167 protein-coding genes, 7 tRNA genes and 1 rRNA gene (1 of these 175 running past the window's edge) are annotated in these 179205 nt (G+C 65.9%); 97 read left to right on the forward strand and 78 right to left on the reverse strand.

Translation table 11 applies throughout. The annotated features are described in order from the left end of the window. From ACWIKC_RS01040 to ACWIKC_RS01055, 4 genes are all read right to left on the reverse strand, one after another. Positions 1 to 232, reverse strand: partial view of a DUF924 family protein gene (locus tag ACWIKC_RS01040; RefSeq protein WP_454598292.1) — the 5' portion only. 320 nt of this gene lie to the left of the window's left edge; 232 of the gene's 552 nt are visible here — the first part of the coding sequence; it begins with the start codon at positions 230 to 232; its stop codon lies beyond the left edge, outside the window. 9 nt (positions 233 to 241) lie between these two features. Continuing rightward, on the reverse strand, positions 242 to 640 hold the full coding sequence (locus ACWIKC_RS01045) for a hypothetical protein (protein WP_454598293.1): 399 nt from the start codon (positions 638 to 640) through the stop codon (positions 242 to 244). 101 nt (positions 641 to 741) lie between these two features. Next, positions 742 to 2166 carry a metalloprotease TldD gene (tldD, locus tag ACWIKC_RS01050; RefSeq protein ID WP_454598294.1) on the reverse strand — a complete coding sequence of 475 codons (1425 nt, stop codon included), beginning with the start codon at positions 2164 to 2166 and terminating at the stop codon, positions 742 to 744. A 70-nt stretch (positions 2167 to 2236) separates the two neighbouring features. Next, complete coding sequence (locus ACWIKC_RS01055; RefSeq protein ID WP_454598295.1) at positions 2237 to 2497, reverse strand: zinc-finger domain-containing protein; 261 nt, start codon at positions 2495 to 2497, stop codon at positions 2237 to 2239. A gap of 108 nt (positions 2498 to 2605) precedes the next feature. On the opposite strand from ACWIKC_RS01055, the gene ACWIKC_RS01060 reads away from it, so the two are divergent. After that, positions 2606 to 3547 (forward strand): ABC transporter ATP-binding protein, encoded by a 942-nt coding sequence (locus ACWIKC_RS01060; RefSeq protein ID WP_454598296.1) that lies wholly within the window; start codon positions 2606 to 2608, stop codon positions 3545 to 3547. Between the two features lie 54 nt (positions 3548 to 3601). Further along, positions 3602 to 5206, forward strand: coding sequence for an L-aspartate oxidase (gene nadB, locus ACWIKC_RS01065; RefSeq protein ID WP_454598297.1), 1605 nt, complete (start codon positions 3602 to 3604; stop codon positions 5204 to 5206). A 27-nt stretch (positions 5207 to 5233) separates the two neighbouring features. Here nadB and ACWIKC_RS01070 read toward each other — a convergent pair whose 3' ends face one another. Next, on the reverse strand, positions 5234 to 5509 hold the full coding sequence (locus tag ACWIKC_RS01070) for a GlsB/YeaQ/YmgE family stress response membrane protein (RefSeq protein ID WP_454598298.1): 276 nt from the start codon (positions 5507 to 5509) through the stop codon (positions 5234 to 5236). 76 nt (positions 5510 to 5585) lie between these two features. On the opposite strand from ACWIKC_RS01070, the gene ACWIKC_RS01075 reads away from it, so the two are divergent. The 3 genes from ACWIKC_RS01075 to ACWIKC_RS01085 all read left to right on the forward strand — a co-directional run bounded on the left by ACWIKC_RS01075 (position 5586) and on the right by ACWIKC_RS01085 (position 10808). Next, positions 5586 to 6461, forward strand: coding sequence for an alpha/beta fold hydrolase (locus tag ACWIKC_RS01075; RefSeq protein ID WP_454599521.1), 876 nt, complete (start codon positions 5586 to 5588; stop codon positions 6459 to 6461). Between the two features lie 91 nt (positions 6462 to 6552). Beyond that, positions 6553 to 8241, forward strand: a complete 1689-nt coding sequence (locus ACWIKC_RS01080) for a serine hydrolase domain-containing protein (RefSeq protein ID WP_454598299.1) — start codon at positions 6553 to 6555, stop codon at positions 8239 to 8241. Positions 8242 to 8723: 482 nt separating this feature from the next. Continuing rightward, positions 8724 to 10808 (forward strand): ribonucleoside-diphosphate reductase subunit alpha, encoded by a 2085-nt coding sequence (locus ACWIKC_RS01085; RefSeq protein ID WP_454598300.1) that lies wholly within the window; start codon positions 8724 to 8726, stop codon positions 10806 to 10808. 112 nt (positions 10809 to 10920) lie between these two features. On the opposite strand, the gene ACWIKC_RS01090 is transcribed toward ACWIKC_RS01085, so the two are convergent. Together ACWIKC_RS01090 and ACWIKC_RS01095 are read right to left on the reverse strand one after the other, a co-directional pair. Then, positions 10921 to 11163 (reverse strand): DUF2171 domain-containing protein, encoded by a 243-nt coding sequence (locus ACWIKC_RS01090; RefSeq protein WP_454598301.1) that lies wholly within the window; start codon positions 11161 to 11163, stop codon positions 10921 to 10923. A 117-nt stretch (positions 11164 to 11280) separates the two neighbouring features. After that, entirely contained in the window at positions 11281 to 11598 is a 318-nt protein-coding gene (locus ACWIKC_RS01095) for a hypothetical protein (RefSeq protein ID WP_454598302.1), read from the reverse strand. 226 nt (positions 11599 to 11824) lie between these two features. On the opposite strand from ACWIKC_RS01095, the gene ACWIKC_RS01100 reads away from it, so the two are divergent. Together ACWIKC_RS01100 and ACWIKC_RS01105 are read left to right on the forward strand one after the other, a co-directional pair. Further along, the gene (locus tag ACWIKC_RS01100) at positions 11825 to 12898 is read left to right on the forward strand and encodes a ribonucleotide-diphosphate reductase subunit beta (RefSeq protein WP_454598303.1); all 1074 of its coding nucleotides are present in this window, start codon (positions 11825 to 11827) and stop codon (positions 12896 to 12898) included. Between the two features lie 197 nt (positions 12899 to 13095). After that, positions 13096 to 13602, forward strand: a complete 507-nt coding sequence (locus tag ACWIKC_RS01105; protein ID WP_454598304.1) for a hypothetical protein — start codon at positions 13096 to 13098, stop codon at positions 13600 to 13602. 101 nt (positions 13603 to 13703) lie between these two features. Here the strand turns inward: ACWIKC_RS01105 and ACWIKC_RS01110 are convergent, their stop codons facing one another. From ACWIKC_RS01110 to ACWIKC_RS01130, 5 genes are all read right to left on the reverse strand, one after another. Continuing rightward, a complete protein-coding gene (locus tag ACWIKC_RS01110) occupies positions 13704 to 14000 on the reverse strand; it encodes an HNH endonuclease (RefSeq protein ID WP_454598305.1) in 297 nt (98 codons plus the stop codon). A 43-nt stretch (positions 14001 to 14043) separates the two neighbouring features. Beyond that, positions 14044 to 14607 (reverse strand): thermonuclease family protein, encoded by a 564-nt coding sequence (locus ACWIKC_RS01115; RefSeq protein ID WP_454598306.1) that lies wholly within the window; start codon positions 14605 to 14607, stop codon positions 14044 to 14046. 131 nt (positions 14608 to 14738) lie between these two features. After that, a complete protein-coding gene (locus ACWIKC_RS01120; protein WP_454598307.1) occupies positions 14739 to 14951 on the reverse strand; it encodes a hypothetical protein in 213 nt (70 codons plus the stop codon). A 242-nt stretch (positions 14952 to 15193) separates the two neighbouring features. Continuing rightward, positions 15194 to 15847: a hypothetical protein gene (locus tag ACWIKC_RS01125; protein WP_454598308.1), complete on the reverse strand. Its 654-nt coding sequence runs from the start codon at positions 15845 to 15847 to the stop codon at positions 15194 to 15196. Beyond that, positions 15844 to 15975 (reverse strand): hypothetical protein, encoded by a 132-nt coding sequence (locus ACWIKC_RS01130; RefSeq protein WP_454598309.1) that lies wholly within the window; start codon positions 15973 to 15975, stop codon positions 15844 to 15846. The genes ACWIKC_RS01125 and ACWIKC_RS01130 overlap by 4 nt, the downstream gene beginning before the upstream one ends. On the opposite strand from ACWIKC_RS01130, the gene ACWIKC_RS01135 reads away from it, so the two are divergent. The 6 genes from ACWIKC_RS01135 (at position 15974) to ACWIKC_RS01160 (ending at position 19842) form a co-directional block, all read left to right on the forward strand. Continuing rightward, complete coding sequence (locus ACWIKC_RS01135) at positions 15974 to 16183, forward strand: hypothetical protein (RefSeq protein ID WP_454598310.1); 210 nt, start codon at positions 15974 to 15976, stop codon at positions 16181 to 16183. The two genes, ACWIKC_RS01130 and ACWIKC_RS01135, sit on opposite strands and share 2 nt — an antisense overlap. 78 nt (positions 16184 to 16261) lie before the next feature. Further along, positions 16262 to 17203 carry an acetylglutamate kinase gene (argB, locus tag ACWIKC_RS01140; RefSeq protein ID WP_454598311.1) on the forward strand — a complete coding sequence of 314 codons (942 nt, stop codon included), beginning with the start codon at positions 16262 to 16264 and terminating at the stop codon, positions 17201 to 17203. A gap of 62 nt (positions 17204 to 17265) precedes the next feature. Further along, on the forward strand, positions 17266 to 17556 hold the full coding sequence (locus ACWIKC_RS01145; protein WP_454598312.1) for a YggT family protein: 291 nt from the start codon (positions 17266 to 17268) through the stop codon (positions 17554 to 17556). Between the two features lie 2 nt (positions 17557 to 17558). Beyond that, the gene (gene folD, locus ACWIKC_RS01150; protein ID WP_454598313.1) at positions 17559 to 18455 is read left to right on the forward strand and encodes a bifunctional methylenetetrahydrofolate dehydrogenase/methenyltetrahydrofolate cyclohydrolase FolD; all 897 of its coding nucleotides are present in this window, start codon (positions 17559 to 17561) and stop codon (positions 18453 to 18455) included. Positions 18456 to 18517: 62 nt separating this feature from the next. Beyond that, a complete protein-coding gene (locus ACWIKC_RS01155; protein ID WP_454598314.1) occupies positions 18518 to 19225 on the forward strand; it encodes a hypothetical protein in 708 nt (235 codons plus the stop codon). Next, positions 19222 to 19842: a MarC family protein gene (locus ACWIKC_RS01160; protein WP_454598315.1), complete on the forward strand. Its 621-nt coding sequence runs from the start codon at positions 19222 to 19224 to the stop codon at positions 19840 to 19842. Before ACWIKC_RS01155 ends, ACWIKC_RS01160 begins: the two co-directional genes overlap by 4 nt. A 21-nt stretch (positions 19843 to 19863) precedes the next feature. On the opposite strand, the gene ACWIKC_RS01165 is transcribed toward ACWIKC_RS01160, so the two are convergent. Then, a complete protein-coding gene (locus ACWIKC_RS01165) occupies positions 19864 to 20469 on the reverse strand; it encodes an LON peptidase substrate-binding domain-containing protein (RefSeq protein WP_454598316.1) in 606 nt (201 codons plus the stop codon). 14 nt (positions 20470 to 20483) lie between these two features. Continuing rightward, a complete protein-coding gene (locus ACWIKC_RS01170) occupies positions 20484 to 21401 on the reverse strand; it encodes a tetratricopeptide repeat protein (RefSeq protein WP_454598317.1) in 918 nt (305 codons plus the stop codon). Between the two features lie 185 nt (positions 21402 to 21586). Here ACWIKC_RS01170 and ACWIKC_RS01175 point away from each other — a divergent pair. Next, positions 21587 to 21661 (forward strand) — tRNA-Gly (locus ACWIKC_RS01175). A gap of 57 nt (positions 21662 to 21718) precedes the next feature. On the opposite strand, the gene ACWIKC_RS01180 is transcribed toward ACWIKC_RS01175, so the two are convergent. The 9 genes from ACWIKC_RS01180 to ACWIKC_RS01220 all read right to left on the reverse strand — a co-directional run bounded on the left by ACWIKC_RS01180 (position 21719) and on the right by ACWIKC_RS01220 (position 33370). Next, positions 21719 to 22900, reverse strand: a complete 1182-nt coding sequence (locus ACWIKC_RS01180; protein WP_454598318.1) for a saccharopine dehydrogenase family protein — start codon at positions 22898 to 22900, stop codon at positions 21719 to 21721. A gap of 73 nt (positions 22901 to 22973) precedes the next feature. Then, entirely contained in the window at positions 22974 to 23528 is a 555-nt protein-coding gene (gene dcd / locus ACWIKC_RS01185) for a dCTP deaminase (protein ID WP_454598319.1), read from the reverse strand. Positions 23529 to 23584: 56 nt separating this feature from the next. Continuing rightward, positions 23585 to 24112, reverse strand: coding sequence for a hypothetical protein (locus ACWIKC_RS01190; RefSeq protein WP_454598320.1), 528 nt, complete (start codon positions 24110 to 24112; stop codon positions 23585 to 23587). A gap of 59 nt (positions 24113 to 24171) precedes the next feature. Next, positions 24172 to 27318, reverse strand: a complete 3147-nt coding sequence (putA, locus tag ACWIKC_RS01195; protein WP_454598321.1) for a bifunctional proline dehydrogenase/L-glutamate gamma-semialdehyde dehydrogenase PutA — start codon at positions 27316 to 27318, stop codon at positions 24172 to 24174. A 77-nt stretch (positions 27319 to 27395) separates the two neighbouring features. Continuing rightward, the gene (gene glpD, locus ACWIKC_RS01200) at positions 27396 to 28922 is read right to left on the reverse strand and encodes a glycerol-3-phosphate dehydrogenase (RefSeq protein WP_454598322.1); all 1527 of its coding nucleotides are present in this window, start codon (positions 28920 to 28922) and stop codon (positions 27396 to 27398) included. Then, positions 28882 to 29763 (reverse strand): S-methyl-5'-thioadenosine phosphorylase, encoded by an 882-nt coding sequence (gene mtnP / locus ACWIKC_RS01205; protein ID WP_454599522.1) that lies wholly within the window; start codon positions 29761 to 29763, stop codon positions 28882 to 28884. The genes glpD and mtnP overlap by 41 nt, the downstream gene beginning before the upstream one ends. 80 nt (positions 29764 to 29843) lie before the next feature. After that, complete coding sequence (locus tag ACWIKC_RS01210; RefSeq protein ID WP_454598323.1) at positions 29844 to 30194, reverse strand: hypothetical protein; 351 nt, start codon at positions 30192 to 30194, stop codon at positions 29844 to 29846. 264 nt (positions 30195 to 30458) lie between these two features. Further along, positions 30459 to 32567, reverse strand: a complete 2109-nt coding sequence (locus ACWIKC_RS01215; RefSeq protein ID WP_454598324.1) for a sigma-54-dependent transcriptional regulator — start codon at positions 32565 to 32567, stop codon at positions 30459 to 30461. A gap of 176 nt (positions 32568 to 32743) precedes the next feature. Further along, on the reverse strand, positions 32744 to 33370 hold the full coding sequence (locus ACWIKC_RS01220) for a TetR/AcrR family transcriptional regulator (protein WP_454598325.1): 627 nt from the start codon (positions 33368 to 33370) through the stop codon (positions 32744 to 32746). Between the two features lie 96 nt (positions 33371 to 33466). On the opposite strand from ACWIKC_RS01220, the gene ACWIKC_RS01225 reads away from it, so the two are divergent. Genes ACWIKC_RS01225 through ACWIKC_RS01240 form a run of 4 tightly spaced genes read left to right on the forward strand, consistent with a single transcriptional unit; the run spans position 33467 to position 37813 of the window. After that, on the forward strand, positions 33467 to 34603 hold the full coding sequence (locus ACWIKC_RS01225; protein ID WP_454598326.1) for an ABC transporter permease: 1137 nt from the start codon (positions 33467 to 33469) through the stop codon (positions 34601 to 34603). Then, a complete protein-coding gene (locus ACWIKC_RS01230; protein WP_454598327.1) occupies positions 34600 to 35319 on the forward strand; it encodes an ABC transporter ATP-binding protein in 720 nt (239 codons plus the stop codon). Before ACWIKC_RS01225 ends, ACWIKC_RS01230 begins: the two co-directional genes overlap by 4 nt. Next, entirely contained in the window at positions 35319 to 36386 is a 1068-nt protein-coding gene (locus tag ACWIKC_RS01235; RefSeq protein ID WP_454598328.1) for an efflux RND transporter periplasmic adaptor subunit, read from the forward strand. Before ACWIKC_RS01230 ends, ACWIKC_RS01235 begins: the two co-directional genes overlap by 1 nt. Beyond that, complete coding sequence (locus ACWIKC_RS01240) at positions 36383 to 37813, forward strand: efflux transporter outer membrane subunit (protein ID WP_454598329.1); 1431 nt, start codon at positions 36383 to 36385, stop codon at positions 37811 to 37813. The genes ACWIKC_RS01235 and ACWIKC_RS01240 overlap by 4 nt, the downstream gene beginning before the upstream one ends. A 34-nt stretch (positions 37814 to 37847) precedes the next feature. On the opposite strand, the gene ACWIKC_RS01245 is transcribed toward ACWIKC_RS01240, so the two are convergent. The 4 genes from ACWIKC_RS01245 to ACWIKC_RS01260 form a co-directional block, all read right to left on the reverse strand. After that, positions 37848 to 39962, reverse strand: a complete 2115-nt coding sequence (locus ACWIKC_RS01245) for a TonB-dependent receptor (protein ID WP_454598330.1) — start codon at positions 39960 to 39962, stop codon at positions 37848 to 37850. Positions 39963 to 39976: 14 nt separating this feature from the next. Continuing rightward, positions 39977 to 40183 (reverse strand): hypothetical protein, encoded by a 207-nt coding sequence (locus tag ACWIKC_RS01250; RefSeq protein WP_454598331.1) that lies wholly within the window; start codon positions 40181 to 40183, stop codon positions 39977 to 39979. Beyond that, positions 40180 to 41337, reverse strand: coding sequence for a PepSY-associated TM helix domain-containing protein (locus ACWIKC_RS01255; protein ID WP_454598332.1), 1158 nt, complete (start codon positions 41335 to 41337; stop codon positions 40180 to 40182). The genes ACWIKC_RS01250 and ACWIKC_RS01255 overlap by 4 nt, the downstream gene beginning before the upstream one ends. A gap of 73 nt (positions 41338 to 41410) precedes the next feature. Further along, positions 41411 to 42433 (reverse strand): GGDEF domain-containing protein, encoded by a 1023-nt coding sequence (locus ACWIKC_RS01260; protein ID WP_454598333.1) that lies wholly within the window; start codon positions 42431 to 42433, stop codon positions 41411 to 41413. 215 nt (positions 42434 to 42648) lie between these two features. On the opposite strand from ACWIKC_RS01260, the gene ACWIKC_RS01265 reads away from it, so the two are divergent. Continuing rightward, complete coding sequence (locus tag ACWIKC_RS01265; protein WP_454598334.1) at positions 42649 to 43197, forward strand: pseudouridine synthase; 549 nt, start codon at positions 42649 to 42651, stop codon at positions 43195 to 43197. A gap of 4 nt (positions 43198 to 43201) precedes the next feature. On the opposite strand, the gene ACWIKC_RS01270 is transcribed toward ACWIKC_RS01265, so the two are convergent. The 3 genes from ACWIKC_RS01270 to ACWIKC_RS01280 form a co-directional block, all read right to left on the reverse strand. Further along, entirely contained in the window at positions 43202 to 44350 is a 1149-nt protein-coding gene (locus tag ACWIKC_RS01270) for a JmjC domain-containing protein (protein ID WP_454599523.1), read from the reverse strand. A 4-nt stretch (positions 44351 to 44354) separates the two neighbouring features. Beyond that, positions 44355 to 44621, reverse strand: coding sequence for a hypothetical protein (locus ACWIKC_RS01275; protein WP_454598335.1), 267 nt, complete (start codon positions 44619 to 44621; stop codon positions 44355 to 44357). A gap of 283 nt (positions 44622 to 44904) precedes the next feature. Then, positions 44905 to 46752: a hypothetical protein gene (locus tag ACWIKC_RS01280; protein WP_454598336.1), complete on the reverse strand. Its 1848-nt coding sequence runs from the start codon at positions 46750 to 46752 to the stop codon at positions 44905 to 44907. A gap of 446 nt (positions 46753 to 47198) precedes the next feature. Here ACWIKC_RS01280 and ACWIKC_RS01285 point away from each other — a divergent pair, with 446 nt between their 5' ends. Then, complete coding sequence (locus tag ACWIKC_RS01285; RefSeq protein ID WP_454598337.1) at positions 47199 to 49718, forward strand: CHAT domain-containing protein; 2520 nt, start codon at positions 47199 to 47201, stop codon at positions 49716 to 49718. A gap of 12 nt (positions 49719 to 49730) precedes the next feature. Here the strand turns inward: ACWIKC_RS01285 and ACWIKC_RS01290 are convergent, their stop codons facing one another. Continuing rightward, on the reverse strand, positions 49731 to 51668 hold the full coding sequence (locus tag ACWIKC_RS01290; RefSeq protein WP_454598338.1) for a TIR domain-containing protein: 1938 nt from the start codon (positions 51666 to 51668) through the stop codon (positions 49731 to 49733). Next, a complete protein-coding gene (locus ACWIKC_RS01295; protein WP_454598339.1) occupies positions 51665 to 52105 on the reverse strand; it encodes a potassium channel family protein in 441 nt (146 codons plus the stop codon). The genes ACWIKC_RS01290 and ACWIKC_RS01295 overlap by 4 nt, the downstream gene beginning before the upstream one ends. A 223-nt stretch (positions 52106 to 52328) precedes the next feature. On the opposite strand from ACWIKC_RS01295, the gene ACWIKC_RS01300 reads away from it, so the two are divergent. From ACWIKC_RS01300 to ACWIKC_RS01310, 3 genes are all read left to right on the forward strand, one after another. Beyond that, positions 52329 to 52880: a sigma-70 family RNA polymerase sigma factor gene (locus ACWIKC_RS01300; RefSeq protein ID WP_454598340.1), complete on the forward strand. Its 552-nt coding sequence runs from the start codon at positions 52329 to 52331 to the stop codon at positions 52878 to 52880. Next, positions 52873 to 53619, forward strand: coding sequence for an anti-sigma factor (locus ACWIKC_RS01305; RefSeq protein ID WP_454598341.1), 747 nt, complete (start codon positions 52873 to 52875; stop codon positions 53617 to 53619). The genes ACWIKC_RS01300 and ACWIKC_RS01305 overlap by 8 nt, the downstream gene beginning before the upstream one ends. A gap of 231 nt (positions 53620 to 53850) precedes the next feature. Then, positions 53851 to 55767 carry a hypothetical protein gene (locus ACWIKC_RS01310; RefSeq protein ID WP_454598342.1) on the forward strand — a complete coding sequence of 639 codons (1917 nt, stop codon included), beginning with the start codon at positions 53851 to 53853 and terminating at the stop codon, positions 55765 to 55767. Between the two features lie 486 nt (positions 55768 to 56253). Here ACWIKC_RS01310 and ACWIKC_RS01315 read toward each other — a convergent pair. Further along, positions 56254 to 56340 (reverse strand) — tRNA-Leu (locus ACWIKC_RS01315). Positions 56341 to 56475: 135 nt separating this feature from the next. Further along, the gene (locus ACWIKC_RS01320) at positions 56476 to 57351 is read right to left on the reverse strand and encodes an MJ0042-type zinc finger domain-containing protein (RefSeq protein ID WP_454598343.1); all 876 of its coding nucleotides are present in this window, start codon (positions 57349 to 57351) and stop codon (positions 56476 to 56478) included. A 164-nt stretch (positions 57352 to 57515) separates the two neighbouring features. Between ACWIKC_RS01320 and ftsE the strand changes: the two genes are divergently transcribed. Genes ftsE through ACWIKC_RS01340 form a run of 4 tightly spaced genes read left to right on the forward strand, consistent with a single transcriptional unit; the run spans position 57516 to position 60419 of the window. After that, a complete protein-coding gene (gene ftsE / locus ACWIKC_RS01325) occupies positions 57516 to 58271 on the forward strand; it encodes a cell division ATP-binding protein FtsE (protein WP_454598344.1) in 756 nt (251 codons plus the stop codon). Then, entirely contained in the window at positions 58268 to 59200 is a 933-nt protein-coding gene (locus tag ACWIKC_RS01330; RefSeq protein WP_454598345.1) for a cell division protein FtsX, read from the forward strand. Before ftsE ends, ACWIKC_RS01330 begins: the two co-directional genes overlap by 4 nt. Then, the gene (locus tag ACWIKC_RS01335; protein ID WP_454598346.1) at positions 59197 to 59727 is read left to right on the forward strand and encodes a YdcF family protein; all 531 of its coding nucleotides are present in this window, start codon (positions 59197 to 59199) and stop codon (positions 59725 to 59727) included. The genes ACWIKC_RS01330 and ACWIKC_RS01335 overlap by 4 nt, the downstream gene beginning before the upstream one ends. Before the next feature lie 11 nt (positions 59728 to 59738). Further along, a complete protein-coding gene (locus ACWIKC_RS01340) occupies positions 59739 to 60419 on the forward strand; it encodes a lysophospholipid acyltransferase family protein (RefSeq protein ID WP_454598347.1) in 681 nt (226 codons plus the stop codon). On the opposite strand, the gene hisC is transcribed toward ACWIKC_RS01340, so the two are convergent. Beyond that, the gene (hisC, locus tag ACWIKC_RS01345) at positions 60416 to 61531 is read right to left on the reverse strand and encodes a histidinol-phosphate transaminase (protein ID WP_454598348.1); all 1116 of its coding nucleotides are present in this window, start codon (positions 61529 to 61531) and stop codon (positions 60416 to 60418) included. The two genes, ACWIKC_RS01340 and hisC, sit on opposite strands and share 4 nt — an antisense overlap. Before the next feature lie 68 nt (positions 61532 to 61599). Here hisC and metX point away from each other — a divergent pair, with 68 nt between their 5' ends. The 3 genes from metX (at position 61600) to ACWIKC_RS01360 (ending at position 64092) form a co-directional block, all read left to right on the forward strand. After that, positions 61600 to 62691, forward strand: a complete 1092-nt coding sequence (gene metX, locus ACWIKC_RS01350; RefSeq protein WP_454598349.1) for a homoserine O-acetyltransferase MetX — start codon at positions 61600 to 61602, stop codon at positions 62689 to 62691. Next, positions 62688 to 63302, forward strand: a complete 615-nt coding sequence (gene metW / locus ACWIKC_RS01355) for a methionine biosynthesis protein MetW (RefSeq protein ID WP_454598350.1) — start codon at positions 62688 to 62690, stop codon at positions 63300 to 63302. Before metX ends, metW begins: the two co-directional genes overlap by 4 nt. A gap of 76 nt (positions 63303 to 63378) precedes the next feature. Continuing rightward, the gene (locus tag ACWIKC_RS01360) at positions 63379 to 64092 is read left to right on the forward strand and encodes a hypothetical protein (RefSeq protein ID WP_454598351.1); all 714 of its coding nucleotides are present in this window, start codon (positions 63379 to 63381) and stop codon (positions 64090 to 64092) included. 56 nt (positions 64093 to 64148) lie between these two features. Here the strand turns inward: ACWIKC_RS01360 and ACWIKC_RS01365 are convergent, their stop codons facing one another. The 3 genes from ACWIKC_RS01365 to ACWIKC_RS01375 form a co-directional block, all read right to left on the reverse strand. Beyond that, positions 64149 to 64547 (reverse strand): GFA family protein, encoded by a 399-nt coding sequence (locus tag ACWIKC_RS01365; RefSeq protein WP_454598352.1) that lies wholly within the window; start codon positions 64545 to 64547, stop codon positions 64149 to 64151. Next, a complete protein-coding gene (locus ACWIKC_RS01370) occupies positions 64544 to 65095 on the reverse strand; it encodes a hypothetical protein (protein WP_454598353.1) in 552 nt (183 codons plus the stop codon). The genes ACWIKC_RS01365 and ACWIKC_RS01370 overlap by 4 nt, the downstream gene beginning before the upstream one ends. A 390-nt stretch (positions 65096 to 65485) precedes the next feature. Beyond that, the gene (locus ACWIKC_RS01375) at positions 65486 to 65845 is read right to left on the reverse strand and encodes an argininosuccinate lyase (protein ID WP_454598354.1); all 360 of its coding nucleotides are present in this window, start codon (positions 65843 to 65845) and stop codon (positions 65486 to 65488) included. Between the two features lie 226 nt (positions 65846 to 66071). Here ACWIKC_RS01375 and ACWIKC_RS01380 point away from each other — a divergent pair, with 226 nt between their 5' ends. After that, positions 66072 to 66395 carry a hypothetical protein gene (locus ACWIKC_RS01380; protein WP_454598355.1) on the forward strand — a complete coding sequence of 108 codons (324 nt, stop codon included), beginning with the start codon at positions 66072 to 66074 and terminating at the stop codon, positions 66393 to 66395. A 24-nt stretch (positions 66396 to 66419) separates the two neighbouring features. Here the strand turns inward: ACWIKC_RS01380 and fghA are convergent, their stop codons facing one another. From fghA to ACWIKC_RS01395, 3 genes are read right to left on the reverse strand one after another with little or no spacing between them, the layout of a single operon-like run. Beyond that, on the reverse strand, positions 66420 to 67295 hold the full coding sequence (gene fghA, locus ACWIKC_RS01385; RefSeq protein WP_454598356.1) for an S-formylglutathione hydrolase: 876 nt from the start codon (positions 67293 to 67295) through the stop codon (positions 66420 to 66422). Then, the gene (locus ACWIKC_RS01390) at positions 67295 to 67675 is read right to left on the reverse strand and encodes a VOC family protein (protein ID WP_454598357.1); all 381 of its coding nucleotides are present in this window, start codon (positions 67673 to 67675) and stop codon (positions 67295 to 67297) included. The genes fghA and ACWIKC_RS01390 overlap by 1 nt, the downstream gene beginning before the upstream one ends. A 49-nt stretch (positions 67676 to 67724) precedes the next feature. After that, positions 67725 to 68834 carry an S-(hydroxymethyl)glutathione dehydrogenase/class III alcohol dehydrogenase gene (locus ACWIKC_RS01395; protein WP_454598358.1) on the reverse strand — a complete coding sequence of 370 codons (1110 nt, stop codon included), beginning with the start codon at positions 68832 to 68834 and terminating at the stop codon, positions 67725 to 67727. Between the two features lie 104 nt (positions 68835 to 68938). Here ACWIKC_RS01395 and ACWIKC_RS01400 point away from each other — a divergent pair, with 104 nt between their 5' ends. From ACWIKC_RS01400 to ACWIKC_RS01420, 5 genes are all read left to right on the forward strand, one after another. Continuing rightward, on the forward strand, positions 68939 to 69322 hold the full coding sequence (locus ACWIKC_RS01400) for a hypothetical protein (RefSeq protein WP_454598359.1): 384 nt from the start codon (positions 68939 to 68941) through the stop codon (positions 69320 to 69322). 94 nt (positions 69323 to 69416) lie between these two features. Next, the gene (locus ACWIKC_RS01405) at positions 69417 to 69872 is read left to right on the forward strand and encodes a hypothetical protein (protein ID WP_454598360.1); all 456 of its coding nucleotides are present in this window, start codon (positions 69417 to 69419) and stop codon (positions 69870 to 69872) included. Between the two features lie 69 nt (positions 69873 to 69941). Next, positions 69942 to 70613: a glutathione S-transferase family protein gene (locus ACWIKC_RS01410; protein ID WP_454598361.1), complete on the forward strand. Its 672-nt coding sequence runs from the start codon at positions 69942 to 69944 to the stop codon at positions 70611 to 70613. A gap of 49 nt (positions 70614 to 70662) precedes the next feature. Further along, positions 70663 to 71070, forward strand: coding sequence for a peptide-methionine (R)-S-oxide reductase MsrB (gene msrB, locus ACWIKC_RS01415; RefSeq protein WP_454598362.1), 408 nt, complete (start codon positions 70663 to 70665; stop codon positions 71068 to 71070). 100 nt (positions 71071 to 71170) lie between these two features. Further along, complete coding sequence (locus tag ACWIKC_RS01420; protein WP_454598363.1) at positions 71171 to 73420, forward strand: transglycosylase domain-containing protein; 2250 nt, start codon at positions 71171 to 71173, stop codon at positions 73418 to 73420. 91 nt (positions 73421 to 73511) lie between these two features. On the opposite strand, the gene ACWIKC_RS01425 is transcribed toward ACWIKC_RS01420, so the two are convergent. The 3 genes from ACWIKC_RS01425 to hflK all read right to left on the reverse strand — a co-directional run bounded on the left by ACWIKC_RS01425 (position 73512) and on the right by hflK (position 77185). Beyond that, positions 73512 to 75041 carry a Do family serine endopeptidase gene (locus tag ACWIKC_RS01425; protein ID WP_454599524.1) on the reverse strand — a complete coding sequence of 510 codons (1530 nt, stop codon included), beginning with the start codon at positions 75039 to 75041 and terminating at the stop codon, positions 73512 to 73514. A 147-nt stretch (positions 75042 to 75188) separates the two neighbouring features. Next, entirely contained in the window at positions 75189 to 76022 is an 834-nt protein-coding gene (gene hflC / locus ACWIKC_RS01430; RefSeq protein WP_454599525.1) for a protease modulator HflC, read from the reverse strand. 2 nt (positions 76023 to 76024) lie between these two features. Beyond that, positions 76025 to 77185, reverse strand: a complete 1161-nt coding sequence (gene hflK, locus ACWIKC_RS01435) for a protease modulator HflK (protein WP_454598364.1) — start codon at positions 77183 to 77185, stop codon at positions 76025 to 76027. Positions 77186 to 77301: 116 nt separating this feature from the next. On the opposite strand from hflK, the gene ACWIKC_RS01440 reads away from it, so the two are divergent. Genes ACWIKC_RS01440 through ACWIKC_RS01455 form a run of 4 tightly spaced genes read left to right on the forward strand, consistent with a single transcriptional unit; the run spans position 77302 to position 82998 of the window. Further along, positions 77302 to 78264 carry an Mrp/NBP35 family ATP-binding protein gene (locus ACWIKC_RS01440; protein WP_454598365.1) on the forward strand — a complete coding sequence of 321 codons (963 nt, stop codon included), beginning with the start codon at positions 77302 to 77304 and terminating at the stop codon, positions 78262 to 78264. Next, a complete protein-coding gene (locus ACWIKC_RS01445; RefSeq protein WP_454598366.1) occupies positions 78243 to 80537 on the forward strand; it encodes a molybdopterin cofactor-binding domain-containing protein in 2295 nt (764 codons plus the stop codon). The genes ACWIKC_RS01440 and ACWIKC_RS01445 overlap by 22 nt, the downstream gene beginning before the upstream one ends. Further along, the gene (hemH, locus tag ACWIKC_RS01450; protein WP_454598367.1) at positions 80534 to 81568 is read left to right on the forward strand and encodes a ferrochelatase; all 1035 of its coding nucleotides are present in this window, start codon (positions 80534 to 80536) and stop codon (positions 81566 to 81568) included. The genes ACWIKC_RS01445 and hemH overlap by 4 nt, the downstream gene beginning before the upstream one ends. A 44-nt stretch (positions 81569 to 81612) precedes the next feature. Further along, positions 81613 to 82998 carry a cytochrome P450 gene (locus tag ACWIKC_RS01455; protein ID WP_454598368.1) on the forward strand — a complete coding sequence of 462 codons (1386 nt, stop codon included), beginning with the start codon at positions 81613 to 81615 and terminating at the stop codon, positions 82996 to 82998. Positions 82999 to 83022: 24 nt separating this feature from the next. Here the strand turns inward: ACWIKC_RS01455 and ACWIKC_RS01460 are convergent, their stop codons facing one another. Beyond that, positions 83023 to 83181 carry a DUF1674 domain-containing protein gene (locus ACWIKC_RS01460; RefSeq protein ID WP_454598369.1) on the reverse strand — a complete coding sequence of 53 codons (159 nt, stop codon included), beginning with the start codon at positions 83179 to 83181 and terminating at the stop codon, positions 83023 to 83025. A gap of 55 nt (positions 83182 to 83236) precedes the next feature. Between ACWIKC_RS01460 and ACWIKC_RS01465 the strand changes: the two genes are divergently transcribed. Beyond that, positions 83237 to 84490 (forward strand): RsmB/NOP family class I SAM-dependent RNA methyltransferase, encoded by a 1254-nt coding sequence (locus tag ACWIKC_RS01465; RefSeq protein WP_454598370.1) that lies wholly within the window; start codon positions 83237 to 83239, stop codon positions 84488 to 84490. On the opposite strand, the gene msrA is transcribed toward ACWIKC_RS01465, so the two are convergent. Further along, positions 84487 to 85026, reverse strand: a complete 540-nt coding sequence (gene msrA / locus ACWIKC_RS01470) for a peptide-methionine (S)-S-oxide reductase MsrA (protein WP_454598371.1) — start codon at positions 85024 to 85026, stop codon at positions 84487 to 84489. The genes ACWIKC_RS01465 and msrA overlap by 4 nt on opposite strands. Positions 85027 to 85165: 139 nt before the next feature. Between msrA and ACWIKC_RS01475 the strand changes: the two genes are divergently transcribed. The 9 genes from ACWIKC_RS01475 (at position 85166) to ACWIKC_RS01515 (ending at position 91673) form a co-directional block, all read left to right on the forward strand. Continuing rightward, the gene (locus ACWIKC_RS01475; protein ID WP_454598372.1) at positions 85166 to 86017 is read left to right on the forward strand and encodes a class I SAM-dependent methyltransferase; all 852 of its coding nucleotides are present in this window, start codon (positions 85166 to 85168) and stop codon (positions 86015 to 86017) included. A 71-nt stretch (positions 86018 to 86088) separates the two neighbouring features. Then, positions 86089 to 86964 (forward strand): N-carbamoylputrescine amidase, encoded by an 876-nt coding sequence (gene aguB, locus ACWIKC_RS01480; RefSeq protein WP_454598373.1) that lies wholly within the window; start codon positions 86089 to 86091, stop codon positions 86962 to 86964. 14 nt (positions 86965 to 86978) lie between these two features. Then, entirely contained in the window at positions 86979 to 87473 is a 495-nt protein-coding gene (folK, locus tag ACWIKC_RS01485) for a 2-amino-4-hydroxy-6-hydroxymethyldihydropteridine diphosphokinase (protein WP_454598374.1), read from the forward strand. A gap of 41 nt (positions 87474 to 87514) precedes the next feature. Beyond that, a tRNA-Lys gene (locus ACWIKC_RS01490) sits at positions 87515 to 87590 on the forward strand. Positions 87591 to 87701: 111 nt separating this feature from the next. Further along, entirely contained in the window at positions 87702 to 89147 is a 1446-nt protein-coding gene (locus tag ACWIKC_RS01495; protein ID WP_454598375.1) for a cytochrome ubiquinol oxidase subunit I, read from the forward strand. Further along, positions 89147 to 90154, forward strand: a complete 1008-nt coding sequence (gene cydB, locus ACWIKC_RS01500; RefSeq protein ID WP_454598376.1) for a cytochrome d ubiquinol oxidase subunit II — start codon at positions 89147 to 89149, stop codon at positions 90152 to 90154. Before ACWIKC_RS01495 ends, cydB begins: the two co-directional genes overlap by 1 nt. Further along, on the forward strand, positions 90154 to 90276 hold the full coding sequence (locus tag ACWIKC_RS01505) for a DUF2474 domain-containing protein (RefSeq protein ID WP_454598377.1): 123 nt from the start codon (positions 90154 to 90156) through the stop codon (positions 90274 to 90276). Before cydB ends, ACWIKC_RS01505 begins: the two co-directional genes overlap by 1 nt. Before the next feature lie 99 nt (positions 90277 to 90375). Continuing rightward, positions 90376 to 90954 carry a TIGR04282 family arsenosugar biosynthesis glycosyltransferase gene (locus tag ACWIKC_RS01510; RefSeq protein ID WP_454598378.1) on the forward strand — a complete coding sequence of 193 codons (579 nt, stop codon included), beginning with the start codon at positions 90376 to 90378 and terminating at the stop codon, positions 90952 to 90954. Continuing rightward, positions 90951 to 91673: a glycosyltransferase gene (locus tag ACWIKC_RS01515; protein WP_454598379.1), complete on the forward strand. Its 723-nt coding sequence runs from the start codon at positions 90951 to 90953 to the stop codon at positions 91671 to 91673. The genes ACWIKC_RS01510 and ACWIKC_RS01515 overlap by 4 nt, the downstream gene beginning before the upstream one ends. An 18-nt stretch (positions 91674 to 91691) precedes the next feature. Here ACWIKC_RS01515 and ACWIKC_RS01520 read toward each other — a convergent pair whose 3' ends face one another. Next, a complete protein-coding gene (locus ACWIKC_RS01520) occupies positions 91692 to 92708 on the reverse strand; it encodes an SDR family oxidoreductase (RefSeq protein WP_454598380.1) in 1017 nt (338 codons plus the stop codon). A 10-nt stretch (positions 92709 to 92718) separates the two neighbouring features. Beyond that, positions 92719 to 93771, reverse strand: a complete 1053-nt coding sequence (locus ACWIKC_RS01525) for a methyltransferase domain-containing protein (RefSeq protein ID WP_454598381.1) — start codon at positions 93769 to 93771, stop codon at positions 92719 to 92721. Between the two features lie 76 nt (positions 93772 to 93847). On the opposite strand from ACWIKC_RS01525, the gene ACWIKC_RS01530 reads away from it, so the two are divergent. The 3 genes from ACWIKC_RS01530 to ACWIKC_RS01540 all read left to right on the forward strand — a co-directional run bounded on the left by ACWIKC_RS01530 (position 93848) and on the right by ACWIKC_RS01540 (position 96830). After that, positions 93848 to 95266, forward strand: coding sequence for a dihydrolipoyl dehydrogenase family protein (locus tag ACWIKC_RS01530; protein ID WP_454598382.1), 1419 nt, complete (start codon positions 93848 to 93850; stop codon positions 95264 to 95266). Beyond that, the gene (locus ACWIKC_RS01535) at positions 95263 to 96246 is read left to right on the forward strand and encodes a radical SAM protein (RefSeq protein WP_454598383.1); all 984 of its coding nucleotides are present in this window, start codon (positions 95263 to 95265) and stop codon (positions 96244 to 96246) included. The genes ACWIKC_RS01530 and ACWIKC_RS01535 overlap by 4 nt, the downstream gene beginning before the upstream one ends. A 68-nt stretch (positions 96247 to 96314) precedes the next feature. Next, positions 96315 to 96830, forward strand: a complete 516-nt coding sequence (locus ACWIKC_RS01540) for a DUF421 domain-containing protein (RefSeq protein WP_454598384.1) — start codon at positions 96315 to 96317, stop codon at positions 96828 to 96830. A 21-nt stretch (positions 96831 to 96851) separates the two neighbouring features. Here the strand turns inward: ACWIKC_RS01540 and ACWIKC_RS01545 are convergent, their stop codons facing one another. Beyond that, positions 96852 to 97541 carry a queuosine precursor transporter gene (locus ACWIKC_RS01545; RefSeq protein ID WP_454598385.1) on the reverse strand — a complete coding sequence of 230 codons (690 nt, stop codon included), beginning with the start codon at positions 97539 to 97541 and terminating at the stop codon, positions 96852 to 96854. A 130-nt stretch (positions 97542 to 97671) separates the two neighbouring features. Here ACWIKC_RS01545 and ACWIKC_RS01550 point away from each other — a divergent pair, with 130 nt between their 5' ends. The 6 genes from ACWIKC_RS01550 to ACWIKC_RS01575 all read left to right on the forward strand — a co-directional run bounded on the left by ACWIKC_RS01550 (position 97672) and on the right by ACWIKC_RS01575 (position 106430). Then, positions 97672 to 98991 (forward strand): NupC/NupG family nucleoside CNT transporter, encoded by a 1320-nt coding sequence (locus ACWIKC_RS01550; protein ID WP_454598386.1) that lies wholly within the window; start codon positions 97672 to 97674, stop codon positions 98989 to 98991. A 13-nt stretch (positions 98992 to 99004) separates the two neighbouring features. Then, entirely contained in the window at positions 99005 to 99934 is a 930-nt protein-coding gene (locus ACWIKC_RS01555) for an isopenicillin N synthase family dioxygenase (protein ID WP_454598387.1), read from the forward strand. A 249-nt stretch (positions 99935 to 100183) separates the two neighbouring features. Further along, positions 100184 to 103612 carry a carboxypeptidase regulatory-like domain-containing protein gene (locus ACWIKC_RS01560; RefSeq protein WP_454598388.1) on the forward strand — a complete coding sequence of 1143 codons (3429 nt, stop codon included), beginning with the start codon at positions 100184 to 100186 and terminating at the stop codon, positions 103610 to 103612. A 108-nt stretch (positions 103613 to 103720) separates the two neighbouring features. Further along, a complete protein-coding gene (locus tag ACWIKC_RS01565; protein WP_454598389.1) occupies positions 103721 to 104464 on the forward strand; it encodes an energy transducer TonB in 744 nt (247 codons plus the stop codon). Between the two features lie 65 nt (positions 104465 to 104529). After that, complete coding sequence (locus tag ACWIKC_RS01570; protein ID WP_454598390.1) at positions 104530 to 105564, forward strand: mannose-1-phosphate guanylyltransferase; 1035 nt, start codon at positions 104530 to 104532, stop codon at positions 105562 to 105564. Further along, positions 105561 to 106430 (forward strand): class I mannose-6-phosphate isomerase, encoded by an 870-nt coding sequence (locus ACWIKC_RS01575; RefSeq protein ID WP_454598391.1) that lies wholly within the window; start codon positions 105561 to 105563, stop codon positions 106428 to 106430. Before ACWIKC_RS01570 ends, ACWIKC_RS01575 begins: the two co-directional genes overlap by 4 nt. A 138-nt stretch (positions 106431 to 106568) precedes the next feature. On the opposite strand, the gene ACWIKC_RS01580 is transcribed toward ACWIKC_RS01575, so the two are convergent. From ACWIKC_RS01580 to ACWIKC_RS01595, 4 genes are all read right to left on the reverse strand, one after another. Further along, positions 106569 to 107123 (reverse strand): biliverdin-producing heme oxygenase, encoded by a 555-nt coding sequence (locus tag ACWIKC_RS01580; RefSeq protein WP_454598392.1) that lies wholly within the window; start codon positions 107121 to 107123, stop codon positions 106569 to 106571. A gap of 143 nt (positions 107124 to 107266) precedes the next feature. Further along, positions 107267 to 107569 carry a polyhydroxyalkanoic acid system family protein gene (locus ACWIKC_RS01585; RefSeq protein WP_454598393.1) on the reverse strand — a complete coding sequence of 101 codons (303 nt, stop codon included), beginning with the start codon at positions 107567 to 107569 and terminating at the stop codon, positions 107267 to 107269. After that, entirely contained in the window at positions 107569 to 108342 is a 774-nt protein-coding gene (locus ACWIKC_RS01590; RefSeq protein ID WP_454598394.1) for a hypothetical protein, read from the reverse strand. Before ACWIKC_RS01590 ends, ACWIKC_RS01585 begins: the two co-directional genes overlap by 1 nt. A gap of 16 nt (positions 108343 to 108358) precedes the next feature. Then, a complete protein-coding gene (locus ACWIKC_RS01595) occupies positions 108359 to 109612 on the reverse strand; it encodes a toxic anion resistance protein (RefSeq protein ID WP_454598395.1) in 1254 nt (417 codons plus the stop codon). 161 nt (positions 109613 to 109773) lie between these two features. Between ACWIKC_RS01595 and ACWIKC_RS01600 the strand changes: the two genes are divergently transcribed. After that, positions 109774 to 111387, forward strand: coding sequence for a DUF389 domain-containing protein (locus tag ACWIKC_RS01600; RefSeq protein WP_454598396.1), 1614 nt, complete (start codon positions 109774 to 109776; stop codon positions 111385 to 111387). A 13-nt stretch (positions 111388 to 111400) separates the two neighbouring features. Here the strand turns inward: ACWIKC_RS01600 and ACWIKC_RS01605 are convergent, their stop codons facing one another. Further along, entirely contained in the window at positions 111401 to 113152 is a 1752-nt protein-coding gene (locus ACWIKC_RS01605; protein WP_454598397.1) for a fatty acyl-AMP ligase, read from the reverse strand. Between the two features lie 129 nt (positions 113153 to 113281). Between ACWIKC_RS01605 and ACWIKC_RS01610 the strand changes: the two genes are divergently transcribed. The 4 genes from ACWIKC_RS01610 (at position 113282) to ACWIKC_RS01625 (ending at position 115414) form a co-directional block, all read left to right on the forward strand. Then, the gene (locus ACWIKC_RS01610) at positions 113282 to 113899 is read left to right on the forward strand and encodes a regulatory protein RecX (protein WP_454598398.1); all 618 of its coding nucleotides are present in this window, start codon (positions 113282 to 113284) and stop codon (positions 113897 to 113899) included. Positions 113900 to 113912: 13 nt separating this feature from the next. Further along, positions 113913 to 114395, forward strand: coding sequence for a DUF192 domain-containing protein (locus ACWIKC_RS01615; protein ID WP_454598399.1), 483 nt, complete (start codon positions 113913 to 113915; stop codon positions 114393 to 114395). 64 nt (positions 114396 to 114459) lie between these two features. After that, positions 114460 to 114858, forward strand: coding sequence for an NADH:ubiquinone oxidoreductase subunit NDUFA12 (locus tag ACWIKC_RS01620; protein WP_454598400.1), 399 nt, complete (start codon positions 114460 to 114462; stop codon positions 114856 to 114858). A 4-nt stretch (positions 114859 to 114862) separates the two neighbouring features. Further along, on the forward strand, positions 114863 to 115414 hold the full coding sequence (locus tag ACWIKC_RS01625; RefSeq protein ID WP_454598401.1) for a DUF2155 domain-containing protein: 552 nt from the start codon (positions 114863 to 114865) through the stop codon (positions 115412 to 115414). On the opposite strand, the gene aat is transcribed toward ACWIKC_RS01625, so the two are convergent. After that, entirely contained in the window at positions 115312 to 116061 is a 750-nt protein-coding gene (gene aat, locus ACWIKC_RS01630; protein ID WP_454598402.1) for a leucyl/phenylalanyl-tRNA--protein transferase, read from the reverse strand. The two genes, ACWIKC_RS01625 and aat, sit on opposite strands and share 103 nt — an antisense overlap. A gap of 95 nt (positions 116062 to 116156) precedes the next feature. Here aat and ACWIKC_RS01635 point away from each other — a divergent pair. The 3 genes from ACWIKC_RS01635 (at position 116157) to ACWIKC_RS01645 (ending at position 117725) form a co-directional block, all read left to right on the forward strand. After that, a tRNA-Trp gene (locus ACWIKC_RS01635) sits at positions 116157 to 116232 on the forward strand. A gap of 39 nt (positions 116233 to 116271) precedes the next feature. Further along, positions 116272 to 117525, forward strand: coding sequence for a glycosyltransferase family 87 protein (locus ACWIKC_RS01640; RefSeq protein WP_454598403.1), 1254 nt, complete (start codon positions 116272 to 116274; stop codon positions 117523 to 117525). 50 nt (positions 117526 to 117575) lie between these two features. Continuing rightward, positions 117576 to 117725 (forward strand): hypothetical protein, encoded by a 150-nt coding sequence (locus ACWIKC_RS01645; RefSeq protein WP_454598404.1) that lies wholly within the window; start codon positions 117576 to 117578, stop codon positions 117723 to 117725. A gap of 88 nt (positions 117726 to 117813) precedes the next feature. On the opposite strand, the gene ACWIKC_RS01650 is transcribed toward ACWIKC_RS01645, so the two are convergent. Continuing rightward, positions 117814 to 119346: an alanine/glycine:cation symporter family protein gene (locus tag ACWIKC_RS01650; protein WP_454598405.1), complete on the reverse strand. Its 1533-nt coding sequence runs from the start codon at positions 119344 to 119346 to the stop codon at positions 117814 to 117816. Between the two features lie 266 nt (positions 119347 to 119612). Between ACWIKC_RS01650 and secE the strand changes: the two genes are divergently transcribed. Together secE and nusG are read left to right on the forward strand one after the other, a co-directional pair. Beyond that, positions 119613 to 119819 carry a preprotein translocase subunit SecE gene (gene secE / locus ACWIKC_RS01655; protein WP_454598406.1) on the forward strand — a complete coding sequence of 69 codons (207 nt, stop codon included), beginning with the start codon at positions 119613 to 119615 and terminating at the stop codon, positions 119817 to 119819. Positions 119820 to 119881: 62 nt separating this feature from the next. Further along, positions 119882 to 120418: a transcription termination/antitermination protein NusG gene (gene nusG, locus ACWIKC_RS01660; RefSeq protein WP_454598407.1), complete on the forward strand. Its 537-nt coding sequence runs from the start codon at positions 119882 to 119884 to the stop codon at positions 120416 to 120418. Between the two features lie 46 nt (positions 120419 to 120464). Here nusG and ACWIKC_RS01665 read toward each other — a convergent pair whose 3' ends face one another. The 4 genes from ACWIKC_RS01665 to ACWIKC_RS01680 form a co-directional block, all read right to left on the reverse strand. After that, positions 120465 to 121637 carry a sensor histidine kinase gene (locus tag ACWIKC_RS01665; protein WP_454598408.1) on the reverse strand — a complete coding sequence of 391 codons (1173 nt, stop codon included), beginning with the start codon at positions 121635 to 121637 and terminating at the stop codon, positions 120465 to 120467. A 228-nt stretch (positions 121638 to 121865) separates the two neighbouring features. Beyond that, positions 121866 to 122138: a hypothetical protein gene (locus ACWIKC_RS01670; RefSeq protein WP_454598409.1), complete on the reverse strand. Its 273-nt coding sequence runs from the start codon at positions 122136 to 122138 to the stop codon at positions 121866 to 121868. A 139-nt stretch (positions 122139 to 122277) separates the two neighbouring features. Then, on the reverse strand, positions 122278 to 122490 hold the full coding sequence (locus ACWIKC_RS01675) for a cold-shock protein (RefSeq protein ID WP_067610639.1): 213 nt from the start codon (positions 122488 to 122490) through the stop codon (positions 122278 to 122280). Between the two features lie 237 nt (positions 122491 to 122727). Then, positions 122728 to 123267 carry a hypothetical protein gene (locus tag ACWIKC_RS01680; protein WP_454598410.1) on the reverse strand — a complete coding sequence of 180 codons (540 nt, stop codon included), beginning with the start codon at positions 123265 to 123267 and terminating at the stop codon, positions 122728 to 122730. A 272-nt stretch (positions 123268 to 123539) separates the two neighbouring features. Here ACWIKC_RS01680 and rplK point away from each other — a divergent pair, with 272 nt between their 5' ends. The 3 genes from rplK (at position 123540) to ACWIKC_RS01695 (ending at position 125008) form a co-directional block, all read left to right on the forward strand. After that, complete coding sequence (rplK, locus tag ACWIKC_RS01685; RefSeq protein ID WP_454598411.1) at positions 123540 to 123971, forward strand: 50S ribosomal protein L11; 432 nt, start codon at positions 123540 to 123542, stop codon at positions 123969 to 123971. Positions 123972 to 123973: 2 nt separating this feature from the next. Continuing rightward, on the forward strand, positions 123974 to 124669 hold the full coding sequence (rplA, locus tag ACWIKC_RS01690; RefSeq protein WP_454598412.1) for a 50S ribosomal protein L1: 696 nt from the start codon (positions 123974 to 123976) through the stop codon (positions 124667 to 124669). 159 nt (positions 124670 to 124828) lie between these two features. After that, positions 124829 to 125008, forward strand: a complete 180-nt coding sequence (locus ACWIKC_RS01695) for a hypothetical protein (protein WP_454598413.1) — start codon at positions 124829 to 124831, stop codon at positions 125006 to 125008. A gap of 30 nt (positions 125009 to 125038) precedes the next feature. Here ACWIKC_RS01695 and ACWIKC_RS01700 read toward each other — a convergent pair whose 3' ends face one another. The 4 genes from ACWIKC_RS01700 to ACWIKC_RS01715 form a co-directional block, all read right to left on the reverse strand. Continuing rightward, positions 125039 to 126016 carry a polysaccharide deacetylase family protein gene (locus ACWIKC_RS01700; RefSeq protein WP_454598414.1) on the reverse strand — a complete coding sequence of 326 codons (978 nt, stop codon included), beginning with the start codon at positions 126014 to 126016 and terminating at the stop codon, positions 125039 to 125041. 40 nt (positions 126017 to 126056) lie between these two features. Next, positions 126057 to 129059 carry a DUF2339 domain-containing protein gene (locus tag ACWIKC_RS01705; protein ID WP_454598415.1) on the reverse strand — a complete coding sequence of 1001 codons (3003 nt, stop codon included), beginning with the start codon at positions 129057 to 129059 and terminating at the stop codon, positions 126057 to 126059. A 76-nt stretch (positions 129060 to 129135) separates the two neighbouring features. After that, on the reverse strand, positions 129136 to 129894 hold the full coding sequence (locus ACWIKC_RS01710) for a competence/damage-inducible protein A (protein WP_454598416.1): 759 nt from the start codon (positions 129892 to 129894) through the stop codon (positions 129136 to 129138). A gap of 35 nt (positions 129895 to 129929) precedes the next feature. Next, positions 129930 to 131432: a flavin-containing monooxygenase gene (locus ACWIKC_RS01715; RefSeq protein ID WP_454598417.1), complete on the reverse strand. Its 1503-nt coding sequence runs from the start codon at positions 131430 to 131432 to the stop codon at positions 129930 to 129932. Between the two features lie 110 nt (positions 131433 to 131542). Between ACWIKC_RS01715 and ACWIKC_RS01720 the strand changes: the two genes are divergently transcribed. Then, positions 131543 to 133609: a TonB-dependent receptor gene (locus ACWIKC_RS01720; protein WP_454598418.1), complete on the forward strand. Its 2067-nt coding sequence runs from the start codon at positions 131543 to 131545 to the stop codon at positions 133607 to 133609. Positions 133610 to 133629: 20 nt separating this feature from the next. Here the strand turns inward: ACWIKC_RS01720 and ACWIKC_RS01725 are convergent, their stop codons facing one another. Both ACWIKC_RS01725 and ACWIKC_RS01730 read right to left on the reverse strand, forming a co-directional pair. Further along, positions 133630 to 133974 carry a PilZ domain-containing protein gene (locus tag ACWIKC_RS01725; protein ID WP_454598419.1) on the reverse strand — a complete coding sequence of 115 codons (345 nt, stop codon included), beginning with the start codon at positions 133972 to 133974 and terminating at the stop codon, positions 133630 to 133632. Positions 133975 to 134133: 159 nt separating this feature from the next. Next, positions 134134 to 136275 carry a TonB-dependent receptor gene (locus tag ACWIKC_RS01730; protein WP_454598420.1) on the reverse strand — a complete coding sequence of 714 codons (2142 nt, stop codon included), beginning with the start codon at positions 136273 to 136275 and terminating at the stop codon, positions 134134 to 134136. Positions 136276 to 136616: 341 nt separating this feature from the next. On the opposite strand from ACWIKC_RS01730, the gene ACWIKC_RS01735 reads away from it, so the two are divergent. The 9 genes from ACWIKC_RS01735 to ACWIKC_RS01775 all read left to right on the forward strand — a co-directional run bounded on the left by ACWIKC_RS01735 (position 136617) and on the right by ACWIKC_RS01775 (position 153643). Next, positions 136617 to 139394 carry a M16 family metallopeptidase gene (locus ACWIKC_RS01735; RefSeq protein ID WP_454598421.1) on the forward strand — a complete coding sequence of 926 codons (2778 nt, stop codon included), beginning with the start codon at positions 136617 to 136619 and terminating at the stop codon, positions 139392 to 139394. A 33-nt stretch (positions 139395 to 139427) separates the two neighbouring features. Continuing rightward, complete coding sequence (locus tag ACWIKC_RS01740; RefSeq protein ID WP_454598422.1) at positions 139428 to 140402, forward strand: GGDEF domain-containing protein; 975 nt, start codon at positions 139428 to 139430, stop codon at positions 140400 to 140402. Between the two features lie 181 nt (positions 140403 to 140583). Next, the gene (locus ACWIKC_RS01745) at positions 140584 to 141462 is read left to right on the forward strand and encodes an SH3 domain-containing protein (RefSeq protein WP_454598423.1); all 879 of its coding nucleotides are present in this window, start codon (positions 140584 to 140586) and stop codon (positions 141460 to 141462) included. Positions 141463 to 141541: 79 nt separating this feature from the next. Then, on the forward strand, positions 141542 to 142237 hold the full coding sequence (locus ACWIKC_RS01750) for a response regulator transcription factor (RefSeq protein WP_454598424.1): 696 nt from the start codon (positions 141542 to 141544) through the stop codon (positions 142235 to 142237). Further along, on the forward strand, positions 142237 to 143580 hold the full coding sequence (locus ACWIKC_RS01755) for a sensor histidine kinase (protein WP_454598425.1): 1344 nt from the start codon (positions 142237 to 142239) through the stop codon (positions 143578 to 143580). The genes ACWIKC_RS01750 and ACWIKC_RS01755 overlap by 1 nt, the downstream gene beginning before the upstream one ends. Next, positions 143577 to 144167, forward strand: coding sequence for a hypothetical protein (locus ACWIKC_RS01760; protein WP_454598426.1), 591 nt, complete (start codon positions 143577 to 143579; stop codon positions 144165 to 144167). The genes ACWIKC_RS01755 and ACWIKC_RS01760 overlap by 4 nt, the downstream gene beginning before the upstream one ends. 192 nt (positions 144168 to 144359) lie before the next feature. After that, positions 144360 to 145685: a tetratricopeptide repeat protein gene (locus ACWIKC_RS01765; protein ID WP_454598427.1), complete on the forward strand. Its 1326-nt coding sequence runs from the start codon at positions 144360 to 144362 to the stop codon at positions 145683 to 145685. 24 nt (positions 145686 to 145709) lie between these two features. Continuing rightward, on the forward strand, positions 145710 to 150551 hold the full coding sequence (locus ACWIKC_RS01770) for a hypothetical protein (protein WP_454598428.1): 4842 nt from the start codon (positions 145710 to 145712) through the stop codon (positions 150549 to 150551). 212 nt (positions 150552 to 150763) lie between these two features. Then, positions 150764 to 153643 (forward strand): CHAT domain-containing protein, encoded by a 2880-nt coding sequence (locus tag ACWIKC_RS01775; RefSeq protein ID WP_454598429.1) that lies wholly within the window; start codon positions 150764 to 150766, stop codon positions 153641 to 153643. 55 nt (positions 153644 to 153698) lie between these two features. On the opposite strand, the gene ACWIKC_RS01780 is transcribed toward ACWIKC_RS01775, so the two are convergent. After that, positions 153699 to 153789: transfer RNA gene (locus ACWIKC_RS01780), tRNA-Ser, on the reverse strand. A gap of 214 nt (positions 153790 to 154003) precedes the next feature. Between ACWIKC_RS01780 and ACWIKC_RS01785 the strand changes: the two genes are divergently transcribed. Then, positions 154004 to 154846: a DUF1134 domain-containing protein gene (locus ACWIKC_RS01785; RefSeq protein ID WP_454598430.1), complete on the forward strand. Its 843-nt coding sequence runs from the start codon at positions 154004 to 154006 to the stop codon at positions 154844 to 154846. 103 nt (positions 154847 to 154949) lie between these two features. Continuing rightward, the gene (locus ACWIKC_RS01790) at positions 154950 to 156131 is read left to right on the forward strand and encodes an amino acid aminotransferase (protein WP_454598431.1); all 1182 of its coding nucleotides are present in this window, start codon (positions 154950 to 154952) and stop codon (positions 156129 to 156131) included. Between the two features lie 37 nt (positions 156132 to 156168). Here ACWIKC_RS01790 and ACWIKC_RS01795 read toward each other — a convergent pair whose 3' ends face one another. The 6 genes from ACWIKC_RS01795 to ACWIKC_RS01820 all read right to left on the reverse strand — a co-directional run bounded on the left by ACWIKC_RS01795 (position 156169) and on the right by ACWIKC_RS01820 (position 160239). Continuing rightward, positions 156169 to 156786, reverse strand: a complete 618-nt coding sequence (locus ACWIKC_RS01795; protein WP_454598432.1) for a riboflavin synthase — start codon at positions 156784 to 156786, stop codon at positions 156169 to 156171. Positions 156787 to 156918: 132 nt separating this feature from the next. After that, positions 156919 to 157890: a bifunctional diaminohydroxyphosphoribosylaminopyrimidine deaminase/5-amino-6-(5-phosphoribosylamino)uracil reductase RibD gene (ribD, locus tag ACWIKC_RS01800; protein ID WP_454598433.1), complete on the reverse strand. Its 972-nt coding sequence runs from the start codon at positions 157888 to 157890 to the stop codon at positions 156919 to 156921. Continuing rightward, complete coding sequence (locus tag ACWIKC_RS01805) at positions 157871 to 158353, reverse strand: hypothetical protein (RefSeq protein WP_454598434.1); 483 nt, start codon at positions 158351 to 158353, stop codon at positions 157871 to 157873. Before ACWIKC_RS01805 ends, ribD begins: the two co-directional genes overlap by 20 nt. Before the next feature lie 73 nt (positions 158354 to 158426). After that, on the reverse strand, positions 158427 to 159170 hold the full coding sequence (locus ACWIKC_RS01810) for a M48 family metallopeptidase (RefSeq protein ID WP_454598435.1): 744 nt from the start codon (positions 159168 to 159170) through the stop codon (positions 158427 to 158429). Then, complete coding sequence (locus ACWIKC_RS01815; RefSeq protein WP_454598436.1) at positions 159167 to 159637, reverse strand: YcgN family cysteine cluster protein; 471 nt, start codon at positions 159635 to 159637, stop codon at positions 159167 to 159169. Before ACWIKC_RS01815 ends, ACWIKC_RS01810 begins: the two co-directional genes overlap by 4 nt. Continuing rightward, positions 159625 to 160239, reverse strand: a complete 615-nt coding sequence (locus ACWIKC_RS01820) for an SCO family protein (RefSeq protein ID WP_454598437.1) — start codon at positions 160237 to 160239, stop codon at positions 159625 to 159627. The genes ACWIKC_RS01815 and ACWIKC_RS01820 overlap by 13 nt, the downstream gene beginning before the upstream one ends. Before the next feature lie 113 nt (positions 160240 to 160352). Here ACWIKC_RS01820 and ACWIKC_RS01825 point away from each other — a divergent pair, with 113 nt between their 5' ends. The 5 genes from ACWIKC_RS01825 (at position 160353) to ssb (ending at position 164461) form a co-directional block, all read left to right on the forward strand. Next, the gene (locus tag ACWIKC_RS01825) at positions 160353 to 160943 is read left to right on the forward strand and encodes an ankyrin repeat domain-containing protein (RefSeq protein WP_454598438.1); all 591 of its coding nucleotides are present in this window, start codon (positions 160353 to 160355) and stop codon (positions 160941 to 160943) included. 2 nt (positions 160944 to 160945) lie between these two features. Then, positions 160946 to 161629, forward strand: coding sequence for a COQ9 family protein (locus ACWIKC_RS01830; RefSeq protein ID WP_454598439.1), 684 nt, complete (start codon positions 160946 to 160948; stop codon positions 161627 to 161629). Positions 161630 to 161682: 53 nt separating this feature from the next. Further along, the gene (locus tag ACWIKC_RS01835; RefSeq protein WP_454598440.1) at positions 161683 to 161949 is read left to right on the forward strand and encodes a FeoA family protein; all 267 of its coding nucleotides are present in this window, start codon (positions 161683 to 161685) and stop codon (positions 161947 to 161949) included. Next, positions 161946 to 163793 carry a ferrous iron transporter B gene (gene feoB / locus ACWIKC_RS01840; RefSeq protein ID WP_454598441.1) on the forward strand — a complete coding sequence of 616 codons (1848 nt, stop codon included), beginning with the start codon at positions 161946 to 161948 and terminating at the stop codon, positions 163791 to 163793. Before ACWIKC_RS01835 ends, feoB begins: the two co-directional genes overlap by 4 nt. Positions 163794 to 163909: 116 nt before the next feature. Continuing rightward, positions 163910 to 164461: a single-stranded DNA-binding protein gene (gene ssb, locus ACWIKC_RS01845; protein WP_454598442.1), complete on the forward strand. Its 552-nt coding sequence runs from the start codon at positions 163910 to 163912 to the stop codon at positions 164459 to 164461. A gap of 21 nt (positions 164462 to 164482) precedes the next feature. On the opposite strand, the gene ACWIKC_RS01850 is transcribed toward ssb, so the two are convergent. Together ACWIKC_RS01850 and ACWIKC_RS01855 are read right to left on the reverse strand one after the other, a co-directional pair. After that, a complete protein-coding gene (locus tag ACWIKC_RS01850; protein ID WP_454598443.1) occupies positions 164483 to 165004 on the reverse strand; it encodes a YceD family protein in 522 nt (173 codons plus the stop codon). Further along, on the reverse strand, positions 165001 to 165525 hold the full coding sequence (locus ACWIKC_RS01855; protein ID WP_454598444.1) for a ubiquinol-cytochrome C chaperone family protein: 525 nt from the start codon (positions 165523 to 165525) through the stop codon (positions 165001 to 165003). The genes ACWIKC_RS01850 and ACWIKC_RS01855 overlap by 4 nt, the downstream gene beginning before the upstream one ends. A 214-nt stretch (positions 165526 to 165739) precedes the next feature. On the opposite strand from ACWIKC_RS01855, the gene ACWIKC_RS01860 reads away from it, so the two are divergent. The 4 genes from ACWIKC_RS01860 to ACWIKC_RS01875 all read left to right on the forward strand — a co-directional run bounded on the left by ACWIKC_RS01860 (position 165740) and on the right by ACWIKC_RS01875 (position 171174). Continuing rightward, on the forward strand, positions 165740 to 166216 hold the full coding sequence (locus ACWIKC_RS01860; RefSeq protein WP_454598445.1) for an outer membrane protein assembly factor BamE: 477 nt from the start codon (positions 165740 to 165742) through the stop codon (positions 166214 to 166216). Positions 166217 to 166273: 57 nt separating this feature from the next. Then, the gene (gene hslV / locus ACWIKC_RS01865) at positions 166274 to 166849 is read left to right on the forward strand and encodes an ATP-dependent protease subunit HslV (RefSeq protein ID WP_454598446.1); all 576 of its coding nucleotides are present in this window, start codon (positions 166274 to 166276) and stop codon (positions 166847 to 166849) included. Between the two features lie 61 nt (positions 166850 to 166910). Further along, positions 166911 to 168212: an ATP-dependent protease ATPase subunit HslU gene (hslU, locus tag ACWIKC_RS01870; protein ID WP_454598447.1), complete on the forward strand. Its 1302-nt coding sequence runs from the start codon at positions 166911 to 166913 to the stop codon at positions 168210 to 168212. Positions 168213 to 168342: 130 nt separating this feature from the next. Next, positions 168343 to 171174: a M16 family metallopeptidase gene (locus ACWIKC_RS01875; RefSeq protein ID WP_454598448.1), complete on the forward strand. Its 2832-nt coding sequence runs from the start codon at positions 168343 to 168345 to the stop codon at positions 171172 to 171174. Here the strand turns inward: ACWIKC_RS01875 and ACWIKC_RS01880 are convergent, their stop codons facing one another. Then, complete coding sequence (locus tag ACWIKC_RS01880) at positions 171175 to 173004, reverse strand: ABCB family ABC transporter ATP-binding protein/permease (RefSeq protein WP_454598449.1); 1830 nt, start codon at positions 173002 to 173004, stop codon at positions 171175 to 171177. A gap of 62 nt (positions 173005 to 173066) precedes the next feature. Then, on the reverse strand, positions 173067 to 174110 hold the full coding sequence (locus tag ACWIKC_RS01885) for a retropepsin-like aspartic protease (protein ID WP_454598450.1): 1044 nt from the start codon (positions 174108 to 174110) through the stop codon (positions 173067 to 173069). Between the two features lie 102 nt (positions 174111 to 174212). Here ACWIKC_RS01885 and ACWIKC_RS01890 point away from each other — a divergent pair, with 102 nt between their 5' ends. Further along, positions 174213 to 175049, forward strand: a complete 837-nt coding sequence (locus ACWIKC_RS01890; RefSeq protein ID WP_454598451.1) for a glycosyltransferase — start codon at positions 174213 to 174215, stop codon at positions 175047 to 175049. On the opposite strand, the gene ACWIKC_RS01895 is transcribed toward ACWIKC_RS01890, so the two are convergent. Next, positions 174988 to 176517, reverse strand: a complete 1530-nt coding sequence (locus ACWIKC_RS01895) for a lipopolysaccharide biosynthesis protein (protein ID WP_454598452.1) — start codon at positions 176515 to 176517, stop codon at positions 174988 to 174990. The two genes, ACWIKC_RS01890 and ACWIKC_RS01895, sit on opposite strands and share 62 nt — an antisense overlap. Before the next feature lie 692 nt (positions 176518 to 177209). On the opposite strand from ACWIKC_RS01895, the gene ACWIKC_RS01900 reads away from it, so the two are divergent. The 3 genes from ACWIKC_RS01900 (at position 177210) to ACWIKC_RS01910 (ending at position 179060) form a co-directional block, all read left to right on the forward strand. Continuing rightward, positions 177210 to 178698 (forward strand): 16S ribosomal RNA (locus ACWIKC_RS01900). A 196-nt stretch (positions 178699 to 178894) separates the two neighbouring features. Next, positions 178895 to 178971, forward strand: a tRNA-Ile gene (locus ACWIKC_RS01905). A gap of 13 nt (positions 178972 to 178984) precedes the next feature. After that, positions 178985 to 179060 (forward strand) — tRNA-Ala (locus ACWIKC_RS01910). Positions 179061 to 179205 lie beyond the last annotated feature (145 nt).

Raw genomic sequence — 179205 nt, forward strand, 5'->3', positions numbered from 1 at the left:
GATAGAGATTGCGCGGGATCTGGTCGAACAGCAGGATGGCGGCACGCGCGGTGCCGGGATCACGTAGGAATTCGGCGGCTGGTCGCCCCCCCAACGCGTGAAGCCAGCGCTTGAAGCGGTCCTTCAACAAAAGGTCGACTGCTTCAGAGCCGCCGAACCAGTCTTTGGGTCCCATTTCGTGGAACCAGACATAAAGCAGGTCGGCGGCCCAGGGGCGCCCGGTCAGCGCCATTGCGGTTAATCAGCCTTCGCGGCGATAGGGCACGAAATCCTCGAGGAGGATATTGCCGGTGTAGTAATCGCCGTAGCGGTCGAAAGTGGTCACCTGGTCGAGCCGGCACAGCTGCGAGGCGCTGAACTTGCGGATCGTCATCCGATCGTCGTCGTCCAGCGAAGCCGGGTTCTTGGTACGGTTGACCCAAATGGTGTCGCCGTGCTTGGCGACGACTGCGGTACCGTCGATGATGGTCAGCCGGTCGTTGCCCATCAGCCGGATGCAGCTTTGCGGCTCACCCGCGACGCGGCCTTCGAGCATCTGCGCCAGCTTGGCTTCGCCCCTGGGGCGTTCTTCGGCGGTGGCCGGTGCGGCCAGAAGGGTTAGCGCGGCCGATGCGGCGGCGAGTGCGGAAAGCTTGTTCATAACGAGTCTCCTTTTCATCCCTGCCTATCAGAAATCCGCTGAACCGGCGATGAGCGACGCGCGTCGAGTCCTGCCAATGCCGTCCCGCCAAGGCGGTCCACTCAGCCGGTGCCGCCCACCGTCAGCCCGTCGATCAGCAGCGTCGGCTGGCCCACGCCCGCAGGCACGCTCTGCCCCGCCTTGCCACAGACGCCCACGCCCTCGTCGAGCGCGAGATCGTTGCCGATGCCGCTGACGCGGGTGAGCACCGAGGGCCCGTCGCCTATCAGCGTCGCGCCCTTGATCGGGGCGACGATCTTGCCATTCTCGACCTTGTAGGCCTCGGTGCAGGCGAAGACGAACTTGCCCGAGACGATATCGACCTGCCCGCCGCCGAAAGCGGTGGCGTAGATCCCGTCCTTGACCCGCGAAAGCAGTTCGGCGGGATCGTCCGCGCCGGCGCGCATGAAGGTGTTGGTCATTCGCGGCATGGGCGCGTGCTGGTAATTCTCGCGGCGGCCGTTGCCGGTCGCCTCGACCCCCATCAGACGGGCGTTGAGCCGGTCCTGCATATAGCCCTTGAGCACGCCGTCCTCGATCAGCACGGTCTCGCGCGTTGGGGTGCCCTCGTCGTCGATGCTGAGCGATCCGCGCCGTTCGGCGATCGAGCCGTCGTCGACCACGGTGACGCCGGGCGCGGCGACGCGCTCGCCGATCCGGCCCGAGAAGGCGCTGGTGCCCTTGCGGTTGAAATCGCCTTCCAGCCCGTGGCCGATCGCTTCGTGGAGCAGGATACCCGGCCAGCCCGGGCCGAGCAGCACCATAGTCTCGCCCGCAGGCGCGGCGACGCTGTCGAGATTGACCAGCGCCTGGCGCACCGCCTCGTCGATGCCGCGCATCCACTGACCTTCATCGAACAGCCGGTCGTAGAGATAGCGCCCGCCCATCCCGAAGCTGCCGGTCTCGCGGCGGCCATTGGCTTCGGCGACGATGGCGATGTTGAGCCGCACCAGAGGGCGGATGTCGCGCGCGACGAAGCCGTCGGGGCGGACGATTTCGATCGCGCTCCAGCTCGCCGAGAGGCTGGCGGTGACCTGCGCGACGCGCGGGTCCCTGGCGCGCGCCACCGCGTCGATCTTTTCGAGCAGCGCGACCTTTTCGGCAAAGGGCACCGCATCGAGCGGGCTGTCGGCGGTGTAGAGGTGGCGGTTGCTGCGCTGCGGCGGCGCGGCCAGCGGGGTTTTGGTGGCGTCGAGCAATTGCAGCGTCTCGCCCGCGCGGGCGATCGCAGCGGCGCTGATCTCGTTGGCATGTGCGAAGCCGGTCATCTCGCCCGAGACGCCGCGCAGGCCGAAACCCGAATCGCGGCTGTAATCTGCGGTCTTCAGACGGCCGTCGTCGAAGGCGAAGGATTCCGAGGCGAGGAACTGCAGGTAAAGCTCGCCATCGTCGCAGGACGACAGCAGCTTCGCGGTCAGCGACTTGGCTTCGTCGGGGGAGAGCGAGGTGCCGTAGAGCAGCGCGTGCGGGTCGGTGGTCTGGTTCATCCCACCCATGTAGGCGTTCGACGGGCGCGGCGAAAGGTCGCGGCGTCCGTCACCCGCTCAGCGGTGCCGCTTAACGATGGCCGGGGTCGGCGCCTTCGGAAATGTCGAGAAGGCTCGCCTGGTCCGCACCATCCGCCGGGCCGCCGCGCAGCACGAAGCGGCGATCGCAATAGCCGCAGTCGACATAGCCGTGCTCGTCGATCTCGAGATAGATCTTGGGATGGCCCAACGCGGCGGGTCGGAAGTTCGCGCCGCCGCGAATGTCGCTGGCGCCGTCGCACCAGACGCGGGCCAGGTCGACGAGGATGGTTTCGGGCGGTGCGATGCTCATGCAGCGAGCCGATAGAGGCTGCGCGGCCCCTGCGCAACGCCGCAGTCGTTTGCGGGCGACTGCGCCTGCCGCTTGCCTTGTGCCGCGCGGCTACCTAACCGCCGCTGCATGGCATCACCCCCCGCGATCCGCATCGACAATCTCGCCAAACGCTACGCCCCCGGCAAGGGCGAGGCGGGCGAGGGCAAGCAGGCGCTCAAGGGGGTCAGCTTCGACGTGCCGCAGGGCGGCATCTTCGGCCTGCTCGGCCCCAACGGCGCGGGCAAGTCGACGCTGATCAACATCCTTGCCGGGCTGGTCGACAAGACCGGCGGCAGCGCCGAGATCTGGGGGTTCGATATCGATCGCAACCGCCGCAACGCCAAGCGCGCGATCGGAATCGTGCCGCAGGAAATCGTCTTCGATCCGTTCTTCACCCCCTTCGAGGTGCTCGAGAACCAGGCCGGTTTCTACGGTGTTCCCAAGGCCGAGCGCCGCAGCGAGGAACTGCTGCGGGCGGTGCATCTGTGGGACAAGCGCGACGCCTATGCGCGCACGTTGTCGGGGGGCATGAAGCGGCGGCTGCTGATCGCCAAGGCGATGGTCCATTCGCCGCCGATCCTGGTGCTCGACGAGCCCACCGCCGGGGTCGATGTCGAGCTACGTCGGCAATTGTGGGAGCTGGTCACCGGGCTCAACGCGCAAGGGGTGACGGTGGTGCTGACCACGCATTACCTCGAGGAAGCCGAGCAATTGTGCGACCGGATCGCGATCATCAACCATGGCGAGCTGATCGCCAACAAGCCGACGCAGGAGCTGATAGGCATGGCGCGCGAGAAGATCGTTTCGGTGACGGTCGACAAGGATCTCGCCGGCCCGCCGATGGAGGACAGCTTCCTCAAGGCCGAGGTGGTCGAGAGCCGCCGGCTCGACATCACCTACGACCGCGACGCCACCACCGCGGGCCAGGTGCTCGCGCTGGTGCAGAGCCATGGCTACGCCATCCAGGACGTCACCACCCGCGAAGCCGATCTAGAGGATGTCTTCGTCAGCCTGACCGGCGGGGGGTGAGGTCCTTCCCCCCCTCCTGCTTGCGGGAGGGGCCGGGGGTGGGCATGAGGCGGCATGAGCATTTCCGAATATTCGCACGACGTCCTCATCATCGGCTCCGGCGCGGCGGGGCTGACCGCGGCGCTGGCGCTGGCGGAGGAGCGCAAGGTGCTGGTCCTCGCCAAGGGCTCGCTCGACGGCGGGTCGACCGCCTGGGCGCAAGGCGGCATCGCCGCGGTGCTCGATGCCGGCGACACCTTCGAGGATCACATCCGCGACACCATGGTGGCGGGCGCGGGGCTCAACGACATCGAGACGGTCGAATTCGTCATCGAGCGCGCGCCGCGCAGCATCGACCGGCTTCGCGAGCTTGGCGTGCCCTTCAACCGCGGCGCCGATGATCTGGGGGGCGATCTCCACCTCACCCGCGAGGGCGGGCACAGCCACCGCCGCATCGTCCATGTCGACGACGCCACCGGCTGGGCGGTGCAGGAGGCGCTGCTCAAGGCCGCGGAGGCCAATCCCAATATCACCATGCTTCCCGGGCGCGCCTGCATCGACCTGATCACCGGGCGCAACGGCGAGCAGTTCTCGGGCGATGGCCATGTCTGGGGCGCCTATGCGCTCGAAGAGGCGACCGGCAGGGTCGAGGCGCATGTCGCGCGCGCCACCGTGCTCGCCGCGGGCGGCGCGGGGCGCTGCTACCGCTTCTCGACCGCCCCGCGCGGCGCCACCGGCGATGGCATCGCCATGGCCTGGCGCGCGGGCGCGCGGGTCTCCAACATGGAGATGATGCAGTTCCACCCGACCTGCCTCTACAATCTCGAGGTCAAGAACTTCCTCATCACCGAGGCGGTGCGCGGCGAGGGCGGGCGATTGTTCAACCCTCGGACCGGCAAGCGCTTCATGGAGTTCTACGACCCCGAACGGATGGAGCTCGCCCCGCGCGATGTGGTCGCCCGCGCGATCGATTCCGAGATCAAGCGCTTCGGGCTCGACTACGTCCATCTCGACATCAGCCACCAGCCGGCCGAATTCGTCCGCGAGCATTTCCCCACCATCGACGAGAAGCTTTCGGGGTTGGGGATCGACATGACCAGCGAGCCGATCCCGGTGGTCCCGGCGCAGCATTACACTTGCGGCGGAGTGGTGGTCGATCTCGCGGCGCGGACCGATCTGCCGGGCCTGTGGGCAGCGGGCGAATGCACCGAGAGCGGCTTGCACGGTGCGAACCGGCTGGCCTCCAACTCGCTGCTCGAATGCTTCGTCTTCGGCGAGGCGGCGGCGCGCGATATCCTCGCCAATTGGGACCAGATGAAAGATCCGCCCGCAATCCGCGAATGGGACGACACCCAGGTCACCGATTCGGACGAGGAGGTGGTCATCAAGCAGAACTGGACCGAGATCCGCCGCTTCATGTGGAACTATGTCGGGATCGTGCGCACCACCAAGCGGCTCGAACGCGCCGCCAACCGTATCGACCTGCTGCGCAAGGAAGTGGAGGATTATTACGGCAGCTTCCGCGTCACCACCGATCTCATCGAATTGCGCAATCTGCTCGAGGCGGCGAACCTGATCGTCCGCAGTGCGCTCGCCCGCGAGGAAAGCCGGGGCCTGCATTTCATCCTCGACCACCCGCAGACCGACCCGGTGGCGCGCGACACGGTGCTGATACCTTAAGGCGGGAAGCGAGGCGTGCGGCGCGGGCTAGAGGCCGAGCCCCCCGAAATCGACGCCCAGCGCCTGCCAGTCGACCATCCGCCCGATCAGGATCAGCGCCATCGCGCCCAGGATGCTGCTAAGGCAGCCCGCGCGATGGAAACCGCCGCGCCCGCGATGGAACGCCAGCCCGGCGAGCAGCGATCCTCCCACCCCGAGCAGGATGGTGGCGATCCAGCCCATCTCGACCGCGCCGGGGTAGAACAACCGCGCCAGCGCGCCGACCACAAGCCCGCTCACGATGGCGCCGAGGATGTTAAGCATGGACAATGTCTCCTTGATGCGGCGTATTGGCGCCGCAAAACCATAAATCCGAAACAGGGAGGCAGCTTTGCCCAAAGTGACCGCGAACGGCGTCGAACTCCATTACGAAGAGCAGGGCGATCCGGCAAACCCGGCGATGCTGCTGATCATGGGGTTCGGCGCGCAGCTGACGCTGTGGCCCGACGAGCTGGTCGAGGGGCTGGCGAACCGCGGCTTCCGCGTGATCCGCTACGACAATCGCGATGTCGGGCTGAGCCAGAAATTCACCGGCCACAAACCGCCCGGCCCCGCGCGGCAGGTGCTGATGGGCAAGATCGGGCTGAAACCCAAGGTCCCCTATACGCTGGCCGATCTGGCTGATGACGGGGTGGGCCTGCTCGACGCACTGGGCATCGCCAAGGCGCATATCGTGGGCGCGAGCATGGGCGGGATGATCGCGCAACACGTCGCCGCGCGCCATCCAGACCGCTGCCTGTCGCTGACCACGATCTTCTCCACCACCGGCAACCCCAAGCTGCCCGCGGCGAAGAAGGAAGCGCTCGAGGCGCTGACCAAGCGCCCCGAAAGCAGCGAGGAAGCGGTGCTGGTGGAGCATGGCATCCATCTCGCGCGCACGATCGGCTCGCCCGGCTACCCGTCTCCCGAGGAGCGGCTGCGCGAACGAAGCCAGGCCTCGATCACCCGCAGCCTCTACCCCGAAGGCCCGACGCGGCATCTCGCGGCGATCCTCCACGATGGCGACCGCCGCAAGATGCTGGAGAAGATCGATCTCCCCACGCTGGTGCTCCACGGCGAAGCGGACCCGCTGGTCCCGGTCGAGGGCGGCCGCGACACCGCCGCGACCATTCCCGGCGCGCGTATCCGGACGATCCCCGGCTGGGGCCACGACCTCCCGCTCGAACTGGTCGACGATCTGGCGGATGAAATCGCGGGGCATGCGCGCGGGGCCTGACCGGCTTGCAAAGGCGGCTTGCTGTGTTAGGCAAGCATAGCGCCACATGGGAGTAGTTTCGATGTTCAGCCGCCTTTCAACCCTCGCTCTGATGACCTGCACCGCAGCGATCGCGTCGCCCGCACTCGCGGCAGCGGGCGAGCCTGCGCCCGCACCGCAGGCCGATGCCGCACTGGCCGAGCGCATCGCGGCGCTGGTCGAGCGCAGCTACCCGGCCGATGAACCGGGCGTCGCGGTGGTCGTTACCCGCGCTGGCGAGCTGGTCTACAGCGGCGGACGCGGGATCGCCGCCAAGGCGCGCGAAGAGGGGGCGAGCGGCGCTCCGATCGCCGCCGACACCCGCTTCCGCTATGCCTCGATCACCAAGCAGTTCACCGCCGCCGTCATCCTCCAGCTGGTCCAGGAGGGCAGCCTGTCGCTCGACGATAGCCTGTCCGACATGTTGCCCGACTATCCCGGCGCGGGCGGCGAGGCGACGCTGCGCCAGCTTCTCAACCACACTTCGGGGATCAAGTCCTACACCGGCATGCCAGGCTGGATGGTCGAGGCCAACACCGCGCGCGCCTTCACCACCTCCGAACTGATCGCCGAATTCGCCGATCAGCCGGTGGATTTCGCGCCGGGCGAGGCCTTCGCCTACAACAACAGCGCGTATATCATCCTGGGCGCGATCATCGAACGGGTGACCGGCGCGCCCTGGTACGAGGCGGTCGATGCGCGAATCGCCCGCCCGCTTGGGCTGACCTCGCTCGGCTACCGCACCGACGAAAGCGCCACTCCGGGTTTCGCCACCGGCTATTCGGACGAGGGCGAGGATCGCTTCGGTGCCTCGCAGGCGATCCACCCCAGCGTGCCCGGTCCCGCGGGCTCGTTGAGCGGTACGGTCGGCGATCTGGCGCGCTGGAACGCCGCGCTGCACGGCGGCGAAGTGCTCGACCGCGAGCATTACGCGATGATGATCGCCCCCACCGCAATACCCGGCGGCGAGGACAGCCCCTATGGCTTCGGTCTGGGCAACAGCGAGATTCGCGGGCGCCCGGCGATAGGCCACAGCGGCGGAATCTTCGGCTTCGTGACCGACAGCGTCTATCTCCCGCAGGAGGATCTCTTCGTCGCCGTCCTCGCCAATTCGGATACGCCACCCGTCGGGCCGGGGACGACCATGGCGCGAATCGCTGCGCTCGTGCTTGGCGATCCCCATCCCCAATTCACCGCAACCACCCCCGACCTCGCCGCGCTGGAGCCTTTCTTCGGCGTCTACGAAATCTCTCCGGGCGTCACCCGCCAGTTCTTCGCCCGCGACGGGCAGCTCTACACCATCCGCAGCGGCGCGCGGCGCTCCGAGGTCTTCGCCGCGGGCGAGGGCCGATTCTTCTACGGTCCCGACAGTCTAAACTGGTTTGCGCTCCGCCTTGGCGATGACGGTATCCCCGTGATGGCGATGCACCAGGGCGGGGCGGAAGTGGCGGAGATCGCGCTGCGCAGCGGCTCGCTCCCCGACACGGTCGAAATTCCGCGCGCTACGCTCGAACGCTATCGGGGCAGCTACCGGACGCCCGTGGGGGTCGCGGTGCTGGCTGTGCGCGAGGACGGCGTGCTGACGATCAAGCTCGAGAGCCAGCCCGCCTTCGCGCTGGTGCCCACCGGCGATGGCGAATTCGCCATCGAGGAGGTGGGCGCTGCGGTGACGATGGTCGAGGATGCCGATGCGGTGACCGGGCTGACGATTCGCCAGGGCGGGCAGGAACTTCCCGGCGAGCGGATCGGCGACGCGGAGTGATCGAGGCCCCGTCCGCGGCCATTGCGCGGCGAGACGGGGTTCGAAAATTGCCGGCGCCGATTCGATCGCTTCAAGCGCCGCACAAAGCGCTTTTGCCCGCAAAAATTTTTTCACGGATTCATTTTGGGTCTTGCGCCCGGGCAAACTCCAGCTTGGTCCACGCGTCGCGGCGTTGCACCCGGACAATACAGCCGGGGTCTCCAGCCGCAGGCGGTGTTAAATCGCTATTCACCCTCTTGCGCGCGCCTCGGTTCCGATTCACTATCTAGTGGTTGGAATACGGGGGGGACCCACAAGACCTAGCGATGGCACGGTGCAGCACCCATATCGGATGATGCCCGGCCAAGACGCGGATTGGGGACAAGACGGGGATAAGTTTTCATACCCCGGCGGTCCCGAACTGCTAGGCAGGGACCTCCCGCCGAGTCGAACACAAGCGGAACGGGCCAGTCCCCTCCGCAGCAAGAAATGGTGGGACTGCAATGGATTTCAGAAACGGGAACGATGGCGCGATGAACCTCGATAGCGAGACCCAGGAACTCGAGACGAATATCGAGGACGCGCAGGCTCCCACCAACACAAGCGATGCCAAGGCATCGGGAAAAGCGGTCGAAATGGAACGAAGCGATAGTGGTAGCGAAGCCCTGATCGAGGATGGTGCCGCGCGTGCCGTGGCCGGCGCGCTGGCGCAGGCCGCCAAGGCCAATGCCGCCAACGCGGCCGAGGCTGCAGCCGAACACGACAGCAAGAAGATCCTCGACCGGCGGTTCACGATTCTCACCGATCCGGCGCGCGATTCGGAGCTGACCGAATTCGGCAAGGAAACGCTCAACGATCGCTACCTGCTGCCCGGCGAGACCTATCAGGATCTCTTCGCCCGCGTCGCCGACGCCTATGCCGACGATCAGGAGCACGCACAGCGGCTCTACGACTACATCTCGCGGCTGTGGTTCATGCCGGCCACCCCGGTGCTGTCCAATGGCGGCACCCACCGCGGGCTGCCGATCTCCTGCTATCTCAACTCGGTCGACGACAGTCTCGAAGGTATCGTAAACACCTGGAACGAGAACGTCTGGCTGGCCAGCAAGGGCGGCGGCATCGGCACCTATTGGGGCCATGTCCGCGGCATCGGCGAGCCGGTCGGCCTCAACGGCAAGACCAGCGGCATCATCCCCTTCGTCCGGGTGATGGACAGCCTCACGCTCGCCATCTCGCAGGGCTCGCTGCGGCGCGGCTCGGCGGCCTGCTATCTCGACGTCAACCACCCCGAGATCGAGGAATTCCTCGAGATCCGCAAAGCCTCGGGCGATTTCAACCGCAAGGCCTTGAACCTGCACCACGGCGTTCTGCTGACCGACGAATTCATGGAAGCGGTCCGCGACGGCGCCGAGTTCAATCTGGTCAGCCCGCGCGACGGCTCGGTGCGCAAGACCATCGATGCACGCGCGCTGTTCCAGAAGCTGGTGGAGACCAGGCTGGCGACGGGCGAGCCCTATATCGTCTTCTCCGACACGGTGAACCGGATGATGCCCAAGCATCACCGCGAGCTCGGGCTCAAGGTCTCGACGTCGAACCTGTGTTCGGAAATCACGCTGCCTACCGGCCGCGACCACCTCGGCAACGACCGCACCGCGGTCTGCTGCCTGTCCTCGCTCAACCTCGAAAAATGGGACGAGTGGCAGGGCGACAAGCAGTTCATCGAGGATGTCATGCGCTTCCTCGACAACGTCCTGCAGGATTACATCGACCGCGCTCCCGAAGAGATGGCGCGGGCCAAATATTCGGCGATGCGCGAGCGCAGCGTCGGCATGGGGGTGATGGGGTACCACTCCTTCCTCCAGCAGAAGAGCATCGGCTTCGAGAGCCCGATGGCCAAGGTGTGGAACCTCAAGATGTTCAAGCACATCAGCGCCAAGGCCGAGGAAGCCAGCATGGTGCTCGCCAAGGAGCGCGGCCCCTGCCCCGATGCCGAGGAAACCGGCGCGATGGAGCGCTTCTCCTGCAAGATGGCGATCGCCCCGACCGCCTCGATCAGCATCATCTGCGGCGGCACCAGCGCCTGCATCGAGCCGATCCCGGCCAATATCTACACCCACAAGACGCTGTCGGGCAGCTTCATCGTCAAGAATCCCTATCTGGAGAAGATTCTCGACAAGAAGAGCAAGAATTCCAACAATGTCTGGAATTCGATCCTCGAGAAGGGCGGCTCGGTCCAGCATCTCGATTTCCTCAGCGTCGAGGAGAAGGCGACCTTCAAGACCAGCTTCGAGATCGACCAGCGCTGGCTGCTCGAATTCGCCGCCGATCGCGCGCCCTTCATCGACCAGGCGCAGAGCCTCAACCTCTTCATCCCCGCCGATGTCGACAAATGGGACCTGATGATGCTGCACTTCCAGGCGTGGGAGAAGGGCATCAAATCGCTCTACTACCTGCGTTCGAAGAGCGTGCAGCGCGCCGGCTTCGCGGGCGGGGTCGAGGCGGACAACACGCTCGATGCGAGCAAGATCGAGCTGATGGCCGGGCTGGAAGAGCAGACCGATTACGAGGAATGCCTCTCCTGCCAGTAACAGGCGGCGAATAGCCTCCCACACGCGAAAACCCCGGCGGCACCGCATGGTGCGCCGGGGTTTTTCATGACCTGCCGATTCGCTGGACCGGTGGTTTCAAATCGTGTCGCGGTCAGGCGGCTTGCGTCGCCTTGTTGCCCAGTCCCGCGGGAATGACCGCGGTTTCCTTCAGGTAGATGCGGTTGTCGTCGATCTTGTCGACGTCATCCAGCGACAGGAAGTGGTGCATGCTGTCGGAGGCATCCGACTTGGTCAGCTTGATCTTGTCGTCCTGGACGCCATCGACGGTGCCGACATGCTGGCCCTTGGCGTTGGCGACTTCCATGTGTTCCTTGATGCGGATCTTCTCGAACATAAAGTTCTCCAGTGTTTTGCGTTGCTTATACCCTATCAACGGGTGGGGCGAGGACTCCGTTCCTCGGTTCGTCGTCGCTCAGCAACGGCTCGTAAGGTGGCGCCCACTGCGAGCCGGTCAGGCGTCGCCGAGCGGGCGTTTGGCGTCGGCCTCGGCCTGGCGCGCAGGGTCGGCGGAGGTTTCGCCGACGACTTCATCGCCATTCGCGGACCTGCCCGGTTTTGCGTCCGGCGTGGCGTCCTGTTCCATCCTGCCATCGGCATCGCGGCTGTTGCCATAGCCGGCCTGCGCCTTGCCGGGCGCGTCGCCCTGCCGGTGCTGGCCCTGCTGCTGGCGGGTTTCGCCTTCTCGTGGACCGGTGCGCTCGGGTTCGCCCGGCGCGCTGTCGTTCGAGAGGGTTACCTTGCGGCTGTCATCGGGTTCGTACTGTCCCATGGTGTGTCTCCTTCACACCACCAACGGGTCGCGGCACCCGCCCGTTCCGCGGCCCGTCGCAGGAAAACCCCGCTTCCCGCCTTGGCTCGCGCGACGCGCTCCCGCGCGCTTTCCCGCTTTGTTCGCTTGACCGGTGCTTATCCCCGCCGAATCGACCAGTTTTGGCTTCGAAAACCGGGCGCGATTCCCTATATGAGTCGCCCACGCCAAACCGGAGGCACACAAGATGTCGTTGCTCGAAGCCCGCAAGACCTACAAGCCCTTTGAATACCCGTGGGCCTACGACTTCTGGAAACGTCAGCAGCAGATCCACTGGATGCCCGAGGAAGTGCCGCTGGGCGAGGATTGCCGCGACTGGGCGCAGAAGCTCTCCGATCACGAGCGCAACCTGCTCACCCAGATTTTCCGCTTCTTCACCCAGGCCGATATCGAGGTGCAGGATTGCTACCACGAGAAATACGGCCGCGTGTTCAAGCCGACCGAGGTCAAGATGATGCTCGCCGCCTTCTCCAATATGGAGACGGTGCACATCGCCGCCTACAGTCACCTGCTCGACACCATCGGCATGCCCGAGAGCGAATACGGCATGTTCCTCGAATACGAGGAGATGAAGGCCAAGGTCGATTTCCTCGACCAGTTCGGGGTCGACTCCGACGAGGACATCGCGCGCACTCTGGCGATGTTCGGCGGTTTCACCGAGGGGCTTCAGCTGTTCGCCAGCTTCGCGATGCTGATGAACTTCCCGCGCTTCAACAAGATGAAGGGCATGGGCCAGATCGTCAGCTGGTCGGTCCGCGACGAGAGCCTGCATTGCGAAGGCATCATCAAGCTGTTCCACGCCTTCTGCGAGGAGCGCAGCTGCCTGACCAAGGCGGTCAAGGAAGACATCATCGACATGTGCCAGAAGACGGTGCGGCTCGAAGACGCCTTTATCGACCTGGCGTTCGAACAGGGCCCGGTCCACGGCATGACCGCCAAGGAGATCAAGCGCTACATCCGCTACATCGCCGACTGGCGCCTGTCGCAGCTCGGGCTGCAGCCGGTCTATATGGTGGAAGACCACCCGCTCCCCTGGCTCGCCCCGCTCTTGAACGGCGTCGAGCACGCGAACTTCTTCGAAACCCGCTCCACCGAATATTCCAAGGGCGCGACCACGGGCAATTGGCAGGATGTGTGGTCGAGCTTCGACAAGCGCTCCAACTCGCGCGCCAAGGCGGCGAACGAGGAAGAGGTGAGCGTGGACGACGGGCCGGGGCTGTTTGGGGATGAGGGCAGCAGCGCGAGCGTCGCGGCGGAGTGATGATTGGACGCCTCGTCGCTGGCGTCACAATAGTCCACCTTGGCCTATGTTATATCTATATCTACTTTCTTTACCGAGGGTTTGGTGGCGAAGCGAGCGGACTATTCGCCGCGTCTGACATACTTAATGTCGGACTAGGTAGAATAGCGCCGTTTTATATATTCTTCGTTTCTGGTTTTTTATTTAGCCACCTTTGGATGATCGATAAGCCGTTTCGTATTGTTGGAAGGGAAGATTTCAACTTACATCCGCAGTTAGAAGATTCCCGGATTCCTTTTCTCTTCTTGATGCTAGTTTTTATCGCTCCGGCTATCCAGATTTGGGCATATTTTAGCGATCGCCCAATACTTCTTATTGGTCTTTTATTCCCTCTAATCTTAGGAATTTCGTGGATAATTTCTAGATTATTTAGAGAAAATGAGATTTCAGATAAGTATAGGGTGCCGACCTTAATGGCTCTAATAGGAGTTCTGCAGATTTCTGCGGGGGCTTATGCTGAGGGGTTTAGCGCTAGGCACCATGCCTATGACTCTTTCGGTGACGTACCTACGGTTTGTGGAGGTGAGGAGCGACTTCTCTTTCTCGCAGGGGGGCGATTCATAACTGTGGCTCCGGATGGGTCCAGGAAGGCACTTGCTGAAGATTGCAGACCTGTTCTGTATTTCGAGGATCGTCTAATCACCGTAGATATCTTCCCTATTTAACACGCGGCCTGGTTCGTCGAGTTACACCTTCCTCTGGCGCGAGCCGTTTTTTGACCTTCACAGTCGAGGAGGGGAGCCCATAATTTAAGGTGGGCGCGTGATTAGGAAAGGCGCGCCTTGTGAACCGCGCGCCACTTCTTCCTGATCACCAGCTTTTTCTCTCGCGGGTGATCGCGCAGGTGACCGTTGCAGTGCTGGTGGCACAGCACGAGATTGTCCGCACCATCCCCTCCGCCCAGAACCCGGGGCGTCAGATGCTCCAGGCTGATCCGTTTGTTATGCCGTTTGGGCGGGTCCGTCATGGGATAGGCGCACAACCAACAGTTGGGACCATCGCGCGCGAGAAGTTGAGCGACCATCGCGCTCTTCCATTTCGACGATTTGCGCCACTGGCCCATTTGCGAAATCTGCGCCTGAGCGATTTAAAACGCTGTTAATGGCTCAACACCACCCCCGCCGGCGTCCCTGCCATTCCTCCGCCAGCCCCTCGTTGACCAGCACCGCGCCCAGGCTCGCTCCTTCGCGGGTGATAGTGCGCAGCAGGCGGTCGTAGCGGTCGCGGTCGCGGTCGCGGTCCCCGGATTCTGGCGGTTCCAGCGTAAACGGCCCCTCGTTGAGCAGGGCGCGCATCCGCAGCGTCGCCGCCTCGCCGAGCTCGGCTTCGCGCGCGCAGCCGGGCTGGCTGACCTCGGGTGTATCGATATCGGCGATACGGATCTTCTCGCCGCGGTACCAGATGGTGTCGCCATCGACGATGCAGGTGACGCGGTCGCCGCCGACGCATCGGTCGAAGCGCGCGGTCTCCTGGTCGGTGGAGGGTGCAGAAAGCCCCGGCATCTCCTCGCGCGGCAGCTCGAGCGCCGCGGCGAGTCCGGCGGGCGGGCCGTCCCACATAAATACCAGCGCGAAGGCGGCGAGCGGCGCGGCGACCAGCAGCGCATTGCCCCAGCGCGCGGCTTTCCGGCGGCGGTGAAACGGCGGGACACTGGCGGATCGGCGCGACATCGCGCCATCATGGCCCGCAAGGTCTCACCGAAGGATTAAGCGCGCGCGCCGGCCCCGATCACCCCGAATCACGCGCATAAAAAAAGGCCCCGCCGAAGCGAGGCCTTTCGGGTAACCTGTCGCTCGCAAGCTTACGGGCTGACGGGATCGTCTTCCGAATCGGCGATGAAGTAGATCGCGGTAACGAGTGCGATGAAGATGCCGACGCCGGCGAGCGCGGAAACGCCCCCCATTTCGCTCTCGCCTTCGACGGGCATGCTGGTGCGCGCCTGAGCGGCGGCGAGCGGGGTTGCGGCGACGGCAGCGGCGGCAGCCATTGCGGTCAGGGCAGTACGAATACGCATAGAAAACTCCTTCTGAGGCGGGGGGCTTGGTGCCCACCGCCCGCTTCTCATGAAGATTGGCGTCATGCAACGCCTATCACCATGATTGCAACAGTCGATTTAGAACAGTGTGAATTTCGCAACTTATAGTGGCGGGTCGCGCGCGGCTGCCAAGGCTTGTAGAACAGCGACCCGCAAAGGGCTGCAGTGCGGCCCAAAATCCGTTTTCCTACACGGGCGAAACCTGCTCCATCCTGCGCGGCCTATTCGTGACCCCAGGGCGCGGGCGGCGCGGGGATCGGCTGCGAGAGGTCGAATTCGACGCGGAAATTCCGCGCATTGGCGCCCTCGCGCATCAGCCGGTAGGCGAATACTGGCGCCTCCGCATCCGCCGGGTCGACCGCGACCCGCCAGACATTGGTGACCGAAACGGTGAGCCCCTCGCGCTCGAACAGTGCCACGCTCTCGGCATCGACGGGGAAGTCCTGCACCCGCGCGGTGCCCGGCGCAGCGGTGTCGCCGCCATACATGGTCACATCGTCCTCGCTGCCATCCTCGTGGCGGTGGTCGTGCTTCAGGCGCAGGCCGCCCGATCCATTGGCGCCGGTGCGGGTGATCAGCCAGGTGCGGCTGCGGTTCCAGCTGCCGTCGGCCTGGCGGATGTGGAAGGGGATCGCGATCCGCTGGTCCGAACACTCGCGGACATGCATCGCCATTTCCATGCCCCGCATGTCGGCGTCGGGCGCCTCGTTGCTGGTCAGCCCGCCGGCATAGGCCTTGCCGCAATGGCTCGACAGCGCAGCCCAGAATTCGTCCTGCGGTGCGGCGGTCGAGGTCGCGGTTTCGGGAGCGCCGTGCGCGCAGGCGGCGAGCGCCATGGCGGGGGCGAGGGCAAGGCTGAGGGAGATGCGGTTCATGGGGCGAGGGGGTGCCACAGCGCGTCGGCCTTGGCCAGAGCGGGTCGGATCGGGCCGGAGCGGGCCGGAACGGCCAGCGGTGCCGTCCATTGAATCACCAACACCAGCACCAACAGGAGAACAGACATGACCGACCCCGTCCCCGATTCCAAACCCTCGACCCGCTGGTTCTGGGTGGGCGCCCTCGTCCTGCTGGCGGTCGCGGTGGTTGTCTTTGTTTTCGATGCGGATGGCGACGAGGAACTCGAGACCATCCCCGACTACGCGACCACCACCACCGAGGAACGGCTCAACACCGATCTCGATGTGGAGTCTCCCGAGCCCGCGCCCGAGTAATTGCGGCGCGCCCCTTTGCGGCGAGGCCGACATTGGCTAAGCGCCTGCCTTCCAGCGACCAGAGGGCAGGCGTTTTCCATGAGCGAAGGCGAGATGAACACCACCGACCTCCACGCCAAGGCGGAAGTGCTGATCGAGGCGCTGCCTTATTTCCAGCGCTACGCCGGGCGCACCTTCGTGGTCAAATACGGCGGCCACGCCATGGGCGACGAAAAGGCCGCGCGCGAATTCGCCAGCGATATCGTGTTGCTCAAAGCGGTCGGGATCAACCCGGTGGTGGTCCATGGCGGCGGCCCGCAGATCGGCGCGATGCTGGCCAAGCTCGGGGTCGAGAGCCGCTTCGTCGACGGCTTGCGGGTGACCGACAAGGCCACTGCCGAGATCGCCGAGATGGTGTTGTCGGGCGCGATCAACAAGCAACTCGTCGGCTGGATCGCCCGCGCCGGCGGCCGTGCCATCGGGCTGTCGGGCAAGGACGGCAATCTCGTCACCGCGACCAAGCTGACCCGCACCAGCAAGGATCCCGGCAGCCTGATCGAACAGGCACTCGATCTCGGCTTCGTCGGCAGCCCGACGCATGTCGATACCTCGGTGATCGACACGGTCAGCGCCAGCGGGATGATCCCGGTGGTCGCCCCGATCGGCGCGGGCGAGGACGGGCACACCTACAACATCAACGCCGACACCTTCGCGGGCGCACTGGCATCCGCGCTGGGTGCCGCGCGACTGCTCCTGCTCACCGATGTCGCGGGTGTGCTCGACAAGCAGGGCAATCTGCTGTCCGATCTCACCCCCGCCGATATCGCTGGGCTACGCGCCGACGGCACCATCAGCGGCGGGATGATCCCCAAGCTGGAAACCTGCGTCGATGCGGTCGAGGCGGGCTGCGAGGCGGCGGTGGTGCTCGACGGGCGGGTGCCGCACGCGATGCTGCTCGAATTCTTCACCGCCAGCGGCGCGGGCACGCTGATCAGGACAGTCGCCAATGGCGGCGGTACGACACAGGGCAGCCGGACTTGAGTCTGGCGCAGGCCGTCTTACGTCTCTAAGACAGGTCGCACTCACAAACGGACGGGAATACGATGCAGGCGCTCTACACGATCTACGAAATCATCGCGATGCTGACCAATGTGCTGGTGATGCTGATCATCATCCAGTTCGTGATCGGCCTGCTGTTTGCCTTCAACGTGGTGAACAGCTCGAACGAATTCCTTTCCAGCTTCTACAATTCGATCAACCGCCTGCTCGAGCCGGTGCTGCGCCCGATCCGCAACCTGCTGCCCAGCACCGGGACGATCGACTTCTCGCCGCTGGTGCTGATCATCCTGCTCAACATCATCCTCATCGTCCTCGGCTCGTTGCTGCGAGGCTGACGATGGCGGCCGAACGGATCGACGGGAAGGCTTTCGCCGCTGCTTTGCGCGAGCGAGTCGGTGCGCTGGCGGCCGAGTTCGCCAAGGCTGCCGGGCGCAAGCCGGGGCTGGCGGTGGTGCTGGTGGGAGAAGACCCGGCCAGCCAGGTCTATGTCCGCAGCAAGGGAAAGGCGACGATCGAGGCGCAGATGAACGGGTTCGAGCACCGGCTCGAGGCGGGTGTCGGGCAGGACGAATTGCTGGCTCTGGTCGAGCGGCTCAATGCCGACCCCGCGGTCGACGGCATCCTCGTCCAGCTGCCGCTCCCTGCGCATATCGACGAGCAGGCGGTGATCGCGGCGATCGCTCCGGACAAGGATGTCGACGGCTTCCACGTCATCAACGCCGGGCGGCTCGCGGTCGGCCAGCCGGGCTTCGTGCCCTGCACGCCGCTGGGCTGCATGATGCTGCTGACCGACCGGCTGGGCGACCTGTCCGGGCTCGAGGCGGTGGTGATCGGTCGCTCCAACATCGTCGGCAAACCGATGGCGCAGCTGCTGCTCGATGCCAACGCCACCGTCACCATCGCGCACAGCCGGACGAAGGATCTGCCCGATGTGGTGCGCCGCGCCGATATCGTCGTCGCTGCGGTCGGGCGACCGGAGATGGTCAAGGCCGACTGGCTCAAGCCTGGTGCGACGGTGGTGGATGTCGGCATCAACCGCTTGCCCCCCGCCGAGAGCGACGCGAAGGGCCGACTGGTCGGCGATGTCGATTACGGCCCCGCGAGCGAGGTGGCGGGAGGGATCACTCCGGTGCCCGGCGGGGTCGGACCGATGACTATCGCGGTGCTGCTCAGGAACACGCTGGTCGCGGCCTATCGCAACGAGGGGCTCGACCTGCCCGAGGGCGCGCTGTGAAGCGGGCTATCGCAATCTTGCTCGGCCTCGCGCTAGTCGGCTGCGCCGGTGGTCCCCCGCCGGTGCGCTATTCCGACGGTTTCATGCGCGATGTCCGCAACACCGCCAATCCCAGCACCGTGGCCGCCACCGAGATCGCCTTCTCGCGCGCGGCGCGCGAGGACGGGCAATGGACCGCGTTTCGCCGCTTCCTTGCCGATGGCGGAGTGATCCATGGCCGCAATGGCGTGATCGATGCGGCGGGTTTTCTCGCCGGGCAGAGCGATCCGGCGGTCCCGGTCCAGTGGACCCCGCTCGCGATCTGGTCGAGCTGCGACGGGCAGCTGGCGGTCACCCAGGGCAAGTTCGCCGACCCGGACGGCAGCTGGGGTTTTTACGTCACCGTGTGGGAACGCCAACGCGACGGGACCTATCGCTGGACGTATGACATGGGCGCGCCCGATACGGCGCTGACCGAGCGCGAGACCCGCGATCGCGAGCCCCCGCCCGAGGATGACGAGAGCGTCATCGTCGTCCAGGCGATCCCGATGATCCAGGGCGAAGTCGCCGATTGCCGTGCCGAGGGCGCATCGCCCACTGTCGCCGCATGGCCGGATGCCGGCGGAGGAGCCTCGGGCGGGGCCCTCTCGCGCGATGGGTCGCTGGCCTGGCGCTGGGTGCAGGGCGCCGATGGCCGCCGGATGTTCGCGGCGCAACAATGGCGTGGCGGGGTGTGGGAGCCTGCACTCGATTTCGCCGTCACCGCCGATGGCAGGGTCGACCCGCAATGAACGAACTCTTCGTCTCCGCCTTCATCACGCTGTTCGTGGTGATCGATCCGCCCGGCTGTGCGCCGATCTATGCCGGGCTGACCAAGGATGCGAGCGCGTCCGAACGCCGCAATATGGCGATCCGCGCCAGTCTGATCGCCTTGGCGATCCTGCTGGGCTTTGCGCTGTTCGGCGAACAATTGCTCGGCGCGCTGCATATCCAGCTCGACAGTTTTCGCATCGCCGGGGGCTTCATGCTGTTCTGGATCGCCTTCGAGATGGTGTTCGAAAAGCGCACCCAGCGACGCGAGGAGCGGGCGGAGAAGATCGCCGCCTCGGAGGTAGAGGATGTTTCGGTCTTCCCCATGGCGATGCCGATGCTGGCGGGCCCTGGGGCGATTGCCGCGATCATGCTGCTGATGAACGAGGCGAGCGAACTCGAGGATCAGCTGATGGTGCTCGGTGCGCTGGTGACGGTGCTGGCGATCACCATGGCGGCGCTGGTCGCTGCGGGGCCGCTGATGCGCCTGTTCGGCGACCAGGTCGAGGCGGTCGTCACCCGCCTGCTCGGCGTGCTGCTGGCGGCGCTCGCGGCGCAATATGTGATCGACGGGTTGAAGGGCAGCTTCGGGATCTAGTCCCGGCGGCCTAACCGCAGGCTACTGCAGCGTGACCTTGTCGTCGCCGCCATCGCGCAGAGCGAAGAACTGCATCAGCTGGATCAAGAGCTCGCAGCGGGTCGAAAGATCGTCCGCCTCGAGCAGCGCCTGCTTGGCCGCCACGTCGAAGGGCGCGATCTGCGAGACGCCGTTGACCAGCGCCTCATCGTCTAGCCGTTCGACCGAGTCCCAGTCGACGCTGTAGCCCTGCATATCAGCGAAGCGGCGCGCTTCCTGCTCGAAGCCTGCGCGCTCGACGCTCGAGAGATAGGCATCGCGCGCATCGACGATCGGTTCGCCCTCGACCTGGCGGAACGGGGTGGTGACATCCAGTTCGCGCAGCAGCCGGAAACGGCTCTCCCCCTCGAGGATGAGATTGTAACGCCCGTCATCGAGCGCCTCGACCTCGCCGATCTTGCCGATGCAGCCGACCGAATAGAGCGGCGAATGGTCGCCGCCGCGCAGGGGCTGGATCAACGCGATCCGCCGGTCGCGCGCCAGCGCGTCGCTGGTCATCGCGCGGTAGCGCTCCTCGAAGATATGCAGCGGGAGCTGCATTCCGGGGAAGAGGATCGCGCCGGGAAGCGGGAAGATCGAGAGCCGCACGCGCGCTGCTCCGCTCAGCCGAACAGCAGGCGCGAGAGACGGCGACGGGTGGCGACCACCCAGGGGTCTTCCAGACCCACCGCCTCGAAGATCTGCAGCAACTTGGCCCGGGCGGCGCCCTCGCTCCATTCGCGATCGGCCTCGATCATGGCGAGCAGTTCGTCGGCAGCGGGATCGCGCTGGCCGGCGGCAAATGCCGCCTCGGCATAAGCGAGCCGGTCTTCCATCGCCCCGGCCTGAGCCTTGTCGCGCAAGCCAGCGAGTTCAGCCTCGTCAGGGGCGTTGGCGGCCAGTTCGAGCGCGGTCCTGGCGGCGTTGAACTGCGGATCCTCGACGAGCGCGGGGTTCTGTTCCGAGGCAGCAGCCATTGCGTGCTGTGCTTCCTCGATCCGTCCCGCCTCGACCAGCGAGCGAACCAGACCGGCCTGCGCAGCACCATTGTCGGGCGCCATTTCGATCACCTGCGCGAATATGCCGGCGGCGCGCCCGGCGTCGCCTTCGGACAGCACCTGTTCGCCCATGCTGATGAATTGCGCGACATCCTGCTCCTGCTTTGCCGCGGGATCGCTCGCGGCTTCGCCCAGCGGCAGTTTCTCGAGCAGCTGATCTAGCATCTGCTTGATCTGGCTTTCGCCGCGCGCGCTGGTCAGGTCGGCGACCGGCTGGCCCTGGAACATCGCATAGACCGTGGGGATCGAGCGGACCTGGAACTGGCTGGCGATGAACTGCTCTTCATCGACATTGACCTTCGCCAGCATCACGCCCTTGTCGGCATATTCGGCTGCCACCTTCTCGAGCACCGGGGTCAGTGCCTTGCAAGGCCCGCACCATTCGGCCCAGAAGTCGAGGATGACGAGTTTCGACATCGAGGGTTCGACCACTTCGGTGCGGAACCGGTCGACGGCCTTCTGTTCGTCTATGCTCAGAGCCATGCTCGCCACGTGTCGCGTCCTTTCGAAAAACGGGAATTTCCTGCGCCCCATGTGGGGCCTCGCGCGCCAATGTGAAGCCCGGATGCGGGAAGGGCAAGGCGGCGATTTTTGCCTTGCACGCATGGGGTGCCGCTGCTAATCGCGCGCCTCCCACCGACGGTTCGACCGTTCGGGAGCGTCAGTGAGCGGGCGTAGCTCAGGGGTAGAGCACAACCTTGCCAAGGTTGGGGTCGGGCGTTCGAATCGCCTCGCCCGCTCCATTGACTTGCCGTCGATCCTCCCTTTCGGGGAATGGTCCGGCACCGAACCTTTCCGGTTCAACTTTCCAATGCGAAGGTGAGCGCGGCGCGGCTTTCGAGCCGTTCGACCAGTGCTTTGCCGAGGAAGGAGCCGGGAGTTCCGACTCCACCATCGCCGGGGTTCTCCAGCAGCCCCATCCCGGTTTCCGCGATCATCCGGCTGGTCGAGCCATAGCCCGGATCGTAGCGGCCCTTGACCCCGTAGCGGATCGAGGCCTCGTCGGGAAAATCGCCTACCAGCAGGACATCGTAGGAGCCGTTCTCGCGTTCCTCGGGCGTGGGGCCTTCGCCGGGCTTGGGCGGCTTGGCGCCGAACGGGTTCTTGAGCAGCTCCAGCATCGCATCGGCGGCCTTCTTGCCCGCTTCGCCCGGGCTGGTGAGCACCATCTCGTCATAGCGGAAATCGGCGCCATAGCGGTGGCCGAGCAGGAAATTGGTGCGGTGGACGTTCTTGGTGTTGATCGCCGCCATCACGAAGGGCGCGGCCCATTTGCCTAAGTCCTCCTCGTAATGCGGCACCATGCCCGATGGCTGGTCGGGCCCCTCGAACCCCGGGGTCAGCGCGAAGGGCGAACGCAGCAGGCCGATGATTTTCGGGTTGGTCGCGGCGGCCTTCATCGTCGCGCCGAGGCTTGCAGCGGTGCCGCCCGAAAAGGTCCCGTTCATCGACCGGACGCGGCCGCGAATGGACGGGGCAGGTTTGCCGCGGGTCGCCAGCGCATGCTCCTGCAGCATCAGCACGCCCAGATCGAAGGGGATCGAATCGAAGCCCGAGGAGAAGCAAATCCGCGCGCCGCTGGCCTTGGCGGCCTCGTGGTGGAGGTCGATCTGCTCGCGCATCCAGGCAGGCTCGCCGCACAGATCGGCATAATCGGTGCCGGTCTCGACGCAGGCCGCGACCAGCGCATCGCCATAGAGCTGGTAGGGGCCGACCGTGGTGAGCACGACTTTCGTGCGGTTGCACATCGCGAGCAGGTCGGACTTGCTGTCGGCATCGGCGACCACCAGCGGGGTGGTGGCGGGCGCGCCGATTTCGTCGCGCACCGCTTCGAGCTTGGCCAGGCTGCGCCCCGCCATCGCCCATTTGGGCGCGTCGGGGCCGTCGCCATATTCGCGCAGGAAATGTTCTGCGACCAGCCGCCCTGTGTAGCCGGTCGCCCCATAGACCACGATATCGAATTCGGCGGTGCTCTTGCTCATCTCGCTCTCCCGTTGAGCGCAGAATGCGCGCGCCGAGAGGCGGTGTCAAAACCGTAGCGTCAGGGCCGCTTTGCTAAAGCTTGGGCAGGGTGACCCCGCGCTGGCCCATGTATTTGCCCGCGCGGTCGCGATAGCTGGTCTCGCAGCGCTCGTTGCCCTGGAGGAACAGGAACTGGCAGGCGCCTTCGTTGGCGTAGATCTTTGCAGGAAGCGGGGTGGTATTGGAAAACTCCAGCGTGACATGGCCTTCCCAGCCCGGTTCGAGCGGGGTGACGTTGACGATGATCCCGCAGCGCGCATAGGTCGATTTGCCCAGGCAGATAACCAGCACGTCCTCGGGCACGCGGAAATATTCGACCGTCCGGGCCAGCGCGAAACTGTTGGGCGGGATGATGCAGACATCGGTCTGGCGGTCGACGAAGCTACGTGGGTCGAACTGCTTGGGGTCGACGATCGTCGAATCCACATTGGTGAAAATCTTGAACTCGTCGGCGACGCGCGCGTCATAGCCGTAGGAGCTCAGCCCGTAGGAAATGCAGCCATCGCGCCGCTGCGCCTCGGTGAAGGGTTCGATCATGCCCTCGGCCTGCGCCTTGGAGCGGATCCACTTGTCGGAAAGAATCGCCATGCGCCGACGATCCTTCACCCGGCGTCGCCGCGCAAGCCTCGTGCCTGCGCTTTTCCCTAATCGATCTGCGGCGCGCGCAGCTGCGGGTTCCTCGCGGTGACATGGTTGAGCCATTTTTTGGGGCGGCGCAGCATGTCCTCGGGATAGGTCACCCGCACCCCGACGATCTGCGCGATCGCGCCGACGAAATGGATGCAATTGCGGGTGTCGAGGCTGTAGAACTTGCCAGGCGCATCGCGCCAGCGCGCCACTTCCTTGCGGATCGCCCAGTATTTCGCATCATCGATGGTGAGCGTGAAATGCTGGTTGGTCCGGTCGATCCATTTGTCCCTCTCGGTCAGGATCACATGCTCGACCGGTCCGGCCAGCACTGCGGGCGAGGCACTTTTGGCAGAAAAGCCGTAATTCTCCTTGATCGGCGTCCCGTCTTTCAGTTCGCCTTCCAGCGACACGAAGGTGTGTGGATAGCGGCCGAACAGCACCGAACCGTCGAAGCTGTGGAAGGTCACCCGGATTTCTGCCGACGCGGCGGCAGCCCAGAAAAAAGCGGTGAGGGCGAGTGCGAGCTGGAGAAGACGTGCCATGGCAAAGCCTCTAACCCAGGGCCGCTTTAACCTTCAATGAAAACTCCTGCTGGCGTGCGTCAACCCGCGAGCAGACTGGCGTTCCCGCCCGCCGCGGTGGTGTCGATGCAGACCACCCGTTCCGTGGCGAAGCGCGCGACGTAATGCGGCCCGCCCGCCTTCGGCCCGGTTCCCGACAGGCCTTCGCCGCCGAACGGCTGGCTTTCTACCACCGCGCCAATCTGGTTGCGGTTGACGTAGAAATTGCCGACCCGGGCGCGTGCCTCGACGAATTCGCGCGTCGTCTCGATCCGGCTGTGGAGACCGAGCGTGAGCCCGTATCCGGTGGCGTTGATGTCATCGACCACCTTCTCGAGTTCGCTCGCCTTGAAACGCGCGACATGGAGCACCGGGCCGAAGTTCTCGCGCCGCAGGTCGGAAATCGATTCCAACTCGATGATGGTGGGAGCGACGAAGCAGCCATTGGCCACGCCGCGCGGAAGCTTGCGCCGCCACACGGTGCGTCCGTTCTTGCGGCGGCGTGCGACGTGGCGTTCGAGCGCGGCCTTGGCGTCCGGATCGATCACCGGGCCGACATCGGTAGCGAGTTCGGCCGGGTCGCCGATCACCAGCGCCTCGAAGGCGCCGCGAATCATGGTCACCATCTCGTCGAAGACCTCGTCCTGGATATAGAGCATCCGCAGCGCCGAACAGCGCTGGCCCGCGCTCTGGAAAGCCGAGGCGACGACATCGCGCGTCACCTGCTCGGGCAGCGCCGAGCTGTCGACGATCATCGCGTTCTGGCCGCCGGTTTCGGCGATGAAGGTGGCGATGGGGCCGTCGCGCGCGGCCAGCGACCGGTTGATCGCCTGCGCGGTCTCGGTCGATCCGGTGAAGGATACGCCCGCGATGCGCGGATCGGAGGTGATGAACTGGCCGACCTCGCCCGCGCCGGGGAGCAGCTGGAACACCTCGCGCGGGATGCCTGCCCGGTGACACAGCTTGACCGCCAGCGCGGCGATCAGCGGGGTCTGCTCGGCAGGCTTGGCGACCACGCTGTTGCCGGCGGCGAGCGCCGCGGCGGCGGGGCCGATGAAGATCGCGAGCGGGAAATTCCACGGCGAGATGGTGGCGAAGACGCCGCGCCCGGCCATGGTCAGGCGGTTTTCCTCGCCAGTCGGTCCGGGCAGCGCGAACGAGCCCGAGAACAGCCGACGCGCCTCGCCGCCATAGAAGCGGAGGAAATCGACTGCCTCGCGCAGCTCCAGCACCGCATCGGGCAGGGTCTTGCCTGCCTCGCGCTGGCACAGAGAGATGAATTCGTCGGTGTGCGCCTCGAACAGATCGGCCGCTTCCTCGAGCAGCAGCGCGCGCTTTTCGCCGCCCAGCGCGTTCCAGCCCGGCTGCACCGCCTCGGCGATCCGGATGGCCTGCTCGACCTCTTCGGGCAGCGTGTCGCGCCGTGTGCCGACCTCGACGGTGAGGTCGTGCGGCTTGGTGATCGGCGCGACCTCGCCTTCCTGGTCCTCGAAGTGAAAGGTCGGCTCGGCGTGCCAGCGGTGGCCGCGCAATTTTTCGAGCCGTTCGATCAGCGGTTCGCGCACCAGCGGATCGCCCAGATCGACGCCCGCGCTGTTGATGCGGTCGGGGAAGATGTCGCCCGGCAGCGGAATGTCGGGATTGCGCTTGGGCTCGAGCGCGGCGAGCTCGGCCACCGGGTCGGTCGCGAGATCCGCGGCGGGCACGTCGGCATCGGCCATGCGGTTGACGAAGCTGGAATTCGCGCCGTTCTCGAGCAGGCGGCGCACGAGATAGGCAAGCAGATCCTTGTGGCTGCCCACCGGCGCATAGATCCGCACCGGGGTGCGCGCGTTGCCCTCATGCTTGGCGAGCGCGCCATAAACGTCCTCGCCCATGCCGTGCAGCCGCTGGAACTCGAAGCCGCCCTCGCGCGAATGGCTGCGCGCGAGCGCCTTGATCGCGCCCACCGTATAGGCGTTGTGGGTGGCGAAGGCCGGGTAGATCGCATCGCCCGCTGCCAGCAGCCGCTCGGCGCAGGCGAGATAGGAGACATCGGTCGCAACCTTGCGGGTGAAAACCGGGAAATCCTTGTAGCCGCCCACCTGGCTCAGCTTGATCTCGGTATCCCAATAGGCACCCTTGACCAGCCGGACGAACAGCTGGCGGCCGTGGCGCCGCGCGAGCTTGGCGGTCCAGTCGCACAGCGGCGCGGCGCGCTTCTGATAGGCCTGGATCGCGAGGCCGAAACCGGTCCAGCCGCTGGTGGTGCCATTGGCGAACAGCGTGTCGTCGGCGACCAGCGCCTCGAGAATGTCGAGCGAGAGTTCGAGCCGTTCGGCTTCCTCGGCATCGATGGTGAAATGGATGTCGGCATCGCGCGCCTTGCCCGCCAGATCGCGCAGGATCGGGACCAGCGCCTCGATTGCGGCCTCGCGGTGGAAGAAATCGTATTTGGGATAGAGCGCGGAAAGCTTGACCGAGATGCCCGGCGAGCCGTGAACGCCGGCGCCCGCCTCTTTCGCCAGCCGTTCGATCGCGCCTTCATAGGCGAGGCGATAGCGGTCGGCATCGGCATAGGTCATCGCCGCTTCGCCCAGCATGTCGAAGCTGTGGGTGAGGCCACGAGCGCGTTCCGGGGCGGCGCGCTTGAGCGCTTCGGTCATGGTCCGCCCGAAGACGAACTGGCCGCCGAGAATACGCATCGCCTGCAGCGTCGCCTTGCGGATCACCGGTTCGCCAAGGCGGTTCATGGTGCTCTTGAAGGTCCGCGCCAGACCGCGCTGCTGCTCTTCGGGCCGTTCGAGCACTTCGCCCGTGAGCATCAGCGAGAAGGTTGCGGCGTTGACGAAGGTCGAACTCGATTCGCCGAGATGCTCCGACCACTCGATATCGCCGATCTTGTCGCGGATCAGCGCATCGGCGGTGCGGCTGTCGGGGACGCGCAGCAGGGCTTCGGCAAGGCACATCAGCGCGATGCCTTCCTCGGTGGCGAGACCGAACTGGTGCAGGAAGGCATCGATGCCGCTCGGCTTCTGGCGCCGGGCGCCTTCGACCAGCACGATCGCGAGCGCCTGCGCCTCCTCGTGCAATTCGGCAGCTGGCAGGGCCTGTGTCAGCCGTTCCGCGACGCACTCTTTCTCGTCCTGTCGATAGGCGAGGCGGACGGAGTGGCGGTCGAGAAGCGTGGTGGGGTCGTTACGGGCCATGGGAAGGAAACTCGAATGTTCGATTTGCGACAACATGTGCGGTATCGGGCGGCCCTTGGACCCGCTCGCGCGGGCAATCAAGCGGAGTCGCCGCCCTGCTTGTCCAACCAATCCGCGACGCGCCGTTCCGTTTCCGCCGGCAGGTGCAGGCCGAGCTTGCTGCGCCGCCAGAGGATGTCTTCGGGCGTCCGCGCGAATTCCTCTTTCACGAGGTAGCGCAGCTCCGCTTCGTAAAGATCGCCACCGAAATGATCGCCCAGCCGGTCGAGCCCGTCGGCGGTGCCGACGACCCGGTCGATCCTTGTCCCATAGGCGCGGGCCAGTCGCAGCAACATCTCGGGTGGCATCCAGGCGTAGCGTTCGCCCGCGCGCCACAGGAAAGCGGCGAAATCCGCCATCTCGCCACCCGGCAGCGGCGCCTCGCGGGTCCACTTCTGACCCATGGGCAGATGTGTTGCGAGCTTGCCCAGCGCGTGTTCGGCCAGCTTGCGGAAGGTGGTGATCTTGCCGCCATAGATAGAGAGGATCGGCGCCCCGTCCTTCGCTTCCAGCTCGAACACATAGTCGCGCGTCACGGTGGAATTCTTGGCCGAACTGTCCTCGTAGAGCGGGCGCACGCCGGCGTAGGTGGACACGATCTCGTTGTCCGAGATACCGCTTTTGAAATACTCCCCGGCGGCCTCGCGCAGATAATTGCGCTCCTCCCGCGAGATACGCACGCTGTCGAGATCGCCCTCGAACAGCTGGTCGGTGGTGCCCACCAGCGTGAACTCGCGTTCGTAGGGGATGGCGAAGACCACCCGCCCGTCGCCGTTCTGGAAGATATAGGCGTGCTCGCCGGGATATTTGCGCGGGACGATGATGTGGCTGCCCTTGACCAGCCTGAGACGCGCGGGAGTGCCTGCGCCCAGCGCGTTGCGGGCGACCGCGTCCACCCAGGGCCCCGCCGCATTGGCGAGCGCGCGCGCTTCGACGATCCGCGTGGTCCCGTCCGCGCTGCGCAAGGTCGCGCGCCAGTGCGACGGGTGCCGTTCGAGCGCGATGCATTCGGTCCGCGTGAGGATTTGTGCGCCGCGATCGCGGGCGTCCATCGCGCACAGCACCACCAGCCGCGCGTCCTCCACCCAGCAGTCCGAATATTCGAACCCGCGGGTCAGCCGGTCCTGCAGCACGCCGCCATGCGGTGGCCGGGTGAGGTCCACCCCGCGGCTGCGCGGGAGGCTGCGCCGCCCGCCGATGGTGTCGTAGAGCGCCAGCCCGATACGCAGCATCCAGCCAGGGCGGAGGCCCTTGTCGTGAGGCAGCACGAAGCGCAGCGGCCAGATGATATGCGGTGCGGCTTTCAGCAGCACCTCGCGTTCGCGCAGCGCCTCGGCGACCAGCCGGAACTCGTACTGTTCGAGATAGCGCAATCCGCCATGAACCAGCTTGGTGCTGGCCGATGAGGTGTGCGAGGCGAGGTCGTCCTTTTCGCACAAGGTGACCGACAGCCCGCGCCCGGCGGCGTCGCGGGCAATGCCCACGCCGTTGATGCCGCCGCCTATGACCAGCAGATCCTGCAAATCAGCCCCGGTCCTGCGCGAACAACCGTCCCGCCACCGCATCGAGTTTTGCCATCAGCCCGCGATCGCGCTGCTCGGGTGCGGTAATCACCGCGAAGTCCAGCGCGCGGTCGATCGGCGAGGGTTCGCGCCGGGGCGGGAGCGAACGAACCAGCTCCTCCACCGTCCTGCGCGCCAGTGCGCCATTGGCTTCCATCTGCGCCATGATCGATCCGACATCGACCGCCGCCTCGCCGTCGCGCCAGCTGTCCCAATCGGTGACCATTGCGAGCAGCGCATAGGGAAGCTCGGCCTCGCGCGCGAGCTTGGCTTCGGGCATCCCGGTCATGCCGATGACCTGCGCGCCCCATTGGCGATAGAGCTTGCTCTCCGCGCGGGTCGAGAACTGCGGGCCTTCCATCGCCAGATAGGTGGCGCCGCGCTTTGCCTCGCCGCCCGCCTGCTCGACCGCCTTGGCGGTGAGATCGGTCAGCCGCTCGCACACCGGATCGCCCATCGCGACATGCGCGACGAAGCCATTGTCGAAGAAGGTCGAGGGGCGGCCCCTGGTGTTGTCGATGAACTGGTCGACCAGGACGAAGCTGCCCGGCGGCAGCTCCTCGCTCAGCGAGCCGACCGCCGAGATCGCGAGGATATCGGTGCAGCCCGCACGTTTCAGCGCATCGATATTGGCGCGCGCGTTGAGCTGGCCGGGCAGTACGCGGTGCCCTCGGCCATGGCGCGGCAGGAAGCGGATTTGGACATGGCCGATCCGGCCGCAGAGAATTTCATCGGACGGCTCGCCCCAAGGCGATTGGACCGGAATCCATTGCTCGTCTTCCAGCGCCTCGATGGCGTAGAGACCCGATCCGCCGATAATGCCGATGACCCACTCGTCGCTCACTGCAATTCCCGTCGCTGTTGGCACCGGGGTGGGGTTAGCGGCTTATCACGCTGCTGCAAGCATAGGGGGCATTTGGGCGCCTATTGCCGCACCTTCATCAGCATATCGGTAAGCGCGCGCGCGGTCTTGCGGAGCACGCCGCGCATCGCGAATTCCACCACATGCGCGGCGCGGGTCTGATATTCGATGATGAGATCGCGCAGGCTGAGCACCGGAAGCCCCCAGATGAAGCTGATCAGCGGCCGCACGCGGACCCGCTTCGCCACGATCTCGATCACCAGCGGCTGATAGGGTCCGAACGGCTCGATCGTCTCGGGATCGGCCGCGAACAGCAGCAATTTCCCGAGATGGCTGTCATCCATCTCGAAGAGAGCGCCGGGCTGCGGCGCGACGAAGCCGGCGAGCAGCGGCTTGACCAGCTCGATCGCCACCGCCGGATCGATCGCGCGGTCGGTGTAGTAGAGCCCGATGGTGATCTTGCTGACGGGTTCAAGCGTCGCTCCCCGGGCATTCTGGTAGTCTGCATGGAGCGCTGCGGCGAGGCTCCCGCCGATCGCCAGCTGCAGTTCGTATTCGTTGCGCTGGTCGAAAATCCACGCGGCGTAGAGCGCACGGACCAGCTCGTCGATCGCGTCGCGCTGGGCCGCGATCAGCGCCGCCCGCCCCGCGACATGCGCCTGCAGCCGGGCCGAAAGTCACTGGCCGAAGCCGATCGCATCGGCCATCGGCGCGGCATCGACCGACAGTCGGAAGCGGGCGCGGGCTTCCTGGTCGGTAAGCGCTTCGGCCTGCGGCATCCATTCGATGAAATATTCGGCGAACTCGGCTGCGAGCAACGGCTCGATGTCCATGTCGTAGGCGGTCGCGAAATACTCGCGCACCATGGTGAGATATTCGTCGATGTAATAGGCATAGCCGGGGATCGGCATGCCCTCCGTCGGGCGGATGATATCCTGCGCGAGCTGGACCCATTGCTCGCGGCATTCGATCGTGTCGCGGCGCGGCATTCCGACATCGATCAGCTCGGCCTTGCAGCTCCGGCTGAAGGGCGTCTCCTCGTCGTCCTCGTCCCGATCCTCGTCGGGCGTCTCGGGCATCGTGCCGGGATCGGGGGCGGCATCGTCGAACGGATCGACCGGTACGCCGACCGGCAGCGGGAGGTTGATCAGCGGCGCGGCATTGGCGTTGAGCAGCGAGTAGAATTCGGCCTTCTTGCGCATCAGCGCGACGAGGAGCCGGTTGGAAACCTTGCGGTAGACCTCGTACCATTCGTCTGCTGGCAGGTCGGGATTGATCAGGACCTGGCTATCCCAGTCATTGGCGCCATCCTGAGGCCGACCGAACAGATAGGCCAGCGCGCGCCCGCCCTTGAGGAAGAACCGGACATGCGGCTGCACGTCGGGGTTCATCACCACCCGCTCGAGATCGATCATCGCATGCGCCAGCCAGTCGCTCATCCGCGAGGACGCCACCCCGCCGATCGCCGCGAGTTCGGCGAGATCTATTGGCTCCGCGAAGCTCACGCCAAGATGGCGCATGGCCTTGGCCAGAGCTCCGTCAAGATCGGGAAACTCGTCCCGAGGATCGAGGGCGCGCGAGGCCCATCTGTCGAGCGCGGTGACCGTGGGCGCGGGCCACTCGACAATCGCTTGCGCCGAGTCTGTCTGCGAATCTGGTGCCATTGCAGGGGCATGCCGCCGAATATCGCGCGCACCGATCGGCGCGGTGCCGGTCATTGTTGCCAACCGTCCCAGCAGGCGCTCGATCTCGGCCAGGTTCTCCGGCCAGTCGTAGGCAAGGCAGGCTTCTATGAGCTCGTCTGAAAGCTTGCGATCCGCATCATAACCCAACCGGGTGATCGTATCGCGGGCAAGCGCATCGATATCGCCCCTGCGTTCGCGCAAGGGGGGCACTCTGGCTTCCAGGACCGACAGCTCGCTCGCCAGCTCCCGCGAGAAGCGCCCCTCGGTCACGAGCCGCGGCAGTTCCAGTGTGGTCGAGGCGATGATGCGGGGCGCGCGTTGCATGCCGGTGTGCGTCCAGAGCGCGAGGCGGGAAGGAAGGTGCCGGAGCAGGGCGGATTGCATCGGCAGCGACAGACGGTCGATGGCAGAGAGGTAGAGAGTTCCGTCCTTGGCTCGGTCGAGCCATTCGCAAGCGGCACTGTCCGGATCGCTGCAATCCACGGCGACGAAGGGCTTTTCAGCCTGCGGCCCGCAGCAATGGATCGCGGCAGCGGCGGCCAGCTTCTCGGTCCCGAATTCGCCCTGCAGTAGCACCGGTAGCGGACTCGCCGAGGCGGCTTCCACGAACCGGTCCAGATCGCGCATCGCGCTGCTCAGCCCAATCAGGCGCAGCGGCTGGCCCAACCGTCCCAGCGACCATTGCTCGAGCCGGTCGCGCATGACCAGGCGGCCGCATTGCCGCGCGAACTGTGGCAGAAGTTCGGACAGCAGGCTCGCGGTATCGGTTGGCGCAATTGTTCGGGGATGCATCCAGCCCAGCGAGCGACCGGCGTAGGTAATCTCAACTGTGAATTCTGCTCCCGGCGACCCTCCCGGCTTGCCCGCAATCACTGTTCCGGGAGGCTGGCCCGAGGGCGCTTCCCAGCACGATCCGAGCCCCCGGGCCTGACGCTCCACCGAAAGCACGCCGATTGTGTCGATCTGCATCGTCAGCGAATGAAGCCTGCCATGCGACACCATCGCGCAGGCCAGGGCTTCGAGCGTGGCTGGCAGATCGCGATAGGATCGTCCGACACTCTCGAACAGGCGTTCGCCGATGCTCTCCCTGGTGAATGCCACAGGCCCCCCAATCAGCGCCCGGAGCAATGAATGGGGTGGGACACTCGCTCCGCGCAAACGCGGCGGTATGGAGAATGGAGCTTTTTTCGGGACCTCGAGATGCGTTTCGCGCCTCTGTCGCAAGCTTCCGACCGCCTGCGAATTGCCGCAGGAATGGAGCTAATATTCCAGCCCGGTCAGCCGGTTGCGTAGGCCCGGCAGAAGACCTCGACCGCGCCGTCGATCCGTTCGCGGTCGCGCGCCTCGTCCTTGGGCATGCCGAAGCGGCGGTCGAGATCGCCCATGCCCTTGCACATCGCCGCGAACTGCTCCGCCGCCAGATCGGGATCGTCGATCGCGACTTCGCCCGCGGCATTCATCGCCGAGAGCAGCGCGGCGAACCCCGCCTTCATCCGGTGCGGCCCGGCGGCAAGAAAGGCCTCTCCGATCGCCGGTTCCTGCTCGGTCTCTGCGGCAATGCGGCGCTCGAACTGGACCATCTCGGGGCGTGAGAGGAAAGCCGACATCGCCTCGCCGATCGCGGTCAATCGGGCGCGCAGATCGGCGCCTTCGGCGGGAGCTATCGAGAAATGGTCGCGCAGCCGCTCGCATTCGGCCTCGACCGCGGCGGTGAAGAGCCCGCGTTTGTCGCCGAAGTGATTGTAGACCGTCACCTTGGACACGCCCGCATCGGCGGCGACCTGTTCGATCGAGGTGGCGGCGAAGCCGACATCGAAAAAACTGCGTCCGGCGGTCCGCAGGATCGCCTCGTGTTTGGCGAGATCGGTGGGTCGGCCCTGCTTGATGCCCTGACTGCTTGACAAAGTGAACGGCTCCGTTCATTTAAACGCTGTCGTTCAGTAATGGCGGGTGCGGGTCGATCCGACAAGCCCCCCAGCCAGACGGGGGTATTTCAACGTATGCTCTGGATCGCGATCCGCATGCTGACCGGCGACAAGCAGAAATTCTATGGCCTGGTGTTCGGAATTGCGTTTTCGACGCTGCTGATCACCCAGCAGTTGACGATCTTCGTCAATCTCGTCGAGCGCGGGGCGAGCGGGGTCTACAACGTCCCCACCGCCGATGTCTGGGTGATGGACGAGGTCAGCCGCACCACCGATGTCAATTTTCCGATGCCCTCGACCGCGCTCGACAAGGTGCGCAGCGTCCCGGGTGTCGAATGGGCGGTGCCGCACTTGCGCGCCAATGCCTCGGTGCGCAGCGGCGATGGCGATCTGGAGGGCGTAAGCGTGATCGGGGTCGACGATGCGACGCTGATCGGCCTGCCCAAGCGAATGGCGCAAGGCAGCGCCGATGTCCTGTCGCAACCCGACAGCGTCATCATCGACGATGTCGGCACGACGCGAATGTTCGAAGCCGGCCAGAACCCGATCGGCCAGCGGCTCGAGCTCAACGATCAGCGTGCGGTCATCCTGGGTATTGCCGATGCCATCCCCAGCTTCACCAGCCAGGTCACGCTCTATACCAAATACAGCCGGGCGCTGAACTACGTGCCCGGGACGCGCAACCGGATGAGTTTCGTGCTGGTCGGCGCGTCGGACGGGACAACACCCGCCGAATTGACCGAGCGCATCACCGAACTGACCGGCCTGCGCGCTCGAACCCGCGACCAGTTTGCGCAGGACGGCGTGGATTTCATCATCCAGAACACCGGCATCCCGCTCAATTTCGGGATTACCGTGATGCTCGGCTTCATCGTTGGCGTGGCGATCGTCGGGCTGACCTTCAGCCTCTTCATCCGCGACAACATCAAGCAGTTCGGGGCATTGAAGGCGATCGGGGTCACCAACGCCAAGATCCGCGGCATGGTCGCCAGCCAGGCGGCACTGGTAGGGCTGGTCGGTTATGGCCTTGGGGTGCTCGGCACCGTGGCCTTCATCTGGGGCTTCTCCGCCAATCCCACCTTCAAGGGGTTCTACATCCCGTGGCAGGTGCCGCTGGTCAGTCTCGCCGCGGTCACGCTGATCCTGGCGCTGACCGGCTGGCTGGCGCTGCGCAACGTCCTCAAGACCGAACCCGCCTCGGTGTTCCGGTGAGCGCCTCCACCCCCGCCGGTGCCGCAATCAGCACGCGCGCCGTCACCCGCGATTTCAAGGCGGGGCAGCAGACCATCACCGTGCTCCACGGCATCGATCTCGACGTGCAAGCGGGCGAACTGACCTATCTCGTCGGAGAGAGCGGTTCGGGCAAGACGACGCTGATCTCGATCATGTGCGGGATCCTGTGGCCGACCCAGGGCGAGGTCGAGGTGTTCGGTACCGACATCTACAATCTCACCGACACCCAGCTGGTCGAGTTTCGCCTCAACAACATCGGTTTCATCTTCCAGCAGTACAACCTCATCCCGTCGATCGATGCCGCCTCGAACGCCGCGGTGCCGCTGATCGCGCAGGGAATGGACCGGCTCGAAGCGCGCGAGCGCGCGGTGGCGATGATGGAAAAGCTCAATATCGGCGACCAGGTCGACAAACTGCCCAACCAGCTCTCGGGCGGCCAGCAGCAACGCGTCGCGATCGCCCGCGCGCTGGTCCACGAACCCCGGCTGGTGGTCTGCGACGAGCCCACCGCCGCGCTCGATGCCCGCTCGGGCCGCCGGGTGATGGACCTGCTGCGCGAAGTCGCGGTGGCGGAGGATCGCGCCTGCATCATCGTTACCCACGACAACCGCGTTTTCGATCTCGCCGACCGTATCCTGGTGCTGGAGGACGGGCGGATTACGCATGATGGCACAACCATGCCGGAGGACCACTGATGGCGATATTACCCGAGAATTTCAGTTTTTCGCGCCAGGGCCTGCCGATCATCGCTGTGATCGGCCTGGTCGGGGCGGCGATCTTCGTCGGCTCCGGCCTCCCCGATCGCCAACTCGAGGAGCCGGACCGCGAACCGCCGCGCGCGACGGGCGAGCTGGCGGGTTCGCCGCGGGTCGCTGGCGCGGGCGTGGTCGAGCCTTCGAGCGAGACGATCCAGGTGGGCACCGCGCTGTCGGGTCTGGTGACCGATCTGCGCGTGCAGCCCGGCGACTATGTCGCCAAGGGGCAGCCGCTGTTCGTGGTCGACACCCGCGCGCTCCGGTCGCGGATCGCAGAAACCGGGGCCGCGGTCGGCGAGGCGCGCGCGGCCATCGCCGAGGCCCGCGCCGCGATTGCCGAAGCACGCAGCGCCGAAACCACCGCCGGGCGCCAGCTTGGGCTCTACCGGGAGGTCGAGGATCCCGCGGCGGTCAGCCGTGCCGAAGTCATCCGCGCCGAGGGCGAGGCGAATGCGGCGCGCGAACGCCGGCAGCTGGCCGAGGCCCGGCTCGCGGCGGCACAGGCAAGGCTCGCCAGCGCGCAGGCGCAGGTCGGCAGCGCGCAGACCGAACTGGGCCGCGCCACCGTCCGCGCACCGATCGCGGGCGAGATTCTCGCGGTCAACATCAGGCCCGGCGAATATCTCTCGACCATGGGCGGCGGGGGCTCGCAGGCCTTCATCGAGATGGGCGAGACCCGCCCGCTGCATATCCGCATCGATGTCGACGAAGAGCAGGCGCCCCGTGTCGCGCTTGGCGAATCGGCGATCGTCTCGCCGCGCGGTGCGGCGGAGCGTCAGGTGAAGGCGCGCTTCGTCCGCGCCGAACCGCGGGTGGTGCCCAAGCGCTCGCTGACCAACAGCGCCGCCGAACGGGTCGATGTCCGGGTGCTGCAGATCATCTACGAACTGCCCGACGCCGACGGGCTGTTCCGGGTGGGCCAGCAGGTCGATGCCTTTATCCCGGCGCGCGACAGCGCAGGCCGCCGGGCTGAGGGCGAGGGCGCAGGCGAGGGCGCGGCGCGATGAGCGCTCGCCTGCTCGTCCTTGCGTCGGTGCTGACCTTGGGCGCCTGTGTCGCCGGTCCTGCGCCCGATATCGATACGGCGCCCCCGCCTTTGTCCGAAAGCTTTGCCTTTGCGCCCGATGCCGCCACCGGCGGGTCGTTAGCCGCGCTGCTGCCTTCGGAGGATCCTGCCTATACCGGCCTTACCGCGCTGGCCCTGCTCGATGCCCCGACGCTGGCTCAGGCCGCCGCGCGGATCGAGATCGCGCGTGCAGGCGTCGCCCGGACCGGCGCCGAGCGCCTGCCCTCCATCGGGGTCGATGCTTCGGTTGCGGGAGTGCGGACCAATCCCGACCAGTTCGGAACCACGCTGCCTCCGGGCGCCGCGATCGATACCGAGCGGGTCCGCTACGGTGCCAATGTCACTGCCAGTTGGGATGTGGACCTGTTCGGACGGCTGCGCGCCCGCGAGGAAGCGGCGCAGGCGCGGCTGGATGCGGCGGGGTTTGAAGCCGCGGCGGTGCGCAATGCCTTGCTGGCGGAGATCGCCGCCGCGGTAATCGACTGGCGTACGCTCGCCGCGCGCCAGACCGCGCTGGAACAGGACCTCGCCGCTGCTGGCGAATTGATGCGATTGGCCGGGGTGCGCGAACGCGCCGGTATCGCGCCGGGCTTCGATCGCGTCCGGGCGGAAGGCGCGGCGGCGGCGAGCCGCAGCCGGATCGCGGCATTGTCCAGCGAACGCGCCCGGATCGTCGGTCGGTTGGTCACATTGACGGGCCAGCCCGGCCAGCGCGTGATCGAGGCGCTTCGATCTTCGCCCGTTGCTCCGGTCGGACCCGCGCCGCCCGTGGCCCTCCCAAGCGAACTTCTCGCCAACCGCCCCGACGTGCTGGCAGCGGCGGCCAATCTGGCGGCCGAGGATGCCGAGCTCGCGGCCACCGCCGCGCGGCGGTTTCCGCAATTGACGCTCTCCGCGGCGCTCGGCCTGCTGTCCTTCGATCTCGGAGGATTGTTCGACGAGGATGCGATCGTCGGGTCGGCAGGCGGGAGCCTGCTGGGCCCGCTGCTCGATTTCGGGCGCATCCAGGCGGATATCGATGCTGCTGCGGCAAGCAAGCGTCTCGCTTTCGCCACCTACCGCGATGCGGTGTTCACCGCGCTGGGCGACGCCGAAACGGGTTACGGTCTGGTCGCCGCCGCCGATCGCGAATTGGCCGCCGCGCAACAGGAGCGAGCCAGCGTCGAGCGCGCGGCGCGGTTGGCGGAAACGCGCTTCCGCTCGGGGCTATCGGATTTCCTGACCGTGCTCGAGGCGCGCCGCGCGGCCGATGCCAGCGGCGAACGCGCGGCCGCCGCGCGCGGCCGGGCGCTCCGCGCGCGGGTGCTTTTGTGGCAGGCTCTGGGCGGGACGCCCCTGACCGCTCCGGATATGTCCGAAGGGCCTTGAACCGCCGAATTTCCTTCTTTCGCTGGTTTTCCTGTCAGAAATCCGCCGAGATCGACGCCTTGATCGTCCGCGGCGAACCCTGCAAAAGCGCCGCCGAGAAGGCGTCGAAGGCCGAGGCCCAGTAGCGTTCGTTGGCGACATTATCGACCGAGAGCCGCAGCGTGACCGGGATCTCGTTGGCGGCGAAGACATAGCGCGCGCCGAGATCGAAGCGGGTCCAGCTTTCGAGCTCGAGCGTGTTGGCGGCATCGACCCATTGCTCGCCCGTGTGGATGACGCGCCCGGTCAGGGTGAAGCCGGGGGCGAAGGCGAGGTCCCATTCGACATCGGCATTGGCGGTGAAGTCGGGGACGCCGGGCACCTCGCCCCCGCCGATGAGCTCGGCCTCGGTCAGCGCCGCGCCCCCGATCAGCCGCAGGCCGGGTGCGAGCTCGCCATTGGCGGTGAATTCGAGCCCTTCGTGGCGCTGGTCGCCGAGATAGCCGAAGCTGCCATCGGCGAGCAGGCCCTCGCCGGCCCGTTCGATGCGATAGGCGCCCAGGCTGAGGAACATGCCGCCGAGCGCGAACTTGCCGCCGACCTCGTATTGCAGCGTCCGGCGCGGTGCGAGGACCTCGCCCGGATTGGTCACCAGCGCGGGGTCGAGCGGCGCGACCGGACCTTGCTGCAGCCCTTCGATGCGGTTGGCGTAAAGCGAGACCCCGGCGAACGGCTTGACCACCAGGCCGGCGACGGGGGTCACGGCGTTCTCGTCATATTCGGTCGCCAGCGCGCCCGAGATATAGTCGTAGCTCTTCACGTTGAGAGCCTGCAGGCGCAGCCCGCCGGTCAGCAGGATGCGGTCGTCCCACAGCCCGATCGTGTCCGAGGCAAAGGCGCTGGCCACCCGCGTACGGGTGATGGGATAGGGATCGTCGAGATCGCCGCCGACCAGCGTGGATGCGGGCAGCGCGACCTGCGGCGTGTCGTAGATATTGGTGGCGTAACCGGCAAAGCCGGGCCCGTAGAGGAAGTCGTAGGCGTTGCGGTTTACCTGCCAGGCGATATTGCCGCCGAAATTGATTTCCTGCGTGATCGCGCTGCCCAGCTTGACGCGCAGCCCCGCCTCGATCGCTTCGTTGTTGTCGGTGCGCGGCACGAACAGCGCATTGCCATTGGCGGCACCGGTGGTGGCATCGAGCACGGTGATACCGCCATAGATGCCGTCCTCGCGCCCGTCGCGCGCTCCGGCGCGGGCATAGGCCAGCGCGTTGTCGGCAAGATCGTATTCCAGGCTCAGCGTGCCGAAAACATCGGTCAACTCGCTATAGGTGAAATCCTGCGCGTAATTCGCATCGGCTTCGGGCACCGCGGGGATCGTGGTGGTACCCACCGTCACCTTGGGCCGCAGATTGTCGACGCGGATTTCCTGATAGGCGAGGTCGAGCGCGGCGCGAAAGGCGCCGCCATCGTAATCGAGCCCGCCACCGATCACCTGCGTGCGGCGATATTCCTCGTCGATCGCAGTCTCGCCATCGCGATAGGCGCCGTTGATCCGCAGGCCCCACTGGCCGTTCGCGCCGAAGCGCCGCGCGACATCGAAGCTGGCGCCATAGCGCGCGCTTTCGCTGGCGCCGACCGTGACGCGGGTGAGATCGGAATTGCCCGCACGCTTGAGCATGACATTGACGCTGCCGCCCAGCCCGGAGCCGCCCGGAGCGGCGCCGTTGAGGAAGGCGCTGGCGCCGTTCAGCACCTGCACGCTGCCGAACAGTTCGGGCGCGATCAGCTGGCGCGGGGCGATGCCGTAGAGCCCGTTCAGCCCGATATCGTCGCCGAACAGCGGGAAGCCGCGGATCACGAATTGCTCCGCCGCATTGCCGAAGCCGTAGGTTGTGCGGATCGTCGGGTCGTTGTCGAGCACATCGCCCAGCGTCTGCGGCTGCTGGTTGAGGATCAGGCTCTCGTCGAAGGAGCGGATCGTGAAGGGCAGGTCTTCGGCGAGCTTGTCGCCCAGGGCGCCGGCATCGCCGCCATTGACCACTTCGGTGGCGTTCTCCGCCTGCGCGGTGACGACGATCTCTTCGGCCTGTTGCGCAAGCGTGGGCTGGGCGAAGGTCGCAAGCGTGGTGGCGATGGCGAGGGCGGAAACGCGCGGCAGAGGGGACATGGGTCTTTTGCTTTCTATCGAGGGGAAGAGGATGAATCGGGGGTGCGGCGCAGCAGCGCGCCGAGGATCACAAGCGGGGCGAGGCCGAGCAGCACCCAGGCCGCGATATCGCGCGGGCCATCGCCGGTGAGCCCGAGCACCAGCCCGGCGAGCGTCGCGACGCCGAGCGCCAGCGGCCAGGCGAAGATGGTGCGGGTTTTCTGGCGCGAGACGCGGCTCATCCCGGCACCTTCGAGCGCGCGCCGGTACGGATTTCCTCGATGCGGCGCTCGATCGCGCCGGGGCGGCGCCGGAACCACAGCAGCAGCCCGGTCCACAGCACCCAGATCGTCGCCAGCGTCAGCAGCGTCCACACCAGCTTCAGCGGCAGACCGCCGTAATCGCCGAAATGCAGCGGCTTGGAGATCATCAGCGCCTGGTTGAGCGCGGGCATGCTGCGGGCATCGGTCAGCTCGCCGGTGGCGGCGTCGACCAGCGCCGGGGTGAGCAGGTGCTGCGTCACCGGGCGGTCGCCCTGGAAAAAGATCGCGTAGTGATGGCCCGAGGACCAGTCGCCGCCGGGGAAGCCGATGAATTGCGGGCTCTTGCCCGGCAGCGCCGCCTGCGCCGCAGCCATCGCCGCGTCGAGCGAGCCGTAGCGCTCGGGCGGGAGCGGCGCGTCATCGGCATAGGCGGCGGTCATCGCGGCGACCTCGCCATCGCGCCAACCTTCGATCAGCGGATCGGCGAAGGCGTTGATCGCCCCGGTCAGCCCGATCACCGCCATCCAGGCCAGCGCGACCACGCCGAAGAGATTGTGCTGGTCGAGCCGCTCGACCCGCTCGCTGCGGGTCTTGCGCACGGTTCCGAACGACAGCCGCCGCATGAAGGGAGCGTAGAGTACGGTGCCCGAGACCAGCGCGAGCACGAACAGCAGGCCCATCGCGCCCAGCACCCACATGCCGGGCTGGCCAAGGAACATGTCGGTGTGCAACTGCAGCAGGAAGTCCATCAGGGCATTGCCCGGTGCGGGCCCCAGCGAGGCGCCGCTGGCACGGTCGAAGAACAGCAGCGTCATTTCCGAGCCCGGCGCATCGGGCGCGGGGCCCGTGGTGACGGTCAGCAGCGGGCTATCCTGGCTGAAGGCCATGAACAGCGGCACTTCGCCCGGCCGCTCCGCCAGTGCGGTCGCGAGCATCGTGTCGAGCGGGAGGCCGGATTCGGCGGAGGGCGCCCCCGCCAGCGCGCTTTCGGCATCGCCGCCCATCGCGGCGTCGATCTCGTCGTGAAAGATCAGCGGCAGCCCCGTTACGCACAGCATCAGCAGGAACGCCGTGCAAATCAGGCTGCTCCATCTGTGAATCAGATACCAGGTTCGGATCGTGTTGCGGGTCACAAACGGCCAGCTATAGGTGCCGGCCCATCGCGTCAATGAGAATAATTCGCAATAGCAATACTTGGGTTCGGGGTTAGCTTGCCGAGGTCGCCAGGTTCGCCCATCGCGTCGAGAACAGGCGCGCGATTGCGCGAAATCTGGTTCTCCCGCCGATGCCGCGGGCTTTGGCGAGGGCGGTCGAACCGGTAGCCTTGGCATTGTACAGCGCCTCGTCGGCAGCAGCGTACAATTGCTGCGGATCGAATTCGCCATCAATGGCAGGAAAGGCGAGTCCTACCGATACGTTGAGAGGCAGGAATTCACCGTTCCACGGCACGGGACGCAGCAGGCTGGCCATCAGGATCTCCACCGCACGCTCGGTTTCGGCGTGCGAGCGCGAATCGGGCAGGAGCACGGCGAATTCGTCACCGCCGATCCGCGAGACCAGCTGCGCCTGCGGGAAAGCATGGCGAAGCCGCTCCCCCAGTGCGACGAGGCAGGCGTCTCCAGCGGCATGGCCGCGGCTGTCGTTGAGCCGTTTGAAATCGTCCATGTCGAACAGGACCAGCGCGCCGACGGACTCGCTCGGCGCATCGTCTTCGGACTGGTCGAGGAAACGCTGAAACCGGACGCGGTTGGCGACCCCGGTCAGCGGGTCGCATTCCGCCTGCGCCCGCAGCGCTTCCCACCGCGCACGGTCCTCGGTGATGTCCTGCTTCATGCCGAACAGCGTTTCGGATCGGCCATTCGCCCCGCGCGTGGCGGCGGTGATGCGGATCCAGCGCTTGGCCCCATCGGGGCGGATGATGCGCGCATCGAGCGTGAAGCCCGAACGGGAAAGGATCGCCTTCGTGCGCTTGCGTTCCAGTAGCTCGCGCGATTCCTCGCCGAACAGTTCCACCACCGCGCGGCGTTCGGGGGCGTGCTCGCTCGACAGGCCGAAAATATCGAACACGCCATTGGTCCAGGTGAGCCGTTCGCTGGCAAGCTCGCAGGACCAGGCGCCGATAGGAACGAGCGCAGCCGCGTCGTCGTAAAGCTCCATCGGATGCGGACCGTCGTTGTCGGGAAGGGCCAGTACGACCTCCAGATCCCTCCGGGCGGCTATTTGGTTCATCGGTGCGCTTCAGCTCTCATGTTCCAGGTGCGACCCTGGTGCGATTGCCTAGCCACCTTAGCCAGCAGGAGTAAACGGCGGGTTTACCAACAGGGCGGGTTATTGGGGCGGCTGCATCGCGTTATGCGCAAACCTGCCGGCGGCTTGCAACAGGCTTCGCGAAATGGGATCGCACCCGGCGCACGGCACGGCGGCGAGCAGAGGAACGGACGAATATGGCGCAGCTGATCGCCTTCAACAAACCCTATGGGGTACTCTCCCAATTCACCGATCGCGGGTCCGAGACTGCACGGCAGACCCTGTCCGACTTCATCGACCGGCCCGGTGTCTATCCTGCAGGCCGGCTCGACCGCGACAGCGAGGGCCTGCTGCTATTGTGCGACGACGGAAGATTGCAGGCCCGGATCGCCGATCCGCGCTACAAGCTGGCCAAGACCTATCTGGTCCAGGTCGAGGGCGAGCCGGTCGAAGCCAGTCTCGCAGCGCTGCGAGACGGGGTGCGGCTCAAGGACGGAATGACGCGGCCTGCCGGGATCGAGCGGATCGATCCGCCCGAACTGTGGCCGCGCGATCCTCCGATCCGGGTGCGAAAGAGCGTCGCCGACTGTTGGCTGAGGGTGACATTGCGCGAAGGGCGCAACCGCCAGGTCAGGCGGATGACCGCGGCGGTGGGCCACCCCACGCTGCGGCTGGTGCGCTGGTCGATCGGCGAATGGGCGCTCGAGAGTCTTGCGCCGGGACAATGGCGCGAGGTGGAGATATGAGGGCCTATTCCTCGTCGAAAGCCACGCTTCCCATTTCGTGCAGCTCGAGGATCAGTTCGAGGACATCTTCGGCCCCCGCCAGCACCGCATCGACCGACAGACGATCCTGCACGCACAGGCGCTTGGCAAAGCCCGCAGCGGCAGCGCTGCATTCGAACATTTCGCCATCGACGAACAGCGTCAGATTGTCGGCACCCTGACCAATGAAGGAAAAGCGGGTAGCCGGGTTGCGCAGCAGCGGAACGCCCTCTGCGAGGCGGTGCTCCACCTCCTCGCGGCCGAGCGGTTGTTCGGGTTGCCAGTCGATCTCGGGGTTCTTGGGCGCGGTCGTATATTGCCCGAACCAGCGCGCAAAAGCTTCGCGATCCTGGAGCTTCTCGGCGACCATGGCGTGGAGATCGGCGATGGCCTCGGCGGAAATCTCGCCGGGGTTGTCCTGCTGCGACAGGCCCGCATCGCCATAGCGGTCGTCTTCCGCGAGTTCGCCGATCAGGCTCTGCGCCCAGCCCGCTATCAGCTCGCCGCGCGACGGCGCGCGAAAGCCGATCGAATAGGTCATGCAGTCGTCGTCCACCGCGACGCCGTCATGCGCGATGCCGGGCGGGATGTAGAGCATGTCGCCGGGCTCGAGGACCCATTCCGCGACGGGTCGGAAATCGGCCAGCAACCGCAGATCGGGATGCGGCAGGAGCTCGGTCGCGTCATTGCAGGCTGCGCCGATCTGCCAGCGCCGACGTCCCAGACCCTGCACCAGAAAGACGTCGTAATTGTCGAAATGCGGACCCACCCCGCCACCGTGCTCGGCATAGCTCACCATCACATCATCCACCCGCCAGTTCGGGATGAAGCGGAAGCATTCGAGCAGCGCGGCGACCTCGGGCACATGGTGATCGACCGCCTGCACCAGCAGCGTCCACGGATTTTCGCCCAGTTCACCGAAGCGCTCGGCGGGCAGCGGCCCGTTTTCGAGTTTCCAGCTATCGTCGCTTTTGACGACAAGTCGCGATTCGACATCGCCTTCGCATGCCAGCCCCGCCAGTTCGTCGGGTTCGAGCGGATTGTGCCAATCATTCCAAGGGTTGCGAATCAGCAGCGGGCGTTGCTGCCAGTATTCGCGCAGGAATGTGTCGATGTCGAAATTCGACAATTGCATAGTGTCAGCCATCGAACTTTTCCGTCGCCGCCAGCATATCCATCAGATTGCGCGCCGCCTCGCGATCCGCTTCCTTTTCGAAAGACGCCTCGAGATCGGGAGCGGCGCTGAGCAGATAGAGCAGCGACCACAGGGCAAAGCGTTTGCCGCGATCCTGCTCGAGCCCGAAATCCACCTGCATCCGCTCGATCCCCGCTACCAGCGCCCCGGGCTGGATCTCGGCAATCGCGGAGGAGCCGAAGTAGCGGTGCAAGAGATCGTCGAAGTCCATGCCGCGTCGCTAGACCTCTGTCGGCAGGGCGCAAGCCATTGCGCGCGGCAGCACCGTCGCCCGGAGGCGGAAATCGACTTCCGTGATGGACTGCTTGGTGCGCGACGCAGTCGGGAGCGAACCCGTCTCGGCGCCGGATTCCCTGTTTGCAGGGAGTTTACAGGGAACATCATCTTTTTGGCGCCCTCGCGCAGTATCCTGCAGGCTTACTAACCGCAGAATTCCGCGAGAGATCGGCATTTGCCAAGCGCGCAACATGCGAATCCCATCTCGTTGTTTACGGTTAGACCGGCACTGCCACCTTTTTCCCGCTAAAGACGGCCTGCCAGCTTTCGAGTTCGGACATGACCACGGCATCGGCAGTGCGGACGATCTCCGCCACGTCCGAGTAGTGTAGCGCTTCGTCGTGCGATTTTTCCAGTATCTCGATGCGCGCAAGGACGCCTTCGAGACGTTGCGCAGTTACCGTCGAGATATCGGCGAAACGTTCGAAATCGCCGAAATAGCGTATGCCGGCGAGCGCACCTCCGATGGTGGGAAAGGCCACGCCCAGCACGGTGCACCACTTGCCGATCTTTTCGACCAGATCGGCGTCCGCCATCCCGGCGTACTGCAGCGCCGCAAGCACCAGATAGAATGCCACGCTGACGATGGCCGCAGCGAACAGCATTTCCGACACGTGGTCGAGCGAGTGATGTACGCGTGTCAGGCGCCGCGCCTTGGCACGGTGATATTCGAATTGCGGGACGACCAGCATCGCCTTCAGCGCGCGCAGCATCGCGCTCAGCCAGCGGCTGTCGATCGTCGTTTCGGGCAGGCCGACCTCGCGCGCGGCGTGGCGGGCATAGGTCTCGGGCCAGCTACTGTGTTCGCCGCGAGGCCACTCGCCCAGCGGCCGCGCGATGCCCAATGCCAGCATCCACGGACGGCTGCGCAGATATTCCGCCGCGCGCCTGGTCGCAAACCAGCGCGTGTGCAGGTCGAGCTTTCGCGCGCGCCAGGTGTTGAAGACGATCGCCATCAGCACGACGAGTTCGATTGAGGCGAAAATCCATTTATAGCCCGACCCGCCAAGCGGCAGGTACAGAACGCCCGCGATAATGGCGATCGTGCCAAGCAGGAAATTGACGATCATGCTGGACCGATGTCGATCCGACAGGAACGCCGCGATCCCGTCCATCAAGGCAAAGCGCTCGAAAATCCCTACACGGAGGCGGGCGGAAAAGGCCGTATCTTCTGACTCGAGCGCTTCCAACGTGTCGAGAATGTGGCGCGCGCTGCCTTGTGCGATCTCCTCGGGCTTCTCGTATGTTTGCCGGATGGAGGCGAAGCGCGCGGTGCCGCGATTGCCGAACAGCGTTTCGACGCGGCGATAGGCGTGGTATTGAGGTGAACTTGCCGGGCGCCAGGATTCCTCCGCGAGCGCCCGTGCCATTTTCTCTTGGTCTTCACCCACGGCTTCGCAGACCAGGCGTGCCAGTTCACGCTCGCGTTCACCCTTCGTAGTGTCTTCGGCCTCGAGCGCCAGCATCTCGCTTTGCAACAATATGCGCCAGTCGGCAGGACGGGCCGGGTCCACCAACAAGACGGGTATCGAGGCGTTCAGCGCAGTCTTCACCGTGTCCCCGGTACCGCCGAGATTTGCACGGGTTTTGCCATCCCACACTGCGACGATCAGATCCGACTGCTCGATGAGCATGCGGCCAGCTATGGCGAAGCGGCGGCCGAGTTCGAACATGACCGAGGAGTTGAGCGACGCATCGTTTGGAGATCGGGCGTGGGCGCGGACCAGCTCTGCGATAATTTCGTCGCGGTCGGCGATACGGAACACGCGGCCCTGCTTTTCCAGTTCGATCAACGGCGCAAGGCGGGTTGCAACTTGCGCGTCACCGGTGGTCCCGCTTTCGAGAAGATCGTCGGTTGCGTCGCTGGACGCGGGGAGTGCGGCGACTGCGCGGGCGAGGTTTTCGCCGAATGGCTGCGGCACCACGAGATCCCAGCCCCGGGCTACCGCCAATTCCGCACCTGCCTGGTCGCTACCGTCGGCAAGCAGTGTATTCAAGCGGATCGCAAGGTCCGTGCCTGCTGTGCTGGCGGTGCTGTCGATGAGAGCGAAGACATCATCGAGCACACTGCGAAGATAGGAGTCGTCCTGCGGATAAGAGGGGTGTGCCAATCGGTGGCCAGTCAATCCGATGGCCAGATAGCGGTTCGGCGATGAAGGCTTTTTCGAAGTTTTTATAATTATTTCCTAGCCTTGCCATGACCTACTCAAAAATAGCACTTTGTTGATCTATTCTTTATAATGCTGTAAAATATAAGGCGAGGGAGAAATATGATGCCCCACAATCGTGACGATCATGAAGAGCCTCGTACACCCCAAAAAAACGGCGAACCGCCCACACATGACAGCGGGGAAGGCGACGACCCGCAGTCTGCGAAGCGCAAGCGCACGTTTCGCGGAAACGATGGCGATCGGCGGACCTTTCGCGGCAACGACGGCGACCGGTAAATCGATCCTCCAGTCTGTGGACCAGTCATGCGGAAGCGGCTGAATAGTTATGGGCTGACAGTGCGGTGAGCCGCAAGCGCTGGACAATTGCGTTCTCACCTGCAGGCGAAGGCTCTTATCGCCTGGAAATCAGGCGCTCCGGCGCGGTGCATCGCTTCGAGACCAAACTGCCGCCCGACATCTCCGACCTGTGGGAAGAGGCACCAGGACAGGCCGGAACGACGCGTAGTTTCCGCAGTGGCGATGCCGCCGCCCTTTCTGCGGAAGCGCGTTTTTTCCAAGCGGCCGACTTGCCGACGCTCAAGGATATCGGCGAGCGCGTGCTCGATTGCCTGTTCGACCTGAAGAACAGCTCGGAAGGCCCCAAGATTATGGGCGCGCTGGAAGACCGGATTGCTGATAACGAGGGTGTCGAGCTGGAGTTCGACCTGTCGCAGACGGCGGAACTTTCCGGCATTCCCTGGGAATCGCTTTACCTGCGTTCGCGCGACCGCTTCCTTGCCATCGGTACCTCGTCCAACATCGTTCGAAAGCTCGACGCGCAGGCGGAATTGCCTCCGGCGATCGAGCTCCCGATCCGCATCCTCGTGGTGGCGGCCAACCCGAAGGAAGATCTCGAAACCGATGTCGAACTGGGCAACATCCAGCGTCGGATCGAAGAACTGGTTGCTGGTGGCGACACCGAATTCGAAATTGCTTCATTGCCCGATGCGACGCGCGACGACTTTCGACGCAAGGTCAACGAGTGGCAGCCGCATATAATCCATTACATTGGTCACAGCTCCTTCGACGGCGCGGAGGGCTCGCTCTATTTCGAAAGCGAGGAGGAGGGCAAATCGGACCGCGTCAGTGCAGAAGTGCTGCGCAACATGCTGCTTAACCGGCGGCCGTGGCTCGTGGTGCTCAATTCCTGCCAAAGCGGTGCGACATCTCGCGATGCGCCAATGGCCGGGATGGCGCAAAATCTGCTTCAGCGTCTCAACATCCCGTTCGTAGTGGCGATGCAGCAGCCAGTGTCCGACGAGGCCGCGATCAATTTCTCGCAGGATTTCTACACCGCACTGACTTCAGGCGAGACGGTGGCGAGCGCGGTCACGATAGGCCGCTGCGCCATTGCCAATGACGCCGACGAACTGACGCAGTGCGAACTGATCACGCCGGTGCTTTACACTTCAGGCGATGTCGACCGGCTGCAATTTGCCGCCGCGCTCGCGCCGGCTGCAGTTGTTGCCGCCACACCAGCCTCCGTCGCGGCGCCGGCCGACAAGACGACTTTCCTGCAGTCGCTCGATTCCAGCACCAAGACGATTGCCAGCATCGTCGGATCGCTGACCGCCGTCGGCGCCGCGGCCTTCGGGGTATGGCAATGGATGGCGCCGGACACCGACGACACCGCCCCGCCGCAAATCGTCGCGGCTGCTCCCGCAGTGCCGGGACCCGACATGGCCCCGCTGCAGGAAGTGCAGCAGAGCCCGCTCCTCGGGGCGAGTCCCAGTGCCGCCGCCGCGGTGCCCGTTCTGCAGGTTAGGCAGGCTCCGCGCACGCGGTCGCTTGCGCGCACGCGATCGCGCGAGATCGCGCCGCCTGCGGAGCAACAGGGCGCATCTTATACATTGCCCGATGGCAGGGTGGTGTTCGTGCCCGACGGTGGGCCGCTCGCGGTTGAGAGCGCCGCGTCTCCTTCTCCCCCACTTGCATCGCCGCCTCCGCTTCCTCCTCCGCCCTACGCGCTGGGCGATGGCAGCCAGAATGGTCCGGCCGGATATAGCGCTGGGATCATCGGCGGGGGTGCTTTGGCAGGTGGAATCTTCGAACAGCCCGGAGCACCTCCCCCTCTGACCGAGGCAGGCGGCGGCGAAGGATTGGGCGAACCTTATGACAGCGTTTCCGTCCAGCCGCCCGATTACCCGCAGATCTTGCTCTCGATGCAGGATGCGCAGCGTGTGCCGGCGTTCTGCGACGGCCGTGCGTTGACGGTTCGATACGAGCTCGGTTCAACGACGCCCGTGGCGGGGGATCGGAGCCGCTTGCAATCGTTCACCCAGCAGCTGGCCTGTCCGCGGAGCAAGCTCGTGGTCGCCGGCTTTACCGACACCACCGGGTCGGAAAGATTGAACCGGACGGTCTCGCTCGAGCGGGCGATCAAAGTCATCGACGAGCTGCAGCCATTCGGCGACATATTCGTTACCCGCACCGCCAATGGCTATGCCGAGAGCAACCAGGCGGTGACCACGGCCGACGATATCGAAGAAGCCGCCAACCGCCGCGCCGAGGTGTATCTCGATTTCGATTGCCCTGCCGAATTCGAGACCACCAAGACGTTGGTCCCGGGCGAAAGCTATCGGCCAACGGCGGATACGAAACCCTATCCCGGCACGCCCGAGCGGCCCGTGCCGATCGTCGTCGCCTTGCAGCAGCGCGACCTCTCCGGGCCGCCCGATGCCGAAACGCTGGCCTGGCTGCAGGCGACTGCCGAAGCCGTGGGCGATGACATCGGCGCGCCGTCGGGGATGGTCTTCCCGATGATCGTCGGCGGGGCTTGCCTTAAAGACGATCAGGATATGCGGATCGACATCATCTACTGACGGCCGCCCGCTTCAGTCTGGTGGGGTAAAACCCATTCGGCGCAGCAGCGCGACGAAGCGCGATTCCTTTCGCACTCCCGTGAACATCGGGTCGTAGCGCAGCAGCACTAGGCCAGCATCGTTGACCGAGTAGGCTTGTTCGAGGGTGTCCAGCGCTTTGGCGGAACGTCCGGTTTGTGCAAGCACCTGGGCCTGCTGGTACAAGCCGTTGAGCCCGTATTCGCGCTGCAGTTCCTCGAAATTGCGGCGCCCGCCCGCCGTATCTCCCAGCTTGGGAAGGGTCATGGCAAGGCCGGGAAGACGACCAAGCATGCTCGCTTCGGCTTCGTATTCTTGCCTTGCCTCGGAATACCTGCCTTCGAGATACAGCATGTCCGCAAGCAAGCGATGCACCACCCGCATGTCCGGGTTGAGGCGCAGTGCTTCGGCAGCGGCGCTGCGGGCCTTCGCGAAATCCCCCTCGGTAAAATATATCGTCGCCTGCGTTCGGCGGGCGACCGCGTTGAGCGGATCTAGCCTGATCGCGCGGTCGATCGCCTCGTAGGCGCTTTCGAAATCGCCGGTGCGCGCGGCATAGGTGGCGTAGAGCTGGAGGATATCGGAATCGCCCTGGCCCAGGCGGTAAGCTTCCAGCATCGGCTTGCGCGCTGCGGTCGCATCGAGCCGGCCGTTGAACATGACGAAGCCCAGCGCCGCCCGCGCGGCAGCAAGGTCCGGAGCAACCTCGACTGCGCGTTGCGCCGTTTCGACCGCTTCTGCGTAGCTTTCCGCCAGCGGCACCTCGCTGGGGTAGGAATTGGCGATCAGCGTCTGCGTCCGCGCCAGCATCGCCCAGGCCGCACCGTAATCCGGATCGGCTTCCACGGCCGCTTCGAACTGGCGTTGCGCTGCGCGGTCGGTCTCTTCGTCGAGCGCCAAATCGTAAAGCGCCTTGCCGCGCAGGTAGGCATCCAGTGCGACCGGGTTGTCCGTTCCTCCCCGCCGCGATGCCAGCGTGGCATCTTCGCCGACGTGCAGTTGAAGCGCCTTGCCGACCTGTTCGGCAATATCGCTCTGCACGGCAAAGATGTCCTCGAGCGATCGTTCGTACACTTCCGACCAGACGTCGAACCCGGTGCTGCCGTCGATCAGTTGCACCGAGACGCGGACGATCTCGCCTTCCTTCCGGACGCTTCCATCGAGCAGATACCCGACCCCGAGCAAGGCCGCGACATCTTTGGCGCCGGCATCGTCACTTGCCGCTTCTTCGGTCGAGGTTCGCGCAGCCACTTGCAGATCGGCATCCTGACTGAGGACCTGGCGAAGCTCCTCCGACAAGCCGTTGGAGAAGTAATCCTGTTCGGCATCGCCGCTGAGATTGTCGAAAGGAAGGATGGCCAGGCTGCGCTCTTGGATTTCGGGCGAACCGTCGAACCGCATAAAGGCGAAGGTACCGAGGGCCAGCAACAGCACAACGACCACGCCTGCGAGCATCAGCCGCGGGATGTTCTTCACTTTCGCTTGCGACCGGTAATTGCGGTTTGCCAGCAGCGGTGTCGGCGCTCCCGTGCCTCCAACCAGTCTCGCCAACGCATCGCGCACATTGCGAATTTCCGGCGCATCGGCAGAGCCATGCCACGCGGAGAGGTCAACCGACTGGAACTGCCGAAAACCCAGAGGAGGGAGGCTGCCGTCGAGCGACACGGGGACTAGCCTCCCGCGCTCGCGCCCTGATTGCGCCTCGTCGCGGACCCAATGGGAATCCACCGAGCAGGCAGTCCACAGCACCACCACTGCCTTAGCGTGTTCGAGCGCCTGTTCGGTCGTGCGGGTGAAGACCGTGCCCGCCTCCAGCATCCCGTCCCACCAGACCGAGAAGCCCTCGGCCTGGAGGAAATCGATCACCTTGCGCGCGCCCTCTTCGTCGGCACGCGAATAACTGACGAATACGTCCGGCCCTGCTTCGCTCATCGGTGCTTGCTTTGCAGGTGCCAGAACTTTTCCATGTAGAGATAGGTCATCGACGCGGTCCAGCCGACCATGACCAACCCGTTTAGCGCTTCAAGTCCGCTCAACAGGCGCAGCTCACCGGTCGGATAGAGATCTCCGATGCCAAGCGTGGTGTAGCTGGTGATCGAAAAGTAGAATGCGTCGGCGAAATCATGCCCGGCCGGCCCTTCGATCGTGCCGAGCGCGGCCCATTTCTCGAGGAAATGAAAGGCAATGGCGTAGATGAAGACGTGAACGAGGTGTGAGAACAGGGCCGCGGTCAGCATAAAGATGATACGCATGCGTGGGGCCAGACGCAGGTGCGACATGCGCGCAGACGTGATCCGCAAAACTTCGTAATGGACCGCAATGGTCGATGCCAGCAGGAGCACGGCAATGGCGATCGTGACCAGTGTCATACCCCCTAATCTCCTTCTGCAATGTCGAATACAGCAATGTGTTGCTGTTGACCATGCAGATCGCGGAACCTCGGAAGGCCCGAATAATACTGGATTATTCGAAGTCGATATGTGTTGCTCTCGTGGCTTGAGGAGCAAGTGGGCGTGCTGGCTCCATTGCGCCTCAAACCTTGTCGGTTGACACCCGGAACGCATCGCGTCAGCGATCGGGCAAGGGAGCACGATGTCCGATCGCCGGTTGCAACTTGTCGAAGCCATGGCCGGGGTCGCTGCGGGAGACCGGGCGGCGCTCCACACCGTCTATGAAATGACATCGGCCAAGCTGTTCGCGACCATCGTGCGGATCGTGCGCGGGCGCGAGCGGGCCGAGGACCTGCTGCAGGACGTCTATGTCAAGGCCTGGCGCCGCGCCGCGCGGTTCGATCCCGCCAAGGGCAGCCCGATCACATGGCTGTGCACGATCGCCCGCAACACCGCGCTCAACGATCTGCGTCGCGAAAGCCGCAGCGACGAGCTTGCGGGCTCCGAATTGCCCGAAGTGGCCGACGAGAGCGTGCTGCCAGCCGACGATTGGCTGTGCGCCACCGAGGACAGCGAGCAGCTGGCGCGCTGTCTGGAGCAATTGCAGAACGACCACCGCCGCTCGATCAAGCTCGCCTTCTTCGAGGGTTTCAGCCATTCCGAGCTCGCGAGCCGGCTCGATGTCCCGCTGGGCACGATGAAAAGCTGGATCAGGCGTGGACTCGCCGGGCTGAAAGGATGCCTGGGTGGCTGACGCAATCGAACCTGCAGCCGACGACCCCTTCATCCGGGCGGGCGAATATGCGCTCGGCGTGCTCGAGGGCGGCGAACTCGCCCTTGCGCAGCGCGACCTGCTGGCCGATCGCGGTTTTGCCGAGGCGGTCGAATGGTGGGAACACCGCTTTGCCGCCATGGCCGAACAGGCCGGCGATTATCTGCCCTCCGCCTCGGTCTGGCGCGGGATCGAGGCGCGGCTCGATGCGGAAAGCCAGACCGCTTCCACCGAGCCCGTGGCTCTGCCGGCCCGCCGCGCATCGGACTGGAGCCTGGCGGCGCTGCTCGCGGGCGCAGCCATGGCTGCCGCGGCACTGGTCCTGTTCCTCGCCACCCCCCGCCCGGCGGATGTCGTTGCGCCCGATATCGCGGTCGCGCCATCCGAGCAGCTGATCGCCCAATTGCAGGACGCCGAGACCGAGCGCAGGCTGGCGAGCGTCGTGGATGTCGAAAATCGCCGACTGGCGCTGACGATCGCCGGGCTCGAGGCGGAGCCGGGCCGGACCCCCGAATTGTGGGTCATCCCCGCCGGTGGTGCGCCCGTCTCGCTGGGGGCGATCCCCGAGAGCGGCCGGTTCCAGCGCGACCTGTCGGCTGCCGAAAGCGCGCTGCTGGTGGGTGGCGCATCGCTTGCGGTTACTTTCGAGGAGGACACCGGCCTGCGCCACGAGGCGCCGACCCTGCCGATCCTGCTGATCGGAGAACTCGACCAGGTCTGAGCCTTCAGGCGAATGATTGTCTCGCAATCTCAGGCGTTTGCTTTCCATGCGAATTAATTTTTCCGGGCGCTGCATCTGCTGCGGCACCTGCGGGGTAGCTGGGCACGTCTTCTTCGAAAGAAGGCAGCCGAGACCCGTGGGTTTTCGCGCAGCATGGCCTGTTCCGGCCTTGCTGGGGGAGGGGATGTCCCGCGTCGATCGGCTTTCTGGTCCCTATGGAAGGAAAGCACTATGAAGATCACAACCAACGGCCGTCTTGCGGCAACGCTGCTGGCGGGCACCGCCATGTTTGCCTTTACCGCTCCGGCGCAGGCCGATCCGACCCCCGAGTGCAATGATTCTGAAATCAATGCCACCGAATGCGGCACCGACGCCACCGCGACCGCCGCTGGCGCGACCGCCGTCGGCAATGGTGCGGTCGCCGATGGCGTCGACGCCGTCGCCGTGGGCAGCGACGATGCGGGCGCCGCTCCGGCAACCGCGACGGGTCCCTCGACCACCGCAATCGGCGGCGAAAGCCTCGCCAGCGGACCCGGCGCCACCGCGCTCGGCTGGCGCGCCGTAGCCAATGCCGAACGCGCCACCGCGCTTGGCCATCTTGCCACCGCGCAGGGTGTCCGCTCGACCGCAATTGGCGAGAACGCCGATGCGCAGACCGATTTCAGCACCGCCATCGGCAATGAATCGATCGCCAACGGGATCGACGCATTGGCCGTCGGCGACACCGCTGTCGCCATGGGCAATTCGACGACCGCCGTCGGCGGCGAGAGCGTCGCGATGAACCCGGGCTCGAGCGCCTTCGGGTGGCAGGCACGGGCGACCGGTGAACGGTCGACCGCGATCGGCCATCTGGCGCAATCGGGAGGCTTCGCGTCGACCTCGATGGGTGAAGCGGCCGCGGCGCTTGGTCGCGGCGGCATTGCCATCGGCGGCAACACCGACGGCGGTGCCTTTGGTGCGCTGGCGACCGACGATGCCGGCATTGCGCTGGGCAGCGATTCCGAAGCGCGGCAAGTCGGCGCGATTGCCATCGGCAGCGATGCGGATGGTGATGGCGACGGTGCGGTTGCAGATGGCATAGATGCGTTGGCGCTGGGTGCAGATGCCATCGCCACAGGAAACTCGACCACCGCGCTGGGCGGTGAAAGCCTTGCCAACACGCCGGGCTCGACTGCAATCGGCTGGCAGGCGCGGGCAACGGGTGCGATGGGAACCGCGGTCGGCCACCAGTCCACGGCTTCGGGCGATCAGAGCTTCGCCGGTGGTGAGGATTCGGTCGCATCGGGCAGCAATTCGGTCGCCATCGGCAATACCGCACAGGCAACCGGCGGCGATTCGATCGCCATTGGCGGTAATCGCGACGGCGCCACCGGGTTCTCAACCGTAGCAAGCGGACCTTCGACCACGGTGGTCGGCGGACAGTCTTCGGCGATCGGGGCGGGTGCCACCGCCTATGGCTGGCGTGCCAACGCCACCGCCGAGCGTGCCACCGCGCTGGGCCACCTCGCCACCGCATCGGGCGTTCGCTCGGTCTCGGTCGGTGAAGGCGCCACCGCAAGCGGCGCCGGTTCGATCGCCATGGGCAATCTGGCGGCCGCCTCGGGTGTGAACTCGGTTGCGATCGGCAATGGCGCCACCGCCACCAATGACGGTCAGGTCGTGGTCGCCTCGCTGGGTGCCAGCAGCACTTCGCAGGTCGGTCCGATCGCGGTGGTGACTGCCGATGCCAACGGCACGCTGGGGGTCAGTTCCTCCTCCGGGCTGAGCAACCTCGCGCGCTTCTCCGACGTGCAGGCCAATAGCGCCGCCATCGCCGGTAATTCCATGCTGATCGCAGGCAATTCCAGCGCCATCATGGACCTCCAAGACCGCCAGACGGTCCTGTTCGATCTGGCAGCGGAGAACAACACCCAGGCCCGCCGCGCCAATGAAGGCGTGGCACTCGCCCTGGCGATGGAATCGCCGGTCATCATGCCGGGCAAGACCTTCGGCGTGGCCGGCGGCTTCGGCTATTACAACGACCGCGTCGCGGGCTCGGCCTCCTTCGGTTTGCGGGTCAGCGAAAGCACCGCGGTGACCGGTGGCATCGGGGTCGGCTTCGACTCGGGCGAGGTCGGCGCGCGCGCCGGTTTCCAGGCTTCCTGGTAAGCCGCGCACCGGTTCGAGGGCATTCCTGCGGACCAGGAAGGGAGGGGGCGGGGCATCATGCTCCGCCCCCTTTCTAGTCGAATTTGTGGACGTCCCTTCAGAGCCAGATTTCAGTGCGATCGGCGAGCAGACCCCCCAGTATCGAAGGTGCCGTTCGTATGGTTGAGTCCCAATTAACAGCGCTATCTCGGCTATCGGGGATTAAGCTGGCTTGCCTAGAGGCCGCTTTTGGGGTCCACTCCTATCGGCTTGAACGGCGACAGATGGGCGCAAAGCAGCCGCTCTGGCGCATACTCACTATCGACATTCCAGTCTTATTTCCAAAGCGAGAGACTTTGCCTCAAGCAGCGAAGCGTTTGCTCGATATCGCTCCGCGATCTCTGACTGCACTATTTGTAGGAGAAGGGCTGAGCGGCCTCAGGAACGGGCGGCCTAAGCCGGTAAAGGGCACAGCTTGTGCCGATGCAGTCTCACTCAAGGACTGTTTGGTGCGGTCGAGAAGACTCGAACTTCCACGGCCTTGCGGCCACAACGACCTCAACGTTGCGCGTCTACCAGTTCCGCCACGACCGCACATGATCGAAGGAGCCCATTGTGGCCCCCGCGTTGGTAGGAGCGCGCCCCTAGCAGGGGGTTTTCGGGGCCGCAAGCGTTTTGGCTGCGCCCGCTGCAAACCGGCTTGGAAGCGCCGAACTTAGGACGCTCCGTCTAGCGCGGGGCCCAGCCGATATCGGCGTAGACCGCAGGCTTGGGCACGTCGGTGGTCGCCTCGTTGATGGTCATCGATTCGCCGGGTGCGAGGCTGTCCTGCGGCGGCATGATTTCCCAGCTGTAGACGATCCGGTCGCGCGCATCGCGCAGCACGATCAGGATCGGTGGCACCGCTCGCGTCTCGCGCGCGGTGTTGGTGACGATGATCCGGGCGCCGAAATACTCGGTGCCATTGGCGAGCGTGCGGCGTTCCTGCTCCTCTTCCGGAAACTCGATCTGCAGATCGGGAGCACCGACGCCGTAGAGCGGCTTGTTGACGGGAAACCAGTCGGGCGCGCCGAAATAGCTCACCGCAACCACTGCCCCGAGCGCCAGCGCCGCGAAGATGCCCGCGGCCCAGGTCCACAGCTTCACATAATTGCGGCGCGGCTTGAACGGCGGCTCGGAATCGAATTGCGAAGCACCCTCGTCGAACACCGGGGTGGAGCGCCGCGTCGCGCGCAGATCGTCATAGGGGGGATCGCCCTCGTCGAAGCTCGGCCCGCCGGCCGGATCATCGACCGGATCGCTGGTGCCCTCCAGATCGTCGTAAACCCGCGGCCGCGCCGTAGTCACCTCGCGCGGCGGGGGTGGCTGCGGCGCAGCAGCAACCGGCGCTTCCTCGCCGATATGCGGACGGGCCTCGACCGGAGGAGGCGCGGGTGCAGGCGTCGGCGCCGGTGCCTCGGGGGCTTCGGCGGGTCTCTCGACCGCGGGTCCGTCTTGGTACCAGCTGTGCTTGCATTTGGCGCAACGGACCGTGCGACCGTCCACGCCGATCGCGCTATCGGGCACGACGTAGCGGGTGGAACAGGCGGGGCAGGCGATGATCATTACACCCGGCCTTAGGCCGGTGCACGAATCGCAACAAGTGCGACAGCTGTCGGCAATCGGACCTCTGGGCTTTTTTCCACACCGGTGCGCGGCTATATCACCGGTCAGATGGGCATTTCCGGCATTTTCGCGGCGTTGGGGCGCCTTTTCGCTGGAACCGGCGCGTGAGCCGATCCGAAGAGGAAATCGTCCGCTTCGACAACGTGGGCCTGCGCTATGGCACCGATAAGGAGGTGCTGAGCAACATCGCCTTCAGCCTCTATCCCGGACGGTTCTACTTTCTCACCGGAGCGAGCGGGGCTGGCAAGACCTCGCTGCTGCGGCTGCTCTATCTTGCGCAGCGCCCCTCGCGTGGCGCGATCCGCATGTTCGGGCGCGATGTCATCACCCAGCCGCGCGAGAAGCTGCCTTCGTTCCGGCGGCGGCTGGGGGTCGTGTTCCAGGATTTCCGGTTGGTCGAGCACCTTTCGGCGTTCGACAACATCGCGCTTCCCCTGCGGGTCTCGGGCGTGCGCGAGGCGGATGTGCAGAAACCGGTGGCGGACATGCTCGACTGGGTGGGACTGGGGAACCGCGCCAATGCGCGCCCGGCGACGCTCTCGGGCGGCGAGCAGCAGCGCGTCGCCATCGCCCGCGCGGTGATCGCCCGGCCCGATCTGCTGGTCGCCGACGAACCGACCGGCAACGTTGACCCTGAAATGGCGCTCAAGCTCATTCGCCTGTTCGAGGCGCTCAACCGGCTGGGGACCACGGTGGTGGTGGCGACCCACGATGTTCACCTGCTGCGCAAGGTCCCGGATTCGCTTATAATGCGGCTCGACAAGGGGCAGCTTTCCGATCCCACCGGGGCGCTGCGCTATCCGCCGCGCAACCCGATGCCCGCATCGCCCCCCAACGCGCCAAGGGACGGTCGGCGATGAGCAAGCCCCCGGTCATGGCGCGCGCGGTCGAACGCGGGCTCGCGCCGCTCATCGGCCGCCGTGCCTCGCATCTGCTGCCGCGCGCGCGGCTGGGTGGGCCGATGCCCTGGGTGATCGCGATCATGGTGGCGCTGACCGTGCTGGCCGCAGGCGGCGCGCTGGCGTTGACCAATCTGGTGGATCGCGCCCGCGCGGACCTGGCGGGTGGTGTCACGGTGCAGATTGTCGAGGCCGATCCGGTGCTGCGCGCTGCCCAGGCTGATCGCGCAATGGCGACGTTGCGCGACCACCCCGGTGTCGCCGATATGCGCCGCGTACCGCAGGCGGAACTGGAAGCGCTGATCGAACCCTGGCTCGGCGGTGGTGTGCGCAGCGAGGTCGTGCCGCTGCCCGCGCTGATCGATGTGCGGCTCGATGGCGAGGTGAGCCAAGCGTCGCTCGACAACTTGCGCAGCGCGCTCGCCGAAGTGGCGCCCGATGCGCGGATCGATGCCCAGTCCGACTGGCTCGGCCCGGTGTTCAGCGCCATCGCGGCCTTGCGCTGGCTGGCGATCGGTCTGATCGCGCTGCTCGCCTTCACCAGCGCTGCCGCGGTCTGGCTCGCGGCGCGCAATGCGCTCAACGCCAACCGGTCGACCATCGAGGTGGTCCATCTGCTCGGCGGCACCGATGGCCAGATCGCTCGGATATTCCAGCGCTCGGTGCTGATCGACGCCGCGCTGGGCGGGGTCGTCGGGTTGGTGCTGGGCGCAATCGCGCTCACCATCCTCGGGGCGCAATTCGCCGCGCTCGACGCCGGGCTGGTCCAGGGCGGCGGGCTGGGCGGCTTCGACTGGCTGCTGATGGCGGTGGTCCCCTTCGCCGCAGTCGCAATCGCCTTGCTCACCGCGCGGATGACGGTAATGGCCTCGCTGAGGAAAATGTTGTGATCCTGCGCTTTGCTGCCTTTCTTTTGCTCATCTACGCGCTGGGCTTCGTCGGTTTCGCGGTGACGCTGCCGCAGCCGCTGGGCGATGTCCAAACCGATGCGGTGGTGGTGCCGACAGGCGGGTCGGGCCGGATCGCGCGCGGGCTGGATGTAGTCCGCGCGGGCAAGGCGCGACAGATGTTCGTCTCGGGCGTCGACCCCGAGGTCAAACCGCAGGAATTCGCCACCGAGTTCGACGTAACCGGACGGGAAATGGAATGCTGCGTCACGCTCGGCTTTCTGGCGGTGGATACCCGCTCCAACGCCGGCGAAGTCGCGCAATGGGTCACCGAGAACGAGGTCGAGAGCCTGCGCCTCGTCACCACCGATTGGCACATGCGCCGCGCCTCGGGCGAGATCCGCGGTGCGATCCCCGATAATGTCGTGATCTACGAGGACGCGGTGCCTTCCAGCCCCGATCTCCAGCAATTGTTCCTCGAATACAACAAGCTGCTGGCATCGTCGGTTTCTCAGGGCATGCCCGCCTGAGGGGCCGGACCATGCTGCTGCTGCGCAACATCGCCTTCTACCTGGCCTTCTACCTCGGCTCGATCGTGGTGACGAGCGGCACGCTGCTGGCGCTGCCGTTCAGCCACGAACTGTTCCGCAAGCTCGTTCACGCCTGGAGCGCATGGCACCGCTGGTGCGTGGTCCACCTGCTGGGTTGCGAGGTGGTGATCGAAGGCGAGGCGCCCACCGAACCTGTTCTCTACGCGGTCAAGCACGAGAGCTTCTTCGAGGCGATCGACACCCCCAAGCTGTTTCCGTTGCCTGCGGTGTTCGCCAAGGAAGAGCTGTTCAAGATCGTCGGCTGGGGCCGCGCGGGGCGCGCCTACGGGCTCATTCCCGTGGCCCGCGGGGCCGGTGCACGGGCGCTGATCGGGATGATCCGAGAGGCGAAGCGAATGGCGGCGAGCGGGCGGCCGCTGGTGATTTTTCCCGAGGGTACCAGGGTGCCGCATGGCGAGCGGCGAGGGCTGCAGGCGGGGTTCGCGGGTTTGTACAAGGCGCTTGGCCTGACGGTGATACCGGTCGCGGTGGACAGCGGTCCGCTCTATCATCGCGGTCTCAAATTGCCCGGGCGGATCACCTATCGCTTCGGCGAGGCGATTCCGCCGGGTCTCGATCGGCAGGACGTCGAAGCGCGCGTGCTCGATGCGATCAACGCGCTCAATTCCTAGGCCGCGGCTTCGGCCTCGCGACGCAGCACCGCGGCAATCATGTCCATGTCCTCGTCGCTGCCGATGGTGATCCGCAGCGCCTGGGGCAGGCCCTGTCCAGGCAGATGGCGCACCGCGTACCCAGCCTCGGCCAGCGCCGGCAAAGCCCGCTCTGCGGTCAGCGCGCCTTCGAACAGCACCAGCAGAAAATTGGCCTTGCTCGGCACCGCGCGCAGGCCGCGATTGCCCAGCGCTTCGACCGCTTCGGTAAAGCGCGCCAGACCGGCGGCATTCGCGGCGCGCGAGCGGTCGACGAATTGCTGGTCGCTGACCGCCGCGCGCGCCGCGACCTGGCCGCTGACGGTTACGTTGAACGGCCCGCGGATGCGGTTGAGCGTGGCGATCAGCCCCGGCGAGCCGGTTGCCCAGCCGATCCGCTCGCCCGCCAGCCCGTAGATTTTCGAAAAGGTCCTGGTGACCAGCACATTGTCATGCGCCGCCGCCAGCTCCAGCCCGCCATCGTCCTCTTCGGCCTGCAGATATTCGGCATAGGCCTGGTCGAGCACGAACAGCACGTCGCGCGGTAGCCCGTCATGCAGCCGCGCCACTTCGGCGGCGGGCAGGCAGGTGCCGGTGGGGTTGTTGGGATTGGCGACAAAGACCACGCGGGTGGCGGGCGTCACCCCCGCGAGCAGCGCATCGACATCCGTACCATAGTCGCGGTCGGGCGCCTCGACCGGGGTGGCGCCGCAGCGCCGCGCGGCGATGTCGTAGACCGAGAAGCTGTAGCGGGAGAAAAGCACCTCGTCGTCTCGCCCGGCATAACCCTGCGCGGCGAGATTGAGCAGTTCGTCCGAACCCGTGCCGCAGACGATGCGCTCAGGGTCGATGCCGTGCAGTCCGCCGATGGCTGCGCGAAGCTCCGCCGCGTCGGGATCCGGATAGCGCGCCCCGGAGCTGACCGCTGCCATGGCGTCGACAGCCGCGGGGCTGCAACCCAGCGGGTTCTCATTGGCCGAGAGCTTGATCAGCTCGCGTCCATCCGCACCGGTCGCCCGGCCGGGGACATAGGCGTGGATCGCCTGGATCCAGGGTTTTGCTGTGGGGCTGGAGGCGGGATTGGCTTCGGTCATTTCAGCTTGGGCGCATTAAAGCTTTTCGCGGCTTCGACAAGCGCGACTCCGGGCGATAAGGGAGGCCGGTGACCGAAACCTATCGCTCCTCGACCCTGCAGGTGCCGCTCGCTCTCGATGGCGGCGGCGTTCTGACGGATGTGACCGTCGCCTACGAGACCTATGGCACGCTGGCGCCCGACCGTTCCAACGCCATCCTGCTGTGCCACGCGCTGACCGGCGACCAGTTCGTCGCCAGCGCGCATCCGGTCACGGGCAAGCCGGGCTGGTGGGCGCGGATGGTCGGGCCGGGCAAGCCGATCGATACCGACCGCTATCATGTCATCTGCGCCAATGTGATCGGCAGTTGCATGGGCTCGACCGGCCCCGCCAGCCTTGCGCCCGATGGCGAACCCTATGCCATGCGCTTCCCGGTGATCACCATCCGCGACATGGTCCGCGGGCTGGTCGGCCTGCTCGACACGCTAGGGATCGAGCGGCTGCACGCGGTGGTCGGCGGCTCGATGGGCGGGATGCAGGCGCTCAGCCTTGCCGCCAATTGGCCCGAGCGCGCCGCGCGGGTGCTCGCCATCGCCACCACCGCGCGGCATTCGGCGCAGAACATCGCGTTCCACGAGGTCGGGCGGCAGGCAATCATGGCCGATCCCAATTGGCGCGACGGCAATTATTACGGGCATGAGGAGCGCCCCGCAGCGGGTCTTGCGGTGGCGCGGATGGCGGCGCACATCACCTATCTCTCCGAAGACGGGCTGACCGAGAAATTCGGTCGTCGCCTGCAGGACCGCACCGAGAAGACCTTCGGCTTCGACGCCGATTTCCAGGTCGAGAGCTATCTGCGCTATCAGGGCAGCGGCTTCACCAAGCGTTTCGATGCCAACAGCTATCTCTATATCACCCGGGCGATGGACTATTTCGATCTCGGCGAAGAGCATGGTGGCAAGCTTGCCCAGGCTTTCGCCGGGACCGATGCACGGTTCTGCCTTGTCAGCTTCGACAGCGACTGGCTCTATCCCACCGCAGAAAGCCGGCATGTCGTCCATGCGCTCAACGCGGCGGGCGCGCCGGTCAGCTTCGTCGAATTGTCCGCACCTTTCGGGCATGACAGTTTCCTGCTCGACGTTCCCGCACTCGACCGGGTGGTGAGAGGGTTCCTCGAATGAACTCCGCTCCCAGCCCCTCTTCCGACCTTCGCGCCGATCTCGCGGTGATCGCTGCGCATATCGAACCGGACACCCGGGTGCTCGACGTCGGCTGCGGCGATGGTGCGCTGATGGCCGCGCTGCTGGGCAAGGGCTGCGATGTCCGCGGGATCGAGATCGACGGCGCGCTGGTGGAGACCTGCGTCGCGCGCGGGCTCAGCGTGGTGCAGGGCGATGCCGACCGCGATCTGGTCGATTATCCCGATCGCGGCTTCGATTACGCCGTGCTCAGTCAGACGCTGCAAACCGCCGAGCGGCCCGATCTGATGCTGTCCGAGCTGGTCCGCGCCGGACGCCGCGCCTTCGTCAGCTTTCCCAATTTCGCCTATTGGCGGATGCGCTGGGCGCTGCTGCGCCACGGCCGGATGCCGGTGACGCGCCACCTGCCGGTGAGCTGGTACGCGACGCAGAACATCCATCATGTGACGGTCCATGATTTCGAGGCGCTCGCGCAGGAGCTGGGGCTGGCGATCGAACGTCGCTGGTTTTTCACCGATGCCCGCGAACTGGGCCCGGCTGGCGCCAACTGGCGGGCCGAATACGCGGTTTTCGAGGTGAGCGGCGGAAGCTGACGGGGGTCGCTGCCAGTCGGTCAGCTGCGCGCGCAAGGAACTGGCGGCAGGGGGGATTCCCTTCTAACAACTTGCCATGCTGCTGTTCGAGGAAATCGCCTTTCGCCAGACCCCTATCGGGGAGCTGTCGCTGCGTCGCCGCCGGTTGAGCGCGGAGGGCGAGGACATCTGGGAGATCAAGCTAAACGACGGCTATCTGATGTCGAGCCGCTTCGTCGAAGGCGAGATCGCGCTGGCCGACCTCGCCTTGCCGATGACGCAGGGCAAGCGGCTCGATGTCGTGATCGGGGGACTGGGCCTAGGCTACACCGCCGAAGCCGCCTTGCGCGACCCGCGGGTCGGCGCGCTGAGCGTGGTCGAACTCATTCCCGAAGTGATCGAATGGCACCGCGAGCATCTGCTCCCGCTGGGCGAGGCCATCGCCGGCAACCCGCGCTGCGAACTGGTACAGGGGGACTTCTTCGAGCTTGCGCGGTCAGCGACGGGCTTCTTTCCCGACCAACCCGACCGCCTGCACGATGCGATCCTGATCGACATCGACCATTCGACCACCCATTTCATCGATCCGGCGAGTGTCGATTTCTACAGCGTCGAGGCGCTGGAGGCGGTGAGCGGCCGGCTCGCGCCCGCGGGCATTTTCGCGCTTTGGTCGACCGATGCCGAGGATCCGGTGTTCCTCGAGGCGATGCGCCAGTGCTTCACCGAGGTACGGGTCGAGCGCGTCGAATTTTACACCCCCTATCGCGACAAACCGGCCTTCAATCTGATCTATCTTGGGCGCAAGGCCTGAGGCCTGGCGAACCAAAGCGCGACGAAGCTTTGGCGGGCGGGGGCGCAGGAGCCCGGCTAGTCGAAATGGTCGATCCCGTCGCCGATCACCGCAACCCAGCGATGTTTGCGCCCTTCCCAGACCGAATATTCCGGCGACGGAAATGACGGGTCTGCAAGGGTGCCGACCGGGATAGCGATCAGCCCCGGCAGACCCTCGCTGGTGTAGGCGATCGTCACGCCGCAGCGCGGGCAGAAGCGGAAAATGGCGCGGTTGCCGGTTTCCCCGGTGTGCGACCATTCGCTCCACGCCCCCGAGATCGCGACCTGCGCCTCGGGCCAGCGCGCCTGGAAGGCGAAGGCGCTTCCGCTGCGTCGCTGGCAATCGAGGCAATGACACACTGAAACGCGCACCGGTTCGCCCGCGCAATTGGCCGTGAGATCGCTGCAGCGGCAGGTGGCGATGCGGGTGGTCAATTGTCGACGAAGCTCTGCCAGCCGGGAGCGACCGGGCGGCCCGAAGCCAGCTGCAATTCGATCGCCCGTTGCATCGACGCGCGGCTTGCGGGTTCGCCTGCCGCCCGTTGCAGGACCGCCAGATTAACCCAGTCCTGTGCCCTGCCCGGGGTGATACGCAACAGGCCGTCAAGCCGGGCGATGGCGAGGGCAGGCTCGCTTCTGGCGATTGCGATCGCGGCCAGGCTGCGGTGGGCGGCAATGGCGTCACGCTCGGCCAGCAGTCCGGTTTCGAGCATCTGGGCCAGCGCCTGTTCGCGCAGATCGACATCCTGGACATGGTTTCCGATGGCATAAAGCCGCTGTGCCGCGGCCAACCGCTCTTGCGCATTGAAGCTGTCGTCGTCGATTATCGTACGCAGCAGGCCCGCGCCCAGTCGGGGATCGCCGTCCGCCAGCGCCTCGTCGGCGCGGACGATCAGGCAGGCGACCGGTTTGCGGATGGCTTCGACCGAGCTGACACAGCCCTTCGTCCGCACCGTCCGCGTTCCGCCCACGAAAGGGTCCATTCCCGATCCCGGCACCAGACCGGCCACGCCGGTGCTGGTCGCGATCGGTCCGTCCTGGATAAGCTGTCGCGTCGGAACCCTCGAGCCGACTATGACCTCTCGGCGTTCGGTCTCCCCCTGGACGATGATGACTTGCCCGGAGCCCTGCGCAGTCTAGTCGGGCTGCGCCTCCTGGGCAGGAAGAAAGACGGGGGTCGCCGGTGCAGGCTCGGCGCTTGCGGGCGAGGCTGCGAGGACCAGACAGGGTAGGACCCAGACCATTCTCGACATCGGCGTCCCCCAATCGAATTTCGAAAGCGATCGATAAAGCGGAAAGACAATAGTCGCAATTCGGCGAGCCGTTAGGCAATTATCCCCCGGGCATTTGATCCCGGGCATGTGATGTCGCGCCTATTCGTATTCGGCCCAAGCCCGGCCATTGTCCCAATGCAGCGTAACTCGAGAAACGGTGCACAGATCGAAGCCCTTCCAGAAAGCTTCGTCGCCGTCGTCCCAAACGACCTTGATATCGTAATTGCATTCCTTCTGCCGTGGCGCGAATTCGATACTCACCGTTTCGCCGTTCTCGAGCAGGTCGCGGCCCATGACATCTTCTTCCCAGTTGTTGCTGGAAGTGGGGGCGACATAGACCTCGGCGATCGTATAGCCGGTCGCGTTGACCAGATCGAAGTCCTGAATGCCGACCGAATAGGCCGGCGTTGCGACGAAGAGCAATGCGGCGGGCGCCGCCATTCTGAGCAATGTGTTCACGGTTCTATCCCCTGTTTGAACCCCAAGACAACGGGAATGAACCCGGTTGCGGCGATTGCAAGAGAAATGTGATGATGCATGCAGGTGGTTGCAATTACTTGGTCGCCCAAGCACGAGATCCCGGACGGTTCGCCACTACCCGACTTTGCCGCAGCGCATGGATTCCGGAGAACCGATCGCCGAGCCTCAGCGTTGGTGTGGATCAGGCTGCAGCAAAGGAACCGCGATGCCATCCAGAACCCGTGCCCTCGTCGCCAGTTGTGCGCTGCTCCCGCTGGCCGCCGCCTGCGCGACGGTGGCCGAGCAGCGAGTCGAGGCGGGGCTGGCCGAGGCCGGGGTGCCGCTCCGGATCGCCACCTGCATGGCCGATATCTGGGCCGAGGAACTCTCCATTGGACAGATCCGGCGGATTTCGCGGTTCGCCAGTGCGGTGCGCGACACGGACAGTAGGCTGACCGTCGCTCGTCTCGTCTCCCATGTCCGCGAATGGAACGACCCCGAGGCGATGGCGGTGGTGACCGGCTCCGCCGCGCGCTGTGCGTTCAAATGAGAGCGCTGGGCAAATGAGCGCCAACTAGGCCTTCAAGCGCTCCGCATGCCAGCGGACATGCTCGGCCATGAAGGTCGAGATGAAGAAATAAGAGTGGTCGTAGCCCTCCTGCAGGCGGATCGTCGGTTCCATTCCCGCCGCCTTGCAGGCCTCGGCCAGCCGGTGTGTCTGGAGCTGTTCGACGAGGAAATCGTCGGCCATGCCCTGGTCGACCAGCAGATGCTCGGCGCGCGCGCCATCCTCGATCAGCGCAACTGCATCATATTCGCGCCACGTCTTGCGACCCTCGCCGAGATAGCGACCCAGCGCCTTCTCGCCCCAGGGCACTTGGCTCGGCGCGACGATCGGGCTGAAGGCGCTGATCGAGCGGAAGCGGTCGGGGTTGCGCAGACCCACGGTAAGCGCGCCGTGGCCGCCCATCGAATGACCCATGATCGATTGCCGTGCAGGGTCGACGGGGAAATTCGCCTCCACCAGCGCGGGCAGTTCGCGCTCGACATAGGCGCGCATCCGATAGTGTTCGTCATAGGGTGCCTGCGTCGCATCGACATAGAAGCCCGCACCCAGGCCGAAGTCGTATTCGCCATCGCCATCGGGCACATCCTCGCCGCGCGGCGAGGTGTCGGGCGCGACGAAGACGATGCCCTGCTCGGCGCAGGCCGCGCGGTATTCGCCCTTCTCGGTGACATTGGCGTGGGTGCAGGTCAGCCCCGAGAGATAGTACAGCACCGGCAGCGTCTCCCCCTCCGCAAGGCTCTCGGCCTGCGGAGGAAGATAGACCGCGAAGGTCATCTCGGTGCCGGTTTCGGCGGAGGCATGGGAGTAAACCCCCTGCACCCCGCCGAATGCTTTGGCCTCGGAGACCGTCTCGAGTGCGGTATCGTCGGTTTTCTGATTCATCAGCCCATGCGCTTCATGACGCAGACCTTGTTGCCCGCCGGATCGCGCAGATAGGCCAGATACATATTGCCGATCTCGCTCTCGCGGATGCCCGGCGGATCCTCGATCGCGGTGCCGCCATTGGCGACGCCCGCGGCGTGCCAGGCATGACCCTGTTCCTCGCTTTCGACCGCGAAGCCGATCGTGCCGCCATTGGCACCGCAGGCCTTGCCGCCGTCGATCGGCTTCGACAGCAGGAAGATCCCGCCATTGTGGAAATACATTACCCGGCCCTTGGGGTCGAGCTTGCCTTCCTTGCCGCCAAGAGCGGCGAAGCAGGCGTCGTAGAATTTCTTCGAGGCGTCGATATCGTCGGCGCCGAGCATGACGTGGCTGAACATGTGTCGTCTCTCCTGGTTTGTTGTCGTGTCGTTGGTGAAGGGGTCGGGCTCAGTCGTAGACCACCACGCTGCGGATGCTTTCGCCCGCATGCATGAGGTCGAAGCCCTTGTTGATCTCGTCGAGCTTGAGGACATGGGTGATCATCGGATCGATCTGAATCTTGCCATCCATGTACCAGTCGACGATCTTGGGCACATCGGTGCGGCCCTTGGCCCCGCCGAAGGCGCTGCCGCGCCAGTTGCGCCCGGTGACGAGCTGGAAGGGGCGGGTCTCGATGGTCTTCCCTGCTTCGGCCACGCCGATGATGATGCTGGTGCCCCAGCCCTTGTGGCAGCATTCCAATGCCTGGCGCATGACATCGGTATTGCCGGTGCAGTCGAAGCTGTAATCTGCGCCGCCATCGAGCATTGCGATCAGATGCGCGACGACATCGCCGACTTCCTTGGGATTGACGAAATCGGTCATCCCGAAATGTTCGCCATAGGTCTTCTTGTCGGAATTGATGTCGACCCCGACGATCCGGTCCGCGCCGGCCATCCGTGCGCCCTGGATAACGTTGAGCCCGATCCCGCCCAGCCCGAACACCACGACATTGTCGCCCGGGCGGACATCGGCGGTGTTGATCACTGCGCCCACGCCGGTGGTGACCCCGCAGCCGATGTAGCAGCTGGTGTGGAACGGCGCGTCGTCGCGGATCTTGGCCACCGCGATCTCGGGCAGCACGGTGAAGTTCGAGAAGGTCGAGCAACCCATGTAGTGATGGATGGTCTGCCCCTTGTAGGAAAAGCGGCTGGTCCCGTCGGGCATCAGCCCCTTGCCCTGCGTCTCGCGGATCGCGCTGCACAGATTGGTCTTGCCCGAGAGGCACATTTTGCACTGGCGGCATTCGGGGGTGTAGAGCGGGATGACGTGATCGCCTTCCTTGACGCTGGTCACCCCGGCGCCGACCTCGCGGACGATCCCGGCGCCTTCGTGGCCGAGGATCGAGGGAAACAGCCCTTCGGAATCCAGCCCGTCGAGCGTGTAGGCATCGGTGTGGCAGATTCCGCTCGCCTTGATTTCGACCAACACCTCGCCCGCCTTGGGCCCCTCCAGGTCGAGTTCGACCACTTCGAGCGGCTGCTTGGCTTCGAAAGCGACGGCGGCGCGGGTCTTCATAGGGGGGTTCTCCAGTAGTCGGTCGCGCCGAGGCCTAGGCGAGGGGGGCCGCGCTCGCAAGCCGGTAGCTTGCGGTTCAGGCTGCGGCGGCTACCACCGGTCGCATGACAGCTCTCCTTTCCGCAACGCTCCTGCTCGCGCTTCAGTCCGCAACGGCTCAAGCTCCAGCACCGACACCGGCCCCTGCTCCGGCGCTCTCGCTCGAACAGCAGAGCGGGGTGCGCTGCGCCGCCGCCTTTGCGCTGGTGGCGCAGGCCCAGGCGCAGTCACCCGGCGATGCCGAGGCGCTGGAATATCCGGCGCTGGGCGAGCGCGGCCGCGAGTTCTTCGTGCGAACCGCCGCCCGGTTGATCGACGAGACCGGGCTTGATCGCGACGGCGTGGCGCGTTTGCTGTCCGCAGAAGCGGGGCGGCTGGCACGGGAAGAAGGCGCGCTCGACCGCGCCATGCCGCCGTGCCTTATGCTGCTCGAGGCTTCGGGTCTCTAGCGCGGTCAGCGACGGGGCAGCGGGGCGTCAGCGAGGGTTCAGGGCCCGGGCGGCAAAACACCCTTCTCATTCTTCTGAAAAGGTTACGATTCGCATGCGTCGCATCATCCTCGCCACCACCGCGGTCCCGCTCGCCTGCCTGGCTGCGCCCGCGCTCGCGCAGGATGTTGACTACGCGCCGGTCGAAGAGACCGAGGCGCTCGATCGCATGGCGCAGAGCCTGTCCGATCCCGTGCGCCAGGCGCAGCTTGCTGCCACGCTCGCGGCGCTGGCCGAAATCGTGCTAGACATTCCGCTCGCTCCGATCGTGGAGCCGCTCGCCGAGGCGGCGGGCGAGCCCGCGGGTCGCGTCGATCCCGACCTGACCCTGCGCCGGATGGCGCCGCGCAGCGACGATCTTTCCCGGACCATCCAGGACCGCCTGCCGCAGGCCATGGACAGTATGGCGGGTCTCTCGGGCAGTCTCGCTGCGCTGCTTCCGGCGCTTCGCGACATGGCCGAACAGCTCGAAACCGCGATGCCTCCCGAAATCCGCTCGCCAACGCGCTGATCCGCAGCGTAAAGTTGCGCCAGCAAGGCTGGCATTCGCCCGCCCCATGCTCCATGGACTTCCCCCACCATGTGGCAATTGCACCAATTCCCTCTGTGTCCCTTCAGCCGCAAGGTTCGCCTCGTGCTGGGGGAGAAGAGCGTCGCCTACGAGCTCGTCCGCCAGCTGCCCTGGGAGGCGAGCGACGAGCTGCTGGCGCTCAACGCCGCGGGGCGCGTTCCCGTGCTCCACGATCCGGCGCGCAATCTCGCGATCAGCGACAGCCGCGCGATCTGCGAATATCTCGACGAGACGGTGGAGCGCAGCCCGCTGCTCGGCGGAACCGCGATTTACCGAGCCGAAATCCGCCGGCTGATCGCGCTGATGGACGAAAATTTCTTCGGCGACGTGATCGGACCGCTGTTCCACGAAAAGGTCCACAAGCGACTGGTGCTGCGCCAGCCCCCCGACGGACGGGTGCTGCGCGAGGCGATGAAGCTGGCGCACGGCCATCTCGACTATATCGACTGGCTGGTCGACACGCGCAGCTGGATCGCGGGTTCGACCATGAGCCTCGCCGATCTCGCGGCCGCGGCGCAGCTATCGGTGGCGGATTATCTCGGCGGGATCGACTGGTCGGGCCACGAACAGACGCGCGGCTGGTATTCGGTGGTCAAGAGCCGCCCCAGCTTCCGCCCGCTGCTCAACGAGAAGATGGAAGGCATCCATCCCCCGGCGCATTACGCGCTGGTCGATGTTTGAGTGGAACTTGCAGGCTTCCTCACCATATCGGGCGTGAAGGAGACCCCCTATGACCGACAAGCTCGCAATCCCCGATGCGCAATGGCGCGAGAAGCTGACCCCCGAACAATATCATGTGCTGCGCGAAGGCGGCACGGAGCGGGCCTTCACCGGCAAATACGACAAGAACAAGCAGGCAGGCGAATATCTCTGCGCGGCCTGCGGGCAGCGCGTCTTCGACAGCACGCACAAATACGACAGCGGCTCGGGCTGGCCCAGCTTTACCGCGCCGGCCGACGAAGATGTCGTCGATGAGAACCGCGATGTCAGCATGGGCATGGTGCGCACCGAAGTGGTCTGTTCGAAATGCGAAGGGCATCTGGGCCATGTTTTCCCGGACGGACCGGGCGAGACCGGCCTGCGCTATTGCATCAACAGCGCGGCGCTCGATTTCGAGCCCGAGGACGACGCGGCCTGACCTGCTGCAGGAGCGCCGGGGGATGGCGCGGCGGTTCCCCGTTCACGCATGGTTACAACTGCCCTATGCAACCCCCGCATCAGTGATCGGGTGACGTGAATTGGCGGGACGCAAACAGAACGATATCAACCAGCGGGGCAGCCGCCGCAGCGCGGGCAAGGCCCAGGCTGGCAAACGCAGCGCCAGTGAACAGCGCGGGCGCCGCGGCTGGCGGCTGTGGCTGCGCCGGCTGATCCTCTGGGGTCTGGCGCTGGCGCTGCTGGGCCTGCTGTTCGTCGGGCTGGCGGTGGCCTTTGCGGCGCGTTCGCTGCCTTCCTTCTATCAGCTTCAGGCGACGCAGGTCGGGCAGACCATCGTGGTGCGCGCGCGCGACGGCAGCGAGATCGTCGAGCTCGGGCCGAGCTATGGCCAGTGGCTGAGCGCGGAAGAAATCCCGCAAGTCATGAAGGATGCGATGATCTCGGTCGAGGACCGGCGCTTCCAGTCGCATTTCGGGGTCGATCCAATCGGCCTGGCACGCGCGCTCTGGGTAGCGGCGAGCGGCGACGGGCGCGTCGCGGCGACCTCGACCATCACCCAGCAGCTCGCGCGCAACGTGTTTCTCAATTCCAACCGCACCATCGATCGCAAGCTGCGCGAAGGCGTGCTGGCGCTGGCGCTGGAGACCAAGTTCAGCAAGGAACAGATCCTCGAACTCTATCTCAACAAGGTCTATTTCGGCGGCGGCGCCTATGGCGTGGATTCGGCTTCGCGCAAGTTCTTCAGTCATCCCGCGACCGAACTCTCGACCGCCGAAGCGGCGATCATCGCCGGGCTGGTCAAAGCGCCCAGCCGCTATTCCCCGACCGCCGACGTCAACGCCGCCGTGGCCCGCGCCAGCGTGGTGCTGCGGCTGATGCGCGAGCAGGGCCGGATCAGCGCCAGCCAGGCCTCGGTCGATGTCTCGGCGGTCAATCTGAAAGAGGAAACCGGGCAGAATTCGGTGCGCTATTTCACCGACTGGGCGCTGCCCCAGCTCGATCTGCTGCTGCCCGAGACCTTCGAACCGATCGAGGTCTGGACCACGCTCGACACCGGGATGCAGCGCGCCGCCACCGCCTCGATCAAGGCCAACACCCCCGAGGGTGCGCAGGGCGCGCTGGTCAGCCTCGATCGCGACGGGGCGGTGCTCGCGCTGGTTGGCGGGACCGACTACGTCCAGACCAATTACAACCGCGCCACCGATGCGATGCGCCAGCCCGGTTCGTCGTGGAAGCTGTTCGTCTATCTCGCCGCGCTCGAGGCGGGTTATACGCCCGAAGACCGGTTGGTCGACGGGCCGGTGACGATCGATGGCTGGAGCCCGCGCAATTCGGGCGGCAGTTATGCCGGGCCGATCGACCTGCGCACCGCCTTCGCCTACTCGAAGAACACGGTCGCCGCGCAGCTCGGCAACGAAGTCGGCTTCGGCACGGTTGCCAGCATGGCGCGGCGCTTTGGCATCACCACGCCGGTCTCGACCTATCCCTCGATGGTGCTGGGCTCTTCCGAGGTGCGGCTGATCGACATGACCCGCGCCTTCGCCGCCGTGGCGGCGGGCGGTCAGTCGGTCGAGCCCTACGGCATCCTCAAGGTGACCACTGGCGACGGTGAACTGCTCTATCAGCACGAACGCGCGCGCGAGGTGCAGCTGGTGCCCGACCACGTCGCCGCGGGGATCACCGACCTGCTGCAGGCCGCGGTCAACACCGGCACTGGCCGCGCGGCGCAGATCGGGCGTCCGGTGGCGGGCAAGACCGGCACCACCAATTCCAACAAGGACGGCTATTTCGTCGGCTTCTCGAGCGGCATCACCACCGGGGTGTGGATGGGGCGCGACGACAATGCCCGCGTCGCCAGCCTGCAGGGCGGACGCGCGCCGGCGCAGGCCTTCGCCGCCTATATGCGCTACGCGGTCAAGGATCGCCCTGTCGAGGAATTCGACACCGATCTGCAACTGCCCGAGTGGCAACTCGAGCCCGACGACGAGCAGATGTTCGGCGATCCCGACGACTATTATTTCATCGACGAGCAGGGCAATCTGATCGAGCCGGGACGGCCGCAGGACGAAGGCGACGATTACTTCCCCTATCCCGAACAGCCGGGCGTGGGTCCGGGTGCGGGCGAGGGCGACCGACCGCGCCAGCCGGGTCAGCCGCCGCGCCGCCCGGGCGGGCAACCCGGCTCGGGCGAGCCCGCTCCCGAGGCCCCGCCGGCGGCGAGCGATGATTTCCTCCGCCGCGCTACGGGCGAGGGCGCGGAACCGCCGCCACCACCGCGGCAGCAGCAGCGCCAGCCTCGCCCGCAGAGCCTGCCGCCGGTCGAATACTGATCCCAACGAAAAGGGGGAGCGCCACCTCGTGGTGGCACTCCCCTTTCAATTCACCCGATAGCCTCCACGCGGGAGGTTCGGCCCGCTGCGGTCAGCGCAAACGAACCGGCAGGTAGGTCGGTGGGCGTCCGCGCCGCTGCACGCGCAGCAGCAATGCGTTGCGCTCCTCGGCATCGGCTTGGGCGATCACGGCTTCGAGCCCGGCGATATCCGCCACCTCGCGATAATTCGCGCTCAGGATGATGTCGCCGCGCTGGAGACCCTTGCGCGCCGCGTCCGAATTGGAATCGACCGCGCCCACTGCGAGGCCCTGCGTATCCGCAGAGGCGCCGAGCTGGCGGGCGATCTGCGGATTGAGCGGTACGACCTGGACGCCGAGACGCTGCTCGATCAGCCCGTCGTCCGGGCTTTCGAGCATCTCTTCCTCTTCGGCTTCGGGATCGAACATCTGCTGGCGGGCCAGCTCTTCCGCGCTCGGCCGGCGACCGACGGAGACATTGACCCGCTCGCGCTTGCCATTGCGGATCAGCTCGACCGGGATCGTCTCGCCGGGCGCGATATTCGCGACCAGGAAGGACAGCGACTGTTCGGGCGTGACCGGCTCGCCGTCGACGCTGATGACGATGTCGCCGGGACGGATCCCAGCCTTCTCGGCGCCTTCGCCCGCCTGGACCGACTGGACGATTTCGCCGCGATTGCGCTCGATGCCGAGCGAAGCGGCTAGGTCGTCGGTCACCGGCTGGATGCTGATCCCGAGATAGCCGCGTTCGATCGCTTCGCCGCGGCGTAATTGTTCGACGATCGGCGCGGCGATTTCCGCCGGGATGGCAAAGCCGATCCCGACGCTGCCGCCGGTGGGCGAGAAGATCGCATTGTTGATGCCGATCACATTGCCCTGCATGTCGAACAGCGGACCGCCCGAATTGCCGCGGTTGATGGCGGCGTCGGTCTGGATGTAGCGATCGTAGGCGCCGCCCATTCCGGTGTTGCGGAGCACCGCCGAGACGATGCCGCTGGTGACTGTGCCGCCCAGCCCGAAGGGATTGCCGATCGCGACCACCCAGTCGCCCGGCCGCGCCTGGCTGGAATCGCCGAAGCGCACGAAGGGGAAGGGATCGCTGCGGCTGACCTTGAGCACTGCGAGGTCGGATTCGACATCGGTGCCGACCAGTTCGGCCTCGTATTCGGTGCCGTCGGGCATGGTGACGGTGATTTCTTCCACGGTGCCCCGGCCGGCATTGCTGACGACATGGTTGTTGGTCACCACATAGCCATCGGCCGAGATGAAGAAGCCCGAACCCAGCGACTGGCCTTCGCGGAACTGGGGCTCTTCTTCCTGCTGGCCCTGGCGTCGGTTGAACAGGCCTTCGAAGGGCGTACCGCTAAACGGGTTGGAACTGCGCACCTCGACCCGCTGGCGGGTGGAAATATTGACCACCGCCGGCTGCAATTGCGCGGTCAGGTCGGCGAAGCTTTCGGGCGCGCCGGCGCGCGGTACCGCCCGCGAGATCTGCATGTCGTCGTTCTGCGCCACCTGGGCACCCGCAGGGTAGCCGGTCGCCAGCGACACGGCGGCACCGCCGACCAACAACACACTCGTCAATCCATAGGCATATCGCACTGGTTTCACGTCCTCTCGTTCCTTTGCATGAGGCGCGCAAGCTGCCGGATGGCCGGTGCTGGAAGGCGCCTTTATAGGGGCTCGGCTCGTTTCAACCGGTATTCGCTGAACCGCCATTGAACGCCAATGGTTCCGCTCGACGAACGATCAACGCTGTCCGCGGAACTGCCGGAGATACTCGTTGTCGGGAGACAGGATGATGCTGCTCTGGTTGCCGTTCTGGGCGGAGAAGGTGGTGTCGTAGCTCTGCATGGCGCGGTAGAAATCGTAGAACGAAGGATCCTTGCCGAAGCTGTCGGCGTAGATCCGCGCCGAATCCGCATCCGCCTCGGCGCGGATGATGCGCGCATCGCGCTCGCCCTGCGCGCGGATCGTGCGCGCTTCGCGTTCGCGATCCGATTCCATCCGGCGGAAGGCGGAATTGAGCGGCGCGCCATCGGGCAGGTCGGTGCGCTTGATCTTCACGTCGATCACCTCGGCCCCGTATTGGCGGGCCTGGCGGTCGAGATTGGCACGCACATTCGCCAGGGCACTGCCACGCTCGGCGGTCAGCATGTTCTGGAAGGTGCGGCGGCCGAGTTCCTGGCGCAGCACCGAATTGAGGATCGGTTCGAGCGCAAGGCGCACGCCCTCGGTGGTGCCGGCGCGTTCGACCATGCGAACCGGGTCGAAAATCCGGAACCGCGCATAGGCATTGACCAGCAGGCGTTGCTGATCGTTCGACAGCACTTCCTCGTCGGACATCTCGAGATCGAGAACGCGCTTTTCGACGCGGCGAACCGAATCGATAAAGGGCACCTTGAAATAGAGCCCGGCGTTGGTCTCGCCGTCCGGGGTGTTGACCACACCGATCGGCTCGCCGGTGCGGATCACCACCGCCTGCTCTTCCTCGGGCACGATATAGACGCTGGTGAAGAACAGCACGATCAACACGGCCAGTGCGATCACCAGGCCGCGATAGTTTTCCCAGATATTGTTCACGGTCACTGGCTCTCTCCCTGCGGCTGGGCGGGCTGCGCCGGTGCGGCCGCTGTGGGCGCAGCCGTATTGCTGCGGCGGCGCACTTCGGGCAGCGGCAGATAGGTGGTGACGCCTTCGTTCTCGACCACGGTCGTATCGGTCTGGCTGAGCACCCGCTCCATGGTTTCGTAATAGAGCCGGCGGCGAGTCACTTCGGGAGCGAGGCGGTATTCCTCGTAGACCTCGTCGAAAGCCTCGGCCTCGCCCTGCGCCTGCGCGAGGACCTGCTGGGCGTAACCGCGGGCCTGGTTGCGCGAGGCGTCGGCGTTCTGCTCCGCGACCGAAACATCGCGGAATGCGTCGACCACTTCGGCGGGAGGATCGGCCTTGTCGATTTCGACACCGAGCACCTGGATGCCCGAATTATAGGCGTCGAGCGCGATCTGCATCCGCTGGCGTACGTCCAGTTCGATCTCGGCACGCCCCTGACCCGAAAAGGTCTCGTCGAGCGTCTTCTCTGCGACTTCGGCGCGCATCGCGGCCTCGGCCACTTCGCCCACCGTCTCGATCGGTTCGACCAGCGAGAATTTGAAATTCTCCAGGCTCTTGATGTTCCAGCGCACGATGTAGCTCAGATCGACGAGGTTCTGGTCGCCCGTCAGGATGAGCTTGGCGCTTTCGCTCGAGCCGGGGATGCGCAAAGCGCGAACGCCCTGGACGTCTTCGATATCGACGCTCTCGATCGGGAAGGGCGCGGTGAAGTTGAGTCCGGGATCCAGCGTGCGGGTGTAATTACCGAGCGTCTTGACCACGGCCTTTTCCTGCGCCTCGACCAGATGGACGCTGCTCGACAGCACCACGATCGCGACCAGGCCGATGATGGCGAAGGGCAGCCAGCTGCCGCCGCCGGGGCGTTGCGGCAGGCGGAAGTTGGGCCCGCCGGGCCCGCCGGTGCGGCGCGGACCTTCAGGCCCGCGGTTCTTGAAGATATCCTCGATATTGGCGGAACGGCGCGGTCCGCTGCCGGTGGAGCCGGGCGGCAGCCAGGGGTTCTTGGGTCCCTTCGCCTTGTCGCCGGGCTTGTTGTCCGAATCGCCCGATGCCGGCTCATCGCCACCACCGCCGGCGCTCTCATCGCCACTATCGCCGGAACCCTTGCCCCAGGGGTTGCGACCGCCAGCCATGGCCAGCCCGATACGTTTTCCAAAACCGTCCAATATTCGCATGCAGTATCTATAGGGTCGTTCTGCGGGAAAAACAGGGGTTGTCGCGCGCTTTTTGATGCTACACGGCGCGGAGCATGGCCGATAATGTATTAACCGCTGCGCTCCCCGACCCGATCGCCAAGCGCGTGACCTCGGCTACGGTGAAGGACGGGCGCGCGACGGCGGTGCTCGACGTCGCCGGTCTCGACCCTCGAGAACGCGAAGAAATGGAAGCCGCGGTGCGCGAGGGGGTCGGCTCCGCCGCCGAAGTGGACGATGTTCGCGTCATCCTTACCGCCGAGCGCAAGCGGCGCCGGATCGTCGCGGTCGGTTCGGGCAAGGGCGGGGTGGGCAAGTCCACGCTCACCGCCAATCTCGCCATCGCGCTCCACCGCATGGGCCACAAGGTCGGGCTGGTCGATGCCGATATCTATGGGCCCTCGCAACCGATGATCATGGGCAATCAGGGCGAGCGCCCCGAAGCGCGCGACGACAAGCTCGTCCCGGTCGCAAGCGCGGTCGGGGTGCCGGTGTTATCGGTAGGCCATCTGGTCAAGCCGGGGCAGGCAATCGCCTGGCGCGGACCGATGGCGGGCAATGCGCTCTCCCAGCTGATCGACGCGCATTGGGGCGATGCCGAGCTGCTGCTGGTCGATCTGCCGCCGGGCACCGGCGATGTCCAACTGACCATGCTGCAGAAGTTCAAGCCCGCGGGCGCGGTGCTGGTCTCCACCCCTCAGGACCTCGCGCTGATCGATGCCGCGCGCGCCGGGCAATTGTTCGACCAGGCCGGCGTGCCCGTGATCGGGCTGGTCGAGAACATGTCCGGCTATGCCTGCCCGCATTGTGGCGAGATCTCCGATCCCTTCGGCGCCGGCGGGGTCGAGGACGCGGCGCAGCGGCTCGAACTGCCCTTCCTCGGGCGCATCCCGCTCGATCTCGCGATCCGCCAGGGCAGCGATGCCGGCCTGCCGCCTGCGGCCGGCGACGATGCGATTGCCGAACCGTTCCGCGCCATCGCCGCAAAGCTCGCAACTTGGCTATCAGAGACCGCCTGAACGCAGTCCCGCTCTCGCGCCGCCAGCTGCTCACCGGAGCGGCGGTGGGCGGGGGCTTGCTCGTGGCGTGGTGGGCCTGGCCGCGCCGCTATTCGCCCTCCCTGCAGACCGGTGCGGGCGAGCATCTGTTCGGTGCCTGGCTGACGGTCGCCGCCGACGGGGTGGTTACGGTGGCGGTGCCCCAGCTCGAGATGGGGCAGGGGGTCACCACCGTGCTGCCGCAGATCGTGGCGCAGGAAATGGGCGCCGCCTGGGGGCAGATCGCGGTTGCCACCGTCCCTCCCAGCGGTGCGCAGGCCAATGTTCCGCTGGCCGCCAAATGGGCGCCTCTATGGTCGGTGCTGCCCGATCTGGCGGACGAACCGGAGAGCTATCTTGCCGAGCGTTTCGCGCGGGCGAAAAATTTCGCCGCAACCGCCGAGGGATCGACCCTGGCCGCCTATGAGGCCGATTGCCGCGCAGCCGGCGCAGCGGCGCGCGCCATGCTCGCCATGGCCGCTGCCGAGCGCTGGGGCGTCGCATGGGAGGAATGCGAGGCCGAGAACGGCTTCATCCTCCACGGCGAGAAACGCCTGCGGTTCGGCGAGCTGGCTGAGGAAGCCGCTCTTATGACCCCGCCCGACCCGCCGCCGCTGCGGCCCCAGCCTGCGGGTGAGCGCCCGCTGGCGGGCGGGATTCCCGGAGCGGGCGAGTTCCCGCGGCTCGACCTGCCCGCCAAGGTCGATGGCACCTATCTGTTCGCTGCCGATATCCGCCTGCCGGGCATGGTCTATGCCTCCATCCGGCACGGGCCGGTGGGTCTGCCCGAACTCGTCGGGTTCGACGAGGCGGATGCTGCCGGCATGGGGCTGGTCGCACTGGTGAAGGCAAAACGCTGGATCGCGGCGGTGGCGGACAGCTGGTGGCGCGCGGAGCGCGCGCTCGACCGGCTGGCGCTGCGTTTCGGCGGTCCGGGCGGGGTCGACAGCGAGGCGATCGAGGAAGCACTGGACCAGGGTGTCCGCACCGGCGATGCCGTGAGGATTGCGAGCTTCGGAGATCCGGATGCGACGCTGACCGGGCCCGATCTCGTCCAGCGCTACGATTTTGCGCCGGCGGTGCACGCAACGATCGAGACCGCCAGCGCCACCGCGCGGTTTGCCGATGGCAGGCTGGAACTGTGGATCGCCTCGCAGGCGCCCGAGGCTACGCGCGAAGCCGCGGCCCAGGCGGCGGGCCTGTCGACAAGCGATGTGGTCCTCTACCTGCTCGGCGCGGGTGGCAGCTTCGATGCGCGGCTGGAAAAGCAGCACGCGATCGAGATCGCGCAGATTGCGAAGGAGGTCGGCAAGCCGGTCCAGCTCACCTGGCCTCGGGCGGAGGAGTTCAAGGCCCTGCCGCCGCGCACGCCGGTTGCGCTGGTGCTTACGGCCCAGCTCTCGCCGGGCGAGGAGCGGACCCCGATTGCTTGGCGGGCACGGCTTGCCATGCCCGCCACCGTTCGCGAATTCGGCGAACGGCTGTTCGCCAACGCCACGCCCGAAGCGGCGATCGAGCGGGCCGGGGGCGAGCCCGATCCGCTGGCCTGCGAAGGCGCGGTGCCGCCCTACGCCATCGGCAATGTCGCGGTCGATCATGTCCCCGTCCCGCTCGAACTGCCCACGGGGCTGCTGCGCGGCAATTCGGCGGTCTACACCGGCTTTGCGACCGAAAGCTTCGTCGACGAGCTCGCGCGCGAAGCCATGCGCGACCCTTTTCTCTACCGGATGACGATGCTCGGCCACGACGAACGCTCGGCCGAAGTGTTGAGCCGCGCCACCGAGCTGGGCGAATGGGACGGCGGGGGCGAAGGCAGCCGGCAAGGGCTGGCGCTGATCCGGATGGAATACGGCGCGGCCAGCGGATCGATCGCCTGCGTGGCGCAGGCGCAGCTGGGCGAGGGCGGAGTGCGTGTCTCGCGGCTGTCCGCGGTGGCGGATATCGGCCGGATCGTGAATCTCGACATCGCCCGCCAGCAGATCGAGGGCGGGCTGCTGTTCGGCCTCTCGCTGGCGACGGGATCGAGCGTGAGTTTTCGCGGCGGCCGGCCCGTCGGCGCGCGGCTCGGCGATCTGGGCCTGCCCACACTTGCGGATGCGCCGGAAATCGTGCTCGATCTGGTCGGGAGCGAGGCCGAGCCGTTCGATCCGGGCGAGCTCGGTGTGGCGGTCGCGCCACCCGCCATCGCCAATGCATTGTTTGCTGCAACGGGAGTGCGCTTTCGCCGCCTGCCGCTGCTATCGGAGGGATTATGACCTGGCAGCCCCAGACCTTGCCGCACGACCATCCCCCCGTCCGCTCGGGCGGGGTCGGCGTGCTGCTGGTCAATCTCGGCACGCCCGAAGCGCCCGATCCCAAATCGGTGAAGCGCTATCTGGCCGAATTCCTCTCCGACCGGAGGGTGGTCGAGATCCCGCCGCTGGTCTGGCAACCGATCCTGCGCGGGCTGATCCTCACCACAAGACCCAAGAAAAGCGCCGCGGCCTATTCCAAGGTCTGGACCGATGAAGGCTCGCCGCTGGCGGTGATTACACGCCAGCAGGCCGAGGCGATGCAGGCGCGGATGGGCGCGGGAATGAGCGGGGGCGTGCGGGTCGACTGGGCGATGCGCTACGGCGCGCCGTCGATTCCCGAGCGGCTCGACGCGATGATGGCGGCGGGCTGCGAACGGGTGCTGCTGGCGCCGCTCTATCCGCAATATTCGGGCGCGACCACGGCGACGGTGGTCGACAAGGCGAGCGATGCGCTCAAGGCGATGCGCTGGCAGCCGAGCCTGCGGACGCTGCCACCCTATCACGACGATCCCGCCTATATCGACGCGCTGGCGCTGGATATCGGGCGCCAGATCGACGCGCTCGACTTCGTGCCCGAACTGCTGCTGCTGAGCTTCCACGGCATGCCCGAGCGCACGCTGCATCTGGGCGATCCCTATCATTGCCACTGCCAGAAGACCGCGCGGTTGCTGGAAGCCCGGCTGGATCGGCCCGGGCTGCGGCTGCGCACCACCTTCCAGTCGCGCTTCGGTCGTGCCAAATGGCTCGAACCCGCCACCGACACCACGCTGGAGGAAGAGGCGCACGCGGGCACGAAGCGGATCGCCATCGCCGCGCCGGGCTTTTCCGCCGATTGTCTCGAGACGCTCGAGGAACTCGCGATGGAGGGCAAGGAGCAGTTCCTCGAGGCGGGGGGCGAGCATTTCGCCGCGTTGTCCTGCCTCAACACCTCCGCCGCCGGGCTCGATATGCTCGAGACGATCCTGCGGCGCGAATTGTCTGGGTGGATTTAGCCGGGAAGGTTACTTACACGGAGGTAAGTATCAAGGAGCAACCTATGGCCAGCCTCGCGTCCGACCCGTCTGCCGAGTTCACACCGAAAGACTGGCGCGACAAGCTGCCCGGCGGATCGCTCGACCATATTCCGGGCGAGAAGGGCTACCCGCTGGTCGGCCACACCTTCACCCAGCTCTCCGACCCGCACGCCTTCGCGAAGCGGATGTATGAGACCTATGGCCCGGTCTACAAGGTCCACTCGATGGGTGGCTGGCATGTCGCGCTGATCGGCCCCGAGGCCAACGAGCTGATGCTGTTCGACCGCGGCAAGATCTTCTCCAGCGACCAGGGCTGGAGCCCGGTGCTCCACCGCCTGTTTCCCGGCGGCCTGATGCTGCTCGATTTCGACCATCACCGCGCCGATCGCCGCGCGCTGTCGATCGCCTTCAAGCCAGGCCCGATGCGCCATTACGCCGACAGCCTCAACCGCGGCATCGCTTCGCGGATGGAGGATTGGGGCACGGGCGATATGGAATTCTACCCCGCGATCAAGCAGCTCACGCTCGATCTCGCGGCGGACAGCTTCATCGGCCTGCCCTTCGGCGCGGAAGCCGACCGGATCAATCAGGCTTTCGTCGACATGGTCCAGGCCTCGATCGCGCCGGTTCGCCGCCCGCTACCGTTCACGAAAATGAAGAAGGGCGTCGATGGGCGCGCCTTTCTCGTGGACTATTTCACCCGCGAGACGCTGCGCCGCCGCGAGCAGGGTGGCGGGCAGGACATGTTCAGCCAGTTCGCCACCGCCGAGTTCGAGGACGGCAGCCTGATGGATGCCGAGGCGGTGGTCGATCACATGAACTTCCTGATGATGGCAGCGCACGACACCATCACCTCGAGCGCGACCTCGCTGGTCTATCTGCTGGCGAAGAACCCCGAATGGCAGGACCGGCTGCGCGACGAGCTGACCGCGATCACCGGAGGCGAAGGGCGCAATCTCGCCTATGACGATCTCGGCAAGCCCGAGCTGACCGAGATGGCGTTCAAGGAATCGCTGCGGATGATTGCGCCGGTGCCGTCGATCCCGCGGCGCGCTTTGCGCAGCTTCGAATATGGCGGCTACAGCATTCCGGCGGGCGCGCGGGTCGGGATCAACCCGCATCTGGTCCACCACATGGAAGAACACTGGCCGGACCCGGAGCGTTTCGATCCCGAACGCTTCACCCCCGAGCTGGTCAAGGCGCGGCACAAATACGCATGGGTCCCCTTCGGCGGGGGCGCGCATATGTGCCTCGGGCTGCATTTCGCATACATGCAGATCAAGGTGCTGATGGCGCATATGCTGACCCGCTACCGGATCGAGGTCGAGCCGGGCTACGATCCCGCCTGGCAGGCCTGGCCGATCCCGCAGCCCAAGGACGGGCTAAAGATCACGCTTAGAAAACTTTGACGTTATAGGCGCCTGAAGCGCCCGTCAGAAATCGATCGCGATGCCGTCCTTGACCCAGTCGCCGTAGCGCGTGGGGCTCAATTCCTCGTCCATCTCGGGCTGCTTGGGCGCCGGCGGAGGCTCATTGGTCCAGTGAGGGGGCTTCTCGAAGCCCTCGGGCCGCTCGGTTGCGCGTTTGTCCATACCTATCAAATGCGCAGGCTGGCGCGTGGTTTCAAGGGCGGGTAGGGGACGGGCCATGGCCATGCCCCCCGGTTTCCCCGCGCGCCGCGCCGCGCTGCGCCTGCTCGATGCCGTGCTGCGCCGCGGCGAGACGCTCGATATCGCCTTCGGTTCGGCGACCGGCGACGTCCGCCGTTTCGAGGACAAGGCGCTGACCCGCGCCATCGCCAGCGAAGTGCTGCGCTGGCTGGGCGATTTCGACGCGCTGATCGACAGCGCCACCAAACAGATCCTGCCCCCCGACGCCAAGGTGCGGATGGTGCTGCGGATGATGCTGGCGCAATGGCTGCGGCTCGACACCCCGCCGCATGCGGTGCTGGCCACCGGGCTGCCGCTGCTCGCGGGCGGGCCGCGGCGGCTGGCGCATGGGGTGTTCTCGACGCTAGAGAAGCGCGAGCGGTTGCTCCCTGACAGGCCGACACTGCCGGCATCGGTGGCGGCGCGCTGGGGCGATCGGGCCGAGCCGATCGCGGCCGGTCTCGCCAATCCGCCGCCGCTCGACCTGAGCTTGCGCGATCCCGCGCGCACCGCCGATCTCGCCAATCAGCTCGCCGCCGACAGCCTGATGCCCGGCCAGCTGCGCCTGCCCCGCGGCGCAAGCGTCGAGAAATTGCCCGGTTTTGCCGAGGGCGAATGGTGGGTCCAGGATCTTGCCGCCTCGCTGCCTGCGCGGCTGCTCGGCGCAGGTGAGGGGCGCCACGCGCTCGATCTGTGCGCCGCGCCCGGCGGCAAGACGCTTCAGCTCGCCGCGGCGGGCTGGCAGGTGACCGCTCTCGACATTTCCAAGCGGCGGCTGGAGCTGCTGCGCGACAATCTCAAGCGCACGGGGCTGAAAGCGGGGATCGTCCGCGCCGATGCGCTGGCCTGGGAGCCCAAGCACCGCTTCGACGCCATTCTGCTCGACGCGCCCTGTACCAGCACCGGCACCGCGCGCCGCCACCCGGACGTGCTCCACCGCATCGGCTCGCGCCAGATCGAGGAGATGGTCGAACTGCAGTCCGCGCTGCTCACCCGCGCGGCTGACTGGCTCAATCCCGGCGGGACGCTGGTCTATGCGGTCTGCTCGCTCGAGCGCGAGGAGGGCGAGGAGCAGGCAGCGAGTGTAAAACTGACACCCGTGCCCATCTCCGCCGACGAACTGCCAGCCGGGATCGCGCCGACGCACGAAGGCTGGCTGCGCACCGATCCCGGAATGCTAGCTGACCAGGGGGGTCTCGACGGTTTCTTCGTCGCGCGCTGGCAGGCTCCCGCCACCGCTGAGCGGTCTTAGGCGTCGGCCTTCAGATACTTCTGAAAGCTCTTGCGCAGCTTCATCAGCTTGGGCGGAATGGTCGCCTGGCAATAGGGATTACGCTGGCCTTCGCCGCCCCAGTATTCCTGGTGATAATCCTCCGCAGGATACCAGGTGGACGCGTTTTCCACCGTCGTCGCCGCAGTGCCGTCGTGCTCGGCATTCCAGCGCGCGATCGCGGCCTCGGCTTCGCCACGCTGCGCGTCGTCGAGCGGGAAGATGGCGCTGCGGTATTGTGTGCCGACGTCATTGCCCTGGCGATTGAGCTGGCTCGGGTCGTGCGTCCCCATGAACACATCGAGCAGATCGCCGAGCGAAATGACCTCGGTGTCGAAGCTGACCCGCACCGCTTCGGCGTGACCGGTGGTGCCGCTGCACACCTGCTTGTAGGTGGGATCGGGCTGATCGCCGCCGATATAGCCGCTTTCGACCTCGTTCACGCCGACGACGTCGTTCATCACCGCCTCGGTGCACCAGAAGCAGCCGCCTGCCATGATTGCCTGTTGGGTAGCCATTGAAATCTCCTTTGCCTGTCAGATAGGAAGCCGGTCCCCGCTTGTCATCGGCGCTTGTCATCGGCGCCTGTCATCGGCCGCTTGTCATCGGACAACCACGCGGGCAATGTCCTCGCACAGAGTTCAATGGAGAGAATCGATGCGTCACCTTCTTGTCGCCTGCGCCACTGCTGCGCTTGCCACCACTGCACTTGCCACCCCCGCTGCCGCGCACCAGCATGGCAGCGGCGATGCGCATGCCGCGCACAATCCTTCGCAGCACGCGATGATGACCGCGCTGGCCAGCCCCAACCGGGCCGAGGACACGGCGCGCGATACCTGGCGCAACCCGGCCGAAACGCTCGCCTTTTTCCAGGTCGAGCCGGGCATGACGGTGGTCGACTATATGCCCGCCGGCGGCTGGTACACCCGCGTGCTGGTTCCCTATCTGGGGTCGCAGGGCCGCTATGTCGGACTCACGCCCGACCCCGCCGCCGCCGATGGCGAGCGGTTTGCCAATTATTTCGGGGGTCTGCCTGCCAATTTCGCCGAGGCTTCGCCGGGCTGGAACCTCTCGGGCGCGCCGGTCGCGCTCCACGCTTCGCAGGATATTCCCGAGGAGCTCAAGGGCACCGCCGACCGCGTGCTGGTGTTCCGCGAAATGCACAATCTGCTGCGCTCGGGCGTGATGTACACCGAGCTGACGCGGATCCGCGGACTGCTGGCCGATGACGGCATGCTCGGCATCGTCCAGCACCGCGCCAAGGCGGATGCCCCGGCCGATTACACGCTCGGCAGCAATGGCTATCTGCGCCAGGACGATGTGATCGCGCTGGTCGAGGCGCACGGTTTCGAACTGGTCGACACGAGCGAGATCAACGCCAATCCCGCCGACACCGCCGATCACGAGGGCGGCGTATGGCAGTTGCCCCCGTCGTGGAGCGGCAAGAAGCCCGAGCTCGAAAATGTCGGCGAGAGCGACCGGATGACGCTGCTGTTCCGCAAGCGCTAAGGGCTCTCGCTCCGGCAGCGCCTGTTTCGCAACTGGTGGACTTCGCCGTCTGCGCGAAATAAGCGCTGCCGATGCGCACGCTCACCCTCGCCGTCCTCCAATTGCCGCTCGCCGACCCCGACGAGGCGCGCAATATCGCCGCGGTTGCCGCGCTGGTGGCGGAGGCGGCGGGCGAGGGCGCACAGGTGATCCTTCCGCCCGAGCTCTTCGCGGGCGAATATTTCTGCCGCGAGGAGGACGAGGCGCTGTTCGCACGCGCCCGCCCGACCGCATCGCATCCCTCGGTGCTGGCGATGCAGGAACTGGCGGCAAAACATCGCGTCGCGATCCCGACCAGCTTCTTCGAGCGCGATGGCCATCACTATTACAACACGCTGGCGATGATCGGCCCCGATGGCGCCATCATGGGCACCTATCGCAAGAGCCACATCCCCGATGGGCCGGGCTACGAGGAAAAATACTATTTCCGCCCCGGCAATGACGGTTTCAAGATATGGGAAGTGCCCTGCACCGGCGGCACTGCCACCATCGGCGTCGGCATCTGCTGGGACCAATGGTACCCTGAATGCGCGCGGGTGATGGCGCTGAAAGGCGCAGAAGTGCTGTTCTACCCCACCGCGATCGGCTCCGAACCCTATGACGCCGATCTCGACACCAGCCGGATGTGGCGTCGCGCGATGGTCGGCCATGCGGTGTCCAATTGCATGCCCGTCGCCTCGGCCAACCGCATCGGCGCCGAAGGCCCCGCGGATCGCGCGCAAAGCTTCTACGGCCACAGCTTCATAACCGACGAATGGGGCGATCTGGTCGCCGATTACGGTGCCACGGAAACCGGCGTGCTGCTCGCCACGCTCGATCTCGACCGCGCGGCCACCCACCGCGCCGGGATGGGGTTCTTCCGCGACCGCCGCCCGCAGCTCTACACCCGGATCTGCGAGGATATCTGATCGCGCGCGCCGGGATGAGCCATCGCTATCTCCTCGCGCTGGGATCGAACATGCGCGTGCCCGGCATCGGAGCGCCGCGGGCGGTGTTGGGGGCGGCGATCGCGCATCTGGCGGAGCAGGACGTCGCGCTGCTGCGCTCCTCGCCGGTCATCGACAGCGCCGCCCTCGGCCCTGCGCTGCGCCGCTACGCCAATGCCGCGATCGTCGTCGAGACTGCGCGCGACCCGGAAACGATGCTGGCTCTGATCGCGCAGGTCGAAAGCGCCTTTGCCCGGCGCCGCTCGGGCCAGCGCTGGCGCGCGCGCACGCTCGATATCGATATCATCCTTTGGAGCGGCGGGGTGTTTCATTCCGCCGACCTCACCATCCCTCACCCGCGTTTCCGCGAACGTCGCTTCGTGCTCGGCCCAGCGCGCGCGGTCGCGCCCGACTGGGTCGATCCGCTGACCGGCGCGAGCCTGAGGCAACTCGATGCGCGCTTGACCCGGCCCCGCCCGCTGCCTAGGTGACGCGCCCGTGCCGGACACCCCGGCCGCGAAGGCGTGCGTGCGGGCCCTTAGCTCAGTCGGTAGAGCAACTGACTTTTAATCAGTAGGTCGCTGGTTCGAACCCAGCAGGGCTCACCACGCTTTTCGATACATCCTTTAACGGTGCACGGGGCTTCACTTGCAATTCGTGCATCTGAGGATGCGCCGTTTCCGCTACGGGGAAAAAGCGGGTAAGCCTATTGGACCGCCATGTTCGATAATATCGACGCCCTGCTCCTGGCCCGCATCCAGTTCGCCTTCACGGTGAGCTTCCATTTCATATTTCCGGCCTTCTCGATCGGGCTCGCGAGCTATCTCGCGGTGCTCGAGGGGCTGTGGCTGAAGACCGGCAAGCCGATCTATCTCGACCTGTTCAAATTCTGGCTCAAAATCTTCGCGATCGCTTTCGCCATGGGTGTCGTTTCGGGCATCGTGATGAGCTACCAGTTCGGGACCAACTGGTCGGTCTTCTCAGACCGCGCGGGGCCCGTCATCGGCCCGTTGATGGCCTATGAAGTGCTGACCGCCTTCTTCCTCGAGGCCGGTTTCCTCGGCGTCATGCTGTTCGGGATGAACAAGGTCGGCAAGAAGCTCCATTTCGCCGCCACGCTGATGGTCGCGGTGGGCACTTTCATCTCCGCTTTCTGGATTCTCTCGGTCAACAGCTGGATGCAGACCCCGACCGGCTTCGAGATGGGTGCCAACGGCCAGTTCCTGCCTGGCGACAGCTGGGCGGCGATTATCTTCAACCCCAGCTTCCCCTACCGCCTCGTGCACACGCTGATCGCGGCCTATCTTACCACCGCCTTCGTGGTCGGCGGAGTGGGCGCTTGGCACCTGCTGCGCGACAAGGCCAACCTCCACGCGCGCAAGATGTTCTCGATGGCGCTGTGGATGGCGGCGATTGTCGCCCCGGTGCAGATTTTCGCGGGCGACATGCACGGCATCAACACGCTCGAGCACCAGCCGCAGAAGGTCATGGCGATGGAGGGGCACTACCAGAGCCACCCCGAGGGCGCGCCGCTGATCCTGTTCGGCATTCCCGACAGCGAGGAGAAGCGGGTCAAATATGCGGTCGAGATCCCCAAGCTTTCCTCGCTGATCCTCAAGCACGATCTCGACGCCCCGCTCGCCGGGCTCGACACCATTCCCGACGACGAGGAACCGCCGGTCGGGATCGTGTTCTGGTCATTCCGGATCATGGTCGGAATCGGCTTTGCCATGCTCGGGTTGGGGATGTGGAGCCTGGTCGCGCGCTGGCGCGGCAAGCTCTACGACTGGCCGCTGCTGCACCGCGCGGCGCTGGCGATGTCGCCTTCGGGCTTCGTCGCGGTGCTCGCCGGCTGGATCACCACCGAGGTCGGCCGCCAGCCTTTCGTGATCTACAATCTGATGCGCACCGCCGATGCCGCGAGCCCGCTCGATGCCCCCGCGGTGGGCGCCTCGCTGCTGGCCTTTGTGGTGGTCTATTTCAGCGTCTTCGGCGCGGGCACATGGTATATCCTGCGGTTGATGAGCCAGACGCCGCACAGCGGTGAGACCGGGGTCAAGCGCGGCGACACCGGACCGATCCGCACTGCCGGCATCACCCCCGGCCCGACGCAAAACCCGGGTAGCGCCGAAACGCTGCCGCGCAATCGCGAGGAGGCCGAGTGATGGCGGTGAATGTCGATCTTACCACCGTCTGGGCCTTCATCATCGCCTTTGCGGTCTTCGCCTATGTGGTGATGGACGGGTTCGATCTGGGGATCGGTATCCTGTTCCCGACTTTCGATGTGGGCCCCGAACGCGACCGGGCAATGAACTCGATCGCGCCGGTGTGGGATGGCAACGAGACCTGGCTGGTGCTGGGCGGCGGCGGCTTGTTCGCAGCCTTTCCGCTGGCCTATGCGGTGATCCTGCCCGCCACCTATCCACTGATTATCGCGATGCTGCTGGGGCTGGTGTTCCGCGGGGTGGCCTTCGAATACCGCTGGCGCGATCCCGGCCACCGGCGATTGTGGGATGCGGCCTTTACCGGCGGCAGTATCGTGGCGGCGATGGCGCAGGGGATGACGCTGGGCGCGCTGCTCCAGGGCATCGAGGTGGTCGATCGCGGCTATGCCGGCAGCTGGCTCGACTGGCTGACGCCCTACACGCTGCTGACCGGGGTCGGGACCGTGGCGGGCTATGCATTGCTGGGCGCGGCCTGGCTGGTGTGGAAGCTCGACGGGCCGAGCCAGGAACACAGCCGCAGGCTGGCCAAACGCGCGGCCTGGGCCACCTTCGTGCTGATGGGCGCCGTCTCGCTCTACAATTTGCTGCTCAACGTCGAATACGCCGAGCGCTGGCTGAGCGCGCCCGAAATCTATTACGCCGTGCCGATCCCGATCCTGACCGCCGTCATCGCGGTGATGCTGCTGCGCGCGCTGAGCGTGGAGCGCCACAGCAAACCCTTCTGGCTGGCGCTGGCGCTGTTCTTCCTCGGTATGGCGGGGCTGGGCGTGACCATGTGGCCGTATGTCGTGCCGCCCGACATCACCATCTGGGATGCCGCCGCGCCCGAGCGCAGCCAGGTCTTCATGCTGATCGGGGTGGCGATCACCATGCCGCTGATCATCGGGTACACCGCATGGGCCTACTGGGTGTTTCGCGGCAAGGTCGGCCACGAAGGCTACCATTGATGGCGCCCCCCGAAGAGCGGCCCTTGTGGCAGCGGCTCGGCTGGATGGCGGCGATCTGGCTGGCGAGCATCAGCGTGCTTGGGGCGGTGGCCTTTGTGCTGCGCTTCTGGCTGAACGGCTGAATTCCCGCTGCGGCAGGGCCTTTGCAACCTGCAAGCCATGTGCAATCGCGCTGCCATGACACCTACAGCCTCCTGCAACTTGCCATGCGCGATCCGATCATGAGCGCAGCACGGCTCACCATCTTCGCGCGCTGGCCCGAGGCCGGGCGAGCAAAAACCCGGCTGATCCCGGCGCTGGGTGCCGAGGGTGCGGCCGCGCTCTACCGCCGCCTGCTCGAACACACGGTCCGCGAGGCGCGCGCTAGTGGGCTGCCGATCGAATTGCGCGTGACCGGGGGCGAGCCGGCGCGCTTTCACGACTGGCTCGGGGCCGATCTGGCGGTGACGGATCAGGGCGAGGGCGATCTCGGCGCGCGGATGGCGCGGGTCGCGGCGCCGGCGATCCTGATCGGCAGCGATTGCCCTGATTGCGACGCCGCCATGCTGCGCCGCGCCGCCACCGCGCTGGAGCGCGCGCCAGCGGTGGTCGGCCCCGCGAGCGACGGCGGTTATTATCTGCTTGGCATGACGCGTGCCATGCCCTTCCTGTTTCACGACATGGCGTGGAGCACCGAGCAGGTGCTGTCCGAAACGCTGCGCCGCTTCGCGTTGCAGGGAATCGCGCCCGCCATGCTGCCCGAGCTCGGCGATATCGACACCCCCGCGGACCTCGCGCGCTATCCCGAATTCGCGCCATGAGCGTCACCATTGTGATCGTCGCGCTCGACGAGGAGCTGGCGCTGCCCGCGCTGGTCGAGCGGCTCGCCGCGCTCGAGCCCCGGCCGGTGGAAATCCTCCTGGTCGATGGCGGGAGCATGGATGGCACCATCGCCATCGCGCGCGAGGCCGGCTGGCGGGTGCTGGCGGCGGAGCGAGGCCGTGCGCTGCAGATCAATCTCGGGGTCGCGGCCTCGCGTGGCGAGCTGGTCTGCGTCCTCCACGCCGACACGCTGCCGCCGACCGACATGGTCGCGGTTATCGAGCGGGTGCTCGCCGACCCGCGGACTGCATTGGCGAGCTTCACCCCGGTTATCCGCGGCCCCGACAGGACCCGCTGGGTCACCACCGCGCACAATTGGGCCAAGACCTGGTACGCGCCGCTGCTCACCCGGCCGCATCTGTTTTTTCAGGGGGTGCGGCTGCTGTTCGGCGACCACGCGATGTTCTTCCGCCGCGCCGAATTCCTCGCGCTGGGCGGTTGCAACCCCGGCGATGCGGTGATGGAAGAGGCCGATCTGTGCGTCAAATTCGCAGCGCTGGGGCGGATCCGCATGGTCCCCCGGATGGTCGAAACCTCCGACCGGCGCATCGCCGCCTGGGGTCCGCTCAAGGCCAACTGGATCTATTTCAAGGTCGGGATGCTCTGGGCCTTCGGCCTGCGCAGCCGGATGGCGAAGCACTATCCCGACGTGCGGTGACGCCAACCGGGTTAGACGTCACTCCGCCGGGAGGAAGCCAACCGCGATGCAGTGGTCGATCAGTCGGCGGATGTAGGCTTCGCCGGTCGGCGGGCAGGCGCGGCCGGTGAGGGTGCGCAAGGCGGCATCGTCGAATCGCGGGTCGCGCTGGAAATAGCTGGCGTAGAGCCCGGCGATGCGCCGGAACAGCCGCCGCTCGAGAGGCGCGAGCGCGGCGGGGTCGAAATGTTCGGGCGCGACCAGCGCGGGTTCGTGAAAGTGCGGATAGGAACCGATCGCGGCGGCGAAACGCGCGACCGGGAGCGGCTGGCCCGAGACGAGGTGGAAGGTGCCGCCCGCCGCCTGCTCCATCCGTTCGGCGATGGCGACGATACCGTGCGCGACATGATCGATCGGCACGAAATCGAGCGTCGCGCCCGGGGTGGCGGGCATGGCGCGCACCCGGCCCTCGGCGATCAACTTGAAGGCGGTGTAGGTGGTGTCGAACTGGCGGATCGCGCCACTCTCGCTGTCGCCCAGCACGATCGCGGGGCGCGCCACCGCCCAGCGTAGATGGCTCTGGCGCACCAGCCGCTCGCCCGCAGCCTTGCTCGCTTCGTAGCCATTGGCGAAACCGCTTTCGGGCAGCGGATCGTCCTCGCGCACCAGGCCGTCGCGGGTGCCGCAGACATAGGCGGTGCCGATGTGGAGATAGTCCATGCCGCCCGCCTCGGCCAATGCCAGCGCATGGCAGGTGCCGTCGACATTGACGCTGCGGTAATCGGCCTCATCGAGATCGAAGCGCACCGTCGCGGCGCAATGGATCAGCAGCTCGTGCGCAGCCGCGACCTCGGCAAATTGCGCCACGTCCCAGCCGAAACGCGGCTGCGAAACATCGCCTGCCACGGTCTGGGTTACCGGAACCAGGGACCCGTCATTAGCGCGGATCTCGCGGTTGGAGTGGATCAGCGCGGTGATACTGTGCCCGCGCGCAACCAGCAGCTTGCACAGCTCGCCGCCGAGCAGGCCGGCCGCGCCGGTGACGAGGATCTTCATCGACGGGCGCTCAGCAGCAGGGCGCAGGGGGCTGGGGATCGCCGCCGGTCGCGCCGAAGGGAACCGCCACGCCGCAATCGGGAAAGACCCCGTAATGGGTGGCGAAATCGCCGAGGAAGTCGAAATGCCCGGCGAAGCGCGTGTCGGCGAGCATCCTCCAGCTGTTGCCGCAGATCGGGAATATCCGCCTCGCCTCGATATGGTGGTGGCCGTCGAGTTCGAAGACCCGCTCCTGCCCCGGCACGGTGCCCTTGTAGCGCACCGCCTGGCCGTAATCCTCGCACTGGCCTTCCAGCCCCTCGAGCTTGAACAGGCGGTAGGTCGCCGAATGGAAGGGGATGCCGGCGAGCTTGTCCTGCAGCGCGGGATCCTCGATTGCCAGCGGGCGGCTGGTCACCAGCCGCGGATCGCGAAAGCCCGCGGACTTGGCCAGCGCGACGAAATCGCCCCAGTAGAGCGCGCCCGAGAGGCACTCGCCATGCAGCACCGGGTCGTCGCGCAGATGCCCGGGCACGCGGCGTTCGGCATAGACATCGGAGAAATAGAGCTCGCCGCCCGGTTTGAGCAGCCGCCACGCGGCATCGAACACCGCGCGCTTGTCGGCCACCAGATTGATGACGCAATTGGAGACGATGACGTCGAAATATTCCTCGGGCAGATCGAGTTCGAGCAGCTTCTCGATATCGCCCTCGAGGAAGCGTGTGTTGGCCTGCGCATAGCCGAAGCGCTCGCGGTGCCAGTCCTCGTGGCGGCGGGCGACATCGAGCTGTTCCTGGGTCGCGTCGATGCCGGTGACCGAGCCCGACTCGCCGACCATCTGCGCCAGCACATAGGCATCCTGCCCGCTGCCCGAGCCCAGATCGAGCACATGGCAGCCCTCAATCGCTTGCGGCGCGACCAGCCCGCAGCCGTAGTAACGGGCGCGAACGTCGTCGTGCACATTGCGCAGCGCCGCCATCACCGCGGGCGGCGGCGCCTCGGCGGTGCAGCAGGCATCGGTCCGGAGATCGGCGGAAGTGGCGAGCACCTTGCCGTAATAATCCTGCGAGTTCTGGAGATTCATCGGGCTTGCGGGTCCTGCTGTCGCGAAGGGGGGCTTCGGGCTCGCTTTGTCAGCATAATCGGCTAGGGGGCAAGCCATGAACTTCACCCATGACGTTATCGTGATCGGCGGCGGCGCCGCGGGGCTTACTGCTGCTGGCGGCTGCGCGCTGTTCGGGCTCGACGTCGCGCTGATCGAGGCGCGCGAAATGGGCGGCGAATGCCTCAACGATGGCTGCGTGCCGTCCAAGGCGCTGATCGCCGCCGCCCGCCGCGCGCAGGAGGCGCGCACCCCGCTGCGTCATGGCGTCATGCTGGCGAAGCCGCGGGTCGACTGGCGCGGGGTCCATGCGCATATCCACGCCGCCATCGCGGGAGTCGCCCCGCATGATTCGCAGAGCCGCTTCGAGGAAATGGGCTGCGAGGTGTTTCGCGACTGGGCGAAGGTTACCGGCAAGCATACGGTCAAGGTGGGCGGGCGCACGCTGTCGGCGCCGCGGATCGTGATCGCCACCGGCTCGCGCCCCGCGCTCCCCCCGATCAAGGGGCTGGCCGAGGTGCCCTATCTCACCAATGAGACGCTGTTCGACCTGACCGAGCGGCCCGAGCATCTGGTGGTGGTCGGCGGCGGCGCGATTGGCATGGAGATGGCGCAGGCCTTCTGTCGGCTGGGGAGCGCGGTCACGCTGGTCGAGCCCGGAGCGCTGCTGGCGCGCGACGATGCGGACAGCGTCGCCATCGTGCGCAAGGTGATGGAGGGCGAGGGGGTACGCTTCGTCCAGGGCAAGGCCAGCAAAGTCGAGGCGCGCGACGAGGGCATCCGCCTCCATGTCGGACAGAACGAGACCATCGAGGGCTCGCATCTGCTGATCGCCACCGGGCGCGCGGCCAATGCCAAGGGTTTCGGGCTCGAGGATGTCGGCGTGAAAATCGGTCCCAACGGGATCGTGGTCGACGAACGGCGGCGCACTTCGCTCAAACACATCTATGCGATCGGCGATTGCCGCGACGGGCCGCGGCTGACGCATGTCTCGGGCTATGAAGGCTCGAACGTCGCGCTGGAGATCACGCTGGGCCTGCCGACCAAGGTGAACTGGTCGGCGCTGCCGTGGTGCACCTACACCGACCCCGAGGTGGCGCAGGTCGGCATGACCGAGACGGATGCGCGCGAGAAGTACGGCGATGCGGTGAGCGTGGTGGTCGAGGGCTTCGACGACAACGAGCGCGCCATCGCCGATGGCGACACAATCGGCCAGCTCAAGCTGGTGCTCAAGGGCAAGAAGGTGCTTGGCGCGAGCATCGTCGGCAAGCATGCGGGCGAGCTGCTGCTGCCCTTCAGCCAGTCGATCACAGGCAAGAGCAGCACATTCGCGCTCGGCTCGGCGGTGATCGCCTATCCGACGCGGAGCGAGATTTCCAAGGCGGCGAGCTTTACCGCCTGGGAGCCGACGGTGTTCGGCGCGGCACCCAAGAAATGGGCCGGCCTGCTGGCGAAGCTGCGCAGGCGGTTCGCGTGAGCCGGGCGGCGACCCGCAACGCGCCCACCGGACCCTCGCCCTTCCGGGTCGAGGCGCCTGCGCTGTCGCGCGCCAAATTCGCCGACCCTGACTGGACGGCCGCTGGCGAAGCGCGCGCCAGCGTGCCGCTGAGCCGGCTGGAGACGCTGTGGCTCAACACCGGCACGCTGTGCAATCTGGCCTGCGCGAGCTGCTATATCGAGAGCAGCCCGACCAATGACGCGCTGCTCTATCTGACCCGCGCGGCGGCGCTGCCCTTCCTCGACGAGGCGGAAGGGCTGGGGACGCGCGAGATCGGTTTCACCGGGGGCGAGCCCTTCATGAACCCCGACTTCCTGCCGCTGCTCGAGGAGACGCTGGAACGCGGGTACGCGGCGCTGGTGCTCTCCAACGCCATGAAGCCGATGCGGCGGCACGAGGCGGCGCTGATGGTCCTGCGCGAACGCCATGGCGAACGGCTCACGCTGCGGATCAGCCTCGATCATCACACCCAGGCGGTCCACGAGGGCGAACGCGGCCCGCGCAGCTGGGCGCCCGCCATGCAGGGGCTGCGCTGGCTGTCGGACGAGGGCTTCTCGCTCGCAGTCGCGGGCCGCATGGTCCCCGGCGAAGACGAGCGAGAGGCGCGCGCGCATTACGCCGCGCTCTTCGCGCGCGAGGGTATCGCGGTCGATGCGATGGATCCGGCGCGGCTGGTGCTGTTCCCCGAAATGGACGCGGCGGCGGACATCGCCGAGATCACCACGCAGTGCTGGTCGATCCTCGGCAAGTCGCCCGCCGATATCATGTGCGCGACAAGCCGGATGGTGGTCCACCGCAAGGGTGAGCCGCGCCCGCGCGTCGCCGCCTGCACGCTGATCCCCTATCACGCCGATTTCGATCTCGGCGACAGCCTCGCCGAGGCCGCGGGCGAGGTCGCGCTCAACCATCCACATTGCGCCCGTTTCTGCGTGCTGGGCGGGGCGAGCTGTTCCGCATGATCGCGGGGGTTCGCGGATAGCTTTGCCGTCTCGTCCGTTGGGCGGACAAGCAATCAAGGGGCCAGGCCATGTTCTTCGACGACACCGCACTCGACATCCTCACCCGCGTGGTGGTGCTCAGCGCCATCGGAATGGTCTGGGTGATCGCGGTGATCCGAATGATCGGGCTGCGGACGTTGTCGAAGATGACCAATTTCGACTTTGTGGTCACGATCGCTTCGGGCTCGCTGCTCGCGGGGGCGGTCCAGGCGACCGCCTGGACCGGCTTTGCCCAGGCGCTGCTGACGATGGCGGCGCTGTTCTTCTTCCAGTATCTGCTCGCCAAGCTGAGACGCAACTCCGACCGCTTCGAGGATGCGATCCAGAACGGCCCGATCTTTCTGATGTACGATGGCGAATTCATCGAGGAAGCGCTTGAAATCTCGCGCGTCGCCAAGAGCGACGTGATCGCCAAGCTGCGCGAGGCCAATGCGCTCGAGATGGGCAAGGTCCGCGCGGTGGTGCTGGAGACCACCGGCGATGTCTCGGTGCTCCACGGCGACAGGCTCGACGACCGCGTTGTCGAGGGGATCGAGCGCCCGTAACGCCTGCTCAGGCGGCGACACTCAAGCTGTCGTGGTGCGATCCAGCCGCTTGGCCAGCGCCACCCCGCCCACGATCAGGAACGGCACCAGAACGATACTCAGCACGACCTTGGCGATCACCTGGCCGATCATCAGGTCGGTGATGTCGAACTCGCCATAGAAGGCGAGCGTGACGAAGATCACCGAATCGATCGCCTGGCTGAGCGCGCTGGCGATCGCGCCGCGCACCATCAGCCCGAGCGTGTTGCCCTCGCCCTCGCCGCGCAGCCGCGAAAAGATCCAGACGTTGAGCAGCAGCGACACCAGATAGGCGGCGGGCCCGGCCATCATGATTCGCGGGGTCTGCGACAGCACCGTCTCGAAGGCCGCCAGATCCTCGCCGCGGAACTCGACCATCTCGGATGAGGCGGGGATCGAGAGCACCACCCAGATCAGCGTTGCCGAGACCGCCAGCGGCAGGAAGCCCCACCACACCAGCCGGCTCGCGAGTTTCTCGCCGTAGAGCTGGGCGATGGTGCTGGAGATCACTACCAGCAGCAGGAACGCGAAGATCCCCGATTCCACCGCCAGATCGGTGGGCCACAGCCGCACCTGCTTGAACGCCAGCACGCCGGCCAGCACCGTCATCCCGCCGTAGAACAGCAGATAGACGAACAATCCGCGCGGCATGGCCGCCGCAGCGAGGCGGGTCGTATCGGCTGGTTGGGTCATCTGGTGTGGTCCCATTCGCGGAATCGGTGAAAGATCGGTCGGTTAAAGCAGGCCGAAATTGACTAATGGGGCCATGCGCGCAAGACAGCGCGCGATTTCATCCGCAGTTGCCCTTACCGGAAGGCTCCGCATGCCCCCCATCGTTGCCAGTCTTATCGGTATCGTGGTGATCCTCGCGATCGCCTTCCTCTTGTCGGTGGGCAAGCGCCGCATCCGCCTGCGGATCGTGGCGTCCGCCTTCGCGCTGCAGGCGCTGATGGCCTTTCTCGTGCTGGCCACCAGTGGCGGCCGGGCGGTGATCCAGGGCATGGCCAATGGCGTCGCGGCGCTGCTGTCCTATGCGGATCAGGGCACTCAGTTTCTGTTCGGACCGAGCGAGACGAACCCGCTCGCCAACACCTTTGCGCTGGGCGCGCTGCCGGTGATCATCTTTTTCGCGGCGCTGGTTTCGATTCTCTATCATCTGGGCGTGATGCAGCGGGTGGTGCGCTGGGTCGGCGGCGCGATCGGCTGGGTGACGGGAATTTCCAAGGTCGAATCGCTTGGCGCGGCAGCCAATATCTTCGTCGGCCAGTCGGAGAGCCCTTTGGTGGTGCGCCCCTATCTCGCCGCGCTGTCGCCATCGCGATTGTTCACGCTGATGACCGTGGGGATGGCGGGCGTCGCGGGGACGATCCTGGCCGCCTATGCCGGGCTGCTGGGCAATGAATATCTCCCCTTCCTGCTCGCCGCCGCCTTCATGTCGGCGCCGGGCGGGATCCTGATGGCCAAGATCATCATGCCCGACGACGGCGAGCCGTCGACCGAGGCGGAAGGAAGGCTCGATCTCCCCGAAAGCCGCATCAGCGCCGATGGGCCCGCTGCCCTCGTCGAAGGCGGCAAGGCTCACGAGGTCGAGATCGCCGAGACCTTCGAGGAAGGGCACAAGCCCGCCAACATCATCGAGGCGGCGGCGCAGGGCGCGCAGACCGGGGTCAAGCTGGCGGTCGCGGTCGGCGCGATGGTGCTCGCCTTCGTCGCTCTGGTGGCGCTGGCCAACGGCCTGCTCGGCTGGACCGGGGGGCTGTTCGGCTATCCCGAGCTCTCGTTCCAGATGGCGCTGGGCACACTGTTCGCGCCGGTCATGTTCCTGATCGGCATTCCGTGGGAGGATGCCGGGATCGCGGGGGGGCTGTTCGGGACCAAGATCGTGCTCAACGAATTCGTTGCCTTCATCGAGCTGGGCGCGGTGGAGGCGGGCGCGCTTTCCGAGCGCAGCCGCGCCATCGTCACCTTTGCCTTGTGCGGATTTGCCAATTTCAGCTCGATCGCGATCCAGATGGCGGTCACCGGGGGGCTTGCGCCCAACCAGCGCCCCGTTATTGCGCGGCTCGGCCTGCGCGCGCTGGCCGCCGGTTCGCTCGCCAATCTGATGAGCGCGGCGCTGGCGGGGCTGTTCCTGCCGTATTGATAGGGTTTCTGCCATGTCCGACATCGCCAGCGTTTCGATCGCCCGCCCGCTCGAGGAAGTGGCGCAGGAACTGGGGCAAAGCTTCGAGGAATACGGTTTTGCGGTGATCCGCGATCACGGCATCCCGCAGGACCTGATCGACCGCGCGGAAGCGATGTCGAAGGCGTTCTTCGCGCTTCCCGACGATGCCAAGCGTGCCTATCACATCCCCGGTGGCGGCGGTGCACGCGGCTATACCCCGTTCGGCACCGAGAAGGCCAAGGGTGCGAGCGTCCAGGATCTCAAGGAATTCTGGCATGTCGGGCGCGAGCTGCCCGAGGGCCACGAGCTCTCCGAATTCATGGCGCCCAATATCTGGCCCGGCGAGGTCGATGGTTTCCGCGAAACCTTCACGGCGCTCTACGCCGCGTTCGAGGATGCGGGCGCGCGGGTGCTGGAGGCAATCGCGCTCCATCTCGGCCTGCCGCGCGGGTTTTTCGCGCCGACCGTGGCCGACGGCAATTCGGTGATGCGGCTGCTGCGCTACCCGCCGCTCGAGGGCGAGGGTGCCGAGGGGGCGATTCGCGCCGCGGCGCATGGCGACATCAACACCATCACCCTGCTGCTGGGTGCCGAAGAGGCCGGGCTCGAACTCCTCACCACCGGCGGCGAATGGCTGGCGATCGATCCGCCCGAGGGAGCGCTGGTGGTCAATATCGGCGACATGCTCGACCGGCTGACCAACGGGAAACTGCGCTCGACCACACACCGGGTGGTCAATCCGACCGGCGAGGCCGCCTACCGCGCGCGCTATTCGATGCCGTTCTTCCTGCATTTCCGTCCGGATTACGTGATCGAGACACTGCCTTCCTGCATCGATCCTGCCGCGCCCCAGGATCATCCCGAGCCGATCTCGAGCCATGATTTCCTGATGCAGCGGCTGCGCGAGATCAATCTCGCCTGACGGGATTCGTGCCGCGGCCCCTGTGCCTCAAGTGCAACGACTCAGAAATCTCCAGCGGTGTGGCCTCTGCGCCACAGGTACAAGCGTATGAAAAGGCGCGATAAAAATCGCCATTTCGCTGCTGCAGCATAAACGCGCGATGCGTGTCTTTATCATGTCACATAAGAGTCGCTTGGGAGCGGCGAGCCCGCTAACGGCGGGACGCGATTTTCGTTCCCCATCAATTCACGAGTCGAAGGGATCCGCTCGATGAAGATTAAGTACCTCCTGGCCGCATCGGTCGTCAGCCTCACCGCAGCCACCGGCATGATTGCCGCACCGGCCTCAGCCCAGCAGATCACCTCGGGTGTCGAAGGCAGTGTCCTCAATGAGACCGGCGCCCCGCTCGCCGGCGCCACCGTGGTCGTCACCGACACCCGCACCGGCCAGGCCCGGACGCTGGTCAGCGACACGGACGGTACGTTCCGCACCGCTTCGCTGGTTCCCGGCGGGCCCTACACCGTCACCGTCACCGCAGACGGCTATGAAGGTCAGACGGTCGAAGGTACCTACATCACCGTTTCGGGCAACACCGACTTCACCTTCGAACTCGCTCCGAGCGCAGCGGAAGGCGTAATCGTCGTCACCGGCGCGCGCGCCAATGTGCAGCAGCTCGCGGTCGGCCCTGGCACGGCTTTCGGCGAAGCGACGCTCGAAGCCTTCCCTTCGCTCACCCGCGACGTGCGCGACATCATCCGCCTCGATCCGCGCGTCAGCCTCGACCGCGACAACGAGGTCGATCGCATCTCCTGCCTCGGCGGCAACGACCGTTCGAACACCTTCACCGTCGACGGCATCGTCCAGGCCGACGTTTTCGGCCTCAACGGTACGCCGTTCGCCGCGCGCAACGCGCTGCCGCTGCCGTTCGACGTGATCCGCGAGACTTCGGTCGAATTCGCACCGTTCGATGTCGAATATTCCGACTTCACCGGCTGTCTCGTCAACGTCGTGACCAAGTCGGGCACCAACAAGTTCTCCGGCTCGGCCTTCTACACCTTCCGCAATGCCGACCTGCGCGGCGACTCGATCGACGGCGTGCCCAACATCGTCGACGATTTCGAGGAAAAGCGCTGGGGCGCGACGCTGGGCGGGCCGATAATTCCCGATCGCCTGTTCTTCTATGCGGGTTACGAAGAAACCGACCTCGCCGATGCGAACGACTTCGGTCCCCAGGGTGGCGGCTTCCCCAACGAAGCGCGCTTCGTCGACCAGGGCCAGTTCGACCGCTTCGCGCAGATCGCGAGCACCGTCTATGGCCAGGACGTCGGCGGCTATCCCACGACCCTGCCCGAATCGAGCGTCCGCTATTTCGGTCGCCTCGACGCCTACATCACCGAGGGACAGCGTCTCGAGGCGACCTATCAGCGGCTCGAGGAAACCAATGTCGAAAGCGACTTCGGCGGCGACAACCTGACCGGCTTCAATTCCTTCGAAGACGAAGGCACGGTCTCCGACTACTACTCGGTCCGCCTCTATTCCGACTGGACCGACAAGGTCTCGACCGAACTGCGCCTCAGCCGCGCCGAAGTGACCGACGTCCAGGGTCCGGTCGGTTTCGGTGAAGCACAGGCCGAAAACCCCACCGTCCGGCTGGTGGTCGGTGTCGCTCAGCCCGGCAACGACGGTATCCTCGGTACGCCCGACGACGACAACGGCGTGCTTTCGACCGGTCCAGGCATCTTCCGCTCGGCCAATGCGCTCGAGACGCGGACCGACCAAGCGCGCTTCCTGATGAACATCGACGCGGGCGACCACCTGTTCAAGATCGGTGCGGAGGTCAACGACCTCGAAGTCTACAACCTCTTCGCCGTGAACGCGACGGGTTCGCTCTACTTCGCCAATCTCGACGCCTTCGAGCAGGGCCTTGTCACGACCGGTACGACGTTCTTCCCGACGGCGGATCAGGTCGTGAGCGGAGCGGCCTATGGTGGCGATATCAACGCGACCCCGGGTGGCGACATCAACGAGGCGGCGGCGACTTTCGGTCGGACCATCTACTCGTTCTACGCCCAGGACGAATGGCAGGCGACCTCGCAGCTTTCGCTGACCACCGGTCTGCGCGTCCAGTTCTACGACGGCGATGCGCCGCGCCCCAACCCGGCCTTCTTCGATCGCTACGGCTTCACCAACGCCAATCCGTTCAGCAAGATCGATCCGGTGATCCTGCCGCGCTTCGCTGCCACCTACGAACTCGACAACGACGGCTTCCTCAGCAACACGCGAGTGGTCGGCGGCGTGGGCATGTATTCGGGCGGCGACCCGGTCGTGTTCTTCTCCAACGCCTTCTCGAACAACGGTTTCTCGACCGGCCTCGGCACGACGCTGGCTTGCAACCCGGCGATCACCGATGTGGTCGTTGGCGGCCAGTTCACCGGCTTCCCGGCTTGCGCGGCCGCGGCCGGTTCGGCCCAGGCAGCTGCCGGCCTCGCCGATGCCCAGTCGACCGATCCGGAATTCCAGGCCCCAACCGTGTTGCGTGCCAACTTCGGCCTGAGCTCCAACCTCGGCACCGAAACCGGGTTCTTCAGCAACTGGAGGCTGAACCTCGACTACATCTATTCGAAGTACATCGACCCGATCAACGTCGTCGATCTTTCGCAGACGCCCGATGTGCGTCGGGCCGATGGCGGCTTCACGGTCGACGGTCGCCCGATCTACCGTGCGATCGATCCTTCGAACGCAGGCTGTAATGCGGATCTGCAGGGCACCGGTGGAACACCGCCGGTCTACACCAACGTCAACGCAGCCTGCTTCGCCACCGGTCGCGATGACGAACTGCAGCTGACCAATGGACAGAGCTACGAAAGCCACACGGCATCGATCCTGCTGTCGAAGGACTTCGCAGGCGGGTTGTTCACCGACGGTGGCAGCACGGCTCTGCGGTTTGGCTATGCCTGGACCGACTCCGACAACTTCCGCAATGTCGGTTCCTCGACGGCCACGTCGAACTACGATGTCACCGCCGCCTTCGACCGGCAGAGCCCGGCGGTTTCGACCTCCAACTTCGAAACCCGTCACAACATCACCGCCGCGCTCTCGTTCCGCGAAGAGTTCTTCGGTGATTACGCGACCCGCCTCGGCGTCTTCTTTAACGCCCGTTCGGGCCGTCCCTACAGCCTGACCTTCGATGGTGGCGGCGTGTTCAACGACAGCGCGTCGGGTACCGGCAATGCGCTGATCTACCTGCCCACGGGCCCTGGCGACCCCAACATTTCGCCCTCGTCCAATGCGGGCGCTGTTCAGTCCCTTCTGGACTATCTGGCGAATTCCGAAGTGGGTGGGCAGTGCGATTTCACGCTCGGCCAGTCGATCAGCCGCAACACCTGCCGGAACGATTGGTTCTACGATCTGGACCTCCGCTTCAGCCAGGAACTGCCCTTCATCGGCAGCCTGACCGGGTTGGTCGACGATCGCATCGAACTCTTCGCCGATATGGACAATCTGCTGAACTTCTTCGACGAGGGCGCCAACGTCTTCCGTCGTCGTGGTGGCTTCCAGCAGACCGTCGACCTCTATGATGGCGGTGTCGACGCGCAGGGACGCTACATCGTCTCCGGGTTCAATCCGGAAGACGACAACAATGTAAGCACCTCGTCCTCTATCTGGCGTATCCAGGTCGGTATTCGCTACGAATTCTAAGCGAAGCTTTACCGCTATTTGGTAACAGGAGCGGCGGTCCCCACCCGGGGGCCGCCGTTTCCTTTTGAACCGCGGAACACGGCGCGGCGGCCAATCGTTTCCATCCCCATGAGTGTCGAACCGAGCCGCTATCGTGCGAACAGACGCCGCCCCAACCCCTGGGTGATCGCGGGCGTCGTGCTGATCCATGCCGCGCTGTTCTACGGGCTGATCCGCGCGCTGGCGCCCGGCGCGGTGCAGACCGTCGAGAATTCGGTGGTTGCCGCCTTCTCGGTCACCGTCACCACGCCTGAAGAACCGCCGACGCCACCACCCCCCGAGGTCGAGCCCGAGCCCGACGAGGGAGAGCAGGGCGATCCCGGGCGCGAGGCGGTTCCGGCGCCGGTCGCCGCGCCGACCCCTGCGGTCCGCTTGCGCGAAGACCGGCCGATGCCGCGTGCCACCTCGACCGGCACCGCACCGAGCTCCGGCGCGCAGCAGGCTGGCGAGGGCACCGGGGCGGCTGGCAGCGGGCAGGGCACCGGCAGCGGGCGTGGCGGGGAGGGTCGCGGCGGGATCGTCGCGACCAGACCGGTCAAGATTTCCGGCGATATCAATGCAGCGCGGGATTTCCCGATCCCCGAGGGCGGGCGCGCAGCGCGCTTCGGCAATTCGGTGACCGTGGCGATGACCGTGGGCGTCGATGGCCGGGCGCGCGATTGCCGCATCCTGCGCCCCAGCCCCGACCCGCAAGCGGATGCGATCGTCTGCCGGCTGGCACTCGAGCGCTTCGTGTTCCGCCCGGCCACCGATGCGCAAGGCAATCCGGTGCCCGCCACCTATGGCTGGCGGCAGGACTGGTTCGCACGTTAAAGCGGGCTTTATGATCGCGTGCTAGGCTCTGGCGCTGTTTGCAGGAAGGACGCTAGAGTCGGGGCATGTCACTAATTCATCCGGTCATCCTGTGTGGGGGCAGCGGCACGCGGCTGTGGCCGCGCAGCCGCCCGGCGCGCCCCAAGCCCTTTCTCGACCTGTTGGGCGGGCGCACGTTGTTCGAGCGTAGCCTCGACCGGGTTAGCGACCCGGTGCGTTTCGCGCCGCCGCTGATCGTCGCGGGGGCGGCGCATGTCGCCGCGATCGAGGAGCAGGCAGCGATGGATGGAGGCGCGCGCCTGCTGGTCGAGCCCGAGGCGCGCAACACCGCGCCCGCCATCGCGCTCGCGGCGCATAACCTTGCCCCCGAGGATATCATGCTGGTCTGCCCCAGCGATCACCACATCGCCGACGAGACCGCCTTCCTCGCGGGCGTCGAGCGCGCGGCGCGGCTGGCGCGCGAGGACTGGCTGGTCGCCTTCGGCATCGCGCCCACCGAGCCCGCCACCGGTTACGGCTATATCCGGCTCGGCGAGTTGCTCGCGGGCGGGCATCGCGTCGACCGCTTCGTCGAGAAACCCGATCTGACCACGGCGGAGACCTTCCTCGCCAGTGGCGACCATGTCTGGAACGGAGGGATCTTCTGCATGCGCGCCGGGCGCTATCTCGCGGAACTCGCGCGGTACCGGCCGGCGCTGGCGGCCGGCGTCGGCGAGGCCATGGCGGGGGCGCAGAATGCGGGCTGGCAATGCCACCCGCAACCCGCGCCCTTCGCCGCGATCGCGGGCGAATCGATCGATTATGCGGTGATGGAGAACACCGATCGCGCCGCAGTGGTGTCCGCAGATATGGGCTGGTCCGATATCGGCAGCTGGGACGCGGTGCTGAGCGCGCGCGTGCGGGATTCCGAGGGCAATTCTACCACCGGCCGTGCCGACCTCGTCGATTGCCGCAATGTGCTGGTCGAAAGCGACGGCCCGCGCGTCTCCGCGATGGGACTGGAGGATGTGGTGATCATCGTCGATGGCGACGAGGTGCTTGTCACCACGCGCGCCGGCGCGCAAGCGGTCGGCAAGCTGCCCGGAGCGAGCGGCAAATGATCCGCCAATCGGACATGCCGGGACCGCGCCTCGCGACCCGCAGCGTCGCCAAGGTCTGGGGACGGACCCAACTGCCCGCGCCATTCGCGCGCGTCGAGCCGGAGCCTGTGGGCGAAATCTGGTTCGAGCCCGGTGCGCTGCTGCCCGACATTTTGGTCAAATACCTCTTCACCAGCGCCAAGCTCTCGGTGCAGGTCCACCCGCGCGTGGACGAGGCGGGAGCGGGCGTACCGGGCAAGGACGAATGCTGGCTGGTGGTCGATGCCGAGCCGGGGTCGCGGCTGGCGATCGGCTTCGACCGCCCGCTCGCGCGCGACGCAATGCGCGCTGCGGCGCTCGACGGCTCGATCGAGGAGTGCCTCACCTGGCACGAGGCCGCGCCGGGCGATTTCTTCTACCTGCCCGCGGGCACGGTCCACGCGATCGGCGCAGGCATTTCGCTGATCGAGGTGCAGCAGAACACCGACATCACCTACCGGCTGTTCGACTACGGCCGCCCGCGCGACCTGCATCTCGACTCGGCGCTCGCGGTGGCTTCGGGCGAGGTCTATCGCAGCGAACTGCATCGCCGGATCGATCCCGATGCCGATGTCTGCCTGGTCGATGGACCACATTTCCGCGTCGACCAGCTGGTCGGCGTACCCGGTGGGAGCTTGCGCAGCGCCGTTCGCGGCGCCTGCCAGATACTCCCGCTGTCGGGCGAAGTCGTGATCGGCGGCGCGGTCATCGCCCCGGGCGAAAGCGCGGTCGCGCCCTCGCTCGAGGCGGTGGATTTCAGCGACAGCCGGCGTTGCCTGGTGGTAGGTGGAGCCTGGCCCTTGCGCTCGAACTCGGTCAGGATCTGCGCCAGTTCCTCGCGTCCATAGGGTTTGACGAGCAGCCCTGAGGCGCCCAGTCCCTCCTGCTTCTCGGCCATCTCGCCAAAACCGGTCGCCAGCCAGAAGGGCACGCCCATCGCCTTGAGCCGATTGTCGCTCCGGGCATTCGGTATCCCCCGGCTTCGCTCATGCGTTGGCGTTCCGGGTCTGGTCGGGCAGGGCGGCGATGAAGGCCGTAAAGGCGGCTTGCGCTCCGGCGACTGCCCTCTGGGCCAATTCGTCGGAAACGGTGTGTTCGATGCCCACGCGCAGCCGGGTGAAGAATTCGGTCATGGCGGTGTCGGAAAGGAAATGCTCGGGTCCGGCGGCGCCGGTTTTCTGGCGATGGCGCAGCATGCTGCGGTTTCCCAGCGAGGAGCCCGCCAGCGCCCATACCAACCCGACGGGGTCGGCGTTCTCGGGAAGCGTGAAATCGCTGGTTGGCGGAAGCGCGGCCCCGAGTTCCGCGAGATCGCGCGCAATCAGCGGTGCCTGCGCTGGCGGCGCTTCTTCGGCAGGCAGCGCCTTCGCGATCCAGCGCTCGATCGGTTCGCGCGAGCGGTATTGGGTGATCAGGAACAGGGTGTAGCCAGCTACCGAGCCGACGGGCAAATCGCCCATCGCCGTATCGAGCCGGTCGTGCGAATCCCTGGTTTCGCGCTTCAGTATGCGGCGCAACGTCATCTCGCCCGGGCGCTTCATTGCTCGATCCGACTGCAACTTCCGACACATCCCAAGAGCGATCGAGAGCTGGACGAAGTCATTGTCATTGTGGACCCGCGATCGGCACGCCTCTGGCGTACAATGGAGTAGAGCGCTTCGGGACCCGAACGCGGCGGAGGCGGCTATTTCTTGGCGAGTAGTTTCTGGCCCTTGTCGCGGATCGCGCCGGCCACCATCGGTTCGACGAAAGACAGCGCCGGCGGGAAATTGACCTCGAACACCACCTGGTTTTCCTCGATCACCACCTGTCCGTCGATCCCCTGGCCCATGGCGCGGACGCCCAGCGTCATATGATCCTCGTCGGGCCAGCCGGTGGTCACATCGGCGAGCCCGCCGGGGATGAAATCGGCGATTTCGTGGCTGCGTTCGCGCAGCCGGCGGCGCACTTCTTCGCGCGGCAGATCGTGGGCGATGGGTACGCGCATCAGGAAGCTCCGGGGGTGGGTTTGTGCTCAAGCTCGGGCGAGGTCGCCGCACCTTCGCCGAATTTGTAATCGAGAAAGCGGTGCTTGATCGCCAGGTCGTCGAGCGAGCCTTCGGCCAGCTGACGGGTGATCGAATCTATCTCGCCGCTGATCTTGCCGAGGCTGTCGGTCAATTGCTCGTCGGGAGTTCCACCCATCCGCGTCTCGCGGCGAAGTTGCGCAGGGATGCGGCGATAGCTGTCGATCATTTCGGGCAATTGCTCGCCCACCAGCGCACGGATCTCGCGCGCCTTGGGGTGCTGCTGGTCGAGCCCGTCCAGCTGCAGCCCGAGCCCGTCGAGCTGGACCCCGATCTGATCGACCAGCGTCACCGCGGGCGGGGGCAGTGCCGGACGCTGCGCCTCGAGCCACAATTCGGTGCGGCCGACCATCTGCTGGACATCGCCCTTGTTGATGTCCGCGCGCTTGGGAGTTTTCATTTTGGGAAAGCTGGAAAACACCGCCACCGCCACGATGCTGGCCAACATGACCGCCATCACGCCCCAGAAGCCGATCCCGCTGAACATGGCACCGGCGATCCCGCTCGCCAGCCAGATCGCGAACAGCGCGATCACGATGTTGCGGATCTTGGCGACCCAGTGCTTCTGCTTGGCCGCCGCCGAGCCCTTGCCGATCGAGACTTCGCGCCGGTGGCGCCCACCCGATCGGTTGTCGTCGCGCAAGGCCCGGCCTTCCTCGATCAGTCGGTCGCTGTTGGGGGTCAGATCGCCCAAGCCGTCTCTCCCGCGCTCAATCTTCGATGCTCAGCAGGCTCGATTCCGAAACCTGCTTCTGCGCCTGCGCCTGACCTTCGGCGCGGGCGATATAGCCCTTGGACTTTTCCATCTCGTCGGACAGGACGTTGACCGTCTGCTTCATAGAGTCGAGCGCGCGCAGCTTGAACTGGTCGACCTCGTCCATCGTGTCGTAGATGTTCTGGAAGGCGCGTTGGAGCGTCTCGAGCGGGATGGTGCTCGCCGCGGCCTGCTCGTGGATCTTGCCGGTCTGGTCGCGCAGCATGGTGCTGGTGGAATCGATGATCCCCGCGGTGGTGGTGTTGAGAGCGGTGATCTGGCCCAGCACCAGCCGCTGGTTGGTCATCGCCTCGGCCACCGTCACCGCGGTGCGCAGCGCGCCCACCGTTGTGGTGCTGGCGCGATCGACGCCCTTCACCAGTTCGACGTTGTTCGTCTTGACCAGATCGAGCGCCAGATAGCCCTGCACGCTGACCGCCATCTGGGTGAGCAGGTCCTGCGTGCGCTGGCGGACATAGAACAGCGCGGTCTCGCGGATCGCCTTGGCCTTGGCCGGGTCGGTCGCGTCGAGCTCGGCGGCTTTCTCTTCGAGCTTGGTGTCGAGCGTCTTGGAGATGTGGATCATCTGCTCCAGATTGCCCATCGCCTCCCACAGCTTCTGGCGCTCCACATCGATCGCGGCATTGTCCATCAGCAACTCGTCCTTGCCGTTGGCAAGGTTGGAGAGGATCGACTGGATATGCGTCTGCGCGCTCTGGTAGCTGCGGAAGTAATTGTTGAGCTTGTTGCCGAAGGGAATGATCCCGAGGATTTTGCGCGTGCCGGTCAGCTTGCCGCGCTTGCCGGGATCGAGATCCTCGACCACGCGGCGCAGTTCGGCGAGATCGGTGCCGACGCCTTCGTCCTTGTCCATCGCCCGCACCGGGCGATCGAGGAAGCGGTTGGACATCCCCGCGGCGGCGGCGATTTCCTTGCGCCCCATATTGGTGAGCTGATCGACCTTCTTGCCGAATTCGGGCGAATTGGCATCGACCGAGACCAGATCCTCGACGAAGCCATCGACCTTGGCCTGCAGCTTGCTCTTGTTCTCTTCCGAGACCGGAACGAGGCCGGACGCCTTCTCGGGCGCCACATGGGGCACCGGATCGGGCGGGGTCAGGTCGAACGCGGGTTCGGGTGCGGTAGCGGTCGCTGTTGCGGCGCCGGTTGCGGGTTTCGCGTCGGTCTGGGTCTTCGGCTGGTCGGTCATCTCGTGTCCTCGTCCTGGTCGGAAACAATATGGCATCGCACACTGTGTTATGCAAATAGAACGGCTTGCGAACAGGTTGCTGCAGCGCCCCTGGTTTGCTTTTCCTTGCCCCCTGCGCCGCTTAAGGCAAGGGTTGCAAGGCGGATGCACAGGGAAGCACAGTGACGGGCGAAGCCACGACAGGTCAGGCGGCTGGGAAAATCAGCGGCGGCAAGAGCGGTGCTGCCGGAACTGACGCAAAACCCACAGGCGCCTCCAGCGCTCCTCACCGCTTCGACGAGGACGAGGATTTCGGCGTCTCGCTCGCCTATTCGCTCGAGGTGTTCCGGCGCTGGTGGCGCATTTCGGTGATCGAGACCGTCGATCAGCCCGCCGTTATCGCCGAGCGCCGGCGCGAAGCCTATACCTCGCCGCGTTTCCTTTTCATGCTCGCCATGTCGGCGGGCATCGCCATTCTGGGCATGCTGCTGTCGTCGCCGGCGGTGGTGATCGGGGCGATGCTCATCGCCCCGCTGATCGGACCGATTATCGGCGCGGGCTTCGCGCTCGCCATCGGCGATTACGGCTGGTTGGCGGGTTCGGCCCGCGCGCTGGTCGCGGGGACGGCGCTGGGGGTCGGGCTGACCGCGCTGATCGTGTTCGTCTCACCGCTGCAGACCATCACGCCCGAGATCGCCTCGCGCACCCAGCCCAATCTGTTCGATCTCGGGGTGGCGGTGTTTTCGGCGCTTGCGGGTGCCTATGCGATGATTCGCGGGCGGGAGGGCACGATCGTCGGCGTCGCCATCGCCACCGCGCTGATGCCGCCGCTCGCAGCAGTCGGTTTCGGGCTGGCGACGGCGAACTGGACCGTCTTCTGGGGCGCCAGCCTGCTCTATATCACCAATCTGATGACCATCGCGCTGGTGGCGACGCTGATGGCGCGGCTCTACGGCTTCAGCCACACGCTCTCCGAACGCCAGACCCGCTGGCAGACGATCATGATCGTGGCGATTTTCGTGGCGCTGGCCATCCCGCTGTTCTTCTCGCTGCGGCAGATCGTCTGGGAGACCAATGCGGCACGGAATATCCGCTCGACGCTGGTGGCGAGCTTCGAGACCGAAGTGCGAATCTCGGAGATCGATTTCGATCTCGATTCCGACCCGATCACGGTCGAAGCCACGGTGCTGACGCCCGAGACGAGCCGCGCCGCCGAGAGGCTGAGCGAGGAATCGCTCACGGCGCTGCTGGGCAAGCCGGTTGTTCTCGACCTGACGCAATTCCTCGTCGGCACCGAAGCGGAGGCGGAAACCGCGGAAATCGCCGCCGCCAGCGCCCGGGAACGGCGCGATGAATTCCAGGAGGCGCGGGAACTGGGAGCAAGGCTGGCAATGCTCGCGGGGGTGGAAGCGGGAGGGGTGACGATCGACCGCGACAACCGCCGCGCCATAGTCCGCGCGAGCGGGCTCGGCGGGGCGGGGCTGTCGACTTTTCGCGCGATCGAACAGCGAGTTGCGGACAATTACCCCGACTGGAGGGTGGAGCTGATCCCGCCGCTTTCGGCGCTGCCGACGATCCCCTTCGCCAATGGTGAATTGACCCCGGCCGGGCTTGAAAATCTCGAGCTGGCGGCGTGGGCGTCGCAGCGCTTGGGGCTGCCGCTGGCACTGGATGGGGGGAGCGTGGCGACGCGCGAAATCGCTGCCGAGATCCTCTCCGAAGCGGGGGTCGAGCCGCAATTGGTGGTCGGCGGGCCGGTCATGCAGGCGCGCTGGGCGACCGGCATCGAGGAGTAACCGGCAAGCCCCTTCAGGCGGCGAGCTCGAGCGGCTGGATCTCGCCCGCAAGGTAGAGCTTCTTGGCCTTGGCGCGACTGAGCTTGCCCGAACTGGTGCGCGGCAGCGTGCGCGGCGGGACCAGTTCGATCACGCAGTTCATGCCGGTGACGCCGCGGACCTTGTCGGCGATCTGGTCGCGCAGCTTGATCCGCTCCTCGGGGTCCGAAACGCGACAATGGACCAGCACGGCTGGGGTTTCCTCGCCATTCTCGGTCTCGACCGCGAAGGCGGCGATGTCGCCATGGTTGAAGCCGGGCAATTGCTCGACCGCCCATTCGATATCCTGCGGCCAGTGGTTCTTGCCGTTGATGATGATCATGTCCTTCGCCCGGCCGACGATGAACAGATAACCCTGGGCCATATAGCCCATGTCGCCGGTATCGAGCCAGGCCCCATTGCCATCTTCACTTGGGACGAGGCAATCCTCGGTCGCTTCGGGATTGCGGAAATAGGAATGCATCACGCTTTCGCCGCGGCACCAGACCTTGCCGATCTGGTGGTCGGCGCGGGGGGAATCGTCCTCGCCGCGGATCTCGACCTCCATCCCTGCGATCGGCTTGCCGCAATTGACGATGGCGCGGTAGCGCGCTGGCCTGCGCAGGTCGCGCGGGCGGCCCGAGAGGCGCTCCTCCTCGACCAGCTCGACCCGGATGCCTTCGCCCGGCGGCATGACGGTTACGGCCAGCGTTGACTCCGCTAGCCCGTAACTGGGGGTGAAGGCCGAGGCCTTGAACCCGGCCTTGGCGAAGGCGTTGACGAAGCTTTGCATCACATCGGGCCGGATCATGTCCGCGCCATTGCCCGCGATCCGCCAGCGCGACAGGTCGAAGCGATCCTCGACCTGGCTCTGGCTGGAGATGCGCCGCGCGCAGATGTCGTAGCCGAAGGTCGGCGAATAGCTGAGCGTATTGCCAGGATTGCGGCTGATCAGGTCGAGCCAGGCCAGCGGGCGGCGCGCGAAATGTTCGGTCTTGAGATAATCGACCGACATCTGGTTGGCGATCAGCGAGAGGAAGCAGCCGACCAGACCCATGTCGTGATACCAGGGCAGCCAGCTGACTACGCGGTCGTTGGACTGGACCTGCATCGAGGTCGCATGGCCGCGCAGATTGTGCAGCAGCGCGCGGTGCGTGACCGCTACCCCGGTGGGGAAGCGCGTCGAGCCGGAAGAATATTGCAGGTAGCAGATGTCGTCGGCCCGGGCTTCGGGCAGCGTGCATTCGGGTGCCGGACGGGCGGCGAATTCGTCCCAGCTTTCGCCCAGGCAGCCCTGCCGTTCGGCTCCGGCCTTGGCCATGCCGCCAATCTCGCCGGGGTAGAGCAGGATCGTGGGATCGCTGCTTTCCAGCTGAACCGCGAGCTGGTCGATATAGCTTTCCTTGCCGCCGAAGGTGGTCGGCAGCGGCAGTGGCACCGGCCAGGCCCCGGCATAGACGCAGCCGCAGAACAGCGCGGCGAATTCGGGCCCGGTCTCCGCGATCAGCGCGACGCGGTCGTCCTTGCCGATCCCCATCGCGACCAGCCGGCGCGCAGCCTCGAGTGCGTCTGCGCGCATTTCGGTGAAGGGATAGGCCTGGATCAGCGTCCCGCGCATATCGTGAAAATTGAGGCCCTTTTCGCTGCGTGCGGCGTAGTCGATCGCCTCGTTGAAGGTGGCAAAGTCCGACCGGCGGCGCGGCAGGTCGCAGGTGTTCGGCGTCGGCGTCAATGCGTCGTCACTCATAAGCACTATGATATCCGTGAAAAGTCAGGGCCTTGCGGCATCCCTTGTGAACCCCCGGCAACGCGGCGTCGTTTGGCGCGCCGCGATAAACTTTCCCATTCGATAACGAGTGTGGCACCATTATGGCAAATGGACCACGCTGATCGTCCCCGGAAGGCCAAGCGGCGCCAGCCTAGACCGCTCGATCCCGCGCGGCTGGAGGAGCTGGCGCTGGCCTATGTCGCGCGCTTTGCGACCACCGCGGGCAAGCTGCGCACTTATCTCCAGCGCAAGCTGCGCGAGCGCGGCTGGACCGGGGAAGAGCTTGCGGAAGAGGATGAGGACACGCCGCCGCCGCCCGATATCGAGACGCTGATCGAGCGTTTCGTCGCGCAGGGCTATGTCGACGACGCCGGATACGCGCGGATGCGCAGCGCCGATCTGCTGCGGCGCGGCTATGGTGCGCGGCGGGTTTCGCAGCAGCTGATGCAGGCGGGTATCGCCGAGGATTTGCGCGAGGATGTCGCCCCCGGGGAGGCCGAGAGACGCGCCGCCGCGCTGGCGCTGGCGCGCAAGCGGCGCTTCGGCTCCTTCGGCCTGCGCGAGGCGCGCGAAGGCGAGGAAGCGCACAGGCTGCGCGAAAAGCAGCTTGCGGCGATGGTGCGCGCGGGCCATGATTTCGAGCACGCCCGCCGGGTGCTCGATGCAGCCACCCCGGACGATCTCGTGCAATGGGTCGAAGAGGCCCGGGAAGATTCCCCGTCATGAAAGTCATCCCGCTATGAAAGCCATCGTCGCCCCGCTCCTGATGGGCCTGCTCGCTGCCTGTTCGCCGCAGCCCGCGGCCGAGGCGACGCCGAGTGCGGCGCCCGCTGCGAGCGTGCATCCGGTCTCGGGGCTCGAGGTGATCCCCCTGACGGTGACCAGCGGCGAGACCGTGCATCGCTTCCGCGTCGAGCTGGCGGCATCGCCCGAAGCGCAGGCGCGCGGGCTGATGTTCCGCACCGAACTGGGCGATCAGGAAGGGATGATCTTTCCCTCCAACCCGCCGCAGGTGCGCAGCTTCTGGATGAAGAACACCCCGCTGCCGCTCGACATTATCTATGTCGGCGAGGATGGCCGCATCCTCAACATCCACGCCATGACCACGCCCTATTCGCTCGATTCGCTCTATTCGACCGGGATCACCAGCGGCGTTCTCGAACTGCGCGGCGGACGCGCCGAGGAACTGGGTATCGCCAAGGGCGATCTGGTCGAGTGGTGATTACACATATGCTTGGCGACGATATGCTTGGCGACTCCGGTCAAATCGGCTAACCGCGCGGCCCATGGGCTTCCTTGCGAAAATCTTCACCTGGTGGAACGGCGCCACCATCGGCACCTCGCTGCACACTGCGCGCAAGGGCATGAAGGTGGGTACCGACGGGCAGGGCAACATCTATTATCTCGGCAAGCAGAAGCACGGCGATGGCCGCGAGCGGCGCTGGGTGATCTACAATGGTCCCAACGATGCCAGCCGGGTGCCCAGCGAATGGCACGGCTGGCTCCACGGCTCGTTCGACGATGTGCCCGAAAGCCATTTGCCCCCGGCCAAGATCTGGGAAACCGAATATTCGCCCAACGCCACCGGGACCGCCGGTGCCTATCGCCCGGCAGGTGCGCTGGAGCGCGGGGGCAAGCGGGCGCGCGCGACCGGCGACTACGAAGCCTGGTCGCCGGACGCCTGATCGCATGATGCGCCTATCCGCGCTTCTTCCGGTGCTGCTGGGCCCGGCCCTGCTGCTGGCCGGCTGCACCGAAGAGCCGCCCGAGCCCGATCCGGTCGCCACCACCATTCCCGAAGGCCTGCGCGATTCCGCCCCGCCTCAGCCCGCTGTCGACGACGGAGCGCAGATCGGCACGCCGCTGGCCGAGCGGGTGGCGACGATCGGCCTGCTCAACAAGCGCAACAATCTCTCGCAGGAGCTGGAAATGGCGCCCGGCGAATCGCGCCGCGTGGGCGATGTGATTGTGCGGCTGCAGACTTGCGAGCGCACCGCACCGTGGGAATTGCCGCAGGAGGTCGGGGCCTTCGTCCAGGTGCTGGCGCTCGAGCGCGGTTCGCAGGACAATTTCCAGCGGATATTCTCGGGCTGGCTGTTCAAGAACGCCCCCAGCGTCAATGTGGTCGAGCACCCGATCTACGATGTCTGGGTCAAGGATTGCACGATGGAATTCCCGGGCGAGGGCGGCGATTCGGATGAAGAAGCCGCAGCCGAACCGGAACCCGCCCCCGCAGCCTGAGCGAAGCTCCGCCAGGCATCGGGCAGCGTGCACTCCGGCGCCCCGCAGGCTCCGGCAACCAGGTCCAGATAGCGCGCCTGCGGCATCGCCACAGCCCCCAGCGACGCGAGGTGGCCGGTCATGAACTGGCAGTCGAGCAGCCGGTAGCCCGCCCTCTTCATGCAGGCGACCAGCCAGGCGAGCGCCACCTTGCTGGCGTTGTCCGCCCGGCTGAACATGCTTTCGCCGCAGAACACCCGGTCGAAGGCCACCCCATAGAGCCCGCCGACCAGCTCGCCATCCAGTCGGCATTCGACCGAATGGGCGTGGCCGGCACGGTGCAGCGCGCGATAGCTGGCCTCGATCCGCAGGCTGATCCAGCTTTCGGCATGTTCCTCGCGCGGCTGGGCGCAGGCATCGATCACCGCATCGAAATCGTCATCGACGGTGACCGCGAAATGCTCGTGGCGGATCAGCTTGCGCAGGCTCTTGGAGGCATGGAACCGGTCGAGCGGAATGACCGCGCGCTCGCGCGGTTCGACCCAGAACACCTCGTCGTCCTCGCGGTGGTCCGCCATCGGGAACACGCCCGCGCGATAGGCGCGCAGCAGCAGTTCGACCGGGATCGGCTCCGGCACAGCGGCGGGATCGGGCGGCGGCGCGTGCATCCCGGCTCCCCTAGCAGGGGCGTGGCGAAAACCCTCCGGAAAAACCATTGCCTTGCCATTGCGCGCCGCTAGGGTTACGGGCCGCGACCGGCTGCAGGGGTGTAGCTCAGTTGGTAGAGCATCGGTCTCCAAAACCGAGGGCCTGCGGTTCGAGTCCGCACACCCCTGCCATTTCGTCCCGATCGATATCCTTGCGACGGTCCGGCCTCCATGCAGGTTTGCAACCCTGCCGCTCCGCGCTATCCGCACTGCCTCGCGCTCGTTCTGCGCGACTGGGGGAGGGACGGGCGGACCATGGCGATCGAGGCCCTGCGCGAGGCGCGCTGGCTGCATTCGGGCAGGGTGCGCGCCTATGCGCTGCTGTGGGGTTTTGCCTGCGCGGCTTTGCTGGTCTCGGCCTATCTCGAAGCGACCGGCCCGACCGGCAGCGATTTCCTCGCCTTCTGGGGCGCCGGGCAGGTGAGCGCGGCGGGCAATCCGGCGAGCGCCTACGACCTTGCCGTGCAGCAGCGGGTCCAGACCGCCACCGGCTCGCTCGGCTGGTTCGCCTTCGTCAATCCGCCGCCGTTCCTGTTCGCGGCCACGCCCTTCGGAACCTTGCCCTATCCGCTCGCTTGGCTGGCCTGGGTGGCGATCACCTTCGCGGCCTGGGCCTGGGCGAGCATCCGCGCCTTCCCGCGATTGTGGCCGCTGGTGCTGGTCTATCCCGGGGCGCTGATCGCCGCGACCCATGCGCAGACCGGGCTGCTGACCGGTGCGCTGCTGGTGTTCGCAGCGACGCAGCTCGACCGCCGGCCGCTGGCATCGGGGGCCGCGATCGGCGCGCTGGTGATCAAGCCGCATCTGGCGGTTCTGTTGCCGTTCTGGCTGGCGGCGGGGAGACGCTGGCGCGTCTTCGTGGTGGCCGGCGCAAGCGTGGTCGGGCTGGTGCTGGCGAGCTGGGCGGTGTTCGGAACGCGCACCATGCTCGCCTATCCCGACAGCTGGCAGGCGAGCGCGGCGCTGATGGAGGTGACCCGCGCCGATTTCTTTCTCCGCATGGCGACCCTCTATTCGCAGCTGCGGCTGATCGCTGGCGAGGAAGTCGCAGTGGTCGCGGGCGTGGCGCTGGCGCTGGCGATGGTCGGCTGCGCGCTGCTCGCCTGGCGGCGCTTTGCCGGCGATGCGCAGGGTGCGGCTGCAGCGGTCCTTGCCGCCACCGCGCTCGCGCCACCCTATCTGTTCAATTACGATCTGCCGTTCCTGATCGTACCGACCCTGTGGCTGGTGCGCGAAGGGCTTGCCTGCGGTTTCCGCCCCTATGAAAAGCTGGCGCTGGTGCTGCTCTATTTCGCCCCCTTCGCCACCCGTGCGCTGGCGCTGCCGCTCGAGCTCAATCTGATGCCGCTGGCGTCGGCGGTGCTGCTGGCGCTGGTCTGGAGCCGCGGTCCGGCGAGCCGGAGCGGGGAACCGGAACGGGCGTGAAGTGGTTGTTAACCGAGGACCCAGGGAAACGCGTTCACAAGGAAGCAGCCATGACGAGATTGTCCTTCCGCAGCAGCAGCCCCGATCGCTGGACCATGCCCAAGGGCACAGGCGACACCAGCGTGCGGCGCCACACCCATGGGCGGATCCAGCCGCTCAACCCGCCCAGCTTTCTGCAGCGGTTGTTCGGAGCGCGCTGAGCCCGACCTGTCGCAGCACACAGAAAGGGGCCGGAAGCGCGACGCTTCCGGCCCCATTTGTTTGCCGAACCGGTGACGGTCCCGCGCGTCAGTATTCCTCGGGTTCTTCCGGGGTTTCCTTGTGGAAGTCCTTGCCCGCGGTGCGATCCCCGCGCGAGAGCTTGAACACCACCCCCGAGAGCAGCGCCAGCGCCAGCAGGTTGGGGAGTGCCATCGCGGCGTTGGAGATGTCGCCCAGCCGCCAGACCAGCTGCGAGGGCTGGGTCGCGCCGACATAGATCGCGATACACCAGATCACCCGCCACCCGATGTGGAGCATCTTTTCGCCGCCACGGGTGGAACCCGGAACGCGGTCGTAGAGGAAGGTGATCGCCCGCTCGCCGTAATAGCTCCAGGTCAGGAGCGTGGTGAAGACGAACAGGATCAGCGCCACCGAGGCGACCAGCGTACCCACCGGGATCGACGCGATCTCGAACGGGAAGGCCGCCGCGAAGGCACCCGAGGTGGTGACGAAGCCGCTTTGCGCGGTGGTCCCCAGATCGGATTGCCAGACATGGTCGACCGCCTGGCCCTGGAAGGTGAAGTCGCCCTGCACCGTCAGGATGACCAGCGCGGTCATGGTGCAGATCACCATCGTGTCGATGAAGGTCCCCAGCATCGCCATCCGGCCCTGCTGCTCGGGATCGTCGGTCTGCGCCACGGCATGGGCGATCGGGGTCGAGCCCTGGCCGCTCTCGTTGGAGAACAGCCCGCGCGCCACGCCTGCGCGGATCGCGAGGATGATCATCGCGCCCGCAAAGCCGCCGCTGGCGCTCTGGAAGTTGAAGGCACCGTTGAAGATGCGGCTGAAGGTTTCGGGCAGATCGCCGAAATTGAGGATCAGCGCGATCACCGCCATGACGATATAGGCGCCGGCCATGAACGGCACGACCTTCTCGGCGACGCTGCCGATCGACTTGATCCCGCCGATGATGACCACGAACACCGCGATCGCGATGACAAGCCCGCCGAACCAGCGTTCCCAGCCGAACAGCTCGTTGAGCCCGCTGGCGACCTCGTTGGCCTGGATCGAATTGCCCGTCACCAGCGCGCTGAACAGCGTGCCGAGGCAGAACAGGATCGCAAGCCAGGTCCATTTCGGCCCCAGCCCCATCATGATGTAGGTCATCGGGCCGCCGCGATAGACGCCGTCGGAGGTTTTCTCGCGGTAGCGGATCGCGAGGCTGCCTTCCGCAAAGCCCAATGCCATGCCAAAGATCGCCGTCACCCACATCCAGAAGATCGCCCCGGGTCCACCCAGCGCGATCGCGGTGGCGACGCCAGCGAGGTTGCCGGTGCCGACTTGGCCCGAGAGCGCGGTCGAGAGCGCGGCAAAGGGCGAGATTTCGCCCGCGCCCGCGCTCTTGCGACCCTTGAACAGCCCGGCGAAGGCGCTGCCCAGCTTGACCAACGGGTAGAACCGCAGCCCCACCATGATCCACAGCCCGATTCCCAGCAGGATCAGCGTCATCGGCGGGAAGGGGATCACTTCGACCCCGTTCCAGGTTCCGCCCCAGATGAAGTCGGAAATATTGGTGACGCGGTCGATCAAAGAGAACGACCCGGTATCGCTAGCGGCCATCAAGGCACCCCCATAATTGGCCCCCTGCTCCCGGGCCATGGTTCAAAGCGAGGCACGCTATCGCCGCGCTGGCGTAAAAACCAGCCCCAAAGTCGGGCTTTCCCGCGCGGCGCCGCGGCGCGCTTGCAATCGGGTGCGCATGGCCCTAGATGCCAGACGTCTTCCGACATCGATGGCACGGTTCAGCCCCTCCCGACTTGAAACGGGGCGGCGCTCCCCCCATCCCGGAAGGCCAAGAGTTTCGATTGCAGATGAGGGCGTCCCGGATGGCCGAGAAGACCAAGAAGACATCGCCGGCAGAATTCGTGAACCAGGTTCGCGCGGAAACCAGCAAGGTCGTGTGGCCGACGCGCGAAGAGACCGTGCGAACGGCGATCTTCGTGTTCATCATGGTGATCATCCTCTCGCTGTTCTTCCTCGGGATCGATTCGATTTTCGGTGCCGCGGTGAGCTGGCTGCTGACGCTCGGCTGATCGCCCTTTTCATCCCTCGACGCGTCCGGCACGCGACAGGTCACTCTTCGACAAGGTAATCCATGGCACGCTGGTACATCATCCACGCTTATTCGGGCTTCGAGAACAAGGTTCGCGATTCGATTCTTTCGGAAGCGGAACGGCTCGGCCTGTCCGACGGGGTCGAGGACGTCCAGGTTCCCACCGAGACGATCACCGAGGTCAAGCGCGGCAAGAAGGTCCAGACCGAACGCAAGTTCATGCCCGGCTACGTCCTCGCCAAGCTGCAGCTGACCGACGACGTCTATCACCTCGTCAAGAACACCCCCAAGGTCACCGGCTTCCTGGGCAATGACAACAAGCCGCAGCCGATCTCGGAAAAAGAGGCGGCGCGCTATTTCGGCGGTGTCGAGGAAGCCAAATCCGCGCCCAAGCAGCAGATCTCGGTCGATTACGAGATCGGCGACCAGGTCAAGGTGCTCGACGGACCCTTCGCCAGCTTCAACGGGCTGGTCGAGGAACTCGATTTCGACAAGCAGAAGGTCAAGGTCGGCGTCTCGATCTTCGGCCGCGCCACCCCGGTGGAGCTCGATTTCGAGCAGGTCGAACTGAGCAAGTAAGCGCTCCGGCGAGGCTGGCGCTCGCGCCAGCCCGCAGCCGGCTTTCCTACAATCCGAAGGTCCGGTCGACGATCTCGGCCGCGTGCCACGGCTCGCCGCTCTGCTCCGGGTCGGGGCGGATCGCGGACAGCGGCGCATCGAGCCGGTAGACCAGCCCTTGCGAGGTAAACGCGCGCTCCGCGGTGCCGCGCAGCATGGTCGGGATCACCCGCGTCAGCAGCTTGGTCCCGAAGCCCTGCGCCTGCGAGGCGGCATCGCTCGCGGGCCCCGCCCCATGCTCCCGCCAGGTCAGCTGGAAGGTCCCGGTATCGGTTGCTTCCCCGACCTGCGCGGCTTCCTCGAACGACCAGGCAATATCCACCCGCGCCGCGTCCACCGGGCCGAGGCTGTATTTCTGCGCGTTGGTGGCGAGCTCGTGCAGCGCGAGGCTCAATTGCTGCGCCGCCTCGGAGCCGATCGGCACCGCAGGCCCGGCGATCGTCACCCGCTCGCGGATATTGGGGAGCAGCTTTTCCAGCTGGGTGCGGACCACGGTCTCGACATCGCTCGACGGGCGCTCGCTGCCCGCCATCACCGTGCGGGTGGCATCGGCCAGCGCCAGGATGCGGCCCTGCAGCGCCTCGAGGAATTCGTCCTTGGTTTGCGCCGAGCGCGCGCTCTGCTGAGCGATCGAGGACACGACCGAGAGCAGGTTTCCGCTACGGTGGACCGCCTCGCGCGCCTGCACCGCCAGTACCGCGTTCAGCCGGCTGAGCTCGGCGGTGCGCGCCTCGACCTTGGCCTCGAGCGAGGCCAGCGTGGCCTTGTGTGCGTCGACCTCGCTGCGCAACCGCTCGTTGGCAGCAGTCATGTCCGCAGGCGAGGGCAGCGCGACCAGCGTCGGGATCAGCCGGAACAGCACCACAGCGGTGACGCAGGACACCAGCCCGGTCGCCAGCTTGATGACCCCCAGCTGCGGATAGATCGGGATCCACAGCGTCACGATTGAGAGCGCATGGGTGATCCCGCACAGCAGGATGAACGAGGCGAACAGCATCACCAGCCCGCGATGCGGCACGTCGTTGCGGCGCCTGAGCACGGTCAGCAGCGCGATCGGGATCGCCGAATAGGACAGGAAGATCAGCAGGTCGGAACCCGCCCACAGCAACACCAGCCAGGGCTGCCACAGCAGGCACATGCCATGCGGCATATAGTCCCAGGTCGCGGTCAAATAGTTCATCCCCAGACTCCGACAAGGACATGGGCGTGCGACGCACCCCGAGCGGCTCGGTTTTCCGGGCCGCGATTGTGGATTAATCCCTAATGCGTAGTGGCTTAGCCGATCGCGAAGTGCCGCGATAGTGGCGCCAACGCCAAGTGGCCGTCTCCGGGGGGCCGGGACGGCGAACTGGCTTGATAGTCAAATTGGGCGGTTGCCCCGGTCAGCCCGGGCCATTCCGCCGACCGCTCAATGCGCGGTCTGGTCCCCGTGCGCGTCCTCGAGCTCGCGCGCTTCTTGCGCCCGCTCTTCTACGGCTTCGGCTTCGGCGGCGCGTTTGATCGAGCGTTCATGCTCGGCCTTGACCCGGTCTTCGGCGACCTTGCGCGCCTGTTCGGCAAGGCCGCGCCAGGTGGCCTCGGAGCGCAGTGCGCGATCGCGGACATTGTCCAGCTGCGCGGCTTCGGCTTCGGTTGCGGATTCCTCGGCGCGGGCGTGATAGAATTCGAATGTCTGGCTCATCGCGTCGGGCTCCTGGGAGGAAGGGGGGCGGCGGTTGGTCGGACGTCGGCTAATGCCGGGGGCTAGTGCCGGGCGGTCCGCAAATGTGCCGCGCGCCGCACTCGCTGATGCGAATGCGGCGCGCAGGCGGTGTCGCGAATCAATCGGCAGGCGAGAGGTTCACGGCGCTTTCCTTGCCGTTACGGCCCTGCTCGACTTCGAAGTTCAGACGCTGCTCTTTGTCGAGCGTCTGCATGCCGGCAGCCTGGACGGCCGAGATGTGAACGAAGCTGTCGGCCGAGCCGTCGTCGGGCTGGATGAAGCCGTAGCCCTTGTCTGCGTTGAAGAATTTGACGGTGCCGGATTTGGCCATGGGAGATTCCTTTCAGGAAACATTGGTTTGCCCGGGCGGCGGAAGTGCCGATCGGGCCGTGCGTCTGGTCGTCAGATGAAAGGGAATCGTCGCCTGGTTTACGCCGGGGCTCTTGCGAGCATGCGGCGGTCGTCAACTTCGGAGTGTCGCAACTTTCGACTTCTGCGCACCCCTTATGGCACAGGTTGCGGGGATTACCTAATTTAAACCGAAGTCGCCGTGAGCGCGCACGTCGTCTCAGTCGGCTTTGCGGCGAACCTCGTTTACGGCATTATGCATTTTGATACACAAACTCATGGCGTTATCGACGAACGCCCCTCGTCTGTCTTTCTTCTGATCGTGGTCAGTGGTTCCCTGCGCTAATCGCTCGATTTCCGCAGTCCTAAGATTATCAACGTGCTGAGCCACTTTCGGATGGTCGAACGAATCAACTGCAAGAATGTGCGCGAACCTGTTTCGGATCGTCGCGAGCCTTTTAAGGTCCTCATACGTCGGTTCTTTAATAAGGTTGAGCGCTCGAGCGAGATCGTATCGCGCATCTGCAGTTCCCAAGGGGCGCCCGGTTTCGAACATTCGCCCCGTGAGCTTCTTATCAAGACCCGGCATTCGCGATTCGAGTATCTCTTGCACCCAATTCTCACAGTATGCTGCTGTGACGAGCGCAATTACACGGTCCTCGCTGTCTCGCCAGAAAGTCAGAAGAGAGCGGAACTCTTTGTAGAAGTCCGGAACTTCATCATCAATCGGGACGTCTGGCGTGAGGGTCCTAACCATCATCAAAGCCTATTGATTTTTCAAGCTCATGCCAACACTCTGTTACAATAGCTCTGCCGCTCGGACGCAGGCTTCTTGCGCTGAAGCAGCTTCGAAGCCACGGCGCGGAACCACAGCGCCCACTCTTGCAAATCACCCCGTTCCCCGCTATCGGCGCCCCTCCCAAGCACAAGTTCGGGAATCACCGCGGGAGGTCCGGCCAGCCGGACCGTCCAACCGCTTACCATGAGCCTGCCGTTTCATAACGCGGGCGACAGTGAGAACAGGAGGCCAGAATGGCCAAGAAGATTACAGGTTACATCAACCTGCAGGTGCCCGCCGGCGCCGCCAACCCCAGTCCGCCGATCGGCCCCGCTCTGGGTCAGCGCGGCGTCAACATCATGGAATTCTGCAAGGCCTTCAACGCGGCCACGCAGGAGCTCGAGAAGAACGCCCCGATCCCGACCAAGATCACGGTCTATGCGGATCGCAGCTTCACCTTCGTCACCAAGACCCCGCCCGCCAGCTTCCTGCTGAAGAAGGCCGCCAAGCTGAAGTCGGGTTCCAAGGAGCCGGGCAAGGTTTCGGCCGGGACCATCAAGATGAGCCAGGTCAAGGAAGTCGCCGAGATGAAGATGGCCGACCTCAACGCAAACGATATCGACCAGGCCGTGAAGATCATCAGCGGCAGCGCCCGTTCGATGGGCCTCGAAGTGGTGGAGGGCTGAACATGGTCAAGCTGACAAAACGCCAGAAGACGCTCGCCGAGCTGAATAGCGAGAAGCTGTACGGGTTCGACGAGGCGCTTGCGACCTTGCGCGAATTCGGTTCGAAGAAGTTCGACGAGACCGTCGAGGTCGCGATGAACCTCGGCGTCGATCCGCGCCACGCCGACCAGATGGTCCGCGGCATGGTCTCGCTGCCCTCGGGCACCGGCAAGGACGTCCGCGTCGCGGTGTTCGCGCGCGGCGACAATGCCGACAAGGCGACTGCCGCCGGAGCCGACAAGGTCGGTGCCGAAGACCTGATGGAAGACATGCAGAACGGCAATCTGGATTACGACCGCGTCATCGCGACCCCCGACATGATGGGTGTCGTCGGCCGGCTCGGCAAAATCCTCGGCCCCAAGGGCCTGATGCCCAACCCCAAGCTGGGCACCGTGACGCCCAACGTGGAGCAGGCCGTGAAGGACGCCAAGGGCGGCCAGATCGAGTTCCGCGTGGAAAAGCAGGGCATCATCCACTCGGGCATCGGCAAGCTGTCGTTCGACGACGCTGCGCTCAAGGCCAATTTCGAGGCCATGACGCAGGCGATCGTCAAGGCCAAGCCGACCGGCTCGAAGGGCAAATACGTCCGCAAGATCTCGATCACCTCGACCATGGGCCCCGGCCTCAAGGTCGATCTGGCCGAAGTCGAAGGCGCCTGATTTCAGGGGCTGCCTTCCCGGCCTGACCGGGGAGGGCCAAGTTACAGCAAGGGGCCGGGGGGAAACCTCCGGCCCTTTCTGCTTGGGCGCTGCCCGGGCGTTCGGGGAGACATTGCGGCGCTCGACCGTTGGTAGGGTGAAGCAATCAAGGACAGACACATGGAATCCGTACTCGCCCTCGCAACCGTCCTCGGACCGATCCTGCTGCTCGCCGTGCTGGTCTGGGCCTGGCAGCGCAACCGCCAGGCCAGCCGCAGCAACGAACTCAAGGCCGAACGCGGCGCGCGCGATCTGCGCCAAGATATCGAGGACAGCCCGCAGAAGGACGTCGATCTCTAGGGTGGTGCGTTTGCCCCAGCCCCGTTCGCATCAACCATAGAGCGTGTTCGAGGCCAGCTGCTCGGCGACCCGCAGCGTCTCCGCGACCGGATTTGCGGGCACCAGCGTGTCCGCCGGGTCGAGGATGACCAGCGGCGGCGGATCCTCGACATAGGTCCCGGTGCGCACGCCCTTCATGCGCGCGATGGCGTCGCACAGTCGTTCGAAACGCCGCCGGACGATGCGGTTGACCTTGCCGCGCCGGCGATTGACCAGCTCGAAACTGTGCGAGACCATGGTGAAGCTCTGCGTCCCCGCGTCGCGCGCATGGCGCAGTGCCCCCACCATCTCGCGCGCCGAGAGCGCGGTAATCTGCGCATGGCGCAGCCCCCCGGCCACCGTCGCGATGCAGCCGATCGGTACCTCGATCACGCCCTGGTGGCGCAAGGGCACGCGGTCCTCCGGCCCCAGCGCGATGTCGCAATCGCCCCCGGCGATCCCCGGCGTGTGGCTGGGGTCGTAACCGATCCCGCATTCGGCGAGCGCCCTGAGCGTGGTGTCGTTGGCGCCGTAATTGCCCGCGCGGAACGCCACCGGCGCGGCTGCTCCCGCCTTCATCAGCGTATCGCGCGCCCAGTCGATCAGCGTGCATTGCTGTTCGAAGGTGAAATCCTTGATGTTGCGCCCCGTCGCGCTTCCCAGCGCCCGGCCCAGCGGATGCGCCGCGCCCGCCAGTTCGAGCCATTCGGTGTGGAGATGCAATTGCACATCGTGCCCGCGCTCGAGGATCGGTCCGACCACATCCTCGATCGCGGCGACGCCCCACAGCAATGCGGGCATCGGATCGACGAAGCACACCCCGCGGTGGCCGTGGCTGTTGAACATGTCGAGCTTGTAACCCAGCCCGTATTCGCCCGCCTCGGTCCGCCCCGAGATCGCGCAGGCGAAATTCTCCGCGCGGCAGTCGGCGCCCGCCTCGCGCACCATTCCGGACGAATATTCGGTGTCTATCGTTATATAGGCCAGCATCGCGGCTTCGATTGTTAGCACTATTTGGTTAACAGAGGAATTAGTCGACCGGCGCGGGCCTCGCGGACAATTGGCGGGTGTAGAACCAGCCCAGCGCAATCAGGCTCAGCCCCAGCGCGGCGAAGGAAGCGATCCGCAGCAGTCCGCCCAGTTCCGCGGCATCGACGAGAAACACCTTCAGCACCGCGGCGAGCATCAACACCAGCGAACCGATCCGCCAGCTGCGCTGCCCGAGCCGGCTGCCCAGCAGCAGGAAACCCAGCGCCAGCACGATCCCCAGCAGCGAGCGCAGCAGGTCCTCGGTCTCGCCCAGCGGGGTGGCGGTCAGCAGCGAGCCGGAACAGGCCTGCCGCAACAGCGCGAGGGCGGCCACGCTGGCGAGCGCCATGGTTGCCCCGTCGAACCAGGGCCGCAAGTGTGCGCCCGACCAGCGGCGCAGCAGCCAGGCCGCCGCGATCGCCACGCCGAAGCCCACGGTCAGCCAGTTCGCGAGCGGCACCGCACCCACCGCCTGCCGTGCGAACAGCGGGTTGTGCCACAGCAGCGTGAACAGCGCGAAATGCGCCAGCGCCGCGGCCGCGAACCCGATCGCCAGCCCGCGGTTCGCGCCCAGCCGCGGGATACCCGCCGCCGCGATCCACGCCGCGCCCAGCAGCGCGATCTGCCAGACCGTCCGCTCCACCATCCCCAATTCGACAAAGCGGGTCAGGGTCTCGATTGCGAACACCTGCTTGTAGATTGCGTGCACGGCGACCAGCAGCGGAACCGCGGCGAGCCATTCGAGCCGCCAGCTCGTGTCCCGCAGCGCCAGCGCGGGCAGGCGCAGCGCCGCCAGCGCGGCGGCGGCGGGAAGCAGCCGGGTGAGCGCATCGCGCCAGCCCGGCGCTTCGGTGGCGAAGAAGGGCTTGCCCAGCAGCGCGAGCGCGCCCGCGGAAATCCACTCGCCCAGCGGCGCCAGCGCCCACAGCAGCGCAATGCCGAGCAGCGCCAGCCGCGCGGTTACGCGGGCGGGTGCGCGCCAGGCGAGCGCGATCCCCAGCGCGGCGGCGGACCATGCCAGCGCGACGGAGGGGACCATTTGCGCCAGCGCGCCATAGACCATGACCGCCGCCAGCGCCTCGGCCCCGCGCCGCCACGCATCGCGCCGGTCGAGCAGCACGAGCGCCACCAAGGGTAATGCGGCGCTGGTCCAGCGCAGCAGCGCGCGCAGCGCCGGAGCCGGCTCAGGTTCGCTCGCGAGATGCGCCGCTTCGGGGAGGAAATGCGGTGTCCCGATCAGCACCAGCAGCAGCACACCCGCCCCCGCCCAGAGCAGCGTCGCCAGCGCGTCGTGATGCGCGCGCCGCAGCAGCCAGGCGGGCAGCGCCAGCACCGGCAGCGCGAGCAGCGGCGCGCTCCAGCCCGGCGTCAGCAGCAGCAGCGCGCCATAGGCCAGCGCCAGTCCCGAACCGAGCAGCACGGCAAAATCGCGCGTTGCCTGCGCGCGCCCGGTCCTGAACGCTGCAGCCAGCGGGAAGGCGGTCAGCAGCCCGCAGGCCAGCGCCAGCCACGGCTCGAGCGGGTCGGCGTAGAAATCGCCGAAGGTGCCGTAGGCGGCCAGTGCGATTGCCGGAGCGACGCCCGCGATCTGCATGAGGTCGAACCGGCGTGCTTCCCCGCGCACAACCAGCGCCAGCGGCACCGCAGCGAAGACGAGCGCCAGCCCCGCGCCGACTGCGGCAAACATGAGCGGTTCGGGCGCGCTCCATTGCGTATAGAGCAGCAACCCCACCGTCGCGGCGACGCCATTGGCTTCGCGCAGTTCGGGCCGCCGCCAGCCGAACCACGCCAACGTGGCGCCCAGCAGCAGGTAGAACCCCCAGGCGAGCGGCGCATAGCCGCCCTGATCGACCAGCACCGCGAGCTGGAGGCTGACGAGCCCGGCCGAACCCAGCCGCAGTGGCCGCGCGAACCGCTGCGTGCCTGCCAGCGCGGGCAGCACCGCGCCCAGCACGATGAAATAGAGCCCGAGCGCAAGGATGTCGACGAAGCCCGGATCGCCCGCGAGCAGCAGCAGCGCGCCCCAGCCCAGACCGCCGACCAGCGCGGTCATCCCCAGCCACGGGCGCTGCTGGCTGCGGCCCGAGAGCGTCAGTCCTGCGGTCACCAGCCCGAGATAGAGCGCCAGCAGCGGCAGGTTCGCCTCCTCGCCGCCGACCAGCGCGGGCGCGGCGAAACCGCCGACCAGCCCCAGCACCGCGCTCGGCAGGCCGAAGCGGAACGACAGCGCGATCGCCCCTGCGGTCACCAGCGCCAGCCCGACGAAGGCCAGGCTCTGGCCGATCAAGCCGTACTGGCTGCCCGCGAGATAGAAGCCGGCGTAGAGCGTCGCCAGCCCGGCGCCCGCCAGCGCCTGACGGACGCGCGGGTCCTCGACCCGGTGCTCGAACCGATAGGCGAGCTCGGCGCCCGCCAGCAGCAGCAGCCCGAACAGGAACGCGAGCGCAACCCGGACCGGCGGGGTCAGCAGCCCGGCCTCGATCGAATAGCGCACCAGGAACACGCCCGCGACCGCCAGCGCCACCCCGCCGCCCCAGATCGGCAGGCGGCGTCCGAAGATGTCCTCGAAGTCGAATCTGTCGCGCCAGGAGTGCGGCGGCGCATCGGCATCGCTCTCCGCGTGGACCTCCTCGAAGTCGGGCCCGGCGGCACTGGTGGTTTCGGGCGTAGGAGAGGGATCGGTCCGCACGCTGGCGCCGGTGTCGGAGCGCGCAAGCGTTACGCCGGGAACCGAGACCCATGGATTGCGGGACGGGGCGGGTGTTTCAGCTTCTGCAGGCTCGTGTTCGGCAAGCGAAGCCGCGACGCTCGATTGATCGTTCGGGCGATCGTTCGGGTGGTTGCTCGGGTGATCGCTCAGGCCTTCGCGGGCCAGCCCGGCCAGCGCTGCGTCGATGCGCTCCTGCTGCTCCGCAAGCGCGACCAGCGCCCGTTCGGCCTGCGCCAGCCGGTGCCAGAGGAAGGCTGCGGCGCCGCACAGCGCGATGATGACCAGCCATTCCACGCGTTGCGTCCCCTCTCCACCGCCACGCTAACCGGCTTTGGGGTCTGGGCAAAGCGCCGAAACCTGCCGTGCGATTTCAGATCCCGCCGGGGGTGAAGTCGTAGCCCGCGGTGGCCAGCCCGTCGCACAAGGCATCGACGCAGCTTGCCAGTTCTTCCGCCTCGGTCGAGCGGACCACGAAATTGGCCCCGACCCTTCCTTCGCGGAAAAAAGGATAGCTGCCGATCTGGCAGGCGGGATGCGCCTGTTCGACTTCGCGCAGCACTTGGGCCACCTCGCTCTCCGCGACCCAGCAGCCGATCGTCTCGGTGATCAGCACCGCGCCGCCCTCGAGCGTTCCGGTCAGCGCATCGAGCATCCCGGCGGTGATATGCGGCACGCCCGCCATAAGATGGATATTGCCCAGCTTGATGCCCGGCGCGCCCGACATGCGGTTGGGGATCAGCTCGGCGCCGGCGGGAACCCGCGCCATCCGCAGCCGCCCTTCGGTCAGCCCGCCGGGCTTGTTGGCGTAATAGCCTTCGAGCAGCGCGCGCGCCTCGGGGTGGATGACCACCTCGACGCCCAGCGCCTCGGCCACCGCGTCGACGGTGATGTCGTCATGCGTCGGGCCGATCCCGCCGGTGGTGAAGAGATAGTCGTAATCCTCGCGCAGCGCGTTGACCGCGGCGACGATCCGCGCCGTGACATCGGGCACCACGCGCACTTCGGACAGGCGGATGCCCTGGACCTGCAGCCAGCTGGCGACCTGCGCGATATTCTTGTCGTGGGTGCGCCCCGAAAGGATTTCGTCGCCGATGACGACAAGGCCGGCGGTCCAGATGCGTTCGCTCATGGCGCTGGCTTAGCCCGGAGAAAACGCGCTGGCTACTACTCCGCCGCTTCCAGCCGCTGCTCGGCCTGGGCCGCATGATCTGCCGAACGGCGGAAGGCGAGCACGCCATCGTCCACCGGATCGCTCGCCATGCGCTTGCGATCGACGACATATTCCTGATTGAGCCGCCAGGGGTAGGCGACCGCATTCTTCGGCATGATCTGCTTGCCGCGCTGGATATAGCCGCTGGAGAAATCGAAGATGTCGTCTTCCACCAGCGCGTGGTCTGCGGGCAGCACCGGCACGGCGATATCGGCACCCTTGGCCTTCATCGCGTTGAGCACGCGGCAGATGTAATCCGAATTGAGATCCGCCCGCAGCGTCCAGCTGGCGTTGAGATAGCCGAACACCACCGCGAGGTTGGGCAGGTTCGAGAACATCACGCCCTTGTAATAGAAGCGGTCGGCGAAATCGACCGCCTCGCCATCGAGCGATACCGCGATCTTGCCCGCGACCGCGAGCTTGAGCCCGGTCGCGGTGACCACGATATCGGCGGGCAGCACCCGATCGTCGGTCAGCCGCACGCCGCCCTTCTCGAAGGCCTTGATATGGCCGGTGACGATCTCGGCCTTGCCGCTGTTCATGGCATCGAACAGATCGTTGTCCGGTACGAGGCACAGCCGCTGGTCCCAGGGATCGTAGGGCGGGGTGAAGGTGGCGCGGTCGAACTTGTCGCCCAGCGCCTTCTCGATCTTCTGGTAGAGGAAATCCTTCACCTTCTCGGGCTTGGTGCGCGCGCGCTTGAAGCCGATGTCCTGCATCTTGATGTTCTTCCAGCGGGTCAGCCTGTAGGCCATCTCCTCGGGCAGGATCTTGCGCAGGAAATTGGCGAGGCCGTCCTTGGCAGGGCGCGAGAACATCCAGGTCGGGGTGCGCTGGAGCATCGTCACCTTGGCGGCCTTGTCGGCCATCGACGGGGTGATCGTCACCGCGGTCGCGCCCGAGCCGATCACCACCACCTGCTTGCCGGCATAATTGAGATCGTCGGGCCAGAATTGCGGGTGAATCACCTGACCGGTGAATTCGCCGAGATCGAAGCCGGGGTCGTAGGGTTCGTCGTAATCGTAATAGCCCGAACCGAGATAGAGGAAGTTGGCGGTCAGCCGATTGTGCTCGCCTTCTCCGGTCTCGATCTGGACCGTCCAGCGCGCACTGGCGCTGTCGAAATCGGCGGCCAAAACCTTGTGGCCCAGCTTGATGTGCGGGCGGATGCCGCGCTCGTCGACAATGCGGTGGAGATAGTCGAGGATGGCGGGCGCATCGGCGATCGATTTCTCGTGCTTCCAGGGTTCGAAATCGAAGCCCAGCGTGTGCATGTCGCTGTCCGAACGAATCCCGGGATAGCGGAACAGGTCCCAGGTGCCGCCCAGATTGTCGCGCCGCTCGAGGATCGCATAGCTGGCATGGGCTGCCTTCTTGGTCATATGCGCGGCCATCCCGATCCCGGAAATCCCTGCGCCCACGATCAGCACGTCGAAATGGCTGGCCTGTTCGGTCATCTTCACTCTCCTTAACCCACCGGGCCTTAACCCACCGGGAAGGTAACGCAGACCCCGCGCCAGCGCCAGCCCCGTTGCGCAATGCAACCGGTTTGCGCTAGCGGCGCGCCATGAAAGCCCATTTCCTTGCCGCCACCGCCCTTGGTCTCTCCGGCCTTTGTCTTGCCGCCCCCGCCCTCGCGCAATCGGGGCAGCCGGGACCGGAGCGGCCTGTCGAGCAGGCCGGGGCGGATGAGACAGGGGCAGCCCCGGTAATCGTCGTGATCGGCGAGGGCCTGCCCGATACGCCCTCGGTCACCGCCTATGCCAGCCGCGAGATTTCCCGTGAACAGCTCGTCACCGCGCCTTCGGGGCGGATCGAGGAGGTGCTCGGCGCGGTCGCGGGGTTCCAGCAGTTCCGCCGCTCGGACAGCCGCTCGTCCAACCCCAGCGCGCAAGGCGTGACTTTGCGCGCGCTCGGCGGCAACGCCACCAGCCGCGCGCTGGTGCTGCTCGACGGGGTGCCGGTGAGCGATCCCTTCTTCGGCTATGTCCCCTTCACCGCGCTGGCCCCCGAACGGCTGAAGAGCATCCGCGTGACGCGCGGGGGCGGGGCGGGGCCGTTCGGCGCGGGCGCGCTGGCGGGGACGATCGAGCTGGAGAGCGCCGGGGTGGAGACGCTGCCACCGCTGGGTGCAAGCGTGGCGGTCAACGATCGCGGCGGGACCGAGGCCTCTGCGCTGCTGGCGCAGGAACTGGGCGCGGGCTTCGTCACGGTCGGCGGGCGCTGGGACCGCGGCCCCGGCTTCTTCACCACGCCTGCGGACCAGCGTGTGCCCGCTTCGGCGCGCGCCGCCTACGAAAGCTGGTCGCTGGCGCTGCGCGGGGTGGCGCCGCTCAGCGACACGCTCGAGCTGCAGGCGGCGGGCCTGGTGTTCGACGACCAGCGCACGCTGCGCTTCGAAGGCGCCGACAGCAGCGCCAGCGGTGCCGACGCGAGCCTCCGCCTGGTCGGCCGCGGCCCCTGGGCGCTCGACGCACTCGCCTATGTTCACACGCGCAATTTTACCAATCTTGTCATCAGCTCCACCCGCTTCACCCGCGTCCTCGACCAGCGCAATACGCCCACCACCGGGATCGGCGGCAAGCTCGAATTGCGTCCTCCCGTCGGCGGCGGCAACGTGCTGCGCATCGGCACCGACTACCGCCGCGCCGAAGGTGAATTGCAGGAGGACGCCTACAGCGCCTTTAGCGGGGCGCTAACCGAGGCCCGGCGGGCAGGTGGCAGCACCAGCGACATCGGCCTGTTCATCGAGAGCGACTGGACCAGCGGCCCGCTTGTTCTGACGGGTGGCCTCCGGCTCGACCGCACGCAGATCGGCGAGGGCTTCTACATCGCCCGCAATGCTGCCCGCGCGCTGGTTACCGAGGAGCTGACGCCCACGCGTGCCGACTGGACGCTGTCCTGGCGCGCAGGAGCGACCTATGCGCTCGACGAACAGCTGCGGTTGCGTGCCGCGGCCTATCGGGGCCTGCGCCTGCCGACGCTCAACGAATTGCTGCGTCCCTTCGTGGTCTTTCCGGTGGTGACGCAGGCCAATGCGGCGCTGGAGAACGAGATTCTGGAAGGCTTCGAAGTCGGGTTCGACTGGTCCCCCGTGGCAGGTGTCGAACTCGCTCTGACCGCGTTCGACAATCGCGTGAAGGGCGCTATTGCCAATGTAACGCTCGCGCCCAATGTGCGCCAGCGGCAGAACCTGCCCGCTATCGAGGCGCAGGGGATCGAGGCGGGGTTGCGGGTGGAGCGCGGGGGGCTGAGCTTCGACGGCACGCTGGCCTATACCGACGCGCAGGTGGTGGGGAGCGGTGCCACGCTCGCGCTCGACGGCAACCGTCCCTCGCAGACGCCGAGCTGGGCCGCCGCGGCGACGCTGGCCTATGAGCCGGCAGCGGACTGGCTGGTCTCGACCACGCTGCGCCATGTCGGCGCGCAGTTCGAAAGCGATGTCGAGACCGATCGCCTGCCGCCGGCCACGACGCTGGGCGCGTATCTGCAGGCGCCGTTGGCGGGCGGTTTCGCCCTGGTGCTGCGCGGCGAAAACCTGCTCGACGAGCGGATCGTCACGCGCAATTCTGGAGGGGATGTCGATCTGGGCACGCCGCGCACGCTATGGGCTGGCCTGCGTTACGGGTTCTGAGCTCTTGTCCTAGCAAAGAGTCACTCGGCCCCGCCGGGTTCGTCCATCGTCCGGACGATATGATCGAGCACGCTGGGGTGGAGCGGGGAATCGAACTCGATGCCGATCACGCTCTTCTCGCGCCAGCGAACCTTCGCCGAGATTGGCCCGATGGTACCCACGCGGAAGGTGATGCTGCTGTCGACCGGCAGGACCGAGAATTTGTCGAAGAAGCGGCAGCCGGTTTCGGAGATATCCTTGATCCAGATATCGCGCGACGTACCGACACGCGACCGGTAGCGTCCGGCCACCTGCACCTCATGGCGCGGTTCGCGGCGCTGGTTCGACGCCTCTTGCGTCTCGATATCCTTGGCTGAGTTCAGCATTTGTCGTGCGATGCGTGCATCGTCCAATCGGTTTGCGACCCTGATCTGAAGCTCGACCTAACCCCAACAGGCTTAAGGTCTGGTTAGCGCGCGCCGAAAACTGCCGGACCTTGCCACCCCGGCCGCGCAATTCGGGCGGCGGCGGCAAGGCAGACCAGCTTAGAAGCTCAGGCGAGCAGACAGCTTGATGTTGCGCCCGGCCAGCGGCACGAAGTCCTTGGTGAAGCTGGCATGGCGCCGGGCGTCGACATCGAACAGATTGTCGCCCGATAGTATCAGCATCGTCTCGTTGCGCGTACCGAACGGCTTCCAAGAGACCGAGGCGTTGACCATGGTGTAGCCATCGGTCGGGAGTTCGAAGGACGCGGTCCGATCCTGATCGGCGACCCACTCGGCTTCCACCCGGGCACCGAAGCTGTCCTGGCTGGCCTCGATACCGCCGAGCACCCGGAGCGCCGGGATGCGCGGGGCGGGGCCGTCGTCCGCGATTTCCGCCCTGGTGTAATCGGCCACGCCGTCGATCGTCACGGTCAGCCCGTCGCGATCGATCAGATCGTAGGCGGCCTGCGCTTCGAAGCCGTAGTAATCGGCATCCGACTGCAGGAACTGGAACAGCGGCAACCCATCGGCTTCCAGCCCGTTGTCTGTTTCGTAGATGAAATTGTCGAACCGGCTGTAGTAGGCAGCCAGCTGGAAGCGCGCGGCTCCCGTCTCGCCGCGCAGATAGGCTTCGACCCCGAGACTGCTTTCCTTTTCCAGATTTGGATCGCCGACTTCGAAGGCTTGGGTTGCGATATGCGGGCCGTTGGAGAACAGTTCCTCGGCCGAAGGGGCGCGCTCGACCCGGCTCAGATTGAGTCCCAGCTTCACATCGGGAGCGATCGCATAATTGACGCCGCCCGCAATGGAGAAGGCGTCGAAGCTGCGGTCGACGGCGGTGATCACCGCATCCTCCTCGAGCCCGATTGCGACCTTGTCGGAGCGCACATCGGTGCGCTCGTAGCGACCGGACAGCTCGACACCGATCCTGCCGATCTCGAACTCCTGCAGCGTGAACAATCCGTATTGGTCGGTGTCGTTGGGCGGCACGAAGGCTTCTGCGCCGACCGCGGAGAACGCGCGGGTAGAAGCCTGGAACCCGGTCACACCGCGCCAGCCATTGCGCTGGGCCTGGACCAGTTCGAGCCTTGTTTCAAAGCCCTGGGTCTCGAACACGGTGCCGACCTCGTCGCCTTCGAATTCGGTGTGCTGGTAATCGGAGAAGCCCGCCCGGAACTTGATCTTCTCCAGGAAGCCCTCGGTGAAGACCTCGCCGCGCAAATCGGCGCGATATTGCTTCAGATCGATCGCGACAGGGCCTTCCTCCTCCTCGTCTCCGCCTTCCTCACCCTCTTCGCCATGGGCATGTTCGGCACCGGGCCGCGCGGGAACGCCATACCGGCTGTCGAAATAGCTCACCGATGCGCCCAGGCTACCGCCTTCGTTGATCAGCGCAAAGCCAGCACCGAGCGTGTAGGTCTCGGTCGCGCTGTTGGGCAGCACGCCGCGCAGATCGGCGAATTCCCGGGCCTCATCGGCCTCTTCCAAATGGCCTTCCTCGAACTCCTCGCCGGCGACGGTCAGTTGCTGGGCGCGAAGCGTCGGGGACAGGACGTAATTGCCGACCTCGACATCTTCGGTCTTTCGATAGCTGCCATCGACATGGACCACGAACTGATCGCCCAACGCGACATCAGCTGCGGCGCTGCCGCTGTAGCCGTCATAGGCCGAGGAATAGGAGCCGATCGCATCGACGTGATAGCCGTCCTCGGGCACCGCGCGGGGAATGCGCCGGTCCAGCGCATTGACCGCGCCGCCGATCGCCTGGCTGCCGAACAGCAGCGCGGCGGGGCCGCGGAAAATCTCGATCCGTTCGGTGACCAGCGGGTCGATGGTGACCGCGTGGTCGACCGAGGTGCTCGACACGTCGAGCGTCCCGATCCCGTCGGTCAGGACCCGGACGCGCTCGCCCTGCAGTCCGCGCAAAACCGGACGCGAGGCGCCGGGGCTGAAGGAGGTCGCGGAGACGCCCGGCTGGTCGGCGAGAATGTCACCGATCTGCGGCTCGATATCGCGCAGCAGATCGTCGCCGGTGACGACCGAGGTGCCAGCCAGAATGTCGAGCTCCTCGATGAAATCGGCGGTGACGATGATCACGCGATCTTCATCGCCATGAACCGGATTGCGAGTCGTCTCGGGGGCGGATTGAGCCAGTGCCGGGCCGGCAAGGATAGTGGTCGCCAGCAGCGCAATCTTCTTCAAAACGAATTCTCCGGGGTAGAATGATACAACATCCCATTGGATAGGCGGCCTCTCCGCTTTGCGCAAGACTTCACTTGCCAAAGGGCGGGCGGGAAGGGCGCTTCTCGCACTTAAGGTTGATCTCGCCGCCGTCCCCCGACATGAAGCATCGTCAAGAGACGCCGCACCACAGCGTGCGTCTTGAGGTCGAAGATATCCTTTGGCCGTTCAGGGGGAATCTCATGGGTCGCATGTCACGCAAATCGTCTGCCGCAGCTTCGAGCTTCGCAATTGCCATCGCCTTGTCTCTCGCGGGGGGTGTGCCGGTTGCGGGGGCTCAAGAAACCAGCGCAGCGGCATCTGTGGCAGAAGCGAATGCCGTTGCAGGCATTCCCGAATGGGGCATCGCCAGCCCGGATCTGTCGTCCGATCCGGATGTGCTCTTCGGCGTGCTGCCCAATGGCATGCGATATGCTCTCCAGCGCAACGGCAACCCCGCCGGGGAAGCGGCGATCCGTTTCAATGTCGAGGTCGGCAGCCGCGAGGAAACCGACGCAGAGAACGGTGCCGCGCATTTCGTCGAGCATATGGCGTTCAACGGCACCACCAATATTCCCGAGGGCGATTTGCTGCCCATGCTTGAGCGGCTCGGCCTGGCCTTCGGTGCGGATACCAACGCCGAGACCTCTCTCGATTACACGACCTACAAGCTGGCCCTGCCGAACACCGATGAGGAGACGGTCGATACCGCGCTGACGGTCATTCGCGAGATGGCCGGAGAATTGACCATTGCTCCCGAAGCGGTCGAGCGCGAGCGCGGTATCATGCTCAGCGAGGCGCAGGTTCGCAACGAGCCAGGGCGCCGCCGCGCTGCGGATTATTTCTCCACGGCCCTCCCCAACTCCCGGCTCGGCGAGCGGATCAACGCCGATGTGGAGCGGATTCGCAACATTTCAGCGGATGATCTGCGCGCCTTTTACGATGCCTATTACCGGCCCGAGCGCGCCACGCTGGTGATCGTCGGCGATTTCGACGTCGCGACGATGCAGCAGAAGATCGAAAGCACCTTTGCCGATTGGCAAGGCGAAGGCGATGCGCGCGATCTCTACACGAACGAGATCGCCGGTGCCGATGAGCCCGCAATCTCCAACTTCGTCGATCCCTCGATCCCCGAGATCATCGAACTCCAGCGTATTTCGCCCTGGACACCAACCGTGAACACCATTGCGGCACAGCGGGACGAAGTGCTGCGCGCGATTGCCGCGGTTGCGCTCTCGAACCGGATCGCCGCGCTTTCGCGTGCCGCCGATGCTCCCACCCTGGGTGCGCAAGCGGCCGATCAGCCGCTGTTCCGAAGCGCCCGATCGTTCGGCCTGTTGATCGTAGCCAAGGACGGCCAGTGGCGTGACACGCTGTTGCTGGCGGAGCAGGAACTGCGCCGCGCGCAACAATATGGTTTCTCTCCCGCCGAGATCGCCGAAGCCAAGGCGAATATCGAGACTGCCTTGCAGAACGCGGTGGCGCAGGCGGCCGGTCGCCCGAGCGCCGCTCTCGCTGACGCGCTGGTGACCGCCAGTCTCAACGATGCCGTTGTTACCGCGCCGGCTGCCGATCTGGCGATGTATCGCGCTATCGAACCCAGCATCACCGCCGAGGCTGCGAGCGAAGCATTCCGCACCGCCTGGCAGGGCGGGCCGAGCGTGGTCCATGTCGCGACCAAGCAGCCGGTCGAGGGCGGTGAGGCGGGTATTGCCGCAGCGCTCAGCGAGAGCGCGGCGGTCGCCGTAGCAGCGCCGGTCGAAGCCGAAGCGGTCGATTTCGCTTATGACGAGTGGGGCGCGCCCGGTTCCGTCGTTTCGGACGATACCGTGGAGGACCTCGGTATCCGAACCGTTCGGTTCGCGAACGGTCTGCAACTCAATTTGAAGGCGACCGATTTCGAACCGGGCAAGATCGGTTTCTCCCTGCGTGTCGGCGATGGCACCAGCGCATTTTCTGCTGATGAGCCCGGATTGAAGGAAATGCTTGCGATAGCTTTCGGCGTCGATGGCCTGGAAGCGCATGATCCGGACCAGCTTCGCCGCGTCCTGGCAGGGAAGGCTGTCAGCCTGGGGCTGGACGCCAGCAATGGCGCGCTGGTGGCTGGGGGAACGACGACGCCGGGCGATCTGAAGCTGCAACTCGATCTCCTCGCGGCGCGCCTGACGGCGACCGCCTGGCGGCCCGAGACGCAGGCGCAATGGGCCGGAATAGCGCCGATCCTGGCCAAGAATATCCGCTCCGCTCCCGTTCAGGTGTTCGCGACCGCGTTCAACGCCACGCTTGCCGGCGATGACTCAAGGCTGGGCCTCACCGATGCGTCGCGACTGACCGAAGTCTCGCTCGACGACCTGCGCGCCGCCGTCGAGCCGCAGCTGGCAGAAGGTCCGCTCGCGCTGGGGCTGGTCGGCGATTTCGATCCCGAGGCCGCGATCGCAGCCGTTGCCGCCACGCTGGGCACGTTGCCGCAACGCGCCATCCGCACCGAAGCGGTGCAAGGCGCGGCTCCCGTTAGCTTCGTCGCCGATCGTTCCGTTCGAACGCTCACCCACGCTGGCGAGGCCGATCAGGGCGCCGTATCGCTCAGCTGGCCGACCGACGACAGCACGGACCTGGAGGACGACATCACCCGCGATGTTCTCGCCGCCGCGATGGGACTGCGCTTGACCGAGCGGCTGCGCGAGGAACTGGGCGCGACCTACTCGCCCGAAGCCTTCAGCTATTCCCAATCGACCTATCCGGACTTCGGTCACATCACGGCCTTCGCGACGGTCTCTGCCGAGGCGATGGACGAAACCGCCGAGGTTATTCGCGAAATCGCGGCGGAGATGGCAACCGATCCGATCGCCAGCGATCTGCTCGAGCGGGCCCGGAGCCCGATCCGGGAAGGGTATGAGAGAGCCGAAAGCCAGAACGCAAGCTGGCTCGATCTGGTCGCGATGGCACAGAGTAAACCCGATTCGCTCGATCGTCGACGGCAGCGTATTGGCATCCTCAATGCGGTGACGCCAGCCGATATCCACGCTGCGGCGAAGGCGTATCTGGCGGGCAGCGAGCCGGTCCAAATTCGCGTCGTCCCGGAAGCGGCGGGGTCGGACTAGCCCCGCCACTTGCAAGCCGGGTATAGGGGATAGATGTCGAAGATCGACCACACACGGGGCAGCGATGCGCTGGCCTTCCTTGTCGACCAACACCTTGCGCCGACTCCTGAGAACTATACGCTTGCCTATATCGCGGTGACCGATCCCGGATCGCCGATCGGTCAGATGGTCAGTGCATTCACTGCCGATGGGTTTCGCCTTCGCCAGAACGATGCCGACGAGATTATCCGGCTTCACGTGACGGGCGCGGTGCGGGTGACGGCGAGCCCGGATCGTGCGCAACAGGATGCTCTGCGACACCAGGCAATCAAACTCGGCGAGGCCGCATCCTCGGCAGCGGCCGCGACGGGTGCCTTCGCGCGAGAATTGAGCGCTGAAGCTGGAAGCATCGGTGGAGAGGAGGCGCGCACGGTCAAGATCGTCGCGCGGATGATAGAACGATCCAAGACCACCGAGATCGATCTCAGCGCCACGGCAAGCGAAGTTGCCGCCTTGCGGCAGGAGCTGGAAACCGCACGCGACGATGCGCAACGCGATCAGCTGACCGGACTGGGCAACCGCCGCGCCATCGACCGCCATCTCCAGCGCCTCGCGAACAAGGGTAGCTCGCGTGTGGTGGGATTGTGCGACGTCGATTTCTTCAAAAACGTCAACGATCGTTACGGGCACGGGGTGGGCGACCGGGTTCTCAAACAGGTCGCCACGTCGCTCGCAAACGCCTGCGCGCCGCATTTCGTCGGTCGCTGGGGGGGCGAAGAGTTCCTGGTCGTGATGGATGAGTGCGACACCGCAGCCGGCGTTGCTTTGCTCGACCAGGCCCGCGCCGATCTGGCCAAACGCGAATTCAAGCTACGCGAGAACGACGAGCCGATGGGCCAGATCACCTTTTCGGGAGGCGTCGCCATTGCAACTGGCGATCATGCCGACAGCATCGCCGCGATCCATCGCGCCGACGCCGCGCTCTACCGCGCCAAGGCCGAGGGTCGAAACCGCATCTGTTCGGATTGAGGCATCCGCTTCTTAAGGTCGCACGCAGTCCCGGGAGCGGACTTTTTCGATGCTGCTCCAACTCGCGTCCAACAATGCAAACCTAACGGCAAGTGTCATCCCTCTGACAGTGTTGGTGTGTGGGCTGACTGAACCGCGCGCGCCATAATCCTGCCAGTTCGCACCATTGGGGAGATCGATCATGAACAAGACTCTTGGCTCGCTTACCGCACTCGCAGTCCTCGCCACATCCGCATCGCCGGCCACGGCAAAGGAAGAAGTTGCGCTCGCCAAATGCGAGCAGAGTCTGGGCACGATCGCCATCGTCGAGGGCGATACGCAGGGTTGGGCCGAATATGGCCTGGGTTCGCCGCGCGAGCTGGTCAATGCTCTGGCCAGCGAATCCGGGTGCTTCACCCCCCACAGCCCCGCGAGCGGCACGCCTGCCGACTTCCTGATGAATGTCATCGCGGGCGACAGCGAGGAAGTCGATCAGTCGATCGAAATGGCCAGGAGCGCAGCGACGGAGGCGCTGGTCCGGTCGGGTGCATTGGGATCGATCGCCTCACGCATTCCGGTCGGCGGCGCGCTGATCGGCATGTTCGGTGGCCTAGGCGGCAAGAAGAAGCGGGTCGCCGCAGGCATCAAGCTGCTCAGCCCTGCGACCGGTCAGACCATCGTCACCGGATCGGGCGAAGTGCGCAAGACCTCGCTCGGCTTCGGCGGCGGCAACGCCTGGACCATGGGCGCGAATGCGGCCGGCTATGGCAAGAGCAAGGAAGGTAAGATGCTCGTCGAGGCCTTCGTCCTCGCGTTCAACCAGATCGCCGCGCAGCAGCAGACCATCGCCGCCATGCCCAAGCCGCAGCGCGTTGCCGCCGCCGCTACCGACACCACACCCACGGCCTCTGCCGCAGTCGACACCGTGCTACGATCGGCAGCCAGCGCGGACGCTGCCGAGATCCGCACGCTGCGCGCCGGGACCGCGCTCAACCCGACCGGCCAGCGCGAAGGCCTGTTCATCGAGGTCGAAGACAATTTCGGGACCCGCGGCTGGGTCACGGTCGAAGACCTTGGTTGATACGCGGGCTTGCTCGCAACCGGCGGGGGTGGCAGCTTCATCCCCGCCGCCGTCGCGGCATGTCGGGGGGAATTGCGCGATGGAATCGAACCAGGCCATGAACATCCTCTACGTCGAGGACGACCAACGGGCGGCGGCGGAGGTGCAGGAGTTGGCCGCCGAGCGCGGCGACCGGATCGTGTGGGAAAGCTCGGGTAGCGGAGGGCTGCTTCGCGCCGGGATGGAACGCTTCGATGTCATCATTCTCGACCGGATGCTCGGCGATCTCGACGGGCTCACAATCGTCAAAAGGCTGCGCGAAAGCGGAGTCGGCACCCCGGTGCTGATGTTGTCCGCGCTGGGCCGCACCAGCGACCGGGCAGAGGGACTAGAGGCGGGCGCAGACGATTATCTCGCCAAGCCCTTCGAAGCTCCCGAACTGCTCGCTCGCATTAAGGCGCTGCATCGTCGTTCCTCGGGGCGGGAGCACAGCGCGGTGATCCTCTACGGGGCGTTCGAATGCCACGTTAAGGCCCGCACCGCCTTTCGCCAGAACCGGCACCTCTCGCTTAGCCCGCGCGAATTCGAACTGTTCCGCTATTTCATGGAGAATGCCGGCGAGATCGTGACCCGCGAGATGCTGCTGCGCGATGTCTGGGGCATGTCCTTTGATCCGCAGACCAATGTGGTCGATGTCAACATCGGACGCCTGCGACGAAAACTCGAAGAGAGTTTCGAAACCCCGGCGCTGGAGACGATCTGGGGTTCGGGCTATCGGCTGCTGCACGGAACCTGATGACCGACAAGCGACGCTCGATATTCTCACGCCTCGTCTGGCTGGCCATCGGTCTGTCGCTGGCGCTGGTGTTCGGCCTGTGGTTGCTCACTGACCAGACCGTGCGCTCCACGCTGGAAGCCTCGGCGCGAGACGAGGTCGATGTCGATCTGGCAGGGCTGGTCGATATCTATGCCAGCAGCGGGCAGGAGGAGCTCAAACGGCGGATCGCCGACCGGCTGGCGCTGGTCCCGGCGGACGGCAACCATCCGCATTACCTGCTTTCGGACCGCACCGGTCGACGGCTGGCGGGCGATATCGCGCAATGGCCGCGGCTCGATGCCGCGATATCCGAAGCGGGCGAGTTTCCCCTGGGCGAAAGCACGCATGCCTATGGAAGGGCGACCTGGCTGGCTCCGGACCTGCGCTTGCTGGTGGCGCGCGAAACGGGCGATCACGGCCCGCTGCTGCGGCGGATTGCGCTGGTGTTCCTTGCCGGCGGCGCGATCTTCGTGCTGCTGGTGGGGCTGTTCGGGCGACTGGCTGCCGGACGGCTGCAGCAGCGGATCGAGCGGATCAACGCGGCCTTCCGCGATCCTGCCCTGGATCGGCTCGCCGCCATCGAACGGCCGGGCGGGAAGGACGAGATCGACGAACTGGCCGCGCATAGCGCCGCCGCGCTGTCGCGAATGGGCCGGCTGATGGAGGCCTATCGCGACACCTCGGATCAGCTCGCGCATGAGATACGCACCCCACTGATGCACCTCGATCGCCGCCTGGTGAGGGCGCTTGATGCGCACCCGGGCGAGGAGGTCGCGCAGCGGCTGATCGAATCCCGCGACGAAATCCGCCGGCTCGTGGGCACGCTCGAATCGCTGCTGGACATCGCCGCGAGCAGGGCGAGGCGCGGCGATCGGCTCGGGCTGAAGGATGTCGATCTCACCGCGATGGTCACGAGGATTTGTGAACTTTACGCGGGCAGCGCCGAGGAATCGGGTCACGAATTCGCCTGGCGGGTGGAGCCCGGCGTAGAGATCGCTGGCGAAGAGGCGCAGCTGACCCGGCTGGTGACGAACCTGCTCGACAATGCATTTAAATACGTCCCCGCTGGCGGGAACGTGCATCTGACGCTCGATCCCGGCCCGGTCCTCACCGTCGCCGATGACGGACCGGGGATCCCGCCGGCAGAACGCGAGCGGGTGTTCGAGCGCTTCTACCGCGGCGCGACCAATGGCTCGCATTGCGCGGGTAGCGGGTTGGGCCTTGCCCTGGCGAGGGCCATTGCCGAACGTCACGGCCTGGGCATAAGGGTTCTGGATGCCGGGACCGGTGCAGCGTTTCGGATCGATCGGGACCAGCCATGACCGCCACTCGCCAGGTCTTGATGTTCGCGTTTTGCGCCAGCCTGGGTGCCTGCGCATCCGTGCCGGCGGAAGCGCCCGTCGCGCGCGTCGATAGCGCCACGCCGTTCACCCAGACGAGAGCCGAACGCCTGCTGGTCGCGCTCCGCGCTGCGGACAGCGCCGAGCAGTCTGGTGACCAGATCGAGCTGCTCGCCGCCGTGGACGCCATCGAAGCGCTGGGAGCCCGCCCCGGCACCGACGCCGACATTGCCGATCTGGAGCGATGGCGCGTTGCGGTCGAGGACCAGCGCATCCCGATGCGCGGTCGCACATTGGGCCCTGCCTATCGCTCGGGACGCCTCGCGCCCGGTCAGGTGATGACCATGGAGCAGACCTTCCTGGGAGGAGAGTCGGCGCGTGTGGCGATATCCTCGCGCGGCGAGCAGGCGCTGGGGATGCGGGTCTTCGACGGGAGCAGCAAGAGCGTGTGCTCGCAGGTCGCATCGAGCGCCAGTTGCCGCTGGCTGCCGCTCTTCACCCAGCGGCACCGGATCGAACTGGAAAACCCCGGACGCGCGCCGGTCGAGTATTATCTCGCCTTCGAATAGCCGTCCGGTTCCGCGCCTCACTTGAAATCCGCGCAGCCCGGGCGGCGCCGATCCGGCATTGCGTGGCGTGCGCCAAGACAAAGCGCATGACAGCATCTGTCATTGGCCTGTCAGCGCTTGTAAAACGACTGTGCCATCCGTCCCCCCTACCTCCCCTCCCGGAAACAAGTGTCATTCTTGAGGGGCCGGGAAATGCATCAGCGAGTCAGACGCAGAACGTATTCACATCGTCGTCTATCGATCTGCATTGCGATCCTGCTCGCCGCTGGCGGAGCTCCGGCGCTGGCGCAGGATGATGCGAGCCAGACGACCACAGCGCAGGCGGAGGAGCGCTATCGCTCGCTGGCGGATCAGGTCGCGACGCGGGCGGGCGATCCAGCCTTCGACTATGCGCTGGGAATCGCGGCGAACGACGCGGGGCGTTATGGCGAGGCGATCATCGCCTTCCAGCGGGTCTTGGCGATCGAACCGGGCAACGCCGCCGCGCGAGCCGAGCTGGCGCGCGCCTATGCGCTGGCCGGGGATGTCGAAACTGCGCGCGAGCAATTCGCCACCGTGGTCGACGATCCCGGCCTGCCCGATCCGGTGCGCCAGCGCTTCACCGGCTTCGTGCGCCAGTTCGACCGTCAGATCGCAGGTGGGGGGTCCGACATCAGCGGCTTCGTCGATGCCCGGGTCGGCTATGACGACAACATCAACGCCGCCACCGATCTGAACACCATCACGATCCCGCTGTTCAGTTTCCTGGGCCCGGGTCGCCTGGGGGCCGGCGCAATCGCGCAAGCGGATGAGTTTTACGAGCTCTCCGCCGGTGTCTCGGGCGTCGTCGCGATTGGACGGCAGGAGCGCGTTTTCGCATCGGTGCTGGGCAATTGGCGCGACAATTTCGACAGCAGCGCCTTCGACCAGGCGGCGCTGACCGGCACCGTCGGCGTGGCGCACAGTTTCGCCAATCGCGATGTTATCTCGCTCTCGGGCCAACTGCAGGAGTTCTGGCTCGACGACCGGGGCTTTCGCACCTCCTATGGCGTGATCGGGCAATACACGAAGGCGCTGCCGCAAGGCCGCGCGCTGACCTTCTCGACCCAATGGAATCGGCTCGAATACGACGCCGACCCGCTGCGCGATGCCGACCGCTTCGCTGCCGGGATCGGCTACATCGCGCGCAATTATGCCGCCAACCTGACAGGCGGCAAGGAAGAGACCCGCGCTCCCGCCGGCGATGCGCAATCCAATGGCTTCGTTTCCGCCAATGTCGGTGCGGAACTGCCGGTTACCCCGCGCGTCGCGGTGGTCGCCGGGGCAGCCTTCGATCTGCGCCGCTACGATCAGACCGATCCGCTGTTCCTGACCGAACGGGCAGACGAACGGCTCGACCTCCAGGCCGGGCTCAAGATTGCCCTGATGGACCGCCTCTTTCTCCAGCCGCGCGCCAGCTACGCCCGCAATTGGAGCAACATCGCCCTTTACGATTACGAACGCTGGACCGTCTCGGTCGGCGTGCGCTTCGAATTCTGACCAGCAGCCGGGAGTCCCTCAGTCATGAGAATCACCATCACACCTTTCTCCGCGCCTAAGACCGGCCTGCGGATCGCTTCCACCCTGCTGGTCGGCGCGTCCGGACTGGCGCTGGCGACACCGTCGCTGGCCAATGAAGTGCTGTTCAGTCAGTCCGAAGCCGCCTTCGAGGAAGGCAAGCGGATGAACCGGATCCAGGGGTTGTTGCAGGTGAGCCTGACCGGCGGTGGGGTGGCATCTTTCGTGGATGGCGCCGATTTCACGATCAACAGCGATGGCTCGATCGACCTTTATGGCGGCGCGGTCACCGTCGCCGGGGCCGAGGGGCGCGAAGTCGTGGTCCGCATGCCCGAAGGGCTCGAAGGACGGGTGGCAGGTCGCGGCTCCTCGGGCAGCTTCTCGGTCGCCGAGGATGGCGAGGCGCGCGGCCACGCGCTGACCGGCGCCATCCGGGTCGGCCCGGCAAACAATCTGCGACAATTCGGTACGGGGGAAATGTGGCGGGCGCGCTCGGGCGACCGGCCGCAACTGGTCGTGTCGATCGGCGCGCAGAGCCAGCCCGATGGCAAAGGCGGTGACTCGACATCCGGCGAGGTCGCGGCGCTTGGCGGCGAGGCCGGACCGGCTGGCGCAGCCTTGAACGGCATTCCCGTCACGCTGGGCGATGCGCTGGCGGCAGCCGGCGCCTCGAGCGACATCATCGCCGCCGGACGGAGCGTGGAACTCGCAGCAGCCAATCCGGCGATCGAGACCTTCCCGAGCGGCGATCTGGCGCTGTTGATCGCAGCATCGGGTGGCCTTCAATCCAGTTTCGGCGGAACGCCCTTTGCCGGAGCCCAGGCGGACATCATCCGCAGCTATCTGCGCTTTCTGGCGCAGGGCGGCTCCGGCGCGGACTTCCTGACATCCTATTCGGGCTTCTTGCTGAGTTATTTCGATCTGTTGCGCGCCGGGGGCCTGCCGTCGGGTTTCGCGAGTGCCAGCACGACCGATATCGATGCCTATCTGGCCTTCGTCCAGCGCACCCGCGGCTTCGGCGATCTGGCCGCGCGCGACCGGGTGCTGGCGCAGGCCTATCTGGCCTTCATCGCGGGCGGCGGAAATCCCGACGGTTTCGCGGGCTCCTTCACCGATCTGACCGAAGCCTTCTTCGCCTTCGTCCGCGCCGGCAATGCTCCCGCCGATTTCACCGCCGCCAGCCAGGACGCGCTGCGCCAGTCGATCGCGTTCCTCGTCGAAAGCGGTCTGTCGCAACAGCTCACCGCCACGGATCAGGCCTTGCTTGCCGCCTATCTGCAGAACGGCGGGCTGGCCTTCGCAAGCCAGTATCAGACCGCGCTCGGCGACTATTTCGCTTTTCTGGCGAGCGGGCGGCTGCCCAGTGCCTATGGCGCGATCGATCAGGCGACCCTGCAGATCTATCTGCAGACGCTGACGGATACGGGACTGCTGCAGACCGTTCTAGGCGAGCGGGCGACCTTCTTTGCCGACTATCTCGCTTTCCTGCGCGGCGGTGGCGCGGTCGATGGCTACGCTGCCCTCCCCGCGAACATTTATGCCGGCTACACCTCGGAGCTGAGCGCCTATTTCGCCTTCCTTTCGGGTGGCGGCTTGCCGTCGGACTATGCGGGCGGCGATGTCTACCAACTGCGCACCTATCTCGCGCGACTGGCACAGGCCGGGGCGCTCGAGCGTTTCCTCGGCGACCGGGCCGGGTTCTTCGCCGACTACCTCGCCTTCGTCGACAACGGCGGGCAAATCGACAGTTTCGCCAGGCTGAACGCGAATATTTTCGCCGGCTACACCACGGAGCTGAACGCCTATTTCGCCTTCCTTTCGGGTGGCGGCTTGCCGTCGCAATATGCCGGCGGCGATGTCACCCGGTTGCGCGCCTACCTCTCGCAGCTGGCACAGGCCGGGGCGCTTGTGCGTTTCCTCGGCGACCGGGCCGGTTTCTTCACTGACTATCTCGCCTTCGTCGACAATGGCGGGCAAATCGACAGCTTCGCCGGCCTGAATGCCAATATCTTTGCCGGCTATGCGCAGGCGCTGGATGCCTATTACGCCTATCTCGCCGCTGGCGGCGTCCCTTCGACCTATACCGAACTGAGCCAAGAGAGCATCCGCAACTATCTGGCCGCGCTCGCCAGGGCCGGAGTCAGCAGCCGCTTTCTCGCCGATCGGGCGGAGTTCTACACTGCCTATTTCAGCTTTCTGTCCGAAGGCGGCAATCCGGACAATTTCGCCGGCCTGCCGGTTCCGCCCGACTTCCCCGCCTTCGCCGATGCGCTCAACGCCTACGCCGCGTTCCTTGCCGGTGGCGGGCTGCCCAGCGGCTATTCGGCGCAGGACCTGTCAGCGCTTGCGACCTATCTCAAGGCGCTTGAAAGCTCGGGTCGGCTGACGGACCTGCTGGGAGCCAATGGCACCCTGCTAACACAATATTTCGCCTTCATCGACGCGGGCGGTGCACCCGATGCCTTCAGCGGCCTGCCGGTCTATGCGGGCTACGTCCAGGCGTTAAATGCCTATTACGCCTTCCTCGCCGAAGGGGGTCTTCCGGGCGACTACACCGCGCTCGATCAGCAGGCCCTGAACCGCTACCTTGCGGCGCTGAGCAATGCCGGCGGCCTCGCTGCCTACGGCTCGCTCAATGCCTTCTTCGCCGATTACTACGCCTATGTATCGGGCGGCGGCGACCCGGCGGGCTTCGCCGGTCTTCCCGCCTATGCCGACTATGCGGCAGCCTTGCAGGCCTATTACGCCTTCCTCGCCGGCGGCGGCAATCCAAGCGCCTACACCGCGCTCAGCCGGATCCAGATCGAATCCTATATCGAGGCCTTGCGCAACAGTGGTGGGCTGGACGATTATTTCGCCACGTCGATCGCGACCTTCCTTGCCAATTTTGGCTCCTATCTGGCGGGTGGCGGCGATCCCGATGCGTTCGACGGACTGCCGGCAATCGCCACCGGCGGATCGAGCAGCCCGCAACTCGCCAATGCAATCTTTGTGGTGGGACGCAACAACCAGCAGTTGAGCCGCTCCCGCGCCGATGTCGCGATTGAGCCGAACGGTCAAATCACCAGTGCGAGCCGCGCTGGGACCAACAACAATTTTGTCTTCGACCCTGCGACCCAGCAATTGGTCGAATCGGGTCGGTTTGGCGACGATGTCGCCTGGACCCGCTATCAGAACGCGCAGAACGATCCGGTAACGGGCTCCTATGCCAATGCGAGCACGCATATCATCGCTGGCGCCCCGGCGATCAATCTGCCGTCGGGCGGGGTCGTGCGCTACCAGCTGGTCGGCGGCACCGCACCCACCGATATCGTTGCGGCGCGCGGCTCGACCGGATATTTCACCGGCGATCTGGCGGTCAGATTTGGCACGATCCCGGCGATCGGGTTCGATTTCTCGGTCACCAGCGGGGACCGGAGCTTCGCTGTCAGCACCCCGGGCGGCTCGGCCAACCCTGCATTCGGCGATCCGCCGCTCAACACCCAGACCCTGCAGTTCGACGCCGGCCCGCTGCTGACCTGCACCCCCGATTGCGGCGCCAGCGTCTCGGGAGCGCTGTTCGGAGACGGGGCGCCCTTTGCCGGGTTCCAGTATTCGCTGTGGCGGGCAAGCGGCCAGACCTTCGAGAACTACATCCTCGGCAGCGCGATCTTCGGCACCGGGGGGACTGCGCTGGCGGGCCTCGGCACCCCGCCGCCGCCACCTCCCCCGCCTCCCCCGCCACCTCCACCGGCGGCCAATTATGCGGGCGGGTTCGATGCCAGCGCGGCCAATTCCAATGTCGCGATCGCCTTCACGCTGACGCAAGCCGGTTTCGTTATCCCGGTGCAGGTGAGCACCCCGCGATTCGGCGGTTCGAACTTCGGCGTGACGCCCAATATCCATATAGTCGAAACCTCGGGCGGACTGGCGCGGATCGAGGCAAGCAACGGCGCGGCCGTGATTGATCGCGGCGACGCGGAGAATCTGGACATAGCGGGCGGTGCCAATCTGATCATCGGTCGCTGGTCGAACGGGCGGATCGTCGATGGCCGCGGCGGGCCCAACGGGTTCAACACGCTGAATGAAAACCAGGGCCTGCACTATTTCGTCGCCCGCGGGCTGACCGATCCCATCTCGATCACGTCGGGGCGGGTGGAATACACGCTGACGCATGCCACCCAGCCGACGCTGGGCAGCGGCCGGGCGGCGCCGGGAACCTTCAATGCCAAGATGGCGATCGAATACGGCTCCGCACCAAAGCTCGGGATCGACGGCACCATCGTCTTCACCGGCACCAACGGGTTCACCTACAGCTTCGCCACTACCGGCGGGGCCGCTGCTCCGAGCAAGGAAATCGGTTTCAGCGAGGCATCGGCGGCGGGACGGGGCGGCTTCTTCAGCTTCGCCACCGACACCGGCAGCACCGATACCGGTCTCGACGGCGTGCTGCGCGCCAATGGATCGCTCGGCGACGTCGCGGGCAAGCAGCTCGCCGTCAGCTATGTCGTCGATCTGGTGCCCCGGACCGGCTTCCAGGGCGAATCCATCGCCGGCGCCGCGCTGTTCACCGGCGAGGCGCAGTACAATTACAATCCCTATCTCGGCATCGAGCCAGCAATCGGCTTGGTCCGCGACAGTGTCACCCCCGCGTCGGCGATTTCCAATCCGGGGAATCCTGCGCAATCCCTTCCCGGCTTCGCGATGACTGCCCCAATAGACTGGGATCGCTGGGATGTTCCCGCCACGATGCCGGGACTGGCCGGGCAAACCTCTGTCCAAGCCATTACCGCATCCGCCTCGCAGATCCCCCTGCTTCGCGCCGGCGCCGAAGCTATGCTGGGTGGGCTGGTCACCTTCCAAAAATAGCCATTCACCGGCACCAGCTCCGATTGGAGGGAAGGCACTGCTTGATGTGAGTCAGAGATACGGTCCAGATCAGGTAAAGCTCTTCAATAGGCGGTCGGATGCTGAGAACTCTCTTGTCAGCAAATGGCAGAGCATCCACAGTTGCAGTGTCGCGTAATGCCGGGGGGGGCTCGATGCGGACTATTGCTTCTATTGTTACTCTTTCCATTGCCATGGCGTGGGCGGGTACGACACCGGCGTTCGCACAAGACACGGTCGCTCCTATCGCGATCGACGATCCGGCCGCCGCCAAGGCCGCTGCCGAGGCAATAGATCCGCTGGCGCAGGCGGCCGAGGCGGAAGAGGCCTGGGCCCTCTATCTCGAGGTGGTGCGGGAAGCCGGCGGACCGGCCGCCGAACAGGCCCTGGCGCTCAACCGCATGGGGGAGTCGCGCTACTACCAGCAGAACATGGCGGGCGCGCTCGAAGCGGCGCTCGAGGCGAAGACACTGCTCGAGGACGCGGGCGAGACCGATGGCGAGGCGATGGCGGAAGCGCTGGCTAACGCCGCGGTGTTCCATGGAGCGACCGGCAATCCCGAATTGCAGCTGCCGCTACAGGAGCGCTCGCTCGCCATTCGGACCGCGCTGTACGGCACCGATCCGTCGGGGCTGGAGCCCCCCGCTGCAAAGGCGCTCGGGCTCGGATATCTGAACTATGCCCACGCGCTCTACGAAGCGGGGCGTTTCGGCGAGGCGGCGGACTACGTCCTGCCTTCGATCGACGGGTTGATCCAGGGCCAGTTGACCGATGCGACGCTGTTCGTCGCGATGTCGAGCGGCGCGAACATGCTCGTCGATGCGGGTCGCCTGGGCGAGGCCTTGACGCTGGCGCAGGAGGGCGTGACCAAGGCGACCGAGCTGCTTCCCGAAGGTCACCCCTTCATGGGGTTTGCGCAAGGGACGCTCGCCAAGGTGTTGCTAGAAGCCGACCGATACGAAGAAGCCGCTTCGCCCGCCCGCGAAGCGCTCGACATCATGAGCGAGAAGCTGGGGCCCGATCACCCCAACACCATGGCCGCCTTGCACAATCTCGGGGTCATAGCGGCGCGATTGGGCCGTTATGACGAAGCCATCGAATTGATGCTGGCCCGCCAGGCCAAGCTCGGGGAGATCGATTCGGGCGAGCAGATCAACTCCCTGGCTTCGGCCTCCAACGCCGCTCATGAGGCGGGCCGGGATGGGCAGGCGATGGAGCTGGCCCTGCAAGCCGCCGCAGTCGCCGCAACGCGCCCGCCCGAGGATCAGAAGGCCATCAACGGCCTGCTCGCCCTGACCTATCGTCAGGAGGAAGCGGGCAATTATGCAGAAGCGCTGGCCGGCCTCGACAAGGTCGCCGCGCGCCTTAGGGCACCGGGCGAGGAGACCTCCGATCCCGATATCGAGATCCGCCGCGGTCTGCTTGCGATCCGCACGGGCGCGGTCGATGCCGGCTGGCAGCGGGTCGAGGACGGCACGCAACGCTTGACGGCCGACATGGTCCGCGCTGCCGACCAGTTCGATCTCGGCGCCGACCTGCCCAGCTATTATGAAACGATCATGCAGGTGGCCGAGGCGGCGATCGTGGCAGGCCAGCCCGACGATGCGCTCAAGGCGTTCGAACTGGCGAGCTGGGGCGTCAACGCGCGAGCGCGCCAATATCTTGCGCTACGCCAGAGCGTCGGCGACGATCCGGATGCCGTTGCGCGCATCGACATGCTGAGGCGCGGGACAGAACAGCTGCGGGTGCTCAATCGCGAACGCGCCGCGATGCTGGGGGCCAACCGCACTGCAGACGCCGAGGACCGCCGTTCCCGGATCGAGACCCTCGAAGCCGAAATGGCCGCTGCGAAAAAGGGACTGGCTTCGATCCGGCCCGATTTCGCTCGCTGGCTGCAGCCCGAGGCGATCACCGTACAGTCCATCCAGAGCAGGCTGCAGGAGGGCGAGGCCCTGCTGATCGCCATGCCCGCCCGCCATCGCACCTTCAGCATGGCGATCACGCGCGACCAGGTCGCGATGGGAGAGAGCGCAGAGGGAAGGCCCGCTGTTCGCGCGCTGGTGGCGCAATTGCGCGATGCGTTGGACGGGCCCGGTCGCACCGGGGAGGCGTTCCCCGTGGCGGCATCGGCGCACCTGCACGACATCGTGATGCCGCCTGCGGTCGAGAAGGCTCTCGACGGCCAGACGCGCGTTGCGATCGTGACCAGCGACGCGCTTTCGCGGCTGCCCTTCGCCCTGCTGCTGCCTTCGCTTCCCGAGGGCGAGACTGCGGATTATGCGGCTATGGACTGGCTTGCCCGCAAGTTCGCCTTCTCCATCGCGCTGACACCCTCGGCGGCCTTCGCAGCACGCGACGATTCCGCTGCGGATGCCAGCTTTCTGGGGATCGGCGCGCCTGCCCTGGCCGGCGCCCAGGGCGCGCAGATCGATCCCGCCCAGCTCTATCGCTCGGGAAGTGTTTCGGTCGACGATGTCCGCAATCTGCCCGCGCTTCCGGCAACGGCCGGGGAAGTGGCCGAAGTCGCGGCGGCGTTCGGTGCCGAACGCAGCGTGGTGCTGACCGGCGGCGCCGCATCGGAACGCAGGGTCCGCGAGGAAAGCGCCGCCGCGCATGAAACCGTCCTGTTTGCCACGCACGGGTTGATGGGCGGCGAGATCGGCGGCCTGCGCGAGCCGGCGCTGGTGCTCACCCCTCCAGCGGACGCGGGCGATACCGCGAATGACGGCTTGCTCCAGGCGAGCGAGATTGCGGCGCTGGATTTTGCTGCCCGGTTCGTGATCCTGTCGGCCTGCAACAGCGCCGCGGGACGCCATGACACCGCGCCCGCCTATACGGGCCTTGCCAACGCCTTCCTCGGCTCGGGCACGGATGCGTTGATGCTGTCGCATTGGCGCGTGCGAGACGATGCCTCGGCGAGGCTCAGCGTCGAAACCGTCAAGGGAGCACGCTTGGGCCTCACGCGGGCAGAAGCCCTGCGCAAGGCACAGCTCACGCTGATCGACGGGGGCAGCGGACTGCCCGACGCCTCGCATCCGGCAGTCTGGGCACCGTTCGTGATTATCGGCGACTAGAACCGCCTAGTGGTGCGCCGCGCCGAAGTCTCAACTCGAAAAGAAAATGGGAAAGTGGCGGAGACGGAGGGATTCGAACCCTCGATACCCGGTTGGGGTATGGTTCCTTAGCAGGGAACTGGTTTCAGCCACTCACCCACGTCTCCGCAACGGACGCATCACGACCGCGAGGCGCGCGCTATAGCCAGAGCTTTGCCCGCCTTCAAGGGGCTTGGCACCGGGGCGCCCGATTAGCGCTCCCAGGACCAAAACGATTCGCTTCGGCCCGTTTTGGATTCGGTTCATCGCTCACTCATTGCCGGTCAGCAATTGGAGGGTTCTTGTCGAATGCCGATCTATGCCCGCAGGGAGGGGCGCATCATGACCAGACCCGCCAGCCTTGCTCGCCGTTTCAACGTATCCTTCGTGGCTGCCGCCGCGGCGCTCGGATTGTTCGCCAGCCCGCTTTCCGCGCAGCTCGAGTCGGTCGATCCGAACGAAGCGCTGCAATACCCCATCGATGGCGATCTGGTAGAGGCACCGGGCGACCAGTCGGTCTATGCCGATCCGCAACCAGCCGCCCCCGCTGAAACCTATACGGCCGGCCCGACCGTCGGCGTCGATCCGAACGTTGCGCCCGCCTGGAGCGAACCCTCTCGGCCGGGCGCCGCGGTCGGCAGTTATGACTCGAGCCCCGCTGCGAGCAACAATGCTATCCCGCCGGTGGTTGCCGAAGCCGAGCAAACCTATCGCGAAGACGATCTTATCGGTGCCGCGCAGGGTGTGTTCGGCGATGGTGCCAAGGAAGTCGCCACCCTGATCCGCCGGCTGCTGGCCGACCAGGGCGAACCCAATGCCTATATCGTCGGACGCGAGGCGAGCGGCGCATTCATCGTCGGCGCGCGCTATGGTTCGGGCACGCTCTATCACAAGGTCGAGGGCGAACGGCCCGTCTACTGGACCGGTCCCTCGATCGGTTTCGACGCGGGCGCGAATGCCGGCAGCACCTTCGTGCTGGTCTATAACCTCTACGACAGCGAGGAATTGTACGAGCGCTATCCAGCGGGCGAAGGCCAGCTCTATGCGGTCGGGGGCATGACCGCCTCCTATATGCGCAAGGGCGATGTGGTGCTGATCCCGATCCGGGTCGGTGCGGGGCTGCGGCTGGGCATCAACGCCGGATATATGAAGTTCTCCAAGGAACAGCGCTGGCTACCCTTCTGATCGCTGCCGACGACAGGGCGGGCTTGCCCGAGCGATAGAACGCTGGACCGGTGGCAGGCGTTTTCCTGTTGCCGCGTTCCATTGCTACCGGCATGGACGCGCCATGCTCGAAAAGCTCCAGTCCCAACCCGCCGATGCGCTGCTAGCGCTGATCAAGATGCACGCCGACGACGAGCGCGAGGACAAGATCGACCTCGGCGTCGGGGTCTATCGCACCGGCGAAGGTGCGACGCCGGTGTTCTCCGCCATCAAGGGGGCGGAGACCAGGCTGCTCGAGCAGCAGGATTCCAAGAGCTATCTCGGCCCCGAAGGCGACATGGGCTTCGTTCAGGCGCTGATGCCCTATGTCTTCGGCAAGAATGCGACCATGGATGGCCGCATTTCCGGAATGCAGACCCCAGGGGGCACCGGTGCGGTCCGCCTCGCGCTGGCGCTTGCGCAGCGCGCCGGCGCGGCCCGCGTCCACCTGGGCCTGCCGAGCTGGCCCAACCACGCGCAAATCCTCGAGGATCTGGGGATGGACGTGGTCTCATTCGAACACGCCAATCCCGATGGCAGCGCCAATCTCGCCGCGCTGATTGCAGCCATCGATGGCGCTGCTCCGGGCGATCTGGTGCTGCTCCACGGCTGCTGTCACAATCCCACCGGGATCGACTACGCGCCCGAGGATTGGGCTGTCATCGCCGAGGCGCTGGAGCGCAATGGCGTGCTACCGCTGCTGGACATCGCCTATCAGGGGCTTGGCCGCGGGCTGGACGAGGATGTCGCCGGGGTACGCAGCGTGCTCGCCGCCGTGCCCGAGGCGCTGATCGCCTACAGCTGCGACAAGAATTTCGGCCTCTATCGCGACCGCGTGGGTGCCTTCTATGTCATGGCGCAGGATGGCGGTTCGCTCGACACGATCCTGTCCAACGCCAATGCATTGGCGCGAGCGACCTGGTCGATGCCGCCCGACCATGGCGGAGCGGCGGTGCGGATCGCGCTGCGAGACCCCGATCTGACGAAGGAATGGCGCAGCGAATTGGACGGCATGCGCGGACGGATGCGCGATGTTCGGCGCAAGCTCGCTGCCGCCGATGGCGATGCGCCCGGTCTGAATCTGGCCGCGCTGACCGAGCAGAACGGGCTGTTCGCCGTGTTACCGCTCAACCGGGACCAGATCGCCGCATTGCGCGATGAACACGCGATCTACATGGCCGGCTCGGGCCGGATCAACATTGCGGGACTGCATGACGGCAATATCGGCAAGTTCATCGCTGCGCTGGCGGATGTGACGCAACGCTGATCCGCGCCGCCGGAATCCGGCTCAATTCCTGCCGAGGCTAATTCTGCAGGCTCTGCATCCGCTTGAGATAGCGCGCCAGAACATCGATCTCGAGATTAACCGCATCACCCTCGGAAAGCGATCCCAGCGTGGTGACCTCTGCCGTGTGAGGAATGATGTTAAGCGCGAAATCGCAGCTGCCATCGGGCCGGTCGCGGACATCGTTAACGGTCAGCGAGACCCCGTCCAACGTGATCGATCCCTTGGGCGCGATGAAGGCGGCGAATTCGGCGCGGGCGCGAATAGCCAGCCGGGTCGAACCGCCGTCGACTTTTGCCAGCTGGACGGTGCCGGAGGTGTCGACATGGCCGGTGACCATATGGCCGCCGAGTTCGTCGCCAAGCCGGAGCGCGGGTTCGAGGTTGAGCCGCCGCCCTTCCTGCCACATGTTCGGAACGCTGCGCGACACGGTTTCTCCCGATACATCGACTGCGAACCAGGCGTCTCCCGCCTTTCCGCCGCGTTCGACCACAGTCAGGCAGACGCCCGAACAGGCGATCGAGGCACCGATATCGATGGTCTCGGGGTCGAAGGGGCAGCTGACCGTCACCCGCCTGTCGGCCCGATCCTCGACGCTGGTAATCGTGCCGATGGCGGTGACAATTCCGGTGAACATGGTCGTGTCTCCTCGCGCCATCTGGCGCTTCGATTGCATATTTGCCGCTGCTTGTCCCTGGAGGGGGAGGCAGAGCTCGATCGCGCTGGTAAGCTTAGCTGCCCGTGCTGCCAAGCGCAGGCAAGGTCGAACCTAATACCTCCGCGCAAAGCCTTCATAGCTGTCCTGACCGAGCCGGCGACGTTCGACCAATGCCCAGCGGCTGTGCGCCTCGGCGAGATCGGCCAGACCGATGTCATCAATCGCGGTGATGCCTTCGCCGACAATGATCGGGGCGCGATAGATATCGAGCCGGTCGACCAGATCGGCAGCCAGAAAGGAAGCAGCGGTCTTACCGCCGCCTTCCACATAGAGATATTGCGTGCCGGGGAGCACAGCGATGTCCTGCGGCGTAGCGATCGTCCGCACCCCCTCGATGGCGCGTGAGGTCAGCACGACCGGCTCGGGACTGCGGCCTTCGAGACCGCGCAGGCGGACATCGAGCCGGGGTCGGTCTGCGCGCCAGGTGCCGCCGCCGACCAGAATGGCATCGGCCAGCGCGCGGCGCGAATGGACATGCGCGCGCGCCGCCTCTCCGGTAATCCAACGGCTCTCACCCGAGGGCAGCGCGATCTTTCCATCGAGCGACAGCGCCAGCTTGAGTGTGACATGGGGGCGGCCAAACCGGGCGCGGGTCAAATAGCCTGCCAGGCTGTCGCGAACAGCGGCCAATTCGACCAATTCCTCTGCGATACCGGCATCGCGCAGCCGGGTGAGCCCGCTTCCCGCAGTGCGCGGATCGGGATCTTCGCAGCCGATGACCACCCGCGCGACACCCGCTTCCGCCAGCAGATCGGCACAGGCTGGTCCGCGATCCGAGAGGTGGGCGCAGGGTTCGAGCGTGACATAGGCGGTGGCGCCATGCGCCGCGGTGCCGGCTTCGGCCAATGCGATCGCTTCCGCGTGGGGCCGACCACCCGGACGGGTCCAGCCGCGTCCGACGACGATACCGTCCTTTACGAGGATCGCTCCGACTGCAGGGTTGGGCCGGCTCGAAGGGCGTCCGCGCAGCGCCAGTCGCGCGGCGGCCGTCAGCCAGCGCGCGTCACTCGGCTGCAGCGTCAATTGCGGTGCCCGCCTGAGTATCGGTCTGTGCGTCGATCGGGATGCCTGCCTGTTCGAGCATGCGGAGGCGCTCGGGCTCCTCGCGCGCCCGGTCTTCGGCGATCTGGCGCTCCATCGCATCGACATCGATACCGGTCGCGCGTCCCAGCGTGCGGTACATGTCCTGTATCTCGGCCTCGCGCGCCGCGCGCCGCGCTTCCCATTGTTCCTTGAGCCGCTGGTTCTCCAGGTTCGAGGCGATGATCTCGGCCTCGCTGCGCCCTTCGGCGAAGGTGGAGATAATTGAGACCTGGGGACGTGCCGGCGGGCCGATCACCTGTTCCTGCGTCACCCAGAACATCAGGGTAAAAGTGCTCAACAGCGATGCCGCCAGAATCGGCCAGCGATAGGGGTTTGGGCGTTTGAATTCGCTCCAGAGATCCTGGAGGCCGCCGACCGGGTTGAGACGCGATTTGATCCGCATGGTGCTGAAGATAGGGGGTCTCGCGCGAAGTTACCAGCCGACTGTGGTCAGGCTGTGGCTGTGGCTGGAGGCACTACCCGAAATCGGCGTAGAGCCCACGACCATGCGCTCTCAGCCAGCCGTCGGCAGCGGTGAGATCGTCCTCGTAGATTTCGCGCAGCAGACCGTGAAAGCCCGGGCTGTGGTCGAAATGGACGAGATGCGCGGTCTCGTGCGCCACCACCGAACGGCGGATCGCGTCGGGCGCCTGCACGAGCCGCCAATTGACCCGCACCACGCCCTTGCTCGAGCAGCTGCCCCAGCGCCGCTGCGCGCGGGTCAGTCGCAGATCGGGCGCTGAGAGTCCGGCGCGGGCGCAGTAATGCGCGAGGTCCGCACGCATCAGCCGTACCGCCTCGGCCTCGAGCCAGCGATGCAGCCGGTGTGGCAGCGTGTCGCGCGGGCCGCCGAGCCGGATCGCGCGCTCCTCCTGCGCCGGCTTACGTGGCGCACCCTCGTCCCAACGGATCGCGAGCTCGTCGCCGCGATAGCGGATCGTGCCGCGCGCGACCGGGTCTGCCGCTTGGGGCACCTTGGCGAGCTGCGCCTCCAGCCATTCGCGGCGGATTGCAGCAAAGGCCACCGCATCAGCGCTGCGGCACCAGCGTGGCAGGGTAATGCGCACCGCGCTGCCATCGGGTGCGAGCCGCAGCGTCAGGCGTGTGGCGCGCGGATGGCGATTGAGCGCGATGGGCAGGGTCCGGCCCGACAATTCGATCGTATGAACCACAGAGGGCTTGGCGGGGCGGTGGTAATCGTCGCGCAGCCACTCGATCATGCCGCGTCGTCCCAGCGGCCACCGCCCTCATCGTCCCATTCGACCACATGGTGTTCGAGTGGGCCCGCATCGATTTCGCTGACCACGCGACCGGCGACCGAAACGCCCGCACGGACTACCGCCTCCCGATCACCCGAGAGCAGGTAATGCCAGTCGGGCAGCGGGCGGCCCTCGGCGCGGCGGCGATAGGCGCAGGTGGATGGCAGCCATGGCACGTTGTCGACGATCTTGAGCGTCAGCCGCAGGCAGTCGGGCACGAAGCTCTTGCGGTTGGGATAGTCGCGACAGGTCGCGCTGGCGCAGTCGAGCAGGCGACAGGCGACATTGGTCTCCTCGATCCGGCCGGTGTCCTCGTCCTCCATCTTGTGCAGGCAGCAGCGCCCGCACCCGTCGCACAGGGCCTCCCATTCGGGTCGGCTGAGCTCGGCCAACGGGCGCTCCCAGAAGCGCTCCCTCAGCGCACCCATTTGTCCAGCTCCTCGGCCACCGCCTCGGGCCCCAGATCGGTCGGCAGGATGGCCAGCGGCTCGCCCGCTGGGCCGAACAGATAGGTGTAGCCCAGATGATCCATCAGATAGCCGCCGCCGGGCTGCTCCTCGCCTTTGGAAAAGGTCGTGCCGAAATCGCTGGCGACCTGCTTGAGCACTTCGGTTTCGCCGGTCATGCCGATCAGCCGCGGGTGGAAGCTGTCGGTGAATTCGCGCAGAACCTCGGGCGTATCGCGTTCGGGATCGACGCTGATGAAAAGCGGTTGAACCTTTGCACCGCGCTCGGGGCTGTCGCCCTCGAAGCGCTTCAACCCGGCCATGGCGCGCTGGACATCGGTCGGGCAGATGTCGGGGCAATACGCATACCCGAAATACAGGATTCGGTACTGGCCGTCGAAATCGCTCCAGCGCACCGTATCGCCGGTCTCGCCGGTCAGTTCGAAGGGGGCGCCAATCGCCGCGCCCTTGAGCGGCGGATCGCCTGCATCTACGGGCGCACCCGCGGAATCGCAGCCAGTCAGGGCGGCGAGCAGGAGCAGCGGGGCGGGGAGGGCGAGCGACAACGCTTTGCGGTGGGCCATAGCGTTGCAATTCATGCTCTGCTAACGCTGGCGGCACAAGGGCTTTGCCCGATGCAAATGCGAAAAACATGCGAGGTTGTGAGGTGAAGCTGCGGGTCGGAACGAGATACGGATTGGCTGTTGCGCTCGCCGGAGCGCTGCTGGCAGGGCCGTTGGTGGCGCAGAATTTCTCCGAGGGCTATCAGTTCCTTAAAGCGGTTGCCGAGCGCGAGGGCGAGACCGTGACCGAGATGCTCAACCAGCCGGGTACGGTGATCGCCAATTCGCGCGACATCACCAGCGGGCGCACGGCGATGCATATCGTGGTGGAGCGCCGCGATCTGACCTGGATCCGCTTTCTCGCCAGCAAGGGTACCAATCCCGACATTGCCGACAAGAAGGGTGTCACCCCGTTGCAGATCGCGTCGAACCTTGGCTTTCTCGAGGGCGTCGAAGCGCTGCTCGAAGCGGGCGCGCGGGTAGACCAGAGCAATGCCGCGGGCGAGACCCCGCTGATTTCCGCGATCCACCGCCGCGATGTCGCCATGATCCGCTTGCTGCTCGACAAGGGCGCCAATCCCGACCGCAACGACAACTCAGGTCGTTCGGCGCGCGATTATGCGGCGCTGATCGTCGGCGGTACCCAGATCATGGATGCCATCGCGCAGGCCGACAAGGATCGTAGCGCGGACGGCGCGCAGGAATCCTACGGGCCAAGTCTCTGATCATGGCCAGCAACGCTCCCCATCCGGCCGCAGACCCCAATGAGATGACGCTCGACGAATTGCGGCTGCATCTCGCGCCGCTCCTCGCCGATGCGGCGGCCTTCGACGGTTGGACCGACACCGCGCTCGCCATGGCTGCGCAACAGGCTGGCGTGGATGCCGATGTCGCGCGGCTGGCCTACAAGGGCGATGCGATGGACATGATCGGCGCCTGGATCGAGACGATCGATGCGGCGATGGCCGATGCGTTGCCGCCCGCGACGCTGGCGCAGATGAAGATCCGCGAGCGGATCCGCAGCCTGATCCAGTTCCGTCTGGATGCCGTAGCGGGGCGCGATGAGGCTCTGCGCCGCGCGATGGCGATCATGGCAATGCCGAAGAATGTCGCCAGCGCGCTGCGCACCGGCTGGCACAGCGCCGACGTCATGTGGCGGCTAGCGGGCGACACCGCGACCGATTACAACCACTATACCAAGCGCGCCACGCTCGGTTCGATTTACGGCGCGACGCTGGCGGTCTTTTTGGATGACGAGAGCGAGGGCAAGGCCGAGACCCGCGCCTTCCTCGACAGAAGGATCGACGGGGTGATGCGGTTCGAGAAGACCAAGGCGAAATGGCTCAATTCCGACCGCGACCGCTTCAGCGTTACGCGCTTCCTCGGGCGGCTGCGCTATCCCGCGCGCTGATGCGCTATTGATAATCGGTTGCAATTAGCACCTGGCTCTGGCAGCGCGCCGCCATGACATTGGACGGGCTCGAATACGGTAGGTCGGCGCGAATTGTGGCGGTCGCGTGGGATCGGCTGGCGAGCGACGAGGCCAAGCGCCTGCGTGCGCTGGGCGTGGATGAGGGCGCCGAACTCACGGTGATCCATCGCGGCGTCTTCGGGACACGCGACCCGCTGGCGCTGCGGCTGGGCAATATGACCATCGCGCTGCGCCGCTCGCATGCCCTAGCGATCGAAGTCGAACTACTCGACGGCGCTACCAATGAGGTGGCGGCATGAGCCGGCATCGCACTGCCGCGCTGGTCGGCAATCCCAACTCGGGCAAGAGCGCCCTCTTCAACGCACTGACCGGTGCGCGCCAGAAGATCGCGAATTATCCCGGTGTCACGGTGGAGCGCAAGGCAGGGCGTCTGACGCTGCCCAGCGGCGAATCGGTCGAATTGCTCGACCTGCCGGGCTCCTATTCGCTCGATTCGGCGAGCCCCGACGAGGAAGTGACCCGTCAGGTGGTCGAGGGCAGCTTCGAGGGCGAGAAGGTCCCCGACGTCATCGTACTCGTGCTCGATGCCGCCAATCTCGAACAGCATCTGGTGTTCGCTCAGGAAGTGCTCGAGCTTGGGCGACCGACGGTGATCGCGCTCAACATGGTCGATCTTGCCGAGCGCGACGGGCTGACGCTCGATCCCGCGGCGCTGTCCGAAGCGCTAGGCGTGGCGGTGATCCCGACCGTTGCGGTGCGGCGCAAGGGTATCGCCGAGCTCGGTCAGGCAATCGCCGAGGCGGAGCGTCACGCGGATGAAGACCCGCAACGCCAGTCGCATCTGACGCTTCCCGAGCGGCGCCTGTCGGCCAAACACATCGCGCGCGGTGCGATCCTGTCGAAGTCGACTCGTCACACCGTCGAGAACGGCGTCGACCGGGTGTTGCTCAACCCCTGGGTCGGCCCGCTGTTCCTGTTCGCGCTGCTGTTCGTGGTGTTCCAGGCGGTGTTCGCCTGGGCAACGCCCTTCGCCGATGCGCTGGAAGGGGTGGTCGGCACCTTGAGCGGCTGGGCCGGGGCGCTGCTGCCCGAGGGCCTGGTGCGCGATTTCGTCACCGAAGGCGTCCTGGCGGGCGTCGGCTCGGTGGTCGTGTTCCTGCCGCAGATCATAATCTTGTTCTTCTTCATCCTGCTGATGGAGGCCAGCGGCTATATGGCGCGCGCGGCCTTCCTGATGGACCGGCTGATGGCGGGTGTGGGTCTGTCGGGGAAGAGCTTCATACCGCTGCTTTCCAGCTTCGCCTGCGCCATTCCCGGCATCATGGCGACCCGTTCGATCTCGGACCCCAAGGACCGGCTGACCACCATCCTGATCGCGCCGCTGATGACCTGTTCGGCGCGGCTGCCCGTCTATGCGGTGATCATTGCCGCCTTCATCCCCCAGACCAGTGTGGGGCCGGGGATCGGCCTGCAGGGGCTGGTGCTGTTCGTGCTCTATCTGGCAGGCATCCTCGGCGCGATGGTGGTGGCGCTGGTGCTGCGCGGTACGGTGACAAAGGGTGCGGCGAGCGGCTTCATCATGGAAATGCCGCGCTACCAGATGCCGCGGCTGCGCGATCTCGGCATCGGGTTGTGGCAGCGCGCCTGGGTGTTCCTGCGCCGCGCGGGCACAATCATCTTCGTCGCCACGATCGCACTGTGGGTGCTGCTGAGCTTCCCGCAGGCGGAGCCAGGCGAAAGCCAGCTCGACGCCAGCATCGCCGGAACAATCGCCGACGGGCTTCACCCGATCCTCGCCCCCATCGGGTTCAATCGCGAGATCAGCCTGGCGATCATCCCGGCAATGGCGGCACGCGAGGTTGCGGTTTCCGCGCTGGCGACGACCTATGCAGTCGAAGCCGAAAACGAGGACCTGGCCGCCGAGGGTGTGACCGAACGGATCGCCGATCTGTGGACCCTGCCCACAGCGCTGGCCTTCCTCGCCTGGTTCGTCTTTGCCCCGCAGTGCCTGTCGACGCTGGCGGTCGCGCGGCGCGAGACCAATGGCTGGAAATGGCCCATGTTCATGGTCGCCTACCTGTTTGCGCTGGCCTATATTTTCGCCGGGCTGACCTATTGGGGCGCGGTGGCGCTGGGTTGGTAGGCCCTTCGGTCGAAGGGCCGGCCCCAACCAGCCTTGTGCACACGGCGCTCTGCCCACTGGCTAGCGGGCGCGGCTTTCGATAGGCCTCTCCGGGAACAGACAAAGGACGCGAATCGATGGCCGGTAGCCTCAACAAAGTCATGCTGATCGGAAACCTCGGGCAGGATCCCGAGATTCGCAGCTTCCAGAACGGCGGCCGGGTGGCAAACCTGCGCATCGCCACCAGCGAGAACTGGAAGGATAAGAACACTGGCGAGCGCCAGGAGCGCACCGAATGGCACACGGTGGCGATCTTCTCCGACGGGCTCGTCAACGTGGTCGAGAAATTTCTCAAGAAGGGCAGCAAGGTCTTCGTCGAAGGCAAGCTGCAGACCCGCAAGTGGCAGGACCAGAACGGCCAGGACCGCTATTCGACCGAGATCGTGCTGCGCGGCTTCGACGGTACGCTTACCATGCTCGACGGCCCCGGTGGCGGTAGCGGCGGCGGTGCTGGAGGCGGCGGCGGACAGCGTTCGGGCAGCTGGAGCCAGGATGGCGGCCAGTCCTCGGGCGGCGGCGACAATTGGGGCGGCGGTTCGGCTGGCGGATCCGGCGGTAGCTCGGGTGGGAGCGGCAGTTCGGGCGGTAGCTCGAACTACGACGATCTCGACGACGACATCCCCTTTTGAGCTAAACCCCCTGCGCCGCGCTCAGTCTTTCTTGAGCGCGGCCAGCGCGGCGAAGGGTCCGCTTGGCGCAGTGTCCAGCAATCCCGCCTTCTCGCGTGTGTTCCCCGCATTTGGGCCCTCGGCATAGGGATCGATGGCGAGGCCGAAGCTCTGCGCGATCGCCTCGCCCAGATCGAACGACTGGCCTTCGTAATAGATTTCATCCGGTTCAGCGGCGTCGAGTACGACCTCTTCCTCGGGATCGAATTCGGCCTGCTCGCTGGCGGGGACGAAGCGCATCGCGAGCGGTTCCTCGATCCGGTTGCGAAAAGCTTCCCCCGAGATCGCGCAGAGCTGCTCGATCGCCGCGGTCAGCCGACCCGTGGCCACCACGATCCTGCCCTCCGGCGCGAAACGCACTTCCACCTCGAGCGAGTGGACAGCTTCAATTGCGAAGCGGCGCGCCAGCGCGGCGCGCTCGCTCTCGTCGGCCGTTACCTTCAGCGGTTCGCGCGGCAGGCGATCGAGCTTGACGATCCGTTCGAATTCCCCGGTCACGTTCATGGCATTGTGCCTTCCAGCAGGCGGTCGGCATCGGTGGCCGCCAGCCTGGACTGCAGCGCGAGCAGACGATGCGCGAGCAGTTCGGCGCGCGTCTCGTCCGCAAGCGTGACATTGCGGCGCGCCGCGGAAGCGAGCGCATCGATTCGCGCAGCGTTCTGTTCGCCCAGCGCATCGCGATAGGCGCCGATCCGGCCCCCCAGCGTTTCCATCAGCCTGCCGATCTTCTTGCCGACCATCAGGTCGCCCACGCCCGACTGGCGCAGCTGGCCATCCATGTCCTCGACGAACAATTCGGTCAGCAGCCCGGTCTGCGCCGCCAGCATGCGATCATTCTCCATCCGCAGCAACACCAGCGCCAGCGCCGCGGTGATCATGTCGAAGCGCCCCTCAAGCGTGTCGTCCACGCCGCATTGCGCATACCATTCGGGCTCGCGGGCGATTTCGACGGTGCGATGCCACAGCGGGCGCAGCGCTTCGCGCGGATCTGCGCGGGGGCGGAAGAGTCGGGAAAGAAAGGTCATCGGGCTCCGGATCGGCAGAAGTGTCGGCGACACCATGTTCAGCGGCAATTCAAGCCGCGGCTTTCAAGCGCGGCACTGCAGGCCCTGCGCCGACCATGCGAGGCTCGCGCATTGCAAGCGAGCGCACGGCGGCTTAAGGCGGGCGCACCACATATAGGACGCGCGGCGGCCCCGGCCAAGCCGCGCCACGGCAATTGGAGTTCGAGTGAGTCTCATGCGCGCAAACGGTCGCCTCGCCTGCAAGGCATTTCTGGTCGCGGGCACGGTGCTCGCGCTCTCGGCCTGTACCTCGATTCGCGAACCGCGCGGCTATATCGTCGACGGTTCGCTGGTGAATGTCATTCAGCCGGGCATCGACAACCGTCGCTCGGTCGAACAGACGCTCGGTCGGCCGACCTTCACCAGCCAGTATGGCGAGCCGACCTGGTATTATGTGTCCAGCACCACCGGGCGTCGGCCCTTCGTACGCCCGACCATCCAGCAGCATTCGGTGCTGGCGGTAAAGTTCGACGCGGCTGGCAATGTCGTCGCCTCGGATCGCAGCGGGATCGAAAAGGTGGTCTATCTCTCGCCCGAAAGCGATTCGACACCGACGCTCGGTCGCGAGCGCAGCTTCCTGGAAGACCTGTTCGGCAATATCGGTACCGTCGGTGCGCCGGGTGCCGGGGGCGGCCCTGGTCCGGGCGGCTGACCCCTCAGCCTTCGGTATCGCGCTTGACCGTGCGGGCGCGCTCCCCATATCGCTCGCATGGCTGACACAGACTCTCGCCACGGGCTGATCCCTTGGCATTCCACCACCATCATCGGCGTCAAGCGCGGCGGTACCACGGTCATTGCCGGGGACGGGCAAGTCTCCATGGGCAATACCGTGATGAAGCCCAATGCGAAGAAGGTCCGCCGGATCGGCGCCAAGGACGACAATGGTGTGGAGACGGTGGTTGCCGGTTTCGCCGGGGCGACCGCCGATGCCTTCACCCTGTTCGAGCGGCTCGAGAAGAAGCTCGAACAGTATAACGGCCAATTGCTCCGCGCCGCGGTCGAGCTGACCAAGGACTGGCGGATGGACAAATACCTCCGCAATCTCGAGGCGCTGATGATCGTGGCGGACAAGGAGAACCTCCTTGTCCTCACCGGCAATGGCGACGTGCTCGAACCCGAGGGTGGGATCGCCGCGATCGGTTCGGGCGGCAATTTCGCGCTCGCTGCCGCCAAGGCGCTGTCCGATTACGAGGACGATCCGGAAAAAATCGCGCGCAAGGCCATGGCTGTGGCGGCGGATGTCTGCGTCTTCACCAACGGCAATGTGACGCTCGAAACCGTCTGACCGCTCGTTCTAGTCCGCGCCTTCCCCATGGTGCTCATCCCAACGGAAAACTGTCGAACCTATGATCCAAGCCCTCACCCCCAAGGCGATCGTCGCCGCGCTCGACGAACACATCATCGGTCAGAAGGACGCCAAGCGCGCAGTCGCCGTCGCGCTGCGCAACCGCTGGCGCCGCCAGCAGCTCGGCCCCGAACTGCGCGACGAGGTGACCCCCAAGAACATTCTGATGATCGGCCCCACGGGCTGCGGCAAGACCGAGATCAGCCGGCGGCTGGCGAAGCTCGCCGAAGCGCCCTTCGTCAAGGTCGAGGCCACCAAGTTTACCGAGGTCGGCTATGTCGGCCGCGATGTCGAACAGATCGCCCGCGACCTGGTCGAGGAAGCGATCCGGCTCGAGAAGGAGCGCCGCCGCGAGGCGGTGCGCGAATCCGCCAGCGAGGCGGCGATGGATCGCCTGCTCATCGCGCTGGTCGGCGACAACGCGTCCGAAGCAACCCGCGAGGCCTTCCGCGAGCGGATCGTCCAGAACGCGATGAACGACACCGAGGTCGAGATCGAGGTGCGCGATGCGCCCAACAAATCGATGGATATTCCCGGCATGCCCGGCGGCGTCGGGATGATCGACCTGTCTGATATGCTCGGCAAGGCGATGGGCAAATCCGCCGCCAAGCGCCGCAAGCTCAAGGTTCCCGATGCCTGGGACAAGCTGGTCGAGGAAGAGGCCGAGAAGCGGATGGACCAGGACGATGTCGCCCGGGTCGCGCTCGAGAACGCCGAAACCAACGGGATCGTCTTCCTCGACGAGATCGACAAGATCGCGGTTTCCGATGTGCGCGGCGGTTCGGTGAGCCGCGAGGGCGTCCAGCGCGATCTGCTGCCGCTGATCGAGGGCACCACGGTGGCGACCAAATACGGGCCGATGAAGACCGACCACGTATTGTTTATCGCCAGCGGCGCGTTCCATGTCGCCAAGCCTTCGGACATGCTGCCCGAACTGCAGGGCCGGCTCCCGATCCGGGTCGAGCTGCGCGCACTGACCGAAGAGGATTTCGTCCGCATCCTGTCCGAAACCCGCGCCAATCTGGTCCAGCAATACTGCGCGCTGATCGGCACCGAGGATGTCACGCTCGCTATAACCGAGGACGCGGTGGCCGAAGTCGCGAAGATCGCCGCGCAGGTCAACGAGACCCTCGAGAACATCGGCGCCCGCCGTCTGCAGACGGTCATGGAGCGGCTGCTCGAGGAAATCAGCTTCGAGGCCGAGGAACACGCCGGCGAGACGGTGACGGTGGATGCCGCCTATGTCCGCGAGAAGCTGGCCGAGCTTGCGGGCGATGCGGACTTGAGCAAGTACATCCTCTAGGCGTGCGGTTCCCCGCTGTTTGCCGAGTGCTCATGGCGCTTGGCAGAACGGACCGCGTCACGGATTGCGTTGGGCCGGGGGCTCGTTAGGGTGTCGTCCCATCAGACATTCTGGATGGGGGCCAAACCATATGTTTCGCAGTTTTCTCGCCGCCGGCGCAGCCACGCTCGCGCTGACCACCGCCATGCCCGCGATCGCGCAGGCGCCTGCCGAGGGCAATGCAGCGCTCTCCGCACCCGAAATCGAATTCACCGAATGGACGCTCGACAACGGGCTGCGGGTGATCGCGATCGAGGATGCCGGGACCGCGCAGGTCACGACCTCGCTGTGGTACGAAGTCGGCTCGAAGCACGATCCCGAAGGGCGCAGCGGCTTCGCGCATCTGTTCGAACACATCCTCAGCCGCAAGACCGAGAACATGCCCTACAACATGATCTACGGGCTCACCGCGGATGTCGGCGGCACGCGCAACGCCTCGACCGGGAGCGACCGGACCAATTATTACGAGACCGTCCCGGCACAATATCTCGAGACCATGCTGTGGACCCACCGCGAACGCATGTTCAAGCCGGTGATCGACCAGGACGTCTTCGACAAGGAACGCGACGTGGTGAAGGAAGAGCTTCGCCAGCGCGTACTGGCACCGCCCTACGGCCGATTCGCGCGCTTCGTGCTTCCCGAAAACACCTATGATGTCCTGCCCCAGCGCCGACCCGGAATCGGCTCGATCGAGGAGCTCGATTCGGCAACGCTCGACGATGCCCGCGCCTTCCACCAGGCCTATTACGGCCCCGACACGGCGACGCTGATCGTCGCCGGCAATTTCGAGATGGCCGATCTGCGCGCGCTGGTGGGCGAGTATTTCGGCGACATTCCCCGTCGCGCCGCGCCGGTCGACCTTGCCATCTCCACGCGCGAGCCGGCGCGCACCAGTCCGCGCAGCTTCGTCGCCACCGCGCCCAATGTGCCGCTTCCGGTCGCCGGCACGCTGTGGAAGGCGCCCGAGTCGGGCCATCCCGATGCCGCCGCGCTCGAGGTACTCGCCGCGATCATGGCGCGCGGCCAGAACAGCCGTCTGTATGATTCGCTGGTCCGCGGCGGCAAGGCTGTCGATCAGTCGATGTTCTATTCCCAAAGCGAAGAGGGCGGCGGCGTCGCCGGCTTCGCGATCACCAATCCGCAGGCCGATGTCGACGAGGTCGACGCCATCCTCAAAGCCGAGTTCGAGCGCATCCGCAGCCAGCCGGTAAGCGAGGCCGAACTCGCCGAGGCCAAGAGCGAGCTGTTCTCCGATTCGCTCAGCCGTCGAGAAACCGCGCGGGGGCGGGCCTTCGAACTGGGCGAGGCGCTGGTCTCGACCGGCGATCCGCGCGCTGCCGATAAGCGGCTGGCGGCGATCGGGCAGGTCACCGAGGCGGATGTGATGCGCGTTGCCGCGCAATGGCTCGACCCGCAGGCGCGCATCGACATGCGCTATGTCGCGGGCGAGGAAAACCCGGCGGCCTATGCCAACCCGGTTCCCATGCCCGAATTCATCATACTGCCGCCGGCCACCGGCGAACCTCTGGCCGTACTGCCCGATGGCGAGCGCGAGGAACCGCCGGCAGCCGGTTCGACCCCGTCCGTCGAGGCGCCCCGGATCGTCGAACGCACGCTCGCCAACGGCATAGAGGTCGTCGCCGCGCAAACCGGCGATGTTCCGATCGCGACCATGACCGTCGTGGTGCCCGGTGGCTCGCAGAGCGATCCGCGCGCCAAGGCCGGGCTTGCCAACATGGCAGCAAGTCTCGCCGAGCAGGGCACCCCCACGATGGACGCGCAGGAAATCGCGCGGCGACTCGAGAGCCTCGGCGCAAGCTTCGGCTCGAGCGCGGGTTCGGCTGGTTCCTACTTCAGCCTGACCGCACCGGTCGCCAATATGGAAGCAGCGGGCCGGGTGCTCTCCGAAGTCATCCGCAACGCCTCCTATCCGGTCGATGCCTTCGAGCGTGAGCGCAAGCGCGGGATCGACGGGCTGCAGGTGAGTCTCAAGGATCCGGGCGAACTGGCGCGGATGGTTTCGCGACCGGTGCTCTATGGCGATGCCCCCTATGGCAGCGTTCCCGGCGGGACGCAGGCCAGCCTTGCGGCGATCACCCGCGAGGATCTGCTCGCGCATCGCAACCGCTACTGGCACCCCGCGCGCACGCAGGTGATCGTCAGCGGCGGAATTGCGGCGGAACAGGCGGTCGCGCTGACCGAGACGCTGCTGGGCGACTGGCAGGTCGATACCGCGCCGCCCGAGGAAATCGCCAATCCAACCGGCACGGGCGAGCCTGTGCGCACGGTGGTGGTCAACATGCCCGATGCCGGGCAGGCGGCGGTCTATGCCGGGATGCGGGCGCCCTCGCGAACCGATACCGATTACTACGCCATCGAACTGGCCAATGCGATCCTCGGCGGCGGCTCGAGCGGTCGGTTGTTTGAAGAAGTGCGGACCAAGCGTTCGATCAGCTATGGTGCGGGTAGCGGGCTGGGCACCGATATATTAGTCGCCTCCTCGCAGACGCAAAACGCCACTGCAGACGAGGTGGTGCAGGTCTTCCTCGACGAATTCGACCGGCTGGGGGGCGAGGCGATCGCCGCCGATCTGCTCGACCGGCGCCGGCTGTTCCTGGGTGGCGGCTATGCGCGCAGCCTGGAAAGCTCGTCGGGCTTCAACGCCATCGTCGCAAATCTGCTGCTCGACGGGCTCGAACCCGCCGAAGCGGCACGCTATGCCGAGCGGCTCGGCAATGTCTCGCCCGAGGCCGCGGCCAAGGCAGCGGCGGATTACGTCGGCGCGGACAAGGCCACGATCATCGTGGTCGGCAAGGCCGACGAGTTCCTCGATAACCTGCGCGCGATCCGGCCCAATGTCGAAGTGATCGAGGCGGCCGATCTCGACCTGTCGCGGCCGAGCCTGATCGGCGCCGCGCAGTAATCAGTCGGTGGGCTGGGCGGTCGAGGCGTGGGGACGACGTTCGGCCGCCTGGCGCTGCCACATTTCTGCATAGAGACCGTCGTGTCGCAGCAATTCGGCGTGCGAACCGCTTTCGGACACGCGGCCGTGGTCTAGCACGATGATCCGGTCCGCCCCGGCGATGGTCGAGAGGCGATGCGCGATGGCGAGCGTGGTGCGCCCCTTCGACACGCGTTGCAGCGTTTCCAGAATGTCCTGCTCGGTGCGCGAATCGAGCGCGCTGGTAGCCTCGTCGAGGACCACGATCGGCGGGTTTTTGAGCAGGGTGCGCGCGATGGCGACGCGCTGCTTCTCGCCCCCCGAGAGCTTGAGCCCGCGCTCGCCGACCTCGGTGTCGAACCCCGCAGGTAGCCGTTTGATAAAGGGCAGGATCGCGGCATCGCGCGCGGCCTGTTCGATCTGCTCAGGACTGGCGCCCTCCTGGCCATAGGCGATGTTGTAGCCCACGGTGTCGTTGAACAGGACGGTGTCCTGCGGGACGATGCCGATCCTGGCGCGCAGGCTGTCCTGGCGGACCCTGGCGATATCCTGCCCGTCGATCAGGATGCGCCCGCTCTGCGGGTCGTAGAAGCGGAACAGCAATCGCGCGATCGTGCTCTTGCCAGCACCCGATGGGCCGACAATCGCCAGCGTGGTCCCGGCGGGCACCTCGAAACTGAGGCCATGCAGGATCGTGCGATCCGCATCATAGCCGAATACGACATTTTCGAAGGTCACCGAGGGGCGGTTGACCACCAGCGCCGGGGCGCCGGGGACATCCTCGACCTCAACCCCGGTGTCCATCAGGTTGAACATCTGCGCCATATCGACCAGCCCTTGCCGGATCGTGCGATAGACCACGCCGAGCAGGTCGAGCGGGCGGAAGAGCTGGAGGAGGTAGGTGTTGACGAACACCAGATCGCCCACGGTCAGATCGCCCTGGCTCCAGCCCCAGACGGTGTAGGCCATGGCGCCGGCCATCAGCGCATTGGTGATCAGCGCCTGGGTGATGTTGAGCAGACCGAGCGAGGTGTCGGACTTGATCGCCGCTTCGGAATAATCATGCGCTGCCCGGGCGTAGCGCTCCTCTTCGCGGTGTTCGGCGCCGAAATATTTGACCGTCTCGTAATTCAGCAGCGAGTCGACGGCGCGCGACAGCGCGGTGCCGTCGAGATCGTTCATCTCGCGGCGCAGATCGGTGCGCCATTCGGTGATCCGCTGGGTGACGAAGATATAGCTCACCACCGCCAGCGCGGTGGCCGCAACCAGCCCGAGTCCGAAATTGAGGTAGAAGATCACCCCCACCGCGATCAGCTCGATGAAGGTCGGAGCGATGTTGAACAGCAGGAAATAGAGCATGGAATCGATGCTCTTGGTGCCGCGCTCGATAATCTTGGTGACCTCGCCCGTGCGGCGCGAAAGGTGGAAGCGCAGCGACAGCCGGTGCAGCCGCTGGAAAACGTCGACCGCCAGATTGCGGGTCGCCTCCTGGCCGACGCGCTCGAACACGATGTTGCGCAGATTGTCGAAGACGGTGGCGGAGAAGCGCCCCAGGCCATAGGCCAGCACCAGTGCGAGCGCGACCATCACCGCCTCGTTGGCCGGCGTCGACATGGCATCGACCGCGCCCTTGTAGGCGAACGGGAGCGCCAGCATCACGCCCTTGGCCAACAGCACCAGCAGCAGTGCGATCGCGATCCGGACCCGCAGCTGCGGATTGTCGCACGGCCAGAGATAGGGAAGGAACCGCCGCAGCGTCGCCCAGCTCTCGGCGTCGCGCGGGGTGCTGGAATTTATCGTGTCGGGAGGCATGGGTAGCGCATTTGGGGCGGCTTGACGCTTTGCACAAGCGCGCCTGCCCGGTCACCGCATCATCAGGTCCCGATCCGCGAGGGAAAGAAGAGCTGCCGGGTTGCCGTATTCGCCTGCGATCCGTCGGGCAGGTCGAACAGGATGCGGCGGTCGGCAAAATCGATTGCCACGCGATCGAACGCGCGCAGGTTCTGCATGCCCAGGATCAGCGCGGGTCTGTCGTCGAGGCCGAGCTGGGCGAACACCGGACTGTCGGCATAGCCGATCGGCACCTTCGTCATCGTCAGCCCGCCGATGCGCAACGTTCCCGCGAAGGTCAGATCGCTTCGGACCTCGAACCCGTGGACGTCGGTGGTCAGCAATTCATCCAGCTGGCGTGCGCGAAGGCGACGGCGCAAGGCGGCGTTGCCGTGCGAGTTGGCGGCGCCGGTATCGATGATGATCGCGGTGCGCACCCCGTCGATCCGGGCATCGGTGATGATCATCTGCCCAAGCTTGCGCCGCGCCCGCACGACGATCTCGTAACCCGTGCCGCGATCATCGTGGGCATCGGCCACCGAGATGCGGTTCTCTCGAAAATCCATCAGCACCCGCAGGTTCTGGAGGCTGTCGAGTCCGAGGATCCCATCCGCACCGATATGGCGGGCTTCGAGCAGCGGCGCGGTCAGCCCGTCGAGCCGCCGGTTGGCGAATTCCAGCCCGTCGAGTTCGATGGTCTCGACCATGCGGCTGCTCCCCATCGCCACCAGCAGCGCCTGCCCGCTGGGAACGAGTTGCAGCCGGTCGGTCACGCGGTGCGTCACCACCGTGGCCTGCGCGCCGGTGTCGATCAGGAAGCGGAAGGGTCCGGCCCCGGAAATCGTCACCGGAACGGTCATTCGCAGATAGCGATCGAGGGCGATTTCGAAGTCCTCGATCGGGTTCGCTTCGTCGGGAAGGATGGTTGGCGGCGGCGCTTGGTCGGCTTCGGAGAGTGTCGAATTCGACAATTGTCTTGCTACCGAAACTGTCGAATTCGATATCGGCAGAACAAGCGCGAGAATCGCCACTGCGGTGTTGAACATGTTGCGCATCGTGACGCATCTCCAATCGCAGAGATAAATCATGCGGCGATGGCCAAAAAACGGCAAACCCGGCCTGTCGATCACTCTATGCCGGCTTGCAATGCACTGGTAGATGCGCGTCACAATGATGCGAGCCTCCAATCCATGACGATCCAGATCGCCGCGCTGGCCCATAATGAGGAACGCCGGATCGCGCTGTGTCTCGACAGCCTGCCGCTGGGCGAGCCCGGGGTTGCTGTGGCGGTGGTGGTCAACGGCAGCAGCGACGCCACGGCCGATATCGTCCGCAGCTATGGCGATCGCGGTGTCCGGCTGGTCGAATATGCAGCTGGCGGCAAGGCGCGCAGCTGGAACCGCTTCATGCTCGACGAGGCGCCCGAGGCGGACTGCTATGTCTTCGTCGATGGCGATGCCCAATTGCTGCCCGGGACCGTCCAGGGCCTCGTCCGCTGCCTGCGCGACAATCCGCGCGCCAATGCGGCGGCGGGCATGCCGCGCAACGGGCGGCGGGCGGCCTATTACCGGCGAATGTTGGCAGAGGATCACGGGTTGTTCGGCGATTGCTACGCCTTGAGCGGCGCATTCGTCGCGCGGCTGCGCGCCAGCGGGTTGCGGCTGCCCGAGGATCTCGTGGGCGACGACAGCCTGATCGCCGCGCTCGCCAACAACGATCTGGGGCGCGACGCCGATCGCCGCGAGGACGCGGTGGTGCCCTGCGATACGGGCGGCTTCCTGTGCGAGCCGACCACGTTGACGCCCAGAGGATTGACGCTGCAGGCGCGCCGGATGGTCAATTATTCGGTTCGGCATTTCCAGAACCGGATCATCAGCGCGCTGATGCAGAGCGAGGGACCCGCAGCGCTCCCGCGGCGCATGGCCGAGCTTTATCCCGAATGGCTGCCGCGCCTGCGCCCGCGGCTCAGCCCGCTGTGGTTTGAATTCGACCGCCGGGCTTTGGCGCGGATGCGGGCCGCCGCCTGATCATGGCCCAGCTTTCGTAAACCACGCTGCGCCAGCCGAACCAGATCACCGCCGCATAGGTCGTGGCACCCGTCGCGCCGAGCGCCGCCAGCCTGAGCGGGGCGGCCCAGTCGGGCAGGATCGCCCGCAAACCGATCACCGCCACGGCCATCGCCGCGCAGCCGACGATCGCGGGCCAGATCGACTTGAACCACTCCCACGCGGAGACGCCGGCAACGGGCAGCGTCAGCGCGAGCGTGAAGGCAAGTAGAAGCGGCGAGGCAAACCACCAGGCCTGGACCAGTCCCATCGCGCCATATTCGACCCCGACCAGGAAGCCCGCGGTGAACAGCACCGCTCCGACAAGGCTGGTGTAGACATAGATGCGCGGGCGACCGGTGGCGTTCGTCGCGGGGGTGCAGATGATCTCGAGCGAGCGTAGCGGCATGACCAGCGCCAGACCGGCGACGATCGGTACCATCGGCATCCACTTCTCGCCGAACAGCGTGGCGATGGCTTCGGGGGCGGTGAGCGCGAGGCCGATATAAATGGGGCCGGTGATGATCGCGACGCTGCGCATCGAGCGCAGGAAATAGGGTGCGAGGCTATGCCCGGCCTTGTGCAGCTCGGAATAGGCGGGGAAGGCGACCTCGTTGAGCGGGGGCAGGAAGCGGCCGGTCACGATAAGGGTGAGGAACAGCGCCTCGGCGTAGAGACCCAGATCATAGGGTTCGAAGGTTCGCCCCGCGATGAAGATGTCGCTCTGGCTCTGGACGATCCACAGCAGCTGGCACAGCGTCATCGCCCCGCCGTAGCTGACCATGGCGCCCGCTCCCTTGAGATCGAACACCGGCATGGCGAGCGGCCAGGCCGCGATGGTCACCCCGACGGCGCGCACCGTGAAGGCGACGATCGGCGCCCAGACCAGCGCCCACACGCCATAGCCGTACCAGGCCATCGCCAACGCAGTGACCGCGCCGGCGATCGAGGCGATCATATTGGCGATCGCCTGGGTGCGGAACGAGAGCTCGCGCGACAGCAGCGCGCTGGGCAGGGCGATGAAGGGCGTGGTGAGGAACAAGAGCGCCTGAATGTACAGCATGTCTTCAATCAGCGGCTCGCTGTAATAGAGCGCGGCATAGGGCGCGATCAGGATCTGCGCCGCGGCCAGCCCGAAGTTGAGCACCAGCAGCAGCGCGAAAGCCTGACCGATGTCGCGCTTGCCGATGCTGTCCTGCTGGATCAGCGAATTGGCAAAGCCCCAGCCATTGAGGAAAGCCAGCGCGGCGAGCACCACCTGGCTCATCGCGAAGAGCCCGTAGTCGCTGGGGTCTAGCAAGCGCACTACAAGGAGGGTCGAACCCCAGGTGATGATCTGGGCAATGACCTGGCTACCATAGCGCCATGCGAGCGCGTTGCGGACACGGGCTCCAAAACCATCGGGGGCAGGTCCGGACGACGAGCCGCGAGCCTTATTGTCTGGGTCCATGGGCCCTTCCGGGCGCTCGTCGGCGCTGTCCATCGACAGGGCGTAGAATCGAATCGTACCGAAAGCGAGATACCAATCACGGGGTCCCGGTCCGGATTCGGGGCAAAGCCGGCGCGCCGGCCCGATTCATCGGCCCTGAATCGCCCCCTTGATCGGGGGGAAGGCTGCGTGGAGGCCGGAATGCTCCTCTTGAAGCCCTCGGAACGCTCCCCACATGACGCTTTCGGGACATGGCGAAACCCGCGGATTTCTGCAGTTTTTTCGACTTCACGAAATAAAATTGCAAAAACCCGTTGACCCGAATCGGAGGGCCCCATATATGCCCTCTCACCGGAGCGAAGCAGCCCACTCAAACGGGTTCGACGCTCTGGTCGCCAACATAAACGGATAGCCGGTCCCCCGGTGTAAATCGGGGATACCTTCGCTGTCCGCTTTTATTGTTGAGTGGCTCTTTGACATTGTTGAAATTTGATGAAGGGACATGTGGGCGACGGCGCCCGGTCCGGGGGTTTTAAGGCTCCGGATACCGGTTTAACTATGCCGATTGCCACATCCTTCGCAGGTCACAGCCTGCGTTGCGATGATGCATGTTCATTCGTATCCATTACGTTTGATGTGCAGGTATCGGCTCCTTGAAGCTCTTGTCTGTTCGGATAGCGGGTTTCGACCCGTGCCGGATAGGTGAGTGACACAAACTTGAGAGTTTGATCCTGGCTCAGAACGAACGCTGGCGGCATGCCTAACACATGCAAGTCGAACGAACCCTTCGGGGTTAGTGGCGCACGGGTGCGTAACGCGTGGGAACCTGCCTTTAGGTCCGGGATAACAGTTGGAAACGACTGCTAATACCGGATGATGTCTTCGGACCAAAGATTTATCGCCTTTAGATGGGCCCGCGTTGGATTAGGTAGTTGGTGGGGTAAAGGCCTACCAAGCCGACGATCCATAGCTGGTCTGAGAGGATGATCAGCCACACTGGGACTGAGACACGGCCCAGACTCCTACGGGAGGCAGCAGTGGGGAATATTGGACAATGGGCGAAAGCCTGATCCAGCAATGCCGCGTGAGTGATGAAGGCCTTAGGGTTGTAAAGCTCTTTTACTGGGGATGATAATGACAGTACCCAGAGAATAAGCTCCGGCTAACTCCGTGCCAGCAGCCGCGGTAATACGGAGGGAGCTAGCGTTGTTCGGAATTACTGGGCGTAAAGCGCGCGTAGGCGGCTTATCAAGTCAGGGGTGAAATCCCGGGGCTCAACCCCGGAACTGCCTCTGAAACTGGTAGACTAGAATACTGGAGAGGCGAGTGGAATTCCGAGTGTAGAGGTGAAATTCGTAGATATTCGGAAGAACACCAGTGGCGAAGGCGACTCGCTGGACAGTTATTGACGCTGAGGTGCGAAAGCGTGGGGAGCAAACAGGATTAGATACCCTGGTAGTCCACGCCGTAAACGATGATAACTAGCTGTCCGGGTTCTTAGAGCCTGGGTGGCGCAGCTAACGCATTAAGTTATCCGCCTGGGGAGTACGGTCGCAAGATTAAAACTCAAAGGAATTGACGGGGGCCTGCACAAGCGGTGGAGCATGTGGTTTAATTCGAAGCAACGCGCAGAACCTTACCAGCCTTTGACATCCTAGGACGACTTCTGGAGACAGATTTCTTCCCTTCGGGGACCTAGTGACAGGTGCTGCATGGCTGTCGTCAGCTCGTGTCGTGAGATGTTGGGTTAAGTCCCGCAACGAGCGCAACCCTCGTCCTTAGTTGCCATCATTTAGTTGGGCACTTTAAGGAAACTGCCGGTGATAAGCCGGAGGAAGGTGGGGATGACGTCAAGTCCTCATGGCCCTTACAGGCTGGGCTACACACGTGCTACAATGGCATCTACAGTGAGCAGCGATCCCGCGAGGGTTAGCTAATCTCCAAAAGATGTCTCAGTTCGGATTGGACTCTGCAACTCGAGTCCATGAAGGCGGAATCGCTAGTAATCGCGGATCAGCATGCCGCGGTGAATACGTTCCCAGGCCTTGTACACACCGCCCGTCACACCATGGGAGTTGGATTCACCCGAAGGTGGTGCGCTAACCTGCTTGCAGGAGGCAGCCAACCACGGTGGGTTCAGCGACTGGGGTGAAGTCGTAACAAGGTAGCCGTAGGGGAACCTGCGGCTGGATCACCTCCTTTCTAAGGATTGGTACGAAAGCGTCGGAGCTTGTCTCCGGAAGTGCTTCGCACCTTTTCAAAGAAACATGCCGTCGTCCTCATGTCCTTTCATCACTGGAGAAACGCTGATCGCAAGATCCGCGTTTGCGCCTGAGCTGGCTCACGCCGCCCGCGGCTTGCCATTCGCAAGAATGGTAGCCTGCTTGGTGACGGGGATGGGCCTGTAGCTCAGTTGGTTAGAGCGCACCCCTGATAAGGGTGAGGTCAGTGGTTCGAATCCACTCAGGCCCACCATCCTTTTGGCTATGGGGCCTTAGCTCAGCTGGGAGAGCACCTGCTTTGCAAGCAGGGGGTCATCGGTTCGATCCCGATAGGCTCCACCAGCCAAAACATTCTCCAGGATGAAACGAAAAAATATCCGGCTTCGGCCGGTAGCAAGAGGGTTTGCCTCTTGCGTCTTTGACATTGTGAATGGGTTTTTAAATCGATGCCGTGGCGGTATCGTCGCAAAGGTTTGCGGCCTTCGGG

The organism is Qipengyuania sp. SM2507 (assembly GCF_053714505.1).

Excerpts from the sequence above, each read along its gene's own strand:
- ACWIKC_RS01045 (WP_454598293.1), bottom strand. The coding sequence starts at position 640 with ATGAACAAGCTTTCCGCACTCGCCGCCGCATCGGCCGCGCTAACCCTT.
- tldD (WP_454598294.1), bottom strand. The coding sequence starts at position 2,166 with ATGAACCAGACCACCGACCCGCACGCGCTGCTCTACGGCACCTCGCTC.
- ACWIKC_RS01055 (WP_454598295.1), bottom strand. The coding sequence starts at position 2,497 with ATGAGCATCGCACCGCCCGAAACCATCCTCGTCGACCTGGCCCGCGTC.
- ACWIKC_RS01060 (WP_454598296.1), top strand. The coding sequence starts at position 2,606 with ATGGCATCACCCCCCGCGATCCGCATCGACAATCTCGCCAAACGCTAC.
- nadB (WP_454598297.1), top strand. The coding sequence starts at position 3,602 with ATGAGCATTTCCGAATATTCGCACGACGTCCTCATCATCGGCTCCGGC.
- ACWIKC_RS01070 (WP_454598298.1), bottom strand. The coding sequence starts at position 5,509 with ATGCTTAACATCCTCGGCGCCATCGTGAGCGGGCTTGTGGTCGGCGCG.
- ACWIKC_RS01080 (WP_454598299.1), top strand. The coding sequence starts at position 6,553 with ATGACCTGCACCGCAGCGATCGCGTCGCCCGCACTCGCGGCAGCGGGC.
- ACWIKC_RS01085 (WP_454598300.1), top strand. The coding sequence starts at position 8,724 with ATGGATTTCAGAAACGGGAACGATGGCGCGATGAACCTCGATAGCGAG.
- ACWIKC_RS01090 (WP_454598301.1), bottom strand. The coding sequence starts at position 11,163 with ATGTTCGAGAAGATCCGCATCAAGGAACACATGGAAGTCGCCAACGCC.
- ACWIKC_RS01095 (WP_454598302.1), bottom strand. The coding sequence starts at position 11,598 with ATGGGACAGTACGAACCCGATGACAGCCGCAAGGTAACCCTCTCGAAC.
- ACWIKC_RS01100 (WP_454598303.1), top strand. The coding sequence starts at position 11,825 with ATGTCGTTGCTCGAAGCCCGCAAGACCTACAAGCCCTTTGAATACCCG.
- ACWIKC_RS01105 (WP_454598304.1), top strand. The coding sequence starts at position 13,096 with ATGATCGATAAGCCGTTTCGTATTGTTGGAAGGGAAGATTTCAACTTA.
- ACWIKC_RS01110 (WP_454598305.1), bottom strand. The coding sequence starts at position 14,000 with ATGGGCCAGTGGCGCAAATCGTCGAAATGGAAGAGCGCGATGGTCGCT.
- ACWIKC_RS01115 (WP_454598306.1), bottom strand. The coding sequence starts at position 14,607 with ATGTCGCGCCGATCCGCCAGTGTCCCGCCGTTTCACCGCCGCCGGAAA.
- ACWIKC_RS01120 (WP_454598307.1), bottom strand. The coding sequence starts at position 14,951 with ATGCGTATTCGTACTGCCCTGACCGCAATGGCTGCCGCCGCTGCCGTC.
- ACWIKC_RS01125 (WP_454598308.1), bottom strand. The coding sequence starts at position 15,847 with ATGAACCGCATCTCCCTCAGCCTTGCCCTCGCCCCCGCCATGGCGCTC.
- ACWIKC_RS01135 (WP_454598310.1), top strand. The coding sequence starts at position 15,974 with ATGACCGACCCCGTCCCCGATTCCAAACCCTCGACCCGCTGGTTCTGG.
- ACWIKC_RS01130 (WP_454598309.1), bottom strand. The coding sequence starts at position 15,975 with ATGTCTGTTCTCCTGTTGGTGCTGGTGTTGGTGATTCAATGGACGGCA.
- argB (WP_454598311.1), top strand. The coding sequence starts at position 16,262 with ATGAGCGAAGGCGAGATGAACACCACCGACCTCCACGCCAAGGCGGAA.
- ACWIKC_RS01145 (WP_454598312.1), top strand. The coding sequence starts at position 17,266 with ATGCAGGCGCTCTACACGATCTACGAAATCATCGCGATGCTGACCAAT.
- folD (WP_454598313.1), top strand. The coding sequence starts at position 17,559 with ATGGCGGCCGAACGGATCGACGGGAAGGCTTTCGCCGCTGCTTTGCGC.
- ACWIKC_RS01160 (WP_454598315.1), top strand. The coding sequence starts at position 19,222 with ATGAACGAACTCTTCGTCTCCGCCTTCATCACGCTGTTCGTGGTGATC.
- ACWIKC_RS01170 (WP_454598317.1), bottom strand. The coding sequence starts at position 21,401 with ATGGCTCTGAGCATAGACGAACAGAAGGCCGTCGACCGGTTCCGCACC.
- ACWIKC_RS01180 (WP_454598318.1), bottom strand. The coding sequence starts at position 22,900 with ATGAGCAAGAGCACCGCCGAATTCGATATCGTGGTCTATGGGGCGACC.
- dcd (WP_454598319.1), bottom strand. The coding sequence starts at position 23,528 with ATGGCGATTCTTTCCGACAAGTGGATCCGCTCCAAGGCGCAGGCCGAG.
- ACWIKC_RS01190 (WP_454598320.1), bottom strand. The coding sequence starts at position 24,112 with ATGGCACGTCTTCTCCAGCTCGCACTCGCCCTCACCGCTTTTTTCTGG.
- putA (WP_454598321.1), bottom strand. The coding sequence starts at position 27,318 with ATGGCCCGTAACGACCCCACCACGCTTCTCGACCGCCACTCCGTCCGC.
- glpD (WP_454598322.1), bottom strand. The coding sequence starts at position 28,922 with ATGCGGTGGCGGGACGGTTGTTCGCGCAGGACCGGGGCTGATTTGCAG.
- ACWIKC_RS01225 (WP_454598326.1), top strand. The coding sequence starts at position 33,467 with ATGCTCTGGATCGCGATCCGCATGCTGACCGGCGACAAGCAGAAATTC.
- ACWIKC_RS01235 (WP_454598328.1), top strand. The coding sequence starts at position 35,319 with ATGGCGATATTACCCGAGAATTTCAGTTTTTCGCGCCAGGGCCTGCCG.
- ACWIKC_RS01240 (WP_454598329.1), top strand. The coding sequence starts at position 36,383 with ATGAGCGCTCGCCTGCTCGTCCTTGCGTCGGTGCTGACCTTGGGCGCC.
- ACWIKC_RS01245 (WP_454598330.1), bottom strand. The coding sequence starts at position 39,962 with ATGTCCCCTCTGCCGCGCGTTTCCGCCCTCGCCATCGCCACCACGCTT.
- ACWIKC_RS01250 (WP_454598331.1), bottom strand. The coding sequence starts at position 40,183 with ATGAGCCGCGTCTCGCGCCAGAAAACCCGCACCATCTTCGCCTGGCCG.
- ACWIKC_RS01260 (WP_454598333.1), bottom strand. The coding sequence starts at position 42,433 with ATGAACCAAATAGCCGCCCGGAGGGATCTGGAGGTCGTACTGGCCCTT.
- ACWIKC_RS01265 (WP_454598334.1), top strand. The coding sequence starts at position 42,649 with ATGGCGCAGCTGATCGCCTTCAACAAACCCTATGGGGTACTCTCCCAA.
- ACWIKC_RS01270 (WP_454599523.1), bottom strand. The coding sequence starts at position 44,350 with ATGCAATTGTCGAATTTCGACATCGACACATTCCTGCGCGAATACTGG.
- ACWIKC_RS01275 (WP_454598335.1), bottom strand. The coding sequence starts at position 44,621 with ATGGACTTCGACGATCTCTTGCACCGCTACTTCGGCTCCTCCGCGATT.
- ACWIKC_RS01290 (WP_454598338.1), bottom strand. The coding sequence starts at position 51,668 with ATGAGCGAAGCAGGGCCGGACGTATTCGTCAGTTATTCGCGTGCCGAC.
- ACWIKC_RS01295 (WP_454598339.1), bottom strand. The coding sequence starts at position 52,105 with ATGACACTGGTCACGATCGCCATTGCCGTGCTCCTGCTGGCATCGACC.
- ACWIKC_RS01300 (WP_454598340.1), top strand. The coding sequence starts at position 52,329 with ATGTCCGATCGCCGGTTGCAACTTGTCGAAGCCATGGCCGGGGTCGCT.
- ACWIKC_RS01310 (WP_454598342.1), top strand. The coding sequence starts at position 53,851 with ATGAAGATCACAACCAACGGCCGTCTTGCGGCAACGCTGCTGGCGGGC.
- ACWIKC_RS01320 (WP_454598343.1), bottom strand. The coding sequence starts at position 57,351 with ATGATCATCGCCTGCCCCGCCTGTTCCACCCGCTACGTCGTGCCCGAT.
- ACWIKC_RS01330 (WP_454598345.1), top strand. The coding sequence starts at position 58,268 with ATGAGCAAGCCCCCGGTCATGGCGCGCGCGGTCGAACGCGGGCTCGCG.
- ACWIKC_RS01340 (WP_454598347.1), top strand. The coding sequence starts at position 59,739 with ATGCTGCTGCTGCGCAACATCGCCTTCTACCTGGCCTTCTACCTCGGC.
- hisC (WP_454598348.1), bottom strand. The coding sequence starts at position 61,531 with ATGACCGAAGCCAATCCCGCCTCCAGCCCCACAGCAAAACCCTGGATC.
- metW (WP_454598350.1), top strand. The coding sequence starts at position 62,688 with ATGAACTCCGCTCCCAGCCCCTCTTCCGACCTTCGCGCCGATCTCGCG.
- ACWIKC_RS01360 (WP_454598351.1), top strand. The coding sequence starts at position 63,379 with ATGCTGCTGTTCGAGGAAATCGCCTTTCGCCAGACCCCTATCGGGGAG.
- ACWIKC_RS01370 (WP_454598353.1), bottom strand. The coding sequence starts at position 65,095 with ATGGACCCTTTCGTGGGCGGAACGCGGACGGTGCGGACGAAGGGCTGT.
- ACWIKC_RS01380 (WP_454598355.1), top strand. The coding sequence starts at position 66,072 with ATGCCATCCAGAACCCGTGCCCTCGTCGCCAGTTGTGCGCTGCTCCCG.
- fghA (WP_454598356.1), bottom strand. The coding sequence starts at position 67,295 with ATGAATCAGAAAACCGACGATACCGCACTCGAGACGGTCTCCGAGGCC.
- ACWIKC_RS01390 (WP_454598357.1), bottom strand. The coding sequence starts at position 67,675 with ATGTTCAGCCACGTCATGCTCGGCGCCGACGATATCGACGCCTCGAAG.
- ACWIKC_RS01395 (WP_454598358.1), bottom strand. The coding sequence starts at position 68,834 with ATGAAGACCCGCGCCGCCGTCGCTTTCGAAGCCAAGCAGCCGCTCGAA.
- ACWIKC_RS01400 (WP_454598359.1), top strand. The coding sequence starts at position 68,939 with ATGACAGCTCTCCTTTCCGCAACGCTCCTGCTCGCGCTTCAGTCCGCA.
- ACWIKC_RS01405 (WP_454598360.1), top strand. The coding sequence starts at position 69,417 with ATGCGTCGCATCATCCTCGCCACCACCGCGGTCCCGCTCGCCTGCCTG.
- ACWIKC_RS01410 (WP_454598361.1), top strand. The coding sequence starts at position 69,942 with ATGTGGCAATTGCACCAATTCCCTCTGTGTCCCTTCAGCCGCAAGGTT.
- msrB (WP_454598362.1), top strand. The coding sequence starts at position 70,663 with ATGACCGACAAGCTCGCAATCCCCGATGCGCAATGGCGCGAGAAGCTG.
- hflK (WP_454598364.1), bottom strand. The coding sequence starts at position 77,185 with ATGGCTGGCGGTCGCAACCCCTGGGGCAAGGGTTCCGGCGATAGTGGC.
- ACWIKC_RS01440 (WP_454598365.1), top strand. The coding sequence starts at position 77,302 with ATGGCCGATAATGTATTAACCGCTGCGCTCCCCGACCCGATCGCCAAG.
- hemH (WP_454598367.1), top strand. The coding sequence starts at position 80,534 with ATGACCTGGCAGCCCCAGACCTTGCCGCACGACCATCCCCCCGTCCGC.
- ACWIKC_RS01455 (WP_454598368.1), top strand. The coding sequence starts at position 81,613 with ATGGCCAGCCTCGCGTCCGACCCGTCTGCCGAGTTCACACCGAAAGAC.
- ACWIKC_RS01460 (WP_454598369.1), bottom strand. The coding sequence starts at position 83,181 with ATGGACAAACGCGCAACCGAGCGGCCCGAGGGCTTCGAGAAGCCCCCT.
- ACWIKC_RS01465 (WP_454598370.1), top strand. The coding sequence starts at position 83,237 with ATGGCCATGCCCCCCGGTTTCCCCGCGCGCCGCGCCGCGCTGCGCCTG.
- msrA (WP_454598371.1), bottom strand. The coding sequence starts at position 85,026 with ATGGCTACCCAACAGGCAATCATGGCAGGCGGCTGCTTCTGGTGCACC.
- ACWIKC_RS01475 (WP_454598372.1), top strand. The coding sequence starts at position 85,166 with ATGCGTCACCTTCTTGTCGCCTGCGCCACTGCTGCGCTTGCCACCACT.
- aguB (WP_454598373.1), top strand. The coding sequence starts at position 86,089 with ATGCGCACGCTCACCCTCGCCGTCCTCCAATTGCCGCTCGCCGACCCC.
- folK (WP_454598374.1), top strand. The coding sequence starts at position 86,979 with ATGAGCCATCGCTATCTCCTCGCGCTGGGATCGAACATGCGCGTGCCC.
- ACWIKC_RS01495 (WP_454598375.1), top strand. The coding sequence starts at position 87,702 with ATGTTCGATAATATCGACGCCCTGCTCCTGGCCCGCATCCAGTTCGCC.
- cydB (WP_454598376.1), top strand. The coding sequence starts at position 89,147 with ATGGCGGTGAATGTCGATCTTACCACCGTCTGGGCCTTCATCATCGCC.
- ACWIKC_RS01505 (WP_454598377.1), top strand. The coding sequence starts at position 90,154 with ATGGCGCCCCCCGAAGAGCGGCCCTTGTGGCAGCGGCTCGGCTGGATG.
- ACWIKC_RS01510 (WP_454598378.1), top strand. The coding sequence starts at position 90,376 with ATGAGCGCAGCACGGCTCACCATCTTCGCGCGCTGGCCCGAGGCCGGG.
- ACWIKC_RS01515 (WP_454598379.1), top strand. The coding sequence starts at position 90,951 with ATGAGCGTCACCATTGTGATCGTCGCGCTCGACGAGGAGCTGGCGCTG.
- ACWIKC_RS01520 (WP_454598380.1), bottom strand. The coding sequence starts at position 92,708 with ATGAAGATCCTCGTCACCGGCGCGGCCGGCCTGCTCGGCGGCGAGCTG.
- ACWIKC_RS01525 (WP_454598381.1), bottom strand. The coding sequence starts at position 93,771 with ATGAATCTCCAGAACTCGCAGGATTATTACGGCAAGGTGCTCGCCACT.
- ACWIKC_RS01530 (WP_454598382.1), top strand. The coding sequence starts at position 93,848 with ATGAACTTCACCCATGACGTTATCGTGATCGGCGGCGGCGCCGCGGGG.
- ACWIKC_RS01540 (WP_454598384.1), top strand. The coding sequence starts at position 96,315 with ATGTTCTTCGACGACACCGCACTCGACATCCTCACCCGCGTGGTGGTG.
- ACWIKC_RS01545 (WP_454598385.1), bottom strand. The coding sequence starts at position 97,541 with ATGACCCAACCAGCCGATACGACCCGCCTCGCTGCGGCGGCCATGCCG.
- ACWIKC_RS01550 (WP_454598386.1), top strand. The coding sequence starts at position 97,672 with ATGCCCCCCATCGTTGCCAGTCTTATCGGTATCGTGGTGATCCTCGCG.
- ACWIKC_RS01555 (WP_454598387.1), top strand. The coding sequence starts at position 99,005 with ATGTCCGACATCGCCAGCGTTTCGATCGCCCGCCCGCTCGAGGAAGTG.
- ACWIKC_RS01560 (WP_454598388.1), top strand. The coding sequence starts at position 100,184 with ATGAAGATTAAGTACCTCCTGGCCGCATCGGTCGTCAGCCTCACCGCA.
- ACWIKC_RS01565 (WP_454598389.1), top strand. The coding sequence starts at position 103,721 with ATGAGTGTCGAACCGAGCCGCTATCGTGCGAACAGACGCCGCCCCAAC.
- ACWIKC_RS01570 (WP_454598390.1), top strand. The coding sequence starts at position 104,530 with ATGTCACTAATTCATCCGGTCATCCTGTGTGGGGGCAGCGGCACGCGG.
- ACWIKC_RS01575 (WP_454598391.1), top strand. The coding sequence starts at position 105,561 with ATGATCCGCCAATCGGACATGCCGGGACCGCGCCTCGCGACCCGCAGC.
- ACWIKC_RS01580 (WP_454598392.1), bottom strand. The coding sequence starts at position 107,123 with ATGAAGCGCCCGGGCGAGATGACGTTGCGCCGCATACTGAAGCGCGAA.
- ACWIKC_RS01585 (WP_454598393.1), bottom strand. The coding sequence starts at position 107,569 with ATGCGCGTACCCATCGCCCACGATCTGCCGCGCGAAGAAGTGCGCCGC.
- ACWIKC_RS01595 (WP_454598395.1), bottom strand. The coding sequence starts at position 109,612 with ATGACCGACCAGCCGAAGACCCAGACCGACGCGAAACCCGCAACCGGC.
- ACWIKC_RS01605 (WP_454598397.1), bottom strand. The coding sequence starts at position 113,152 with ATGAGTGACGACGCATTGACGCCGACGCCGAACACCTGCGACCTGCCG.
- ACWIKC_RS01610 (WP_454598398.1), top strand. The coding sequence starts at position 113,282 with ATGGACCACGCTGATCGTCCCCGGAAGGCCAAGCGGCGCCAGCCTAGA.
- ACWIKC_RS01615 (WP_454598399.1), top strand. The coding sequence starts at position 113,913 with ATGAAAGCCATCGTCGCCCCGCTCCTGATGGGCCTGCTCGCTGCCTGT.
- ACWIKC_RS01620 (WP_454598400.1), top strand. The coding sequence starts at position 114,460 with ATGGGCTTCCTTGCGAAAATCTTCACCTGGTGGAACGGCGCCACCATC.
- ACWIKC_RS01625 (WP_454598401.1), top strand. The coding sequence starts at position 114,863 with ATGATGCGCCTATCCGCGCTTCTTCCGGTGCTGCTGGGCCCGGCCCTG.
- aat (WP_454598402.1), bottom strand. The coding sequence starts at position 116,061 with ATGCACGCGCCGCCGCCCGATCCCGCCGCTGTGCCGGAGCCGATCCCG.
- ACWIKC_RS01640 (WP_454598403.1), top strand. The coding sequence starts at position 116,272 with ATGCAGGTTTGCAACCCTGCCGCTCCGCGCTATCCGCACTGCCTCGCG.
- ACWIKC_RS01645 (WP_454598404.1), top strand. The coding sequence starts at position 117,576 with ATGACGAGATTGTCCTTCCGCAGCAGCAGCCCCGATCGCTGGACCATG.
- ACWIKC_RS01650 (WP_454598405.1), bottom strand. The coding sequence starts at position 119,346 with ATGGCCGCTAGCGATACCGGGTCGTTCTCTTTGATCGACCGCGTCACC.
- secE (WP_454598406.1), top strand. The coding sequence starts at position 119,613 with ATGGCCGAGAAGACCAAGAAGACATCGCCGGCAGAATTCGTGAACCAG.
- nusG (WP_454598407.1), top strand. The coding sequence starts at position 119,882 with ATGGCACGCTGGTACATCATCCACGCTTATTCGGGCTTCGAGAACAAG.
- ACWIKC_RS01665 (WP_454598408.1), bottom strand. The coding sequence starts at position 121,637 with ATGAACTATTTGACCGCGACCTGGGACTATATGCCGCATGGCATGTGC.
- ACWIKC_RS01670 (WP_454598409.1), bottom strand. The coding sequence starts at position 122,138 with ATGAGCCAGACATTCGAATTCTATCACGCCCGCGCCGAGGAATCCGCA.
- ACWIKC_RS01675 (WP_067610639.1), bottom strand. The coding sequence starts at position 122,490 with ATGGCCAAATCCGGCACCGTCAAATTCTTCAACGCAGACAAGGGCTAC.
- ACWIKC_RS01680 (WP_454598410.1), bottom strand. The coding sequence starts at position 123,267 with ATGATGGTTAGGACCCTCACGCCAGACGTCCCGATTGATGATGAAGTT.
- rplK (WP_454598411.1), top strand. The coding sequence starts at position 123,540 with ATGGCCAAGAAGATTACAGGTTACATCAACCTGCAGGTGCCCGCCGGC.
- rplA (WP_454598412.1), top strand. The coding sequence starts at position 123,974 with ATGGTCAAGCTGACAAAACGCCAGAAGACGCTCGCCGAGCTGAATAGC.
- ACWIKC_RS01695 (WP_454598413.1), top strand. The coding sequence starts at position 124,829 with ATGGAATCCGTACTCGCCCTCGCAACCGTCCTCGGACCGATCCTGCTG.
- ACWIKC_RS01700 (WP_454598414.1), bottom strand. The coding sequence starts at position 126,016 with ATGCTGGCCTATATAACGATAGACACCGAATATTCGTCCGGAATGGTG.
- ACWIKC_RS01710 (WP_454598416.1), bottom strand. The coding sequence starts at position 129,894 with ATGAGCGAACGCATCTGGACCGCCGGCCTTGTCGTCATCGGCGACGAA.
- ACWIKC_RS01715 (WP_454598417.1), bottom strand. The coding sequence starts at position 131,432 with ATGACCGAACAGGCCAGCCATTTCGACGTGCTGATCGTGGGCGCAGGG.
- ACWIKC_RS01720 (WP_454598418.1), top strand. The coding sequence starts at position 131,543 with ATGAAAGCCCATTTCCTTGCCGCCACCGCCCTTGGTCTCTCCGGCCTT.
- ACWIKC_RS01725 (WP_454598419.1), bottom strand. The coding sequence starts at position 133,974 with ATGCTGAACTCAGCCAAGGATATCGAGACGCAAGAGGCGTCGAACCAG.
- ACWIKC_RS01740 (WP_454598422.1), top strand. The coding sequence starts at position 139,428 with ATGTCGAAGATCGACCACACACGGGGCAGCGATGCGCTGGCCTTCCTT.
- ACWIKC_RS01745 (WP_454598423.1), top strand. The coding sequence starts at position 140,584 with ATGAACAAGACTCTTGGCTCGCTTACCGCACTCGCAGTCCTCGCCACA.
- ACWIKC_RS01750 (WP_454598424.1), top strand. The coding sequence starts at position 141,542 with ATGGAATCGAACCAGGCCATGAACATCCTCTACGTCGAGGACGACCAA.
- ACWIKC_RS01755 (WP_454598425.1), top strand. The coding sequence starts at position 142,237 with ATGACCGACAAGCGACGCTCGATATTCTCACGCCTCGTCTGGCTGGCC.
- ACWIKC_RS01760 (WP_454598426.1), top strand. The coding sequence starts at position 143,577 with ATGACCGCCACTCGCCAGGTCTTGATGTTCGCGTTTTGCGCCAGCCTG.
- ACWIKC_RS01765 (WP_454598427.1), top strand. The coding sequence starts at position 144,360 with ATGCATCAGCGAGTCAGACGCAGAACGTATTCACATCGTCGTCTATCG.
- ACWIKC_RS01770 (WP_454598428.1), top strand. The coding sequence starts at position 145,710 with ATGAGAATCACCATCACACCTTTCTCCGCGCCTAAGACCGGCCTGCGG.
- ACWIKC_RS01775 (WP_454598429.1), top strand. The coding sequence starts at position 150,764 with ATGGCGTGGGCGGGTACGACACCGGCGTTCGCACAAGACACGGTCGCT.
- ACWIKC_RS01785 (WP_454598430.1), top strand. The coding sequence starts at position 154,004 with ATGACCAGACCCGCCAGCCTTGCTCGCCGTTTCAACGTATCCTTCGTG.
- ACWIKC_RS01790 (WP_454598431.1), top strand. The coding sequence starts at position 154,950 with ATGCTCGAAAAGCTCCAGTCCCAACCCGCCGATGCGCTGCTAGCGCTG.
- ACWIKC_RS01795 (WP_454598432.1), bottom strand. The coding sequence starts at position 156,786 with ATGTTCACCGGAATTGTCACCGCCATCGGCACGATTACCAGCGTCGAG.
- ACWIKC_RS01805 (WP_454598434.1), bottom strand. The coding sequence starts at position 158,353 with ATGCGGATCAAATCGCGTCTCAACCCGGTCGGCGGCCTCCAGGATCTC.
- ACWIKC_RS01810 (WP_454598435.1), bottom strand. The coding sequence starts at position 159,170 with ATGATCGAGTGGCTGCGCGACGATTACCACCGCCCCGCCAAGCCCTCT.
- ACWIKC_RS01815 (WP_454598436.1), bottom strand. The coding sequence starts at position 159,637 with ATGGGTGCGCTGAGGGAGCGCTTCTGGGAGCGCCCGTTGGCCGAGCTC.
- ACWIKC_RS01820 (WP_454598437.1), bottom strand. The coding sequence starts at position 160,239 with ATGGCCCACCGCAAAGCGTTGTCGCTCGCCCTCCCCGCCCCGCTGCTC.
- ACWIKC_RS01830 (WP_454598439.1), top strand. The coding sequence starts at position 160,946 with ATGGCCAGCAACGCTCCCCATCCGGCCGCAGACCCCAATGAGATGACG.
- ACWIKC_RS01835 (WP_454598440.1), top strand. The coding sequence starts at position 161,683 with ATGACATTGGACGGGCTCGAATACGGTAGGTCGGCGCGAATTGTGGCG.
- feoB (WP_454598441.1), top strand. The coding sequence starts at position 161,946 with ATGAGCCGGCATCGCACTGCCGCGCTGGTCGGCAATCCCAACTCGGGC.
- ssb (WP_454598442.1), top strand. The coding sequence starts at position 163,910 with ATGGCCGGTAGCCTCAACAAAGTCATGCTGATCGGAAACCTCGGGCAG.
- ACWIKC_RS01850 (WP_454598443.1), bottom strand. The coding sequence starts at position 165,004 with ATGAACGTGACCGGGGAATTCGAACGGATCGTCAAGCTCGATCGCCTG.
- ACWIKC_RS01855 (WP_454598444.1), bottom strand. The coding sequence starts at position 165,525 with ATGACCTTTCTTTCCCGACTCTTCCGCCCCCGCGCAGATCCGCGCGAA.
- ACWIKC_RS01860 (WP_454598445.1), top strand. The coding sequence starts at position 165,740 with ATGCGCGCAAACGGTCGCCTCGCCTGCAAGGCATTTCTGGTCGCGGGC.
- hslV (WP_454598446.1), top strand. The coding sequence starts at position 166,274 with ATGGCTGACACAGACTCTCGCCACGGGCTGATCCCTTGGCATTCCACC.
- hslU (WP_454598447.1), top strand. The coding sequence starts at position 166,911 with ATGATCCAAGCCCTCACCCCCAAGGCGATCGTCGCCGCGCTCGACGAA.
- ACWIKC_RS01875 (WP_454598448.1), top strand. The coding sequence starts at position 168,343 with ATGTTTCGCAGTTTTCTCGCCGCCGGCGCAGCCACGCTCGCGCTGACC.
- ACWIKC_RS01880 (WP_454598449.1), bottom strand. The coding sequence starts at position 173,004 with ATGCCTCCCGACACGATAAATTCCAGCACCCCGCGCGACGCCGAGAGC.
- ACWIKC_RS01885 (WP_454598450.1), bottom strand. The coding sequence starts at position 174,110 with ATGATTTATCTCTGCGATTGGAGATGCGTCACGATGCGCAACATGTTC.
- ACWIKC_RS01890 (WP_454598451.1), top strand. The coding sequence starts at position 174,213 with ATGACGATCCAGATCGCCGCGCTGGCCCATAATGAGGAACGCCGGATC.
- ACWIKC_RS01895 (WP_454598452.1), bottom strand. The coding sequence starts at position 176,517 with ATGGACCCAGACAATAAGGCTCGCGGCTCGTCGTCCGGACCTGCCCCC.